Below are 216,438 nucleotides of genomic sequence, written 5' to 3'. Positions count from 1 at the left end.
TGGCTCAGCAATCGTTGGTTACATCTTTGATTTCTCGCGGAGTAACTTGTGATGCTGATAATCTGTTGACTAGCAGTCTGACTCCACAAGCACCCACACGAATTGCTTGATTCAGTTGTTAAAGAGCGGTGGTTGATTCTTTCGTCTCAACCGAGGCGCGCATTCTACAGCGCCTGGTGTTTCTGTCAAGCGGTTATTTTAGAAGTTTTTCAAAGTTTCCCTTGGGAAACATCAACAACTTCAACCACTTGCGCTTCCGATCTCTCGTTAGCGGGAGGCGAATTCTACAGCGTTGTTCGCTGCTGTCAACACCTCTTTTTCCAGCGCTTCCGGACTTCGATGAACTGAAGCCCTGCGCTGTCGAAAATCATCTAACTCATTGAAACTCAAGGAGTTTTCCGTTTCGACTGCGCCGGAAGTGGGGCGAATTATAGACGTCTGAAATCTGCCGTCAACACCTTTTTCAGCTTTACTCGGATTTCAACGTGATGCGCGCGAAAGCCTTCTTGCCAGCCTGGCATACATGAGTAGCATCCAGCTTATATAGGAAGGCGCGATCAACCACTTCACCATCGATACGCACACCACCCGAACCCAGGAGATCACGGGCGACGGCTGCGTTCTTGACCAAGCCGGCTTTATTAAGCACGGCGGCGATCGGCATATCCTCGGTCGCCGTCAGCTCGATCTCCGGCAGATCGTCCGGCAACTCGCCATCCTTCATGCGATTACCTGCCGCACGATGGGCATTGGCCGCCGCCTCTTCGCCATGGAAACGGGCAACGATCTCCTCGGCCAGCTTGATCTTGATATCTCGCGGATTGGCTCCCGCCTCGACATCGGCACGGAAGGCATTGATCTCTTCCATGGAACGGAAACTGAGCAATTCGAAGTAACGCCACATCAGCGCATCCGGAATGGAGACCAATTTCCCGTACATGACGCCCGGCGCTTCCTGGATACCGACGTAGTTGCCCAACGACTTGGACATCTTCTTCACGCCATCCAGCCCCTCGAGCAACGGCATGGTCAAGATGCACTGAGCTTCCTGGCCATAACCGCGCTGCAGCTCACGCCCCATCAGCAGGTTGAACTTCTGGTCCGTACCACCCAACTCAACGTCGGCCCGCAATGCGACCGAGTCGTACCCCTGCACCAGCGGGTAGAGGAACTCATGGATGGCGATAGGCTGGTTGGTGGTGTAGCGCTTATCGAAGTCATCGCGCTCGAGCATACGAGCCACGGTGTACTGGGAAGTCAGGCGAATGAAGTCCGCCGGCCCCATCTTGTCCATCCAGGTGGAGTTGAACGCGACTTCGGTCTTGGCCGGATCGAGAATCTTGAAAACCTGGGCCTTGTAGGTCTCGGCGTTGTCGAGGACCTGCTCGCGGGTCAACGGTGGACGGGTAGCGCTCTTGCCACTCGGATCGCCGATCATCCCGGTGAAGTCACCTATAAGGAAGATGACCTGGTGCCCCAGCTCCTGGAACTGGCGCAGCTTGTTGATCAGTACGGTATGCCCCAGGTGCAGGTCTGGCGCCGTCGGGTCGAAACCGGCCTTGATACGCAGCGGCTGCCCGCGCTTGAGCTTTTCGACCAGCTCGGACTCGACCAACAGTTCTTCCGCACCACGTTTGATCAGCGCTAGCTGCTCTTCAACCGACTTCATAACAGACCCGCAAGGCTCAGATTCAAAGGGCCCCAACCATACAAGATCGCGTACCAAATACAAGGCTTGCCCGGCGCACGGACGCCATTCCACGAACAGAGCGTCCGCGGGCTTGCTTCGCAGGGGATATGGTTATATTTTATACAGTTATTTCATCTTCATCATGTCATTCATCTTTTCCAATTCATCTTTTCAAAAGTCAAATTACCTATGACCACCGAACCGTCTAAAGCGCCACCGCTTTACCCGAAGACCCACCTGCTTGCCGCAAGTGGTATCGCCGCCCTTCTTAGCCTGGCGCTCCTGGTATTCCCCTCCAGTGACGTGGAAGCCAAAAAGACGACACTGAGCCTTGAACTGGAAAGCCCTGCTGAACAACTGACACAAGAACAAGACGCTGCCGAAGCCGTCCAAGCCACAAACGAACCGGTCGTCTCCCCTTTTGCGCAGATTGAAAACAGCGCCGACGACGCTCCCGAGACCGCCCAGGCCGCTGCGCCCGCTGTCGAGGAAAAGAAAGGACCGGATCACCGCGAAGTGATTGTCGCCAAGGGCGACACCCTCTCCACGCTGTTTGAAAAGGTGGGCCTGCCTTCGACCTCGGTCCACGAAATCCTGGCCAGCGACAAGCAAGCCAAGCAGTTCACTCAACTGCAGCGCGGCCAGAAACTCGAATTCGAACTCAATCCAGACGGCCAACTGAACAACTTGCACACCAAGTTGAGCGACCTGGAAAGCATTACCCTGACCAAGAATGACAAGGGCTATGTATTCAACCGCGTCATCGCCAAGCCCACCGTCCGCTCGGCGTACGTCCATGGCGTGATCAACAGTTCATTGTCGCAGTCGGCCGCCCGTGCCGGCCTGTCCCATAGCCTGACCATGGATATGGCCAACGTATTTGGCTACGACATCGACTTCGCCCAGGATATTCGCCAGGGCGATGAGTTCGACGTCATCTACGAGCAGAAAGTAGTCAACGGCAAAAGCGTCGGCAACGGCCCGATCCTGTCCGCGCGCTTCACCAACCGTGGCAAGACGTACACCGCGGTGCGCTACACCAACAAGCAGGGCAACAGCAGCTACTACACGGCCGACGGCAACAGCATGCGCAAGGCATTCATCCGTACGCCGGTTGATTTCGCCCGCATCAGCTCCAAGTTCTCCGCAGGCCGCAAGCACCCGATCCTGAACAAGATTCGCGCTCACAAAGGCGTTGACTACGCCGCGCCACGGGGCACCCCGATCAAGGCGGCAGGCGACGGCAAGGTCCTGCTGGCCGGACGTCGCGGTGGCTACGGCAACACCGTGATCATCCAGCACGGCAACACCTACCGGACGCTGTATGGCCACATGCAAGGTTTTGCCAAAGGCGTGAAAACTGGCGGCACCGTCAAGCAAGGCCAGGTCATCGGCTATATCGGAACCACCGGCTTGTCCACCGGACCGCACTTGCACTATGAGTTCCAGGTCAACGGCGTCCATGTCGATCCGCTTGGGCAGAAACTGCCAATGGCCGATCCGATTGCCAAGTCCGAGCGCGCGCGCTTCCTGGCGCAAAGCCAGCCGCTGATGGCCCGCATGGATCAAGAGAAAGCCACCATGCTCGCCTCGAGCAAGCGCTAGGCCATGGCGCTCTATATCGGCGTGATGTCCGGGACCAGTCTCGACGGCCTGGATATCGCACTGGTTGAACTGAGCCCGGCGATCAATCTGGTCGCCACCCATTACATTCCCATGCCCGCCTCCCTGCGGGCCGAATTGCTCGAATTGTGCAGCAGCGGGCCCGATGAGATCGCCCGCTCCGCCGTTGCCCAGCAGAACTGGGTCACGCTGGCCGCGAAGGGCATCAACGCCCTGCTCAATGAACAACGACTCAAGCCCGAGGACATCACGGCGATCGGCAGCCACGGCCAGACCATTCGCCATGAGCCGGCGCGCGGCTTCACCGTGCAGATCGGCAATCCGGCGCTGCTCAGCGAGTTGACCGGCATCAGCGTCGTCAGCGATTTCCGCAGCCGCGATGTCGCCGCCGGTGGGCAAGGAGCCCCCCTGGTTCCAGCGTTTCACGAAGCCTTGTTCGAAGAACGAGCTGGCAAGCGCGCCGTGCTGAATGTCGGTGGGTTCAGCAACCTCAGCCTGATCGAGTCCGGGAAACCCGTCGCCGGTTTCGATTGCGGCCCTGGCAACGTATTGCTCGACGCCTGGATACATCAGCAAAAGGGCGAACACTTCGATCGCGATGGCCAATGGGCCGCCAGTGGCAACGTCGAACCCGTCCTGCTGAAGGCGCTGCTCGGCGATCCCTTCTTTGTGGCCACCGGCCCCAAGAGCACCGGGCGAGAGATATTCAACCTGCCTTGGCTGACCCGGCACCTGTCTCACCTGCCGAGCTTCGCTGCCGAGAATGTGCAGGCCACCCTGCTCGAACTGACCGCGGTGACCATCGTCGACTCGTTGCGACATGCCCAATCGGACACTGAGGAGCTGCTGGTTTGTGGAGGTGGCGCACACAACCAGGCGCTGATGAGCCGCCTGGCCAGCCTGCTACCGCAGACCCGAGTCAGCAGCACGGCGGCGTATGGCGTCGATCCGGATTGGGTGGAGGCCATGGCGTTTGCCTGGCTGGCCCACTGCTGCCTCCAGGGCATTCCCGGGAACCGCCCGAGCGTGACCGGCGCCCGGGGCTTGCGCGTACTCGGCGCGATCTATCCTGCTTGATCCTACGAATCCCGGACAACAAAACGCCGCAGGGCCGTGAGGCACTGCGGCGTTTTTCTTGAAGCGATCAGATCGAGAATGAAGAACCGCAGCCACAGGTCGTGGTGGCGTTGGGGTTCTTGATCACGAAACGCGAACCTTCCAGACCTTCCTGGTAATCCACCTCGGCACCCGCCAGGTACTGGAAGCTCATCGGGTCGACCACTAGGCTGACCCCTTCACGCTCGACAATGGTGTCGTCCTCGGCCACTTCCTCATCGAAAGTGAAACCGTACTGGAAACCGGAACAACCGCCGCCCGTAACAAATACGCGCAGCTTCAAACGATCATTGCCCTCTTCATCGACCAGGCTCTTCACCTTGTGCGCAGCACCGTGGGTAAATTGCAAAGCCGTGGGGGTGAAGGTTTCGACGCTCATGCTGAATATCTCCCGGCGTTTACGCCGCCATAATGCGTGATGGCGGGCATTATCCGCTTCTCCTACCAAATCGGTCAACTATTAGACGCGCGGCAGCAAGCTCCAGGTATATAGCCAGAGGCCTGCCGCTGTCTGATCGCTGTCAGGGCAGCATCCCCGCATGGGACAGGCCCAGGCGCTCATCCAGCCCGAACAGGATGTTCATGTTCTGCACCGCCTGGCCCGACGCACCCTTGACCAGGTTATCGATGACCGACAATACCACCACCAGGTCACCTTCCTGCGGACGATGCACGGCGATCCGGCAAACGTTCGCACCACGCACGCTGCGGGTTTCCGGATGACTGCCAGCCGGCATCACATCCACGAACGGTTCATTGGCATAACGCTTTTCGAACAACGCCTGCAGGTCCACCGAACGGTCCACGACGGTTGCGTAGAGCGTGGAGTGGATGCCGCGAATCATTGGCGTCAGGTGCGGGACGAAGGTCAGGCCAACGTCCTTGCCCGCGGCGCGGCGCAAGCCCTGGCGGATTTCCGGCAGATGACGGTGGCCCTTGACGGCATAGGCCTTCATGCTTTCCGAAGTCTCGGAGTACAGCGAGCCGACGCTGGCACCACGTCCGGCACCGCTGACACCGGATTTGCAGTCGGCGATCAACCGCGAGGCATCGGCCAGCCCCGCCTCGAGCAGCGGCAGGAAGCCCAGTTGCGTTGCCGTTGGGTAGCAGCCCGGCACGGCGATCAGGCGTGCCTGGCGGATTTTCTCGCGGTTGACTTCCGGCAGCCCATAGACGGCTTCGTCGAGCAATTCCGGCGCGCCGTGGGGCTGGCCATACCATTTGGCCCACTCGTGCGCGTCCTGCAGGCGGAAGTCCGCTGACAGGTCGATGACCTTGGTGCCGGCGGCCAGCAGCTCACCGGCCAGGGCATGGGCGACACCGTGGGGCGTGGCGAAGAACACCACGTCGCAGGCACCGAGGGTATTGATGTCTGGAACGCTGAAGGCCAGGCCGTCGTAGTGGCCTCGCAGGTTCGGATACAGGTCGGCAACGGCCAGGCCAGCCTCGGATCGCGAGGTAATGACCACTACCTCAGCTTGCGGATGCTGTGCCAACAGACGCAGCAGTTCGACACCGGTGTAACCCGTGCCGCCGACGATACCGACCTTGACCATAAACCTGCCCTCAACGAACCCACTGGAAAGCCGTCGATGATAGGGGTCGCGCGACCCGGCGACAACCGCCAAGGTGACGTGTGGCGGCTCTAACCTCTACTATCGGGCTACCGTGAATCTGGGAATGACTCAAAATGCTCTATCTGTGGCTCAAGGCACTTCACATCGTCAGCATGGTCTGCTGGTTCGCGGGGCTGTTCTACCTGCCCCGCCTGTTCGTCTATCACGCCCAAAGCGAGGACAGCGTCAGCCAAGAGCGCTTCAGCGTGATGGAACGCAAGTTGTATCGCGGCATCATGGGCCCGGCGATGATCGCCACCCTGGTGTTCGGTATCGGGCTGCTGAGCCTGAACGCTGGCGCGTACTTCACCCAGGGTGGCTGGATGCACGCCAAGCTGACGCTGGTGGTGTTGCTGATCGGCTATCACCACATGTGCGGCGCCCAGGTGAAACGCTTCGCCCGTGGCGAGAACACCCGCAGCCATGTCTTTTATCGCTGGTTCAATGAAGTACCGGTTGTGATATTGCTGGCTATTGTCATTCTGGTCGTGGTTCGCCCGTTCTGACTTTCAATCGACGCAACTTTAATCCGGGGTATCTCCATGTCGCTGCCCGCTCTGCTCGAACAACGCCTGCGCCTGCCCGCCGTGGCGGCACCGATGTTCCTGATTTCCAATCCACAGCTGGTCCTGGCCTGTTGTCGAAACGGAATCGTCGGCAGCTTTCCGGCGCTGAACCAGCGCGAAAGCAGCGGTTTCAAGGCCTGGCTGGAGGAAATCGAAGCGGGCTTGGCGACCCTGGAGAATCCCGCGCCCTATGCCGTCAACCTGATCGTTCATCACAGCAATCCGCGTCTTCAGGCCGACCTGGCGATCTGCATCGAACACAAGGTGCCGATCGTCATCACCAGCCTGGGCGCGGTGAAGGAACTGGTGGACGCCGTGCACGGCTATGGCGGCCTGGTGTTCCACGACGTCACCACGCGACGTCATGCCGAGAAAGCAGCCGAAGCCGGCGTCGATGGCCTGATCGCCGTCGCGGCCGGCGCCGGGGGACATGCCGGGACCTGGAGCCCCTTTTCGCTGGTTGCCGAGATCCGGCAGTTCTTCGACAAAACCTTGCTGCTGGCGGGCTGTCTGAACCACGGCCATCAGATTCTCGCTGCGCAAATACTCGGTGCCGACCTGGCCTACTTCGGGACGCGCTTTATCGGTACCCGCGAAAGCCATGCGCCTGACGCCTATAAAGAGATGTTGCTCACATCCCGAGCCGCAGACATCGTGCATACTCCTGCAGTGTCCGGGGTGCCGGCCAGCTTCATGCGCCAGAGCCTGGAAAACGCCGGTTTCGACCTCGCCGCCCTGCAGGGCAAAGGCGACGTCGACTTTGGCGCCAAGCTCAAGCCGCTCAACGATGAAGCCAAGGCCTGGAAGACCGTGTGGTCCGCCGGCCAGGGCGTGGGGGAGATCCATGATCTACCCAGCGTCGATGAGTTGGTGGCACGTCTGGAAAACGAATATCGCCAGGCCCACGGCCTGGCAGCGCGGCTCGGCGGGCAATGGCCACGCTGAACCGACGACGATCAAAAACAGCTGCATAACCATTTAGAGACAAGGATGCCGGGCATGAGTGAAACCCGTTTCAACATCGTATTCGACGGAGCCCTGCTGCCGGGCGTCGATACCACCACTGCCAAACTCAACCTCGCCGAGTTGTTCAAGAGCGATGTCAGCGCCATCGAGCGGCTGTTCAGTGGCCGCAAGGTCGCGCTGAAAAGCAACCTGTCCCAAGGCGAAGCGCAGAAATACCTGGAAGCGCTCAACAAGAGCGGGATCGATGCCCGGATCGAAGCGGAGCCGGCCCTCCAGCTGGACCTTGGCGAAGTGCAAGAGGCGCCTCAGCAAACCACCGGCCGCCACCCTGAATCAATCCTCGACCCTGTCTCCCCTTATGCACCCCCGCGAGCCGAGGTGGGCGAGCGCCTCGCCACCTACAGCACCCTCAAGCCCTTCAGCTTCGAAGGCCGTATCGGGCGCCTGCGCTACCTGGCCTGGACCATGGTCCTGACGCTGGCGATGCTGCCCATCATCGGCATCGCCTTCTGGTACAGCCTGTCATGGCTCCTCGACTCGAATTCGCTGGCGGCGATGATCGTCGGCGGCTTGGTGGGCGGTGTCGTCTTCCTCGGCTTCGCCTTCGTGAGCATCCAGTTCAGCGTCCAGCGCCTGCATGACCTTGGCTGGTCCGGCTGGCTGTGGCTACTCAACCTGGTGCCGTTCGTAGGCAGCGTCTTCCCGCTCGTGCTCATCTGCGCGCCTGGCAATGACGGCCCCAACCGCTACGGCCCACCGCCACCGCCCAACAGCACCGCGGTCAAGGTCCTTTCCTGGCTATGGGTCGTCCTGATTGTCCTGATGATCGTCGGCGCGGTGGCCGGGGCCTTCAGCAGCATTACCCAGGACTACGAAAGCAGCTCCCTGAGCAGCTACGAAAGCAGTGAGTCGGGCGACGATACCAGCGCCGAACCCGCTGTCGAGGCAGCCGAGCCCGCCTCACCTTCTGTAGACTATGAAGAGGAACAAGAGGAACAATAAGCGCGCTGCGTACCGGTGACAGCCCAGTCCACTGGCGGCGGACTGTTGCGATGGAGAACTGCATGACCCGTTACGCACTGATCACTGGCGCTTCCAGCGGCATTGGCATGGCCATGGCCGAAGCGCTGGCCCGGCGCGGCCGCGACTTGATTCTGGTGGCCCGACAGCGTGATCGGCTGGAAAGTATCGCAATTGAACTGACCCAGCGCTTCGGCGTCGAGGTGTTGTTCCGGGCCTGCGACCTGGGCGAACCCTTGAGGCTTTCGGGGTTTCTGCTGGAGCTGGAGGAAGGCGAGCGACAAATCGACTTGTTGGTCAATTGCGCCGGCATCGGCACCTGCGGCCCCTTCCTGGGCCAGGACTGGATGACCGAACAGGACCTGATCGAAGTCAACATCCTCGCCCTGACCCGTCTCTGCCACGCCGTTGGCAATAGCATGGCGTTGCACGGTGGCGGGCAGATCCTCAACGTCGCGTCGATCGCCGCATTCCATCCTGGCCCGTGGATGAGCACCTATCACGCCAGCAAGGCCTACGTGCTGCACTTCTCCGAAGCCCTGCGGGTCGAGCTGAAAAAATGCGCGATCAAGGTCTCGGTGCTCTGCCCCGGCCAGACCCGCACCGGCTTCTTCGCCAGGGCACAGATGGACGAACAGAAACTCAGCCAAGGCAAGCACCTGATGAGCCCCGAAGAAGTGGCGCTGTACGCCGTACGCGCACTGGACAAGAACGTGGCCATCATCATTCCCGGACGGCGCAACCGCTGGCTGGCTGCCCTGCCGCGACTGGGCACGCGGTGGCTGGTCCGCACCCTCGCCGGCAGGACCAACAAGGCCTGTTGCCCGCGCTGATAAACCAGACGTAAAAACCCAGGCTCTCCGACCGAGCCTTCAGTACACTCGACCTCGACCCACCCAACGGAGAAACAGCTGTGGATACTCTGTTTACCAAGATCATCAACCGGGAAATCCCGGCGAAGATCATCTACGAGGATGACCAGGTCCTGGCCTTCCACGACATCGCCCCCCAGGCGCCCGTGCATTTCCTGGTCATTCCGAAAAAACCCATTCGCACCCTCAACGACCTGACCGAAGCGGACAAAGGCCTGGCCGGGCATATCCTGTTCACCGCCCAGCGCCTGGCCCTGGAGCTGGGCTGCGAGGAAGGTTTCCGCGTGGTGATGAACTGCAATGAACTCGGTGGACAGACTGTCTATCACATTCATATGCACGTGCTGGGACAGCGCCAGATGAACTGGCCGCCGGGTTGATACCCCTGACCCAACGCAAAACCCCGGCGGCCGATTCGGTTAAACTGGCCGCTGTGTTTTTTCCCGGAGGTACGCATGACTACCCAACGTCACTACTCGCCGATCGACCGCCTGCTGCTGCAGGCCGATACCGCGATGCGCACGCTACTGCCCTTCAGTGGCCAACCGTATCGGCCGTCGCCGGCCATCGTGCAGCCGGACGCCCAGCTCAGTGACGAGCAAACCCGCCACGTGGCCGGCCTGATGCGCATCAACCACACCGGTGAGGTCTGCGCCCAGGCCCTGTACCAGGGCCAGGCGCTGACGGCGAAGTTGCCCCGGGTCCGCGAGGCCATGGAGCATGCCGCCGAAGAAGAAATCGACCATCTGGTCTGGTGTGAACAGCGCATTCGCCAACTGGGCAGCCATACCAGCGTCCTGAACCCGCTGTTCTATGGCATGTCATTCGGGATTGGCGCGGTGGCCGGGTTGATCAGCGACAAAGTCAGCCTGGGCTTCGTGGCCGCGACCGAGCATCAGGTCTGCAAGCACCTGAATGAGCACCTGGACCAGCTCCCGCCCGAGGATGAGAAGTCCCGCGCGATCCTGGAACAGATGCGCAAGGACGAAGAGCACCACGCCGAGAGCGCGCTCGAGGCCGGTGGCTTCCGCTTCCCGGCCCCGGTGAAGTTCGGCATGAGCCTGCTGGCCAAGGTCATGACCAAGAGCACTTACCGGATCTGACAAGGCAGGGGTTGCGTGGCGAGGGGGTTGGCTCCCTTGCCACGATGAACCTGGCCAACCTCAGCGGCAGGACGGCCGGCCCAGGTTGCGCCCCCGACTCACCCCAACTCGATGATTTCGTAATCGTGGGTGATTTCAACGCCCGCGGCGCCGAGCATGATCGAGGCCGAGCAATACTTCTCGGCAGACAACTCGATGGCGCGCTTGACCTGGGCCTCCTTCAGCGCCCGCCCCTTCACCACGAAATGCATGTGGATCTTGGTAAAGACCTTCGGATCCTCCGTGGCGCGCTCCGCCTCCAGGAACGCTTCGCAACTCTCCACGGCCTGGCGCGACTTCTTGAGAATGCTGACCACGTCGAAGTTACTGCAACCGCCTACGCCCAACAGGAGCATTTCCATCGGCCGGACACCCAGGTTGCGGCCACCGGCATCGGGCGGGCCATCCATGACGACCACGTGACCGCTGCCCGACTCACCGAGGAACATGGCTTCGCCAGCCCATTGGATGCGTGCCTTCATCGCCAAGACTCCACTGTCTAAAAAAGGGTCGCCAGCTTAGCACAGCCCTTCGCGGTGGCTGCTTTTGCCTTACGTCGCCGATACCTATGGGCGTAAGTAAATTCTCGAATCAATTTTGAACGCCTCTGTTAAGCTGGCGCCAACTCGCTGGCTTATTGCCAGCTTTCAGCGATTGTCATCGCGCCCATAAAAAAACCAAACCTCATACCGCGCAGTTTTCGGGACACAACCATGGTTGCCATTACTCCCACGCTCAAGATCAAGAATCTCGACAAGCTCTTGATGCATTGCCAGCGCCGCCGCTATCCGGCCAAGCACAACATCATTTGCGCCGGGGACCGTTCGGACACGTTGTTCTTCATCATCAAGGGATCGGTCACCATCCTGATCGAAGATGACGACGGGCGGGAAATGATCATCGCCTACCTCAACCCGGGGGATTTTTTCGGCGAGCTGGGGTTGTTCGAACAGGCAGGCAAGGAACAACAGCGCAGTGCCTGGGTGCGGACCAAGGTCGAATGTGAAGTCGCGGAAATCAGCTACGCGAAATTCCGGGAGTTGTCCCTGCAAGACCCGGACATCCTTTACGTCCTCAGCGGACAGATTGCCCAGCGCCTGCGTAACACGACCCGCAAGGTCGGCGACCTGGCCTTTTTCGACGTGACGGGACGCGTCGCCCGCTGCCTGCTGGACCTGTGCAAGCAACCCGATGCCATGACGCACCCGGACGGCATGCAGATCAAGGTCACCCGCCAGGAAATCGGCCGGATCGTCGGCTGCTCGCGGGAGATGGTCGGTCGTGTGCTCAAAGACCTGGAAGAACGCAACCTGGTCGACGTCAAGGGCAAGACCATGGTGGTGTTCGGGACGCGCTAACCGCCAAGCAGCGCATTCAGCAACGCCCGGTACAACCCATCGAGCCGCTCCGGCGCCTGGGGCGCGGGGAATTTTTCATGCAACGCGATATGGCTTTCGGCGCGCACTCGTTGCGCCAGGCCGCAGGCTTCATTGAAGCGATTGACTGCCGCGACCATGGATTCGCGCTCGTTCTCCAGCAGCAACGCACCGTGAACCAGGCCCACCGGCCGCTGCCCTCCCCGGCTTTGACGCCAGCGCTGGGCAGTGCCGACCATTTTCCGGCCGTCGAGGTTGACATTGAATCGACCGTCGCAGAACGCCCCTTCCACCTCGCCCAGCGAAGCCACGCCGCCCAGCTCATCCAGCAACTGGCAGATGGGATCGCACAACCGCCGGTACGCCGTTTCGATGCGACCATGATCGCCTTCGCTGCGCGGCGGTGCGTAGACCAGCGCGATATTGACCGTCGCCGAGGACTGCGGCACGGGTTCACCGCCCGTTTCACGCAACAGTACCGGCCAGCCATGGGTGGCCGATACCGTGCTGGCGTGCTCGAACCCGGGCAGACGACTCAAGCGCCGCGGCATCACCAGCGCGCGGTCACTGGGCTGCCAGAACAGCAGGCCGAACTCGGCATCGCCCGCGCAAATACTGGCGAGCAGGTCCTGTTCGGCTTGCAGGCCCGCTTCGACGGCCAGGGAGATCACTGGCGACATGGGCCTCAGTCCAGCGTCGAGCCGCTGACCGGCAGGCCGCGCTCTGGAAAGAACAGGCGCTGCAACTCGGTGCCCGGGTTCTCGGCCCGCATGAACGCTTCGCCCACCAGGAACGAATACACGTCGCTGACTTCCATCAGCTCGACATCCGCGCGGTTGAGGATGCCACTTTCGGTGATGACCAGGCGATCACGCGGGATCCGCGGCAGCAGGTCCAGGGTGGTTTCCAGGCTGACTTCGAAGGTGTGCAGGTTGCGGTTGTTCACGCCCACCAGCTTGGTGTCGAGGGTGTTCAGGGCGCGCTCCAGCTCGTCACCGTCGTGGACTTCCACCAGGACGTCCAGGCCCACCCCTTTGGCAACGGCGGCCAGCTCGGCCATCTTGGCGTCGTCCAAGGCGGAAACGATCAGCAGCACGCAGTCGGCACCCAGCGCACGCGCCTCGACGATCTGATACGGATCGATCATGAAGTCCTTGCGGATCACCGGCAACTTGCAGGCCGCTCGCGCCTCCTGCAGGTAGGCGTCGGCGCCCTGGAAGAAATCGACATCGGTCAGCACCGAAAGGCAGGTTGCCCCACCCTTCTCGTAGCTCCTGGCGATGTCGGCCGGGACGAAATGCTCGCGAATCACGCCCTTGCTGGGAGAAGCCTTCTTGATCTCGGCGATGACGGCCGGTTGTTTCTTCTTGGCCTGGTCGACCAGTGCCTGGGCAAAGCCTCGCGGCGCATCCGCCGAGCGCGCCAGGCTTTCCAGTTCGGCAAGGCTGACACGGGCACGGCGCTCGGCCACTTCTTCAGCCTTGCGAGCCAGGATGTTTTCCAGAACCGTTGGCACACTCATCCTTCGTTCTCCACTTTGAATACGGCGGTAAATGCACCCAGCTCTTCGAGCTTTTCCCTCGCCAGGCCGGTGTGCAGCGCATCATGGGCCAGTTCCACGCCTTGTTTGAGGCTGCTGGCGTGGTCCGCCGCGTACAACGCCGCGCCCGCATTGAGCACGATCATCTCGGCGGCTTTCTGGCCATTCTCGGTCTTGCGGCGACCGAGGGCGTCGCGGATCAATTCCAGGGATTGAGCCGGACCGTCGACCGCCAGGCCGTGCAAGCTCTGGCTCTTCATGCCCAGGTCTTCAGGTTCGACCCAATACTCGCTGATCTGATCATTTTTTAGTTCGGCCACGAACGTGGGGGCCGCCAGGCTGAATTCATCCAGGCCATCCTTCGAATGGACCACCAGGACATGCTTGCTGCCCAAACGCTGCAGGACCTCCGCCAATGGCCGGCACAGCGCCTGGCTGAAGACCCCGACCACCTGGTGTTTCACGCCGGCCGGATTCGTAAGCGGGCCAAGCATGTTGAACAGCGTGCGCAGCCCCAGGTCGCGACGCGGCGCGGCGGCGTGCTTCATGGCACTGTGGTGGGTCTGGGCGAACATGAAACCGATGCCGACGTTGTCGATGCAGCGCGCCACCTGGACCGGTGTCAGGTTCAGGTAGATCCCGGCCGCCTCGAGCAGATCGGCGCTGCCGCTCTTGCCTGACACTGCGCGATTGCCATGCTTGGCAACGGTACAGCCGGCCGCCGCGACGACGAACGCCGAGGCGGTGGAAACGTTGAAGATATTGGCGCCATCGCCGCCGGTACCCACCACGTCAACGACGCCGTCCAGGGTCTTGAGGGCGACTTTGTCGGCAAGCTCGCGCATGACCGAGACCGCGCCGACGATTTCGTCGATGCTCTCGCTTTTCATGCGCATGGCCATCATGAACGCGCCAATCTGCGCATCCGTGCATTGGCCGGTCATGATTTCGCGCATCACGTCGCGCATCTCGTCGGTGCTCAGGTCGAGATGGCCGACGATACGGCTCAGGGCTGTCTTGATATCCATGAAAAGTCCTTAGCGCGTGCCGCCGGTTTGTTTGAGGAAGTTGGCGAACAGCTCGTGGCCCTGCTCGGTGAGAATAGACTCGGGATGAAATTGCACACCCTCGATGTTCAGGGTCTTGTGGCGCAAGCCCATGATTTCATCGATCGAACCGTCTTCCCGTTGGGTCCACGCCGTGGGTTCCAGACAGTCTGGCAGCGTTTCACGCTTGACGATCAAGGAGTGATAGCGAGTGACGGTAAGCGGATGATTCAGGCCTTGGAAAACGCCCTTGTCCTCGTGAAATACCGGGCTAGTCTTACCGTGCATGACTTGCCGGGCGCGTACCACGTCGCCGCCGAACGCCTGGCCGATCGACTGGTGGCCCAGGCAGACGCCCAGGATCGGCAGCTTGCCGGCGAAATACTGGATGGCTTCGATGGAGACACCCGCCTCGGTCGGCGTGCACGGGCCGGGGGAGACGACAATGCGCTCGGGCTTGAGGGCTTCGATTTCGGCGATGGTCAACTCGTCGTTGCGCACGACCTTGACCTCGGCGCCCAGCTCACCGAGGTACTGCACAACGTTGTAGGTAAAGGAGTCGTAGTTATCGATCATCAGCAACATGGCGTAAACAACCTATTGAATTCACTGACTTTAATTACAGCCTTCAGGAATGGCCCGCACGATGCTGCGCTTGGCGAGGCAGGCGCTGCCCCGGCGAAGCGGCTTTCAAGCGGATAAAGAAGGCAAATCGGTACAGGGTCCGGCAGGGCCGGCAAGAATGTTCAGGCGCGCCAACGCCAGCGGGCGTGTGCCTTGATCATTTGATCCAGAAGTTTGCTGACAATCGACACAGGGGAAGTCTCGTTCATACGTCCCGGCACAGTAGCCTAGCTGGGCGGAGCGCGCAATATGACGCCCTCGAAGGGCTTTGAAACAATCACGCGGTTTCGGATGCATGGCAAAACGCCGGGAGTTTTTGGTACTGTCGTTTCGTTTGCCAACAAAAATAAGATAAAAACGGACTCTTACCCATGATCAAACGCTCGCTGTTCGTACCGATCGCCGGTTGCCTGCTGGCCATGGCCTGTGCCCAGGCCAACGCCGCCCCCAACCCCTATTCGAAGTTCATCGTGTTCGGTGACAGCCTCAACGATGCCGGCCAGTTCGCCGACCCGAACGGTCCGCCCGGCTCGACCGAGCGCTATACCAACCGAACCGGTCCGATCTACACCGACGGCAGCGGCGAGGCCTACTCCGCCAACTCCACCCAGTTGCTCGGTGGGCGCCTGGGTTACTCCGCCGACGAGACCGCCGCCTCCACTTCAGCGGTCCGCGCCAACGAGGGGCTGGCGGACGGCAACAACTGGGCGGTGGGCGGTTATCGTACCGACCAGATCCTCGAATCGATCACCGGGGTGTCCGACACTGGCGAGCGCAGCCGTCCCGGCTACCTGCAGTCCAATGGCCTGCGCGCCGATCCGAATGCGCTGTATTACCTTTCCGGTGGCGGCAACGACTTCCTACAAGGTCGGGTGCTGACCCCCGAGCAAGCGAACGCCGCCGCGGACCGCCTGGCCGACAGCGTCCAGGTGCTGCAAACTGCCGGTGCCCGCTACATGATGGTCTGGTTGTTGCCCGATCTGGGCCTGACCCCGGCCCTCAATGGTGGCCCGTTGCAAGACGCTTTTTCGCAGCTGGGCAATCAGTTCAACCAACAACTGATTACACGCCTGCAAGGCATCGACGCTGAAATCATTCCGTTGAACATTCCACTTTTGCTGAAGGAAAGCTTCGCCGACCCGGCAAGGTTCGGCCTCGCCACCGGTGAGAACCTCACCGCGACTTGCTTCAGCGGCAACGGCTGCACGGAAAACGCCACCTACGGCATCAACAGCGCCACGCCTGATCCCACCAAGCTGATCTACAACGACGCGGTCCATCCGACCGAAACCGGGCAAAAACTGATCGCCGACTACGCCTATTCCTTGCTCGCGGCACCCTGGGAGCTGACGTTGCTGCCGGAAATGGCACACTCGACCCTGCGTGCTCACCAGGACGAGTTGCGCAGCCAGTGGCAATCGGACTGGGAGGACTGGCAAGCGGTGGGCCAGTGGCGAGCCATCGTCGCCGGCGGCGGCCAGCGCCTGGACATCGACAGCCAGGACAGCGGCGCCAGCGCCGACGGCAGCGGCTACAGCCTGAACATCGGCGGCAGCTATCGCCTCAACGAGGCCTGGCGCGTGGGCGTCGCCGCCGGCCTCTACCGCCAGGACATGGAAGCGGGCCATAACGATTCGGACTACACGCTCAACAGCTACCTGGCGACCGCCTTCGCCCAGTTCCAGCAGAATCGCTGGTGGGCCGATGCGGCACTGACCGGCGGCAAGCTCGACTACGACAGCCTGAAACGCAAGTTCGACCTGGGCGTCAACCAGGCGCAGGAAAAAGGCGACACCGACGGTCACCTGTGGGCATTCAGCACGCGAGTGGGCTATGACATCGCCCAACCGGGCAGTGAATGGCACCTCTCTCCGTTCATCAGCGCCGACTACGCGAAGGTGGAAGTCGACGGTTATTCCGAGAAGGGCAGCCGTTCCACGGCCCTGACCTTCGATGACCAGACCCGCGACTCGAAGCGCCTGGGCATTGGCTTGCAGGGTAAATACAACATCACCCGGCAGACCCAGGTGTTTGGCGAATATGCCCACGAACGCGAGTATGAAGACGACACCCAGAAGGTGAATATCGCCCTCAACAGCCTGCCGGCCAACGACTTCACGCTGGAAGGCTACACGCCACAGAGCCACCTGAATCGCCTGAGCCTGGGGGTCAGCCACAAGTTGACCAACGACCTGGCACTGCGGGGCGGCTACACGTTGCGCAAGGATGATGATTTCACCCAGCAAGGGGTGAGCGTGGGGGTCAGCCTGGACTTCTGATCGAGGAAAAAACAGGCGGGAGCTAGCCTGTTCGCGATGAGGCCGTCATGTCCGACAAATGTATCGACTGACAGACCGTTATCGCGAGCAGGCTCGCTCCCACAGTTGATCGGGTTGCCACAGGTTCAGTCGTTCGAGGTCTGCTCGGCCAGCGCCACGGCACGGAACATCGCACGGCGCTTGTTCAGGGTTTCTTCCCATTCCAGCGCCGGCACCGAGTCGGCGACGATACCGCCACCGGCCTGCACATGCAGTTCACCGTCCTTGATCACCGCCGTGCGGATGGCGATGGCGGTGTCCATGTTGCCGTTCCAGGCGAAATAACCCACCGCCCCGCCGTACACGCCCCGCTTGACCGGCTCGAGTTCGTCGATGATTTCCATCGCGCGAATCTTAGGTGCGCCGGACAAGGTGCCCGCCGGCAGGATCGCCCGCAAGGCATCCATTGCCGTCAGCCCGGCCTTCAGTTGGCCGGTGACGTTGGACACGATGTGCATCACGTTGGAATAACGCTCGATGACCATTTTCTCGGTGAGCTTCACCGAGCCGACTTCCGAAACCCGTCCGGTGTCGTTGCGCCCCAGGTCGATCAGCATCAGGTGCTCGGCGATTTCCTTGGCGTCCGATAGCAGGTCTTCTTCCAGCGCCCGGTCGGCTTCCTCGGTGGCACCACGGGGGCGCGTGCCGGCGATCGGCCGTACGGTGATCAGGTTGTCCTCGACCCGCACCAGCACTTCCGGCGAACTGCCCACGACATGGAAGTCGCCGAAGTTGAAGAAATACATGTAGGGCGTCGGATTGAAGCAGCGCAGCGCCCGGTACAGGTCGATGGGCGCCGCCTTGAAGTCGATGGACATCCGCTGCGACGGCACGACCTGCATGCAGTCACCGGCCAGGATGTATTCCTTGATGGTATCGACGGCCCGCTCGTAATCGGCCTGGGTGAAGCTCGAACGAAACACCGGGTCGGCCGCCGACTGCTTGCTGAAGTCCAGGCCGGGACGCGGCGTGATCGGCTGGCGGAGCTTTTCCAACAGCGCTTGCAGGCTTTGTTGACCTTGCTCGTAGGCATCTTCCCGGGACGGATCGGCGAGGACGATCGCGTGCATCTTGCCGGCGAGGTTGTCGAAGACGACGACAGCGTCGGACACCATCAGCAGGATGTCCGGCACGCCCAGCGGATCAGGGTTCGGGCACGTGCCGAGGCGCTTCTCCACGTAGCGCACGCAATCGTAGCCGAAGTACCCCACCAGGCCACCGTTGAAGCGTGGGAGCCCGGCAATGGTCGGCACGTTGTAGCGAGCCTTGAAGGTTTCGACGAAGGCCAGCGGGTCTTCGACCTCGTGGCTTTCGATCTCGACGCCGTCATGGGTCACGCTGACGCGGTGGCCGTAGACCCGCAATACCGTGCGGCACGGCAGGCCGATGATGGAATAACGCCCCCACTTCTCGCCGCCCTGCACCGATTCGAGCAGGTAGGAGTTGGGCCGGTCGGCCAGCTTGAGGTAGATCGACAACGGCGTGTCGAAGTCGGCCAGGGTTTCGCAGGCCAGCGGGATGCGGTTGTAGCCGGCAGCGGCTAGACGCAGGAATTCTTCGCGATTCATGGGGTGCCTCGTGGCAGGAGGAGCTGACAGTCAGGAATGCAAACACGCCGGATAACCGGCAGGATCACGTCAGGCGCGCCAACGCCAGCGGGCCAGGGCCTTGATGACTTTCATCCAGAGTTTGCGGGTGACCACCACGATGGCGTTTCCAGAAGAGGATTGAACAGCGTCGGGCAACGTTATCTCAGCGGCAGGGTCCAGGCAACCGGGAATTAGCAGGCGCAAATCGTCGATCACCAGGGCCGGGAGTTCTTCGGCGATCGGTCGGCCATGGTTGTAGCCATAACTGAGCCCCACGCATTTGACCCCCGCCGCTTTCGCCGCCAGTACATCACTGCGCGAGTCGCCGACGAACAGTGATTGGGACGCCGGGATGTTGGCCATCTTCATGACGAAGAACAGCGCGGCCGGATCCGGCTTTTTCTGTGGCAAGGTGTCGCCGCCGATGATCCAGCGGAAATAGCGGCCGATTTTCATCTGGTCCAACAGCGGCGCGACGAAACGCTCCGGCTTGTTAGTGATCAGCGCCATTTCCACGCCTTGCTTCTGCAGCCACTTGAGGGTGGAACGCACGCCGGGGTAGACCACCGTCAACGAATGATTGCCCTCGTAGGCTTCATTGAACAGCTCCAGCGCCCGCTCGGCCTCGGCCTCATCGACACCTTCGGCAGCGATGTCGTTGGCCAGGGCCCGGCGCACCAGCATCGGCGCACCGTTGCCGACCCAATGCCGGACCGCGTCGAGCCCGGCCGGCGGACGCCCGAGCTTGAGCAACATGGTGTCCACGGCCGCCGCCAGGTCCGGGACCGAGTCGATCAGGGTGCCATCGAGGTCGAACATCACCAGCCGCGGCAGACTGCCGGGGAACAGTTGCTCGAAGCCGCTCATGGGCGGGCCAGGGCCAGTTCGGCGCGCATCTTGTCGATGACGTCCTTGTAGTCCGGGGCATTGAAGATCGCCGAGCCGGCAACGAAGGTGTCGGCACCGGCAGCGGCGATTTCGCGAATGTTGTTCACATTCACGCCACCGTCGATTTCCAGGCGGATGTCACGCCCCGAGGCGTCGATCAGCGCGCGGGCTTCGCGCAGTTTGTCGAGGGTGCCGGGAATGAACTTCTGCCCGCCGAAACCAGGGTTGACGCTCATGAGCAGGACCATGTCGACCTTGTCCATCACGTACTTGAGCACGTCCAGGGGCGTCGCCGGGTTGAACACCAGGCCCGCCTTGCAACCGCCCTCGCGGATCAACTGCAGGGAGCGGTCGATGTGTTGGGTGGCTTCGGGGTGAAAGGTGATGTAGGTGGCGCCGGCTTCGATGAAGTCGCCAACGATGCGATCCACCGGGCTGACCATCAGGTGCGCGTCGATCGGCGCGGTGATGCCGTACTTGCGCAGCGCCGCGCAGACCATCGGGCCGATGGTCAGGTTGGGCACGTAGTGGTTGTCCATGACATCGAAGTGCACGATGTCGGCCCCGGCGGCCAGAACGTTGTCCACTTCCTCGCCCAGTCGGGCGAAGTCGGCGGAGAGAATCGACGGAGCAATAGCGAAGGGCTGCATGACGCACCTGTTTTGAGCGAAATCACGATGGCGCGCATTGTATACCGCAAGATTTGGCGCGCCCACCGTGAGCGTCGATCAATACGCCGCGCGGTAGATCTTCTCGATATCCGCCGCGCTCAGCTTGCGCGGGTTGTTGCGCATCAGCCGTTCGATCCCGGCGGCTTCCACGGCCATGGCCGGGATCACGTCCTCGGTCACGCCCAAGCCGCTCATGCCCCGGGGAATCTCCACCGCGACACACAATGCAGCCATGGCCTCGACGGCTTCGTCGGCGGCTTCGAGATCGCTCAAGTGGGCGGTCTTGATGCCCATGGCTTCGGCGATGTCGCGCATGCGCTCGACACAGGCCATCTTGTTCCACGCCATCACGTAGGGCAGCAGCAGTGCATTGGCCACGCCGTGGGAGATGTGGAAACGCCCGCCCAACGGGTAGGCCAGCGCATGCACGGCCCCGACCCCGGCGTTGCCGAAGGCCATGCCGGCCATCAGGCTGGCGGTGGCCATGTCTTCGCGGGCTTGCAGGTGGGACGGGTTGGCGTAGGCCTTGGGCAAGGCGCGGGTGATCAGCTTGATGGCGCCGATGGCCAGGGCGTCGGTGATCGGCGAAGCGTTGAGCGACAGGTAGGCCTCGACGGCATGCACCAGCGCATCGACGCCGCTGGACGCCGTGACACCGCGCGGGCACGTCAGCGTCATCTGCGGGCTGACCAGCGCCACGTCCGGCAGCAGGTAGTCACTGACGATGCCTTTTTTCAGCTGGGCCGCCTTGTCGGAGAGGATCGCCACGTTGGTGACTTCCGACCCCGTCCCGGCGGTGGTGGGAATGGCGATCATCGGCGGGCCTTTGCGCGGCACCTGGTCGACGCCGAACATGTCTTGCAATTCGCCGTGATAACCGGCGTAGACACCCACGCACTTGGCGATGTCGATGGCGCTGCCGCCGCCCAGCCCGATCAGGCCGTCATGGCCGCCGTCCCGGTAGGCCTGCATGCAATCTTCGACGATGGCGATTTCCGGGTCCGGCATCACCCGGTCGAAAATCTCGTAGTCGCGTCCACCCAGGTGTTGCAGGGCCAACGCCACGGTGCCGGACTTGACCAGCACCGCATCGGTCACGATCAGCGGGTTATCGACGTCCAGCCGCGTCAATTCGGCTGCCAGTTGCTCGATGGCAGCGGCACCGGTGATCAATTTATGGGCGATCTTGAATGAGGAAAGACTCATGTGCGCGGCCTCTTGTTCGAGTGTGGGCTGGCACAAGGATAGCTCGGTATTGGCGGTTGGGCTGTCATTCAGCTCGTGAATGCGATGAAGGAACCGGTGGGTAAGCCATTTGTGGGAGCGAGCTTGCTCGCGATAGCGCTCTGTCAGTCAACATCACTGCCGGATGTTCCGACGCTATCGCGAGCAAGCTCGCTCCCACAGGCCCCGCAGTAGCTGTCAGGCCTGGGTAGTGCGCAGTTTCTCGCTGCGTCCGCGCAGCCACTCCAGGGTCAGCAGCAGGATCACCGAGAAGGCGATCAACAACGTCGCCGCCGCGGCAATGGTGGGGCTGAGGTTTTCGCGGATACCGCTGAACATCTGCCGTGGCAGCGTCGCCTGCTCAGGGCCCGCCAGGAACAGGGTCACCACCACCTCATCGAACGACGTCGCGAAGGCGAACAGCGCACCGGAGATCACCCCCGGTGCGATCAGCGGCAATGTCACCCGACGGAAAGCGGTCAGCGGCGAAGCGCCAAGGCTGGCGGCGGCGCGCACCAGGTTGTGGTTGAACCCCTGCAAGGTCGCCGACACCGTGATGATGACGAACGGCACGCCCAGCACCGCATGGACCACGATCAGCGAGGCGAAACTGTTACCCATCCCCAACGGCGCGAAAAACAGGTAGCTGGCGACCCCGATGATCACCACCGGCACCACCATGGGCGAAATCACCAGCGCCATCACCAGCGCCTTGCCCGGGAAATCCCCGCGGGTCAGGCCGATGGCCGCCAGCGTGCCGAAGACCATCGCCAGCAACGTCGCCGCCGGGGCCACGATGATGCTGTTCTTCAGCGCGCGCATCCATTCGGCCGAGGCGAAGAAATCGTGGTACCACTGCAGCGAGAAGCCTTGCAGCGGGTACACCAGGAAACTGCCGGAGTTGAACGACAACGGGACGATCACCAGCACCGGAAGGATCAGGAACAACAGGATCAGCCCGCACAGTGTGCGCAAGCAGTAGAACCACACCCGCTCCACGGGGGACATGTAAGGACTCACCATTTTCAATCTCCCCTTAGCTCAGGCGCAGGCGACTGGCGCCCACCAGCCAGCTGTAAATCAGATAAAGCACGATGGTCGCCAGCAACAGCAAGCCGCCGAGTGCCGTGGCCATGCCCCAGTTGATGCTGGTGTTGGTGTAGAACGCGACGAAGTAGCTGACCATCTGGTCGTTCGGGCTGCCCAGCAGGGCCGGAGTGATGTAGTAGCCGATGGCGAGGATGAACACCAGCAGGCAACCGGCGCCAACGCCGGCGTAGGTCTGCGGGAAGTACACTCGCCAGAAACTGGCGAACGGGTGGCAGCCCAGGGAAATCGCCGCCCGCATGTAGGTGGGCGAGATGCCCTTCATCACGCTGTAGATCGGCAGGATCATGAACGGCAGCAGGATGTGGACCATGGAGATGTACACGCCGGTGCGGTTGAACACCAGCTCCAGCGGCTTGTCGATCACGCCCATGGCCATCAGGGCGCTGTTGATCAAGCCACCCGATTGCAGCAGCACGATCCACGCCGCCACCCGCACCAGGATCGAGGTCCAGAACGGCAGCAGCACCAGGATCATCAGCAGGTTGCTCTGGCGCGCCGGCAGGTTCGCCAGCAGGTAGGCCAGTGGGTAGGCCAGCACCAGGCAAATCGCGGTGATGATCAGGCCCATCCAGAAGGTCCGGGCGAAAATGTCCAGGTAGATCGCCTGGTCGGGGGTGGCCGGGGCCAGTTCGCCGAGGTCGTCGATGCGGTGATCGACGGACGCCAACAGGTAATAGAGGGTGACGTTACTGGTGTTGCGACGGATCACCTGCCAGTACGCCGGGTCGCCCCAACGCTCGTCGAGGTTTTCCAAGGCTTCCTTGTAGGAGGCCGGCTCGGCGGCAAACGGCAAGGCGCGGGCCGTCTTGGTCAGCAGGCTGCGATAGCCGGCCGATTCCATGTTCAGGCGCTTGGACAGGTCGCCCAGGGTCTGGTTCTTCCGGGCTTCGGCGAGGTCCTCGCTGGCGGCCTTGTACACCGGTTCGCCCGGCAAGCCCCGTCCGTCCCACGTTGCAATGGCCGCCACGGTGCGCGGCATGGCGCCGACCACTTCGGGGTTGCTGACGCTCTTGAACAACAGCGCCACGATGGGCACGAGGAACACCAGCAGCAGAAACAGCACCAACGGCGCGATCAAGGCCTGGGCCTTCCAGCGGTTGACCCGCTCGGCGCGCTTGAGCCGCTGCTTCAGGTTGGGGCTGGTGCCCGCGTTCAGTGGAACGGCGATGGCCATGGCGAACTCCGCAAATCTTTTTATCGTTACAGGGGCGGTGTGCCGCCCCTGTTGTTCTGGAACACCCGGGTCGATGAAAGAACCTGTGGGAGCGAGCTTGCTCGCGATGGCTGCGGCACATTCAAGATTGATGTGCCTGGCAGACCGCTATCGCGAGCAAGCTCGCTCCCACATGGATCTCATCTGGTTTCAGACCGTCGGGTTACTTCGCCGCCCAGGCGTTGAAGCGCTGCTCCAGTTGCTCACCGTTGTCAGCCCAGAAGCTGACGTCGATCTGCACCTGGTTGGCGATGTTTTCCGGGGTGGTCGGCATGTCTTTCAGCACGTCCTTGGCCAGCAACGGCACGGCCTGGGTGTTGGCTGGGCCGTAGGCGATGTTTTCCGAGTAGGTCTTCTGCTGTTGCGGCGCCACCGAGAAGGCGATGAATTTCTTCGCAGCTTCCGCACGGGTCTTGTCCAGGCCGCGCGGGATGGCCCAGGCATCGAAGTCGTAGATACCGCCGTTCCACACCACTTTCAGGTTGCTTTCCTTCTGTACCGCGGCGATCCGGCCGTTGTAGGCCGAGCTCATGACCACGTCACCGGAAGCCAGGTATTGCGGCGGCTGGGCGCCCGCTTCCCACCACTGGATGTTCGGCTTGAGTTCGTCGAGTTTCTTGAACGCGCGGTCCTGGCCATCCTTGCCGGCCAGCACCTTGTAGACGTCTTTTGGCGCGACGCCGTCGGCCATCAGGGCGAATTCCAGGGTGTACTTGGCGCCCTTGCGCAGGCCACGCTTGCCCGGGAATTGCTTGGTGTCCCAGAAGTCGGCCCAACTGGTCGGGGCGGTCTTCAGCTTGTCGGCGTTGTAGGCCAGGACGGTCGACCACACGAAGAAGCCTACGCCGCACGGCTGGATGGCGCCCTTGACGTAGTCTTCGGTCTTGCCGAACAGGGCCGGGTCCAGTTGCTCGAACATGTCTTCGTCGCAACCACGGGACAATTCCGGAGACTCGACTTCCACCAGGTCCCAGGAGACGCTCTTGGTGTCGACCATGGCCTTGACCTTGGCCATTTCACCGTTGTACTCGCCCGCCACGATCTTGCCATGGCCGGCCGCTTCCCAGGGTGCATAGAAGGCCTTGACCTGCGCCGCCTTGTTCGCCCCGCCAAAAGACACCACGGTCAGGTCCGGGCCCGCCGCCATGGCGCTTGCCGCACCCATCATGCCCAGGGTCAGGGCTGTGAACTTCAGGGATCTCAACATTTATTGTTCTCTCCACGTGCAGGGTTGGTGTTGGTACAGCAGGGGGCGATCAATTCGCCTCTAAAAGGGGATCGAGCGCACGCACATGCTCGACTTGCCAGCCAAGCGGAACCACGTCCCCGACGGCGAGCCCGGGATCGAGCTCAGCAATCGGCTGTTTCACGAAGAAGTCGTTCTTGCCGCAGACTTCCAGGCGAACCCGGACGTGGTCGCCCAGATAGATGAATTCCGCCACCCTCCCTGAGAAGCGGTTGACACATTGTTCGCTTGCGCCGTTGAGGCTGACCCGCTCCGGGCGGATCGACAGGGTCACCGGCTCGCCGGGCTGGCCGACATTGACCGCCAGCGCCTCGACCTTCTCGCCACGCCCCAGCTCCACCAGGCAGCGGTCGCCGGTCTGGCTGTGCAGGCGGCCGCTGAGGCGATTGTTCTCGCCGATGAAGTTGGCGACGAAGGTGTTCTTCGGCTCTTCGTAGAGCGTGCGCGGCGGGGCGATCTGCTGGATCTCGCCTTGGTGGAACACCGCCACGCGGTCGGACATGGTCAGGGCTTCGCCCTGGTCGTGGGTCACGTAGACCACGGTCACGCCCAGGCGCTGGTGCAGGTGCTTGATCTCCATCTGCATGTGTTCGCGCAGTTGCTTGTCCAGCGCCCCGAGGGGTTCGTCCATCAGCACCAACTGCGGTTCGAACACCAGCGCCCGGGCCAGTGCCACCCGCTGCTGCTGGCCGCCGGACAATTGCGCCGGGTAGCGTTGGGCGAAGGTGTCCAGCTGGACCATGCTCAGCACGCGCTTGACCCGGTCGCTCACGTCGCTCTTGTTCAGGCCACGCACGGTCAGCGGGAACGCCAGGTTTTCGGCGACGGTCATGTGGGGGAACAGTGCGTAGTTCTGGAACACCATGCCAATGTCGCGCTTGTGCGGCGGCACATGGTTGATGGCGCGCCCGGCCAGCTGGATTTCACCGGCCGTCGGGGTTTCGAACCCGGCGAGCATCATCAGGCTGGTGGTCTTGCCGGAGCCGGACGGCCCGAGCAGGGTAAGGAATTCGCCTTTGCGGATGTCGAGGTTGAGGTCCTTGACGATCAGGTTCTCGCCATCGTAGCTCTTTTGCACACCACGAAAGCTGACCAGCACATCGCTGGCCCCCGCGCTTGAATCGACCTGGCTCATACCCGCACCTTTTGTATTGATGACTGCTTGTGAATCAAGCCTAGTGGAGCCTTGTCCCCGCGCAAATCGGGGCGCAGGAGAGAATCGCCTCAGACGGATGGAAGAGTCGGGGTAGGGATTGCCCTACACGGATGGCGGGATTGGATAAGAGCAGTGGCGAGTTTGAAGCGGCAAGCTGCAAGCAGGGGCGAAAAGCGCTGTCGGGGTGTGTCGCAAATGGGTATGCCAACCCACAGAACCTGTGGGAGCGAGCTTGCTCGCGATTGCGCAGTGTCAGCCGACATCAATATTGAATGTGCCGCCGCTATCGCGAGCAAGCTCGCTCCCACAAGGGGAAAGTGCGGACGTTAGAGCAGCTTGTGCTCCATCGCATACTTCACCAGCTCGGCCAGCGAGGTGATGTTGAGTTTCTGCATCAGCCGCGCCTTGTGGGTGCTGATGGTCTTGCTGCTCAAGGCCAGTTGCTGGGCGATGTCGTTGACGTTGGCGCCATGGGCCAGGCGCTCGAAGACCGAGAACTCGCGCTCGGACAACAACGAGTGCAGAGGGCGGGTGTCGGTCAGGCCGACTTCGAACACCATGCGATCCGCCAGCTCCGGGTCTATGTAGCGACCGCCGGCCGCCACTTTGCGAATCGCCATGAGCAGCAGGGCCGGGTCGCTGTCCTTGGTGGCATAGCCCGCGGCGCCGACCTTCAGGGCGCGCGCGGCCATTTGCGCCTCGTCGTGCATCGACAGCACCAGGATCGCCGGCGGGTTGTTCAGCGCACGGATCCGCGGAATCGCTTCCAGGCCGTTGACGCCCGGCATGGAAATGTCCAGCAGCACGACCTCGCAGGGCACCTGGCGCAGGATATCGAGCAGTTGCTCGCCATTGCTTGCTTCGCCCGCCACCACCAGGTCCTTGGCCAGGCCGATCAATTGCTTGATGCCTTCGCGCACGATGGTGTGGTCTTCGGCTACCAGTACACGGATCACGGTTTTCTCCTGTTCAGAATCGTTCGCGAGCGGCCTCGCTTCCCCATGGATAGCGCCCCACACCGTCCTGTGGGAGCGAGCCTGCTCGCGAAGGGGCTTTCAGCTCTCGTCCAACGGCACCCGGACCGCGAGTGTGGTGCCCTCCCCCGGCTCACTGTCCAGGGACAATCGCCCGCCCATGATCAACACACGCTCGCGCATGCCCACCAGGCCAAAGGATGTCGGCCGACCAGTCGCTGCAATGAATCCTACACCGTCGTCGCTGACGGTCAGGCACAATTCATCGCCTTCGCGCGCCAGCGTCAGCTCCACGGTGTGCGCCTGGGCATGGCGCATCACATTGGTCAGCGCTTCCTGGAGAATCCGGAACAGGCCGATGGCCTTGGCGTCGCTCAGGGGCGGCAGATTGTCCGGCACCTGCACCAGGCAAGGAATCTGCGTGCGGGCCTCGAAGCGCCGGGCCTGCCATTCGATGGCCGAGGCGATGCCGGCGTCGAGGATCGGCGGCCGCAAGGCCGTCGCCACGTCCCGCACCAGTTGAAACAATTGGGCGATCAGGCGCTTCATGCTGTTGAGTCGCTCCTGAAGGCCCGGATCCAACTGCGCGTAGGCCAGTTCGCACATGGATGTTTCCAGCTTCAACACCGTCAACATCTGCCCCAATTCGTCGTGGACTTCCCGGGCAATGCGCGCCTTTTCCTCTTCCCGCACGCTTTCCAGGTGCGCCGACAATTCGCGCAACTGCTCCCGGGAACTGGCCAGTTCCAACTCGATGCGCTTGCTGTCGGTGATGTCCCAGACAATGCCGTCCCAGACGTAGGCACCGTCCTCGAGACGCCGAGTGATCGCCTTGATCTCGGCCCAGCGCTCCTGGCCTTCGCGGGTCAGGATGCGACCCTGCCACGACCAATCACTGTCGCTGTCCAGCGCCTGGTCCTGGGTGCGGTGGTAACTGGCCTTGTCCTGCGGATGCACCAGGCTGCGCAGCCCGGTATCGCTGCGGGCGAGGGTCGCGGGGGAATACCCCACCAGGCTCTCGCTGCCTTCGCTGATGTAGGCAAAATCGATCTGGCCGCTCCCCGGGGCCCGCTCCAGGCGAAACACCAGGCCCGGCACGTTGGCGGCGATGCCCTGCAAGCGCGCCTCGCTTTCGCGCAGGGCCGCCAGTGCACGTCGACGCTCGGTCACGTCGTTGAGGTAGACCACCAGGTATTCGGCATCGCGAAAACGCAGGAAGCTCAAGGACACGTCGGCCGGCAGGATGCTGCCATCGGCTCGCACGCATTCGGTCTCGAAACTCAGCGGCTCGCCCTCGCTGGCGCGGGCGCGCTTCCACAGGTTCAGCCAGCGATCCATGTGCAGGCCCGGCTCGAAGTCGATCAGGGGCCGGTCGATGATGGCGCCAGGGGCATAGCCGAGCATGGTTTCGGCGGCACGGTTGGCATAGCGCACGTGGCTATCCCAATTGACCCAGAGGATGCCCACCGTGCTCTGGTCAATGGAAAACTGCGTCAGGCGCAAGGCTTCCTCGCTGGCGGCTCGCTGGGCGATGTCCTCGCGCGCGGCCCGCAGGCGACGCTCCAATGCACGCTGCTGGCGACGTTGCCAGAAGACAATGGCGATGCAGCTCAATGCCAGGGCCAGCATCAGCAGGGTGAGGTTTTGCCAGAAGCCCGGGGTCTCGGTCAGGCGTGGGTACTTGGGCTTGAGCCAGCGACTGTGCAGTTGCTCCAGCTCCTTGGCCGGAATCGCTTGCAAGCCGCTGTCGATGAGCTCGGCCAGTTCCGGCCAGTCCCGGCGCGTGGCCACCCGCAAGAGCTGCGGCAGGCCGATGTCGCCGACCACCACCAAGCCGGCGAACTCCGGCTCGACCATCAGCCTCCCCAACTGCGCCTCGTCGACCACGGCGTAGCGGGCCTGCTGGCTGAGCAGCAACTGCAGGGCCTCGCGCTCCATCGGCACACCTTGCAGGTTCAGCATCGGATAGGTGTTGCGCAGGTAATCCGCGGTGGCGCTGGGCATGCGCACGGCCACGCGAACCTGGGGATCGAGTTTTTCCAGCTCCACGCCCTCGGCGCCTTTCTGCTCGCCGACGATCAATTGCGGCACGCGCATATAGGAATCGGAAAACTGCCAGAGCCGAAGCCCGCTCGGCGACTGGGTGAGGCCCGGCGCGACATCCACCTCGCCGTCCCGCAGCGCCGCTTCCAACTGGGCGGTGTCCTGGAAGTTGCGCCAGCTCAGCTCCACATTCAACGCCTTGCCCAGCCACTGCATCAGCTCGACGTTCGTGCCGGACAAGCGTTGCAGGCGCCGGTCATATTGCGCATAGGGGGCCTGCAATACCAGGCCGACCCGCAATTGCGGGTGCTGCGCCAGCCACTGGCGCTGTTGCTCGCTGAGCTGGACCCCGTTCGTCGGTGGCGCGGGCGCGGCCCACGCCATCAAGGGAAGCCACAAACAGCCGATAACCCACAGGCAGCAAAAACGCATCATCGAAGTCTCATGCACTGACAAATACTGACCAACCCATTAGGCTGCCGGAACCACTTCTGGTCATGGAATATCCGATGCCCTCTGTTTACCGCCTGGCCTTGCCAGCATTGTGCCTGTCGCTGATCCTGCCGGGGTCCTTTTCTGCACAGGCCAGCGAACCGGCTCCCGCCGCTGCGGAGCAACCGGCCGAAAAGCCCGTCGAGCGCCAGCCGCTGCTCGAGCGCAGCCAGGAAGACGCCACAGCCCTGGAACGAACAGTGCCTGCCCAGGAGCAACAGTCGCTGCAAACCGGCGGCGACACTTTCCTGGCCCTCTGGAAACCGGCCAACAGCAGCGACCCGAAAGGCGCGGTCATCCTGGTCCCCGGCGCTGGCGAAACGGCTGACTGGCCGCACGTCATCGGCCCACTGCGCAAAAAACTCCCGGATGTGGCGTGGAGCAGCCTGAGTATCACTCTCCCCGACCTGCAAAGCGACGTGATCGCGCCGCGGGTGGAAACACCCCCGGAAACCAAACCGGCCGACACCGCCGCCGCGGCACCGGATGCCACCACGGCGGCGCCGATCGAACAAGTGGCCGGGGGCGAAGCCGACGCGGTGGATCCGGTAGTCGCCGAAACCGGTGAAGAACACGCCAAGGCCGATGCCGAGCGCATCTTCGCCCGCATCGACGCGGCCCTGGCCTTCGCCGAACAGCAGAGTGCGCGCCACATCGTGCTGCTGGGCCATGGTACCGGGGCCTATTGGGCCGCGCGCTACCTGAATGAACGGCAACCGCCGCAAGTCGAACGCTTCGTGATGGTGGCAGCCCAGGTCCCGCCCGCCGCCAAGCCTGGCCTGGCCGAACTGACACCGACCCTGAAACTGGCGACCGCCGACCTTTTCTACATGGACAAGCCGCTGGACCGCAACGCGGCGCTGGAGCGCTTGCAAGCGAGCAAACGCTTGAAGGACTCGACCTTCAGCCAAGTCGCCCTCAAGGCCCTGCCCAATCTGGCGGCGGACCAGGAGCAATTGTTTCGTCGGGTCCGGGGCTGGTTGAATCCGCAGAAGGCGGGGGAGTAAGGCGCACGCCTGCTCACGTGCAGCACTGTCGTGGCAAGGGGTTGATTCCTTCGCCACGACGGTTTCTAGCGGAAATCCCGCCGTTCCCGAATCAGCCGATAAGCGTTGTGCAGCTCCCGGGTCTTGTCGGTGGCTTCACGCACCTGCAACGGCGTGGCCCCGCTGCCGGCGACCTTGTCCGGATGGTGGCGGCTGAGCAAGCGCCGGTAGGCCCGCTTGATCTGCGACGGCTCGCTGGTGGCCGAGACCCCCAGCAGCCGTAGCGCCTCCTGATAGGTCACGCCGCTGCTGGGCAACGACAGTTTCTGCGGTTCGTAGTCCGCCGCCAGCGCCTTGACCTGCTGCGGCGTCCAACCCAGCCACTTGCCCCAACGGTCGATCAGCTCACGCTCGTTGTCGCCGGCCCGACCATCGGCCCAGACCATCCGCCAGCACGCGCGTAACAGACCCTCCGCCGCATGGGGCTGGACGGCCAGGCGACGCAGGTAGCCACGCAAGTGGACGTTTTCCGACTTGCCACGGTTGAAGGCCGCGATGGCCCGTCGCTGCGCCGGCTCACTCAGGTCCAGCGCCCGCATTTCCTGGCGCGCCTGCTGGATATGGCCATCGACCACACGCCCATCGCTTTTCGCCAGGCGCCCCAGCAGGACGAACAACAGCTCATCATTGCGCAGCGCCGGACGACCGCCGAGGCGCTCACGTACCTGCGCCCAGTCGTGCAGGTTCAGGCGCCGATCCAGCGCTTGCCCCAGCAACGCGCCGAGCATGGCCCCCGGGATGCTGGCTATGGCATAGCCCGCCCCGGCTCCAATCAGAGTCCCTGGCCACCACATATCAACCGCTCGCTTCTATCAAGGTTTCGACCTGCGCCAAACGTTCGTGAGTACCGACATCGACCCAATGCCCTGCCAGGCGTTCGCCACTGACGCGCCCCTCGGCCATGGCCTTGCGCAGCAACGGTGCCAGCCTGAACGCGCCCGCCGTGCAACCGTCGAACAAGGCCGGATGCAGGACCGCGATGCCGCTGTAGGTCAGTTTGTCGGCAGCCGAGCCATCATCCTGAACCTTTCCGTCGACCAGATTGAAATCACCATCCGGGTGATGCTCGGGATTGTCCACCAGCACCAGGTGCACCAGGTGCGCCAGCCCGTCCAGCGGCTTGCGCAAGGCGCTGAAATCGTAGTCGGTCCAGACGTCGCCGTTGACCACGACAAACGCCTCGTCGCCCAGCAACGGCAGCGCGCGCAAGATCCCGCCGCCGGTCTCCAGCGGCTCGCCTTCGGGTGAATAACGGATACTCAGGCCAAAGCGCGAACCGTCCTGCAGGTGATCCTCGATCTGCTGGCCGAGCCAGGCGTGATTGATCACGACGTCGGTGAACCCGGCCTTCGCCAGCGCCCGCAGGTGGTATTCGATCAAAGGCACGCCGCCCGCGCGAATCAGCGGCTTGGGGGTGGTGAGCGTCAGCGGGCGCATGCGTTCACCCTTGCCCGCCGCCAGGATCATCGCCTTCATGCCGTGGCTCCTGACGATGGGCGCAGGCTGCCGAGCAGCTCGGCCAGGGGTGCCAGCTCGGGACGACGGGCGATCACCGCTTCTATATAGGCAAAGAAGCGCGGCACATCGCCGAGGTAACGGGGCTTGCCATCACGGTGGCAGATGCGCGCGAAGATCCCGATCACCTTGAGATGGCGCTGTACCCCCATCAAGTCGCTGGCCCGCAGGAAGTCTTCGAAATCCGGTTGAACGGGGATGCCGAGGGCGCCGGCCTGCTGCCAATAGTCTTGCAACCAACCGCGCACGCGCGCTTCGGGCCAACTGAGGAATGCATCCTTGAACAGGCAGGTCACGTCGTAGGTGACGGGGCCGTAGACCGCGTCCTGGAAGTCCAGCACGCCGGGATTCGGCGCACTGAGCATCAGGTTGCGCGGCATGTAGTCGCGGTGCACCAGCACTTTCGGCTGGGCCAGGGCGCTATTGATCAGCAGGTCGCTGGCCTGCTGCCAGAGCTGTTGCCGGGCCCCATCGAATTCGATGCCCAGCTCACGCTTGACGTACCACTCGGGAAACAGCTCCAGCTCACGGCGCAGCAACGCGACGTCGTAGCTTGGCAATGGCGCCACCATGGGCAGTTGCTGGAAAGCCAACAATGCTTGCAGGGCATCACGGAATAAATCGTCGGCATTTTCGCCGTTGATCACGTCCAGGTAGGTCTGGTTGCCCAGATCATTGAGCAAAAGAAAGCCGCGTTCGAGGTCTTCGGCATAAATTTTCGGCACGTTGATGCCGGATTTCGCCAGCAAAAAGGCGATGTCCACGAAGGGTTTGCAGTTTTCCTGGGGCGGTGGCGCGTCCATCACGATCAGGCTGCGGCCCTCGCCTTCCCAGCGAAAGTAACGCCGGAAACTCGCGTCGCTGCTGGCCGCGGTCAACGTGGCCGGGGGTACGGCGCCCCAGCCCTGTCGGGCGAAAAGGATCGGCAGTTGTTCATCGAGCCAAACTTTAAGGTGTTGCAGGCGTACATCTTGGTCGGGCATTGCAAGGGTCTCCGACGGCGCTAGCCGTCAAGCGGGTCATGCTTTATTATCCAGCATCTTTTTCAGACCATCGAGAGGCGTGCGGCCCACACCGCGGGCAGATGGCACGCAGGAAGCCCGGACTAATAAGATGGCATTGAAATCCCCCGCGTTTCGTAAAAAATTTCCGTTGCTGGTCACCGGCAGTCTGCTGGCCCTGCAACCCCTGGCCTCTTCATTCGTCGTCGCGGCGCAGCAGTATGACTGCTCCGTCTCCGCTTCGGGTGCCTGGGACTGTGCACCGAAGACGCCGGCCGCTGCATTGCCGCCGCGCCCCGTGCACGACGGCAGCGCCGTGTCTTCCAGCAGCGACGCTGCGGCCGAGAACGGCTCGGTCGAGGAGGCCGGCGAGAAGCCGATGCTCGTCACCGAGGCCAAGGGCCGTGGCCTGAAGTCGCGCAGTGAAGACTACAGCCACCTGGACTGGGTTCCACGGGAGAACCTCACCCCCGCGCAATTGGCTGAAACCGGCCCCTACTGCTCCGGCGCCTACATCGAGCCGTCCCGCCCTGGCATGAACGACAAGACCGCCAAGAGCGACGCCCCGACCTTCCTCGGCGCCAAGGCATCGCGCTATGAGCAGGAACAGCAGGTGGCGACCCTAGCCGGTGACGTGGTCATGCGCCAGGGCAGCATGCAGGTCGAGGCCGACGAGGCCAACCTGTACCAGGCCGAGAACCGTGGCGAACTGAGCGGCAACGTGCGCGTACGCGACAACGGCGCACTGATCGTCGGCGACCACGCCGATGTGCAGCTGGACACCGGCGAGGCCAAGGTCGACAACGCCGAATACGTGATGCACAAGTCGCGCATCCGCGGTAACGCCCTGTACGCCAAGCGTGCCGAGAACGCGATCATCCGCCTCAAGGACGGTACGTACACCACGTGCGAACCGAACAGCAACGCCTGGACGCTCAAGGGCAACAACATCACCCTGAACCCGGCCACCGGCTTCGGCACCGCGACCAACGTGACCCTGCGGGTCAAGGACTTCCCGGTCCTGTACACGCCGTACATCTACTTCCCGATCGACGACCGTCGCCAGTCCGGCTTCCTGCCGCCGACCATCGGCAGCGGCAGCGACACCGGCTTCCTGCTGGTCACCCCGTACTACTTCAACCTGGCGCCGAACTACGACGCCACGTTGTACCCGCGCTACATGAGCAAGCGCGGCCTGTTGATGGAAGGCGAATTCCGCTACCTGACCAAGTCCAGCGAAGGTCAGTTCGGTGCCGCGTACCTCAACGACGAGGATGACGATCGCAGCAAGCAGACCGACTACAGCAAGACCCGCTACATGTACAACTGGCAGCACAAGGGCGGTCTTGACTCCCGCGTGCTGACGGAAGTCGACTACACCAAGATCAGCGACCCGTACTACTTCCAGGACTTGCAGACCGACCAGATCGGCGTCGAGTCCCGGGACTACGTGAACCAGCAGGGCGCGGTCAGCTACCGGGGTGACACGTACGTCGCTCGCCTGAATGCCCAGGCCTACCAGATGGCGACGATCTCGAACATCACGCCGTATGACCGCTTGCCGCAAATCACCTTCAACGGCTTCCTGCCACAGCATCCGGGCGGCTTGGACTTTGCGTACAACACGGAATTCGTGCGCTTTGATCGGGATTTGAGGACTGGCAGGTATAAAGATAAGGATGGTGGCCCGTTCAATAGCGACGGGACAATTGGAACGCCATTCCTGGATACCAATGTAAGGGGCCTGGCCCGCGCCACCGGTGACCGAATGAACCTGGCGCCGGTCATGAGCCTGCCAATGAGTACTAGCTATGGCTTCATCAAGCCATCGCTCAAGTATCAGTACACGCGGTATGACCTGGATCTGGATAGCCAAGGCAAGCAGAATATCGCTGACCAGAATGCCGAGGGCGACCGCCTGAACGGCACCTATAGCAGTACCCAAAGCCGCGGAGTTCCAATCGCCAGCATCGACAGCGGCCTGTACTTCGACCGGGACACCCAGTGGTTCGGCAAGAACTACCGCCAGACCCTGGAACCTCGCCTGTTCTACCTCTACGTACCGGAGAAAGACCAAAGCGACATCCCGGTCTTCGATACCAGCGAAAGCACCTTCAACTATTCGTCGCTGTTCCGGGACAACCGCTTCAGCGGCTCCGACCGTGTCGGCGACGAGAACAAACTGTCGCTGGGCGTGACCAACCGCTGGATCCAGGAAGACGGTTTCGAGCGCCAGCGCATCAGCGTCGGCCAAGCCTTCTACTTCAAGGATCGCGAAGTCCAACTGCCGGGCATCGACTTCAAGACGCGTGATGACGCTCACTCCAGCGTCTCGCCGTATGCCCTGGAATACGAATACCGCTGGAACCGCGACTGGCGCACCACGGCCGACTACAACTGGGACCCGGACACCCACAGCCCACGCTCGGGCAGCGCGATGTTCCACTACCAGCCGGAAGACAACCCGAACAAGGTCATCAACGCCGGTTATCGCTATCGCAACGACCTGGTCCGCTACGACCAGACCACCGGTCGGTGGCAAGTGGGCGGCGGCGACTACGGCACGCCGGGCACACCTGGCTACGTGAAGGACTACTACAAGATCAAGCAGCACGACTTCTCGGTCATCTGGCCGATCGTGCCGCAGTGGAACGCCATCAGCCGCTGGCAGTATGACTACAACCGCAATCGTACCCTGGAAGCCTTCGGTGGTTTCGAATACGACAACTGCTGCTGGAAACTGCGCGTGATCAACCGTTACTGGGTCGACTACGACGAATACAGTCAAGACGCCCCGCAAAACGAAAAAGGCGACCACGGCGTCTTCCTCCAAATTGTTCTGAAGGGACTCGGCGGCCTCACCGGCGCCAAGGTAGAGAGCTTCCTCGACAAAGGCATCCAAGGTTATCGTGAACGTGAAGACCAAGCTTTCTGATTGTCTGCGCCCGCTGATGCTGGGCGCGCTGTTCCTAGGCACCGCGGCCAACGCCGCGGTTCAATCCATCGACAAGGTGGTGGCCATCGTCGACAACGACGTGGTCATGCAGAGCCAACTGGACCAGCGCGTCCATGAAGTGCAGCAAACCATCGCCAAGCGCGGTGGCGGCTTGCCGCCTCCGGGCGTGCTGGACCAGCAGGTGCTGGAGCGCCTGATCGTCGAGAACCTGCAGTTGCAGATCGGTGAGCGCTCCGGCATCCGCATCACCGACGAGGAACTGAACCAGGCGGTCGGCACCATTGCCCAGCGCAACAACATGAGCCTCGAGCAGTTCCGCGCCGCCCTGGCCCGTGACGGCCTGTCCTACGAGGACGCCCGTGACCAGATCCGTCGCGAGATGATCATCAGCCGCGTGCGCCAGCGACGCGTGGCCGAGCGCATCCAGGTGTCCGAGCAGGAAGTGAAGAACTTCCTCGCCTCCGACCTGGGCAAGATGCAACTTTCCGAAGAACTGCACCTGGCCAACATCCTGATCCCGACCCCGGAAAGCGCCAACTCCGAAGCCATCCAGAGTGCCTACCGCCAGGCCATGGACGTTTACCAGCAACTCAAGCAAGGCGCTGACTTCGGCCAACTGGCCGTCGCCCGTTCCGGCAGCGAAAACGCCCTGGAAGGCGGTGACATGGGCTGGCGCAAGCCTGCCCAGTTGCCCCCCCCGTTCGACCGTGAGTTGAGCGCCATGGCCGTTGGCGACATCACCCAGCCTGCGCGTACGCCCGGCGGTTTCATCATCCTCAAGGTGCTGGAAAAACGCGGCGGTGGTACCCAGGTCCGTGACGAAGTGCATGTTCGCCACATCCTGATCAAGCCAAGCGAGATCCGCAGCGAAGCCGAGACCAAGCGCCTGGCGGAGAAGCTCTACGACCGCATCGAAGCGGGCGAAGACTTCGCCGAACTGGCGAAGAGTTTCTCCGAAGACCCGGGTTCGGCCCTCAACGGCGGCGACCTCAACTGGGTCGACCCGAACGCCCTGGTGCCCGAGTTCCGCCAGGTCATGGCCGAGACGCCGCAAGGCCAATTGTCCAAGCCGTTCAAGAGCCCGTATGGCTGGCACGTCCTGGAAGTCCTCGGCCGCCGCGCCACCGACAGCACCACCCAGGCGCGTGAACAGCAGGCGATGACCGTACTGCGTAACCGCAAATACGACGAAGAGCTGCAAACCTGGCTGCGCCAGATTCGCGACGAAGCCTATGTCGAGATCAAACTCCCTGGTGCAGACCAGGCAGCGCAGTGAAACCCAAGCGTTTCGCGCTGACCCCCGGCGAGCCCGCCGGCATCGGTCCCGACCTGTGCCTGCTGCTCGCCTCGCAGCCCCAGCCACACCCCCTGATCGCCATCACCAGCCGCGATCTGCTTCTCGAGCGGGCCGCGCAGCTGGGGCTGGTCGTCGACCTGCTGCCCGTGACGCCGCAGGCCTGGCCGGACGTCCCGGCGCCCGCCAACAGCCTGTATGTCTGGGACACGCCGCTCGGCGCCCCGGTCATCACTGGCCAGTTGGACAAGGCCAACGCCGGGTTCGTCCTGCAAACCCTGACCCGCGCCGGCCAGGGCTGCCTGGACGGCGATTTCGCCGGCATGATCACCGCCCCGGTGCACAAGGGCGTGATCAACGAGTCGGGCATTGCCTTTTCCGGCCATACCGAATTCCTGGCGGACCTCACCCATACCGCGCAGGTGGTGATGATGCTCGCCACCCGCGGCCTGCGGGTGGCGCTGGTGACCACTCACCTGCCCCTGCGGGACATCGCCGACGCCATCACCCCGGAACGCCTGGAACGGGTCACGCGCATCCTGCACGCCGACCTGCAGGAAAAATTCGGCATCGCCCGGCCACGCATCCTCGTCTGCGGGCTCAACCCCCACGCGGGTGAAGGCGGGCACCTGGGCCGTGAAGAAATCGACATCATCGAACCCACATTGGAACGCCTGCGCAGCGAAGGCATGGACCTGCATGGCCCGCTGCCGGCCGACACTCTGTTTACCCCCAAATATCTGGAGCACTGCGATGCAGTGCTGGCGATGTACCACGACCAGGGCCTGCCGGTGCTGAAATACAAAGGCTTCGGCGCTGCGGTCAACGTGACCCTGGGCCTGCCGATCATTCGCACGTCCGTGGACCACGGCACCGCCCTGGACCTGGCCGGCAGCGGCAAGATCGACACCGGCAGCCTGCAAGTCGCGCTGGAAACCGCCTACCAGATGGCCGAGACCCATTTATGACCGAGCAATACCAACACCGCGCGCGCAAGCGTTTCGGCCAGAACTTCCTGCATGACGCCGGCGTGATCGATCGCATCCTGCGCTCCATCAATGCCAAGCCCGACGATCGCCTGCTGGAAATCGGCCCGGGCCAGGGCGCCCTGACCGAGGGCCTGCTGGGCAGCGGCGCCCAGCTCGACGTGGTGGAGCTGGACAAGGACCTGGTACCGATCCTCAACCAGCAGTTCGCCGGCAAGCACAATTTCAACCTGCACCAGGGCGACGCGCTGAAGTTCGACTTCAACAGCCTGAACGCCGCGCCGAACACCCTGCGGGTGGTCGGCAACCTGCCGTACAACATCTCCACGCCGCTTATCTTCCACCTCCTGAGCAACGCCGGCCTGATCCGCGACATGCACTTCATGCTGCAGAAAGAAGTGGTCGAGCGCCTCGCCGCGGGCCCTGGCGGTGGCGATTGGGGACGCTTGTCGATCATGGTCCAGTACCACTGCCGGGTGGAGCACCTGTTCAACGTCGGCCCGGGGGCGTTCAACCCGCCGCCGAAAGTCGACTCGGCCATCGTCCGCCTGGTTCCCCACGCCGTCCTGCCGCACCCGGCCAAGGACCATCGCCTGCTCGAGCGGGTGGTGCGCGAAGCGTTCAACCAGCGCCGCAAGACCCTGCGCAACACTCTGAAGCTGTTGCTCGGCAGCGCCGAGATCGAAGCCGCTGGCGTCGACGGCAGCCTGCGGCCCGAACAGTTGGACCTGGCGGCGTTCGTACGCCTTGCCGACAAGCTCAGCGAACAGATCGCGCCAAAAGCCGACGCCAACTGACGGACGATGGGCGCTATCGGGTAGGACGCCGCTCTGGTCTACTACCCGATACTTGGCCTAGACTGATTCCTTCAGCCACGCCCGCGTCCCGCTTCGTTTTTAAGGCCTTTTTGCATGTCCGATCCTCGTTATCAGGTCGACGTCAGCGTCACCACCCGTTTCCTGGCAGAACAATCGCAGCCCGAGCACAACCGTTTTGCCTTCGCCTACACCATCACCGTGCGCAATAACGGCTCGCTACCGGCCAGGCTGCTGTCGCGGCACTGGGTCATCACCGACGGCGACGGCCATGTCGAGGAAGTCCGTGGCGAAGGCGTGGTCGGCCAGCAACCGCTGATCGACGCCGGCAAGAGCCACAACTACAGCAGCGGCACGGTGATGACGACGCGCGTCGGCACCATGCAAGGCACCTACCAGATGCTGGCCGAAGACGGCAAGCGCTTCGACGCCATCATCAAGCCCTTCCGCCTGGCGGTGCCCGGAGCCCTGCACTGATGGCCACTTATGCGGTGGGCGACCTGCAAGGCTGCCTCGACCCGCTCAAGTGCCTGTTGGAACGGGTTGCCTTCGACCCGCACAAAGACACGCTGTGGCTGGTGGGCGACCTGGTCAACCGCGGCCCGCAGTCCCTCGAGACACTGCGCTTTCTCTACGGCATCCGCCAATCGCTGGTGTGCGTGCTTGGCAACCACGACTTGCACCTGCTGGCGGCCTGGCAGAACGTCGAGCGCCTGAAGAAATCCGACACCCTGGATGAAATACTCGCCGCCCCCGATTGCGTCGAGTTGCTGGAGTGGCTGCGCCAACAGAAACTCCTGCACTATGACGAGCAGCGCAACCTGGCGCTGGTGCATGCCGGCCTGCCGCCGCAATGGTCCCTGCGCAAGGCACTCAAGTGCGCTGCCGAGGTCGAGCAAGCACTGCGCGACGACAACCTGTTCGGCCCCTACCTCGACGGCATGTACGGCAACGAGCCGGTCAAGTGGAATAACGACCTCACCGGCGCCGCGCGCCTTCGGGTCATTACCAACTACTTCACCCGCATGCGCTTCTGCACCGCCGAAGGCAAGCTCGACCTCAAGGGCAAGGAAGGCATCGAGACCGCGCCCCCCGGCTACGCGCCCTGGTTCAAGCACAAGACGCGCAAGACCCGGAACCTGAAGATCATCTTCGGCCACTGGGCCGCGTTGGAAGGCCAATGCGACGAGCCCGGCGTCTTCGCACTCGACACCGGCTGCGTGTGGGGCAGCGCGATGACGCTGATGAACGTCGACACCGGCGAGCAACTGCGTTGCGATTGCGACGAACAGGGCCACGCCAAAACCCCTCCCCCGACCACCGCCTCACAGCCGGCCAGCACGGCGCCATGATCCGCGCCGAGCCTGGCCACAGGAGTTTCCCATGACCGAGTTCAAACGCATCCCCCCTGAACAGGCCCAGGCCTTGCGCGAGCAAGGCGCGGTCGTCGTCGATGTCCGTGACCCCGCCACGTTCGCCGCCCTGCACATCAGCGGTTCCCGGCACCTGGACAACCACTCCATCGCCGACTTCATCCGGGGCGCCGACCTCGACGCACCGACCGTGGTCGTCTGCTACCACGGCAACTCCAGCCAGAGCGCGGCGGCCTACCTGGTCAGCCAGGGCTTCAGTGACGTCTACAGCCTGGACGGTGGCTTCGAGCTGTGGCGTGCGACTTTTCCTGCAGAAACCGCGCAAGGCAACCACGAATAATTTTTTACCCCGCCAGAGCCCGCGTGATCCGCGGGCTTGAGCGGTGGCGGACGAACGGTCGGCCATAACTAATTACGTATTCCACCTTTACCTTTCCCATTCCGAACTATCCTTAGCCTCAGGCCATCCAAAACAGGGGAGAGCCGGTACACCGGCGCGCGGGTAATCGGGAGTAAGCTTTCAGGAAGCCTGCATGCCTGGAAGCATTCTGGGGGGTAAACGGCCACTGGGTTCCCAGCGGCTGTCCAGCAACGACTGATTGATCCGACACCGGCTCCACGTATCGAGCGAGGTGACGTCATGAGTATTTTTAGCCACTTCCAGCAACGTTTCGAGTCCACGCGGCAGGAGGAATACTCGCTGCAGGAATACCTCGAACTCTGCAAGCAGGACCGCAGCGCCTACGTATCGGCTGCGGAGCGTCTGTTGCTGGCAATCGGAGAACCGGAACTGCTGGATACCTCGACCAACTCGAGGCTCTCGCGAATCTTTTCCAACAAGGTGATTCGCCGCTATCCGGCCTTTGCAGACTTCCACGGGATGGAAGAATGCATCGAGCAGATCGTGTCCTACTTCCGCCATGCCGCCCAAGGCCTGGAAGAGAAGAAACAGATTCTTTACCTGCTCGGCCCGGTGGGGGGCGGCAAGTCCTCCCTGGCCGAGAAACTCAAGCAACTGATGGAGAAGGTGCCCTTCTACGCCATCAAGGGCTCGCCGGTGTTCGAATCGCCCCTGGGATTGTTCAATGCCACCGAGGACGGCGCCATTCTCGAGGAAGACTTCGGCATTCCACGCCGCTACCTCAACACCATCATGTCGCCCTGGGCGACCAAGCGCCTCGCCGAATTCGGCGGTGACATCAGCCAGTTCCGGGTGGTCAAGCTCTACCCATCGATCCTGAACCAGATCGCGGTGGCCAAGACCGAGCCAGGGGACGAGAACAACCAGGATATCTCGGCGCTGGTGGGCAAGGTCGATATCCGCAAGCTGGAGGAGTTTCCGCAGAACGACGCCGACGCCTACAGCTATTCGGGGGCGCTGTGCCGGGCCAACCAGGGCCTGATGGAATTCGTCGAGATGTTCAAGGCGCCCATCAAGGTCCTGCACCCGCTGCTCACCGCCACCCAGGAAGGCAACTACAACAGCACCGAGGGCCTGGGGGCGATTCCGTTTACCGGCATCCTGCTGGCCCACTCCAACGAATCGGAGTGGCACACCTTCCGCAACAACAAGAACAACGAGGCGTTCATCGACCGGATCTACATCGTCAAGGTGCCGTACTGCCTGCGGGTGACCGATGAAGTGAAGATCTACGACAAGCTGCTGTTCAACAGCTCGCTGTCCAAGGCCCATTGCGCCCCGGACACCCTCAAGATGCTTGCCCAGTTCACGGTGCTGTCGCGCCTCAAGGAACCGGAGAACTCCAACATCTATTCGAAGATGCGCGTGTACGACGGGGAAAACCTCAAGGACACCGACCCCAAGGCCAAGTCGATCCAGGAATACCGCGACAATGCGGGGGTCGATGAAGGGATGAACGGGCTCTCCACGCGCTTCGCGTTCAAGATCCTCTCCAAGGTCTTCAACTTCGACCCCCACGAAATCGCCGCCAACCCGGTCCACCTGCTGTATGTGCTGGAACAGCAGATCGAGCAGGAACAGTTCCAGGCCGAAACCCGCGAGCGGTACCTGCGCTTCCTCAAGGAATACCTGGCACCGCGCTACATCGAGTTCATCGGCAAGGAAATCCAGACGGCGTACCTGGAGTCCTACAGCGAATACGGCCAGAACATCTTCGATCGCTATGTGCTGTACGCGGACTTCTGGATCCAGGACCAGGAATACCGCGATCCGGAGACCGGCGAGATCCTCAACCGCGTCGCCCTGAACGAGGAACTGGAAAAGATCGAAAAACCGGCCGGCATCAGCAATCCAAAGGATTTCCGCAACGAGATCGTCAACTTCGTGTTGCGTGCCCGGGCCAACAACAACGGCAAGAACCCCACCTGGCTCAGCTACGAGAAGCTGCGGGTGGTCATCGAGAAGAAAATGTTCTCCAACACCGAAGACTTGCTGCCGGTCATCAGCTTCAACGCCAAGGCCAGCAAGGAGGACCAGCAGAAACACAACGACTTCGTCACACGCATGGTCGAACGTGGCTACACCGACAAACAGGTACGGCTGCTCTCCGAGTGGTACCTGCGGGTCCGCAAATCGCAATAAGCAGCGGCAAGCTTCTAGCTGCAAGCTGCAAGGAACGGCGTCGGGCCCAGGGCTCGACACGCTCCTTGCAGCTTGAGGCTTACGACTTGAAGCTCCCCTGGAGGGGCCTATGAGCTATGTGATCGACCGACGCCTCAATGGCAAGAACAAGAGCACGGTGAACCGCCAGCGGTTCCTGCGGCGTTACCGTGACCACATCAAGAAGGCCGTCGAAGAGGCGGTCAGCCGGCGCTCCATCACCGACATGGAGCACGGCGAGCAGATCAGCATTCCCGGCCGCGACATCGATGAGCCGGTGCTTCACCACGGGCGCGGCGGCAAGCAGACCGTCGTGCACCCCGGCAACAAGGAATTCACCAGCGGCGAGCACATTCCCCGGCCCCAGGGCGGCGGTGGCGGCAAGGGGCCCGGCAAGGCGGGCAACTCCGGCGAAGGCATGGATGAGTTCGTGTTCCAGATCACCCAGGAGGAATTCCTCGAATTCATGTTCGAGGACCTGGAACTGCCCAACCTGGTCAAGCGCAACCTGACCGGCACCGACACCTTCAAGACCGTGCGCGCCGGCATCAGCAACGAAGGCAACCCGTCGCGCATCAACATCATCCGCACCCTGCGCTCGGCCCACGCCCGGCGCATCGCGCTGTCGGGCAGCAGCCGCGCCAAGCTGCGCGAGGCCAAGGAAGAGCTGGCCCGCCTGAAACGCGAAGAACCAGATAATTTCGGCGACATTCAAGACCTGGAGGCGGAAATCGAGAAACTCAGCGCGCGCATCCACCGCGTGCCGTTCCTCGACACCTTCGACCTCAAGTACAACTTGCTGGTGAAGCAGCCCAACCCCAGCTCCAAGGCGGTGATGTTCTGCCTGATGGACGTGTCCGGCTCGATGACCCAGGCCACCAAGGACATCGCCAAGCGTTTCTTCATCCTGTTGTACCTGTTCCTGAAGCGGAACTACGACAAGATCGACGTGGTGTTCATCCGCCACCACACCAGCGCCCGGGAAGTGGACGAAGAGGAGTTCTTCTACTCCAGGGAAACCGGCGGCACCATCGTTTCCAGCGCCCTGAAGCTGATGCAGGAAATCATGGCCGAACGCTACCCGGCCAATGAATGGAACATCTACGCGGCCCAGGCGTCGGACGGTGACAACTGGAACGACGATTCGCCGATCTGCCGTGACATTCTGATCAACCAGATCATGCCGTTCGTCCAGTACTACACCTATGTGGAAATCACGCCACGGGAACACCAGGCCCTGTGGTATGAATACGAACGGATCGCCGAAGCGTTTTCCGACACGTTCGCCCAACAGCAACTGGTCTCGGCCGGGGATATCTACCCGGTCTTCCGTGAACTCTTCCAGCGCAGGTTAGTGACATGACCGCCAAAAAAGAGCAGAAGCGCCAGCCCATCTCCACCGGCTCCGAATGGACGTTCGAGCTGATCCAGGCCTACGACCGCGAAATCAGCCGTATCGCGGATCGCTATGCCCTCGACACCTACCCCAACCAGATCGAGGTGATCACCGCCGAGCAGATGATGGACGCCTACGCGTCGGTCGGCATGCCGCTGGGTTATCACCACTGGTCGTACGGCAAGCATTTCCTCAGTACCGAGAAATCCTACAGCCGGGGCCAGATGGGGCTGGCCTACGAGATCGTGATCAATTCAGACCCGTGCATCGCCTACCTGATGGAAGAAAACACCATCTGCATGCAGGCCCTGGTGGTGGCGCACGCCTGCTACGGGCACAACAGCTTCTTCAAGGGCAACTACCTGTTCCGCACCTGGACCGATGCCAGTTCGATCATCGACTACCTGGTGTTTGCCAAGCAGTACATCATGCAATGCGAGGAACGCCACGGCATCGATGCCGTGGAAGACCTGCTGGACTCCTGCCATGCGCTGATGAACTACGGCGTGGACCGCTACAAGCGCCCCTATCCGATTTCCGCCGAAGAAGAACGCCGACGCCAGAAGGATCGCGAAGAGCACCTGCAGAAGCAGATCAACGACCTGTGGCGCACGATTCCCAAGGGCGCGGACAAGTACAACGAGAAGGACAACGCACGTTTCCCTGCCGAGCCCCAGGAAAACATCCTCTACTTCATCGAAAAACACGCGCCACTGCTGGAACCGTGGCAGCGGGAAATCGTGCGCATCGTGCGCAAGATCGCCCAGTATTTTTATCCACAACGCCAGACCCAGGTCATGAACGAAGGCTGGGCGACCTTCTGGCACTACACGCTGATGAACGACCTGTACGACGAAGGCCTGGTCACCGACGGCTTCATGATGGAGTTCCTGACGTCCCACACCAGCGTGGTGTTCCAACCCGGTTTCGACAGCCCGTACTACAGCGGCATCAACCCTTATGCGCTGGGTTTCGCCATGTACCGCGACATCCGGCGCATGTGCGAGGCCCCCACCGAGGAAGATCGCCGCTGGTTCCCCGAAATCGCTGGCTCGGACTGGCTGTCCACCATCAAGTTCGCCATGAGCAGCTTCAAGGACGAGAGTTTCATCCTGCAATACCTCTCGCCGAAGGTGATCCGCGACCTGAAGCTCTTCAGCATCCTCGATGACGACCAGAAGGATGACCTGCTGGTGCCGGCCATCCATGACGAAAGCGGCTATCGCATCATCCGCGAAACCCTGGCAGCGCAATACAACCTGGGCAATCGCGAGCCCAATGTGCAGATCTACAGCATCGACCGCCGCGGCGATCGCTCGCTGACCCTGCGCCACCAGGCCCACAACCGCAAACCTCTGGGCGACTCCACCGACGAGGTGCTCAAGCACTTGCATCGCCTCTGGGGCTTCGACATTCACCTGGAAACCCTGCAGGGCGACCAGGTGATGAAAACCCATCATGTCCCGCCCAGGAACGAACAGGCCGAGGGTGACTACGGCCGCCTGGACCTGGCCGTCGTCCATCTCTGATCCCGTTTTCGCCTCCGGCGGCCCGACGTAAAAGGTTATCCTGTCGGGCCAACGGAGGTTTTTTATGCAGATCTACAAAGTCGGCGGCGCGGTGCGCGACCGTTTGCTGGGCATTCCCGTCACCGACGTCGACCGAGTCGTGGTGGGCGCCACTGCCGATGAAATGCTCGCCAAGGGGTTTCGTCCCGTGGGCGCCGATTTTCCGGTGTTCCTCGATCCGAAGACAGGCGAGGAATACGCCCTCGCCCGCACTGAACGCAAGAGCGGCCGCGGCTACGGCGGCTTCGTGTTCCACGCCAGCCCCGAAGTCACCCTGGAAGAAGACCTGGTCCGCAGGGACTTGACGATCAACGCCATGGCCGAGGATGACCACGGCAACCTGACCGACCCGTACCACGGCCAGCAGGACCTCGAAGCCCGGGTACTGCGCCATGTTTCCCCCGCATTCGCCGAAGATCCACTGCGCGTCCTGCGCGTGGCCCGCTTTGCCGCGCGGTATGCACCATTGGGTTTCAAGGTGGCGGACGAAACCCTGGGGCTGATGCGCCAACTCAGCGATTGCGGTGAACTGGAGGCGTTGACGGCCGAACGCAGCTGGAAGGAAATTTCCCGGGCGCTCATGGAAGACCAGCCGCAGGTGTTTATCCAGGTCCTGCGCGATTGCACCGCCCTCCGGGTCTTGATGCCCGAAGTCGATGCGCTGTTCGGCGTGCCGCAGCCCGAAGCCCATCACCCGGAAATCGACACGGGCGTCCATACCCTGAGCGTATTGGAACAGGCCGCGCGGCACAGGCAACCGCTGACTGTCCGCTGGGCCTGCCTGCTCCATGACCTGGGGAAAGGCCTGACGCCCGAACACGAATGGCCGCGCCACATTGCCCATGAACACAAAGGACTGAAACTGATCAAGGCCGTCAACGAGCGCTTCAAGGCGCCACGGGACTGCCAGGAACTGGCGCTATTGGTGGGGCAATACCACACCCACGGCCATCGCGCCCTGGAGTTGAAACCGTCGACGCTGCTCGAACTGCTGCAAAGCTTTGACGTGTACCGTCGCCCCCAGCGCTTCGAAGAGTTCATCGCCGCCTGCGAGATGGACGCACGCGGACGCAAGGGGTTCGAACAGCGCAGTTATCCACAAGCTGATTATCTGCGGGGGGCGGCGGCGGTCGCTCGCGGGGTGGCGGTCCAACCCTTGCTGGAGAAAGGCTTCAAGGGCCCGGAGCTGGGCGAGGCGATCAAGCGTGAGCGGCTCAGGGTGTTGAAGGCGTACAAGGAAGCTGCGGGCTGAGGGCTAGGTTCCAGTCGGCGGCGCCGTCATCGCGAGCCGGCTGCCACAGGAAATCGGTGCCACCTGTGGCAACGCGCCGGCTCGCGAAGCCCTCATGAACGACTCAGCAAATCGGACGGGGTAAGCTGCCGCCCTCGCCACTCGAACGCGACCGGCGCCAGCACCTGGTCGATCTGCGCTTCGTCCCACAACGTGGCGAAGCTCTTGCCTACCCCCGGATGCACCCGATCCGGTGCAATCAACGACAAGGGCCACAGGACGAAGGCGTTCTTGAGGATTTCCGCCCGCGGCAGCACCAGGCCGTCGAAGTTGCCGACCTGCTCGCCATACAACAACACGTCGATGTCCAGCGGCAGCCCCTTGCGGTCGGGCGCGTAACGCCCATTGTCGGCCTCGATGAACTTGAGGCGGCGATCCAGCTCCATCAGCGGCAGATCGGTGAAGGCCGACACGACGAAATTGAAGAATGGCCCGCTCTTGATACCCACCGGCTGGCTCTCGAACACGGCCGAACACTCGATGTCCACCAGGAAGCCGGCCAAGGCCTCCAGGCCGGCGCGCAAATGAGTTTCGCGCTCGATATTGCTGCCGAGCCCGAGAAAAACCTGAGTCAGCGACATCCGCGCTCGATCTCCACGCCCACACCGCTGGCCGCCGGGACGGCGCCAGGCTTGGTCACTTTCAGTCGCAGCCAGGTGATCATGAATTCGTCCATGAGCGCCTGGGCCAGTCGTTCGGCGAAGGTTTCGACCAGTTGGAACCGGGCCTGCTCGGCAAATGCCTGGATACGCGACGATACGCTGGCATAGTCGAGCGCCAGGGCCAGGTCATCGCCGGCGGCAGCCGGACGGTTATCCCAGGCAAAACTCAGGTCAAGTCGCAGACACTGCCGGATGTCTCGCTCCCAGTCGTAGGCACCGATTACCGTGTCGACTTCCAGGCCCTCGATAAACACTCTGTCCAAGCACTCTTCTCCGCAGCACGACAAGGGCGCAATGCGCCGTTAGAATCAGGGCGTCCTCGCCCGGAATAGTTAGCATGTTTTGGTTACTGGCGTTTCTCGCCTACCTGCTCGGCTCGCTGTCCTTCGCCATCTTGCTCAGCCGCCTCACCGGTCGTCCGGATCCGCGAATGAGTGGCTCGGGCAATGCCGGCGCCACCAACATGCTGCGCCTGGCCGGGCGCAAACTCGCGATCCTGACCCTGCTGGGCGACCTCTGCAAAGGTCTTGTCCCGGTACTGATCGCCAGCCTTGCAGGGCTTTCGTTGCAGCAACAGGCCTGGATCGGCGTCTGCGCCGTCATCGGCCACCTGTTCCCACTGTATTTTCGCTTTCGTGGCGGCAAGGGTGTCGCCACCGCCGCCGGCATGCTGCTGGGCCTGTATCCGCCCGCGGCCCTGCTGGCCGTGTGCGCCTGGCTGCTGACGTTCTACCTGACCCGCACCAGCTCCCTCGCTGCGTTGATCGCCACACCCTTGACCCTGCCGTTGCTGGCCTGGCAGGAGCCGGCCGCGTTGCTGCCAATGACCGCGCTGGTGGCGCTGATCGTGTGGCGCCACCGGGGCAATCTACGCGACCTGTTCGCCGGGCGCGAACGGCATTTTTAAATCCTGCATCACAACGGTGCGAGCTGCTCCATCGGCCAACGTGCCTGCACACTGATCGCCAGGCTTTCGCGCTGGCCGGCCTGCAGACGCTGGCAACCGGCAAAGGCGATCATCGCGCCGTTATCGGTGCAGAACTCCGGCCGGGCGTAGTAAACGTCGCCCTTCATGTCGCCGAGCATTTTCTCCAGCGACACGCGCAACGCCTTGTTCGCACTCACCCCGCCGGCGATCACCAGGCGCTTGAGCCCGGCCTGCTTCAGGGCGCGCTTGCACTTGATGGTCAAAGTCTCTACCACGGCCTGCTGGAACGCCAGCGAGATGTCGCAACGGGCTTGCTCGCCGTCGTCACCAGCGCTGACGCATTGCTGCCAGGTGTTCAGGGCAAAGGTTTTCAGGCCGCTGAAACTGAAATCCAGGCCGGGGCGGTCGCACATCGGGCGCGGGAACACGAAACGCCCGTCGACGCCCTGGGTCGCCAGGCGCGAGATTTCCGGCCCACCGGGATAATTGAGGCCCATCATCTTCGCGGTTTTGTCGAATGCCTCGCCGGCGGCGTCGTCGAGGGTCTCGCCGAGCAGCTCGTAATGGCCGATGCCATCGACCCGGATGAGTTGCGTATGGCCGCCCGACACCAACAAAGCGACGAACGGAAACTCCGGCGGTTGCGCCTCCAGCATCGGCGCCAGCAGGTGGCCTTCCATGTGGTGCACGCCCAGGGCCGGGATACCCCAGGCAAAAGCCAGTGCCTGGGCGCAGGACGCGCCCACCAGCAATGCGCCCACCAGGCCCGGCCCGGCGGTGTAGGCGATGGCGTCGATCTCGGTCGGCACGCAACCGGCCTCGGCCAGGACCTGGCGGATCAACGGCAGCATGCGCTTGACGTGATCGCGAGAGGCAAGCTCGGGCACGACCCCGCCGTAGGCGCGGTGCAGGTCGATCTGGCTGAACAATGCATCGGCCAGCAGGCCGCGCTCACTGTCGTAGAGGGCGACACCGGTTTCGTCGCAGGAGGTTTCCAGTCCCAGTACTAGCATGGGTTTGCGCCTTGTAGCGGCTGAATTCGAAGGCGCGCATAATAGTCGCCGCGTTGTGCCCCGACCAGCGGTTTTCGATCAGAGGCTTTGCATTCCGAGCGTTGAGGGGTTAACATCCGCAACCCTTAAAAACCGACGTCTTCAAGTGCTCTTTTGCCGCGAGGATGTTGACCCCGGTAATGAATGAAGGTAGCTCTGGATGCCAGCCGTCAAAGTAAAAGAGAACGAACCCTTCGACGTAGCTCTGCGTCGTTTCAAGCGCTCCTGCGAAAAAGCCGGTGTTCTGGCTGAAGTTCGTAGCCGCGAATTCTACGAGAAGCCGACTTCCGAGCGTAAGCGCAAGGCAGCAGCCGCTGTTAAGCGTCACGCCAAGAAAGTTCAGCGCGAACAGCGCCGCGCCGTACGCCTGTACTAATACACAGACGTTCGTAGCAAGCTTCTGCCAAGCCCGGCCCTCAAGCCGGGCTTATGGCATTTGCGGAAAACGCTTGATGCTTCACCGTCGAAGCCGCAGACGCGACCAAGACAACCTGCTTCACCACGTCAGACCTGGCTTTTTTGCCAGCGGTGCACGTCTCTTCTGACGAGCCTTCCAAGGCTACTGACGAGCACACCCTGATTCCTCTAACGACGATCAGCCCAAGGCACCTGCTTGCGTGCCCGCTTCATGAGCTATCCGAGGCCCGACCGGCCGTTACCGGACTCAGCATACCGTATTCAAACCGTCGGATACTGATCTTCATTAACGTCAGTGGATTTTCGGCAGATACACTTCCCAACAGCGATGATGCAGACGACCCGGTCGAGCCACCGATCTACCGTGCCTCTCCCTGGCTCCATCTGTTGATTCCGGGCTCCTATTTCGCGCAGTGATGATGAGAACGCCATGGCCGGGCTGATTCCCCAGAGCTTTATTGACGACCTCCTGAACCGCACCGACATCGTCGACGTGGTCAGCTCTCGCCTGCAAATGAAGAAAGCGGGCAAGAACTACACCGCCTGCTGCCCGTTCCACAAAGAGAAGACCCCCTCCTTCAGCGTCAGCCCCGACAAGCAGTTCTACTATTGCTTCGGCTGCGGCGCAGGCGGCAATGCCCTGGGCTTCCTGATGGACCACGACAACCTGGAGTTCCCCCAGGCCGTCGAGGAGCTGGCCAAGGCCGCCGGCATGGAGATCCCTCGCGAGGAAAGCGGTCGGCAGCACAAGCCCCGCCAACCGACCGATTCGCCGCTTTATCCGCTGCTGACGGCGGCGGCCGAGTTTTATCGCCAGGCACTCAAAAGCCATCCCGCGCGCAAGGCGGCAGTGGATTACCTCAAGGGTCGCGGCCTGACCGGCGAAATCGCCCGGGACTTCGGCCTTGGCTTCGCCCCGCCTGGCTGGGACAACCTGTACAAGCACCTGAGCAGCGACACGTTGCAGCAACGCGCCATGATCGACGCCGGGCTGCTGGTCGAAAACGCCGAGACCGGCAAGCGCTACGACCGCTTCCGCGACCGCGTGATGTTCCCGATCCGCGACACCCGCGGGCGGATCATCGCCTTTGGCGGCCGGGTCCTGGGCGACGACAAGCCCAAGTACCTGAACTCCCCGGAAACCCCGGTCTTCCATAAAGGCCAGGAACTCTACGGCCTGTACGAGGCCCGCAAGAACAACCGCAACCTCGACGAAATCATCGTCGTCGAAGGCTACATGGACGTGATCGCACTGGCCCAGCAAGGCTTGCGCAACGCCGTTGCGACCCTGGGCACGGCCACCAGCGAAGAACACATGAAGCGCCTGTTCCGCGTGGTGCCCAACGTACTGTTTTGCTTCGACGGCGACCAGGCCGGCCGCAATGCCGCCTGGCGCGCACTGGAGGCCACCCTGCCCTGCCTGCAGGACGGACGGCGCGCCCGCTTCCTGTTCCTGCCCGAAGGCGAGGACCCGGACACCCTGGTGCGCTCCGAAGGCACCGACGCCTTCCGGGCACGGATCAACCAGCATGCGCAGCCGCTGGCCGACTATTTCTTCCAGCAGTTGACCGAAGAGGCCGACCCGCGCTCCCTCGAAGGCAAGGCCCACATGGCGACGCTCGCGGCGCCGCTGATCGACAAGGTGCCGGGGGCCAACCTGCGCCTGCTCATGCGCCAGCGCCTGACCGAAATCACCGGGCTCACCAGCGAAACCGTCAACCAGTTGGTCCACAGCGCCCCCCAGGAAGCCCCGCCGGCCTATGACCCGGGCATCGACTACGACGCGATGCCGGACTTCGCCGACTATCATCAACCCCAGCAGGACTACGCTCCCCAGCAGGAGTGGACGCCGAAGAAAGCCGGCGGCGGCAAGAAATGGGACAAGAAACCATGGGACAAGAACGGCAAGCGTGGCGATCGCGACCAGCCACGTGCCCCGCGGGTGCCGGCCGCCGTCGAACCACCAACACTGGCCGCCTTGCGCACCTTGCTGCATCACCCGCAACTGGCCGAGAAAGTCGAGGACGCCGGGCATTTCGCCGCCGAGGACCACAGCAATACACAATTGCTGGTCGCCCTCCTCGAAGCCGTGCAGAAGAACCCCAGGCTAAACTCTTTCCAGTTGATCGCCCGGTGGCACGGCACCGAGCAGGGGCGCCTGTTGAAGGCCCTGGCCGAGAAGGAATGGCTGATTGATGGAGACAACCTTGAACAACAGTTTTTCGACACCATTACTAGCTTGTCCGCTCGCCAACGCGAGCGAAACCTGGAACAACTTCTGCGAAAAGCACGCCAGAGCGAGCTGACCAGCGAAGAGAAAAACCAATTGCGCGACTTACTCAGCCGCAATGTTTGCGCATCAAACCCGACCTCAACTGGCGCGTGAGGTCACAGCTCAGGTATAATCCTCGGCTTGTTTTTTGCCCGCCAAGACCTTCAGTGGATAGGGTGTTATGTCCGGAAAAGCGCAACAGCAGTCTCGTATCAAAGAGTTGATCCTATTGGGTCGTGAGCAGGGCTACCTGACTTACGCGGAGGTCAACGACCACCTGCCGGAGGATATTTCAGATCCGGAACAGGTGGAAGACATCATCCGCATGATCAACGACATGGGGATCAACGTATTCGAGGTTGCGCCAGATAAGGATGCCCTTATGCTGGCCGACGCCGATACCGACGAGGCGGCCGCTGAAGAAGCGGCCGCAGCGCTGGCGGCGGTCGAGACCGACATTGGTCGCACCACCGACCCGGTGCGCATGTACATGCGCGAAATGGGTACGGTAGAGCTCCTCACTCGTGAAGGCGAAATCGAAATCGCCAAGCGTATCGAAGAGGGCATCCGTGAAGTGATGGGCGCAATCGCGCACTTCCCTGGCACGGTTGACCATATTCTCTCCGAGTACAATCGCGTCACCACCGAAGGTGGCCGCCTGTCCGACGTCCTGAGCGGCTATATCGACCCGGACGACGGCATCGCGCCGCCAGCCGCCGAAGTGCCGCCACCGATCGACGCGAAAGCCGCCAAGGCCGACGACGACAGCGATGACGAAGACGCCGAAGCCAGTGACGACGAGGAAGAAGCCGAAAGCGGTCCGGATCCGATCATCGCCGCGCAGCGTTTCGGCGCCGTGGCCGACCAGATGGAAATCACCCGCAAGGCCCTGAAGAAGCACGGTCGCAACAACAAGGCAGCGATTGCCGAGCTGTTGGCCCTGGCCGAGCTGTTCATGCCGATCAAGCTGGTACCGAAGCAATTCGAAGGCCTGGTCGAGCGTGTACGCAGTGCCCTGGATCGCCTGCGCCAGCAAGAGCGCGCGATCATGCAGCTGTGCGTGCGTGATGCGCGCATGCCGCGTGCCGATTTCCTGCGCCAGTTCCCCGGCAACGAAGTTGACGAAAGCTGGACCGATGCACTGGCCAAGGGCAAGAGCAAGTACGCCGAAGCCATTGCCCGCCTGCAACCGGACATCGTTCGTTGCCAGCAGAAGCTGAGCGCATTGGAAGCCGAGACCGGCCTGAGCATTGCGGAAATCAAGGACATCAACCGTCGCATGTCCATTGGTGAGGCCAAGGCCCGCCGTGCGAAGAAAGAGATGGTTGAAGCGAACTTGCGCCTGGTGATCTCCATCGCCAAGAAGTACACCAACCGCGGCCTGCAATTCCTCGACCTGATCCAGGAAGGCAACATCGGCCTGATGAAGGCGGTGGACAAGTTCGAATACCGTCGCGGCTACAAGTTCTCGACCTATGCCACCTGGTGGATTCGCCAGGCGATCACTCGCTCGATCGCCGACCAGGCCCGCACCATCCGTATCCCGGTGCACATGATCGAGACGATCAACAAGCTCAACCGTATTTCCCGGCAGATGCTGCAGGAAATGGGTCGCGAGCCGACGCCGGAAGAGCTGGGCGAACGCATGGAGATGCCTGAGGACAAGATCCGCAAGGTATTGAAGATCGCCAAGGAGCCGATCTCCATGGAAACCCCGATCGGTGATGACGAAGACTCCCATCTGGGTGACTTCATCGAAGACTCCACCATGCAGTCGCCGATCGATGTCGCCACCGTCGAGAGCCTCAAGGAAGCGACTCGTGAGGTACTCTCGGGCCTCACGGCACGTGAAGCCAAGGTCCTGCGCATGCGCTTCGGCATCGACATGAATACCGACCACACCCTTGAGGAAGTCGGTAAGCAGTTCGATGTGACCCGTGAGCGGATCCGCCAGATCGAAGCCAAGGCGTTGCGCAAGCTGCGCCACCCGACGCGAAGCGAGCATCTGCGCTCCTTCCTCGACGAGTGACCCCCAAAACCCCCGGCCCTGCCGGGGGTTTTGCCATGTGTCGATAAAAACCCTGCGTTACGCCCTCCCCGTCCTGTTGGCCGTCTACACTCGAAACATCCTCCCCGAACCATTGACGAGACCGTGATGCCCAGACTGACGGCCGCGCTTTTGTTGTCATTGATGACATGGACCGCAACGGCTGGCGCGTTCACGCTCACCGACGAGGAGCAACGCTGGCTCAAGGACCATCCCGACCTGCGCCTGGGGATCGATGCCTCCTGGCCACCGTTTGAGTTTCGCGACGACCAGGGCCGCTATCAGGGCCTGGCCGCCGACTATGTCGACATCATTCGTGAACGGTTGGCGCTCAAGGTCGTCCCCGTCGAGCCGGCTAGCTGGACGGCGGTACTGGAGCAAGTCGTGCAGGGTAAGATCGACCTGCTGCCGGGCATCATGTCCACTCCCGAGCGCCAGAATTACCTGGCGTTCACCCGTCCCTACCTCGATTTCCCCATCGTCATTCTGGCCCATCGTGGCGGTGCCCAGCCCCATGACCTGGAAGACCTGTACGGGCTGAAAGTCGCCGTGGTGGAGAACTACGCCCCCCACGAGCTGCTGCGCAACCATCATCCCGACTTGAACCTGGTGGCGCTGCCCAACGTCAGTTCGGCTCTGCAAGCCCTGGCCACCGATGAGGTGGACGCGGTGGTGGGCGACCTCGCCTCCAGCGTCTGGAGCCTGCGCCAACTCAAGCTCGAAGGCCTTTATGTCAGCGGGGAAACGCCCTATCGCTACCAGCTGGCGATGGCCGTTCCCCGGGACAGCAAGATCCTGGTGGGCATCCTGGATAAGGTCCTGGCGGACATGAGCCCGGCCCAGATCAGCGAGATCCAGGGCAAATGGATCGGCAATGTGCATGATTACCGGCAGTTCTGGTCCGACATGGTGGTCTACGGCCTGCCGGCCGTGCTGCTGCTGGTCGGCATCCTGGCGGTGGTGATTCGCATCAACCGTCGCCTCAGTTCGGAGATCGCCCGGCGGGTCGAGCTGGAACAGGAACTGCGCAGCAGCGAATACCACTACCGCGGCCTGGTGGAGAGCCTGTCGGCCATTGCCTGGGAGGCGCGGGTCAGTGACTTCACCTACAGCTACGTGTCACCCCACGCCGAGGAATTGCTCGGTTATCCCCTCGCCCACTGGCTGATCCCGGGGTTCTGGCGAAACATCATTCATCCGGCCGACCTGACCCGGGCCGAGACCTATTGCAACGAGGAAGTGCTCGCCGGCCGCGACCATTGCATCGATTACCGCGTGCTCACCGCCGATGGCCGCTGCCTCTGGGTGCGCGACATCGTCAGCCTGATCGAACATGGCCATGAGCCGGTGATGCGCGGGCTGATGATCGACATCAGCGAGGCCAAGCGCACCGAGGAAGCCTTGCGCCTGTCCGAGCAGAAGTTCGCCTCGGTGTTCCGCCAGTGCCCCGACATCCTGGTCATCGCCCGCCTGCTGGACGGCTGCCTGCTGGAGGTCAACACCGCCTTCGAGGAGCAGATCGGCCTGAGCGCCGCCGAGGTGGTGGGCCGGACCGCGACCGACCTCGACATCTGGGGCATCCAGGGCGTGGGGCCGAGCCTGTTGCAGCGCTTGCAGGCCGGCAGCATCCGCAACCTGGAAATGCCGTTCCGGCGCAGTAACGGCCAGGCGTTCACCGGGCTGATTTCCGCCGAGCCGTTCGACCTCGATACCACGCCGGCGCTGGTCGTGGTGGTGCGTGACATCAGCCAGCTGAAGGAAACCCAGCAACAACTGCAGACGTCCGAGGAGAAGTTCGCCAAGGCATTCCACGCTTCACCCGATGGCCTGCTGCTGTCCCGGCAGAGCGATGGTTTGCTGATCGAGGTCAACGAAGGCTTCAGTCGCATCACCGGTTTCAACAGCGCGTTGTCAGTGGACCGCTCGACCCTGGACCTCGGCATCTGGGTCAATCTCAATGAACGCAAGCAAATGCTCGACCTGCTGCAACGGGACGGCTTCGTGCGGGATTTCAGTTGCCATATCCGGCGCAACGACGGGCAGATCCGCCTCTGCGAAGTCTCCAGCCGGCCGCTGCCTATCGGCAATGAAGATTGCATGCTGACCATCGCCCGGGACATCACCGAACGCCACATGATGCAGGAGAAACTGCAACAGGCCGCCACCGTGTTCGAAAGCACCGCCGAAGGCGTGTTGATCACCGACACGCAGCAGCACATCAGCGCCGTGAACCGCGCCTTTACCGAAATCACCGGCTACAGCGAAACCGAAGCCCTGGGCCATACGCCCCGCCTACTCGCGTCCGGCCTGCACGACAGCGCGTTCTACGCCGCGATGTGGCACCAGTTGACGGCGGAAGGGCACTGGCAAGGGGAGATCTCCAATCGGCGCAAGAACGGCGAACTGTACCCCAGTTGGCTGACCATCAGCGCGGTGCGCAACCGGGACCGCCAGATCACCCATTTCGTCGCTGTATTCGCCGACATCTCCAGCCTCAAGCATGCCCAGGCCCGGCTGGATTACCAGGCCCACCATGACCCGCTGACCGGCCTGCCGAACCGCACCCTGTTCGAGAGCCGCCTGCTGACCGCCCTGACCAACCAGCAGGAACAGGGCGGCCAAGGCGCGGTGCTGTTCCTCGACCTGGACCGCTTCAAGCACATCAACGACAGCCTCGGGCACCCGGTTGGCGACCTGCTGCTCAAAGGCATCGCCGTGCGCTTGCGCGAACAACTGCGCGACATCGACACCGTGGCGCGCCTGGGCGGCGACGAGTTCATCATCCTGTTGCCCGGTTTGCAGCAACCCAGCGATGCCGAGCACATCGCCCAGAAACTGCTGAACTGCTTTGCCGCGCCCTTCCAGGCCGGTGAACACGAGTTCTTCATCAGCGCCAGCATCGGCACCAGCCTTTATCCACAGGACGGTTGCGACGTCGCCACGCTGGTCAAGAACGCCGACGCGGCGATGTACCGCTCCAAGGCCAAGGGTCGCAACCGGGTGGAAAGCTACACCCGCGACCTCACCGCTCAGGCCAGCGAGCGCGTAGCCCTGGAGCACGAGCTGCGCCGCGCCATCGAGCGCAACGAACTGTCCTTGTCGTTCCAGCCGAAGATCAGCCTCGCCGACAACCGACTGGTGGGCGCCGAGGCGCTGATTCGCTGGTACCACCCGACATTTGGCGACGTGCCGCCGGAACACTTCATTCCCCTGGCCGAAGAAAACGGCATGATCCTGCAGATCGGCGACTGGGTACTGGAACGCGCCTGCCGGCAATTGTGTGAATGGAACAGCACCTACGAAAGCCTCGGCCCGCTGTCGGTCAACCTGGCCGGCGCCCAACTGCGCCAACCCAACCTGTTGGGACGCATCGAACAATTGCTGCGGGAAAACCGACTCGAACCGGGATTGTTGCAACTGGAAATTACCGAAAACTTCATCATGAGCCAGGCCGAAGAAGCTCTGATGGTGCTGCACCAACTGAAGAAACTCGGCGTGCAACTGGCCATCGACGACTTCGGCACCGGCTATTCCTCCCTGAGCTACCTCAAGCGCCTGCCGCTGGACATCCTCAAGATCGACCAGTCCTTCGTCCGCGGCCTGCCCGACGACCCCCATGACGCCGCCATCGTACGCGCCATCATCGCCCTGGGCCGCAGCATGCAATTCACCATCATCGCCGAAGGCGTCGAGACCCTGGCCCAGCAACAATTCCTCGCCGAAGAAGGTTGCGAGCAAATCCAGGGCTACATTGTCAGCCTGCCCCTGTGCGCCGATGAATTCGCCGCAACGTTTCTGCATGTGAGCGTAACGGATTATTCGGATAGCACAGCCGAGAAACCGTCGCTATAATCCGCGGCCTACTGAGGGCCTATAGCTCAGTTGGTTAGAGCAGAGGACTCATAATCCTTTGGTCCACGGTTCGAGTCCGTGTGGGCCCACCAACTTGAAAGCCGCGCATTGCGCGGCTTTCGCGTTTCTGAGAGGGTGGTCGCCTCGTGCCCCCAGCCTTCATTCCCAGCCCTCCTGGAGACGCCCATCATCGCCAGCCCCAGCCTTCCTCGACTGTTTCTCGATCTGTTCTGGCAATTGGGCATCCTGGTGGTGCCGGCCTTTTTCGTCACGGTGATGCCACCGCTGCTGGCGTTGCCGACGGTGTTGCTGCTGGGCCTGCTGATGGGCCTGGCGGCGCGCCTGGGCTTTCTGTCCACCGCCCGGGGCCTGGCTCGATTGACCATAGGTGCGGTGTTTGGCCTGGGGTTCAGCCTGGGCAGGGCGCTGCCCGAGTGGTGGGGCATCCTGGCGGCGATCGCCGCGATCATCAGCGGGTTGGCAGGGGTCAGCACCTGGGAGCGGCGTCTTGGGCTGGTGAAGGATCCGGTCAAGGGCCCGAGTGCCTGGGGCGGGGGCGAGCCGCAGTTGACGCCGGAAGGCGAGCCGATCCGGACGTTCAACCACAGTGAGATCGCGATGGGTGGCCCCACCTATTGCGACTACCTGTTCCCCGACGGCGTATTGCTGCAAGGCCTCGGGTCCTCGGCGGTGTTCTCGGCGGACGGGCGTTATTTTGCGGCGACCGTACCGTCTCGGCAGGATTGGGGCCTGGTGCTGCTCGACCGGCAATTGCGCCGGCTCTATCGTTGCCACAACAGCGAGTTCTGGGAGCTGGACACGCTGGACCTCGACGGCTTGAGTGGCCGCCACAGCCCGCTGGTGGACAACGGCGTTCGCCAGGCCCGGTTCGATGAGCTGTTGCAGACCGCCAGCGTCGTCGACCTGGTGCCCGTCGCCGATCTCTGGCTGGAGCCCGGCGGGTATCCGGACCCTCTACCGGCTACGTTCGAGCGGCGCTCTGCCGATGGACACCATTGCCTGGCGGGCACGCTTTCGTTGCCCCCGGCTTTTCGCGACCTGCCCCAGCCCTTGGAGCCGTTGCGGTCACCACGCTATGCCGTCAGCGTCGATGAGCAGCCTTCCGGGCTGTTGATGGCCGCCGACGCCACCCTCGTCTGGAGCAGCGATCAACGCGCCTTGGTGTGCCAGGCCCAGGAGCAAACCGGCAGCCCGGAGGGCGATCGGTACTGGTTGTGGCGCGTCGACCAGGGCTGGCGCGCCCTCCCTTCGCCGTGGGTGAAGCATGACGCCGAACCCTCCTTTTACTGGCACGACGTACTGGGCCTCGACACCCACCATGTGCGCATCGCCTCGTACCTGGATTACCCTCGCCCGTCCCTCGGGCGACATGGCTATCGCCTCGACAGCATCCACAGTGATACCGAAACCCAGGCAGGCCATGACGCTCAAGGTCGCGTGCAGGTGGCCGAGTTTCAACTGACCCGGATGAGCATCGCCATGCCGCTGGACAGCCAGGGCCAGCGCGGCGATTCGTTCATAGAGACGCAGCCGATGCTGGATGGCCTCTGTGCCCGGCTGATCTGGCTTGCCGACAATCATGAAGGCCTGGGCGCCTATCGCTGCCAGATCGGCGATTGGCAATTGCCGGGACGCTGGCTTCTGGACCATCGCGTGTCCGACTGCGGGCGGTACCTGGCGCTGTTGCCGTTTGCGGAGGCAATGACAGTGGCAACCCACGCGGTGGTGGTCGATGTGAAGGCGCGCAGCCTGTTGCAGGGACCGCCCCTGTGGGTGGCCCGGGTACTCGATTTCCGCGCTGGGCTGCTGAGCCTGGCGACGATCGCCGGTCGCCTGGGCCGGGACCTGGACGGCAGTGCGCTGCAACGCTTCGTCATCCCGGCCCCGCCGGTCGGCAGCGCCCCGTCGTTCTTTCAGCCCGACGAACGATCGCGGCTGTACTACACCACCGTGGACGTGCGGGTGGCCGACGCTCGATTACACCGCGTCGCCCCCTGGCGCCTGGTGGATCGTCCCCAGGTGGCCAACGCCGACGGGGACTTCATCCAGCCCGCACCGGGGGGCCGGGATGCCGCCTGGTTGTTCGGCAGCGAAACGGAATACGCTGACAGTTGGGTCCGCGCCGACACGCCGCGGCTCGGAGGCTATCTGCTGACCGCTTCGGGCTGTGCCCTGGACGAACTCGCCCCTTCGATGATCTGGTCGCCGGACGGTCGCTACCTCGCCCTGACTCGCCTGGCGACCGATGTGACGGCGCTGTGTGGCAGCTACCGAGGCTGGCAGTTGCTGCTATTGGACGTCGAGGCACGCACGCTGCGGGTGCATCCGCAATGGCTGGGCAACCGGCCACTGTTCGAGGGTTTCGACCACGAGCAGGTGCAGGTTCGCTGCTTCGAACGGGATTGGGCCGCGTTGGAGGATGACGACCCAGGCGCCTTGCAGGCCCTGCCGCTGGCCCGGTTGCTGCAACTGCCCGTTGAACAATTGGTTGACCACGGCGGGATCTGGCTCAGGGCCACCCAAGCCCACCTGGCGCCGGCCTGGCACGCGCTGGCCTTGCCAGCCATCGGCTATTTCCAGCGAGAGAACCTGTAACATGTTCGCCCACCACGCCCACGCCGGAGCCCTCCTTGGCTGACACTCGCCCTGCCGTCCTCGACGAAATCGACCGCCAATTGATCGCGGCCCTGCAAATCAACGCCCGGGAAAGCGTCGCCATGCTCGCCCGGCAACTGGGCATCGCCCGCACCACCGTGACCTCACGGCTGGCCCGCCTGGAAAAGACCAAGGTCATCACCGGGTATGGCGTGCGCCTGGGCCAGCGGCTGATCGACGGCGGCTTGCAAGCCTACGTCGGCATCAAGGTCCAGCCGCGTTCCGGCAAGGACGTGTTGCGGCGCCTGAGCGCCATGGCCCAGGTGCAGCAGCTATGTGCCGTCAGCGGCGAGTTCGATTATGTGGCCTGGCTGCGCACCGATTCGCCGGAACAGCTGGATCAATTGCTGGACCAGATCGGCAGCGTGGACGGCGTGGACAAAACCACCACCTCGATCATCCTCAGCAGCAAAATCGACCGGGGCCAGCCGCTCTAGCACCTGCACGACTAACCCTGTGGGAGCGAGCCTGCTCGCGATGATGTCGGTCAGCCGCATCTTCATGACTGGCAAGCCGCTATCGCGAGCGGGCTCGCTCCCACCACGGACCCCGTTTCGTCAATTCGTTTTCAGCGCACATCAAAGTGACTTGAAAACGCTCAAAACGACGACAAATTGTGTCTTATTAACGTGTCCCACGCTCCCTAGAATGGCTGGCATCTTTCCTATACTCAGACGCGAGCAACGCGCCGAGTCGCCCATCAAGGTCCGCCATGAACAAGCACAATCGCCACCCAGCAGACGGTAAGAAACCCATCACCATTTTCGGGCCGGACTTTCCCTTCGCCTTTGACGACTGGATCGAGCACCCGGCTGGGCTGGGGAGCATTCCCGCCGAGAACCTGGGGGCCGAGGTGGCGATTGTCGGGGCCGGGATCGCCGGGTTGGTGGCGGCGTACGAGTTGATGAAGCTGGGGCTCAAGCCGGTGGTCTACGAGGCCTCGAAAATGGGTGGGCGGCTGCGCTCCCAGCCCTTCAATGGCGCCGAGGGCGTGATCGCCGAGTTGGGCGGCATGCGGTTCCCGGTGTCTTCCACGGCGTTCTACCACTACGTCGACAAGCTGGGGCTGGAAACCAAGCCGTTTCCCAACCCGTTGACCCCCGCCTCGGGCAGCACGGTCATCGACCTGGAAGGCCAGACCTACTACGCAGAAAAAATGGCCGACCTGCCGGCCTTGTTCCAGGAAGTGGCCGACGCCTGGGCCGACGCCCTGGAGGACCGTGCGCGCTTCGGCGAGATCCAGCAGGCGATCCGCGACCGCGACGTGCCGCGCCTCAAGGAACTGTGGAACACCCTCGTCCCGCTGTGGGATGACCGCACGTTCTACGACTTCGTGGCGACGTCCAAGGCCTTCGCCAAACTGTCCTTCCTGCACCGCGAAGTGTTCGGCCAGGTCGGCTTCGGCACGGGTGGCTGGGATTCGGACTTCCCCAACTCGATGCTGGAAATCTTCCGCGTGGTGATGACCAACTGCGACGATCACCAGCACCTGGTGGTCGGTGGCGTCGAGCAGGTGCCCTATGGCATCTGGAAGCACGTGCCGGAGCGCTGCGCGCACTGGCCCCAAGGCACCAGCCTGAGTTCGTTGCACCTGGGCGCGCCGCGCAGCGGCGTGAAGCGCATCGCCCGGGCCGCCGACGGCCGCTTCAGCGTCACGGACGTCTGGGGCGACACCCGCGACTATGCCGCGGTGCTGGTCACCTGCCAGAGCTGGTTGCTGACCACCCAGATCGAATGCGAAGAAGCGCTGTTCTCGCAGAAAATGTGGATGGCCCTGGACCGCACCCGCTACATGCAGTCGTCGAAGACATTCGTGATGGTCGACCGGCCGTTCTGGAAGGACAAGGACCCGGAGACCGGCCGCGACTTGATGAGCATGACCCTGACCGATCGCCTGACCCGCGGCACCTACCTGTTCGACAACGGCGATGACAAGCCAGGGGTGATCTGCCTGTCCTACTCCTGGATGAGCGACGCCTTGAAGATGCTCCCGCACCCGGTGGAGAAACGGGTGAAGCTGGCCCTCGACGCGTTGAAGAAGATCTACCCCAAGGTGGATATCGCCGCGCGCATCATCGGCGATCCGATCACCGTGTCCTGGGAAGCCGACCCGCATTTCCTCGGTGCGTTCAAGGGCGCGCTGCCCGGCCACTATCGCTACAACCAGCGCATGTACGCCCATTTCATGCAGGACGACATGCCGGCTGAACAACGCGGGATCTTTATCGCTGGCGATGACGTCTCATGGACACCCGCCTGGGTCGAAGGCGCGGTACAGACCTCGCTCAATGCCGTGTGGGGAATCATGAAGCACTTCGGCGGTAAGACCCACGCCGAGAACCCGGGTCCAGGCGATGTGTTCCATGAGATCGGTCCGATCGCCCTGCCCGAATAAAAGGAGTTGTCGATGCGCGTAGCCCTCTATCAATGCCCACCGTTGTCACTGGACCCAGCCGGCAACCTGCAACGCCTGCACCAGATCGCGCTGGAAGCCAGGGGGGCCGACGTGCTGGTGCTGCCGGAGATGTTCCTCACCGGCTACAACATCGGCGCCGACGCGGTGAACGTATTGGCCGAGGTCTACAACGGCGAGTGGGCGCAGCAGATCGGCCGTATCGCCAAGGCGGCCGGGCTGGCGATCGTCTATGGCTATCCCGAGCGCAGTGAAGACGGGCAGATCTACAACTCGGTCCAGGTGATCGACGCCCACGGCGAACGCCTGGCCAACTACCGCAAGAGCCACCTGTTCGGCGATCTCGACCACGCCATGTTCAGCGCCGGGGACAGCGCACTCCCGATCGTGGAGCTCAACGGCTGGAAACTCGGCCTGTTGATCTGCTACGACCTGGAGTTCCCGGAGAACGCCCGACGCCTGGCCCTGGCCGGTGCCGAACTGATCCTGGTGCCGACCGCCAATATGCAGCCCTACGACTTCATCGCCGATGTCACGGTGCGCGCCCGGGCCATCGAGAACCAGTGTTTCGTGGCCTATGCCAATTATTGCGGTCACGAGGGCGAACTGCGGTACTGCGGCCAGAGCAGCATCGCCGCGCCGGATGGCAGCCGCCCGGCGTTGGCGGGGCTGGACGAAGCCTTGATCGTGGGCGAACTGGATCGGCAGCTGATGGACGACGCTCGCGCGGCCTACAACTACCTGCATGACCGTCGCCCTGCCCTTTACGGCGACTTGCACAAGCACTGACCCGGTCTAATCCGCTAGCATGGGCGCATCCCTGTCCTGGAAGCGCTCATGCCGGCCCCCGATTCCCTCCGCCCGACTCCTTACACCCTGGCCAACGGCTTGCAGGTGACCGTGCGTCACGTCCCTGGCCTGACACGCAGCGCCGCCGTGCTGCGGGTGGCGGCCGGCAGCCATGACGAGCCGTTGGCCTGGCCGGGCCTGGCGCATCTGCTGGAACACCTGTTTTTCCTCGGCACCCAACGGTTTCCCGCCGGGGAGCACCTGATGGCCTACGTGCAGCGCCACGGCGGCCAGATCAACGCACGCACTAGCGAACGCACCACGGACTTTTTCTTCGAAATCCCACCGACCGCCTTTGCCGACGGCCTTGAGCGGCTGGGCGACATGCTCGCGCATCCGCGCCTGGACGAAACCGATCAAGTGCGCGAACGCGAAGTGCTCCAGGCGGAGTTCATCGCCTGGTCCCAGGACGCCGCCGCCCAGCGACGGCTTGCCCTGCACAACGGCCTGTCGACGGCTCATCCGCTGCGCGGTTTCTACGCTGGCAATCGCGACAGCCTGGCGGTGTCGCAACCGGAATTCCAAGCGGCCCTGCGCGGGTTCTACCAACGGTTTTACCAGAGCGGCCAGATGCGCCTGAGCCTGGTCGGCCCGCAGAGCGTCGAAGCGCTGAAGGCGCTGGCCGAACGGTTCGGCGAGAGCCTGCCAAAGGGCGAAGCGCTGGCCCGGCCATTGCCGCCCCCCTTGATGGCGTCGGACCGGCAGCATTATCAACAGCTCGATGGCGACAGCCTCGACCTGCTGTTCACCTTCGAAGACCTTCCGGCCGCTTCACCTCAAGCCCTGGCGTTTCTCTGCATGTGGCTGGAATCGAGCAAACCGGGCGGCCTGCTGGCAACGTTACGCCAGCGAGGCCTGGCCGACGAACTCAAGGCCAGCGTGTTGCACGAGTTCGCCGGGCAAGCGCTGTTGCACCTCGAATTCAAGCTGATCGATGACCAAGCCGCGAACGACATCCAGGCGTTGCTCCACGATTGGCTGGGGTTCTTCGCCGCCCAGGATGACTGGGCATCGTTGCGCGAAGCGTTCAGCGCCCGCCTGTGGTGTCGGCAGGCAACCGGTTCGGCACTGCAACTCGCCCGGTGGGACAGCGAAGGGCTCGACGCGCAGTTGTCGGAGCAGGACCTCGCAAGGCTCAGGGAAATCCTCAGGCAACTGCACCCGGCGAGCCCCGTGATCGGGGAATGGCAGTTGCCCGCGCCCAACCCCTTCCTGAATACGCCCGACGAAACCCCGCGCGCCGGCCTGATACGCGGCCAGACCAGCGCCCATCGCGGCTTGCGCACCTTCGCCCAGGACCGTTCCCGGGGCCGCCGGGAGCGCTCGCCCATGCAGTTCAGCCCGGCGTTGGCCGACCCCAGCCGTGAAGGCGCCGTGTACCTGCGCTGGCGATTGACCACCGCGGCACCGCCGGACCTGCCAGCCAGGCTCGACAGGCATCTGCATGACGTGTGCGAGGATGCCCGCCAGGCCGGCGTGGAGGTCACTTTCGAGCCTTCCGGCCACCAATGGCTGCTGAAACTGCTGGGCTTGCAGGCGCCCATGCCGACAGTCCTCGAACACGTCCTGGCGAAGCTGGAACAACCGCTGCCAACGACCCACGCCGGGCACAAGCCGCCGTTGATGCCGATTCGACATTTGCTCCAGGCTTTGCCGGGATATGTCGGTCTTTTATCCAGGCCGCCATTGCCCGCCGGCGACCTGGCCCCCTGGGCCAGTGCCCTGTGGGATGGATTGGCCATCGGGCTGTCGACGGCGACCCAAGGGGCGCTGGGTCCGGTGTTGGCCCGGGTGCCGGGCAGCGGCAGCCAGGACGCCGATCCGCTGCCGACGCTTTCAAGAAAGCGGCTATGGAAAACCCTGCCGACCCATGGCGACGAATACGCGGTGTTGCTGTTTTGTCCGGCGCCGAGCCCGACGCTGTGCGACGAGGCCGAGTGGCGACTACTGGCGCAGCTGTGCCAGGCGCCGTTCTACCAGCGCCTGCGGGTCGACCTGCAGCTGGGCTACGGCGTGTTCAGTGGCCTGAAGCAGCTCAACGGGCAAACCGGCCTGCTGTTCGGCGTGCAGTCGCCCGATGCCAGCGCCGCGACGCTGATCGAGCACATCCAGCAGTTCCTCATTGAACTGCCTGGCCTGGTCCGAGACACCGATGACCCGTCCTTACGCAATCAACAACAAAGCCTCGCCGCCCAATTGCAGGGGGATGTCCTGCCGGGTCCGCAAGCGGCCGAGCTGCTCTGGCAGGCGAAATTGGCCGGTCACCCGTCGGATTACCCTCAACAATTGCCCGAGGCCATCCAGCGCGTGGACCGACAACGACTGATGGCAGCCGCCCAGCGGCTGGTCGATGCTGAAGGTGGCTGGCTGTGCCTGGCCAATGGGGCTGGCGCCGGGGCGTCGTGGCAACGCTGGGACTGATCGTTACCAACGCTGCAAAGGGCTTTCTCCGAGAATCGCGGCCTACGAAATTGTTTAATTTAGTAACATAGCCGCCTAAGCATCTGAACATCTCCCAACGGAGGTGGACTATATGTATAGGTCTCACCCGTTCCATCTAACGAAAGCATCCCAACCAAAGGAGTATTCCCATGTCCTGGTCCAAACCCGCATATATCGACCTGCGTATCGGTTTCGAAGTCACCATGTACTTCGCCAGCCGTTGATCGTTGCAGGCACTTGAGCACGCAGCACAACGCCTCGGACCACCGGGGCGTTTTTATTTCGGTTTGCAGATGGAGCGGCCATGTTTGTCCAGATTCTAGGTTCCGCCGCCGGCGGCGGTTTCCCCCAGTGGAACTGCAACTGCGTCAATTGCGCAGGTTTTCGCAACGGCAGCCTGCGGGCCCTGGCGCGCACCCAATCGTCCATCGCGATTTCCGATGACGGCGTGAACTGGGTGTTGTGCAACGCCTCCCCGGACATCCGCGCACAACTCCAGGGCTTCGCCCCGATGCAGCCTGGCCGGGCCCTGAGGGACACCGGCATTGGCGCGATCATCCTGATGGACAGCCAGATCGACCACACCACCGGCCTGCTCAGCCTGCGCGAAGGCTGCCCGCACCAAGTCTGGTGCACCGACATGGTCCATGAAGACCTGAGCACCGGTTTCCCGCTGTTCAACATGCTGACCCACTGGAACGGCGGGCTGGCCTGGAACCGCATCGAGCTCGACCGCAGCTTCGGCATCCCGGCCTGCCCCAACCTGCGCTTCACGCCGCTGCCACTGCGCAGCGCGGCACCGCCCTATTCGCCGCACCGCTTCGATCCGCACCCGGGGGATAACATCGGCCTGATCGTCGAAGACCTGCGCACCGGCGGCAGGCTGTTCTATGCCCCGGGCCTGGGCAAGGTGGACGGGCCGCTGCTGGAGATCATGGCCAGCAGCGACTGCCTGCTGGTGGACGGCACGATGTGGGACGACGACGAAATGCAGCGCCGTGGCGTCGGCACCCGCACCGGCCGGGAGATGGGCCACCTGGCCCAGAGCGGCCCCGGCGGGATGCTGGAAGTGCTGGAGCAACTGCCCGAGCAGCGCAAGGTCCTTATCCATATCAACAACACCAACCCGATCCTGGACGAAGATTCGCCGGAGCGGGCCGAACTGGTACGCCGGAAGGTTGAAGTGGCTTACGACGGAATGAGTATTGAGTTGTAGGAAGGGCAGAACGATTGTGGGAATGGATTTGCAGTGTGTCAGGCAGCGCTTGTGCTGGCAGATACGACGCCTTCGCGAGCAAGCCCGCTCCCACAAGGGCCAAGTAACATTTGATATTTCATGCACCGCAAAACCAATGTGGGAGCGGGCTTGCTCGCGAAGGGGCCAGACCAGGCCCCCACTCGCCGACGGTTGTTTCCCGGAGAACCGCAATGACTGACACCCCCCTGTCCCCCGCCGAGTTCGAAGCGGCCCTGCGTGCCAAGGGCGCGTACTACCACATCCATCACCCGTATCACGTGGCGATGTATGAAGGCCGCGCCACGCGCGAGCAGATCCAGGGCTGGGTCGCGAACCGTTTTTACTATCAGGTGAACATCCCGCTCAAGGACGCCGCGATCCTGGCCAACTGCCCGGACCGGGAGATCCGCCGCGAGTGGATCCAGCGCCTGCTCGACCATGACGGCGCGCCCGGCGAGGACGGTGGCATCGAGGCCTGGTTGCGGCTGGGCCAGGCGGTGGGCCTGGACCCCGATCAACTGCGTTCCCAGGAGTTGGTGCTGCCAGGCGTGCGCTTCGCCGTGGATGCCTACGTCAACTTTGCCCGCCGGGCCTCCTGGCAGGAAGCCGCCAGCAGTTCGCTGACCGAACTGTTCGCGCCGCAGATCCACCAGTCGCGCCTGGACAGTTGGCCACAGCACTACCCATGGATCGACCCGGCCGGCTATGAATACTTCCGCACCCGCCTGGGCCAGGCCCGCCGTGATGTCGAGCATGGCCTGGCGATCACCCTGCAGCACTACACCACCCGCGAAGGCCAGGAGCGCATGCTGGAAATCCTCCAGTTCAAACTGGACATCCTCTGGAGCATGCTCGACGCCATGAGCATGGCCTACGAATTGAATCGCCCGCCCTATCACAGCGTGACCGGTCAACGGGTGTGGCACAAAGGAATACCCCTATGAGTTTCGACCGCAGCAAAACCCCGCGCTGGCGCCCCGGCTATCGCTTCCAGTACGAACCGGCCCAGAAAGGCCACGTGCTGCTCTATCCTGAAGGCATGATCAAGCTCAACGACAGCGCCGCGCTGATCGGCGGCCTGATCGACGGTAAACGGGATGTCGCGGCCATCATCGGCGAGTTGGCGAAGCAGTTCCCCGACGTGCCGGAACTCGGTGACGACATCGAGCAATTCATGGAGGTCGCCCGTGCAGAGCACTGGATCGAACTTGCCTGAGGCCAGCGGCCTGCCGGCCAAACCCGAAATCGGCCTGCCGCTGTGGTTGCTGGCGGAACTGACCTACCGTTGCCCATTGCAATGCCCCTACTGCTCCAACCCGCTGGACTTCGCCGAGCAGGGCAAGGAGCTGAGCACCGAGCAGTGGTTCAAGGTGTTCCGCGAAGCCCGGGAAATGGGCGCCGCGCAGCTGGGGTTTTCCGGTGGCGAACCGCTGGTGCGCCAGGACCTTGCCGAACTGATCGGCGAGGCCCGCAGGCTGGGCTTCTACACCAACCTGATCACCTCCGGCATCGGCTTGACCGAACAGAAGATCAGCGATTTCAAGAAGGCCGGCCTGGACCACATCCAGATCAGTTTCCAAGCCAGCGACGAGCAGGTGAACAACCTCTTGGCCGGCTCGAAGAAAGCCTTCGCGCAAAAACTGGAAATGGCCCGGGCGGTAAAGGCCCACGGCTATCCGATGGTGCTGAACTTCGTCACCCATCGGCACAACATCGACAAGATCGACCGCATCATCGAGCTGTGCATCGCCCTGGAAGCCGACTTCGTCGAACTCGCCACCTGCCAGTTCTATGGCTGGGCGCAGCTCAATCGCGTGGGCCTGCTGCCGACCAGGGAACAACTGGTCCGCGCCGAACGCATCACCAACGAATACCGCGCCAGGCTGGAAGCCGACGGGCATCCGTGCAAGCTGATCTTCGTCACCCCGGACTACTACGAGGAACGCCCCAAGGCCTGCATGAACGGCTGGGGCAGCCTCTTCCTGACCGTCACGCCGGACGGCACCGCCCTGCCCTGCCACGGCGCCCGACAGTTGCCGGTGCAGTTTCCCAACGTGCGCGACCACAGCATGCAGCACATCTGGTACGACTCGTTCGGTTTCAACCGCTTTCGCGGCTACGACTGGATGCCCGAGCCGTGCCGTTCCTGCGATGAAAAGGAGCAGGACTTCGGCGGTTGTCGCTGCCAGGCCTTCATGCTCACAGGGGACGCCAGCAACGCCGACCCGGTGTGCAGCAAATCCGAACACCACGGGGTGATACTCAAGGCGCGCGAAGACGCCGAGCATGCCACCCAGACCATCGAGCAACTGGCCTTTCGCAATGAACGAAACTCACGCCTCATCGCCAAAAGCTGATCCTTTCAGCGCTGCCCAGGCCGTCGCGGCCGGCACTGATTTCGCCGAACTGCGGGTGGGCCCGCTCGGCCTGTTCTGGAATGAATACCGGCCCGCTGACGGTGCGTGCCGGATCTGGCAGTGGCAAGGCACCCAGGCGCGCTGCCTGACCCCGGACGGTTTCAGCGCCAACAGCCGGGTCTACGAATACGGTGGCGGAGCATTCTGCCTGGCCGACGACGGCGTGTTGTTCGTCAATGAGACCGACCAGCAGATCTACCACCAACCGCTGTCCGGCGAACGCCCCGTGGCCCTGACCTCGGGCGACTGTCGCCATGGCGACCTCAGCGTCTCCCGCGGCGAGGTGCTGGCGGTGGAGCAGCAGGCCGACCGGCATCGCCTGGTGGCCATCGGCCTGGCGGATCGGCAGCGCCAATTGCTGGCCGAAGGCGCCGACTTCTACGCATCGCCCACCGTGAGCGCGGATGGCCAGCGCTTGGCATGGATCGAATGGAGTCGCCCGCACCAACCCTGGACGGCCACGCGCCTGATGCTGGCCGAACGCAAGGCGTCGGGGTGGGGCGAGCCACGCTGCGTGGCCGGTAATGCCGCAGAGGAATCCATCCAGCAACCGCGCTTCGATGCGTCGAATCGCCTTTACTGCCTGACCGATCGCGCAGGGTTCTGGCAGCCCTGGATGGAGTCGGCCGACGGCCTGCAACCACTGCCTGCGGCTGAAGCCGATCATGCGCCGGCGCCGTGGCAAATGGGCGGTTGCACGTGGTTGCCGCTGGACCCACAGACTTACCTGGCAAGTTGGACCGAAGCGGGTTTCGGCCGGCTGGGCCTGTGTCGCAACGATGCCGAGCATGAGGACTTCACCGGCACCTACAGCCGTTTTCGCAGCTTGGCACTGGACGAGCGGTTCATCTACGCCATCGCCGCCTCGCCTGTCCAGCCATCAGCGGTGATCGCGATCGAGCGGCGCACCCGTGAGATCAGGGTACTGGCGGGAGGCCTCGCGCCGCTGTCGGCCGAGCAGGTCAGCCGTCCTCGGACGTTGCGCTACCCCAGCGCTGCGGACCAGGCCCATGGCTTCTTCTACCCGGCCATGGGCGGGAGCGACAAACCGCCGTTGGTGGTGTTCATTCACGGCGGCCCCACTTCGGCCTGCTACCCGGTGTTCGACCCGCGCATCCAATACTGGACCCACCGCGGCTTCGCCGTTGCCGACCTCAACTACCGGGGCAGCAGCGGCTATGGACGGGCCTATCGACAGGCACTGCACCTGAACTGGGGCGTGGTGGACGTCGAGGATGCCTGCGCGGCGGTCGCCTACCTCGACGGGCAAGGCCTGGTCGACGGTCGCCACGCGTTCATCCGTGGCGGCAGCGCCGGTGGGTATACGACCCTTTGTGCCTTGGCGTTCCGCGATGTGTTCCGCGCCGGTGCCAGCCTCTACGGCGTCAGCGATCCTGTGGCCCTGGCCCGCGCCACGCACAAATTCGAAGGTGATTACCTGGACTGGCTGATTGGCGACCCGCAACGGGACGTCGAACGCTACCGCGCACGCACGCCGTTGCTGCACGCGGATCGAATCCGCACGCCGGTGATTTTCTTTCAAGGTGAATTGGATGCCGTGGTCGTGCCGCAGCAGACCCGCGACATGGTCCGCGCGCTGGAGGAAAACGGCGTCACGGTCGAGGCCCATTACTATCCGGATGAGCGCCACGGCTTTCGCAAGGCCACGAACCAGGCCCATGCGCTGGAGCATGAGTGGTTGTTCTATTGCAAGGTAATGGACAGCGCAGCGCCCTAGGCAAATCCGGATGTACAAGTGGGACGAGGCTGCTCGCCAGAGCGGTGTATCGGTCATATAGCTGGCGACTGATACACCGCTTTCGCGAGCAGGCTCGCTCCCACTCGGTATTGATAAAAAGTCTTCAGCGCTTGGCGATGATATACACCGCATGGACGATGCCCGGAATGTAGCCCAGCAGCGTCAGCAGGATATTCAGCCAGAAAGCCCCGCCGAAGCCGACCTGCAGGAAGACGCCCAGTGGCGGCAGCAGGATGGCGATGATGATACGAATGAAATCCATGGGTTGGCTCCCGGTTGACCATGGCTGCATTGCCATGTAGCTGATTGACACCTGACCGCTCGTCAGGGTTCAGCGATAACCGAAAAGAAGCCTTGGATAAAAAACGCGGGCAAAAGAAAACCCCGCCGAAGCGGGGCTTTGCAGACTGTTTCCCTGACATCCATTTCGCTCCGCCATCCTGGCAGAATCCTACGTGTCCGTGCTGTATCTTTTGCGCATCCTGCGCGACGTCCATGTGAAGTAGATTAGCCGTGGATCCAATTCGCCGGAAGAGGGAAAACGTCAGCACGATGTGTAAGCAAATGCTTACACATCGCCAGAAGGTCAGAACTGCCCTGCTTCCAGCAGGAACAGCGACTCGCTACCGGCCTTGACCGAAGCGCTCAGGGAATGAATACGCGGCAGCAGGCGGGCGAAGTAGAAACGCGCCGTGCCCAGTTTGCTCGCGTAGAAATCATCCTGGCTTTCCTTGCCCAAGGCGGCCTTGGCCATCAACGCCCACATGTAGGCGTACGCGGTGTAGCCGAACGCCTGGAGGTATTCCACCGACGCGGCGCCAATTTCGTTGGGGTTGGTCTTGGCCTGGTCCAGCAGCCACTGGGTCAGTTCGTCCAGCGTGCCGAGCGCAGCATTCAGCGGCTGGGTGAACTCGGCCAGGTCGCCACTGGCGGTGGCGGTGAAATGCCGGATCTCGTCGGCGAACAACGTGTAGAACGCGCCGCCACTGCCGACGATCTTGCGCCCGACCAGGTCCAGCGCCTGGATGCCGTTGGTGCCTTCGTAGATCTGGGTGATGCGCACATCGCGTACCAATTGCTCCTGGCCCCATTCCCGGATGTAGCCGTGGCCGCCGAAGATCTGCTGGCCATGGACGGTGGTTTCCAGGCCCAGGTCGGTCAGGAAGGCTTTCGCCACCGGCGTCAGCAGGGCCACCAGGTCTTCGGCGCGCTTGCGGGTGGCCGCATCTTCGCTGAACTTGGCGGTGTCCAATTGCATCGCCACGTAGGTGGAAAAGGCCCGGCCGCCTTCGTTCGAGGCTTTCATGGTCAGCAGCATCCGACGCACGTCGGGGTGGACGATGATCGGGTCGGCCACTTTGTCCTTGTTCTGTGCGCCAGTCGGCGAACGGCTTTGCAGGCGGTCGCGGGCGTATTCGATGGCGTTCTGGTAGGAACGCTCACCGGTCGCCAGCCCCTGGATACCGACCCCCAGGCGCTCGTAGTTCATCATGGTGAACATCGCCGCCAGGCCCTTGTTCGGCTCGCCGACCAGGTAGCCCACCGCGTCGTCGAAGTTCATCACGCACGTGGCGGACGCCTGGATGCCCATCTTGTGCTCGATCGATCCACAGTGTGCCGCGTTGCGCGCGCCGAGGCTGCCATCGGCATTGACCAGGAACTTGGGCACCAGGAACAACGAGATGCCTTTCGGGCCCGCCGGCGCGTCCGGCAGTTTGGCCAGCACCAGGTGGATGATGTTCTCGGTGAGGTCGTGTTCGCCGCCGGTGATGAAGATCTTCGTGCCGCTGACCTTGTAGCTGCCATCCGCCTGGGGCTCGGCCTTGGTGCGGATGATCCCCAGGTCGGTACCGGCGTGCGGCTCGGTCAGGCACATGGAGCCGGCCCAGACGCCGGCGTACATGTTCGGCAGGTACATCGCCTTCAGCTCTTCGCTGGCGTGGGCATTGATCGACAGGCAAGCGCCGGCGGTCAGCATCGGGTACAGGCCGAAGGACAGGCTGGCGGAGTTGACCATCTCCTCGACCTGGGCCGAAACGGCCTTGGGCATGCCCATGCCGCCGTAGGCGGGATCACCGCCGACGCCGACCCAACCGCCTTCAGCGTAAGTCTTGTAGGCCTGTGGGAAACCTGCCGGCGTGGTGACGGCGCCATCAGCCCAATGGCAGCCTTCTTCGTCAGCCGCGCGGCTGAGGGGCGCAATGCTTTTGCTGGTGACTTTGCCGGCTTCTTCGAGGATCGCCTCCACGGTTTGCGCGTCGACGGTCTCGGCCAGTGCCGGCAGCTCGGCCCAGAGTTTGGCGACCTCGAACACCTCATTGAGGACGAAGCGCATATCGCGCAGGGGCGCTTTGTAGTCAGCCATGGCAAACCTCGCAGGATCTAAACAATTGGTTCGTAAGAAAACGGTTTTAGCAGTGGCTGGAGTGTACCTCAACAACTTTTACGACACATAGGGTCAACGCGTGACTTTATTGTTATTTTTAGTCACGCAAAAAGTGGGTCAAAAGGCAAACAACTGCGCCGGCAGTTTCATCAAACAATCGCTCCCGGCCTCGACGGCGGCCCGATGAGCGGCGGTACGCGGCAGCAGGCGCTTGAAGTAGAACTCGCAGGTGGCCAGTTTGCTCCGGCAGAAATCCGCGTCACCGGCGCCGCTTTCCAGTTGCGATTGAGCAACCAGGGCCATGCGCAACCACAGGTAGGCCAGGATGATGTAGCCGCTGTACATCAGGTAATCGACGGAGGCGGCGCCCACCTCGTCCGGATTCTTCATGGCCGCCATGCCCACCTGGGTCGTCAGCTCGCCCCACTGCCGGTTGAGGCCGTCAAGCTGCGCGAGATAGTCCTGGAGTTGCGGGTGTCCAGCGTTCGCCGCGCAGAACGTGTGGACGATCTTGGTAAACCCGCGCAACAGCTTGCCCTGGCTGCCCAACACCTTGCGCCCCAGCAAGTCCAGCGCCTGGATGCCGTTGGTGCCTTCATAGATCGGTGCGATGCGGCAGTCCCGTACCAGTTGCTCCATGCCCCACTCGCGAATGAAGCCATGCCCGCCAAACACCTGCATGCCGTGGTTGGTCACCTCCAGCCCAGTGTCGGTCATGAAGGCCTTGCAGATCGGTGTGAGGAAGGCCAGCAGGTCCTCGGCCTCCTGGCGAGCGGCCTCGTCGGTGCTCAGGTGCGCGGTGTCCAGCAACTGCGCGGTGAAATACGTCAGCGCCCGGTTGCCTTCGTTGAAGGCCTTCATGGTCAACAGCATCCGGCGCACATCCGGATGGACGATGATCGGGTCGGCGGGTTTTTCCGGGGCCTTGGGGCCGGTCAGCGAACGCATCTGCAAACGGTCGTTGGCGTAGCGGATGGCGCCCTGGAAGCTGGTTTCCCCCAGGCAAAGGCCCTGCATGCCGGTGCCGAGCCTGGCGTGATTCATCATGGTGAACATGCAATTGAGGCCCTTGTTCGGCTCGCCGATCAGGAAGCCCTTGGCCCCGTCGAAGTTCAGCACACAGGTGGCCGAGGCCTTGATGCCCATCTTGTGCTCGATCGAGCCACAGGACACACCGTTACGCTCGCCGGCCTCTCCCGTGGCGTCGGGCAGGAACTTGGGCACGATGAACAACGAGATGCCCTTGGTCCCGGCGGGCGCGTCCGGCAGCTTGGCGAGCACCAGGTGAACGATGTTCTCGCTCATGTCGTGCTCGCCGGCGGAAATGAAGATCTTGCTGCCGGTGATCCCATAACTGCCGTCGGCCTGGGGCACGGCGCGGGTCTTGATGATGCCCAGGTCGGTGCCGCAGTGGGCTTCGGTAAGGCACATGGTACCGGTCCATTGGCCGGCGGTGAGCTTGCTCAGGTAGGTCTGCTTCTGTTCTTCGGTGCCGTGGGCATGGATGGCCGACATCGCGCCGTGGGTCAGGCCCGGGTACATGCCCCATGAGGTATTGCTGGAGCCGACCATCTCGCTGATGACCAGCCCCAGGGAGCTGGGCAGGCCCTGGCCGCCATACGCCGGATCCGCCGCCAGCCCATGCCAGCCGCCTTCCACGTACTGGGCGAACGCCTGCTTGAAGCCGGCGGGCGTGGTGACGACGCCGTTGTCGAAATGGCAACCTTCCTCGTCACCGGAACGATTGAGCGGGGCCAGCACGTTCTCGCAGAACCGGGCGCCCTCTTCGAGGATCGCGTTGACCATGTCCGGGCTGGCGTCGCTGGCCCCCAGCGCGGCGTAACGGCCATGGAAATCGAAGACGTGATCGATCAGAAAGCGCATGTCGCGCAACGGGGCTTTGTACTCGGGCATGGTGGTTTTCTCCGGTAGCAGATCGTTTCAACCTACTGCCGCCTCCCCAGGCCCACAATCACAGTCCAGGCGCTGAATGCGCCGTCATCACTCAACCCGCGGCCGCTTCCATGCGCACCGCGCCGCGACGGTTCTGTCCGAAGGCGACCACGCAATTGCGCCCCGCGCCCTTGGCGTTATAGAGCGCCTGGTCGGCGGACTTGAGCACCTCTTCCGGCGTGCGCTGCTCGAGCCGCTCGGCGACACCGATGCTGATGGTCACCGACACGCTGGAGGCGCTGCTCCCCGTACGCCGCTGGCGACCTTGTTGATCATCCTGGGGACGACTGTCAGGGTTGCGCAACTGGATGCTGTAGCTCTCGATGGACTGACGAATGACCTCCAGGTGCGGCATGCACTCATCGAGGGTCTTGCCGGCAAAGACCAATGCGAACTCCTCGCCGCCGTAGCGATAAGCCCTGCCGCCACCACCGATCTTCGACAGCTTGCTGGCCACCAGGCGCAGCACCTGGTCGCCCACGTCGTGACCGTGGGTGTCGTTGAATTTCTTGAAATGGTCGACGTCGCTCATCGCCAACACATAATTGCGCCCCAGGCGCTGCATGCGCTCGTTCAGCGCCCGGCGTCCCGGCAGCCCGGTGAGTTCGTCGCGGAAGGCCATTTGATAGGCCTCGTGGGCGACCGCGGCGGCAATCATCAACATCACCTGGCTGCACATGATGTTCAGGGTGAACGGCAGGATGAAGGTCTTCGGCAACATCCAGAACAGACCCAGCAGCCCTACCAGTTGCGCGGCGTGCAGGGGCCGGGGATTACGCCAGTATTGCCAGGCCAGCAACGCGAACGCGGCGAAGAAGACCGGGTAGGACAGCTGGATCAAGCTCATCCAGGCGCCGTGCAGGGCCGGCCAGCGGATTTCGGACAGCCACAGCAGCAACGCCTGGGGGAAACTCTGCTCCAGCGCCAGCGCCACGCTGCCGAAGATCAGCAGCACGGCGAACCTCGCCACCATGTCCTGGAACAGATGGGTACGCTCCTGCCAGGCGGCGAACAGGCCGAACAGCAACGGCAGCAGCAGGCAGACGAGGTGAAACACCACCGCCGCGTCCTCGCGCACCTTGCCGTGATCGCGGTAGAAGTCGGTCTGGGTGTCCAGCAAGAAATAGGCGATGTACACCGTGACCATCAGGAACAGCTCGCGTTGACGCCGGTAGACGGAGCAGTACGCCCCGCCGAGCAGCAACACCAACGTCGGCAGGACGTTGAACAGCGAGGTGAAGAAGACGTTGAGATCCTTGACGTAGGCAGCCGCGAGCCCCGCCAGCAAAAGCAGCAGCGAAGGTAGGAAATGGCTGAAACGTACAGCGGAAGAACGCGGCAAGGGTAAAGCTCCGACCCGGCGGACAAAGATGGCATTGTGCCTGCTATTGCTGCAACAAGGCACGCGAGAGGTGACAGATGTCACACTGCCATCGCTTTAACGGCAGGCGGGAAGGTTTTCTTAGGGCTTGGCTGGATGAATATTGTTTCAGGATCCTGGTTGATCCGTGTGGGAGCGAGCTTGCTCGCGATAGCGGTGTGTCAGCCCATGAAGGTACTGATTGAACAGACGCCATCGCGAGCAAGCTCGCTCCCACAAGGGCCTGCGGTGAATACAGATTTTGTGGCAGACATGAAAAAGCCGCTGCTCCCGAAGAAGCAGCGGCTTTTGGAAGAACCGCTTAAGGCTTAGTAGCCCAGCGCGAAGTCTTCTTCTTTCATGTCCATCAGGTTGTTGGCACCCGACAGCATGGCAGCCACGTGCGTGCGAGTACGCGGCAGGATGCGCTGGAAGTAGAAGCGCGCGGTCTGCAGCTTGGCGGTGTAGAACGCCTCCTCGGTGGTGCCGGCCGCGAGTTTTTCCGCAGCCAGGCGCGCCATGTCGGCCCAGAAGTAGGCCAGGCAGGCGTAACCGGAGTACATCAGGTAGTCCACCGACGCCGCGCCGACTTCCTCGCGGTCCTTCATGGCAGCCATGCCGACCTTCATGGTCAGTTCGCCCCACTCTTTGTTCAGCGCAGCCAGGGGGCCTACGAACTCCTTGACCGCTTCATTGCCTTCGTTGCCCTGGCAGAACTTGTGGACGATCTTGGTGAAGCCCTTGAGTGCTTCGCCCTGGGTCATCAGCACTTTGCGGCCCAGCAGGTCGAGGGCCTGGATGCCGGTGGTGCCTTCGTACAGCATCGAGATGCGGCTGTCGCGAACGTTCTGCTCCATGCCCCATTCGGCGATGAAACCGTGGCCACCGTAGATCTGCACACCGTGGTTGGCCGCTTCGAAGCCAACCTCGGTCATGAATGCCTTGGCGATCGGCGTCATGAACGCCAGCAGCGCATCGGCCTTTTTCTTCTCTTCTTCATCGACGCCGTACTTGACGATGTCGACCTGCTTGGCGGTGAAGTAGACCATCGCCCGGTTACCTTCGGCGAAGGCCTTCATGGTCAGCAGCATGCGACGCACGTCCGGGTGGACGATGATGGGGTCGGCGGCCTTGTCCGACGCTTTCGGGCCAGTCAGGGAACGCATTTGCAGGCGATCGCGGGCGTATTTCAGGCCACCCTGGAAACCGATCTCGGCGTGGGCCAGGCCTTGCAGCGCGGTGCCCAGGCGAGCGGTGTTCATGAAGGTGAACATGCAGTTCAAGCCTTTGTTCGCCGGGCCGATCAGGAAACCGGTGGCCGCGTCGAAGTTCATCACGCAGGTGGCGTTGCCGTGGATACCCATCTTGTGTTCCAGGGAACCGCAGCTCACCGCGTTGCGCTGGCCAACGGTGCCATCGGCGTTGGGCAGGAACTTCGGCACGATGAACAGCGAGATGCCCTTGGTGCCGGCCGGTGCGTCCGGCAGGCGTGCCAGCACGATGTGGACGATGTTGTCGGCCATGTCGTGCTCGCCGGCCGAGATGAAGATCTTGGTGCCGGTGACTTTGTAGGAACCGTCAGCCTGGGGTTCGGCCTTGGTGCGCAACATGCCCAGGTCGGTGCCGCAGTGCGGTTCGGTCAGGCACATGGTGCCGGTCCATTCGCCGGATACCAGCTTGGTCAGGTAAGCCTCTTGCTGCTCGGGCGTACCGTGCTCGGAAATGGTGTTCATCGCGCCATGGGACAGGCCTGGGTACATGCCCCACGACCAGTTGGCTTCGCCGACCATTTCGCTGACTGCCAGGCCCAGGGATTCCGGCAGGCCTTGGCCGCCGTGCGCCACGTCATGGGCCAGGCTTGGCCAGCCGCCCTCGACGAATTGCTTGTAGGCTTCCTTGAAGCCGGTCGGGGTCTTCACGCCGGACTCGCTCCAGGTGCAGCCTTCGAGGTCGCCCACGCGGTTCAGCGGTGCCAGCACCTGCTCACAAAACTTGGCGCCTTCTTCGAGAATGGCGTCAACCATGTCCGGAGTTGCGTCCTGGCAAGCCGGAAGGCTCTGATAATGCGCTTCGTAGCCGAGCAGTTCGTCACGTACGAAGCGAATATCACGCAAGGGGGCCTTGTAGTCAGGCATAGCGATAAACCTCTGCTGATGTAACCGGGAATGAACGACCGCGTGGATTTTGTTGTGGCGGTCAAACAGTTGTTTGAAACATACGTTTACGCCCAAACCTTGTCAAGGCCCGATCTTTTGCCATTCGTCATCGGCTTCGAAAAATCCCGGGCACGGGCATTCGATCGCTTGGAAGAATCCGCGACGCGCCTGGAAAAAGATTAGTTGAGCAAGAAGACCTTAGACACAAAAACGCCGCGAATCATCGCGGCGTTCTTTTGTTTTCGAAGCCCGGGTTCAGGCGAAGGTATCGATCAACGTCCCGAGCATTTCGTCGGAAGCCTTGGCGACGTTCGCACCCAGTTGAACCTGGAATTTGCCTTGGGCCATCTCCACCATGTTGGCGGCCACATCCGATTGCTGGCTGCGATCGACCGAACGCAGGCGATCGGCCTGGATGTCGGACGACTGGCTGGTTACCGAACGCTCGATCGTGGCGTTGGCGATCTGGCCGGCGGCCTGATCGACACGGTTCTGCCCTGTCTGGATCGTGCTCAGACCGGCATAGAACGCGGTATTTCCTGAGATTTGCATGACAGAACTCGTCTCCTGAAGGGTCGACAGTGGCCATTGAATCAGAAGGGCCAGCAAAAGGCCCGACAAAAACACTAATGGCACACTGCCTTATCATAGGGAAAACCCTAATCCAGCAATTCGAGGTGCAAGTGCTCGGCGACGGTTTCGGCCGTCACCCCCTTGATTTTCGGCACCCTGCCCAGGCACGGCGCGGGGAGGCGCTCGGCCAGGGTGGCCAGGTTTTCTTCCAGGCGCGAGGTCTTGGGGTCGATGATGTTCGCCACCCATCCGGCCAGTGGCAGGCCGTCCCGGGCAATGGCCTCGGCGGTCAGCAGCGCATGGCTGATGCAGCCCAGGCGCACGCCCACCACCAGGATCACCGGCAGGCCCAAGGCGATGGCCAGGTCCGAGAGGTTGTCCTGGTCGGCCAACGGCACACGCCAGCCGCCAGCGCCTTCGATCAGGGTGAAATCGGCGCCCAGGGCCAGCACATCACGCATGGGACCCAGCAACGATTGCACCGTCAAGGCCACGCCCGCTTCTCGCGCTGCCAGGTGCGGCGCGATGGCCGGTTCGAACGCCACGGGATTGACCTGCGCGTACGCAAGCGGCACCGAGCATTCGGCCAGCAACGCCAGGGCGTCGGCGTTGCGCAGGCCTTTGGGCGTGATGTCGCAACCGGACGCCACGGGCTTGCCGGCGGCAGTGCTCCTGCCGGCTTGTCGCGCCGCGTGCAAGAGCCCCGCCGCGACCGTGGTCTTGCCCACGTCGGTGTCTGTGCCGGTGATGAAATAGGCCTGGCTCATAGCGGTTTCTCCAAAACGGCGTAGACCACCTGGTAAGTCGCCGGCAGCCCCTGCGCCTGGCGAAATTGCTCATAGGCCTCGACCATCCCCAGGATCCGCGCCCGGCCCGTCAGGCCACCGGGTCGCCCCGGGTTCAGGTTGTGCGCGCCCAACGCCTTCAGTTCGTGGGTCAGGTTGCGCACGTCGGGGTAGTGCAAGACATGGGGACGGTTTTCAAGGCTGAGCACCTTCAGCCCGCTGACCCCGCACAGGTGCTGGTAGGCGTCGAATTCGCGGAAACGGTTGACATGCACCAGGCCATCCACCTGACGCCAGCTGTCGCGAAGTTCGTACAACGTACCCACGCAAAGGCTGGTAAAGGCCAGTATGCCGCCCGGTTTCAGGACACGCCGCGCCTCACTCAACACCGACGCGAAATCGGCGCACCACTGCACCGCCAGGCTGGAGAACACCAGCTCGCAGCTCGACGCCTGCAACGGTAGCCGCTCGGCATCGCCCGCGATGAAATGGGCCGCGCCGCCTAGTTCGCGGGCGTGGGCCAACATGCCTTCGGCGATGTCCAGCGCCAGCCCGGCAGACTCGCCGAAGCGCGCGCCCAACGCCCGGGTGAAATACCCGGTGCCACAGCCGAGGTCCAGCCAACGCGTCGGGGTCAGCGATGGCGGCAAGCGCTCCAGCAACTGCTGGCCCACGTCACGCTGCAACGCGGCCACGCTGTCATAGCTGGACGCTGCCCGGGAAAACGAAGCCGCCACCTGGCGCTTGTCCGGCAAGGCAGTGGGTAATTCAACCAGAGACAAATCAGTCATCACCGGACTCATGCAGAAAAGCCTGGATCGCCCCCGCCACACCGTGGGGGTCCTCCAGAAGGAATCCGTGGCCGGCCTGTTCGATCAGGCCGATTTCGACATCCGGCAGCAGCGCGAGCAATTCGCCCGCCGCTTCGGCCGGCACCAGGGCATCGAGCCCGGCAAACAGATGCAGTTGCGGTCCCCGAAAACTGTGCAGGGCGGCACGGGTATCCAGTTGCGCCAGCACATGCAGCCCGGCCAGCAACACCTCGGGCGAAGTATTCGGTGCGCCGCCCAGCAGCAACCGCGACAACCCGCGCGGATCGCCGCAACCCTGGGCGCACAGTACGCTGAAGCGCTTGAGGGTCTGGCGCGGATCGTCGGCACAGCCGGCCAGAAAGGCCTTGAACGTGTCGCCGGCCATCGCGCTCGGCCACTGTTCGTGGGCAACGAACGAGGCGTTGCTGGCCAGGGTCAGCAGGCCACAGCAGCGTTCGCCGCGTCGCGCCGCCAAGGCCGAGGCGAGCATGCCACCGAGGGACCAGCCGCCCAGCCAGGCATCCTCGGGGAGCGCGGCGTCCAGTTCGTCCAGCCACTCCTCGGGATCATTCGATGCCAGCGCCGGCAATGGTTCGATGTCCACCCGCAGGTGTTCGTCGAGCCCGTGCAGCGCAGCGGCCAACGGTTCCAACGGGGAGATGCCCAGGCCCCAACCGGGCAGCAGGATCAGTCGATCACGCATGGCTGGACTCCTTTGCCAATCGAGCGAAACAGTCGGCCAGGGCGTCCAGCAAGCGCTGCACCTGGGCTTCGCTGTGGGCGGCCGTCAGGGTCACGCGCAAACGGGCGCTGCCGGCGGGCACGGTCGGTGGACGGATGGCCGTGACCATCAGCCCGCGTTCGCGCAGCCTCTGTGACAGGTGCATTGCCTGCCCCGCATCGCCGACCAGGATCGGCTGGATCGGCGTGAAGCTGTCCATCAATTGCAGGCCGATCTGCTCGGCCCCCTGGCGGAACTGGCGGATCAGCCCTCGCAGGTGTTCGCGGCGCCAATGCTCGCTGCGCAGCAGTTCGAGGCTCTTGAGCGTGGCGCAAGCCAGGGCCGGCGGTTGGCTGGTGGTGTAGATGTAGGGGCGAGCGAACTGGATCAGGCTCTCGACCAGCGCCTCGCTGCCGGCGACAAACGCCCCGGCGGTGCCGAACGCCTTGCCCAGGGTGCCCACCAGCACCGGCACGTCGTCCTGGCTCAAACCGAAGTGTTCGACGACGCCGCCACCCTGGGCGCCCAGCGGACCGAAGCCGTGGGCATCGTCGACCATTAGCCAGGCGCCCTTGGCCTTGGCTGCACGGGCCAGGGCCGGCAGGTCGGCGATGTCGCCGTCCATGCTGAACACGCCGTCGGTGACCACCAGGGTGTTGCCGGTGGCTTTCTCCAGGCGATTGGCCAGACTCCGGACATCGTTGTGCAGGTAACGGTTGAAACGCGCACCGGACAATAAACCGGCGTCGAGCAGCGAGGCATGGTTGAGCCGGTCTTCCAGCACCGTATCGCCCTGCCCCACCAGTGCGGTCACGGCACCGAGGTTGGCCATGTAGCCGGTGGTGAACAGCAGGGCGCGCGGCCGGCCGGTCAAGTCGGCCAGGGCTTCCTCCAGCGCGTGGTGGGGGCTGCTGTGGCCGATCACCAGGTGGGAAGCCCCGCCGCCGACACCCCAACGCGTCGCACCGGCGCGCCAGGCTTCGATCACTTGGGGGTGATTCGCCAGGCCCAGGTAGTCGTTGTTGCAGAACGCCAGCAACGGCTGGCCGTCCACCACCACCTCCGGGCCCTGGGGGCTTTCGAGCAGCGGGCGCTGGCGATAGAGGTTGTCGGCACGACGGGCAGCCAGGCGTGCGGCGAGATCGAAGGGCATGCAGGCCTCAACTATTTAAAGACTGGCCAAAAACCTTGTGGGAGCGAGCTTGCTCGCGATAGCGGTGTACCAGTCGACACAAAGGTTGAAGGTTCCATCGCCATCGCGAGCAAGCTCGCTCCCACAGTTTTTTGCATTCCAATCAGGGAATCGGTGAACAATCAAACAGCCGCGTTGTAGAACTGCTCGCCGCTCTTCTGTTCCACCAGCGCCTGCTCGATGGCCGCCTGGTGCACTTCGTCGGCATGTTCTTCGCGGGCTTCGGGCTGGATCCCCAGGCGAGCGAACAGCTGCATGTCCTTGTCGGCCTGCGGGTTGGCGGTGGTCAGCAGTTTGTCGCCGTAGAAAATCGAGTTCGCGCCCGCCAGGAAGGCCAGGGCCTGCATCTGCTCGTTCATCGCTTCACGACCGGCCGACAGGCGCACATGGGACTTGGGCATCAGGATCCGCGCCACGGCGAGCATGCGGATGAAGTCGAACGGATCGACATCCTCGGCATTCTCCAGCGGCGTACCGGCGACCTTGACCAGCATGTTGATCGGCACCGACTCCGGATGCTCCGGCAGGTTGGCCAGCTGGATCAGCAGGTTGGCGCGGTCGTCCAGGGATTCGCCCATGCCGAGGATGCCGCCGGAGCAGATCTTCATCCCCGAATCACGTACATAGGCCAGGGTCTGCAGGCGCTCGCCGTAGGTGCGGGTGGTGATGATGCTGCCGTAGAACTCCGGCGAGGTGTCGAGGTTGTGGTTGTAGTAGTCCAGGCCGGCCTGGGCCAGCGCCTCGGTCTGTTCCTGGTCGAGGCGGCCCAGGGTCATGCAGGTTTCCAGGCCCATGGCCTTCACGCCCTTGACCATCTCCAGCACGTAGGGCATGTCCTTGGCCGACGGGTGCTTCCACGCCGCGCCCATGCAGAAACGGGTCGAACCGATGGCCTTGGCCCGCGCGGCCTCTTCGAGGACCTTCTGCACTTCCAGCAACTTCTCTTTATCCAGCCCGGTGTTGTAGTGGCCGGACTGCGGACAATATTTGCAATCTTCCGGGCAGGCGCCGGTCTTGATCGACAGCAGCGTGGAGACCTGGACGCGGTTGGCGTCGAAGTGCGCGCGGTGCACGGTCTGCGCCTGGAACAGCAAGTCATTGAATGGCTGGACGAAGAGTGCTTTGACTTCGGCCAAAGACCAGTCATGACGCAGGTTGGCAGTGGTGCTGGCGCTCATGGGCAATTCCTTGATTATGCTTGGCTGACGCCTTGGGGTTACGCAATACCCACAGGCGCGACACGGATGTTCGGCATATTTAAGGAAGAGTCATGCGCTGTCAACCACGATACGAAGGACCGGTTTACATCTGGTCAAAAAACAAACAAACCTGCTTGTTATGCGGTGACACCACCGACACACCGCAGCCGATCTGCACACCGTGCGAAGCCGACCTGCCCTGGCTCGGCGATCAGTGCAGCGTTTGCGCCCTGCCGCTGCCCATGGCCGGGCTGCGCTGTGGACAATGCGCCGCGCGGTCGCCGGCGTTCGAGCGGGTAGTGGCGCCCTGGGCCTACGACTTCCCGGTGGACAGCCTGATCACCCGCTTCAAGCACCAAGCGAAATGGCCGCTCGGCCGGCTGATGGGCGAGTTGTTGGCGCAGTCGCTGCAACATCAGTTCGACGAAGGCCTGGAACGCCCCGATGCGCTGTTGCCGGTGCCACTGGCCGCCCGGCGCCTGCGCCAGCGGGGATTCAACCAGGCCGCCCTGCTGGCCCGCTGGCTCGGCCAACCGCTGGGGCTGGCTTGCGAAGAGCGGCTGGTGCAGCGCATCCACGACACCCCCGCGCAACAGGCCCTCGATGCCCCGGCCCGGCGACGGAACCTGCACCAGGCCTTCGCCTTGGCGCCTGGGGCAACGCTGCGCAACCGCCACCTCGCGCTGGTGGACGACGTGCTCACCACCGGCGCCACCGCCCAGGCCCTGGCGCGCCTGCTGCTCGATGCCGGCGCGGCGCGGGTCGACGTGTATTGCCTGGCGCGTACGCCGAAACCGGCGGATCCGGCTTGACGCGCAACGCCCGAGCCGCCAACGTCGGCCATCAACCTCGCACGCAGTTTTCCGTCATGTCATTGCCCACGCTCCTGACCCAACACATCGTTCGTCGCCCACAACGCATCGCCCTGCTGCAGCACATCGCCGAACAGGGCTCGATCACCCGCGCCGCCAAGAGCGCGGGCTTGAGCTACAAGGCCGCGTGGGATGCCATCGATGAGTTGAACAACCTGGCGGAGCAGCCGCTGGTGGAGCGCAGCGTCGGCGGCAAGGGCGGTGGCGGCGCCAGGTTGTCCGAGGAAGGCCAGCGGGTGTTGCGCCTGTACCTGCGCTTGCAAACCTTGCAGGCGCAACTGCTCGAAGCGAGCGAAGACGCCAGCGACCTGGGCCTGCTCGGCCGCCTGATGCTGCGCACCAGCGCGCGCAACCAGTTGCACGGCAAGGTCTTGGGGATCGAGGCCATCGGCCACAACGACCGGATCCGCCTGGAGCTGGCCCGGGGGTTGGTCATCGAGGCCCGGATCACCCACGACAGCACGGTGCGCCTGGAGCTGGCGAGCGGTACCGAAGTGGTGGCCCTGATCAAGGCCGGCTGGCTGGAACTGCACCCCGCCGGGCAGCCGACCACGGCGGGCGACAACGTTCTGCCAGGCCAGGTCGAGCAGGTTATAGCCGCAGAAAATGGCCCCAGCGAGGTGCGTATCGGCTTGCCCAACGGCCAGACCCTGTGCGCCTTGGCCGATCCGCAGCAATTACGTGAACGCGAACTGGACGTCGGCGCAGCGGTGCAGGTGGTGTTTTCGCCCACGAACGTGCTGCTCGGCACCCCGCTGTAGCGCGCTGCAACAATAGCTTCATCGACCCGCTTTAAGGTGACTGCCAAAACCAGCAGGGAGCCTGAAATGAGCCTATTAGAAGAAAACCAATCCACCGACCTGGAAAAGATCGTCGGCCTCAGCCGTCGTGGTTTCATCAGCGCCGGCGCCCTGTGCGGCGCGGCCATGTTCCTGGGCGGCAACCTGCTGAGTCGAAGCGTCATGGCCGCCGCCGTGAGCGAAGGCAACAGCAGGCTGCTGGGCTTCAACAGCATCGCCGCCGCGACCACCGACACCATCACCTTGCCGCCAGGCTACAAGTCCTCGGTGCTGATCAGTTGGGGCCAGCCGCTGCGCAGGAATGCGCCGGCGTTCGACCCCAGTGGCAACGGCACCGCCCGCGCCCAGGAGATGCAGTTCGGCGACAACAACGACGGCATGAGCCTGTTCCCGTTCCCCGGCGACAACAACCGGGCGCTGATGGCGATCAACAACGAATACACCAACTACCGCTACCTCTTTTCCCACGGCGGCCAGCCGCAGTCGGCCGAAGACGTGCACAAGGCCCAGGCCAGCGAAGGCGTCTCGGTGATCGAGGTCCAGCGTCGTCGCGGTGGCCAGTGGCAGTTCGTCCAGGATTCGCGCTACAACCGCAGGGTCCATGGCAACACGCCGATCCGCCTGCGCGGCCCGGCGGCCGGTCATGAGTTGCTGAAAACCAGCGCCGACAAGAGCGGCAAGAAAGCGCTGGGCACGTTCCAGAACTGCGCCAACGGCATGACGCCGTGGGGCACCTACCTGACCTGCGAAGAAAACTTCACCGACTGCTTCGGCAGCAGCCAATCCGACTTGCAGTTCGACGAGGCACAAAAACGCTACGGCGCCACCGTCACCAGCCGCGAGATCAACTGGCACCTGTTCGACCCACGCTTCGACCTGGCGAAGAACCCCAACGAACTCAATCGCCATGGCTGGGTGGTGGAGATCGATCCATTCGATCCGGACTCCACGCCGGTCAAGCGCACCGCCCTGGGCCGCTTCAAGCACGAGAACGCCGCCCTGGCGCAGACCAACGACGGTCGCGCCGTGGTGTACATGGGCGACGATGAGCGCGGTGAGTTCATCTACAAATTCGTCAGCCGCGAGCGCATCAACCCTCGCAATGCCAAGGCCAACCGTAACCTGCTGGACCACGGCACCTTGTACGTGGCGCGCTTTGATGCCGGCGATGGCAACCCCGACCATCCAAAAGGCAAGGGCCAGTGGATCGAGCTGACCCACGGCAAGAATGGCCTGGACGCCAGCAGCGGTTTCGCCGACCAGGCCGAAGTGCTGATCCATGCGCGCCTGGCCGCCAGCGCCGTGGGCGCCACGCGCATGGACCGTCCGGAGTGGATCGTGGTCAGCCCCAAGGACGGCCAGGTCTACTGCACCCTGACCAACAACGCCAAGCGCGGTGAAGACGGCCAGCCGGTGGGCGGGCCGAACCCGCGGGCCAAGAACGTCTACGGGCAGATCCTGCGCTGGCGCACCAGCCGCGACGATCATGCTTCCAAGACCTTCGACTGGGACCTGTTCGTGGTCGCGGGCAACCCGACGGTGCACGCCGGCACGCCAAAAGCCGGCTCGTCGAACATCAATGCGCAGAACATGTTCAACAGCCCCGATGGCCTGGGTTTCGACAAGGCCGGCCGGTTGTGGATCCTCACCGATGGCGACGTCAGCAACACCGGGGACTTCGCCGGCATGGGCAACAATCAGATGCTCTGCGCCGACCCCAACAGCGGTGAAATCCGCCGCTTCATGGTCGGGCCCGTGGGTTGCGAAGTGACCGGCATCAGCTTCGCACCGGACCAGAAGGCCTTGTTCGTCGGGATCCAGCACCCTGGCGAAAACGGCGGCTCGACCTTCCCCGAACACCTGCCCAATGGCAAGCCGCGCTCGTCGGTGATGGTGATTACCCGGGAAGATGGCGGGGTCATCGGCGCCTGATCAGGCCTCATCGCGAGCAGGCTCGCTCCCACAGTCGATCCTCGGTGTAGCGTCTATCTCTGTGGGAGCGAGCTTGCTCGCGATAGCGTCAGCACAGCCACCCCCTATCTGCCTCCGTCTGCGCTACCATGCCGGGTCGGACGCGGCAGCCCTGCCGCTGCGCAGGAGTCAGCATGTCCCATCCGTTTGAAACCCTCACCCCCGACCTCGTACTCGACGCCGTTGAAAGCCTCGGCTTGCTCAGCGACGCCCGGGTGCTGGCGCTCAACAGTTACGAGAACCGGGTCTACCAGGTCGGCATCGAAGACGGTGAGCCGCTGATCGCCAAGTTCTACCGCCCCCAGCGCTGGACCCAGGACGCGATCCTGGAAGAACACCGTTTCACCTTCGAACTGGCCGATTGCGACGTGCCGGTGGTGGCGCCACTGCTCCATGAAGGCGTCAGCCTGCACGAACACGCCGGGTTTCGCTTCACCCTGTTTCCCCGTCGCGGTGGCCGTGCGCCGGAGCCGGGCAACCTCGACCAGCTCTATCGCCTCGGCCAACTGCTCGGGCGCTTGCACGCCGTGGGTGCCAGCCGTCCGTTCGAGCATCGCGAAGCCTTGGGCGTCAAGAATTTCGGCCACGATTCCCTGGCCACCGTGCTGGACAGCGGCTTCGTCCCGCGCAGCCTGCTGCCGGCCTACGAGTCGGTCGCCAGGGACCTGCTCAAGCGTGTCGAAGCGGTCTACGCCGCCACGCCCCACTCGGTCATCCGCATGCACGGCGATTGCCACCCCGGCAACATGATGTGCCGCGATGAAGTGTTCCACATCGTCGACCTCGACGATTGCCGCATGGGGCCGGCGGTGCAGGACTTGTGGATGATGCTCGCCGGCGAGCGCCAGGAACGCCTCGGGCAATTGTCGGAGTTGATGGACGGCTACCAGGAGTTCCACGACTTCGACCCGCGGGAACTGGCGCTGATCGAACCCCTGCGCGCCTTGCGCCTGATGCATTACAGCGCCTGGCTGGCACGGCGCTGGGACGACCCGGCGTTCCCTCGCAGCTTCCCGTGGTTCGGCAGCGAACGCTATTGGGGCGACCATATCCTGGCCCTGCGCGAGCAATTGGCGGCGCTGGATGAAGAGCCGTTGAAGCTGTTTTGAGCGAGCGGATCCTGAACTCATTGACTCTGTGGGAGCGAGCCTGCTCGCGATGGCGGCGCAACATTCGCGCTGGATGCTGGCAGATACACCGCTATCGCGAGCAGGCTCGCTCCTACAAGAGGATCTTGTGCTTAAACACTCCCAGCACAACCTGAAAAATCTCCTTACAATCGCTCCTTTGTTAGCTGCCTAAGCAAGGACTCTGCATGCAAGCCGCCAACCCGCGTCGCGGGTACATCCTGGGCCTGAGCGCCTACATCATCTGGGGCCTGTTCCCGATCTATTTCAAAGCCATCGCCAGCGTGCCATCCGTGGAGATCATCATCCATCGGGTGCTGTGGTCGGCGCTGTTCGGCGCGGCCTTGCTGATGGTCTGGAAGCATCCCGGCTGGTGGCGCGAGCTGCGGGACAATCCACGTCGCCTGGCGATCCTGGCCCTGAGCGGCACGTTGATCGCGGCCAACTGGCTGACCTATGTCTGGGCGGTGAACAACGGACGCATGCTCGAAGCCAGCCTGGGCTATTACATCAATCCGCTGGTGAATGTGCTGCTGGGCATGGTGCTGCTCGGTGAGCGACTGCGGCGCATGCAATGGCTCGCGGTGGGCCTGGCGGCGGTCGGCGTGGCGCAACAGGTCTGGCAAGTGGGCAGCCTGCCCTGGGTGTCGCTGGCCCTGGCGCTGACCTTCGGGTTCTATGGCTTGATCCGCAAGCAGGCGCCCGTCAAGGCGTTGCCGGGGCTGGTGGTGGAAACCTGGATGCTGGTGCCGATCGCCATCGCCTGGTTGCTGTTCAACCCGGCGGCCACCAGCGCCCAGGCGGCCTTCTGGACCACTTCCGAAGCCTGGTGGCTGGTGGCGGCCGGCCCGGTGACATTGGTGCCGCTGGTGTGCTTCAACGCCGCAACACGGCACTTGCCCTACACGACCATCGGTTTTCTCCAGTACATCGCGCCGACGCTGGTGCTGTTGCTCGCCGTTACGCTGTTTGGTGAGCACCTGTCGTCCAGCACGCTGGTGGCGTTCCTGTTCATCTGGGCCGGGCTGGCGGTCTACAGCATCGACGCCGTGGTCAGCATGCGCCGACGCACCTGATCAAAAAACGTACAACTCTCTACAGGCCACGTGCTGCATGGCCTGCGCTGACCTTTCCCAAGGTTATCCACAGCGTGATCCCCGCCGTTTGTGCACAAGCCCTTGATAATTGGTGATTTTTTGAGCATCGCCGGGAAAGGCCCGGCGGGCAGGGGCTGGCGCCGGGTTTCTACAGGTTATCCACAGGCAGGCGCAGTTTTTCCTTGGATAACCTGCTTCATTCCTCGTCGCTGAGCTTGAGCTCCACCATCAACTCATCGGCCAGGGTCTCCAAGCGCCCCTGCAAGGTCTCCAGGGACAACGTCAGCGGCACGCCCAGTCTCGCCTCGGCATGGAACAATAATTCACTGCTCATCGGTGCCGGTCCGACGCGGGTGACCAAGCGCTCGACGTTCACACCCTGCTCGCTCAGCAACCGGGTGATATCTCGCACGATGCCAGGACGATCGTTTCCCACCAGTTCCATGGCGATGGGCTTCCAGGTGCACGATTCTTCGACGGCGCTCTCGGCGATCAACACGCGGATGCCGTGGGCCGACAGTCCCTGCAAGGCCTCGATCAGTTCTTCATGGGCCTCGGCCGGCGCGCTGAGGCGCAGGATCCCGGCAAATTGCCCGGCCAGGTGCGACATGCGGCTTTCCAGCCAGTTACCGCCGTGCTCGGCGATGCACTCGGCGATGCGCTCGACCTGACCGGGCTTGTCCGGGGCGAAAACAGTGATGACCAGATGGTCCATGGCGCAGCCTCCTGTTGTAAGAAGCCAGAGTATAGACAGGACACGCGAATCCCCCTTGCACAGAGAATCGTGTACAAGTTTCAAGATTTATCTGGAACAATCCACCTATTTTTTGAGAACATCCGGTGCCCCGTCGTGACCGTAGTGCTTTAGTCGGTCGCGGAACGACGCAATTAGTCTAATTTTCACAACCGCAGTTGATCATGTAGTATGCCGCAGCGAGCACTACATAATGTTGGACCGATGTCTGCTTAAGGCGCAGTCGCATCCCTGAAAGCCCCGTCAGCAAGGCCAAGAGCCCTTTGATAGGTCCCACCCAGCCGCCAGCGATGGCATGTACTGGTACCGGGGTTTGTGGTTTAAATGTCCCGAGGCTTCATTGTCAAAATCGAAGAGCTGAAAAGCGAAATAGCTGAGCAGAGTGAGGCAAGCAATGACTGAACACGTTCAAGTCGGTGGCCTGCAGGTCGCCAAAGTCCTGTTCGACTTCGTGAATAACGAAGCCATTCCCGGAACCGGCCTCACCGCCGATGCATTCTGGGCCGGTGCCGACAAGGTCATTCATGACCTGGCGCCGAAGAACCAAGCCCTACTCGCCAAACGCGACGATTTCCAGGCACGCATCGATGCCTGGCACCAGGCCCGTGCCGGCCAGGCGCACGACGCCGTGGCTTACAAAGCTTTCCTGCAAGACATCGGCTACCTGCTGCCAGAAGCGGCGGATTTCCAGGCCACGACCCAGAACGTCGATGACGAAATCGCCCGCATGGCCGGCCCGCAACTGGTGGTGCCGGTGATGAATGCCCGCTTCGCCCTCAACGCCTCGAACGCCCGCTGGGGTTCGCTGTACGACGCGCTGTACGGCACCGACGCCATCAGCGAGGCCGACGGCGCGGAAAAGGGCAAAGGCTACAACAAGGTCCGCGGCGACAAGGTCATCGCCTTCGCCCGCGCCTTCCTCGACGAGGCGGCGCCCCTGGCGGCCGGTTCCCACGTCGACTCCACCGCCTACAAGATCGTCGACGGCAAACTGGTGGTCACCCTCAAGGGCGGCAGCAACAGCGGCCTGCGTGACGATGCCCAGTTGATCGGCTTCCAGGGCGATGCCGCGGCACCGGCCGCCGTGTTGCTCAAGCACAACGGCCTGCATTTCGAAATCCAGATCGATGCCAGCACCCCGGTCGGCCAGACCGACGCCGCCGGTGTGAAGGACATCCTGATGGAAGCCGCGCTGACCACCATCATGGACTGCGAAGACTCGGTGGCCGCCGTCGATGCCGATGACAAGGTGGTGATCTACCGCAACTGGCTAGGCCTGATGAAGGGCGACCTGTCGGAACAGGTCGCCAAGGGCGGCCAGACCTTTACCCGGACCATGAACGCCGACCGCGTCTACACCACCGCCGACGGTTCGAGCCTGACGCTGCACGGTCGCTCGCTGTTGTTCGTGCGTAACGTCGGCCACCTGATGACCATCGACGCGATCCTGGACAAAAACGGCAACGAAGTGCCGGAAGGTATCCTCGACGGCCTGGTCACCAGCCTCGCGGCGATCCACAGCCTCAACGGCAACACGACCCGTCGCAACAGCCGCACCGGCTCGGTGTACATCGTCAAGCCGAAAATGCACGGGCCGGAAGAAGCCGCGTTCACCAACGAACTGTTCGGCCGCATCGAAGACGTGCTGAACCTGCCGCGCAACACCCTCAAGGTCGGGATCATGGACGAGGAGCGCCGCACCACGGTCAACCTCAAGGCCTGTATCAAGGCGGCCAGCGAGCGCGTGGTGTTCATCAACACTGGCTTCCTCGACCGCACTGGCGATGAGATCCACACCTCCATGGAAGCCGGCCCGATGGTGCGCAAGGCCGACATGAAGGCCGAGAAGTGGATCGCCGCGTACGAGAACTGGAACGTCGACATCGGCTTGAGCACCGGCCTGCAGGGCCGTGCGCAAATCGGCAAGGGCATGTGGGCCATGCCCGACCTGATGGCGGCGATGCTCGAACAGAAAATCGCCCACCCGCTGGCCGGTGCCAACACCGCCTGGGTACCATCGCCGACCGCCGCCGCGCTGCATGCGCTGCACTACCACAAGGTCGACGTGTTCGCCCGCCAGGCCGAGCTGGCCAAGCGCACCCGCGCCTCGGTGGACGACATCCTGACCATCCCGCTGGCCGTCAACCCGAGCTGGACGCCGGAGCAGATCCGGCACGAGCTGGACAACAACGCCCAGGGCATCCTCGGCTACGTGGTGCGCTGGATCGACCAGGGCGTGGGTTGCTCCAAGGTGCCGGACATCAACGACATCGGCTTGATGGAAGACCGTGCGACACTGCGCATCTCCAGCCAGCACATCGCCAACTGGCTGCGCCACGGCGTCGTCACCCAGGACCAGGTGATGGAAAGCCTCAAGCGCATGGCGCCGGTGGTGGACCGCCAGAACGCCAACGACCCGCTGTATCGCCCGCTGGCACCGGACTTCGACAACAACATCGCCTTCCAGGCGGCGGTCGAACTGGTGATCGAAGGCACGAAGCAGCCTAACGGCTACACCGAGCCTGTGCTGCATCGCCGTCGTCGCGAGTTCAAGGCAGCCAACGGGTTGTGATTGAGCGGTAGTTGCAACGAAAAAGCCCTGATCGCTCGATCAGGGCTTTTTTATTTGCATGGATGCTTTGTTTTATTCGCACAGGAATGCTTTCGTGGCGAGGGGATTTATCCCCGTTCGAGTGCGAAGCGCTCGCCATCGGATCGTTGCACAGCATTGAGGGCCGCTTCGCAGCCCAGCGGGGATAAATCCCCTCGCCACAGGTTTCATCCATGGCAGGGACGCCCCCTAAAGATCCATCCCCAACTCCCGCTTGACCAGCTCCAGCAGCTTTTCCGTATCGATGGGCTTGAGCAGGAAATCCACCACGCTCAGGTGCATGGCTTCGATGGCGTCCTTCACATCGGCATCGCCGGACACCAAGATGATCGGCAACTCGGCGCGCTCCGACTCGCGCACCAGGCGGACCAGTTCCAGGCCGTCGACATTGCCCATGCGCAGGTCGGTGATCAGCAGGCCGATCGACGGTTTGGTTGCCAGCATCTTGAGTGCCGTTTCGCCGCTGGCGGCGGTCATGCAGTGAATCCCGTCCAGCGCCAGAATTTCCGACAACAGTTCCCGGGCGTCCCTGTCGTCATCGACGATCAAGACTCGCTGCGGTGGCAGGTCGGGTTCCAGCATGACGGCACTCAGCGCCTCGCGCTCGGCGTCACTCAAAATATCGTGGTCGGACATGGTGCTCTCTACGTTCTCGAATCAATCCCTTGGCAAGTGGTCAGACATCGTTGCAAGGCGCTTCAATGTGCACTTCGTCGGATTTTTTTCCAAGAACATTCAGTGAAGATTTTTTAAGGCCCCGACGGGGGCATTTTTCCACGATTTCCATCGGTCACGGGCGACCTAGACTTACGTCCAATGGGCACCCCGCGCCCAGGGGTCGACCATGGGAGAACAGATCCGACCACAACAATTCGAAAAAGACTGCGTAATGGTTATGAAAAAAGCGGACGCCTTCATCCAGGCAGGGAAAACCGCGGTGTTGCAAAACATCCAGGGCACGGTGCAGTTCCTGCAGCGCTTCCCGCCGTTCAACCACATGGAAAATGCCCACCTGGCTTACCTGGTGGAGCAATGCCTGCTGCGCTTCTACGCCCCCGGCGAGACCATCATCAAGCCGGCCGACGGCCCGGTGGAACACTTCTACATCGTCAAGCAGGGCCGGGTGGTGGGCGAACGTCCCCATTCGGCCAAGGGCGGGACCGAGACCACTTTCGAAATCACCACCGGCGAGTGCTTCCCCCTCGCCGCCCTGCTGGGCGAACGGGCCACCCGCACCGAACACCGGGCCGGCGAGGACACCTTCTGCCTGCAATTGAACAAGCAGGCCTTCATCAAGCTGTTCGCCCTGTCCGGCCCGTTTCGCGATTTCGCCCTGCGCGGGGTCAGCAGCCTGCTGGACCAGGTCAACCAGCAGGTCCAGCAGAAGTCCGCGCAAACCCTGGGCACGCAGTACTCCCTCAATACGCGCCTGGGCGAACTGGCGATGCGCCATCCGGTGAGCTGCAGCCCCGACACGCCGTTGCGCGAAGCCGTGAAGCTGATGCACGAGCAGCAGGTCGGCAGCATCGTGGTGGTGGACGAACAGAAGACACCGGTCGGGATCTTCACCCTGCGCGACCTGCGGCAGGTGGTGGCCGATGGTGCCGGGGACTTCGCCCAGGCCATCGCCGGCCACATGACCCAGGCGCCGTTTTCCCTTTCGCCGGACCACAGCGCGTTCGATGCCGCGATTGCCATGACCGAGCGCCACATCGCCCACGTCTGCCTGGTCAAGGAGCAGCGCCTGTGTGGCGTGGTGTCCGAGCGCGACTTGTTTTCGCTGCAACGGGTCGACCTGGTGCACCTGGCCCGGACCATCCGCAGCGCACCCAAGGTGGAAAACCTGGTGGCCCTGCGCGGCGAGATCGGCCAACTGGTGGAGCGCATGCTCGCCCACGGCGCCTCGTCGACCCAGATCACCCACATCATCACCTTGCTCAACGACCACACGGTTTGCCGGATCATCGAACTGACCCTGGCCGACAAGGGCGACCCTGGCGTGCCGTTCAGCTGGCTGTGTTTCGGCAGTGAGGGTCGCCGCGAGCAAACCCTGCACACCGACCAGGATAACGGCATCCTGTTCGAAGCCCGGGACGCCGCCCACGCGGCGCAGATCCGCGGCCTGCTGCTGCCCATCGCCCAGCAGATCAACCAGAGCCTGGCCCTGTGCGGCTTCACGCTGTGCAAGGGCAACATCATGGCCGGCAACCCCGAACTGTGCCTGTCCCGCGCCGAATGGGCCCGGCGTTTCGCCGCGTTCATTCGCGAGGCGACGCCGGAAAACCTGCTGGGCTCGAGCATCTATTTCGACTTGCGGGTGGTCTGGGGCGATGAGCAAGGTTGCGAACAACTGCGCCAGCAAATCCTCGACCAAGTAGGCGACAACCGCCTGTTCCAACGCATGATGGCCGACAACGCGCTGCGCCATCGCCCGCCGGTGGGACGCTTCAGGGAGTTCGTGCTCAGCCGCAAGAATGGCGAGAAGGCCACCCTCGACCTCAAGGTGCAAGGCCTGACGCCTTTTGTCGATGGCGCCCGCTTGCTCGCCCTGGCCAATGGCATCGGTGCCAACAACACCCTGGAACGCTTGCGGCAACTGGTCGCCCGCCAAGTGATCGAACCCCTCGACGGCGCAGCCTACGAAGAGGCCTATCACTTCATCCAGCAGACCCGCATGCAGCAGCATCAATTGCAGACCCGGGAGAACCTGCCGTACTCCAACCGCGTCGACCCCGACAGCCTCAACCACCTGGACCGACGCATCCTGCGCGAATCCCTGCGCCAGGCCCAACGCCTGCAAAGCAGCCTGAGCCTGAGGTATCAGCTGTGAGCCTGTTTTCCTGGCTGCGCCCGGCCCAGCCGCCCTTGCCGGACGCCTTGCAACAGCGCCTGGCGAGCCTGCCACCACCCGCCGCCCTGGGTGAATGCAGCCTGCGGGAACAACGCTGGGTGGTGCTGGATCTGGAGACCACCGGGCTGAATCTGAACAAGGACCAGGTGCTGTCCATTGGTGCGGTGGCCATCGAAGACGGCGCGATCGATTTCAGCCAGCAGTTCGAACGCACCTTGCAATGCGACAAACAGAAGCTCGGGCCCAGCGTGTTGATCCATGGCCTGGCGCCGAGCGCGATCGCCGCCGGCAGCGAACCGGCCGAGGCGCTGCTGGCGTTCATGGAATACATCGGCGACAGCCCGTTGCTGGCGTTCCATTCGCCTTTCGATGCGCACATGCTCGGGCGCGCGCTGAAGGACCACCTGGGCCATCGCTTGCAGCACCCGTTCCTCGACGTCGCGGACCTGGCCCCGATGCTTTGCCCCCAGCCAGCCCTGCGCCAAGCCGGCCTGGATGACTGGATCGAGGTGTTCAAGCTGCACGTACACGAACGCCACAACGCCAGCGCCGACGCCCTGGCCACGGCGGAACTGGCGCTGATCCTGTTCAGCCGCGCCCGCCAGCAACAGATCAATAGCCCCCTCGCCCTGCAACAGCGCCTGGGTCAATGGAAGCGGCGACAGCAGGCGCCGTCGATTTAGCCAACCCCCTTTGTGGCAGCGAGCCTGCTCGCGAAAGCGCCGGCCCAGCCAGCCTACGTGCCACGCTGCACCGCTGCCTTCGCGAGCAGGCTCGCTCCCACAGGGGCCGTTGCCATACACCGGCCTCGTCATCCCGACCAACGCCAATTGCTTTCCCGCCCCCGCCTCTGCCACAATCGCGAACAATTCTCGTTACTTAAAACGTCGGTGATGCTCCGTGTCGTCAGTTCCTAGCCCTCACAGTGATCTGGTTGGTGCGTTGTACCGTGACCATCGCGGTTGGCTATTGGCCTGGTTGCGGCGCAATGTGGCGTGTGCGCAGCGGGCCGAGGACTTGAGCCAGGACACGTTCGTGCGCCTGCTGGGCCGCGAGCAACTGGTCACGCCTCGCGAACCGCGGGCGTTCCTGGTGGCCATCGCCAAGGGGTTGCTGTTCGATCATTTCCGCCGGGCAGCCCTGGAGCAGGCCTACCTCACCGAGTTGATGCTGATCCCCGAAAGCGAACAGCCGTCGGTGGAGCAGCAGCAGATGATCCTCGACGACCTGAAGCACATCGACCGCCTGCTCGGCCAACTGTCGAGCAAGGCCCGCGCAGCGTTTCTCTACAATCGCCTCGACGGCCTCGGTCACGCCGAGATCGCCCAGCGCCTGGGGGTTTCGGTGCCGCGGGTGCGGCAATACCTGGCCCAGGGCATTCGCCAGTGCTACATCGCCCTGTATGGCGAGCCGACATGAACCCGCTCTCCAGCCAACCGGTGTCGGCCCGCGTGCTGGACGCCGCCATCGCCTGGCAACTGGCGCTGGATTCAGGCAGTGCCCAGGAACGCGATGCCTTCGCTCGCTGGCATGCTGCCGATGAAGAACATGCCCGCGCCTGGCGCCAACTGGGCATGCTCGACCAGCGCTTCAGCGTCGCCAGCGGGCCGGCGCGAGCCGCGTTGCTGCAATCGCGGGCGGCCGTTCGGCGGCGGTTACGCAAGGTCGGCAGCGGCTTGGCCAGCATCGTCGCGGTGGTCGGCCTGACGCTGTTCGCCGCCGATCGCTACCTGTCACTGGACTATTGGCTGGCCGACCAGCGCACCGCCACCGGCGAACAGCGCACCCTGCGCCTGGCCGACGGCACGCTGATCAACCTCAACACCCACAGCGCGCTGGACGTGCGCTTCGACGCCAGGCAGCGACGCATCGTCCTGCAGGCAGGCGAGATCCTGGTGGAAACCGGCCACAACGACCCGCGCCCATTCATCGTCGAAACCCGCGAAGGCAGCCTGCGCGCCCTGGGCACGCGGTTCCTGGTCAAGCGGGAAGACCAGGGTACGCGCCTGAGCGTGTTGCAATCGGCCGTGGCGGCGCATCCCCAGGCCACGGACGAAGAACAGATCTTGCACGAGGGCCAGCAAGTGCTGATGCGCCGCGACGGCCTCGGCCCGACCTTGGCCCTGGGCCCCGGCGCCGACGCCTGGACCCGCGGCATGCTGGTGGTGGACAACGCCCGCCTGGAAGACCTGGTGCACGAGCTGGGACGCTACCGGCGCGGCTACCTGGGCGTCGAGCCGCAGGTCGCCGATCTGCGCATCACCGGCAGCTTCCCGCTGCACGACACCGACCTGGCCTTGACGGCGCTGCTGCCGACCCTGCCGGTGCAGGTCGAACACCACACGCGGTGGTGGGTGGTGGTGGGGCCGAGGGCCGCGTCGAAACCCTGAGTGACCGTGCGTCAGGCAGGCCGCCTTCGCGAGCAAGCCCGCTCCCACAGGTTCACATTGCCATGTGGGAGCGGGCTTGCTCGCGAAGAGGCCAACAGCCTCAACACAAAGACCCGCAGGAAAGCCCAAGCGAATCAAATTATTTTCATCCAGCCCTATCACTTTTCGATTCTCATCCGGCACCCAGGCAATTGAGAAATATTTCCATTCAGGAGCCGCCGTATGTCCCGCCCGCTAGACACCCTGTTGCGCCCCAGCCTGTTGGCCGTCGCCATTGCCTTGGCCGCCCCGCTCGCCAGTGGGCCGCTGCTGGCCGCTGAACAGGCCTCCAGCCTGCGTGCCTACAACCTGCCCGCCGCCCCGCTGGCCAGCACCCTGAACCAGATCGCCAGCCAGGCCGGTCTTGCACTGAGCCTCAATCCGTCCCTGGCGTCGGGCAAGACGTCGGCACCGGTGCAGGGCCAGTTCGACGCCACCGGCGCCTTGCGTGAAGCGCTGCGCGGCACCGGCCTGCAATTGGAACAAAGCAGCGCGGGCACCTACAGCCTGGTGGCCGTGCCGGAAGGGGTCATGGCCCTGCCGGAAACCAGCGTGATCGGCGCGGGCAGCAGCGAAACCGCGTGGGGCCCGACCGAGGGCTATGCCGCCACCCGCACAGCCGCCGGCACCAAGACCGATACACCGATCGTCGAACTGCCGCGCTCGGTCTCGGTGGTCACCCGCCAGCAGATGGAAGACCGCTCCGTCCTCAATCTCAACGACGCCCTGCGCTACACCGCCGGTGTGCAGAGCAGCGGTTATGGCTCGGACTCGCGCAACGACTGGCTGCTGGTGCGCGGCTTCGTGCCGACCCAGTTCCTCGATGGCCTGCCCTTGCCCCGGGGCAACTACGTCACCCCCAAGATCGAGACCTGGAACCTGGAACGCATCGCCGTGCTGCGTGGCCCGGCCTCGTCGATCTACGGCCAGACGCCACCGGGCGGCATGCTCGACATGGTCAGCCGCCGGCCCCAGGCCGAGAGCAGCCATGAAGTCGAATTGCAGTCCGGCAGCCACGAACACAAGCAGATCAACTTCGACAGCACCGGCAAGGTCGATGACGAAGGCCAGTTCCTTTATCGGGTCAGCGGCACCGTGCGCGACAGCAATGCCCATGTCGACCACATCCCGGACCAGCGCTACAACATCGCCCCCAGCCTGACGTGGAACATCAACGACGACACGCGCCTGACCTTCCTGTCCCAGTACACCCGCGACGACACCGGGATCACCGGGCAATTCCTGCCCCTGCAGGGCACCAAGCTGTCCTCGCCAGCGGGCAAGATTTCCCACCACAAGAACCTCGGCGACCCGGACTGGGAATTCTACGACCGTACCTACTACGCCCTCGGCTATGCGTTCGAACACCGCCTGAACGACACCTGGCAGTTCCGCCAGAACCTGCGCTACACCAAGAGCGACCTGGAATTCCAGGGCATCTCCGCCGGCGGGCAGTTCTGGCCGGCGGGCCCCGACGAATCGGTCAGCGCCGATGGCACCGTCCAGCGCAGCGCCAGCGTGGTCGACGAAGACATCAGCCAGTTCGCCGTGGACAACAACTTCCAGGCTGACTTCCAGACCGGAGCCCTGAGCCACACCGTGCTACTGGGCCTGGATCACCAGCGCTCCAACAGCAACGCACGCTGGCAGTGGGGCTCGACCGGCGTGCCGACCAGCAACATCCACAACCCGATCTACGGGCAGGATGTCTCCAACGTCCAGTTCTTCACCATGTACGACTACAACCAGAAGACCAACCAGACCGGCCTGTACGTCCAGGACCAGATCGCCCTGGACAACTGGCGCCTGACCCTCGGCGGCCGTGAAGACTGGATCCACACCGGCACCGAATTCCACAACCAGAACAACGTCACCAACACCCAGCGCGACAAGAAATTCAGCGGCAACGCGGCGCTGAGCTACGTCTTCGATAACGGCATAACGCCGTACATTTCCTTCGCCCAGTCGTTCCAGCCGGCAACCGGTTCGGTGATCACCAGCACCCAGGCGTTCAAACCCACCGAGGGCGAGCAATACGAAGCCGGTATCAAATACCAGCCGCCCGGCACTAACACGCTGCTGACCGCCGCCGTGTTCGACCTGACCCAGAAGAACAACTCCGTGACCGAGAACAACATCACCCGCCAGGTGGGTGAGGTTCAGGTTCGCGGCCTGGAACTGGAGGCCTCCGGCGACGTCACCGAGAACCTGAAACTGGTCGGTTCCTACACCTACAACGACAGCGAAATCACCCAGGGCACCGCCGCCGAGAAAGGCAAGCGCATGGCCCAGGTACCGCGCAACCAGGCCACCGCCTGGGCCGACTACACCTGGCACAACGGTGCGCTCGATGGCTTCGGGGTCGGCGCCGGTGTGCGTTATGTCGGTGACACCTACGGCAACACCACCAACACCGATTGGGGCCATGTCGGCTCCTACACCGTGTACGACGCCTCGGCCCACTACGACCTGGGCCGTCTGAACAAGACCCTCGAAGGGGTCACGGTGGCAGTGGACGCCAAGAACATCTTCAACAAGGACTACCTGTCCACCTGCGACGGTTTCTATTGCTACTACGGTGACCAGCGCAATGTCGTCGCCAGCGTGAATTACAAATGGTAAACGGTTAGCATTTGCAAAACCTTTCGAGGGCACGCATCTGAACTCAATCTGTTGAATGAACCCTTGTGGGAGCGAGCCTGCTCGCGAAGATGGCGTAACAGTCAACATTGATGTCGCCCGGCACACCGCTTTCGCGAGCAGGCTCGCTCCCACAGGTTTCTCGATTTGACTGACTGGCCTCAGGCATCGTGCCCTCCTTCATCCGGATCGACCATGAAAAGCAAAACCATCCGCCGCTGGTCCTTTGTCCACACCTGGACCAGCCTGATCTGCACGGTGTTCCTGCTGATGCTGGCGATCACCGGGCTGCCGCTGATCTTCCACCATGAAATCGAACACCTGCTGGGGGACGCTCCCGAACTTCGGCAGATGCCGGCCGACACGCCGCCACTGGATCTGGCGCAACTGGTGGAAAAAGCCAAGGCCCATCGCCCTGGTGAAGTGGTGCAGTATTTTGGCTGGGACGAGGACGAACCCAACGGTGTCATCACCATCATGGCGCCGACGCCGGGCACCGAGCCCAACTCGTCCCACACCTTCATGCTCGACGGACGCACCGGTGAAGCCCTGGACATGCCCTCGGCCAACGGCGGCTTCATGATGGTCATGCTGCGCCTGCACGTGGACATGTTCGCCGGCTTGCCGGGCAAGCTGTTCCTGGCGTTCATGGGCTTGCTGTTCGTGGTGGCCATCGTCTCCGGGGTGGTCTTGTACCTGCCGTTCATGCGGCGCCTGAAATTCGCCACCGTGCGCCAGGACAAATCGACCCGCCTACGCTGGCTCGACCTGCACAACCTGATCGGCGTGGTCACGCTGGTCTGGGCGCTGACGGTGGGGGTCACTGGTGTGATCGCCGCCTGCGCCGAGTTGATCATCGCCGCCTGGCGCAACGACAGCCTCAGCGCCATGATCGAACCCTACCGCGATGCGCCGCCGCTGACGCAACTGGCGCCGGCCACCCGCCTACTGGAGATCGCCAAGGACGTCGCGCCCGGCATGGAGCCCAGCTTCATCGCCTTCCCCGGCACGCTGTTCTCCAGCGCCCACCACTATGGCGTGTTCATGAAGGGCAACACCCACCTGACGTCCCACCTGCTGACGCCGGTGCTGATCGACGCCAGCACCCTGGACGTCACCGCCGTGGCCGAGCGCCCGTGGTACATGGACGTCATGAGCCTGTCGTTGCCGCTGCACTTCGGTGACTACGGCGGCCGGCCAATGCAGATTTTCTGGGCGGTCCTCGACGTGCTGACCATCGTCGTCCTGGGTAGCGGCGTCTACTTGTGGGTGGTGCGACGCAAAGCGGCCAAGCCTGCGACCCTCGCCACGGAGGCCACTTCGTGAAGCCGCGGCAGTCGAGTTTCTGGAAAGTGTTCGGCCTGCCCCTGCTGATCGGCGTGCTCTGCGCCACCGGGCTGGCCAGCGCCCTGCTGGGCGATGGCCTGTGGGACGCCGTGAGCTGGCTCGGACTGGGCGTGCCTTGCATCGTGGCACTGCGCGGATTGCTCGTCCGGCGTTGAGTCTACGGGCGTCCACGCAATGATTGGGCGCCTTCCCACCTGAAGTCGTACGACGACTCCACTGACTTCCCGAACAGGCTCGCACCCACACTCACAGCATCAACGCTTTTGCTGCGCCCGTCTTCTGACATATTTATTGACAAATTAATCCTTGCGCTCCTATAAAGGAGCACGTTGTACGACAACCTACAACACGCATCCTGCGACACCAATCCAAAAATAATCATGGTGAAGTGATGAAAATCAAAGGCATCCGCTGGTGGATGGTCGGCCTGGTCACGGCCGGCCTGATGGTCAACTACCTGGCCCGCAATACCCTCTCGGTGGCCGCTCCCACCTTGATGAGCCACATGAACATTTCCACCGAGCAGTATTCGCACATCGTCGTGGCCTGGCAGGTCTGCTACGCACTGATGCAGCCGGTGGCCGGCTACATCATCGATGCCATCGGCACCAAGATGGGCTTCGCCATTTTCGCTTTCGCCTGGTCCATCGCCTGCGCGGCGGCGGCCATGGCTTCGGGCTGGCAAGGCCTGGCGTTTTTCCGTGGGTTGCTGGGCGTGACCGAAGCGGCCGGGTTGCCGGCGGCGGTCAAGGCCTCCACCGAATGGTTTCCAGCCAAGGAGCGTTCGGTCGCCATCGGCTGGTTCAACATCGGCTCGTCCATCGGTGCCGTACTGGCACCACCGCTGGTGGTCTGGGCGATCCTCAACAGTGGCTGGGAACTGGCCTTCCTGATCGTCGGCGGCCTGGGCATCGCCTGGACCTTCCTGTGGCTGGTCCTCTACAAGCACCCGCGTGACCAGAAGCGCTTGAGCGACGCCGAGCGCGACTACATCCTCAACGGCCAGGAAGCCCATTTCAAAGACCAGGCGCCGAAAAAGGGCAGTTGGAAAAAGATCATCGCCAGCCGCAATTTCTACGCCATCGCCAGCGCGCGGATTCTCTCCGAACCGGCCTGGCAGACCTTCAATGCCTGGATCCCGCTGTACCTGATGACCGAGCGGCACATGAACATCAAGGAAATCGCGATGTTCGCCTGGCTGCCGTTCCTGGCCGCCGACCTGGGCTGCGTACTGGGTGGCTACCTGAGCCCGTTCTTCCACAAGTACTGCAAGGTGTCGCTGTTCACCTCGCGCAAGATGGTCCTGCTGTTCGGTGCGTCCTGCATGATGGGCCCGGCCTGCATCGGCCTGGTCGAGAGCCCGTACACCGCCATCGCCCTGCTGTGCATCGGCGGCTTTGCCCACCAGACCCTGTCCGGCGCGCTGTACGCCATCACGTCCGACTCGTTCGGCAAGAATGAAGTCGCCACCGCCACCGGCATGGGCGGGATGTTCGGCTACCTGGGCGCTGCGGCCTTCACCCTGGTGTTCGGGGTGATGGTGACCAAGATCGGCTACAGCCCGCTGTTCGTGATGCTGGCGATCTTTGACGTGATCGCGGCGTTTATCGTCTGGACCGTTGCCCGCGAGCTCAAGCCACAACCGACGATGCCGTCGGCGCAGCCCCAGGTGCTGCAACCGGCCGCCTGATCCGGTTGGCCCGGGCCACTTCGGCCCGGGCCCGCTGCCTTGGGCCGCGCTGACGCGCTATGCTGCGCAACACGTGCCACTGACCGAGACGTTGCCATGTCCACCCCCAGCATGACGCTGTTCCACAACCCCGCCTCGCCTTTCGTTCGCAAAGTCCTGGTGCTGCTGCACGAAACCGGCCAGCAGGACCGCGTGGCGTTGCAGCTCAGCCAGCTCACGCCGGTCAAGCCGGACCGGGCGCTGATCGATGACAACCCGTTGAGCAAGATCCCGGCGCTGCGCCTGGCCAACGGTGCGGTGATCCATGACAGCCGCGTCATCCTCGATTACCTCGACCACCAGCACGTCGGCAACCCGCTGATTCCCCGGGACGGCGCGGCCCGCTGGCGCCGCCTGACCCTGGCTTCCATGGCCGATGGCATCATGGACGCCGCGGTACTGATCCGTTACGAAACCGCCTTGCGCCCGGTGGAAAAGCACTGGGACGAATGGCTCGATGCGCAACGGGACAAGATCCGCCGCGCGGTGGCCGTGCTCGAGGCCGAGGCCATCGCCGAGCTGGCCAGCCATTTCGACGTGGCGTCCATCAGCGTGGCCTGCGCCTTGGGCTACCTTGACCTGCGCCACCCGGACCTGGAATGGCGCACGGCCAACCCGCAACTGGCGGCGTGGTTTGCCGAAGTGAGCTTGCGCCCTTCGATGGTCGAGACGGTGCCCAGGGTTTAGTACTGCTTTAACCGTATCGGCCTCATCGCGGGCAAGCCTTGCTCCCACCTGGGCCCCGCTCCACCTGTGGGAGCAAGGCTTGCCCGCGATGGCAGCGCACCGGATCTAGAGGAAACAACCCAGCTATCCGCATCACCAACACCTCGCGCACCCGCTGATCCTCCCGCAACCCCAGCGACCGGCTCATTTCACCTCTCCCAGCTCGAAGGACACCGCTGCCGCCGGCTTCACCCCCACCCCGTACCAGTCCAGCTTACGGGTCAGCACCATGAACACACCGAGCAGGGCGAACAGCAACAGCGAGCCCATCAGCAACGCGTAGTCCTCGGCGCTCAGCAGGCCATAGAGCAGGCCATACAACGCCGCCAGCCCCGCCGAAAAGGCCACGCCATGGCTCACGCTGCGCAACACATGGCAGACATAGAAGCCGATCAACAACACGCAGGCACTGGCCGAGGCCAGGTAGGCCAGGGCAAAGCCGATGTGCTCGGACAGCGACAACAGCAGCAGGTAGAAGAACGCCAGCGCCACGCCCACCAAGGCGTACTGCACCGGGTGCACCGCCAGGCTCTTGAGCACTTCGAAAAGGAAGAAGCCGGCGAAGGTCAGCGCGACGAACAGCAGCGCATATTTGATCGCCCGGTCACTCTTGAGGTACTGGTCCACCGGATCGATGAAACTCACGCCAAAAGCCCGGCTGCGGAACGCTTCACAGCCATCGCTGGGCGCGCAGCCTTGCAGCGCTTCTTCGAGGTTGGTGGAAAAGAACGACGTCTGCCAATCGGCGCTGAAACCCTGTTCATTGATGTCACGCTGGACCGGCAGGTAGTTGCCGATGAAGCTCGGGTGTGGCCAATCGGCCGACAGGTGCACCTTGGTCGACTTGCCCACCGGCAGGATCTGCAACTCACCGGTGCCTTGCAGGCGCAGGTCGAAACCGAAGGTCAGGTCGGCGCTGCCCTGGGCCGTGAGCATCGGCAGCGGCACGTGCACGCCCTGCCCCAGCCAGCCGACGCGCGAGCCGGGCAGGAAGTCGACGGTTTGCTGGTTGAGCGTCAGGGTCAACGCATTCTCGATGCCGCGGATGTCGCTGATGCCGACGGTCAGGTACGGCTGGTCAAAACGGTAGTCAGGCAAGTCCTTGGTCGCGACGCCATAGTGCTCAGGCACCTTGAAGCGGCCATCGATCCGGTTGTCGGCGTGGAACAGCCGCGCCTCGTAGATGCCCCGGGCGCGGGTCTCGGTGCGGACCTGGCCGTCGAGTTCGAACTGCTCTGGCAAGAAGTACAACTCGCCGCTTTGCTCGACGGTCTCCAGGAAGCGCACGCCGGTCTTCTCGTTGGTGCCCCAGACACGTACATCCTTGCGAAACGGCACGACGATCATCGGCCCGATGAGTTGCTGGCTGCGGCTGGAGCTGCGGGCGATGTCTTCCAACACGCCGTCACGCAGTTCCTGGCGTTCATCGATAAGGCCGTTGATCATCAGCAAAGGGATCATCAGCAAGAGGATCAAGAGGGCAATCATGCCCAGTTTCATGGCGAGGCTGCGGTTCATGTGGGGCTCTCCCTGTTCGAATGAGGGCGAGTCTGGAACGGCTGTGTGTTGGGCTTATGGAGAGATTATGGAGATTGTGTGGAGACACCGGAAAACGGTGGGAGCGAGCTTGCTCGCGATAGCGGTGGACCAGCCGGATCCCCTGTTGACTGACACACCCTCATCGCGAGCAAGCTCGCTCCCACAGGGGATATGCATCAGGGCTCACGGCAACCGCACCACCACCTCCACCCCACCCTCGACATTGCCGATGGTGAACTCCCCGGCATGCAGCTGCACCACTTCCTCCACGAAGTTCAGCCCCAGGCCGGTGCTCTTGCGCCCGGTGCCTGGACGCGGCAGGGAGTAGAAACGCTCGCTCAGGCGCGGCAGCGCGTAGTCGGGAATCGGCTCGGCCTGGTTGAACAGGCGGATCTCCACACGCGGGCCGATGCGCTCGGCGCTGATGCGCAGCAGCCCGTCGGCCGGGGTGAAGTCCAGGGCGTTTTCCAGCAGGTTGCCCAGCGCCTGGCGCAGCAGGAACGGCTCGCCCATCAGGGCCAGGTCGGCCGCGATGTGCCGCTCGATCCGAAATGAGCGGCCCGCGATCCAACCGCTGCGCGCCTCCAGCAACTGATCGAACAACGCCGCCAATGGCACCGCGACGACAGCCTCCAGGCCCTGGCGCTGTTCGACCTGGGCCAGGTTGAGCAGGCGCTCGATCAATTGCTGCATGCGCACGCTTTCGCTGTCGATGTTGCTGACGAAGCGTTGGTGCTGGGCGGCCGGCATGTCGCTTTGCAACAGCTCGGCGGCACCGCGGATCGCCGCCAGCGGGCTCTTGAGTTCGTGAGTCAGGGTGTGCACGTAGCGCTCGACATAGGCCTTGCCTTCCAACTGCGTGCGCATGTGCTCCACGGCGCCCGCCAGTTGCTCGAACTCGCCGCCGCGATAATGCGGCACTTCCACCCGTTGCCCCTGGCTGACGGCCTGGGCGTAGCGGGTCAAGCGCCGCAGCGCCGAACTGAGCCACCACGACAGCAAGGCCCCCAGCACCAGGCCCAAGCCGATCAACCCGGCGCCGTACAGCAGCAGGCGCCGCTCCGTGCGATCGATATAGGGCTGCAGCGAACTGTTGGGCTTGGCAACGGTGACGACGCCGATGATCCGACCGTTGTCGCGGATCGGCGCGCCGACGTGCATCACCGAGGACGCCGGGTCATCCGGGTCGTTGCGGCTCGAACGGGCGCCGTAGTGACCGCGCAAGGTCAGGTACACGTCGTTCCAGCGCGAATAATCCTGGCCCACCGCCACGCCACTGGAATCGAGCACCACGATGCCGTTGGCATCCGTGACATAGATCCGGTGGTTGACCTGGTTCTTCGGCAAGCCCCAGATCGACGCCGCCGGCTGGCGCTCGCCGTAGGCCTTGAGCAACTGCGGCCAGCGATTCTGGTTGAGGGTGCCGGCCTTGAAATCGTCCCGCAGGATCTCCGCCATCAGGTTCGCCGTGTCCACCAGGGTTTCCTCGGTGGACTGGCGCACCCCGGGGCGAATCTGTTCGATCACCGTGCCGAGCACGAAATACCCGGTCAGGCCGATAAACAGCACATACACCAGGAAAATCCGGATCCCCAGCGGCATTAGCTGTGCCCCGGGCTGTAGCTGTAGCCCAGGCCGCGATGGGTCTGGATCGGCTCGGCCTCGGCCCGGACCAAACGCAACTTGGCGCGCACGCTCTTGATGTGGCTGTCGATGCTGCGCTCGTAGCCGGCATCGCTGGCGACCCCCAGGGCGTCGAGCAATTGCTCGCGGCTGAAGACCCGTTCCGGTTGCTCCAGCAGGCAGTTGAGCAGGCGGAACTCGTGGCGAGTCAGGTTCAAGGGTTTGCCGCGATAGTTGATCTGCACACGGTCGATATCGACTTGAAACAGCGCCGTGCCCACCTCCGCCGCCGGCCGCGGCGCCACGCGCTTGAGGATCGCCCGGACCCTGGCCGCCACTTCGCGGGGGCTGAAGGGCTTGACCACGTAATCGTCGGCGCCGATCTCCAGGCCCACGACCCGATCGATCTCGCCATCCCGAGCTGTCAGGAATATGACCGGAACGTCGCTGAAACGTCTGAGATTTTTACACGTCTCGAATCCGCTGATATCCGGCAGGCCCACATCGAGGATGATCAGGTCCGCCGGCGTGTGTTTCTGGTGCTCGAGGGCCGCCGCGCCGAGGCTCAGCCACGTGGTGTCGAAACCCTCTCCTTGCAGCGCAAACACCAGCGTATCGGCGATGGCGGCTTCGTCTTCGACAATCAGAATATGAGGCATGTCTTGCGCGCCCGACAGTAAAGTTGCCGGAACGGTGCCCCAAGGCTCGGGGCTCGTCAATCGGCAGTCGAGTTGTTGGTGGCTGGCGGTCGTGCCTAACAGTTCTGATAGTAGGCAACTGCTGAAAAACGGCTGATGCTTGGGCCTGGTCTTTGGGCTCAAGGAGATTAGCGATGCCTGCCTTCCCTCGCAAAACCGCGCTGTGCCACTATCGCTACGACCCGCTGGATCGCCTGGTGGATTGCGCGCCCGCTGCACAGGCCGCCATTCAGCGCTTCTACTGCAAAAGTCGATTGGCTAGCGAAATACAAGGTGCAGTGCGACGTAGCGTTTTTCAGCATGACGATGCATTACTCGCGCAGCTTCAACGAGAAGATGGGAATGTAGGGACCTCCCTGCTGGCGACTGATCAACAGCGTTCGGTACTGAACGTTCTCGACACGACCGGGCCCCACCCCCTCGTCTACGCACCCTACGGTCATCACCCCTCCGCAAATGGCCTGCTCAGTCTGCTTGGGTTCAATGGCGAGCCGCCAGATCCCGTGACAGGACATTACTTATTGGGCAATGGGTACAGGGCGTTCAATCCGGTGTTGATGCGGTTTAACAGTCCGGACACTTTGAGCCCGTTTGGGGAAGGGGGAGTGAATGCTTATGGATACTGTGGAGGAGACTCAATAAATCGGAATGATCCTACAGGGCATTTTTGGGGACTCGGAACACGCTTTAGGGTATGGGGATTAATGAGTCGCAAAGATATAGATGTATCTAACGCTGCCCACATGGCATTCCGTGGCGCTCCAGTCATTTACAAAAAAACGAACATAAATCCGAAATCCAATAAATTATTCAAGAATAAGTCCGTACAATTGAGCGGCTTAGTGCCAGAGCAGGTTATCGACATCGCCAGGGCCGTTAACCAGGAAAGTATTTATCGAGCCGAGAGCCTTATAAATACAATGCCCGCCGATTATAGAACACAGATAAAACACATAATCAGTCCCACCCGCCGCGAAGAACTATTGTCAGCGACTTCAAAAAGCGACGCGATAAAATATCTAAAAGACAACTTAGAAATAGCGAAAAATCTCCAACTCCTACCATCACGAGTAGCAAACGACACATGGAACAGAATACCTCCAGCCCCTCCTCGCAACCCAAGTAAATTGAAATTCAAGAAAGAAAACCCAATCGAAAATATTCGGCATTAGCCAGATGAAAAGTTGAAAATTTAATCGCCAGCCTTCATGCACGACTACTGGGGCCCTTGTGCCCCAGCCTGAGGCACGCCCATCAACAATCCGGCTTATCCGCCGTATAACGCCGCGCCGGATTCACCGCCGCGCCGAACTCGCGCAGGGCCTTGGCGCCGATCAACAGTGGATAGTTGAAGCTGCTGCGGTCGGTCAGGTTGACCTCCACGGTGCGCTTGACGTTGCCCAGGCACAATTCCAGGTCCACCACCGGGCGCTTGCTGGGGGCGATCTTTTCGTCGTCGTCTTCATCTTCTTCGGAGCGGGTCTTGATCTTGCTGATGCGTGCGATCTTGTGCTCGTAGACCTTGTTGCTCGCGTCCTTGGTGGCGAGGCGGAAACGCACCCAGTCGTCGCCGTCGCGGGTGAAGGTCTCGATGTCCTTGGCCGACAGCGAAGCGGTCAACGCACCGGTGTCCATCTTGGCCTTGAGTACTTCGCCACCGATTTCCGGCAGCGCGATGTATTCGTAGCGCCCGTACAGGGTCGGCTCGGCGGCCAGCACTGGAAGGGCCACCAGGGAAAGCAGGGCGAGAAGTGATTTCATGCAATAGGGCTTCCTGTGTGGGGTGGGGTTTTAGACCGTGGGCGGTGAATTCGTTCGCTTGGGAAAAACGTGGCGAGGGCGCTTGCTCGCCACGAAAGGCGGCCCAGTTTAGCCATGAACAGGTGAAACTTTTGTCCAAGCCGATTTGGCCTGCCCCCCCGAAGCTGCTTATCATGGCCCGCCCACCCGCTTGCAAGAGTCATCTATGCGCCGCCTGCTCACCGGCTGTTTCGTCACCCTGCTGCTGTTGCTCAACACCCTGGTGCTGTTCGGGCCTTTGATGGTGTTCGCATTGCTCAAACTGATCCTGCCCGGTCGCTTTCGCGACTACGCCTCATGGGCGGTGATGTGGATCGCCGAGACCTGGGCCGAAATCGACAAGCTGATCTTCGCCCTGTGCATCCCTACCCGCTGGGACATTCGCGGCGGCGCCGACCTGCGTGGCGACACCTCCTACCTGGTGATCAGCAACCACCAATCCTGGGTGGACATCCCCGCCCTGATCCAGACCCTCAACCGCCGCACCCCATTCTTCAAGTTCTTCCTCAAGAAGGAACTGATCTGGGTGCCGTTCCTGGGCCTGGCCTGGTGGGCGCTGGACTACCCGTTCATGAAGCGCTACACCAAGGCGTTCCTGGCCAAGAACCCGGAACTGGCCGGCAAGGACCTGGAAATCACCAAGGCCGCCTGCGAGCTGTTCAAGCGCCAGCCGGTCACCGTGGTGAACTACCTCGAAGGCACCCGCTTCACCGCCGCCAAGCGCCAACAGCAACAATCGTCCTTCAACCACCTGCTCAAGCCCAAGGCCGGAGGCGTCGCGTTCGTGCTGGCGGCGATGGGCGAACAACTGGACGCCATCCTGGACGTCACGGTGGTCTACCCCCAGGACCGGATCCCCGGCTTCTGGGACTTGATCAGCGGCGCGGTGCCCCGGGTGATCATCGACATCCAGACCCGCGAACTGGACCCGGCGCTGTGGCAGGGCGACTACGAAAACGACCCGGTGTTTCGCCAGCATGTGCAGGATTGGGTGAATCAGCTTTGGACCGAGAAGGATCGGCGGATTGCTGTTTTGCGTGAGGAATGAGGTCGATCAGACACCGGCGCCCGCGCCCCAGACACCTCCCAGACTTTGCAACAACGAACTGCCTACGCCCTGCTGCCCCAGATACTGCAGGATGATCGGTGCAAACTGGCCGATCATCCCGCTGTCCATGCCCAGCGCACTGAAGGCATTGTTCAAATCGTGGGTGTCCTTGACGTTACCCAGCAGGCCGTCGAGCAAGGCCTTTTTATCCGATCCGCCTCCGAGCAAACCGCCCAGGCCATTGAGCCCGCCAATGGCGTTGTTGCCGGCGATCTGATCGAGGCCCGGCACGCTTTTGCTCAATTCGGCGAACTGCGGCTCGCTGAGGCGATTTTTCGCCAGCCCAAGCATCGCCCCGGCGCCACCCACGGCCTGTTCCGGGGTGATCTTGAGTTCCGAACCCAAGGTGTTGAGCAACCCGGCGGCTTTCGGCGCGGCAGCCACTGCGCCCGTCCCCTGCTCGCTCTGGTTGCCCTGCATCGCCGACAGTACGTTGGCGGCATCATCGAGGCTGAATTGTGCGAAGGCCGGGCCAGCCACGAACGACATCAGGCAAGACAAGGCGAAACCGCGTGAAACCTCATAGGGAACATCCTCAGGACGATGAAAAACCGCCCGAGAGTGGGCGGCCTGAAAGCGTGCGTTGGACTGGGTCGTAAAACGATTGTTCCTACATATCCGACGATGCTTACAGAAAAGTCTTTCGACCACGCCAGAAACTTCTGATTCACCAGAAAACCAGCGATCGTTTATCGCTAAAAGTTTCCAAATATCCCCTCACAGTTCCAAAATTGACATAAATAACTGCCAGCATTGACAGTGGCCTGCCCGGCCATAGCCGCGGCAATAGAACTGGGCCATGGAGGCTGGCAGATGAACAAGGTACTGGCGGGAGGGTTGGGATTACTGATGCTGGTCACCGGCCACGTTCATGCCGGTGAAATACTGTGTCCCGCTGTCTCTGAGATCCACAGGAAGATCGAATCCGTGGAAGACGTCTATTTCGTCGACTCGCCAGAAGAACACGAATGGACGAGCGAAAGCCTCGTGGATGTGGTCAAGCCACAGTCACTGAGATTCGAAGGTGCCGAATACACGTTTCATGAGACTGCCGGGGACACCTCCCTATCCAGCGCGACCCTCACTTGCAAATATGGCCAGATCAATCTGAAGCGGGTCCACCCGCAACTCCTCGAACCGGGCTACTCCCTGTGGGCCGACAGCCGCTGCGATAGCCCGAGTATCCGGGCGTGCAGACTCATGGATGCGGAATATTTCAACGTAAGTTTCTGAGCGCCCGGGCGCTGCCCGCAGCAGCCTGTCAATGCCGGCCCGGCTACCGTACAGTGCGATCCTCTCTCCTCGCGAGTTTACCCATGGACATAAAAATCGGTGGAGCGACCCTGGCGGTCATCCTGACCGGCATGCTGATTGCCCTGGGCGTCAGCGAATGCCAGCGTGGCCCGCTCGATCCCGAGGTGGCCGAAGGCACCAGCGACGAGCAAAGGACCTGGTTGACCATTGAACATCGGATCAAGCGCTACGACCCGGCCCTGACCAAGGTCACCCGCGACCAACAAACGCTGACGGTGCGCTATCGTCCAAGCGCCGCCCCGGACAGCGGCAATGCCTGGGTCGCAGACCTGTTGCGCGTGGTCGGCCACGGCCTGGCAGCGCTGAACGGCGCGCCGGGGGGCAAGCAATACACGCACGTGACCATCAAGGCTCGACGACTGGCCGACGATGATGTGGAACTGGCCTACGACATGCCGGGTTTCGACGCCATCAAAACCCAACGGGACGGCTACACCACCTTCGCCAGCCAACCCCAACGCCTGACCTTCAGCGCCGCCGCCCAGGCCCAGGTTCAAGACGATTGCCGCAATTCGAACACGCAAGCCTTCTACCCGGCATTCTGCGAACGGGTTGCGTCAGCGACCGCACGCCAATAACACGACCCGTTATTTCCTCTGGGTATTGCCTACTGTCAACGTTGACAGTAGGCAACTGTTTATAGGGGTCCTAGACTCAAACCGTGACAGCGAAACCAACTGGGCAACGATAGACGATATACGCGACCGATCTCCAGATTATCTGGGACGATGAATGAGCCATATCGCTCCTGCCTCGGCAAGCTAGCACTTCCACATGCCAATGGCATTCAACGGCAATTGCCCAGAACAATCGACAGTGACTTATATGAACAATGCCTCGATAGCGTCAGGCAAGGAGTGTCCTTATGGCTGCGCAAAAAAACAACAGCGAGAATCTGATCGTTAACGGTACGTTTGATACGAGCCTTGAAGGTTGGAGCTCCAACCAAGTTACATGGGTATCCGGCCGGGCGCGTCTGGCACCTGCTGCCAGACTGTCGCAGACAGTGGGGTTGAGCGCCCCGGGAGTGGTCAAGTTACTCTTTAATGTCTCTTCTTATTACGGTGTCGGCGGTGTCAGGCTGTCGAGCGGGGATGGCTATTGCACCATCAATCGAGCAGGAGAATATGAAGTTGATTTCACGATAGACAACGGCGGTTCAGTCGACCTGATCTTCACGTCGCAGGGTGCTTATGATGTGGATAACGTCGAGCTCCGTTTTGCCGAAGCCGAGTGCACACCCGTGCAATTGCTGCAAAACGGCAACTTCGATAATGCACTTGAGGGGTGGGACTACGACGGGGAAGTAAAAATTGTTGATGGTCAAGCGCACATGAGTGAGCGCTCCAGGCTTTTCCAAGAGATAGCGGTAAAACCCGGTACGCCAATCAGAGTCAACTACACTTACAAGACAAGCAATCCGGTCGGCTTCTCGTGCACTATTCTTGAATATGGTCCCCGCTGGAATAGCGTGGCGCCTGACTGGATATCAGCACATCAGACGTTCGTTGCGCCGGAAGGAGTCGCCCCATCGCTCGTTCATCTCGAGTTTCGGCTGCACGCCGCGCCTTCTGGCCCACCCTTCTTTGCTTATCTGCACAATCTTGAGGTTTGGGCATGTCCAGGAGAAGCGGGCATGACAAAAACTCGACACGACCTGTGGTCGATTCCGTAAAAGGCCGATGATGCTCATCGAGCAGCCTGCCGGCTTTCGGCGCGGTGACTTCGCGCCCTCCTCCTGGCTGCTCTATTGGCCTGACCGCCAGTCCAATTGGTCCTGTCCACACATCCCCGTTCGATCAGAACAATCCGCATTCGCCTTGTTTAAAGAAAATTTGTTATCGCCAAACTCCTGCGAAAAATTCTAATAAATTCCAAATACGCATAAATAACTGTCAGCCCTGACAGTAGCCCGTACCAGATATAGCCGTAACCATGGCCTCGGACCCGAACATTGGAGGGCTGGCAAATGCGAAAGATCATGGCAAACCTGATGACCGTCGGCGGCGCCGGGTTATTTTTATGGATCGCCGGGCAAGTCCACGCGGGGGAAATAACCTGCCCTGGCGTTACTCAAATCCAGAAGACGATCGAGCCGGTAGAAGCGCGGGATGACCGTCAATGGGAGCGTCAACGTCCCATGGACGTCGCCGACCCCGCCATGGCGCAATTCAACAGTGCTGAATTCGTTGTCCAAGAGCCCGATGAGCAATCACCAACCCAGGCCACCATCATCTATAAGCTCGGCACCCTGAACCTTACGCTGGAGTATCTGCAAGCGCAGGGTCCGGCACTTTCCACAGGATCGAATCGGCCTTGCGAAAGCCCGGATGCCACGTTGTGCAAGTTAATAAAGGCCCATGAACTCACCCTGAGTTTCTGACGGACCACCTAGATCTACCCATCGCTGTTCCCCTTCGCAATTTCCTGCCCTCACGAACCGTGGTCGACCAAAAATCCGACAAATACTTGGGAAAATCCCCCGCGACAACGAGCCTTGCCCGAGCCAACGTGCGCTGCCTGTAGTTCTTCCTGTCGTCCACCGCGACTCGGGTTTGGCGACTCGATACAGGTCGTCACCCAGATGCTGGCGATCCACTGCGCAGCGGCTGCGACGTGCTGGCGGCCGACGGTTGCAAGCGCAAGCCATGGCATGACCGCTCCGTGACAGCCGTTTGAATATCATTGGCAATCAGTTATTTCCTCTGGGTATTGCCTACTGTCAGTTCTGACAGTAGGCAACTGCAGGGGCCGGTTCTAAGCTGCTGACGAGACTAGGAAAAACAAGGCCATGGGAAAACCATAGTCCCTGTGCCTTTTTCATTCGGGCAAGCAGGAAGAATAAAAATGAACGACCGAATCAAAGGAACCGTAAAGTGGTTTAACGATGCAAAGGGCTATGGCTTCATTACCTGCGGCAACGGCGGCGAGGAGTTATTCGTTCATTACTCGGCGATTGCCGGCGAGGGTTACAAAACATTAAAGCAAAGGCAGAGCGTCTCGTTTGAAATCGAAAAAGGCGAAAAAGGTAGGCAGGCCACGAGAGTGACGCCGGAATAAATCCGGGCATAAGAAGACGCACAGTTAGCCCATGACCCACTTATCTACTGTCAACTCTGACAGTAGCCAGCCATCCCCATAGGGATAAGCTCAATCATGTCGGACAGCGCTGGACGGTATTTTCACGATCCATCTGGAATTCATCAATGAAGCCCGCCGGCTCGCGACTTGGTTCGACCCCGGCTAAAACGGCTATCGCAAACGCCGCAACTTCAACCACAAGTGAGCAAGCCAACATGCATGGAAAAATCAAAACCGCACTGATGGCGATGGCCTTGTCCACAGGCTATGTGTACGCGGATATCGCCACCTGCCCGCACATTGCGACCATCAAGCAGGTGCCGCTTCAAGGCGGTGGTTTCAGCTACAGCGCACCGGGGCCCGACCAGCGAACGTGGGAAGGAGAGAATGAATATGCCGACGAAAGCTATCTGGCCACCGTTCATTTCACCAATGCCGGCTATAACGCCAGCAAGCAGTCGGTCATCTGCAGCTACGAGGGTGAGGGCGACGCGGGTATAAGGTTAGCGCTCAAACCTTTCAATCAATGGGGGCCGGCGCCAGGAACAGCTTGGCAGGGAGAAACCTGCACGGCCGCGGATATTTCACAGTGCTCTTTCAGCTATGCGAAATAGAACGGCCATGCCATAGATATCTCGCCCGCTGTCGCTAAAACGGCAGTCGGAAAGCCGCAGCTTACTGCACCCGGAGCCCTGTCCAAAGACCCAGGTGCCTGTGGAAGCCACTCCATGCCATCAACCCGGACCCTGCTCATCCAGTACCGCTACGATCCGCTCGACCGGGTGGTGAGCTGCACACCAGCCACCCTGCCGAGCCATCAGCGCTTTTATCTGAAGGACCGTCTCGCCACGGAGATTCAAGGCGCGATACAGCGTTCGATTTTCCAGCAGGAGGACCAACTGCTGGCGCAACAACAGCACCTGGATGGCGTGGTCGAAACGACCTTGCTCGCCACCGATCAGCAGCGCTCGGTGTTGCATGCACTCGATGCCGCGCGACCTCATCGCCTCGTCTACACGCCGTATGGCCACCGCTTACCGGAAAGCGGAATGCTCAGCCTGCTCGGCTTCAACGGTGAGCGGCCGGACCCGGTGACGGGGCATTACCTGCTGGGCAATGGTTACCGAGCGTTCAATCCCGTATTGATGCGGTTCAACAGCCCGGACAGGCTCAGTCCTTTTGGAGAGGGTGGTTTGAACGCGTATGCCTATTGCGTCGGAGACCCGGTGAATCGGAAAGACCCGACCGGGCACATACCACTTCTGGCGAAATTAATGGGTGCCTCTGACTTTTTCAGACCTCCGGCTAAAACCGCGACTGTTGGAGTCGCTACTTCCGTTACAGAGGTAAAACCGGGTTTTTTCGGAGCTGTTCTCGAGACTATGCGGCAATCACTCGTAAAAAACCCCAAAGGCCCACTTGCCTCTATGTCGGCGCCAAGGGCGCATATAGACGAAATAGTCATCAAGATGCAAGACCCTCCCCCCTTTGTAAAAAGTCTTAAAGCCGTTAACGAAAACCTGGCTAGCCACGGCGACGACAGCCTTTCCATGGAACAGGCGCGCGAGTACGGAAAACTTGCCCGCGAGGTGAATCAGGGAGAAATAAGCAATACCGGCGCCCACGTCTCATCCGGAGCACTCTGGTTTCAGAAGTTTATGCAAGAAGGGACGCCTGTAAGTTTTGTCGGTCTCTTTTTCAACGGTGTTATCGCCCCCTTCTCCAGCGGCTCGCTGGATCACTCTTTGCGGGTTACCGGGAAGGCACTGCGTCGATCATAGTTTTAACGCTGGGCTCAAGTCATTGACCGTTCGAGGAACAGCGCGATGCCCAACCATCAGCAAACGCTACTCTGCCGCTACCATTATGACCCACTGGATCGCCTGGCCGATTGCACACCATCGTCCCAGGCCCGCACCCAGCGCTTCTACCTGAAGGAGCGCCTGACCAGCGAAATCCAAGGCTCGATACAACGATCGATTTTCCAGCAGGACGACCATCTACTGGCGCAACAACAGCGCCAGGACAGCATCGTCGAAACCACTTTGCTCGCCGCCGATCGACAACGCTCGGTATTGCAGGCGCTCGACGCGACGGGTACCCACCCCCTCGTCTACACACCGTATGGTCACCGTGTCATGGAAAACGGTTTGCTCAGTCTGCTTGGCTTCAATGGCGAAAGGCTGGACCCAATGACGGGGTATTATTTACTAGGAAATGGTTATCGGGCGTTCAATCCGGTGTTGATGCGATTCAATAGCCCGGACAGTTTCAGTCCGTTTCGGGAGGGTGGCTTTAATGCCTATGTATATTGCGTCGGGGACCCGGTGAACAAACAGGACCCAACTGGGCATGTCAGTTGGGCTGCTTTGATGCTAAAGCATTTCCCCAAGGCCATGAGCGCGGTAAAAACAATGAACGTCGCGTCGAAGCCAAACCAGATCATTGGCCCATTCAATAAATTTTTAGGCATGCCCCACATTCTTGAGAACATCCTAGGTAACGTCGAATCCAAAACTTTGGTTAATTTATCGCTGATATCTAAAGACATGAACCGCTTAGTCAAATCCCACGTACGCCCAATTGCTAATGGGCCTGCTGATAAGATCCCAGCGTTCCTGCATCATGAATTGCGCTCCATTGCAACAGGCCGTTCGAAGGGCCATCTACCGTCGCAGGTGTTAGGCAATGAGACCTTGGTAACTTTTGCCAAGCGCGCCCAACGCGGCGCTAACCCTATGACCGAACTGACCGAGACGATGGCCCTCAATGCACACCTTAAAGCAAAATCATTAGTATCGAGGCCTCCTCTAAAGCGTGCTTCAGAAAGTTTTTCCCAACAAACCCAATCCAAGAAAATCCGCAAGGATACAACTGTTTGAATTACATAACGCTGCAGTTTTATTCGTGGAAAACAAAAAGGGCGACATCACCGTCGCCCTTTTTCCGTCTTCCCTAGCGCCTTACGCCGCACTAAACATCTTATGCGGATCAATCACAAACTTCTTCGGCACACCGGCATCGAACTCGCCATACCCCTTCGGCGCGTCGTCCAGGCTGATCACCTGTACGCCGACGATTTCGGCGATGTTGATGCGGTCCCACATGATCGCTTGCATCAGCGCGCGGTTGTACTTCATGACCGGGGTCTGGCCGGTGTGGAAGCTGTGGGATTTGGCCCAGCCCAGGCCGAAACGGATGCTCAGGGCGCCGATCTTGGCGGCGGCGTCGACGGCGCCCGGGTCTTCGGTCACGTACAGGCCGGGGATACCGATCTTGCCGGCGACGCGGGTCACTTGCATCAGCGAGTTGAGCACGGTGGCCGGGGCTTCGTGCTTGACGCCTTCATGGCCGTGACCACGGGCTTCGAAGCCCACGGCGTCGACGGCGCAGTCGACTTCCGGCTCGCCCAGCAGGTCGGCGATCTGCTCGTGCAGCGGGGTGTCCTTGGACAGGTCGGCGATTTCAAAACCCTGGGCCTTGGCGTGGGCCAGGCGGACCGGGTTGACGTCACCCACGATCACCACGGCCGCGCCCAACAGGCGGGCGGACGCGGCGGCCGCCAGGCCAACCGGGCCGGCACCGGCGATGTAGACGGTGCTGCCAGGGCCAACACCGGCGGTGACGGCGCCGTGGTAGCCGGTGGGCAGGATGTCCGACAGGCAGGTCAGGTCGCGGATCTTCTCCATGGCCTTGTCGCGGTTCGGCAGTTTCAGCAGGTTGAAGTCGGCATACGGCACCAGCACGTATTCGGCCTGGCCACCGGTCCAGTCACCCATGTCGACATAGCCGTAGGCGCCACCGGCACGGGCCGGGTTGACGGTCAGGCAGACACCGGTGTGCTGCTCCTTGCAGGAACGGCAGCGGCCGCACGCCACGTTGAACGGTACCGACACCAGGTCGCCGATCTTCAGGTTCTCGACGTCGCTGCCCTTCTCGATCACTTCGCCGGTGATTTCGTGACCCAGGACCAGGCCGGTCTGGGCGGTGGTACGGCCGCGCACCATGTGTTGGTCGGAGCCGCAGATGTTGGTGGAGACTACGCGCAGGATGACGCCGTGCTCGATCTTCCTGCCGCGCGGGTCCTGCATTTTGGGATAGTCGATTTTCTGTACTTCGACCTTGCCGTTGCCGAGATACACGACACCACGATTACCGGACATGCTTTCACCTCGCTGTTGTTTTTATGAAACTGCGTTGCCCAGGCAGGCAGCGCGTTGATTGCTCGGGTTAGTGCTTGTGTCTTGTTTCTTTGTTGTCTGTAAGGGCCTCATCGCGAGCAAGCTCGCTCCCACAGTGATCGCATACTCCCTGTGGGAGCGAGCTTGCTCGCGATGTCGTTCTAAAGAACGACCGTGCGATTGGCGTTCAAGAACACCCTTCTTTCGATGTGATACCCCACGGCCCGGGCCAGGGTCAGCCCTTCGATGTCCCGGCCCTTGGCGATCAGGTCCTCGGGATAGTGGCTGTGGTCCACCACTTCCACGCCCTGGGCGATGATCGGGCCTTCGTCCAGGTCGTTGTTGATGTAGTGCGCCGTCGCGCCCACCAGCTTCACGCCCTTGTTGTAGGCCTGGTGATACGGCTTGGCGCCCTTGAAGCCCGGCAGCAGGGAGTGGTGGATGTTGATCGCCTTGCCATCGAGCTTGCGACACAGCTCCGGCGACAGCACCTGCATGTAGCGGGCGAGGATCACCAGTTCGGCGCCGGTGTCTTCGATCACCTGCCACACCTGGCGCTCCTGGGCCGGCTTGTCGTTCGGGTCCAGGGGGAAATGGTGGTAGGGAATCTGGTGCCAGTCGGCCAGCGGCTTGAGGTCCGGGTGATTGGACACCACGGCCACCACGTCCATGGACAACTGGCCGATGCGCTGGCGATAGAGCAAGTCGTTGAGGCAATGATCGGCCTTGGACACCATGATCACCACTTTCGGCCGGTAGTTCGGCGGGGTCAGCTCGAAGACCATGCCAAAGGCTTCGGCCCGCTCGGCCAGGCCGGCACGGAAACCCTGTTCGTCAAAGCCCTCGGGCTGGCGAAATTCCACGCGAATGAAAAAACGCGCCGAGAGGCGATCGTCGAAGGAATGGTGCTCGGTGACGTAGCAGCCCTGCTCGAACAGAAAGCGGGTCACCGCGTCCACCGTGCCGAGCACGCTGGGGCAGTCGGCAGTCAAGATCCATGTGTCTGGGGCGCGGCTCATTGCGGTGACTCCTGTTCAAAATTAGCGGTGCGGCATGAACCCTGTGGCGAGGGGATTTATCCCCGCTGGGCTGCATAGCAGCCCCAAAAGCTTGATGCGTTCAGCCTGACACTCTCAAGTAGCAGGTCCAGGGGCCGCTTTGCAGCCCAGCGGGGATAAATCCCCTCGCCACCAAGGTGTCCGGCTCTAGTCCACGTTTTTCAGGCCTGCACGCTCAACCCATACTCAGCCGACGCATCCTGCAACCACAGCCACCAGTAGTCGGAGAAACTGCGGCGGATCAGCAGTTCCCAGGTGTCTTCGGCGGTGTGGCGGATGACCAGTTGCGACTTGGCGAATACCGTGCCCACGGCCTTGCCCACCGGGAAGTTGCTGGGGTGGACGTCGTAGCTGGTGGACTTCATCAGCACATCGCGCACGTTCGGGCCGGACAGTTCGAGGATCTGCTGGCCGCCGCTGACGTTGACGATCTGGATGTGCAGGTCGCCCAGGGCTTCGCGCAGTTTTTTCTCGGCGGCGAATTCTTCACCGGTCGGAACGACCAGCAGCCATTCATCCGGCCCCATCCACTGCAAACTGGTCTCGCCCTTGACGATGACGCTCAGCGCGCCCGGCAACTCGATGCCCAGGGCCTTGTGGACGCCAGCGGCGAAGGCTGCGTCGTGGCCGTCGCCACGAATCGTCAGGTGGCCCAGCAGTTTCTTCTCGCGCACGGTCACGCCGGCGTTCTTGCGCCCCTTGCCCACCAGGCTGGCGAGGTCGGCATGGTGCAGCGACGACTCGGCTTTGGCCCCGGTGGTCGGGCGTTGTTGGTAAACATTGGCGGCTGTCATATGGCACCTGTTTTGAATTCTGCTTCAGGCCTGTCGAGGCGTGGCGCTGTGGGAGCATGGCTTGCCCGCGATGAACGATAACGCGGTAACCGTGTTGCCCGCATCGCGAGCAAGCTTTGCTCCCACCCCCATCCCCCACAGGGTCCAGGTCATTTAGATGTTCTGCCGATCCCCCTTCGGATCGAAGAACACCGAAGGCACGATTTCTGCCTCGATCACGCGGCCATCGGCCAACGGTGCGAACACGCGTTCACCCATGCGCTTCAAGCCGCCCTTGACCACACCCATGGCGAAGGAATAACCCAGGGAGTTGTGGGCATAGCTGGAAGTCACGTGGCCGACCATGGTCATCGGGATCGCTTGCTTGGGGTTGAACACCAGTTGCGCGCCTTCCGGCAGCCAGACGTTCGGGTCGATCGGCTTGAGGCCCACCAGTTGCTTGCGGTCTTCGCGCACGCAGTCTTCGCGATTCATGCCGCGCCAGCCGATCCACGAGAACGGTTTGGTACGGCCCACGCACCAGCCCATGTTCAAGTCGTCCGGGGTCATCGAGCCGTCGGTGTCCTGGCCGACGATAATGAAGCCCTTCTCGGCCCGCAGTACGTGCATGGTCTCGGTGCCGTACGGGGTCAGGTTGTACTTCTTGCCGGCCTCGACGATTTTTTCGAGCACGCCCATGGCGTAGTCGGCCTGCACGTTGACTTCGTACGACAGCTCACCGGTGAACGAGATCCGGAACACCCGGGCCGGCACGCCGCCCACCAGGCCTTCCTTCCAGGTCATGAACGGGAAGCCGTCACGGTCCAGGTCGATGTCGGTGACTTCGCTCAGCAGCTTGCGGCTGTTGGGGCCCGACAGGGTCATGGTCGCCCAGTGGTCGGTGACCGAGGTGAAATACACCTTCAGGTCCGGCCATTCGGTCTGCTGGTAGATCTCCAGCCATTGCAGCACACGGGCCGCACCGCCGGTGGTGGTGGTCATGATGAAATGGTTGTCGGCGACGCAGGCGGTCACGCCGTCGTCGAACACCATGCCGTCTTCCTTGCACATCAGGCCATAGCGAGCCTTGCCCACGTCGAGCTTGGTCCAGGCGTTGGTGTAGATGCGGTTGAGGAACTCGCGGGCGTCCGGCCCCTGGATGTCGATCTTGCCCAGGGTCGAGGCGTCCAGCAGGCCGACGCTGTCGCGCACGGCCTTGCATTCACGCTTGACCGCCGCATGCATGTCCTCACCGTTCCTTGGGAAATACCAAGGGCGTTTCCACTGGCCGACGTCTTCGAATTCGGCACCATTTTTCACGTGCCAGGCATGCAGCGCGGTGAAGCGAACCGGTTCGAAGATGTGCCCGCAGTGCCGGCCAGCCACGGCGCCGAAGGTCACCGGCGTGTAGTTGGGGCGGAACATGGTGGTGCCCATCTGCGGGATGCTCACGTTCAGCGAGCGGGCCGCGATGGCCAAGCCGTTGACGTTGCCCAGCTTGCCCTGGTCGGTGCCGAAGCCCAGTGCGGTGTAGCGCTTGACGTGTTCCACCGACTCGAAGCCTTCGCGGGTGGCGAGTTCGATGGCGGCGGCGGTGACGTCGTTCTGCAAGTCGACGAATTGCTTCGGCGCCCGTGCCGTGGCTTTTTCATGGGGCACCTGGAACAGCGCCAGGGTCGGCTCCTCGTGGCGGCTCAGGGCCTTGGGCAATACGCCCTCGACGGCCTTGAAGCCGGCTTCGCTGGCGGCACGCGCACCGCCTTCGAAACCATCGGCCAGGGAATCACCCAGGCTGTAGACGCCGTTCACGCCGCCGACACACACGCGCTTCTGCGGCGCCTCGCCCGGTACGAAACCGAGGATGTCTTCACGCCAGATCGGCTTGCCGCCCAGGTGCGAAGCCAAGTGGACCACCGGGCTGTAGCCGCCGGAACTGGCGACCAGGTCGCAGTCCAGCCATTCGCCGGGGCTGGTGACTTTTTGTGCACGCACGTCGATCGCGGCGACACGAGCAGCGCTCACACGCTTGCTGCCACGGGCCTCGATCACCGCGCTGCCGGTGAGGATGCGAATGCCCTTGGCACGCGCTTCTTCCACCAGCGCACCCCGTGGGTTGCTGCGGGCATCGGCGACGGCGACGACTTGCAGGCCGGCGTCGAACCAGTCCAGCGCCACGCGGTAGGCATGGTCGTTGTTGGTGCTCAGCACCAGTTTCTTGCCCGGTGCCACGCCGTAGCGACGCACGTAGGTGGAGACCGCACCGGCCAATATGTTGCCCGGCACATCGTTGTTGCCGTAGACCAGCGGCCGTTCGCAGGCACCGGTGGCCAACACCACGCGCTTGGCGCGGACACGGTTGATGCGCTGGCGCACCTGGCCGATCGGCGCACGGTCACCGAGGTGGTCGGTGAGGCGCTCGTGGATGGTCAGGAAGTTATGGTCGTGGTAGCCGTTGACGGTGGCGCGCGGCAACAGCACGACATCCGGCATCGAACGCAACTCGGCGACCACCGCCGCCACCCATTCGGTGGCCGGCTTGCCGTCCAGGCTTTCGCGGGTATCGAGCAGGCTGCCGCCGAACTCTTCCTGCTCGTCCGCCAGGATCACCCGCGCACCGCTGCGGGCCGCGGCCAGCGCGGCAGCCAGGCCGGCAGGGCCGGCGCCGACCACCAGCACGTCGCAGTGGCGGTTCATGTAGTCGTAGGTGTCCGGATCGTTCTCGGTCGGCGAGCGACCCAGGCCCGCGGCCTTGCGGATGTACTTCTCGTAGGTCATCCAGAACGATTGCGGGTACATGAAGGTCTTGTAGTAGAAGCCCGGCGGCATCAGCTTGCCGCCGACCTTGCCGAGAATGCCCATCATGTCGTTGTTCACGTTCGGCCAGCCATTGGTGCTGGTGGCGACCAGGCCCTGGTACAGCGCCTGTTGCGTGGCCCGCACGTTGGGGATCTGGGTGGCTTCGGTGGCACCGATCTGCAGCACCGCGTTCGGCTCTTCCGCGCCGGCGGCGAAGATGCCCCGTGGACGGGAATACTTGAAGCTGCGGCCAATGATGTCGACGCCGTTGGCCAGCAGTGCAGCGGCCAGGGTGTCGCCTTCGAAGCCCTTGTAGGTCTGGCCGTTGAAGGTGAAGCTCAGCACTTTGTTGCGGTCGATCCGTCCGCCGTTGGACAGGCGATTGATCTGGCTCATACCTTCTCTCCCAGAGCCTGCGCGGCCGCTTTCGGACTGTCAGCCTTGTCGGTGAATTGCGGCTTTTGGCCGATCTTGTAGGTTTCCAGGATTTCGTAGCTCACGGTGTCACGGGTAGCGTTGAAGTACTGGCGGCAACCGGCCGCGTGGATCCACAACTCATGGTGCAGGCCGCGCGGGTTGTCGCGGAAGAACATGTAGTCGCCCCACTGTTCGTCGGTGCAGGCATTCGGGTCCAGGGGACGCGGGATATGCGCCTGGCCGGACGAATGGAATTCCTCTTCGGAGCGCAGTTCGCCGCAGTGAGGACAGAAGATGTGCAACATGGGGATTTCTCCTGTTAGTGGGCAACCGCAGCAGCGCCGTGTTCATCGATCAACGCACCGTTGTGGAAACGGTCGATGGAGAAAGGTGCGGCCAGTGGGTGCATTTCACCCTTGGCCAGACTCGCGGCAAATACGTTGCCCGAGCCAGGTGTCGCCTTGAAGCCGCCGGTGCCCCAGCCGCAGTTGAAGAACATGTTCGGCACCGGGGTCTTGGAGATGATCGGGCAGGCGTCCGGCGTGGTGTCGACGATGCCGCCCCACTGGCGGTTCATGCGCACCCGCGAGAGCACCGGGAACATCTCGACGATGGCCTGGATGGTGTGTTCGATCACCGGGTACGAGCCGCGCTGGCCGTAGCCGACCCAGCCATCGATACCGGCGCCGATCACCAGGTCGCCCTTGTCGGACTGGCTGATGTAGCCGTGCACGGCGTTGGACATGATCACGCTGTCGATGATGGGCTTGATCGGCTCGGACACCAGCGCTTGCAGCGGATGGGATTCCACCGGCAGGCGGAAGCCGGCCAGCTTGGCCATGTGCCCGGAGTTACCGGCGGTCACCACGCCGACGCGCTTGGCGCCGATGAAGCCCTTGTTGGTTTCCACGCCGATGCACACGCCGTTTTCCTTGCGGAAACCGATCACTTCGGTCTGCTGGATCAGGTCCACGCCCAAGGCGTCGGCGGCACGGGCGAAGCCCCAGGCCACGGCATCGTGGCGGGCCACGCCGCCGCGACGCTGGACGGTGGCGCCCAGCACCGGGTAGCGGGTGTTCTTCGAGCAGTCCAGGTACGGGATCTCGTCGGCCACTTGCTTGGCGTCGAGCAGTTCGCCGTCCACGCCGTTGAGGCGGTTGGCACTGACCCGGCGCTCGGAGTCGCGGATGTCCTGCAGGGTGTGGCACAGGTTGTAGACGCCACGCTGGGAGAACATCACGTTGTAGTTCAGGTCCTGGGACAAGCCTTCCCAGAGTTTCATCGCGTGTTCGTACAGGTGGGCCGATTCGTCCCACAGGTAGTTGGAGCGCACGATGGTGGTGTTGCGCGCGGTGTTACCGCCGCCCAGCCAGCCTTTCTCGACCACGGCCACGTTGGTGATGCCGTGTTCCTTGGCCAGGTAGTAGGCGGTCGCCAGGCCATGCCCGCCCCCGCCGACGATCACCACGTCGTAGACTTTCTTCGGGGTCGGCGTGCGCCACATCCGCTGCCAGTTTTCGTGATGGCTGAGAGAGTGTTTGAAGAGGCCGAAGCCCGAATAGCGTTGCATAGTCATTACTCCAAAACCGACTCAGCGATAAACCGGGAAGTCCGCGCACAGGGCCGACACTTGCTGGGCGACGTTGGCCTCGACATCGGCGTCGCCGAGGTTGTCGAGGATGTCGCAGATCCAGCCGGCCAGGGTCACGCACTGGCTGACCTTGAAGCCACGCGTGGTCACCGCCGGGGTGCCGATGCGCAGGCCGGAGGTCACGAACGGCGATTGCGGGTCGTTCGGTACGGCGTTCTTGTTGACGGTGATGTGGGCGCGGCCCAGGGCGGCGTCGGCGTCCTTGCCGGTCAGGCCCTGGCGGATCAGGCTGACCAGGAACAGGTGGTTATCGGTGCCGCCGGACACTACATCGTAGCCGCGCTTGATGAACACGCCAGCCATCGCCTGGGCGTTTTCGATCACTTGCTGCTGGTAGGCCTTGAAGCCGGGCTCCAGCGCTTCCTTGAAGCACACGGCCTTGCCGGCGATCACGTGCATCAGCGGGCCGCCCTGGGCGCCGGGGAAGACCGCGGCGTTGAGCTTCTTCTCGATTTCTTCGTTGGACTTGGCCAGGATCAGGCCGCCACGTGGACCGCGCAGGGTCTTGTGGGTGGTGGTGGTGACCACGTCGGCGTAGGGCAGCGGGTTCGGGTACAGGCCGGCGGCCACCAGGCCAGCGACGTGGGCCATGTCGACGAACAGCAGGGCACCGACCTTGTCGGCGATCTGGCGGAAACGGGGGAAATCGAGGGTCTTGGAGTAGGCCGAGAAACCGGCGACGATCATCTTCGGCTTGTGCTCGACCGCCAGGCGCTCGACTTCGTCGTAGTCGATCAGGCCGGTGTTGGTGTCGATGCCGTACTGCACCGCGTTGTAGAGCTTGCCCGAGGACGACACCTTGGCGCCGTGGGTCAGGTGACCGCCGTGGGCCAGGCTCATGCCCAGGATGGTGTCGCCGGCCTGCAGCAGGGCCAGGTACACGGCGCTGTTGGCCGAGGAACCGGAGTGCGGCTGGACGTTGGCGTAGTCGGCACCGAACAGTTGCTTGGCGCGTTCGATGGCCAGGGCCTCGACCTTGTCGACGTGCTCGCAGCCCCCGTAGTAGCGCTTGCCCGGGTAGCCTTCGGCGTATTTGTTGGTCAGGCCGCTGCCCTGGGCCTGCATCACACGCTTGCTGGTGTAGTTCTCCGACGCGATCAGCTCGATATGATCTTCCTGGCGTTGCTCCTCGGCATTCATCGCCGCCAGCAGTGCATCGTCATAGCCTTGGATTTGGTCTTGCTTGCTGAACATCGCGTCTCTCCCAGCGGCGGCGGTGCGCCTTTTCGTCTCGGTGAGGCACGGACCCTTTGGTCGTGCCCTTTGGAAGCGATGGTATGGCTGGCGCAGACAGGCCAAATGCCTATGGACGCCACACAAAGGCGCGTTTACGACATGGGGCAGGACGCGGTCATTGTGGCGAGGGGATTTATCCCCGCTGGGGCGCGAAGCGGCCCTAAACCGGACACCTGGGTGTATCGGATCGATTGAGTCAGGCCTCTTGGGGCTGCTCCGCAGCCCAGCGGGGACAAGTCCCCTCGCCACAGGGGTTCCGATCAAGCCACCCAGTCACGAATCACGAGCAACAGCAAGAAATGCGCGGGATACAGACCGTAGGCCCAGCGCCGCATGGGCGGGGGTTGAAAACACCCCGCGTGTCGCAACAGCAGCCGCCCCAGCCATGGCGCGAACAGGCAGGCCAGCAGCCCCCACCACGCCACCGAGTTCCCCAGCCATGCCGCGCCATACAGCGCCCGCCATTGATTGGCCGCGACACAGACCAGCCCCGGCAGCAGGGCGAAGTACCCCGGACGACGCATCACCAGCAGCATCGCGAGCGGCAGCAACACACCGAAGAAGCCAAACATCAGTTGCGTCGAACAGCACGCCGCCAGCAGCAACGCCACTGTGGCGAGGCCCCGCGCCGACAATGTCGGCACCAGCCAGCCGCGAGCGACCAGCAAGCCCAGGGCCAGGGTCGGCAGCACGTTCAAGGTGGCCGGTTCCGGGAAGAACAGCCGGTAGGGAATCTCGCTCACGGCGCTGAACACCAGCAGCCAGCCCAGGTAGCGCCCTGAGCCGGCGCTGGCCGCGCCTCGTTCCAGGTTCGCCGCCATCGCCAGGCAGAACCACGGGAAGGCCAGGCGCCCGGGCACGTACAACCCATCGGCGGAGAAACCGACATATCGCAGATGATCGAGCACCATCGCCAACAGAGCCAGCCACTTGAGCAGATCCAGCGCGCCGTCCCGCCGGCTCATGGGCAGGTCGACCCGATGACTTTGTGTATTCCTGACAGAAACATCCGGTGTGTTCCCCCGCTAATCTTGGGTAAAGTGCGCACCAACATCGAACACGGCGTCGTGGACCCAAGCGCGCCGGACCCGGAACTCCCCACCCGGGATTTCCACCAGGGAACTCTTTACCCAGGACTCTCTATCTCAGGAGCAAGGCCATGACCGACAAGAGTCAACAGTTTGCCAGCGACAACTATTCCGGTATTTGCCCCGAAGCCTGGGCCGCCATGGAAGAAGCCAACCAGGGTCACCAGCGCGCCTACGGCGATGACGAGTGGACCCACCGGGCCGCCGATGATTTCCGCGCCTTGTTTGAAACCGACTGCGAAGTGTTCTTCGCGTTCAACGGCACGGCGGCCAACTCCCTGGCGCTGTCGTCGCTGTGCCAGAGTTACCACAGCGTGATCTGCTCGGAAACCGCCCACGTCGAAACCGATGAATGCGGTGCGCCGGAGTTCTTTTCCAACGGTTCCAAGTTGCTGGTGGCACGCACCGAGAACGGCAAGCTGACCCCCGAGTCGATCCGCGAGATCGCCCTCAAGCGCCAGGACATCCACTACCCCAAGCCCCGCGTCGTGACCCTGACCCAGGCCACGGAAGTCGGCAGTGTCTACACCCCGGAAGAGATCCGCGCCATCAGCATCACCTGCAAGGAGCTGGGGCTGAACCTGCACATGGACGGCGCCCGGTTTTCCAACGCCTGCGCATTCCTCGGCTGCTCCCCGGCCGACCTGACCTGGAAAGCCGGCGTGGACGTGCTGTGCTTCGGCGGGACGAAAAACGGCATGGCGGTGGGCGAGGCGATCCTGTTCTTCAACCACGACCTGGCCGAAGACTTCGATTACCGCTGCAAGCAGGCCGGGCAACTGGCCTCGAAGATGCGCTTCCTGTCCGCGCCCTGGGTCGGCCTGTTGCAAGACGACGCCTGGCTCAAGCATGCCCGCCACGCCAATCACTGCGCCCAACTGCTGGCGCAACTGGTGAGCGACATTCCTGGGGTGGAACTGATGTTCCCGGTGCAGGCCAACGGCGTGTTCCTGCAACTCTCGGAAGCGGCCATCACCGCCCTGACGGCCAAGGGCTGGCGCTTCTACACCTTCATCGGCAAGGGCGGCGCCCGGTTCATGTGTTCGTGGGATACCGAAGAGGCGCGGGTGCGGGAATTGGCGGCGGACATTCGGGAAGTGATGGTGGGCTAGGACGACAGACTCAAAGCCTGCCCAGCCCATTTGTGGAAGAAGTCTATCCGTGGCGAGGGGATTTATCCCCGCTGGGCTGCGAAGCAGCCCTAAAACCTGCGGATGCGGTGTATCAGGTTAACCGAGTTGACTGCTTTGGGGCCGCTTCGCGGCCCAACGGGGATAAATCCCCTCGCCACAAGATCTTCAGCGCCCACCAGTGAGAGTGCTGATCAAAACTCGATCCGCACGTCCCCCTTCGGCACGCTGCAGCACGACAGGATGTAGCCTTCGGCTTCGTCGTCCTCGGTGATCCCGCCGTTGTGGTCCATCTCCACTTCCCCACCCAGCTTCAACACCTTGCAGGTGCCGCAGATGCCCATGCCGCAGGCCTTGGGGATCATCATGCCGAGCTTGGCGGCGGCGGCGTGGACGGTTTCCCCCGGGCCCACGCGAATGCTCTTGCCCGAGGCCGTGAATTCCACCAGGTGCAGGTCCGCCACGTCGACTTCCGGCGCTTCGGCGGCCTGTTCGGCTTGCTCCACGGCGTCGGCCCGGGCTTCCGGTGGCGTCGCGCCGAAGGACTCCTCGTGGTAACGCTTCATGTCGAAGCCAGCCGCTTCCAGCAACCGCTTGACCGCGTTCATGTACGGCGTCGGGCCGCAGCAGAACACTTCGCGCTCCATGAAGTCCGGCGCCATCAGCTCCAGCATCTTGTGGTTCAGGTAGCCGCGGTAGCCGGCCCAGGGTTCGCCCAGGCCGTGCTTTTCACAAATCAGGTGCAGGCTGAAGTTGTCGATCCGCGACGCCATGTGCTCCAGCTCGCGGTGGTAGATGATGTCCTTGGGCGAACGAGCGCTGTGGATGAACACCATGTCGACGTTGCCGTTGGTGTCGTAGTACCAGCGCGCCATGGACATCACTGGGGTGATGCCGACGCCGCCGCTGAGGTAGAGCACCTTGGGGCTGGAGAAGTCGATGGCATTGAACAGCCCCACCGGCCCGTGCACCGCCAGCTCCTGGCCCTCGTGCAGGGTGTCGTGCAGCCAGTTCGAGACCTTGCCCCCCGGCACACGCTTGATGGTCACCGAAAAGCTGTAGGGCACCGACGGCGAGCTGGAGATGGTGTAGGAGCGCATGACCGGCTCGCCTTCGATTTCCAGCTCCAGGGTGACGAACTGCCCCGGCTTGAAAAAGAACATGATCGGCTGGTCGGCCATGAAACAGAACGTGCGCACATCCCAGGTTTCCTGGATGACTTTGACGCACCGCACGATATGTCGGCCATTGGCCCAGGTCTGGGTGGTGACCGGGTTCAGGAAATTATTGGACATGCTCATCTCCACGGCCGACTGCCGGCCTTCATGTTGGCGATTGTGCGCAGGCCCCGACACCGCCGTTTACCTATTCGCGACATTGACATACTTATCGCGACCAGCCCCCAACCACCGGGGCTTGCGCGTCGGGAACAGATTGGGCCATGTCGCCCATGGATAAGGTTCCAGCCCTGCGCGGCCCCACACTCGCCCCAACAGACAAACAACGTTTTCTGCCTTGCGTAGCACAACCGACTAGCCCTATTTCGCCGGCCACACAGATGGCCATGAGGATAAAACGATGGACGTGACCACAACCTTGAGCCTGGGCGATCCGCTGGAACCCGCACGCAAGGCCACCGCACAGATGCTGCAGGAGCGCGAGCGCACGTTCTCGTTGCCCCAGCCGTTCTACAGCGACGAGCGCCTGTTCGATATCGACATGCAGGAGATCTTCCAGAAGGAATGGTTGATCGCGGGCATGACCTGCGAGATCCCGGCCAAGGGCAACTACCTGACCCTGCAGGTCGGCAAGAACCCGATCATCGTGATTCGCGGCGCCGACGGCGTGGTGCATGCCTTCCACAACGTCTGCCGCCATCGCGGTTCGCGCCTGTGCACCAGCGAAAAAGGCAAGGTGGCCAAGCTGGTCTGCCATTACCACCAATGGACCTACGAGCTGGACGGCCGCCTGCTGTTCGCCGGCACCGAAATGGGCGCCGACTTCGACATGAAGCAGTACGGCCTCAAGCCGGTGAACGTGAAGACCGCCGGCGGCTACATCTTCATCAGCCTGGCGCAGAACCCACCGGCCATCGACGACTTCCTGTCGACGCTGAACCACTACATGGAACCGTACGACATGGAGAACACCAAGGTGGCGGTGCAAACCACCTTGATGGAAAAGGCCAACTGGAAACTGGTGCTGGAAAACAACCGCGAGTGCTACCACTGCGGCGGTTCGCACCCGGAACTGCTCAAGACCCTGCTGGAATGGGACGACGTCACCGACCCACGGGCCGACCAGGCATTCAAGGACCACGTGGCCGCTTCCGCCGCCGCCTGGGAAGCCGAGAAGATCCCTTACGCCCACGCCAGCTTCGGCCTGCGCAACCGCATCGTGCGCATGCCGCTGCTCAAGGGCACCGTGTCGATGACCATGGACGGCAAGCAAGGCTGCGCCAAGCTGATGGGCCGCATCAAGAACCCGGACCTGGGCTCGATGCGCATCCTGCACCTGCCGCACTCGTGGAACCACTGCATGGGCGACCACATCATCGTGTTCACCGTATGGCCGATCAGCGCCCAGGAAACCATGGTCACCACCAAGTGGCTGGTGCACAAGGACGCGGTCGAAGGCGTCGACTACGACGTCGCGCGCATGCGTGAGGTCTGGGACGCCACCAACGACCAGGACCGTCGCCTGGCCGAAGAGAACCAGCGTGGCATCAACTCCACCGCCTACCAGCCAGGCCCGTACTCCAAGACCTATGAGTTCGGCGTGGTGAACTTCGTCGACTGGTACAGCGAGCGCATGCTCAACAACCTGGGGGCCGAACCGGCGCCGTACCTCAAGGGCGTGCCGGTCCAGGGCTAAAGTCAAAAGCATCGCGGGCAAGCCCGCTCCCACAGGGTTCGGTGTCGTTCACAAACCTGTGGGAGCGAGCTTGCTCGCGATAGCGGTCTGACATTCACCGCCTATTTGGAAGACCACCGCACGCTGCCATCCTCCCCATAAAACGTCTCGACAATCGCCTCCCCGCTCAACTGCACCTTCACATACCCGTTCAGCACCCGCTCCGGGTACGCCTCATCCCCCGCCAGTTGCGTCTCCGACCACAACACCCGCGCATGCCCGTTCAGTTCGCTGGTGGTGCCGTAGGGAATCGCGCCGTGCCCGGCGCAGCGCGCGTGCAGGCCGCCCTGGGTGGCGTAGCAGATGCCATTGTGCAAATGCCCCCAGTACCAATAGTCCGGCTCACGGCCCAAGGCGTCGCACACCGGCTGGTACAGCGCGGTCTTGTGGTGCCCGGAAATATCGAAGCCCTGGTGGTGACTGAGCACCATCAGTTTCTTGCGCTTGGGCAGGCCTTTCATCCAGTCGATCTGCTGGGCGTTGAGGGTGCCGTCCATGTACAGGTTCATGGCGTCCGACGCATAGGCGCTGTCGAGGCCGACCACCAGCCAGTCGTCGTTGTACAAGGCGAAGTAACTGGTGCCCTGCTGCACCGGGAAGCGCTTGGCCAGCTCCTTGAAGTAGCCGTGGGCGCCGCTGTACATCTCGTGGTTGGAATTGAGGGTGAAGGAACCGTGCTTGCCCTGGGGCCAGCCGACCATGTCGACGTCTTCCTGGGAATGGGTGCCGGCGTAATACACGTCCCCCAGGTGAATGGTGAAGTCGGCCTGGGCCAGTTGCATCTGGTTGGCGACCGCGACCGCCGGCGCATGGCTGTCGAACGGCCCCGTGCCCCAGTCGCCGGCGATCGCCAGCACCACGTCGCGGTCCATTTTCACCAGCGCCGGGGTGGTGGCGAACGGCGCATGATGCCGCAGGTTCTCGATCCACTTGAGCAGGGCCTCGCTCCACAACAGGTCCAGCAGCTCCCATTTGCGACAGCCCAGCAACGTGCCGTCCTTGAGTACCCGTGTCGGCAGTTCGTCCTCGCTCTGCGGCAGGGGTTCGGCGTGGCCGATCTTCAGGATCGACAGGCCGTGGGACAGCTCCCACGGCACGGCCGGTTCGTCATCCGGCAGGTCGCCGTGTTCGATCACGTGTCGCGCCTGATCGTGGCCGCGCTGCAGCAACTTGACGATGGCCTGGAACTCCTCGGGCTCCAGGTCGTTGACCAGTTTCTTCCAGGACATCTCCAGCCGCGTGACCAAGCCGTGCAGGCGGACCTTGACCTTGTCGAACTCATGTTCCCAATGGTGCAGTAATGACATGTGGACGCTCCTTCGCAATGCCCTGGGCTACAGGGTCTTCATGAATTCGATCAGGGCCCGCTTATCGACGTCCGACAGCTGCGTGCCGTACAGGTGGCCGCCGTTGTGGTTGCCTTCCAGGCGAGTGTCGTACTTGGAGTCCGCCGACGCCTTCATCTGCGCGCCGCTAGTGACGAACCCGACCTTCTGCGGGTCGTAGATATCGGAACCGGTGTAGAACACCTGCGGACGCTGCTCCGGCGGCTGCAGCAAATCCCACAGGGTCGGCACCGAGCCGTTGTGCAGGTACGGCGCACGCAACCAGATGCCGTCGGTCGGCGTGTTGCTGTAGCTCTGGGTCTTGCGGTAGGCGTCGAAGTCGAACGGCGGTTTCTTGAACGTGTGGAACGCCGTCACCAGGCCGGTGGTGAAGGAGTCCAGGCGATGGGGGTCGGTGCCCAATTGGTCGATGTCAGTGGTGACCTGACCGGTGTCGGCGCGGCCAAAATCATGACAACCGGCACAGTTCTTCTCCCAGATCGGCTGGCCCTGGGCGACTTTCGCCTGGTCCAGGGCAAACGGCCAGGCCGGCGCCTTGTGGCCCAGCAGCCAGTTGGTCACGCGGTTGAAGCTGGGCGGCAGCACCGACTCCGGCGTCGCGCCCACCGCCATCGCCGCGGCGTAGTTGCGCTCATGGATCTTGTTGTTATTGCCGTCCCAGTGCAGGTACATCGACTCGCGGGGTTTCTGGTTCCAGACCTGGGGCAAGTCCACGGTGCCGATGGTGGAGTCATCCGGGAAGCCGAACACCACCATCTTGGTCGGGTTGAACGTGTCGGTCCGCCCCGGCCCCTGGGCCGGACGCAGTTTCTGCCAGGCGTAGGCCTGTTTCTGCTTGAGCAGCGCGCTCTTGGCCATCGGGATGATCAGGTAGCGGTTGTACAACTTCTCGAAAAAGCCCAGCTGGAACTTGCTGTTGATCGCGGCCATGACCGCGTCGGGGGTGAATTTCGGGTCGCTGGCGCAATCGTAGGCGAACCACTGGAAGGCTTGCAGTTGCAGGGTATTGGCCGGCGCGGTGGCGACCGGTATGGCGACATCGCTGGCATTGGCCCGGTAGGAGCCGGTGTGGCACAGGGCGCAGTTGGGCTCCACGGTGGGGTAGCCCAATTGGCGCTTGGCCATGCCGATGGGCAAGTCATTGCCGTTTTCATAGAGGAAACCGAAAACCTCGTAGCCACCCGGCTTGGGCATCTTTTCCGGGCACATCTGCGGCAGTACGGCGAACAGGTAGTACGGGATCCGCGCCTCGATGCCCAGGCCGATGGCCGCGTACTTGTAGTGGTCCTCGTCGGAGGCGAAGTCCGGCTGCGGCACCTCGCGGATCATCTGGTACCAGGTCTGGTAACCGATGAAGCCGAGGACCAGCACCACCACCAGCGCGCCGGTCTTGAACCCGGGCCTCTGCCAGCGCCGCGCCCAGCGCTCGCGCCACTGCCGCCAACCGCTGCGGAGCAAGGCCAGTGGGCGATTGGCCTGGGGACTGCCCAGGTACAGCAGCCCGCCCAGCACCAGGAACATGCTCAAGTCGCCCATCAGCATCGGCACGAACAGCGACCCCTGGTCGCTGGTGTTGATCAGGTAGACCCAGAACACCACCGCCACCAGGCGCGAGAGCACGCACAGCCACGAGTTCACCACGAAGCGCGGCGCGTCGAACCCCGACGGCATGTAGAACAGGCTGATGCCCACCAGCAACATGCCAGTGTTCTCCAGCCAGGGATCGGACAATACCGGCGGCAGGCCCAGCATGGACGTCAGCAACGCCGGCGCGAACAACGCCGGGATCGCGAACACCATGTTCATGACGATCCCGATCCAGATGACGCGTTGGAACCAACGGATGTAAGTGTTCATGGGCATCCTTTTTCCTTATTCCTGACTCACGAGATGCAGCGTCCTGCAGGCCGTCTTCGCGAGCAGGCTCGCTCCCACATGGGGTTGCGATCTCCTGTGGGAGCGAGCCTGCTCGCGAAGAAGTCGACTCGGTCCTAACCCAGCGCCGTCTTCTCCAGATGCCCGAGAATGATCGGGTACACATCCTTCACCGCGTCCTTGCCGAAGATGCAGTCGATATGGCCGTAGCCCGGCACTTCGTGGCGGCTGAACAACTGCGGGCCGTGCAGCTCGCACAGTCGCTGATAGGTCTTGAGGGTGCTTTGCGGCAGGTAGCACTGGTTGTCCGCGCCGCTGATGAAGCAGATCGGCAACTTCAACCGATCGAAATGCGGCATGTAGACGTCGTTGCCCTTGAAGTCCACCAAGTGCCCCTTGCGCACGATCAGCGCCAGGTGCTCGAAGGTGTGCATGTTCGATTCGCCGAACAGCTCATGCAGGTTGTCGTGCAGGGTCTCGTTGAGGGTGTCGTGGCGGTACAGCGAGGCGTACATGAAGGTGATGCGGTGGCAGACCGGGTTGGTGCAATAACCCTGGGCCTCGATCCGCGCATAGCCGTTGAGCGCCTTGTCGTAGAGTTTGTTGAACCAGTTCTCCTTGGTGTCGGCGTAGGCCGTCAGGGACTTGATGCCGATTGCGTCGAGCATGCCCGGCAAGTGCAGGCCGGCCTTCAAGCCGGTGGCCGTGGCCACCACCGTGTCGGCGGCAATTTGTGAGCAGACCACCGAGCGCACGCCTTGCAGGCCCGCCAGCAGCGACATGAAGAACGTCGTCGCCCCGTAGCAATGCACCACGCATTGCACATCACGGGCCAGCGTCGCCTGCTGGATCTGTTCGATGGCCGCCTTGAAGTCGTACTGGGCCACCTGGTCGCCATTCCATTCATGCTTGCTGGCCGGCAACAGGATGCTCACCCGCAGGTCCAGCAGCCAGACGTCGTACCCGTGCTTGCACAGGTACTCCAGCAGGTTGGTGTGGATGGTGTCGGTGGAAAAGATGTTCGACCCCACCCCCAGGCCGTGCACCAGCATGACCGGGCCCTTGGTGCCGGCCTGGTAACGCGTCAGGCGCAACTCGACGTGGTCGTCGGTCTGGAAGAAATGCACGACCGGCGCCGGTGCATCCAGGGGCCGCTTCAACCGGGGCGGCGCGTCCGGGTTGAAGTAGACATCGCCAGCGAACACCCCGCCGTAGCTCTCCCAGAGGATGCCGGCGAAGAACTTGCCGAACCGCGCCAAGGCCTCGACTCGCTCACGCTCATTGCGGGCGTTGAGCACTTTCATGGTGGTCATCTGCTTGGCGAAATCGGCCGGCAGGATGTGCATCACGCCCGAGCCGAGCACCGCGCCGGTCTTGTCCGGCCCGCGATACAAGGTGACGTAGAGCGTGCTGGTGTCGTGCCAGATGTTCAGCACGCCGTTGTCCTCGGGCACGGTCTTGAACGCGCTGAAGTAGTAGTCCGTACCGTCCTCGGCGGTCAGCTTCATGTCGTAGTTCATGTGCCGCACGCCGACCTGCTGCGAGTACTCCTCGAACAGGTTGAACACCCCATCGCTGGCGACCAGCGGCTGCGGCGAAAGCAGCGGCGCGTCCAGGGTGCCTACCAATGTCGCGGCGTGTTCCGGTTCCTTGATCAGGCGGTTGAGATCGTCGACGGTGATGGTCAGGGTGAATTCGATGGGTGAGTTATCGGCCTTGCCGCGCTTGGCCGCCGCTTCGTAGAGCGTCAGGTCGGTACCCTGGGCCTGGGTGAAGGCGGTGGAGAAATAGCCCTTCATGGTCTCGGTGAACTGCACACCCAGGGTCGGCACCGCCACTGGCTTGCTTGGCGCCGAAGGCAACGTGTAGTCGATGGTCCAGCCCCGATCCGCCGCCAGCAGGCCCATGTTGCGCTCGCTCACCGCCGAGATGGTCAGCAGCGGATTGACCGCCAGGGAGGTCGGGATCACCGCGCCGTCGGCCACGTACAACCCGGGGTAGACCTGCGTGCCGCTGGCGCCACTGAACACCTGGCCCTTGTGGTTGACCACCCCTTGCGTCGCGTCCTCGCCCATCACGCAGCCGCCCAGGGGATGGACCGAGACGATGCTGTGCCTGAGCAACTTGGTCCAGATCGGGTTCTCGACCCAGATCCCGCCCAGGGCCTTGGTGCTCTGGTGCAGGCGCTCGTTGCCCAGGGTGACGTTCTCCTGTTCGCCGACGCCGGGCCAGTCGATGCGCAACTGGTCCTGGCTGTCGAGCACCATGCGTCCCTGGCCGTTGTCATGGCTCATGATCAGGTAGGTCTGCATGTTGTGCAGCGCGCCGTAGTAAGGCCCGCGCAGGAAGCTTTCGGCCTCGCGCCCCTTGTACTTGAGGCTGGCACCGAAACCGGTGTCGGTGGGAACCCCGATCATCCCGGCGAACGCCGCCATGCTCGGCACCATGGGCCGGCCGAGGGCGCCGGGGATCGAGCCTTCCTCGATGACCATGCGGCTGCGCCAGTCGCCTTCGGTGCGCATGTCGATGATCGACGTGATACACGGCCCCACCGGTTCCAGCTCCTTGGCCGAATGGGCGCCGAAACCGATGCCGTTGATGGCCTGGTCGCAGTTGTGGCCGAAGCCGAGGATGTCGCCGTTGCCACTCATGTGCTCGCCCAACTGGTCGGACATGACCAGGCCCTTGTCCCGCGAGCGCAACAGGATCTCGGTGGAGCCCAGGGTCCCGGCAGACACCACGACGATGTCGGCCCGTACGAACAGGGTCGGCGCCGAGAACAGCTCGCGGCCGCTGTCCAGGTATTGGAAGTGCACGATCCAGCCATCGCCGTCGCGCTCCAGGTGCCGCACCTCGGCCTGGCAGAAAATCTCTGCGCCGTGGTTCCAGGCATCCGGCAGGTAGTTCATCAAGGTGGTGTTCTTGGCCTTGTTGTTACAACCGGAGACGCAGTCGCCGCAGCCATTGCATGGCAACTGCTCGACCCCCACGTGGTTGAGGTTGTTGGGCAGTTTGTCGAACGTGACGTTGATCGGCGGCTTGTAGAAATGCGCGCCCTGCTTGAGGTAGTCGGCCGACTTCTTGTGGGCGTCGAGCTTGGGCAGGTTGGGTGCCGAGTCTGGATACGCATTGGGCTTGAGCATTTCCCTGGCCCGCGCGTAACCGTCCTTGAGCAGCGTGTCGCGATGCTCGCGCACCGCCTGCGGCCAGCGCGGGTCCTCGAACACCCCAGGCTCCGGCTCCAGCGAAACGTTGGCGTTGATCAGCGAGGTACCGCCCAGGCCGCAGCCCACCACCACATTCTGCTGGGCGTTGACGTGCAGGTCGAACAACCCGGTCCGCGAGCCGATGTGGCCGTCCGGGTCATGCACCTGCAACTCCTCGGTGGCGGCGAGCAGGGTGTTGGGGTACTCGCCGGGCTGTATCTCCCGGCCCCGCTCCAGCAGACACACCTTGCGCCCGGCCCGGGACAGGCGCGAGGCCGCAATGCCTCCGCCGTAGCCCGAACCGATGACAACGACGTCGTAGTGTTCCTGGATTTGGCTGATGGGGGTCGAGATCCGTGTCATGTTCAAGTCCTCTCAGGCAGATGGGGCAACTCTGCGGTTGCCTGTGAATCGATAGGCGTGCGAACGCCTGGCCACTCTTCCCGTAAAGGGAAGGAGCGGCAGTCAGCGGTGTCAGGGGGAATCAGCCAGGCTCGGGGCGCTATAGCCGCGCACGCTGGTTGGCGGCCCGCCGGCGCGTACGCCTGGGCAATGCAACGGGACGCGCCGCAAGACAGGTCACGGGGAAAAATCGATGGGTACAGGGTGGCGGGCTATCCATCATGTGTTCTCCCTGAACCTGGAATGGATAAAAAGAAGCGGTGTCCTTGTGCCATGAGTGAAGACAGGCGACCGACCTGCGTCAAGGGGGTTCCTTAGAACTGTACGAAATTTGATCTATCGCGTTCTGGACTATAGCCAACGTGGCTTGCAGCTGTTCGCGAACAAGTTATCCACATAGCCACCCACAGCAAATGGGGACAAGTGCGACCACATCACCTGATCTAACTGATAAATCGAAAAAAACCGTGACTTATGAACAGGGCTTAGGTGCGATGTCATATCCGATCAAATTCTGATCAGATCTCGCGGAGCCCTGCTATACGGGGCGCCTAGAGGTGAGCAAACAACTTATCCACAGAAGCATCAACAGCGTTTGGGGGTAATTTTGACGCGCCTGTGGAAAATTCAACAGACGCCCGTAATCACAGGCTTTTTTCTGAGTTTTCAGTTCAATACGAATGAATTGATCACTTAATGAGCAACTCAACACAAGGGCCGGGAGGTATGTATTTCGGACAACGATGAACAACTTATCCACAAGAACGTTAACAGAGGTTGGGGACGACCGTTAGCGAGGTTTATACCCAACTCAGTAACCTTAGAAGCCTAAGACCAGGCCTGAACATGCTGTCTGAGCTTGCTCTGATGTGAGGTACGTAGCTCAACGCTGATCCACAGGGGTACAAGAAATAATGGCTACATATGGTACTGCAACTCAATTGGTAAGGATTCTCACTTATAGATTTGGTAATCCTTTTTTACTGAAGGCATTTGACAAAGCGCCTCCTAGAAACAAGAATGATATTCGCTATCATTAGCAACCAACCATCTCATGTTCTAAAAGGAGTTTATGAACATGGAATCAGATTTTTCTTCTCCACAATCCTCTGCTTTTTTGCAGAAGTTTCCAGACATTACATTTTCGAAAGTCGCTCAGTCTAACTGGACGACTCGCCTATCCTTGGCATTTCAACAATTAATTAAACCACTTCAATCTTGTGCCGTACTCGGGCCAGGCGGAGTCTTGTGCCCCGGCGGAGGAGTGCCGGGAGGCGGCTGGAAATGGTAAAAAAATAATCGACTAGATCAGGGAGAACAAGGTAAAGCCCATAAAGGGCTTTACCTTGATAAGGTTATGGATAATCAGCCACCACTATGGTCAATTGACTCATTTGAGAGTAGAAACGTTCCCGATTTTGTCCGGAACGCCTATACCGATATACTTCCTTATATAAAATCTTTTTTAACCTCCAAGCACCCTCATCGCAATGGTGTAGTCTGTCCTTTCATGCCTCAGGCGATAAAAAATCAAGAAATTTATTTCACTTACTTTGAGCCTCAGCATAATTGCGATGAAACCATAACTAATTGCTTAAAATTTTACACATCACATCGAGATAAAAAAACATTCGGAGCCATAATAATACTATTCCCCGAAGACTTCAGCATCGAGGAACTTTTAAAGATACACATTAGAAACAAAGAGCAATGCATTCGTCAATCAATGATGCTTGGAGCACTATACAGAACCAGCTCAGCACCTAGTTTACATAGCTCAGAATACTACCCACTCCGAACACCAACGCCCATTCTTGTGCTTCGTGATATCACAGCCAGTGATTTAGTTTTTTTAGAACCCGATCATTATTCTCTAAAATCAAAGCACATATTTCTCAGCGCCTTTATACGCCATTTCTCCGCAGACAGGCGCTCATCCTATACGGATTTACAACTTGCCAAAGCCATAACATTAAGAAAATTTATTACTTATAAAATAATTTTTTCCAGATTGCTTCTGGCATCGTGCTTGGTCACTACCGTGATGATCTTGACTCTATTCCTTTAGAGAACCATACAAATGTTCATAAGAAACCGATTATTCATACTTTCAATAACGCTGGCTTTTCTTCAACAAATAAGTCTTGCATTGTCCACCTACTTCATTGCCTTGGCGGGGGAGGCACTCTCATCTCAAAGATATTCATCTATCAAAGCTTACATTATATGTTTTTTTGCTTTCGCGCTATTTGCCTACCTCGTTAGCTCTGCTGGGGAACTGCTACGTGTACGATTACAAAACGCAACCTGGAAGGAATATGTCATTCGCACTTTCTTATCGATGAGGAAAGATATTAGCCTTTCCTCCTCCAAGAATAATAAAATGACAACCAGCTGGCTGACGGGTGAAGCGGCAGGCACGATAGAGCACGCCGCCGCCTTTTACATTGGAATGTTCTCCACTTACTGCAACATCATTCTTACGCTCACCGTTTTTTATTTAACGCTTGGCTATTGGGTCTCTAGCGCCCTGCTCACCTCTCTCATCATTTCAGTTCTATTTGTTTTTATGATGAGAGGTAAAATAGATGCATATGCCACTAGCATGCAGAAGACTAAACTCCAGGCCCTCCTAGAAGTTGAGCCTTTATGGCACAACTGCCATTTCGCCAGCTCCAAGATGTTTGAACTCAGAAGAGCAAGGTATTCAGAGCAATCAGAGACGTACTTTCGAACCACGGAAAAATATGTGTTACTCGAACAAATTATTGCCTGTCTGCCCATCTGCGCGGCGGTACTCATTATTATAGCCGCACTTTACTTGCCTTCGGAATCAGCTGTTCCGCTAGGAGTATTAGTTGCTGTATTGCCGAGAACATTACAATTATTCGGGAGCGTCCATGCACTCAGCATGTATGGGAGTCAATTCGTGATTGTGAGACGAAAGGTAGACAACCTAATCCAATTCACCCGTTCTCTTGAAAGGCAAGATATTGCTTCGCAGATAAACATAGAGAACATCTCTATCACAAACGTTGCCACTTGTGAAACGTATGAATTAGTGAGCTTCCAGAAGAAGTTGACTAAGAAACAGTTGGAACCAGGGCGCTACCTAATACAAGGCGACAACGGGTCCGGAAAATCATCCTTTCTAAAGCTTCTCAAGTCCCTTCCTAAAGAATCGGTACTCATATCTCCCGATATAAATTTTTCCGAACCCCATGAAAACCTCTCAACAGGGCAGCGCCAAATGAAACAAATATTGGAATTATTGGCTCAGCCTGTGGATATTTTTCTGCTTGACGAGTGGGATGCCAACCTGGACAAATTCAATAGAGAGGATCTAAACGCCGAGATTGAAAGAATCGCTGCGGGGAAAATAGTTATTGAAGTGCGGCATATGAACTCGAGACATACGGAAAAGCCAGTAAAAACCGCTAGTTAGGCTGATCATTTTTTGATCGCAGGGCTGTAGGGCTTGTTTGACGCGGGGTTCAGCGAGGGGCGAACAGGTTATCCACAGGCGGACGCACAGGGATTGTGAGTAACAGGATTAAATGACGGTGGGAGTGAGCCTGCTCGCGAATAGCGGCGTACCTGTCGATGAAGATGTTGCCTGGTACACCGCCTTCGCGAGCAGGCTCGCTCCCACAGAGGTTTGGGGTGCGCTTGGATTAGCGGACCACCCCTTCCTCAACCAACAACTTGAGAATCGCCTCGGCGCCGGCCTCCGGGCTCACGCCCTTGAGCACCTGCCCGCCTCCGCCGCTGGCCTTGGCCGTGGCGGCTTTCATGCGGTCGGCACCGCTCTTGGCCTTGATCACTTTAAGGCGCTTGGGGCGTGGCTTGGCCGGTTGCAGGGTCGCCACCGCCAGTAGCGCGTCATCGATCACCTCGACTTCCTCGGCGTGCAGGGCACCCCGCCGCGCCGGGCCGTAGGCGCTTTGCCGTGGCTTTGGCGCGGCGTTATCCACAGTCGCCAGGAACGGCAGGCGCACTTTCAAGCGGCGCCGTTGCCCGCGAGGCAGGGCTTGCAGCACCAGAGCGACGCCGCTGTCGATGGATTCGACCTGGGCCAGCCCGACCACCAGCGGCCAGCCGAGGTTTTCCGCCAGCAGGAACGGCAGCATCCCGGAACCCTCGCCGGTTTCCGCCTGGCTGCCGGTGAGCACCACTTGGGCACCGGCATCACGCAGGTAGTCGGTCAGGGCCGGCAGCGCGTCGGCGCCCTCGGGGTTTTCGAGGACGTGGAGTTCGTCCAGGCCCATGCCCAGGTAAGCGCGCAAGGCCGGCTCGGCCACGTCGCCCGCGTGCAGCACCCGCAGGTCGTTGCCGGCCAGTTGCAGGCCCAGCTCCACGGCACGGGCGTCCTGTTCAGCGCGACGGGGCCGGCCGGAAGTCGGGTGGGCGCCGATGGAGACGAGGCTGATCACTTGAGTACTCATCGTTGAATCCTTAGCTTAAGCCGCATCGCGCCTGGCTTCGCTGCGGTAGGCTTCTACCGCCGCGATCAGGGCCTTGAGAATCGCCGCGCTGTCACCGATCACCGACAGGTCCGCCCGCTTGATCATGTCGCAGCCCGGGTCGAGGTTGATCGCCACCACCTTGTCGCAGGCACCGATGCCTTGCAGGTGCTGGATCGCCCCGGAAATCCCTACGGCCACGTAGACCCGCGCGGTCACCCACGTGCCGGACGCGCCCACCTGGCGGTCCCGTGCCATGAAGCCATCGTCCACCGCCACTCGCGAAGCGCCCTCGGTAGCCCCCAGGGCCGCGGCGGTCCGGTGGAAAAGATCCCAGTCCTTGACCCCGTTGCCGCCGGAGAAGATGAACTCGGCCTCGGCCATCGGAATCGCGCCCGGGTCCACCGCCACCGCACCGAGGTCCTCGATGCGCGACAAGCTGCGGGCCACGCCTGTGGATAACTCCACCGGCAGTGCTTCGTGACGGGTTTCGCTGACCGGTTCGGCGCATTCGGCCGCTGCCAGGATCAAGCGTGCCACTGGCCGGGCCAAGTCTTGCAAGCCCGCACCGGCGCGGCCGATGCATTCTTCGCCCTTGACCTGCCAGACCCGCGTGGCTGGGCGTTCACCCAGCGCCGCGGCGAACCGCCGGCCCAGTTCGCCGCCGCCGCTGCGGCTGTCCGGCAGCAGCCAGTGGCGCGGGTTGAACTGGTTATCCACAGCCCGCAAGCCCTGCACCCGTTGTTCCGGTGCATAACCGTTGAAGGCCTCGCCTTCGAGCACCAGCAAGCGGTCGACGCCCGCCGTGGCGAAGGTGGTTTCCTTGTGCTCGCCAAAGACCACGGCCAGCACCGCGCCGTCGCTGCCGGCCAGTTGATGGGCCAGGCCGAGCAGGTCCCGGTCGTGGGCACTGAGACGCCCGCCGACCATGTCCGGCACCACGCTGATGTAGAACGCCGGTTGCACCACCTGGTGCAACGGCAGTTGCACTTCGGTGGACGCGGTGCGCTTGGTCGCGCCGCCCTGCTGGGCGCCGCTGCGGTCGATACGCTTGATGCCACTGGGGCCGATGAAGCCCACGCCGTGGACATTCTTGCGGATGATCCCGTTAGGCCCCATCCAACTGTGCTGGACCGGTTGCATGGCCGCATGCAGTGGGTGCAGGCGGTTACGGGCGATCCACTCGGCGCGAGGGTCGCGGCGGATGATGTCGCTCATTAATGCACCTCCGCAGGTTCACGTTTGGCCGGGGCCGCGGTTTTACCCGACGCCACGTCTTCAAGCAGGGCATCGGCCACCAGTTCGGCGATGTCCTTGATCATCGGCCGTGGCTCGACCACGCCTTCGAGCATCGCCGTGCATTGTGGGCAACCCACGGCCACCAGTTCGGCGCCGGTTTCGCGGATGTCTTCCATGCGCATGTCGGGGATCCGCTGCTTGCCCGGGATGTCGGTGATCGGTGCACCGCCGCCACCGCCGCAGCAACGCGAGCGGAAACCGGAACGCTGCATTTCCTTGACCTCGATGCCCAGTGCACGCAACACCTGGCGCGGGGCCTCGTATTCGCCGTTGTAGCGGCCCAGGTAGCACGGATCGTGATAGGTCACGCTGTCGCCCTTGTGCTGGCCGAGGTTCAGCGCACCGGCGTCGATGATTTCCGCCAGGTAGGTGCTGTGGTGCTGCACCAGGTAGTTGCCCTCGAAGGCGCCGTACTCGTTCTTCAGCACGTGGAAGCTGTGGGGGTCGCAGGTGACGATGCGGTTGAAGCGGTATTTGCCCAGGGTCTGGATGTTGCGCTTGGCGAGCAGCTGGAACGTGGCCTCGTCACCCAGGCGCCGGGCCACGTCGCCGCTGTCGCGCTCTTCGAGGCCGAGCACGGCGAAGTCGATCCTCGCCGCCTTGAGCACCTTGACGAACGCGCGCAGGGTACGCTGGTTGCGCATGTCGAAGGCACCGTCGCCGACCCAGAACAGCACGTCGGTGGATTTCTTCTCGCTGAGCAGGTTCAGGTTCAGGTCCGCCGCCCAGTTCATCCGCCCGCCCGGGGCGAAGCCGCCAGGGTTGTCGGTGGCGATCAGGTTTTCCAGGACTTCGGCGCCTTTGTTCGGGGTGGCGCCTTTTTCCAGGGTCAGGTGCCGGCGCATGTCGACGATGGCATCGACGTGCTCGATCATCATCGGGCACTCCTCCACGCACGCCCTGCAGGTGGTGCACGACCACAGCGTCTCGGCGTCCACCAGCCCATTGACGATCGGCTGGTGCGGATTGCCGCCGTGCTCGCCTATCGGCTTGCCCGGATACGGGCTACCAGCGAACTTCGCATCGGTGCCGCCGGCCAGGCCGACAACCATGTCCTGGATGAGTTTTTTCGGGTTCAACGGCTGGCCGGCGGCAAAGGCCGGGCACGCGGCTTCGCATTTGCCGCACTGCACGCAGGCATCGAAGCCGAGCAATTGGTTCCAGGTGAAATCCTTGGGCTTCTCCACCCCCAGCGGCGCCGCCGGGTCATTCAGGTCCAGCGGTTTCAGGCCGGTGGAACGGCCGCCGCCGAAGCGTTCAGGGCGGCGGTGCCAGGCCAGGTGCAGGGCACCGGCGAAGGCGTGCTTCATCGGTCCGCCCCAGGTCATGCCGAAGAACAGCTCCGAAACGCCCCACAGCACACCGACGCCGAGGATCGCCGCCAGCACCCAGCCGCCGAAGTTTTCCGGCAGGATGTCGGCCACCGGCAGGGTCACCAGGAAGAACGATACCGAGAACGCCAACAGGCTTTTCGGCAGGCGCATCCACGGGCCTTTCGACAGCCGTGCCGGCGGATTGCGGCGACGCAGGTAGACGAAGATCGCACCGACGAACATCACCGCTGTCATCAACAGCAGCGCATAACCGAGGAAGCGGTTATGCAGGCCGAACCCGTGCACCAGGATCGCCAGCACGATCGACGCCACCGCGCCGCCCGCCGTGGCGACGTGGGTGTTGGCGATGTATTTGTCCCGCGCCACCACGTGGTGCAGGTCCACCATGTAGCGCTTGGGCATGGCGAACAGGCCACCGACCAGGTCGACCCTGGACGGTCGGCCCCGGCGCCACATGTTCACCCGCCGCAAGGCGCCAAGGGCCGCCAGGCCGATGGCTGCGAACAGCAGGATGGGAAGAAGGGTGTTCAACATAGGTGTTGCTCCCAAAGACTTCAGGGTCTTGCAGGCACAGAAACCTGGATGTCTTGCTCGATCCCTGTGGGAGCAAGGCTTGCCCGCGATGCAGTCGACTTGGTCAGTCAGATGCTGGCGTCGCATTTGTCGCGGGCAAGCCTTGCTCCCACAGGGTTATCCACAAGCCGTTAGAAATCCTTGCACAACCGCAGGGCGTCATAGATGGCGGCGTGTGTATTACGCTGCGCCACGCAGTCACCGATACGGAACAGCAGGTAGCCATCGCCACTCTGCTCCAGGCACGGCTGGGGCTTGATCGCGAACAGGGCTTCGACGTCGATCTGGCCCTTGTTGCGCGAACCGTCCTTGAGGGCGTAGTAGATTTCCTCGTCCGGCCGCACGCCGTTCTCCACCACCACCTGGTCCACCACGCGTTCTTCCTTGGCCCCGGTGTATTCGTTCTCCAGCACCGCCACCAGCTTGTCGCCTTCGCGGTAGACCTTCTCCAGCATCATGTCCCCGGTCATGATCACTTCTTTCGGGTACATGCTGCGGTAGTAAGTGGGGAACGACGTCCCGCCAATGGCCACGCCCGGCTTGATGTCGTCGGTGACGATCTCGACCTGGCTGCCCTTGTCGGCGAGGAAGTCGGCCACCGACATGCCGGTGAACTCGCAGATGGTGTCGTAGACCAGCACGTTCTTGCCCGGTGCGACCTTGCCGTCGAGCACGTCCCAACTGCTGACCACCAGCCCTTCGGCGGCGCCCCAGTGCTCGTTCTGCTCCAGGTACGGATGCCCGCCGACGGCCAGCACCACCACATCGGGGCGCAGGTCCATGATGGTCGGCGCATCCGCCGCCACGCCCAGGCGCAGGTCGACTTTCAGCCGCGCCAGTTCCAGTTGGTACCAGCGGGTGATACCGGCGATCTGGTCCCGTTGCGGTGCCTTCGAGGCCGTGGTGATCTGCCCGCCGATGAATTCCTTCTTCTCGAACAGGGTCACGTCATGGCCACGCTCGGCCGCCACGCGAGCCGCTTCCATCCCGGCCGGGCCGGCACCGACGATGACCACCTTGCGCTTGGGCCCGGTGGACTTCTCGATGATGTGCGGCACGCCCATGTATTCACGGGACGTCGCGGCGTTCTGGATGCACAGCACGTCCAGGCCCTGGTACTGGCGGTCGATGCAATAGTTGGCACCGACGCACTGCTTGATCTGGTCGACCTGGCCCATCTTGATCTTGGCGATCAGGTGCGGGTCGGCGATGTGGGCACGGGTCATGCCGACCATGTCGACGTAGCCGCCCTCCAGGATCCGCGTGGCCTGGTTCGGGTCCTTGATGTTCTGCGCGTGCAGCACCGGGACCTTGACCACTTCCTTGATACCGGCGGCCAGGTGCAGGAACGGCTCCGGTGGATAACTCATGTTCGGGATGACGTTGGCCAGAGTGTTGTGGGTGTCGCAACCCGAGCCCACCACGCCGATGAAGTCCAGCATGCCGGTGTCATCGTAATACTTGGCGATCTGCTTCATGTCCTCGTGGGACAGGCCGTCCGGGTGGAACTCGTCACCGCAGATGCGCATGCCCACGCAGAAGTCGTCGCCCACTTCGGCACGCACGGCCTTGAGCACTTCCAGGCCGAACTTCATCCGGCCTTCGAAGCTGCCGCCCCACTCGTCGGTGCGCTTGTTGACCCGCGGGCTCCAGAACTGGTCGATCATGTGCTGGTGCACGGCGGACAGCTCGACGCCGTCCAGGCCGCCGGCCTTCGCGCGACGTGCCGCCTGGGCGTAGTTGCCGATCACCCGCCAGATTTCTTCCGGCTCGATGGTCTTGCAGGTGGCGCGGTGCACCGGTTCGCGGATGCCGGACGGCGACATCAGGGTCGGCCAGTTGAAGCCGTCCCAACGCGAGCGACGGCCCATGTGGGTAATCTGGATCATGATCTTGGCGCCATGCTTGTGCATGGCGTCGGCCAGGTTCTGGAAGTGCGGGATGATGCGGTCGGTGGACAGGTTCACCGAGCTCCACCATTCCTGCGGGCTGTCGATGGCCACCACCGACGAGCCGCCACAGATCGCCAGGCCGATGCCGCCCTTGGCCTTCTCTTCGTAGTACTTCACGTACCGATCGGTGGTCATGCCGCCGTCGGTGGCGTAGACCTCGGCGTGCGCGGTGCTGAGCACGCGGTTGCGGATGGTCAGCTTGCCGATCTGGATCGGCTGGAACATTGCTTCAAAAGCCATGGCGCAATCCTCGACTTACAACGGCTTGACGATGAACAGGCCGTCGTCGTGGCCTTCTTCGGAACCGCCGTAGACCTGCTCGGCCACGGTGCGGATCGAACTGCCACGCGCGGCGAGGATCTGGTCCATGGCCCCGGCGAACCAGCCGGTGAACATGTAGTCGACCTTGCGCCCGACCTTGCCGTACACGTAGACGAACGCCGAGTGTTCGAGCTTGACGCTGGCGGTGCCCTTGTCCAGGTCGATGTCCTGGATCTTGAACAGGCCCCAGCCGCGCTGGGACAGGCGCTTCATGTAGTGCTCGAACACCGCGACGCCTTCCAGGCCATGGCATTCGGCTTCTTTTTCACACCAGTGCCAGGCGGATTTGTAGCCGGCCTTGTAGAGGATCTCGGCGTAGGCCTCGGCGCCCAGCACTTCTTCGATGCCCATGTGGTTGTTGACGAAGAAGTGACGCGGCACGTACAGCATCGGCAGGGCGTCGGAGGTCCAGACACCGGTTTCGCTGTCGACTTCGATAGGCAGTTGCGGGGCGATCTTGGCCATGAAAACTTGACTCCGGAAATTCGTGATCATTACTGAGCGAAGCGTTTGCTTTTGCTCTTATAAAAAAGCCGCGTGAATGCCTTTGGAGCCGTAGCGAGCACGTCGAGAGCAAGGAAGGACCGGAGCGACAAGCGAGGCAGTACGCCTGTACGGCGAGCTTGGCGCGAGGACCTGACGCAGCTATCGGCGAGCGGAGCAGGCTCCAGAGGTATTCACTCGCCCCAGACGTCCTTCAGGACGTTCACCCAGTTCTCGCCCATGATCTTGCGCACCACCCGCTCAGGATGACCGCGCTTGAGCAGCGTCTCGGTGAGGTTCGGGAACTCGCCCACGGTGCGGATGCCCAGGGGGTTGATGATCTTGCCGAAGCTGGTCAGACGACGGGCGTAGCCCTTGTCGTGGGTCAGCATTTCGAAGAAGTCCTGGCCGTGGCCCTGGGTGAAGTCGGTGCCGATGCCGATGGCGTCTTCACCGACGATGTTCATGGTGTATTCGATGGCTTCGGCGTAGTCGTCGATGGTCGAATCGATGCCCTTGGCCAGGAACGGCGCGAACATGGTCACGCCCACGAAACCACCGTGGTCGGCGATGAACTTCAGCTCTTCATCGGACTTGTTGCGCGGGTGCTCCTTCAGGCCGGACGGCAGGCAGTGGGAATAGCAGACCGGCTTCTTCGATTCGAGGATGACTTCTTCGGATGTCTTGGAACCGACGTGGGACAGGTCGCACATGACGCCGACCCGGTTCATCTCGGCGACGATCTCGCGACCGAAGCCCGACAGGCCGCCGTCACGCTCGTAGCACCCGGTGCCCACCAGGTTCTGGGTGTTGTAGCACATCTGCACCACGCCCACGCCGAGCTGCTTGAAGATCTCGACATAGCCCAACTGGTCTTCGAAGGCGTGGGCATTCTGGAAACCGAAGATGATGCCGGTCTTGCCCTGCTCCTTGGCACGACGAATGTCGGCGGTGGTCTTTACCGGGATCACCAGGTCGCTGTTCTCGCGGATCAGTTTCTGGCTGGCGACGATGTTGTTGACGGTGGCCTGGAAACCTTCCCACACCGACACGGTGCAGTTGGCTGCGGTCAGGCCGCCCTTGCGCATGTCTTCGAACAGGTCGCGGTTCCACTTGGCAATGATCAGCCCGTCGATAACGATGCTGTCGGCGTGCAATTCGGCTGGGCTCATCAGGCAGTCCCCTTTTTGTCAGCGATTCATGCGCCGAATCGTGTGCCGGCGCTTTGGGGCCAGCATATGCCTGAGGGCCGCGGCGACCGGGTGCAAAAACGACAGGGGAATTGCCGAAAGCGTCAATCCCGGGCAAAGGCGTGTCGCAGCGCCAAGCTGCCCACCTGTTCATTGCCCGGCGCTTGCGCCAGAATCCGCTGCATCACTGGCTTTCACCGGACTCGAGCGGCAACGCAATGAAATCAATCATCCTCGCCTTGGCACTGATCAGCACCATCGCCCACGCGGCTGAAGACACCGAACAGAACCCCTGCGACGCCGTCGAAAACGACGTCCAGACCCTGGCCTGCTCGGCCTACGGCAAGACCGCCGCCGAACAGTTGCTGAACGAAAACCTGCAAAGCCTCAACGAACGCCTGCAAACCCGCTACGCCAGCGACAAGGCCCAACTCACCGACATCACCAACAAGATCAAGGCCGCCCAGCAACTGTGGCAAAAGCAACGCGACGCCGACTGCGCCATCGCCGCCTTCCCGGCCAAGCCCGGCAGCGAAGCCTACAAGATCGCCGAAAACGACTGCATGGCCCAGGTGAGCGACGATCGGTCGGAGTTCCTGGAGTCGATTGGGCAGGAGTGAGGGGCAACATTCGATAGCTGGAGCTGTAAACTACACCCCATCCTTGAACGAAGAGAATCACATGAAAACCTGCGGCATCGAGATAAAGGGCAGCGAAGCGATCATCGCCGTGGCGGAGCTGCAACAGCAGGCACTGAACCATGTCGCGCTGAACACCAAGAAAATCGCCCTGGACGATGACGACGAAGCCGCCAACGTCAAGGCGTTCGCCGCCCAGGTGCGGGCATTCGTGGCCGAGCACGGCATCGAGCGCATCGCCATCAAGAAGCGCAGCAAGAAAGGCGAGTTCGCCGGTGGGCCGACGACGTTCAAGATCGAAGGGGTTTTCCAGTTGCTGGAAGGCTGCGAAGTGACCCTGCTGTCACCGCAGACCATCAATGCCCAGGCCAAGAAACACGATTTTGCCCCACCGGCGACGCTGAACAAGTATCAGCACGAGGCGTACAAGGCGGCATGCTCGGCGCTGATGAAGAAATAGACGTTCTCCAGCCGGATACAGTACCTGTGGCGAGGGGATTTATCCCCGCTGGGCTGCGTAGCAGCCCCAATAGCAGCTGTTAAATCTATCTGACACACTGAGTCGCCAGGTTTCAGGGCTGCTGCGCAGCCCAACGGGGATAAATCCCCTCGCCACAGATTCCTCCCTCGACAGTTCACCCGGTTAGCATCAGTTCTACTACTTGCGATCCCCCTTCAACCAATCGGCAAGCGCCTTGTCCTCCAGTCGCGAGCATGATTGGGTATAAAGGCCTGTCAAACCAGCTCCCGCCCATCCCCCTGGCGACGTCGATCCTCCCGCGGGCAACGCTCGAAGCGGGCCCGATAGCTGCGGGTAAAGTACGACGGTGATTCAAAGCCGCAGGCAATGCTCACTTCCAGCACGCTCAGGTCGGTCTGGCGCAGCAGTTGCCGGGCCTTTTCCAGGCGCAGGCGCAGGTAGAAGTTGCTCGGGGTGTCGTTCAGGTGCAGGCGGAACAGGCGTTCGAGCTGGCGCCGCGTGACGTTGATGGATTCGGCCAGCGCCAGGGTGCTCAAGGGCGGTTCGCTGTGGGCTTCCATTTCACCGATGACATGCACCAGTTTCTTGTTGCGAATGCCGTATCGGCCGGCGATTTCCATGCGCTGGTGATCCTTGCGCGGACGAATGCGGCCGAGCACGAATTGCTCGCTCACCTGGATCGCCAGCGCCGCACCGTGGGCCTGGCCGATCAGGTCCAGCATCAAGTCGATCGAGGCGGTACCGCCTGCGCAGGTGATACGACGGCGGTCGATCTCGAACAATTCCTGGGTCACGCCAAGGTGCGGATACGATTCCTTGAACGCCTCGATCGCCTCCCAGTGCAGGGTCACCCGGTGCCCGTCCAGCAACCCCGCTTCGGCGAGTACCACGCTGCCGGTGTCGATACCGCCCAGGGTCACGCCGTCCTTGTCCAGCCGGTGCAGCCAGCGCTCCAGTGCCGGCGTCGAGAACTTCAGCGGTTCGAACCCCGCCACCACCCAGAGGGTCGCACCCTTCTTCAACGGCTCCAGCGCCGCGTCGGCGTTGACCGACATGCCATTGCTCGCCAGTACCGCCCCGCCATCGACACTCAATACGTGCCAACGGTACAGCTCGCCACGAAAGCGATTGGCGACCCGCAACGGCTCGATGGCCGAAATGAAACCGATGGCCGAGAAACCCGGCATCAACAAAAAGTAGAAATCCTGGGACATGGCGCGCACTCGGTTGGCGGGTAGCGTGGCACCTTGATACGCGAGAGGTCGCCGCAGTGCAAGAGCACGTCGCCGCTGTGCGTTTTGCCAGGTGCCTGGCTGCGTAACTTGGCATCACCGGCGCACAGACGCCGGGCCCCATAACAATAAGCTGCCGAGGACCCGCCATGAAACGATTGATCAGCTCCTGCGTTCTTGCTCTCAGCGGTACCGTTTTCCTCAGCTCGGCCACCCTCGCGGCGGAGCCTGCCGCGTGCCAGAACGTGCGCCTGGGCGTGGTCAACTGGACCGACGTCATCGCCACCAGCGCCCTGACCCAAGTGATGCTCGACGGCCTCGGCTACAAGACCAAACAGACCAGCGCCTCCCAGCAGATCATCTTCGCCGGCATCCGCGACCAGCGCCTGGACCTGTTCCTGGGCTACTGGAACCCGCTGATGACCCAGACCATCACCCCGTTCGTCGAGGCCAAGCAGGTAAAAGTGCTGGAGCAACCGAGCCTCAAGGATGCCCGCGCGACCCTGGCCGTACCGACCTACCTGGCCGACAAGGGCCTGAAGACCTTCGCCGACATCGCCAAGTTCGAGAAGGAACTGGGCGGCAAGATCTATGGCATCGAACCGGGCTCAGGGGCCAACACCCAGATCAAGGCGATGATCGCCAAGAACCAGTTCGGCCTGGGCAAGTTCCAGCTGGTGGAATCCAGCGAGGCCGGCATGCTGGCCGCCGTGGACCGCGCCGTGCGGCGCAAGGAAGCCGTGGTGTTCTTCGGCTGGGCGCCGCACCCGATGAACGTCAACGTGCAGATGACTTACCTCACCGGCAGCGAAGACGCCCTCGGCCCGAACGAAGGCATGGCCACCGTATGGACCGTCACCGCGCCGGACTACGCCCGGCAATGCCCGAACGTCAGTCGCTTGCTGAGCAACCTGACCTTCACCGCCGAAGACGAGAGCCGGATGATGCAACCCCTGCTGGACCACAAGGACCCGCTGGAATCGGCCCGGCAATGGCTCAAGGACCATCCGCAAGACAAGCAGCGCTGGCTCGAAGGCGTCACCACCTTCGATGGCAAGCCGGCCGCCGACAACCTGCAACTGACCACCAACTGACCCACGCCATCCCCCTGCGCAGCGCCACCGGCCTGCGCAGTGACTCACCTCGCCTGAAGGAAGCCGCACCATGAACCACGACGTCATCATCACCTGCGCACTCACCGGTGCTGGCGACACGACCGCCAAGAGCCCTCACGTACCGGTCACCCCGAAACAGATCGCCGAGGCCGCCGTCGAGGCCGCCAAGGCCGGGGCCACGGTCGTCCACTGCCACGTCCGCGACCCGCAGACCGGCAAGTTCAGCCGCGACGTGGCGCTGTACCGCGAAGTGATGGAGCGCATCCGCGAGGCGGACGTGGACATCATCGTCAACCTCACCGCGGGCATGGGCGGCGACCTGGAGATCGGTGCCGGTGAACGGCCGATGGAATTCGGCCCCAACACCGACCTGGTGGGCCCGCTGACCCGGCTGGCCCATGTCGAAGAGCTGCTGCCGGAAATCTGCACCCTGGATTGCGGCACCCTGAACTTCGGCGACGGCGACACCATTTACGTCTCCACCCCGGCGCAACTGCGGGCCGGGGCCAAGCGCATCACGGAACTGGGGGTCAAGGCCGAGCTGGAAATCTTCGACACCGGACACCTGTGGTTCGCCAAGCAACTGATCAAGGAAGGGCTGCTGGACAACCCATTGTTCCAGCTCTGCCTGGGCATCCCGTGGGGCGCGCCGGCGGATACCACCACCATGAAGGCGATGGTCGACAACCTGCCGGCGGACGCCGTGTGGGCCGGCTTCGGGATTGGCCGCATGCAAATGCCCATGGCCGCCCAGGCCGTGCTGCTGGGAGGCAACGTGCGGGTCGGGCTGGAGGACAACCTCTGGCTGGACAAGGGCGTGCTCGCCACCAACGGCCAACTGGTGGAGCGCGCGGGGGAAATCCTCACCCGCCTCGGCGCCTGCGTGCTCACCCCGGCCGAAGGCCGCAAGAAGATGGGCCTGGTCCAGCGCGGCTGACCATACATCTACCTCCCCATCAGGGGAAACAACCTGTGGGAGCAAGGCTTGCCCGCGATGACGGTATGTCAGCCGACATCCCTATTGACTCTACTGCCGCAATCGCGGGCAAGCCTTGCTCCCACAGGAGATCATCAAACTATTCTTCAGGACATCACCATGAGCTTCATCACCGACATCAAGACTTTCGCCGCCCTGGGCAGCGGTGTCATCGGCAGCGGCTGGGTCAGCCGGGCCCTGGCCCACGGCCTCGACGTCGTCGCCTGGGACCCGGCACCGGGCGCCGAGGCGGCCCTGCGCAAACGCGTCGCCAATGCCTGGGGCGCGCTGGAGAAACAAGGCCTGGCGCCCGGTGCTTCCCAGGATCGGTTGCGTTTTGTCGCAACCATCGAGGAATGCGTGCGCGACGCCGACTTCATCCAGGAGAGCGCCCCCGAACGCCTGGAACTCAAGCTCGACCTGCACAGCCGGATCAGCGCCGCCGCCAAGCCCGACGCGCTGATCGGCTCCAGCACCTCGGGGCTGCTGCCCAGCGAGTTCTACGAGGGCGCCACCCACCCGGAACGCTGCGTGGTCGGGCACCCGTTCAACCCGGTCTACCTGTTGCCATTGGTGGAAGTGGTGGGCGGCAGGCACACCGCCCCCGACGCGGTGCAAGCGGCGATTGAGGTGTACACCGCCCTCGGCATGCGCCCGTTGCACGTGCGCAAGGAAGTGCCCGGCTTCATCGCCGACCGCTTGCTCGAAGCGCTGTGGCGCGAAGCCCTGCACCTGGTCAACGACGGCGTGGCGACCACGGGTGAAATCGACGACGCCATCCGATTCGGCGCCGGCTTGCGCTGGTCGTTCATGGGCACCTTCCTGACCTACACCCTGGCCGGCGGCGACGCCGGGATGCGCCACTTCATGGCCCAGTTCGGCCCGGCGCTGCAACTGCCGTGGACCTACCTGCCGGCACCGGCGTTGACCGAGAAACTGATCGACGACGTGGTGGACGGTACGCGCGAGCAACTGGGCAGCCACAGCATCTCGGCGCTGGAGCGTTATCGCGACGATTGCCTGCTGGCGGTGCTGGAGGCGGTGAAGGCCACCAAGGCCAAGCACGGCATGGCGTTCACCGAGTAAGGCAATTTTTGAATCAACAGGCCTGGCCCCATCGCGAGCAAGCTCGCTCCCACAGGGATTTCGTGGCGTGAACATTATTTATTTCACTCAGAAGACCCCCTGTGGGAGCGAGCTTGCTCGCGATAGCGCCAGTCCAGTCACCTCCATCTCCGGGACCGCAATTATGCCCACCCTCACCACCTACCAGACCCACATCCGCCCCGAATGGGTCGACTACAACGGCCACTTGCGCGATGCCTACTACCTGCTGATTTTCAGCTATGCCACCGACGCGCTGATGGACACGCTCGGCATGGACAGCCACAACCGCGACGCCAGCGGCCACTCGCTGTTCACCCTCGAACTGCACCTCAATTACCTGCACGAAGTGAAGGTCGACGCCAACGTGGAAGTGCGTACGCAGATCATCGGCCACGATGCCAAGCGCCTGCATGTCTATCACAGCCTGCACCTGGCCGGCGGCGACAAGGCGCTGGCGGGCAACGAGCAGATGCTGTTGCACGTCGACCTGGCCGGCCCGCGCTCGGCGCCCTTCCCGCAGCAGACCCTGGGCAAACTCCGGGCGCTGCTCGATGAACAATCCGACCTGCCGCCGCCGGACTACATCGGCCGGGTGATCGCCCTGCCGCCCGCCCGATAGACCTCGCACCGGAGCCGTCATGAAAAACGCCGCCGCTTTTGCCGATTTCCGCCGCTACCCGCGGGTGTGCGCGCTGCACACCGTGGTGCCCTTGGCCGATCAGGTACGGGTCACCTGGGCCGACGGCCGGGTCAGTCCGTTCCACCATCAGTGGTTGCGGGACAACTGCCCGTGCCCGCAATGCGTCTACAGCGTCACCCGCGAGCAAGTGCTGGAGATCGTCGACGTCCCGGAAGACCTGGCGCCCGCCACGGCCTGGATCGACGATGAGGGATGCCTGTGCCTGGACTGGCAGGACGGCCACCCGAGCCGTTTCGACCCTGGCTGGTTGCGCGCCCACGCCTACGACGAGCAGTCCCGGACCGAACGCCTGGCAAGCCAGCCCCGGCGCCAGTTGTGGCACCAGGACCTGCAGCTGCCGGTGTTCGAATACCCGGCACTGATGGAGGACGCCGACGCGTTGCTGCAATGGCTGTTGGCCTTGCGCGACATCGGGCTGACCCAGGTGCGCGGCGTGCCCACCGAGCCCGGCTCGTTGAAACGGATTGCCCAGCGGATCTCGTTCATCCGTGAGAGCAACTTCGGCGTGCTGTTCAATGTGCAATCCAAGGCCGACGCCGACAGCAACGCCTACACCGCTTTCAATCTGCCGCTGCACAGCGACCTGCCCACCCGGGAATTGCAGCCCGGCTTGCAGTTCCTGCATTGCCTGGTCAATGACGCCCAGGGTGGCGAGAGCATTTTCGTCGACGGTTTCGCCGTGGCCGAGGCGCTGCGCCAGGAAGCACCCGACGACTTCGATGCGCTCTGCCGGATACCGGTGGAATTTCGCAACAAGGACCGCCACAGCGACTACCGCTGCCTGGCACCGATCATCGCCCTCGATGCCCTGGGGCACGTGGCGGAGATCCGCATGGCGAACTTCCTGCGCGGCCCGTTCGACACGGCGGCCGAGCAGATGCCCGGGCTTTACCGCGCCTATCGGCGCTTCATCGCCCTGACCCGCCAACCCCGGTTCCGCCTGGTCCAGCGACTCGAACCCGGCCAGCTCTGGTGCTTCGACAACCGCCGCACCCTCCACGCCCGCAACGCGTTCGACCCGGCCACCGGCGCCCGGCATTTCCAGGGCTGCTATGTGGACCAGGATGAGTTGTTGTCGCGGATTCGGGTGTTGCAGCGTTAGACCGCGTCATCGTTCATCGCGAGCAAGCTCGCTCCCACAATGGTTCTGTGTCGCTCACAAGAACTGTGGGAGCGAGCTTGCTCGCGATAGCGGCCTATCAGGCACGCCGTTCTCCCGGATTCACCCAGGCAAAAAAATCCCCGATCAAGCCGTGACAGGATCGGGGCAGGAGGCGTTACTGGAGGAGCCGTCGCGCGAGGGTGACCAAACCATCGTGATTCAGCTTGGGGCTCAGTTTGCCCAGTCCCGACTCCGCTCAGTTAGCCGAAAACGACACGCTCATAGCCATCCGGGCCATTGCGACAGTTTGCCCTTGCCGCCGCTTCGGGTGGCTACCAGAATCGACCCACGACCCCTCTCCCGGAACAAGGAAAAAGCGTCATGATGCACGCCGATTTGATCGACCAGGAAGACCTGTTGGGCCAGCTCAAGGCCCTGGGGCTCCAGATACCCAGCGGCGCCACCGCCGAACAGGCGTGCGAGTGCGCCGTGCGAGGCCTGGACAGGGAACGCGCCAACGAGTTGCGGCGGATGGTCAAGGACATGTACACCAGCAGCGCAACCATCCTGCCGGCCGTGCGCCAGGCCATCGACAAGCAGTTGTTGCCGGCGCTGACGCAATACCAGCAGAACCATAGCGCCTGATAGAACCAAATCGCGAGCAAGCGTTGCTCCCACGGATCCCTGGAGTGGGTACTGTCTGCTTCACCCAGAAGATCCCGTGTGGGAGCAAAGCTTGCTCGCGATGAAGGCGCCGCGGTCTTAAAGCCTCACGCTGGCAAACGTCGACTCGTTGCGGGCCTGGCTCAACGCCGACAGCGGGCCGGACAACGGTGACAGGACCAGGGCCTGCGGCAGCGGCATCATCGCCACCTGTTGCGTGGTGTTGGAACCGACGCGCTCGTCGCGCGGCGGGATGCCGAAGTATTCGCGGTAGCACTTGGAGAAGTGCGGCGTGGAGACGAAACCACACACCGACGCCACTTCGATGATCGACATCGGCGTCTGCTTGAGCAGTTGCCGCGCACGAATCAGCCGCAGCTTGAGGTAATAGCGCGACGGCGAGCAGTGCAGGTATTTCTGGAACAGCCGCTCCAGCTGGCGGCGGGACACGGCGACGTACACCGCCAGTTCATCCAGGTCGATCGGCTCTTCGAGATTGGCTTCCATCAGCGCGACGATTTCCTGCAACTTCGGCTGGTTGGTGCCGAGCATGTGCTTGAGCGGCACACGCTGGTGATCCTGTTCGTTGCGGATGCGCTCGTAGACGAACATTTCCGAGATCGCCGCCGACAGCTCGCGACCGTGGTCGCGGCTGATCAGGTGCAGCATCATGTCCAGCGGCGCGGTGCCGCCGGAGCTGGTGAAGCGGTTGCGGTCGAGGGTGAACAGGCGGGTACTCATCGATACCCGCGGGAAGGCTTCCTGCATCGCGGCCAGGCATTCCCAGTGCACGCTGCAATCGAAACCGTCCAGCAGGCCGGCGCAGGCCAGGGCCCAGCTGCCGGTGCAGACCGCCCCGAGGCGCCGGGATTGGCGGGCCTGGCCTTGCAGCCAGGACACGTGCTCGCGGGTGACGGTGCGCTGGATGCCGATGCCGCCGCAGACGATGACGGTGTCCAGGGGTGGCGCCTTGTGCATGGACGCGTCAGGGGTGATTTGCAGGCCATCACTGGCCCAGACTTGCCCGCCATCGACGGTGAGGGTGGTCCAGCGATACAGCTCGCGACCGGACAACTGGTTGGCCATGCGCAGCGGTTCGACCGCGGACGCCAGGGAAATCAGCGTGAAATTGTCCAGCAGCAAAAAGCCGATGGATTGAGGCGCACGGTTCTGGGGTTGGGCCCCGGAGTTGGACGTCGTCATCGCGGTATCTCCTCACACAAAGCGGGTGATGGCCTCAGGCGGAGGCTCTTGTTATTGCCATCGTTCTCTGGCGAGAGACGGGCTTTATCGGGGTAGAGCAAATGCCGTGCCTAAAATTGAATGCCCATTCAATAAATCCTGAAAACGACATCGCAGCCTGTCTACATAAGGCGCGCGTCCGGCACGGGTTACAGGCGCCATCAGTGGCGGCAAGGGGCTGTCACGGCGGGCCGTGAGCAGTTCGGTAGCACTTGTGGGAACTGGGCTGCGCCGCTTGCGCAACAAGTATCACCACAGGCGCGGATGACGAACGGTCGAGCGCAATACGACGGCCGGTCCGTCAGGGATGTCTTGTCTGTTTGCGACGCGCTAAAAGGTGGCGCGTTCGTGGATCGGTGTTCATTTAACGAGCGATTTTCGATCTCGTGAATAAAGGGAATCTGTGTGGGAGCAAAGCTTGCTCGCGATGACAGTATGTCTGTCGACATCCATGTTGAGTCTACGACCGCCATCGCGGGCAAGCCTTGCTCCCACAGATTCCCTCCCTGTCACAAAGGGTTGTGCGAACGCGATTTCAGCACTCCACCGCACTGACCGCCAGGCCGCCGCGGGAGGTTTCTTTATATTTGTCGTGCATGTCGGCACCGGTATCGCGCATGGTGCGGATCACCCGGTCGAGGGAGATGAAATGCTGGCCGTCACCGCGCAGCGCCATCTGCGCGGCGTTGATGGCTTTCACCGCGGCGATCGCGTTGCGCTCGATGCACGGCACCTGCACCAGGCCACCGACCGGGTCGCAGGTCAGGCCAAGGTTGTGCTCCAGGCCGATTTCCGCCGCGTTGCACAATTGTTCCGGCGTGGCGCCCAGGATCTCCGCCAGGCCGGCCGCCGCCATGGCGCACGCCGAACCCACTTCGCCCTGGCAGCCGACTTCGGCGCCGGAGATCGAGGCGTTCTTCTTGCACAAAATGCCCACTGCCGCCGCCCCGAGGAAATAATCCACCACGTTGGCGTCGGTGACGGCTTCGCTGAATTTCATGAAGTAATGCAACACCGCCGGGATGATCCCCGCCGCGCCATTGGTCGGTGCCGTGACCATCCGCCCGCCGGCGGCGTTTTCCTCGTTCACGGCCAAGGCGTACAGGTTGACCCATTCCATGGCGCTGAGGGTCGAGCCAATGACGTTCGGCTTGTTCAACTCCTGCAGGCTGCGGTGCAACTTGGCCGCGCGCCGGCGCACATTCAGGCCACCTGGAAGGATGCCTTCATGCTTGAGGCCGTGCTCGACGCAATCCTGCATGGCGCGCCAGAGTTTCATCAGCCCGGTGCGAATCTCTTCCTCCGAACGCCAGACCTTTTCGTTGGCCATCATCAATTCGGCCACCCGCAGGTTGTGGGTGCGACACAGCTCGAGCAATTGCTCGGCGCTGGAGAAATCGTAAGGCAGTTGCGTGGCGTCCAGGTCCACGACGCCGCTGGATGCCTGGGCCTGGTCGACGACGAAGCCGCCGCCGACGGAATAATAGGTGTCACGGTGCAGCTCGCCGCTGTCGCCCTCGGCCACCAGTGTCATTGCGTTGGGGTGGAACGGCAGGTTCTCGTCGATCAGGCGCATGTCCCGCGACCAGATGAACGGCACCGGCAAGCGACCGTCGAGCAGCAGGGTGTCGGTTTCGCGCAACAGCGCGATGCGCGTACCGATCTGCGACGGGTCGATCGCGTCGGGCCATTCGCCCATCAAGCCCATGATTACCGCGTTGTCGCTGCCGTGGCCAATGCCGGTGGCCGACAGCGACCCGTACAACTGCACCTCGACCCGCCGCACGTCATGCAGCAGGGCCTTGGCCCGCAACGCCTCGACGAACAACGCCGCCGCGCGCATGGGCCCGACGGTGTGGGAACTGGACGGGCCGATACCGATTTTGAACAGATCGAAAACGCTGATTGCCATTGCCGAGAATCTCCAGGACGGGCAGGTGCGGGCGCCGAAGCGCCCGGTGACGGAGCTGCTACGCTCAACGCCGGGATGGCCGCATCATCCGTTTTTTGCCCAGGTGCCCGACGTCTGACACCGACGCAATCATGCCCGCCAGCGCCGCTCGTCTTTTGCCCTGTTTTCGCCGTTTTTCTGCGTGTCAGACGGCTCCCAGGGGCGGAAAAAATCTGTAAACGACGTCACCGACACTGGATGCGACCCTCCCTGTACTGGATACGACCCTCCCTGTAGGCGTCGGATTTGCGCTGGTACATGATCAGTTACGGCTCGTTTGCAAGGCCGCGTGTCAGAGAGTGCCCACGCGCCGCCAACCGCAACATCCAATAAGCGTGCGGCTGTCCTGACAGGACACCGCCGATAAAACACCAGGAGTCCACCCATGAAAGGTTCCACGCCGTTGTTGTTGGCCGCCATGCTGAGTCTTCCGATGCTGGCCAACGCTGCAGAACCCGCGCAATGCAGCACCGTTAACTTTTCCGACGTCGGTTGGACCGACATCACCGTGACCACCGCCACCACCAGCGTGGTACTCGAAGCCCTGGGCTACAAGACCAAGACCACCATGATCTCCGTGCCGGTGACCTACAAGTCCCTGGCCGACGGCAAGAACATGGACGTTTTCCTCGGCAACTGGATGCCGACCATGGAAAACGACATCAAGGCCTATCGCGACGCCGGCACCGTGGAAACCGTGCGCACCAACCTCAAGGGCGCCAAGTACACCCTCGCCGTGCCGCAGGGGCTGTATGACAAGGGCCTGCACGATTTCGCCGACATCCCCAAGTTCAAGAAGGAATTGGACGGCAAGATCTACGGGATCGAACCCGGCAACGACGGCAACCGCCTGATCCAGAGCATGATCGACAAGAACGCCTTCGGCCTGAAGGACGCCGGTTTCAAAGTGGTCGAATCGAGCGAGGCCGGCATGCTCTCGCAGGTTGACCGCGCCTCGAAACGCGGCACCGACGTGGTGTTCCTGGGCTGGGCCCCGCACCCGATGAACACCCGCTTCAAGATCCAGTACCTGACCGGCGGCGATGACTTCTTCGGCCCGGACTTCGGCGCCGCCACCGTGGCCACCAACACGCGCAAGGGCTATAGCCAGGAATGCAGCAACGTCGGGCAGTTGCTGAAGAACCTCGAATTCACCGTCGACATGGAAAGCTCGCTGATGGGCAACGTCCTGGACGACAAGATGAAACCTGAAGCCGCGGCCAAGGCCTGGCTGAAGAAAAACCCACAGGTACTCGATACCTGGCTCGCTGGCGTGACCACCATTGACGGTAAACCTGGCCTGGAGGCCGTGAAAGCCAAGCTCGCGCAGTAATCGCTCATGTTATGCCGGGCGAGTTCGCTCGCCCGTGCTGTTTATCCCTTGCATGCGGACGTTCACTACCATGCTCATTGATCAGAAAATACCCTTGGGCCAGTACATTGCGGGCTTTGTCGAATGGTTGACGCAAGTTGGCGCCAGCACCTTCGACTCCATCGCACTGTTCCTGGAAACGATGATTCACGGCGTGACGTTTGCGCTGACCTGGTTCAACCCGCTGGCCCTGATCGGCCTGATTGCCCTGCTGGCGCATTTCATCCAGCGCAAATGGGGCCTCACCGTATTCGTCATCGCCTCGTTCCTGCTGATCCTCAACCTGGGGTACTGGCAGGAAACCATGGAAACCCTGGCCCAGGTGCTGTTCGCCACCCTGGTCTGCGTCGTGATCGGTGTGCCGCTGGGCATTGTTGCCGCGCACAAGCCGATGTTCTACACCCTGATGCGTCCGGTACTCGATCTGATGCAGACCGTACCGACCTTCGTCTACCTCATTCCTACCCTGACCCTGTTCGGCCTGGGTGTGGTCCCGGGCCTGATCTCCACGGTGGTGTTCGCGATTGCCGCGCCCATCCGCCTGACCTACCTGGGCATCCGCGACGTTCCGGAAGAACTGATGGACGCCGGCAAGGCCTTCGGCTGCTCCCGTCGCCAGCTGCTGTCGCGTATCGAACTGCCCCACGCGATGCCAAGCATCGCGGCCGGTATCACCCAGTGCATCATGCTGTCGTTGTCGATGGTGGTGATCGCCGCACTGGTGGGCGCCGATGGCCTGGGCAAACCCGTGGTCAACGCACTGAACACCGCTGATATCGCCCTGGGCTTCGAAGCGGGCCTGGCGATCGTATTGCTGGCGATCATGCTCGACCGAATCTGCAAACAACCCGACGCCAAAGTAGGGGGTGACGCATGAGCATCATTCGCTTCGACCAGGTCGACGTGATCTTCTCCAGGGATCCACGCGAGGCCCTCAAGCTGCTCGACCAGGGCATGACCCGCAACGAGATCCTGAAGAAGACCGGGCAGATCGTCGGCGTCGAGAAAGCCAGCCTGGACATCGAGAAAGGCGAAATCTGCGTGCTCATGGGCCTGTCCGGCTCAGGCAAGTCCAGCCTGTTGCGCTGCATCAATGGCTTGAACACCGTGAGTCGCGGCAAGTTGTTCGTCGAACACGAGGGCCGGCAGATCGACATCGCCTCCTGCAGCGCCGCCGAGCTGAAGATGATGCGCACCAAGCGCATCGCCATGGTGTTCCAGAAGTTCGCCCTGATGCCGTGGCTGACGGTGCGCGAGAACATCAGCTTCGGCCTGGAAATGCAGGGCCGCCCGGAAAAGGAACGGCGCAAGCTGGTGGATGAAAAGCTGGAGCTGGTGGGCCTGACCCAATGGCGCAACAAGAAACCCGACGAACTGTCCGGCGGCATGCAGCAACGGGTCGGCCTGGCCCGCGCCTTGGCGATGGACGCCGACATCCTGCTGATGGACGAACCCTTCTCGGCGCTTGACCCGCTGATCCGCCAGGGCCTGCAGGACGAGTTGCTGGAGCTGCAACGCAAGTTGAGCAAGACCATCGTGTTCGTCAGCCATGACCTGGACGAGGCCCTGAAGCTGGGCAGTCGCATCGCGATCATGAAGGACGGCCGGATCATCCAGTACAGCAAGCCGGAAGAGATCGTGCTCAACCCGGCGGACGACTACGTGCGCACCTTCGTCGCCCACACCAACCCGCTCAACGTGCTCTGCGGTCGCAGCCTGATGCGCACCCTGGACAACTGCAAGCGCATCAACGGTTCGGTGTGCCTCGACCCGGGCGGCGACTCCTGGCTCGACCTGGCCGAAGGCAACACCATCAAGGGCGCCCGGCAGAATGGCGCGGCACTGGACCTGCAGAACTGGACACCGGGCCAATCCGTCGAAGACCTGGGCCGCCGTCCGACCCTGGTGGATTCCAACATCGGCATGCGCGACGCCTTGCAGATCCGCTACCAGACCGGCAACAAACTGGTGCTTCACGATAACCAGAAAGTCGTCGGGATCCTCGGTGACAGCGAGCTGTACCACGCACTGCTGGGCAAGAACCTGGGCTGAGCCTCAACCCTGTGGCAGCCGGCTTGCGCGCGAATACGGTACGTCATTCATCGTCGGTGACTGACACATCGCCTTCGCGGGCACGCCCGCTCCCACAGGGTTTCGCTTTATCGAGTGCCGATTGCAGGAAACCGCCCGATTTTTTATTGATTGAACGTTCAATCAAAACAAAATAGACTGGCCCTCGTTCCATCGGACAATGCCTGTCCGCCCGATGATCGAGGAGAAAGACCGATGCCCAAGGTCGGTATGCAACCTATCCGCCGCCAGCAATTGATCGAAGCCACGTTGCAGGCCGTCGACCAGGTGGGCATGGGGGACGCCAGCATTGCGCTGATTGCCCGCTTGGCCGGTGTCTCGAACGGCATCATCAGCCACTACTTCCAGGACAAGAACGGCCTGATCGCGGCGACCGCCCAGTACCTGATGACGGTCCTGAGCGAGAACGTCACCGCACGGCGCCAGGCACTGGAGGATTCGAGCCCGCGGGCCCACCTGCAGGTGATCATCGAAGGCAACTTCGACGCCAGCCAGGTCAATGGCCCGGCAATGAAAACCTGGCTGGCCTTCTGGGCCACCAGCATGCATCACCCGTCGTTGCACAGGTTGCAGCGGATCAACGATCACCGCCTGTATTCCAACCTGTGTTGCCAGTTCCGTCGCGTGTTGCCCGTCGACCAGGCACGCAGCGCGGCACGCGGCCTGGCCGCGTTGATCGACGGCTTGTGGCTGCGCGGGGCGCTGTCGGGAGACGCGTTCGATACCGCCCAGGCCCACCGGATCGCTTACGAATACATGGATTTCCAATTGGCCAAGGCAAAGGCGCCAGAGCCCACAGAACCGCTCGACGCCTGAACCGTCGCCGGGCCGCGTAGTCAGCTATACACGACACGCTCCCGGTGGCAGCCAACCACTCATGCACTTGCGAGGACTTTATGGCCCGTTTCGAACTGCAAAAACTCTACATCGATGGCGCCTACAGCGATGCCAGCGGCGACGCCACTTTCGAAGCCATCAACCCTGCCAACGGTGAAGTGCTCGCCCACGTGCAGCGGGCCACGAAGGAAGACGTCGAGCGCGCCGTCGCCAGTGCCGAGAAAGGCCAGAAAGTCTGGGCCGCGATGACCGCCATGCAGCGTTCGCGCATCCTGCGCCGCGCCGTAGACATCCTGCGCGAACGCAACGATGAACTGGCGGCCCTGGAAACCCTCGACACCGGCAAGGCCTACTCCGAAACCCGCTACGTCGACATCGTCACCGGCGCCGACGTGCTGGAATACTACGCCGGCCTGGTGCCGGCCATCGAAGGCGAGCAGGTGCCGCTGCGCACCACTTCGTTCGTCTACACCCGCCGCGAGCCCCTGGGCGTGGTGGCCGGTATCGGCGCCTGGAACTACCCGATCCAGATCGCCCTGTGGAAGTCGGCTCCTGCCCTGGCGGCCGGCAACGCGATGATCTTCAAACCCAGCGAAGTGACTTCGCTGACCACCCTGAAACTGGCCGAGATCTACACCGAGGCCGGCGTTCCGGCGGGCGTGTTCAACGTATTGACCGGCAGCGGCCGGGAAGTCGGCACCTGGCTGACCGAACACCCGCGCATCGAGAAGATCTCCTTCACCGGCGGCACCGACACCGGCAAGAAAGTCATGGCCAGCGCCTCGAGCTCTTCGCTCAAGGACGTGACCATGGAACTGGGCGGCAAGTCGCCGCTGATCATTTTCGATGACGCCGACCTGGATCGCGCCGCCGACACCGCGATGATGGCCAACTTCTACAGCTCCGGCCAGGTCTGCACCAACGGCACCCGCGTGTTCGTGCCGAGCCACCTCAAGACGGCGTTCGAAGCCAAGATCGTCGAGCGCGTGGCGCGCATCCGCATCGGCAACCCGGAAGACGAAAACACCAACTTCGGCCCGCTGGTGAGCTTCGCCCACATGGAAAGCGTGTTGGGCTACATCGACAAAGGCAAGGCCGAGGGCGCCCGCCTGCTGTGCGGCGGCGGCCGGTTGACCGACGGCGAGTTCGCCAAGGGCGCCTTCGTCGCCCCGACCGTGTTCACCGACTGCACCGACGAGATGACCATCGTGCGTGAAGAAATCTTCGGCCCGGTGATGAGCATCCTCACCTACGAAACCGAAGAGGAAGTGATCCGCCGTGCCAACGACACCGAGTTCGGCCTCGCCGCCGGCGTCGTGACCCGCGACCTGAACCGCGCCCACCGCGTGATCCACCAGCTCGAAGCCGGTATCTGCTGGATCAACGCCTGGGGCGAATCGGCGGCGGAAATGCCAGTGGGCGGCTACAAGCAATCGGGCGTGGGCCGGGAGAACGGCATCAGTTCGCTGAACAACTACACGCGCATCAAATCGGTACAGGTCGAGCTGGGCGATTACGCGTCGGTGTTCTGAAACGGTCTTGAGTGAACTCAGTTGTGGCGAGGGGATTTATCCCCGTGGGCCGCACAGCGGCCCCTCCCAAGCCCACCCGTTTTCAGACAAGGCCCGTTGCCGCCCTTACGACCGCTGCGCAGCCCGACGGGGATAAATCCCCTCGCCACAGGTTGCGCCGGCGTCAAGGCGAATACGACCTGAACCCAACTTCAAAAGAGGGTGCATTTCATGTCCCAAGCATTCGACTACATCATCATCGGCGCCGGCTCGGCCGGTAACACCCTGGCCACCCGCCTGACCGAAGACGAAGGCGTCACGGTCCTGCTGCTGGAAGCCGGCGGCCCGGACTATCGCCTGGACTTCCGCACGCAAATGCCCGCCGCCCTGGCGTTTCCGCTACAGGGCCGACGCTATAACTGGGCCTACGAAACCGATCCCGAGCCGCACATGAACGGCCGGCGCATGGAATGCGGCCGGGGCAAGGGCCTGGGCGGTTCGTCACTGATCAACGGCATGTGCTACATCCGCGGCAACGCCCTGGACTACGACAACTGGGCCAAGCTGCCCGGCCTGGAAGACTGGACCTACCTGGATTGCCTGCCGTATTTCCGCAAGGCCGAAACCCGCGACATAGGCCCCAATGACTACCACGGCGGCGATGGCCCGGTCAGCGTGACCACGCCCAAGCCCGGCAATAACCCGCTGTTCCACGCCATGGTCGAAGCCGGCGTGCAGGCCGGTTACCCGCGCACGGAAGACCTCAACGGCTATCAGCAAGAAGGCTTCGGGCCGATGGACCGCACCGTCACGCCGAACGGCCGTCGCGCCAGCACGGCCCGCGGCTACCTCGACATCGCCAAGAAGCGCTCGACCCTGACCATCGTCACCCACGCCCTGACCGACAAGATCCTGTTCGAAGGCAAGCGCGCGGTCGGCGTGCGTTACCTGGTGGGCGCGGCAGAAGAGCGCGTCGAAGCCCGGGCCCGCAAGGAAGTGCTGCTGTGTTCCGGCGCCATCGCCTCTCCGCAGATCCTCCAACGCTCCGGCGTCGGCCCGGCCAAACTGCTGGAAAGCCTGGACATCCCGGTGGTCCACGACCTGCCGGGCGTCGGTGAAAACCTGCAGGACCACCTGGAGCTGTACCTGCAATACGCCTGCACCCAGCCGGTCTCGCTGTACCCGTCGCTGCTCTGGTACAACCAGCCGGCCATCGGCGCCGAATGGTTATTCAACGGCACCGGCATCGGCGCCAGCAACCAGTTCGAGGCCGGCGGCTTCATCCGCAGCCGCCCGGAGTTCGAGTGGCCGAACATCCAGTACCACTTCCTGCCGGTGGCGATCAACTACAACGGCAGCAACGGCGTGAAGGAGCACGGCTTCCAGGCGCACATGGGCTCGATGCGTTCGCCCAGTCGCGGTCGGATCCAGGCCAAGTCCAAGGACCCACGCCAGCACCCGAGCATCCTGTTCAACTACATGGCGACCGAGCAGGACTGGCAGGAGTTTCGCGACGGCATCCGCCTGACCCGCGAGATCATGCAGCAGCCGGCGCTGGACCCGTACCGTGGGCGCGAGATCAGCCCGGGGATCGAGGTGCAGACGGATGAGCAACTGGACCAGTTCATCCGCGAACACGCCGAAACCGCTTTCCACCCGTCCTGCTCGTGCAAGATGGGCACCGACGACATGGCGGTGGTGGACGGCGAAGGCCGCGTGCATGGCCTGCAAGGGCTGCGCGTGGTCGATGCCTCGATCATGCCGATCATCACCACCGGCAACCTGAACGCGCCGACGATCATGATCGCCGAGAAAATCGCCGACAAGATCCGCGGCCGCAAGCCGCTGCCACGCAGCACCGCCCCGTACTACGTGGCCGGCGATGCGCCGGTGAAAGGCAAGCCGCTGCGCGAAGTGGGGCCTATGGCGCAGTAAGGCGCTACACCGCCATCGCGAGCAGGCTCGCTCCCACAGGGGATCGGTGACAAACACAGTTTTTGTGACCAGCAAAGATCCGATGTGGGAGCGAGCCTGCTCGCGAAAGCGGTGGGTCAGCTTGCCTCAATATTGAATGTGCCGCCGCCTTCGCGGGCAAGCCCGCTCCCACAGGGGATCGGTGACGAACACAGATTTTGTGGTCACTGAAGTTCCGATGTGGGAGCGAGCCTGCTCGCGAAAGCGGTGGGTCAGCTTGCCTCAATATTGAATGTACCGCCGCCTTCGCGGGCAAGCCCGCTCCCACAGGGAATCGGTGGTGAACGCGGATTTTGTGATCACCAAAGGTCCAGTGTGGGAGCGAGCTTGCTCGCGAAAGCGGTGGGTCAGCTTGCCTCAATATTGAATGTACCGCCGCCTTCGCGAGCAAGCCCGCTTCCACAGGGAATCGGTGGTGAACGCGGATTTTGTGACCACCAAGTTCCCCTGTGGGAGCGAGCTTGCTCGCGATAGCGTCCGTCCTGACAAATTCCTGTCTGCCTTGATCCCTCCCCGTCCCAGGCCTACTCTAGAGCCGCCGCGTCAACGCGCCGCACCTCGCTGCACCGCCACTCCAGACAAGGAGGTTTCATGTTCGACTTTTACCCCCAGCTCAAGCAGCGGTTCGCTGCCTTGCGCACGGGCGCGGAATTCTTTTCCCTGCGTTATGTGCGCGAATCAGGCCAGCATCTGTCGGTGCGCAAGAATGTCGCCGAGCCACCCAGCCTGAGCCGTGACGAAGGGGCGATGCTCACCGCGCGGTTCAACGGTGTCGAGGCCTACGCCTCCACCAATGACCTGTCCCAGGGCGGCCTGCAGGCGGCGCTGGAGCGCGCCGAGCGACAGGCCCGCCAGCTCAAGCCCCATGCGCTGCTCGACCTGCGCGAGCAGCCGGTTGCCAGCGACCGCGCCGATTATTTCTCGCCGCATTTCGACCAGGCATTCCCCGCCCTGGGCGATTGCTACCAGATGCTCGGCGACGAATCGGCGGCGGTGCCCAAGGATGAGCGCCTGGTGAACTGGCAGGTCAGCATCGGCCTGACCCAGGTCGAGCAGATCTACCTCAACAGCGCCGGCGCCGAATTGCGCCAGGCCCAGCGCTTCATCTATCCGGCCCTGGACGTCACCGCGTTCGACGGCCAGGACAGCCAGACCCGCACCCTGGGCCGCGAGAACTTCGGCCAGCAAGGCGGCTTCGATGTGATCGAGCGCTGTGGACTGATCGGCGCCGGGCCGAAAATCGCCGACCAGGCCCTGCAACTGTTGATGGCGCCGAATACCCCGCAGGGCCCGCGAGATCTGCTGCTGATGCCGGACCAGATGATGCTGCAGATCCACGAATCCATCGGTCACCCGCTGGAACTGGATCGCATCCTCGGGGACGAACGCAACTACGCCGGCACCAGTTTCGTCAAAGCCAGCGATTTCGGCCACTTGCAGTACGGCTCCAGCCTGTTGAACGTGACGTTCGACCCGGGCATTCCCGAAGAACTGGCCAGCTACAGCCATGACGACGACGGCAGCCCGGCGAGCAAGCAGTTCCTGATCCGTGAAGGCCGGTTGCTGCGCCCCCTGGGTGGCGCGCTGTCGCAGTTCCGCGCCGGCCTGGAAGGCGTCGCCAACAGCCGCGCCTGCGGCTGGAATCGCCCGCCCATCGACCGCATGGCCAACCTCAACATCGAACCCGGCGACCAGTCGCTGGCGCAATTGATCCAGGGCATCGAGCACGGTGTGCTGATGCGCACCAACCGCTCCTGGTCCATCGACGACGCCCGCAACAAGTTCCAGTTCGGCTGCGAGTGGGGCCAGTTGATCGAGAACGGCGAGCTCAAGGGCGTGGTGAAGAACCCCAACTACCGGGGCATCTCCGCGCAGTTCTGGAAGAGCCTGCGGGCGGTGGGCGACGCCAGTACCTCCCAGGTGCTGGGCACGCCGAACTGCGGCAAGGGCGAACCGAACCAGGTGATCCGCGTCGGGCATGCGTCGCCGGCCTGTGTGTTCAGCAATGTCGACGTGTTTGGGGGAGATGCCTGATGAATGCTGTCAATACGAGCACCGCGAACAATCAGGCCGAGGCCTTCAAGGCACTGGTGGATTGGTTGCGCGCAGCGCTGCATGAATCCGAACAGTTCACCCTCGGCTACGCCGCCGAGTCCTCGGCCTTCGTACGTTTCAACCATGGCAAGGTTCGCCAGGCCGGGCAGGTGCAACAGGCCAACGTCAGTTTCAAACTGATCGACGACGGGCGCCACGCCGACCTGCAGATCACCTTGTCCGGCGAGGCCGAGACCGATGTGCAACGCCTGCAAGAAGGCTTGCAACAGCTTCGCGACACCCTGCCGCTGCTGCCCCGCGACCCGTACCTGTTGCTCAACCAGACCCCCTGGCAAAGCCAGGCCGTGCAGGATCATCCGCTGCCGGAGACCGAACAGGCCGTGGCCGAGATCGCCCGCGCCGCCGACGGCCTGGACCTGGTGGGAATCTACGCCGCCGGGCCCATCAGCCGCGGCTTCGCCAGTTCGTCGGGGGCGTTTGGCTGGCACCAGGCCAACAGTTTCAACTTTGATTTCAGCCTGTTCCACGAAAACGGCCAGGCGGTGAAGGCCAGCTACGCCGGGCATGACTGGAGCAGCGAAGGGTTCGCCCGGCGCTTCGCACAGGCCCGCGAGCAGCTGGCGTTCCTCGGCCGGCCGCTGCGCACGTTGCCGCCAGGTGAATACCGCGCCTACCTCGCGCCCGCCGCCCTGGAAGAAATCATGGGCATGCTCAGTTGGGGAGGATTCTCCGCCCAGGCGATCGCCAGCAAGCAGAGCCCGCTGCAGAAGTTCTACGCCGACGAAGCCACCTTCAGCCCTGCCGTCGGCTTGCGCGAACAGGTCAGCGGCTCCTTGAGCCCGGCGTTTTCCGACGAAGGCTACCCCCGTGACGACCTGGCGCTGATCGCCAAGGGCACGGCCAACGCACGCCTGGTCAACTCCCGCAGCGCCGCCGAATATGGCCTTGCCGCCAACGGCGCCAGCCGCTACGAGTACCCCACGGCGCTGGTCATGGACGAAGGTTCGCTGGAACACCAGGACATCCTCGAACGCCTCGGCACCGGGCTGTACATCAGCAACCTGTGGTACCTGAACTACTCGGACCAGCCGGCCGCACGCCTGACCGGCATGACGCGCTTCGCCACCTTCTGGGTCGAGAATGGCCAGATCCAGGCACCGGTCAGCACCATGCGCTTCGACGACAGCGTCTACAGCCTGCTGGGCAGTCAACTCGAAGGCCTGACCCGGGAGCGGGAACTTCTGCTCTCGGCCAGTACCTACAGCCAACGGGCCACGGCTTCGATGCTGTTGCCGGGGGCACTGGTCAAGCGGCTGACGTTGACTCTGTAAGAAGCATCGCGGGCAAGCCTTGCTCCCACAGGATGCTCATTGTCCTTGTGGGAGCATGGCTTGCCCGCGATGCAGCCACCACGGACTCCCTGACTCGAACAAGAGGCCCCATGCCCAACCGCGCACCGCTCGACGCCGTCACCGCCCGCTGGCTTCCGTGGGTGGTGGCCATTGCCTTCTTCATGCAGTCCCTCGACGGGACCATCCTCAACACCGCCCTGCCCGCCATGGCCCGTGACCTGGCCGAAAACCCGCTGCGCATGCAGGGCGTGATCATTGCCTACATGCTCACGGTGGCGCTGCTGATCCCGGCCTCTGGCTGGATCGCCGACCGCTTCGGCACCAAGAAGATCTTTTTCGGGGCGATCCTGCTGTTCAGCTTCGGCTCGTTGCTGTGCGCTTTGTCCAGCTCGTTGAACATGCTGGTCGGCGCAAGGGTGATCCAGGGCCTGGGCGGTGCGCTGATGTTGCCAGTGGGCCGGCTGGTGGTGCTGCGGGCGTACCCGCGCTCGGAGCTGGTGCGGATCATGGGCTTCATCACCATTCCCGGCCTGCTCGGGCCGCTGATCGGCCCGACCATGGGCGGCTGGATGGTGCAATACCTGACCTGGCACTGGATCTTCATCATCAACCTGCCGGTGGGCGTGATCGGTTGCTATGCGGTGTGGAAGTTCATCCCCGACCTGCGCGGCAGCGAGCGCACCCGGTTCGATGGCCTGGGGTTCCTGTTGTTCGGCGCGGCAATGGTGCTGATCACCATCGCCATGGAAGGCCTGGGGGAGCTGCACCTGCCACACCTGCGGGTGATGTTGCTGCTGTTCGGCGGCATGGCCTGCCTGGCGGCGTATTGGTTGCGGGCCGGGCATGTCGAGAACGCGCTGTTCCCGCCGTCGCTGTTCAAGACCCGGACCTTCGCCGTGGGTATCCTGGGCAACCTGTTCGCCCGCCTGGGCAGCGGCGCCCTGCCGTTCCTGGTGCCGTTGCTGCTGCAAGTGGCCCTGGGGTATTCGCCGTCCCAGGCGGGGATGAGCATGCTGCCCCTGGCGGCGGCGGCCATGGTCGCCAAGTCCGTGGCGCGCCCGCTGATCGAGCGCCTGGGCTATCGCATCGTCCTGACCGGCAACACCCTGGCCCTGGGCGTGATGCTGGCGAGCATGGGCCTGGTCAGCGAACAGACGCCGTACTGGCTGCTGTTGGCGCACCTGGCTGTCCTGGGGGCGATCAACTCGCTGCAATTCACGGCGATGAACACCGTGACCCTGATCGACCTGGACGACGCCAGCGCCAGCAGCGGCAATAGCCTGCTGTCGGTGGTGGCGCAATTGTCCCTGAGCCTGGGCGTGGCCTGCGCCGGCGCCCTGCTCGGCGGCTTTACCGCCCAGGTCGGCAACGACGGCGTGGAAACGGTGCTGGGCGCATTCCAGCTGACCTTCGTGACCGTAGGGGTCATGGCGATGCTGGCGGCGACGATCTTTTCCCAGTTGTCGAAGCAGGACGGAAGACGGCCCCGGCGCTCGGACGAACATATCGAGCACTAAGTCGCTTCGTGGCTTGGAGATTTTTGTGGGAGCAAGGCTTGCCCGCGATGCAGGCGACTCGGTTTTCCTGGGGAAATGCGTCGCCTGCTTCGCGAGCAAGCTTTGCTCCCACAGAGTTCCAGAGTTTCTGGATTTGCCAGCCCCCAGGGCAGGCCCTGCCCCCACAGCTCGTCCAGAACGTTCGAAGAAAGTGGCACGAGGCTGCTACACTGCGCGACATTTTGTTTTGCAGGCCTGCCCCGTGACCACCATTGCCACCGCTTTTAATACTTTGCCGCTGTCCGCCGCCATGCTGGCTAACCTCGAATCGCTCGGTTATGCCCAGATGACGCCGATCCAGGCGCAGAGCTTGCCGGTGATCCTCAAGGGCATGGACCTGATCGCCCAGGCCAAGACCGGCAGTGGCAAGACCGCGGCGTTCGGCATCGGCCTGTTGAACCCGATCAACCCGCGCTATTTCGGTTGCCAGGCGCTGGTGATGTGCCCGACTCGCGAGCTGGCCGACCAGGTGGCCAAGGAGATCCGCCGCCTGGCCCGTGCCGAGGACAACATCAAGGTCCTGACCCTGTGCGGTGGCGTGTCGTTCGGCCCGCAGATCGCCTCCCTGGAGCACGGCGCCCACATCATCGTCGGCACGCCGGGGCGCATCCAGCAACACCTGCGCAAGGGCTCGCTGGTCCTCGACGGCCTCAACACGCTGGTCCTCGACGAAGCCGACCGCATGCTCGACATGGGTTTCTACGACGCCATCGAAGACATCATCCAGCAGACCCCGGAACGTCGCCAGACGCTGCTGTTCTCCGCCACCTACCCGGTGGGCATCAAGCAGCTGTCGTCCAAGTTCATGCGCGACCCGCAGCAGGTGAAAGCCGAGGCGCTGCATTCCGACGCGCAGATCGAGCAGCGCTTCTACGAGATCTCGCCCGAGGAGCGCATGGACGCGGTGGTCAAGGTGCTCGCGCATTTCCGCCCGGCTTCCTGCGTGGCGTTCTGCTTCACCAAGCAGCAGGTCCAGGAAACCGTCGATCACCTGACCGCCAAGGGTATTTCCGCCGTCGGCCTGCATGGCGACCTGGAACAGCGCGACCGCGACCAGGTGCTGGCGATGTTCGCCAACCGCAGCACCTCGGTGCTGGTGGCCACCGACGTCGCCGCCCGAGGCCTGGACATCGATGCGTTGGACATGGTGATCAACGTCGAACTGGCCCGGGACTCGGAAATCCACATCCACCGCGTCGGCCGCACCGGTCGCGCCGGGGAAACCGGGATCGCCATCAGCCTGGTCGCACCGTCCGAAGCCCACCGCGCCCAGGCCATCGAACAACTGCAGAAGGCGCCATTGAACTGGGACCAGTTGGACAACCTCAAGCCCCAGGGCGGCGGCCCGCTGCTGCCGGCCATGAGCACCCTGTGCATCGCCGCCGGGCGCAAGGACAAGGTCCGACCCGGCGACATCCTCGGCGCCCTGACCGGCGAGGCCGGCATCCCTGGCGCCCAGGTCGGCAAGATCGCGATCTTCGATTTCCAGGCCTACGTGGCCGTGGAACGCGGCATCGCCAAGCAGGCCCTGCAACGCTTGAACGACGGCAAGATCAAGGGCCGCTCGTTGCGGGTGCGGATCCTGTAAGCGATCTTCCATCCAACGAAAGATCCCCTTGTGGGAGCGGGCTGTGTGGGAGCAAGGCTTGCCCGCGATGAAAACGCCGCGGTCTCTTGAGGACCGCAGCGCCTGGATCGCGAGCCAGCTTTGCTCCCACACAGCCCGCGCCCACAGTGATCGTCGGTGAAATTAGAATTTTGTGAGGGGAACACCGCTGTGCGCTCTACCGAAGTCGTGATCATTGGCGCTGGCGCCGCAGGCCTGATGTGCGCGCTGACCGCCGCCGCCCGTGGACGCGAGGTGCTGTTGCTGGACCACGCCAACAAGGCCGGCAAGAAAATCCTCATGTCCGGCGGTGGACGCTGCAATTTCACCAACCTGTACACCGAGCCGGCCAATTTCCTCTCGCAGAACCCGCACTTCTGCAAATCCGCCCTGGCCCGCTACACCCAATGGGATTTCATCGCCCTGGTGGCCAAGCACGGCGTGCCCTACCACGAGAAGAAACTCGGCCAGTTGTTCTGCGATAACAAATCCAGCGACATCCTCGCCATGCTCCTGGAGGAGTGCGACCAGGCCGGCGTCAGCCTGCACCTGGACACATCGATCACGCAGATCGAAAAAACCGACGGCGGCTACCGCCTGCAAACCACCCTCGGCGCCGTCGACTGCCAATCGTTGGTGATCGCCACGGGCGGGCTGTCGATCCCGACCCTGGGAGCGACCGGCTTCGGCTATCAAGTGGCCAAGCAGTTCGGCCACCAGTTGCTGCCAACCCGCGCCGGCCTGGTGCCGTTCACCATCACCGACCAGCTCAAGACTGTGTGCAGCGAACTGTCGGGCACCTCGGTGGATTGCCTGGTGAGCTGCAACGGGCAGGGTTTTCGCGAGAACATCCTGTTCACCCATCGCGGCCTGAGTGGCCCGGCGATCCTGCAGATTTCCTCGTTCTGGGAGCCGGGGGACACCGTGCAGATCAACCTGCTGCCGGACCACGACGTGCCGCAGTGGCTGCAACAGCAACAGGCCGAACGCCCCAACAGCGAACTCAAGACCCTGCTCGGCGAGTTGTTCACCAGGAAAATGGCCAACCTGCTGGCCGACACCTGGTTCGTCTCCAAGCCCATGAAGCAATACACCCACGCGGAACTGGCGGACATCGCCGAGAAACTGGCGAGCTGGAAGGTCATCCCGGCCGGCACCGAAGGCTACCGCACCGCCGAAGTGACCCTGGGCGGCGTCGACACCCGGGAAGTCTCGTCCAAGACCATGGAGTCGCTGAAGAGCCCCGGCCTGTACTTCATCGGCGAAGTGCTCGACGTCACCGGGCACCTGGGCGGGTTCAACTTCCAATGGGCCTGGGCATCGGGCTATGCGGCGGCGCAGTACGTCTAAGCCCGCCCCATGTTGTACCTGCTTTTGGGGCGAGGGGATAAACCCCCCCCCCACAGAGGTGGAGGTGTCCTTCGCATGCCGGAACACTTTTTTGCTGCCAGATGTGATCGCCCCCATTGCGTCGGCGTCATTACTGCCTCAATTTAGCGTCATTGCCCGTCAGGCCCGTGCACTTCATGTCATCGACCTCGTTTAGCCAGTCTTTGCGTCGCCTTTGGGCGTTGGATAAGTTCAGTTACAGCGTGCGGGTGTTCATCGCCCTGACCGGCAGCATGGGGCTGTGCTGGTACCTGGATGAAATGGGGCTGCTGATCCCATTGTTCCTGGGCATCATCGCCAGCGCCCTGGCCGAGACCGACGACAGTTGGCAGGGTCGCCTCAACGCCCTGGTCGTCACCCTGGTGTGCTTCACCGTCGCGGCCCTGTCGGTGGAGTTGCTGTTCCCGTATCCAGTCCTGTTCATCATCGCCCTGGCCCTGGCGAGCTTCGGCCTGACCATGCTCGGCGCCCTGGGCGAACGCTATGGGGCGATCGCCTCGGCCACCTTGATCCTGTCGGTCTACACGGTAATCGGCGTGGACCAGCGCGGTGGCGCGGTCACCGACTTCTGGCACGAACCCTCGCTGCTGGTGGCCGGCGCGGCGTGGTACGGCCTGCTCTCGGTGCTATGGCATGCGTTGTTTTCCAACCAGCCGGTGCAACAGAGCCTGGCGCGGCTGTTTCGCGAGCTGGGGCGCTACCTGAAGCTCAAATCGTCGCTGCTCGAACCGATCCGCCAACTGGACATCGAGGCGCGACGCCTGGAACTGGCCCAGCAGAACGGCCGGGTGGTCGCCGCGCTCAACAGCGCCAAGGAGATCATCCTGCATCGTGTCGGCAATGGCCGGCCGGGGTCGAAGGTCAGCCGCTACCTGAAGCTGTATTTCCTGGCCCAGGACATCCACGAACGCGCCAGTTCTTCCCATTACCCCTACAACGCCCTGGCCGAGGCGTTCTTCCACAGTGACGTGCTGTTCCGTTGCCAGCGCTTGCTGCGCCAGCAGGGCAAGGCCTGCCAGGCCCTGGGCGAATCGATCCAGTTGCGCCAGCCGTTCGTCTACGACGACACCTTCGCCGAAGCCCTCAACGACCTGCACGCGTCCCTGGAACACCTGCGGATCCAGAGCAACCCGGCCTGGCGTGGCCTGCTGCGCTCGCTGCGAGCGCTGTCGGTGAACCTCGCGACCATGGACCGCCTGCTCAGCGACGCCAGCAACCCCGACGCCCTGGCCGACGCCACCGACAGCAGCCTGCTGGACCGCTCGCCGCGCAACCTCAAGGACGTCTGGCTACGCCTGCGCACCCAGTTCACGCCGACCTCGCTGCTGTTCCGCCATGCCCTGCGCCTGCCCCTGGCCCTGAGCGTCGGCTACGCCGTGGTGCACATGATCCACCCGTCCCAGGGTTACTGGATCATCCTCACCACGCTGTTCGTCTGCCAACCGAACTACGGCGCCACCCGGCGCAAGCTCGGCCAGCGGATCATCGGCACCGCCATTGGCCTGACCGTGGCCTGGGCGCTGTTCGACCTGTTCCCCAACCCGCTGGTGCAATCGTGCTTCGCCATTGCCGCCGGGGTGGTGTTCTTCACCAACCGCACGACCCGCTACACCCTGGCGACGGCCGCGATCACCATCATGGTGCTGTTCTGCTTCAACCAGGTGGGCGATGGCTACGGCCTGTTGCTGCCACGGCTGTTCGATACCCTGCTCGGCAGCCTGATCGCCGGGCTGGCGGTGTTCCTGTTCCTGCCGGACTGGCAAGGCCGGCGACTGAACAAGGTGCTGGCCAACACGCTGACGTGCAACAGCATCTACCTGCGCCAGATCATGCAGCAGTACGCCGCCGGCAAAAGCGATGACCTGGCCTACCGCCTGGCCCGGCGCAATGCCCACAACGCCGACGCGGCCCTGTCCACCACCCTGGCCAACATGCTGATGGAACCGGGGCATTTCCGTAAGGAAGCCGACGTGGGGTTCCGCTTCCTGGTGCTGTCCCACACCCTGCTCAGCTACCTCTCAGGCCTGGGCGCCCACCGGGGCACCGAGCTGCCGGCGCAGGTGCGCGAACATCTGATCGACGGTGCGGGGGTGACACTGGCGGCCAGCATCGATGAAATCGCCCAGGGCCTGGCGAGCAAGCAACCGATCGCGGTGCAAAGCGACGAAGAAGAAGCGCTGGCCAACGCCCTCGAGCAAATGCCCGACGAGATCGACGAAGGCCAGCGGCTGGTGCAGACGCAACTGGCGTTGATCTGCCGTCAGTTGGGACCGTTGCGTACCCTGGCGGCGCACTTGGTCAAGGAGACTGGCGCGGATTAGAAAGTGGAGGTGGATGGGTTGGCCCCTTCGCGAGCAGGCTCGCTCCCACAGGCGTACTCAGTGCAGATGTGGGAGCGAGCCTGCTCGCGAAGAGGCCAGTCCAGGCCACTCGATCCCCCATCTCACATTCCGTGCTGCTTCAATATCCGCTCATAGCTGCCATCGGCTTTCATCGCCGCGATCTCACGGTCGAACCCCGCCACGATCTGCTCGTGCTCCGGGTTCTTCAGGCTGACCAGGATGTGCAAGCTGTTCTCGCTCAGCGGCTTGGGCAGGAATTCCACGGCGTTGCGCACCTTGGGGGATTCGCGAGACAGGTAGTAACGGGCGACGAACTCATCCTCCAGGGTCAGTTTCACCCGATCGGCGGCCAGCATGCGCACCGCCATGGCAAAGCTGTGCACCGGGACCTTCTGCATCTGCGGGTCGTCATCGAACGCCCTGGAATAGGCATAACCGCGAACCACGGCAATCGGATACACGTGCAGTTGCTGCAGGTCGTCGTATTCGATGGGGGTGTCCTTGCGCTTGATGAAGCGCACGCGATTGACCAGGTACTCGGCCGAGAACTGGCCAATGCGGGTGCGTTCCTCGCTGTACCAGGCGTTGATCAGCACATCGTAGCGGCCTTCGCTGACACCCAGCATCGCCCGGGCCCAGGGCACCTGCTCGAACTCCGTGGCATACCCGGCCCGCGCCAGGGCGGTGCTGACGATATCGGTCGCCAGTCCGCCATTGACCAGCGTGGCGTCGGTAAAGGGCGGCCAGCCATCGGCCACCAGGCGCAACTTCTGCGCGCAGACGTTGTGGCTCAGCAACAGCAACCCGACCAAAGCAAGAGCTCGATGCAATCGCGGCATGCCAACATCCTTGACGGGTTCAAATCCCGGTTTGTTTTTAGCCGAAACTCAAAGGCGATCCCTAAGATATCCGGTCCTAACATTAGCTCATTGAAGCCGCTGCGCAGGTTGAAACGAAGATTACACAAAGAAGACAGCAGAGCGAGAGGCCGATGATGGCATTTTGGCCCTTGTCACAATTTTTTCCAGTCGACGCACACAGAGACTTCCAGGCAAAGCCCGCTTAATATCGGCATCAGGTTCTTGAGGAAATTCAAAAAATGGACATCGATTGGGTCTGCAAACATCACAGTGACCTGAGCAAGGAACAGCTGTACGCCATTCTCAAATTGCGCGCCGACGTGTTCGTCGTCGAGCAGAATTGCGCCTATCCGGACGTCGACGGCCTCGACCTGGAAGGCGACACCTGCCACCTCATGGCGTGGCAGGACAACCAACTGGTGGCCTACCTTCGCCTGCTCGACCCGCACTCGCAAAACAGCGACGTGGTGATCGGGCGCGTGATCATCGCGCCGCAGGCCCGGGGCCAGGGCCTGGGCCACACGCTGATGGAGAAAGGCCTCAAGCAGGCCGAGAAGCACTGGCCGGGCACGTCGATCTCGCTGTCGGCCCAGGCGCATCTGCAAGGGTATTACGGGCGGTATGGGTTCCAGGCGGTGGGCGTGGAGTACCTGGAAGACGGGATTCCACACATTGGCATGCACCGGCCTTGAGGACGCCATCGCGAGCGAGCTCGCTCCCACAGGGGTCGCGGTGAACCGCGATCGACTGTGGGAGCGAGCCTGCTCGCGATAGGGCCAGCCCAGGCAACGATCTTCAGGGATACTCGAGCACCGCCTTGATCCGCTGCAGGTTCTCCTCGATCCAGCGCCGATCGATCGCGCCCCAGTCGCGTATCCGATACCCCCCGGCATGATTGCGGGCGCCCTGTTGTTGTTCGAATTCGCAGACGATGTCCAGGTCCGCCAACGCCGCGACGGTGTCCTGGGCGGTGCGCCGGGGCATGCCGGTGACTTCGGTGAGCGCGGGGATGCTGCTGGCCACGCCACTGTCGATCAGGTACGCCACGTACAAGCGCCGGTAGAAGCTGGTCTTGGTCTTGCTGACATCCATCCGATCATTCCTTGTGAGGTTGCAGGTCCCGCCAGGTCAGGTACACCCGCAGGTCGAATTCCAATTGGTGATACCCCGGCAGCATGTGCTCGCAGAGTTGGTAGAACGCCTTGTTGTGGTCCGACTCCTTGAAGTGCGCCAGTTCGTGCACGACGATCATCCGCAGGAACTCGGGCGCCGCCTCCTTGAACAGCGCGGCGATGCGGATTTCCTTCTTGGCCTTGAGCTTGCCGCCCTGCACCCGTGAAACGCTGGTGTGCAGGCCGAGGGCGCGATGGGTCAGGTCCAGGCGGTTGTCGAACAGCACCTTGTCGATGGCCGGGGCGTTACGCAGGTACTGCTGCTTGAGGTCCAGCGCATAGCCGTACAGGGCCTTGTCGCTCTGGATCGAATGCCGGTCGGGATAGCGCTGCTGCAGGTAGTCGCCCAGGCGATCCTGGGCGATCAGTTGCTGCACCTGGGCTTGTAGGGCGGGCGGATAGGCCTGGAGGTACTTGAGCGCGGTCATCGGGCGGCAACACAGTGAAGGAGGCCGCCAGTGTAGCGAATTCAGCTCTTTACCGCGCTCCAGTCGAACGGCTCGGCAAAGGCATCGGTGTCGTCCGCCACCAGGGGCCGCGCCACGAGAAAGCCCTGCACGTACTCGCAGCCGTGGGCCTTGAGCCATTGATACTGTTCGGCGGTCTCGACGCCTTCGGCAATCACCCGCAACCCCAACTGGCGGCACAGGTCGATCACCGACGCGGCCAGCGCCGCGTCCCGCGGTGAGCCGGGCAGGCGGGCGATCAGGTGCCGGTCGAGCTTGAGGGTGTCGAGTTCCAGGTCACGCAGGTGCACCAGCGAGCACGGCCCGGAACCGAAGTCATCCAGGGCCACCCGCACCCCGAGGTGACGCAGCAGCCGCAGTTGCTTCTGGGTTTCGTCAGGGTTGCGCACCAGCGCATCCTCGGTCACCTCGACCTCCAGTTGCCGGGGTTTCAAGGCATGGCGCTCCAGCACCTGGCGCAGCTCGGTCACCAGGTTGGGCATGCCGAACTGGGTACTGCTCAGGCTGACCCCCAACACCAGGTTGTCGGGAAACCTGCGTTCCCAGACTTTGCGCTGGGCACCGCTGCGGTGGTAGATCCAACTGCCCAGCCGACTGATCAACCGCGCTTCCTCCAGCAACGGCAGGAACAGCCCGGGCGGCACGTCGCCGACGCTCGGGTGCTGCCAGCGCAGCAACGCCTCGAAGCCGCGAATACGGCCGTCGCCGATACTGACCTGGGGCTGATAGACCAGGTTGAATTCACGATTCTCGATAGCCGAACGCACGCTTTCTTCGAGCATCAGTCGTGAACGGGCTCGACCGTTCATTTCGTGGTCATAAAAACGGTATTGCTGGCGGCCGGCCCGCTTCGCCTCGTACATGGCGATGTCGGAGGCCCGCAGCAGGCCGTCGAGGTTGGCGCCGCAATCGGGATAGGTCGCAATGCCGATGCTGGCCCCGAGCGCCACGTCCATGCCTTCGATCTGCTGGCAGATCGCGACGCGCTCGATGAGCTTCTCGGCGATCTTGGCCGCCTGCTCCGGGAACTCCAGGTCCAGCAGCGCGGTGAACTCGTCTCCCCCCAGGCGGGCGAGGATGTCGAAGGGCCGCAGGCACGCCTTCAACTGCTCCGAGACCCAGCGCAACACGCGATCCCCGGCGTCATGGCCGAGCAGGTCGTTGACCCGCTTGAAGCCGTCGAGGTCCAGGTACAGCAGCACCCAGTTGCTTTCCAGGCGTTCGCTGCGCATCAACAGGTTCTCGGCGGTCTGGTAGAACCCCCGCCGGTTGAGCAATCCGGTCAACGGGTCGGTGACCGCCTGGTATTCGAGCTGCTGGTGCAAGTGGCGAACCACCGACATGTCCTGCAGTGTCACCACCATGGCCTTCTGCTCCACGGGTAATGGCGCACAAGACAATGCCACCGACACCTGCTGGCCCGGGGCGGTGCGCAATACCGCATCGTGCAGGCGCAAGGTTTGCCCACGGCAATAAGCCGAGTAGATGTCGGATTCGCCCCAATCGGGGATGTGGGGTTTTTGCAGGAAATCCAGCAACGGCAGCCCCTGCAACTGCTCCGCCGTCGCGTTGAGCAAGCGACAGGTGGACGGATTGGCGAAGCGAATGCAGCCGTTCTCGTCCACCACCAGGATCCCTTCGGCAGCGTTATCCAGCACCGAGGCGTTGAAGGCCCTGGCCGCCTCCAGGTCCTGGCTCAGGCGCTGCAAGGCCCGGCGATTGCGCTGGTGCTCCAGCAGCGCCTGGACTTTGGGCTTGAGAATCTGCGGGTCGAAGGGCTTGAACAGGTAATCCACGGCGCCACTGGCGTAGCCCTTGATCACCGCATCCTGGGATTGTTCGTTGGCGGTCAGGAAAATGATCGGCGTGAGCCGCGTACGTTGGCTGCCGCGCATCAGGCGCGCCACTTCGAAACCGTCCATGTCGGGCATCTGCACATCCAACAGCACCAGATCGATGTCGTGTTCGAGCAGCAGGTTGAGGGCCTCGACACCCGAGGCCGCCGTCATCACCTGCCAATCCTGACGCTGCAACAGCGCTCGCATGCTGAGCAGGTTTTCGGGGTAGTCATCAACAATCAAAAGGACAGAGTTGTCTTCGCCAAGCGTAGGTTGCGCGCATTCCATGCTGCTTCTCTTATCAGGCGCCACGTCCGCTTTTCACAAATAAAACGGACAAATACTGAGATCTCACTCTAGACCGGGATTTTGAAAAGCAGTAGGTGTCATCACGCCATCATCCAGACAAAGCCCGAAATAGCCGACTAACGGTCACCCACCTCAGGCACAGAACCTGCAATGACGTATTTCGACGAACATTTGACGTCAATCATCCGCCGGGCAGCGCTCGAAAACACCCTGCCTGACATACCCATTACGCCTCAAAGGCCTGGACTAGAGCCTCCCTGATGTGGCGTGCAACAGCGAACCGTTACGCAGGATCCGAACATGATCGATCTCAACACCTGGAACTTGAGCATTCCTGAAGGCAGCCCGGCCATCACCATCGAAACCCCCCGATTGGCACAAGGGTTCAAGGACCAATACTTCAACGCCGAAACCGGCACATTGTTTTTCTGGGCCCCGGTGACCGGCACCAAGACCGCGAACGCGATTTATCCACGCAGCGAACTGCGGGAAACCTACAGCGACGGCACCCTGCGTAACTGGCTGTACTCCGCGGCGGATAACTCATTGAAGGCGACCCTGATGGTCAATCAGGTGCCCAGTAGCGGCAAGATCGTGATCGGTCAGATCCATACCAAGGACAGCACCAGCCCGCTGGTGAAGCTCGAATACCAATACAAGACGAAAACGTCCACGGGCAACATCGTCGCCAAAGTCCGCATGCGTCCGGATGACGAGGAAGGCCAGGTCATTACCGTGGCGACCGGGGTCAAACTCGACAGCCGGTTCTCCTACCAGATCCACCTCAATCAGAAGGGCGCACTGGGTATCACCGCGGCGGGTTACAACTGGAGGACCACCATCGACCCGACCTGGAAAGACAAGCCGCTCTATTTCAAGGCAGGGGTTTATGTGCAGGACAACACCGGCTACACCACCGAAGGCGGAAAAGTGACCTTCAGCCTGTTGGCCATCGACCACAAGATCTGATCCCACCCCGCAGTCAAAGCAGCAAGGAACGCTGCTTGCGGGGTGGCGACCCGCCCCCTCTTCCAGCGCATCGTCGCCCGTCAAAAAAACCCAAAGCGACAGATACCAATTCGCCATCGTTCCAATCATTTCGCGATTAATCGACCAACGGTCATTCCTTTCGGGCACAAAAACGACAAATGCCACTCTGACGGACCGTTGACGCCAACCCTCCGCCGACACGCATTGGAAGAATGACAGTCGTACGCGCCCCGGTGTCTTCGAAAGCGCGTCAAACAGCCTCCGGCTATGGCGTAAATCATTTCTTTTGTACAGAAAGGATCCGAACATGGTCGATCTAGCAACCTGGAACCTGAGCATCCCCGAAGGCAGCCCGCCGAAAACCATCGAGACGCCCCGACTGGTGGATGGTTTCAAGGACAAGTATTTCAACTCCGATGGCAGCACCGTGTATTTCTGGGCGCCGGTGACCGGGGCCAAGACGGAAAACGCGATTTATCCGCGCAGTGAGTTGAGGGAAACCTATAAAGACGGCACCTTGCGCAACTGGCTGTACCCCGAGGCCGACAATTTCCTGAACGCCACCCTGGTCGTCCACCAGGTACCCAGCAGCGGCAAGGTGGTGATCGGCCAGATCCACACCAAGGACAGCAACAAGCCCATGGTGAAACTGGAATACCAGTACAAGGACGCCACCGACACCGGCGACATCGTCGCCAAGGTCCGGATGCGCCCCGACGATAAAAAGGCCCGAGTGATCACCGTCGCCAGCGGCGTGAAGCTCGATCGCGCCTTCTCCTACCGCATCCACCTCGACCGTACCGGCGACCTGGGCATCACCGCCGCGGGCCGCAGCTGGTACACCACCATCAGCGCCACCTGGCGGGTCAAGCCGCTGTATTTCAAGGCAGGGGTGTATGTACAGGACAACACCGGCTACACCAGCGAAGGCGGAAAAGTGACGTTCAGCAAGCTGGATATCGATCACAACACCTGAACGTTTGCTTCCGAGAATCTCGTAGCGCCGTCCTCGCGAGCAGGCTCGCCCCCACCCTGGGGTCGAAGTCCGAAACGGATAGATACCCGCCATGAAAAAACCCGCATGAATGCGGGTTTTTTCAAAGCAGGAACTCAGTTGACCTTGGCGTTCAACTCACCCTTCAGATAGCGCTGATACATCACTTCCAGCGAAATCGGCTTGATCTTCGAAGCATTGCCCGCCGTACCGAACGCCTCATACCGCGCAATGCAAACATCACGCATGGCGGTCACGGTGGCACCGAGGAACTTGCGTGGGTCGAACTCGCTCGGGTTGGTCGCCATCAGGCGGCGCATGGCACCGGTGGACGCCAGGCGCAGGTCGGTGTCGATGTTGACCTTGCGCACGCCGTGCTTGATGCCTTCGACAATTTCCTCGACCGGCACGCCGTAGGTTTCCTTGATGTCACCGCCGTACTGGTTGATGATCGCCAGCCACTCCTGGGGCACCGAGGACGAACCGTGCATCACCAGGTGGGTGTTGGGGATGCGCTTGTGGATTTCCTTGATGCGGTCGATGGCCAGCACGTCGCCAGTTGGCGGCTTGGTGAACTTGTAGGCGCCGTGGCTGGTGCCGATGGCGATCGCGAGGGCGTCGACCTGGGTCTTCTTGACGAAGTCGGCGGCTTCTTCCGGGTCGGTCAGCATCTGGCTGTGATCCAGCACGCCTTCCGCGCCGATGCCGTCTTCTTCACCGGCCATGCCGGTTTCCAGCGAACCCAGGCAACCCAGCTCGCCTTCCACCGAAACGCCGCAGGCGTGGGCCATGGCGACGGTCTGCTGGGTGACGCGCACGTTGTATTCGTAGTCGGTCGGGGTCTTGCCGTCTTCGCCGAGGGAGCCGTCCATCATCACCGAGCTGAAGCCCAGTTGGATGGAGCGCTGGCAGACGTCCGGGCTGGTGCCGTGGTCCTGGTGCATGCACACCGGGATGTGTGGGAATTCTTCGATGGCGGCCAGGATCAGGTGACGCAGGAACGGCGCACCGGCGTATTTACGCGCGCCGGCCGAAGCCTGGACGATCACCGGGGAGTCAGTCTTGTCAGCGGCTTCCATGATGGCGCGCATCTGCTCAAGGTTGTTGACGTTAAAGGCTGGGACGCCGTAGCCGAACTCGGCTGCGTGGTCCAGCATCTGACGCATGCTGATAAGTGCCATGTGTGTCTCTCTCCCGGTCGAGGGTCGTTAATCGTGCCAGCCTGCCGGAGCGGCGGCGGCTATTCAAGTCATTGCAGGTCGGGGATTGGCCCCGGCCTGCGTGTTCGGTATCGCTCAACCCAAATACCGACGCGATCCCTGTGGGAGCGAGCTTGCTCGCGATGAGGGCGGTACATTCAACATCACTGTTGCCTGATACACCGCTATCGCGAGCAAGCTCGCTCCCACACTGGATCTGCTCCCACATTTGGATCGCTGTGGATCAGTTCAATCGTATTACTGCGCCTTGCAACCACGCCCAATCAAGTCATTCGTGGCGACCCAGTACACCAGGCCTTCCTCACCCTTGACGTGGAACGCCAGCATGTCGTCGCTGTACAACGACCCCGAGGCGCCCGGCTCCTGTTTCAGGTGGTAGACCTGGTCGGCACCGCCCAGGCGTACGTCGACTTCCTGATGGGCGGCATCGGTATAGCGCCAGAGCACCTTGGCCTCGCTGTCACACGTCCAGGTCGTCCAACCTGCCACAGGCGCCGAAGCGCCCGGAAAACCCAACTGCGCACACCCGGCCAGCACGGCCAACGCCGCAACGGCGATCAAGCCTTTCATCCGTGTTCCTCGACCGACGGCGCACGCCGCCAGCCCTGAGTTAAGAGTCAGACCCGTCAAGGACAACCATGTTCCTTGGCCGGGGTTTGCGTCTCGTATTTGTCCAGGCCATCCGGTCCGGAACGCTTGTTCAGCACCGGGTTGGTCTCGGCCTGCCAGTCGGCCTGGTAGCAGCCTTGCTCAGGCGCCGGCGTCCCGGTTTCCGGGGGCGTGGCCTTCGGGCTACCGGAGCAGGCCGCCAACAGCGTCGCCGCCAGCAGCAACGTGAACGTCTTGACCATCAGAACACTCCTTTGCCTGGTCAACGCAGCCTCACGCCTTGGCCCGGCTTTCCAGGACTTCCACGGCCGGCAGCACCTTGCCCTCGACGAATTCGAGGAACGCGCCACCCCCGGTAGAAATGTAGGAGATCTGCTCGGCCACGCCATATTTATCGATGGCCGCCAGGGTGTCGCCGCCACCGGCGATGGAGAACGCCGCGCTCTCGGCAATCGCCTGGGCCAGCACCTTGGTGCCGTTGCCGAACTGGTCGAACTCGAACACGCCCACCGGGCCGTTCCACAGGATCGTCCGGGACGACTTCAACAGCTCGGCGAAGTTGGCCGCGGTTTGCGGGCCAATGTCGAGGATCATGTCGTCTTCGGCCACGTCGGCGATCAGCTTCACGGTCGCGGCCGCGCTTTCGGCGAATTCCTTGGCCACCACCACGTCCACCGGCAACGGCACGCTGACCTTGGCGGCGATGTCCCGGGCGGTGTCCAGCAGGTCCGGTTCATACAGGGACTTGCCGACCGGATGACCGGCAGCGGCGAGGAAGGTGTTGGCGATGCCGCCACCGACGATCAACTGGTTGCAGACCTGGCTCAGGCTGTTGAGCACGTCCAGCTTGGTGGACACCTTGGAGCCGGCGACGATGGCCGCCATCGGCTGCGCCGGAGAGCCCAGGGCCTTGCCCAGCGCTTCCAGTTCAGCGGCCAGCAACGGGCCGGCGGCGGCGACCTTGGCGAACTTCGCCACGCCGTGGGTCGAACCCTCGGCGCGGTGGGCGGTGCCGAACGCATCCATCACGAACACATCGCACAGGGCGGCGTATTGCTGGGCCAGTTCGTCGGCATTCTTTTTCTCGCCCTTGTTGAAGCGTACGTTTTCGAACAGCACGACGTCGCCGGCCTTCACGTCTACGCCGCCCAGGTAGTCAGCCACCAGTGGCACGTCGCGACCCAGGGCGCGGCTCAGGTAATCGGCCACGGGCTTGAGGCTGTTTTCCGCTGAGAACTCGCCTTCGGTCGGACGGCCCAGGTGGGAGCAGACCATCACCGCCGCGCCTTTTTCCAGGGCCAGCTTGATGGTCGGCAGCGAAGCCAGGATGCGTGCGTCGCTGGTGACCACACCGTCCTTGACGGGAACGTTGAGGTCTTCACGAATCAGTACACGCTTACCTTGCAGGTCGAGGTCGGACATCTTCAACACGGTCATGGGTCGCAATTCCTGGGTAACTGTTTAGAGAGCAGGTTTTTTAGAAGCAGAAAGCGAAGTCGCGGCTTGCAGGTAATGCTCGGCCACATCCAGCATTCGGTTGGCAAACCCCCATTCATTGTCGAACCAGGCCAGGATGTTCACGAGCCGGGGTCCGGAAACACGGGTCTGGCTGGCATCGACGATGGCCGAATGAGGGTCATGGTTAAAATCACAGCTGGCATGAGGCAACTCGGTGTAGGCCAGGAGGCCTTTGAGCGGGCCGCTGGTGGCGGCTTCGCGCAGGATCCGGTTGACCTCGGTGGCGTCGGTATCGCTCACGGTCTGCATCGTGATATCGAGGCAGGACACGTTGACCGTCGGCACCCGCACGGCTTTGGCCTGAATTCGCCCGGCAAGTTCCGGCAGCAGCCGTTCGATGCCGCGCGCCAGACCAGTGGACACCGGAATCACCGACTGGAACGCTGAACGGGTGCGGCGCAGGTCTTCGTGGTGATAGGCGTCGATCACCGGCTGGTCGTTCATCGCCGAGTGGATGGTGGTGATGGACACGTATTCCAGGCCGATGGCCTGGTCCAGCAGGCGCAACAGCGGCACGCCGCAGTTGGTGGTGCAGGACGCGTTGGACACCAGCAACTCATCCCCCGCCAGGCAATCCTGGTTCACGCCGTAGACGATGGTCGCATCCACGTCCGCTTCGCTGGCCATTGGCTGGGAAAACAGCACCCGGGGCGCGCCGGCCGCGAGAAAACGCATGCCGTCTTCGCGGGTGTGGTAGGCACCGGAACATTCGAGCACCAGGTCGACGCCCAGGGACGCCCAGTCGATGCCTTCGGGGGTGGCATTGCGCAGGACCTTCACGCAGTCGCCATTGATATGCAGACAATCGTCCTCGACCCGCACTTCGCCGGGGAACCGGCCGTGGGTGGAGTCGAAGCGTGTCAGGTATTCGATGCTGGCCATGTCGGCCAGATCGTTGATCGCGACAATTTCAAACCCGGCCTTCGCCCCTCGCTCGAACAGCGCACGCAAGACGCAACGACCAATCCGGCCGTAGCCGTTGAGTGCAACTTTGTAGGGACGCGGTTGGGGCATGGGGTTTCTCTGACCAGGGTGAGTCCATGGAGTACAGCGCGGAATGTTCCGCAGTCATCGCGGGCAAGCCTTGCTCCCACAGGATGGCACCTTCCCTGTGGGAGTGTGCATATTCTGTGGGAGCAAGGCTTGCCCGCGATGGCGTCAGAACAGGCGATGCATTCCTGGACTTAGTCTTCCAGCAACTCTTCAGCCTGACCCAGGATGTTGTCCAGGGTGAAACCGAATTCCTCGAACAGCGCCGGCGCAGGCGCCGATTCACCGTAGGTGGTCATGCCGATCACGCGACCTTCCAGGCCGACGTACTTGTACCAGTAATCGGCGTGAGCCGCCTCGATGGCGATCCGCGCGCTGACCTGCAGCGGCAACACCGCCTGCTTGTAGCCAGCATCCTGGGCGTCGAACACGCTGGTGCACGGCATCGACACCACGCGCACGTTGCGGCCCTGGGCGGTCAGCTTGTCGTAGGCCTGTACGGCCAGGCCGACTTCGGAGCCGGTGGCGATCAGGATCAGTTCCGGCTCGCCGATGCAGTCCTTGAGCACGTAGCCACCGCGGGCGATGTCGTCGATCTGGCCGGCGTCACGCACCTGGTGCTGCAGGTTCTGGCGGGAGAAGATCAGCGCCGATGGGCCGTCGTTACGCTCGATGGCGTATTTCCAGGCCACCGCCGACTCCACGGCGTCGCAGGGGCGCCAGGTGTCCAGGTTCGGCGTGCAGCGCAGGCTGGCCAGTTGCTCGATCGGCTGGTGGGTCGGGCCGTCTTCACCCAGGCCGATGGAGTCGTGGGTGAACACGTAGAGCACGCGCTTCTTCATCAGCGCCGACATGCGCACGGCGTTGCGGGCGTATTCCATGAACATCAGGAAGGTCGCGCCGTAGGGCACCAGGCCACCGTGCAGCGCGACGCCGTTCATGATCGCGCTCATGCCGAACTCACGCACGCCGTAGTACATGTAGTTGCCGCTGGCGTCCTCGGCGCTGACGCCCTTGCAGCCTTTCCACAGGGTCAGGTTGGAACCGGCCAGGTCGGCCGAACCGCCCAGCAATTCCGGCAGCAGCGGGCCAAAGGCGTTCAAGGTGTTCTGGCTGGCCTTGCGGCTGGCGATGGTTTCGCCCTTGGCCGCGACGTCGGCGATGTACGCCGAGGCCTTGGCGGCGAAGTCGGCCGGCAGCTCGCCGCTGAGGCGACGCACCAGCTCGTTGGCCAACTCAGGGAATTCGGCGGAATAAGCGGCGAAGCGCTGGTCCCAATCGGCTTCGAGCGCGCGACCTTTTTCCTTGGCGTCCCATTCGGCGTAGATGTCGGCCGGGATTTCGAACGGGCCGTGGTTCCACTTCAGCGCGGCGCGGGTCAGGGCGATTTCCTCGGCACCCAGCGGCGCGCCGTGGCAGTCTTCCTTGCCCTGCTTGTTGGGGGAACCGAAGCCGATGGTGGTCTTGCAGCAGATCAGGGTCGGCTGGCTGCTCTTGCGGGCGGTCTCGATGGCGGTCTTGATCTCTTCCGGGTCATGGCCGTCGACATTGCGGATCACCAGCCAGTTGTAGGCTTCGAAGCGCTTGGGGGTGTCGTCGGTGAACCAGCCTTCGACTTCACCGTCGATGGAGATGCCGTTGTCGTCATAGAAGGCGACCAGCTTGTCCAGGCCCAGGGTGCCGGCCAGGGAAGCGACCTCGTGGGAAATGCCTTCCATCATGCAGCCATCACCCAGGAACACGTAGGTGTGGTGGTCGACGACGTTGTGGCCGGGGCGGTTGAACTGCGCCGCCAGGACTTTTTCCGCGAGAGCGAAGCCCACCGCATTGGCCAGGCCCTGGCCCAACGGGCCGGTAGTGGTTTCCACGCCCGGGGTGTAGCCGTATTCCGGGTGGCCCGGGGTGCGGCTGTGCAGCTGGCGGAAGTTCTTCAGGTCATCGATCGACAGGTCATAGCCGGTCAGGTGCAGCAGCGAATAGATCAACATCGAGCCATGGCCGTTGGACAGCACGAAGCGGTCGCGGTCGGCGAACGAGGGATTGCTCGGGCTGTGCTTGAGGTAGTCGCGCCAAAGCACCTCGGCGATATCCGCCATACCCATAGGGGCACCGGGATGGCCGCTGTTGGCTTTCTGCACGGCATCCATGCTGAGGGCACGAATGGCATTGGCTCGCTCACGACGGCTGGGCATCGCTGATCTCCTGCGGGAATTGAATCGAGAATGAATAAAACGAAACTGAAAAAGGCGAGCATTTTCCCTCACCCACCCGCCCCGGGGCAATGACAGATAGTCATCGGCAGGCGTTTTTCCGGTGGATAAAGCGTCATTCGCCAGGTGAAACCTTTCCGCTGATGGTTTGTAGAGTCAAGCTCGCCGTGGGAAGTGCCATTTATCACGCAATATCAAAACTTTTTGATATTGACCTTGCGATGCGCCGCCCCCCTCACTAGACTGCCGCCCTATGAACTTACACGCGCCCTCCATTCGCCACGACGATTGCGATGAACTGGCGGCCCTTTGCAAGGCCGGCGGCGATCCGTTGCGGCTCAATGTATTGCGCGCCTTGGCCAACGACTCGTTCGGCGTACTGGAATTGGCGCAGATCTTCGGCATTGGCCAATCGGGCATGAGCCACCACCTCAAGGTCCTGGCCCAGGCCGACCTGGTGGCGACGCGCCGCGAAGGCAACGCCATTTTCTATCGCCGTGCCCTGCCCCATACCGATCTCCTGGGCGGCAAGCTGCATGCGGCGCTGCTCGACGAAGTGGATGAACTGCAGCTGCCGCCGGATGTGCAGGCGCGCATCGCCCAGGTCCACAAGCAACGGGCCGCCGCCAGCCAGGACTTTTTCGCCCGGGTGGCCGAGAAGTTCCGCGCCCAGCAAGACCTGATCGCCGGCCTGCCGCAATACCGCGAAAGCGTGGTGGCGCTGCTGGACAAACTCGGCTTCGGGGCCAGCGCCAGCGCAATCGAGGTCGGCCCCGGCGACGGTGCGTTCCTGCCCGAACTGGCCCGGCGCTTTCACCAGGTCACGGCGCTGGACAACAGCCCGGCCATGCTCGAACTGGCACGCCAGGTGTGCGAGCGGGAAAACCTGGCTAACGTCAGCCTGCAACTGGCCGATGCCCTGGACGGCCCCGACCAGCAGGCCGACTGCGTGGTCTTGAACATGGTGCTCCACCACTTCGCCGCACCGGCCGATGCCCTCAAGCACCTGGCTGGCCTGGTGAAACCAGGCGGCAGCCTGCTGGTGACGGAGTTATGCAGCCACAACCAGAGCTGGGCCAGGGAGGCCTGCGGAGATCTCTGGCTGGGGTTTGAACAGGATGACCTGGCCCGTTGGGCCTCCGCTGCGGGCCTCGTGCCCGGGGAAAGCCTCTATGTGGGCTTACGCAATGGTTTCCAGATCCAGGTTCGCCACTTCCAGCGACCGACTGACGACACTCACCAACGGTAACTTGTAGGAAAACATCGAGATGAGCGAATACTCCCTTTTCACCTCCGAGTCCGTGTCTGAAGGGCATCCGGACAAAATCGCCGACCAGATTTCCGATGCCGTGCTGGACGCCATCATTGCGGAAGACAAATTCGCCCGCGTGGCGTGCGAGACACTGGTGAAAACGGGCGTGGCGATCATCGCCGGCGAAGTCACCACCTCGGCCTGGGTCGACCTGGAACAGATCGTGCGCGACGTGATCCTGGGCATCGGCTACAACAGCTCCGACGTCGGCTTCGACGGCGCCACCTGCGGCGTGATGAACATCATCGGCAAGCAGTCGGTGGACATCGCCCAGGGCGTTGACCGCAGCAAGCCGGAAGACCAGGGCGCCGGCGACCAGGGCCTGATGTTCGGCTACGCCAGCAACGAGACCGACGTGCTGATGCCGGCACCGATCACCTTCTCGCACCAACTGGTGCAGCGCCAGGCCGAAGCCCGCAAGTCCGGCCTGCTGCCGTGGCTGCGCCCGGACGCCAAGTCCCAGGTCACCTGCCGTTACGAAAACGGCAAGGTCGTGGGCATCGACGCGGTCGTGCTGTCGACCCAGCACAACCCGGAAGTGTCCTATAAGGACCTGCGCGAAGGCGTGATGGAGCTGATCGTCAAGCACGTGCTGCCTGCCGAATTGCTGACCAAGGACACCCAGTTCCACATCAACCCGACCGGCAACTTCATCATCGGCGGCCCGGTGGGCGACTGCGGCCTGACCGGTCGCAAGATCATCGTCGACAGCTATGGCGGCATGGCCCGTCACGGCGGCGGCGCGTTCTCCGGCAAGGACCCGTCGAAGGTCGACCGTTCGGCAGCCTACGCCGGTCGCTACGTGGCCAAGAACATCGTCGCCGCCGGCCTGGCCGAGCGCTGCGAGATCCAGGTCTCCTACGCCATCGGCGTCGCCCAGCCGACCTCGATCTCGCTGAATACCTTCGGCACCGGCAAGATCGGCGACGACAAGATCATCCAGCTGGTGCGCGAAGTGTTCGACCTGCGTCCGTACGCCATCACCACCATGCTCGACCTGCTGCACCCGATGTACCAGGAAACCGCCGCCTACGGTCACTTCGGCCGCACGCCGCAGACCCGGAGCGTCGGCGACGACACCTTCACCACCTTCACCTGGGAAAAGACGGACCGCGCCGACGCCCTGCGCGCCGCCGCCGGCCTGTAATACCCGCTGGTGTTGAAAAGCCCCTGGCGACTCGCTCGCCAGGGGCTTTTTCATGCCGCAGGGCCCAGCCCTGAATCAAGACCGCCGCGCCACCAGCAGGAACGACGCCGCACTCGCCAGCAGGCCCGCGCACATCCGGTTGAACAGCCGCTTGCCGCTTGGCCGGGCGAACAGCCGCCGCGCGTGAAGGCCCATGTAGCAATACAAGCCGATGGCAACGCACTCCAACGCCAGGAACAGGCCGCCCAGTACCGCGAACTGCTGGGTCACGGTGCCGCTGCGATCGACGAACTGGGGCAGGAACGCGGTAAACAGCAGGATCGCCTTCGGATTACCGATGGCCACCAGGAACTCCTGGCGCGCCAGGCTAGCCCTGCTCATCGAGGCGACCGTTGAATCGCCTGCCGCCTCGGGCCGCGCCCGCCACAACTGCACGGCCAGGTAGAGCAGATAGCCCGCCCCGATGAGCTTGATGCCCATGAACAATAGTTCCGACGTGTGCAGCACCGCGGTCAGCCCCAATGCGGCCAGGGCGATCATGATCGCGAAGGCCAGCAGGCGCCCGAGGCCGCCGCTGCACGCCCGGGCGAAGCCATAGCGCGAAGCATTGCTGATGGACAACAGGTTGTTCGGCCCTGGCGCCATGTTCAGTGCGAAGCAGGCGGGGATAAAGACGGCGAGCGTGGTCAGGTTCATCGGGGCGCACCTGGCGGAGGGATCGAAGGGTCATTCTGCACCGGCCCGCGATGGCTTCAAGGGACAGTTGCGAGACTAAATCACCCCGCACTGTACCGCCGCGGCTTTGCCATCACGCCGGCAAAATCCGGTAACGCTCCGGGCCTCGCGCCTGCCGTATCCCTGGCTAGCCTTCAGGGACACCCACGAGCAAGGACGCTTCGATGCTGCCGTTTCTGTTCTTCATCACCTGCTTCACATTGATTGTCTGCCCCGCCATCGCGGCGCCCTGCCCCGACTGGTCCGCCGAGCACGCCCAGGCACGGGTCGGCGCCCTGCAACAAAGCATCGATAGCTGGGACGACAGCTATCACCGCCTCGGCCGGTCCCTGGTGGCCGACGAACTCTATGACCAGACCCGCGCCCGGCTAGACCATTGGCGCGCCTGCTTCGATCTCAAGGCACCGGACACATCGTTGCGGACGGCGGGCGGCAAGGTACCCCACCCGATCGCCCATACCGGCCTGGACAAACTCAAGGATGCCGAGGCCGTACGGGTCTGGCTGCAAGGCAAGGACGATGTCTGGGTTCAGCCGAAAGTCGATGGCGTGGCCGTGAGCCTGATCTATCGCCAGGGGCATCTGCACCAGGCGATCAGCCGAGGCGACGGTGTCCGGGGGCAGGACTGGACCTGGGCCGTGCGCAAGATCGCCAGCATTCCCCAACGGTTGCGCCAGCCGGTGGACCTGTTGGTCCAGGGCGAGCTGTACTGGCGCCTGGACGACCATGTCCAGGCCAGCCGCGGCAGCCTCAATGCACGCGGGACGATCGCGGGCCTGATGATGCGCTCCAGCCTGTCGCTTCAGGACGGTATCTACATGGGGCTGTTCATCTGGGACTGGCCCGAAGGCCCGCCAACCCTGCCCGAACGGATGGCCCGGCTGGGCGAACTGGGCTTCACCGGCACCCTGGACTACACACAACCGGTGCGGACGCTGGCCGATGCCAAGCGCTGGCGCGACCATTGGTACCGTTCGCCCCTGCCGTTTGCCAGCGACGGGATCGTCCTGCGCCAGAGCCGTCGACCGCCCGCCGACCGCTGGCAGGCCAGGCCGCCGTTCTGGAGCGTGGCCTGGAAGTACCCCCATGCCCAGGCGCTCGCCGAAGTCCGCCAGGTACGCTTCAAGATCGGCCGCACCGGGCGCATCACCCCGGTGCTGGAACTCGAACCCATCCGGCTCGACGACCGCCGGATCCGCCGGGTGAGCGTCAGCTCCCTCCAGCACTGGGAGGCAATGGACATCCGCCCCGGCGACCAGGTCGCCATCAGCCTGGCCGGGCTCACCATCCCGCGACTCGACAGCGTCGTGCTGCGTAACGTCGAGCGCCTGCCGCTCGAGGTGCCGACGCCTGCCGATTACCACTGGCTGAGTTGCTGGCAACCGACGCCCGGTTGCGAAGACCAGTTCCTCGCGCGCCTGGCGTGGTTGAGCGGCAAGCATGGGCTGGCGCTGCCCCATGTCGGTCCGGGGACCTGGAAAAAACTCCTGGCCGCCGGTCGACTCGACGGATTGCTGGATTGGTTGACCCTCGATGCCGCCGAGCTTGCTAACATTGGCGGATTCGGCGAACTCAGCAGCGCCCGCCTGCTCGCCAGCCTGCGAAGTGCCCGGCAACGTCCCTTCCAGCAATGGCTCAAGGCCCTGGGCCTGCCGCCCACTGGCGAGGCTCGGCTGGACGGGCCATGGCAGGCGTTGGCAGAGCGAAACACCGAACAATGGCAAGCCGAGGCCGGCATCGGACCGGAACGCGCCGCGCAACTGAGCGCGTTTTTTCGCGACCCGCAGGTGCTGGCCCTGACTGACGTATTACGCACCGCCGGGGTCGATGGGTTTTAATCCCGGCGCCGAGGGTGGAACCCAAGGGGCCGGCATGCGTTCCAACAGCGCACCGGTGTCGACCCGCTCGCGATTTTTTACGGAGTTGCTATGAATTTCCTGTCCCCCGTTGCCCTGCTGGTCTTGTGCAGCGCCATGGCCACCCCCTTGCTGGCGGACGAACAAGGCCCGGAGCTGACCGGCTGCGCGGCCAAGCGCCAAGGCATCATCAACCAGATCGAATTGGCCAAGTCCCGTGGCAACCCGGATCAGCAGGCCGGCCTGGAGACGGCGCTGAGCGAAGTCACCACCCACTGCACCGACGCGTCCTTGCGCAAGGAACGTGAAAACAAGGTGCTCGAAGCCAAGCACGAAGTCAGCCGACGCCAGGCCGACCTGGAAAAGGCCATGAAGAAAGGCGATGCCGAGCGAATCAACAAGCGCAAGGACAAACTGGCGGCTTCGCGCAAGGAACTGCAGGAAGCCGTGGATGAGTTGGACAAGTGAGCCTGAAGCTTACCCTTCAATGATCGCGAAACTCCTTGTGACAGGCACTGCACGCATCCTCGACCTTCTGCACGGCCGGCCCCAGGTTGCTGGCCTTGTAGGGCTGGACCTGGCTGATGGTCACCAGTTCACCAGTGGCCGCTTCAAGGTGGCGGGCCAGTTCCTGGAAGCGCGCCTGTTTCTGCCAGACCTCATCCCGGGCGCTGGTGTGATCCTGCTCACGCACCTGCGGGAAATGTTTCCAGGGTTCGTGGGACAGTTGATCGAGCTGCACCGCGCCCGCGGCGAATCGGGTGCCATCGAAGGGAACGCGACCGCGTAGCATGCCGCCCAGCTCCTCGTTGGTCTTGAGCATCTGCTTGAAGATCGCCTTGCGCTGGCCCAGGGGCGAGTTGGGATCGACGCCGCCACAGGCGGACAACAGCAGGCAAGCCAGTACAGCCAGGGAAACTCGTTTTACAAACATCTTGGCCTCGGGACAGGAAACGGCGGTTAGTATCCTCGGGTCATCGGCAAAGACCAATGGCCCTATCAACAATACGGGTTGTTCGAGCGCCTGACAGCGTTCGGATGACTGCAAGGGAAATCTTCATGAACAGCCGCATCAAGACCTGGCACAAAGGCCTGGCGTTGACCCTACCGCTGATCGCGTTGCTGGCCGGCTGCAATCGCGGCGAAAAGCCCGAGGAGCCCCAGACCCATGCCCTCGCCACGTACGTCAGCGCCCCGTGGGAGGCCTTGCCGCCCGTGTCCGACCAGGATCTGCTGGCCGGTTTCGGTTCGTGGCGCAGCGCCTGCACCCGGCTCAAGGCGGACGCGAGCTGGGGCCCGACCTGCGCGGCGGCGGCCAATGTGCCGCAGACCGCAGCCGATGTACGCAATTTCCTCAAGCAACACCTGGACGTCTATGGGCTGCGCTCGGGCGATAACAGCCCCAACGGCCTGATCACCGGCTACTACGAGCCGGTCTACCCAGGCAGCCTCACCCGCACGGCCAACGCGAACGTCCCGGTGTACGGCGTACCCGACGACATGATCATCGTGGCACTGGACAGCCTTTACCCCGAACTCAAGGGCAAGCGCCTGCGCGGCCGCCTCGAAGGTCGGGTGCTCAAGCCCTACGACGACGCCGCCACCATCGAGGCCAACGGGGTGAAGGCGCCGGTGATCGCCTGGCTCACCGATCCGATGAACCTGCAATTCCTGCAAATCCAAGGCTCGGGTCGCATTCGCCTCGATGACGGCCGCCAGTTGCGCATCGGCTATGCCGACCAGAACGGCCATCCCTACCGGCCCATCGGCCGCTGGCTGGTGGAACAGGGCGAGCTGAAAAAGGAAGACGTGACCATGGGCACCATCGCGGCCTGGGCCAAGGCCAACCCGAACCGGATTCCCGAGTTGCTGGGCAGCAACCCCAGCTACGTGTTCTTCAACCGCAACCCCGACAGCAACGAAGGCCCGCGAGGCTCGTTGAACGTACCGTTGACCGCCGGCTACAGCGTGGCGGTGGATCGCAAGGTGATCCCGCTGGGCAGCCTGCTCTGGCTGTCCACCACGCGCCCCGACGGCAGCCCCCTGAACCGCCCCGTCGCCGCCCAGGACACGGGCGGCGCGATTACCGGCGAAGTCAGGGCCGACCTGTTCTGGGGCACCGGCGACGCCGCCGGGCAGTTGGCCGGGGACATGAAGCAGCAGGGCCAGATCTGGATGCTGTGGCCCAAGGGCATGGGGTTGCCGCAAGTGCCGCAGGTGGCGAATGCCGTCAGCGCCAATCCTTGAGGGCTTGCCCTCAGTGCCGCCCTCCTCGCGAACAGGCTCGCGCCCACATCGACCAATGTTCCTGTGGGAGCGAGCCTGCTCACGATGAGGCCAGCGAATACCCCCGAAAGCCTGAAGCCAGGCTCAGACCGAAACGAAGAAGAAACTCGCCACCAGCCCCACCCCCACCAGCCAAACCAGCGAACGCAGGATCGCCCAGTCCGCCAGGTAGCAGATGATGTAGAGCAGGCGACTGGTGATGAACAGCACCGCCAGCACGTTGATGGTTACCAGTTCGGCATTGCCGGCCAGGTGCGCAACGATGACCGCGGCCGCGAACGCCGGGTTGATTTCGAAGCTGTTCAGTTGCGCAGCGTAGGCACGCCGGGGAACGCCGTCGAGGCTTTCAAGGAAATCCCGCGGGTCGTGGTTGTCCCGCAAGCGGAATTTTCCACCGGCCTTGGCAATGCCGATGCACAGGTAGGGCAGGATGAAGGCGATCAAGATACACCACAGGGCAACCGTCATGACGCATTTCCTTCTTCGAGTTCTATGTTTGAGTGTGACGCAAAACAGGACGTGAACAGCCTGCCAACCGGCAACCGCCTGCAGGCTAAGAGCCACGGCCGGGCAAAAGGTTCGCATGCCGAGCGGTGCCATCAGGTTCACGCATCCATCGACAGCCGTCTATACTGCCGGCGACCACGCCGCCCTCAGTTGCGCATAGACCAATTCCAACAAAATCCGCCAGCGCCTCGTTCATTCGAACCGGGACGCCGGCATGCGTATGCCTGATCAGAGCGTCAAGACTATAGACAGAGACCTTGCGCATGCCACTCGCCTTGCTTGCTTTGGCCGTCGCCGCTTTCGGCATCGGCACGACTGAATTCGTCATCATGGGCCTGTTGCCCGATGTCGCCCGTGACCTGGCCGTGAGCATTCCCCAGGCCGGGCTGTTGATCACCGGCTACGCCCTGGGCGTGGTGTTCGGCGCGCCGATCCTGGCCATCGGCACCGCCAACATGCCGCGCAAGGCGACGCTGCTGGGCATGACGCTGATGTTCATCCTCGGCAACGTGCTCTGCGCCCTCGCGCCGAACTACGCCACGCTGATGGCCGCCCGGGTCATCACCGCACTGTGTCACGGGGCGTTCTTTGGCATCGGCTCGGTGGTGGCTGCCGGGCTGGTGGCGCCGAACAAGCGGGCCCAGGCGATCGCAATGATGTTTACCGGCCTGACCCTGGCCAATGTGCTGGGCGTGCCGCTGGGCACGGCCTTGGGGCAATACGCTGGCTGGCGCTCGACCTTCTGGGCGGTGGCGGTCATCGGCGTGGTCGCGGCGATCGCCCAATGGGCCTGGCTGCCCCGGGAAATCCCCATGGAAAAAGCCAACCTGGCCAGCGAGTTCAAGGTCCTAGGCAAGGTCAACGTGTTGCTCGCCCTGGGCATGAGCGTGCTGGCCTCCACCAGCCTGTTCAGCGTGTTCACCTACATCGCACCGATCCTGCAGGACATCACCGGCGTCAGCCCCCACGGCGTCACCGTCATGCTGCTGTTGTTCGGCGTCGGCCTGACGGCGGGCAGCTTCCTCGGCGGGCGCCTGGCCGATCGACGCCTGTTGCCGGCGCTGGTGGCGATGGCCCTGGCCGTGGTGCTGGTCCTGGCCGCGTTCAGCCAGACCAGCCAGTCGGTGATTCCCGCGGCGATCACCCTGGTGCTGTGGGGCATCTTCGCCTTCGCCCTGTGCCCGATCCTGCAACTGCTGATCATCGACCAGGCCTCCGATGCCCCCAACCTCGGCTCGACCCTGAACCAGAGCGCCTTCAACCTCGGCAACGCCGCCGGTGCCTGGATCGGCGGGCTGGTGGTGGCCAGCGGTGCCAACCTGGCGGATCTGCCGTGGACCGGGGCCGCGGTCGGCGGCCTCACGGTATTGACCGCCCTGTTCTTCATCCAACGACAACGACGCATGGCGGCCGCCGCCGCTTGAGGGCCTTGGGAAATCGGCCCCGTCCCATGGATGAATGTACGACGCGTTCGGTACGACTTTGTCCCCGCCTGCGCGAGTTAATTTACCGGCCTGCCAGAAGCCTTGTTCCAGAGGGCTTTTGATTGATCTCCGCCGGCGGTTGTCGGCCGCCGGCGGATAGTTGTCCAATTGAGTCACAACGCAGTTTTCCCTCAGATCTTGCTTACAGTTCGGTCCTCCTCCCTGGCACACGGAACGAACCAGCCATGCTAGCTATCTCGCAACACACCCCTTCCGCCCTCCCTGCTGAAAACCTGGACCGCCCCGCTACCCAAGCCGCCCCTGAGTTCCCCGAACAACTGGCCTGCAACGCCACAGACCGGTCGATCACCCTCGTTCGAAACGAAGACGGCAGTGTCCAGGTCACGCTGGATCGACCGCCCATCACCGTGCTGGCGCTCAGTGGCGGAGGCGCCAAGGGGGTGGCCTACTCCGGCCTCGTCAAAGAGCTGGAAGCCAGCGGCGTCATGGACCTTATCCGGGAAATTTCAGGCGCCTCGGCGGGGGCCATATCGGCCGCGCTGCTCGCCAGCGGCATGAGTCATGCGGGTTTCGACGACATCTCCGACAACCTGTCCCTCGTGTCCCTGCTCGACAGCAGCGACCCTAAGATTTCTGCCTGGCAGAAGGGGTTTTCAAACCTGGGCGAGAAACTGAAAAAGATTCCGCTGGCGCAGTTGCTGTGTGATCTGTTGCCACGCCTGGGCTCCAAGGGAGTGCCCTTGGAAAACATGATTCGGGAAAAGTCCTGCGCGGCGCTCTTGCAGCGTTGCAAGGAACATCCGAAGCCGCTGTCCGAAAAGGCGCAACAAGCGGTTGCCAAGGTGCAGGAGCACCAATACGTCACCTTTGCCGACCTGGCAGTGCTTAGCCAAGAGATCCCGCAACTCAAATCCCTGGAAATCAACGGCACCGCCATGTTCGAAGAGGGCACGCAATCGGTGGTCTTCAGCGCGGCCCTGACCCCCGACATGGACATTGCCGTGGCCGCGCTCATATCCGCATCGCTGCCGCTGGTGTTCAGCAAGCCGACCCTGCAAGAACAGCCGTTCCAACTGACGGGCGCCACCCTGCCCTGTGCCGATGGCGGCATCCTGAACAATACGCCGGTCAGTGCCATTTATAACCCGGTGACGTCCATGGGCCCGATTCCGGAAGGCGAGCCTCTGATCCTGGTATTCGAGGCAGAGGCATCGGCCCAGGAAGCCCAACGGGGCACGGGCCTTTCAGCCCTGATCGACCGTGTCCTCAAGGCCCCCTACACGGCCAGCTCCGCCTGGAACGCCGAGCAACTGAAGTCGTTTGCCGAGCAGATCGTCGTCGTGCCGCTGAAGATTGCCGAAGGCGATTACCGCGGCCTGTTGAACGGAACGGTGAATTTCAGCATGCCCAAGGACACCAAGAATCTTCTCCAGGAAGCGTTGCGCAAGGCTGTCCAGACCCATCTGGAAGATCGCAAAGCCACCCGGCAAACCTTTTCTTTCACCTCGATCGAAGACGCCCTGTTGGCCTTTGGCGACAAGGATTTCGCACAGCTAAGCCCAGAGCTGGCAGGCGACGAAGCCTGCGCCGGGCTGATCGCCTTCAGGGAGCAGGCGCAAGAGGCGTTGACGCAATTGAAGACAGCGATCAAACAGGCCAACGAGACGTCCGCCACGCTTGAACCCACGCCGCCGATACGCAGGGCCATCTGGGCCCTCGACCAGCTAGCGGATCAGCCCGGCAAGCTGGAGTGGCTGGCCAAACGCCTCAATCACGGCAATGACCCGGACTTCATGCAGTTCCTCCAGGCCGCCGTCGAATGGGACAAGGATGCGCCGGGGGCCCTTTCCGAGGTGACCCAGCAGGCTGTCGAGAACATGCACCTGCAGGACATTGCCACGCGGATCTCCAACGTCGTGCAGCACGTGCTCAACCCCGCACGCTTTCTCGGCGGCCAGCCCGATGGGAACATCAAGCTGATCAATGGTGCCATCCGGGAACTCCGGGAGTTGCAGGAGCCGGGGAGCTCCAGCCATTCAAGCGAGCAAAAGGCCGCATTCAATCGATCGCTTGAACGGGTCATCACGAACTACCGATCGCGCTACACGGGCATGCTCGATCCTGAGTCGACAACCCGCAGGACGCTGCGCGACATGCAGTTCAACTTGTCGACGCCCGGGCCGGGGGCCCGGCATCGGGCACCCGTTCACGCCGAGTCGGCGGGCCGCCTTGGCTGATCGGATGGCTTGACGTTTGGCGGGCCCACTTCACTGCGAATCTGCGCGTGGCTGATCAAGGCAAAGATGAAGCTGCCGCCGATGATGTTGCCCGCCAGCGTCGGCCCGGCGAAGACCATCCAGAAGTCTTCCCAGGACAGCTGGCCGGCGAACGCCAGGTAGGACACTTCCGCCGAGCCGACCACGATGTGGGTGAAGTCGCCGAGCGCCATCAGGTAAGTGATGAGGATGATGGTCCACATCTTGGCGCTTTCCATGGACGGGATCATCCAGACCATGGTGGCGATCATCCAGCCGGAAATGATGCCCTTGGCGAACATCTGGCCGGTGTCGTTCTCCATGACCTTGCGGCCGATTTCCAGGAAGGCCTGGTCGGTGCGCGCATCGAAGATCGGCAGGTGCAGCATTACGTAGGCCACCAGCAGGGTGCCACACAGGTTGCCCACCAACACCACGCCCCACAGCCGCAGCAACCGACCGAAGTTGGCCAGGGTCGGTTTGCTCATGATCGGCAACACGGCGGTCAGGGTGTTTTCGGTGAACAACTGCTGGCGGGCCAGGATCACCGCGAGAAAGCCCGCGCAGTAGCCGAAGCTGGCAATCACCTTGAAGCCTTCATGGTCCGGCAGCCGGGAGTTGAGCAGCCCCATCGCCATCAGCGACAGGCCCATGGTCAAGCCAGCCGCCAGGGCCGACCACCAGAGCGCGGCGATGCTGCGCTCCAGCTCCTGGTCACCCTGGGTGCGGATGATTTCATGCAACACCGCCGCCCGCGGCGGCTGGTTGCGTTGGACTTCGTGTTGTTCCTGAGCCGAAAGGTCAGGGGTCTTGCCGTCTTTGTGAGTGTCCATACAGCTCCTGAACCGGTGGCGTGATGTAGCTACGACACGTGGCGCCTGGAGCTGTTCAGTGGCGGGCCTCATACTCGTCGCCTTGAAGCCGTCATCGCGAGCAGGCTCGCTCCCACAAAGGAATGGGTGGCGATTACAAATTCCCTGATGGACCCGAAGACCATGTGCGAGCGAGCCTGCTCGCGATGGCTACGCCGCGGACATCATTCGACAACGGCATCCTGAAACTGATCCTTGACGTACTTGATCTCGGTCCGCCCATGGGGCGCTGGCAAACCGTCCTCCCCAAGATTGACGAAAACCATTTTCTCCACGGTCAGGATGCTCTTGCGGGTGATCTTGTTGCGCACCTCGCACGTCAGGGTGATGGAGGTACGGCCAAATTCGGTGGCGGTGATCCCCAGTTCGATGATGTCGCCCTGGCGCGAGGCGCTGACGAAGTTGATCTCCGAGATGTACTTGGTGACCACCCGCTGGTTGCCGAGCTGGACGATGGCGTAGATGGCCGCCTCTTCGTCGATCCAGCGCAACAGGCTGCCGCCGAACAGCGTGCCGTTGGGGTTGAGGTCTTCGGGCTTGACCCACTTGCGGGTGTGGAAATTCATGATCACTCCTGAGTGTCTGGCCGATGAATGGCTGCATCATGGCAGACCAGCCGGCCGGGCTCTACGTCGCGGGTCCTATAACGACCATCGGCAATTTTGATTTGCCGACAGAAACCCTTTGGCAGATCGGCCCGGCCCGTTATAATCGCCACCGCTTTAGCCGGTCCTCGCTGGACCGTTCCCGCCACCTGTCCGAGGGGCGCTGCAGCAGGCTCGACCTGTCAGGCTCGGATGGGGCGTTGTTCGTACGGGGCAACCTGCATGGACTCTAAACGCACAACGGCGCCCATTCGCATACATTACGAATGGAGGCTCTTCATGAGCGCTGTTATCACGCCTGCAGGTTTTACCGATTACAAAGTCGCCGACATGTCCCTGGCTGCCTGGGGCCGTCGCGAGATCATCATCGCCGAATCCGAAATGCCAGCCCTGATGGGCCTGCGCCGCAAATACGCCGGCGAGCAACCGCTCAAGGGCGCGAAGATCCTCGGCTGCATCCACATGACCATCCAGACCGCCGTGCTGATCGAAACCCTGGTTGCCCTGGGTGCCGAAGTGCGCTGGTCGTCGTGCAACATCTTCTCCACCCAGGACCAGGCCGCCGCCGCCATCGCCGCCGCCGGTATCCCGGTGTTCGCCTGGAAAGGCGAGACCGAGCAGGAGTACGAGTGGTGCCTGGAGCAGACCATCCTCAAGGATGGCCAGCCATGGGCCACCAACATGATCCTCGACGACGGCGGCGACCTGACCGAGCTGTTGCACAAGAAATACCCGGCCGTGCTGGAACACGTCCACGGCGTGACCGAAGAGACCACCACCGGCGTGCACCGCCTGCTGGACATGCTGGCCAAGGGCGAACTGAAGATCCCGGCCATCAACGTCAACGACTCGGTGACCAAGAGCAAGAACGACAACAAGTACGGCTGCCGCCACAGCCTCAACGACGCCATCAAGCGCGGCACCGACCACCTGCTGTCGGGCAAGCAGGCCCTGGTGATCGGCTACGGTGACGTGGGCAAGGGTTCGGCCCAGTCCCTGCGCCAGGAAGGCATGATCGTCAAGGTTTCGGAAGTCGACCCGATCTGCGCCATGCAAGCCTGCATGGACGGCTTCGAACTGGTTTCGCCGTTCATCGACGGGATCAACGACGGCACCGAAGCGAGCGTCGACAAGGCCCTGCTGGGCAAGATCGACCTGATCGTGACCACCACCGGCAACGTCAACGTCTGCGATGCCAACATGCTCAAGGCCCTGAAGAAGCGCGCCGTGGTGTGCAACATCGGTCACTTCGACAATGAAATCGACACCGCCTTCATGCGCAAGCACTGGGCCTGGGAAGAAGTGAAGCCACAGGTGCACAAGGTCCACCGCACCGGTACCGGCAGCTTCGACCCGCAGAACGACGACTACCTGATCCTGCTGGCCGAAGGCCGCCTGGTTAACCTGGGCAATGCCACCGGTCACCCGAGCCGGATCATGGACGGTTCGTTCGCCAACCAGGTGCTGGCCCAGATCTTCCTGTTCGGCCAGAAGTACGCCGACCTGTCGCCAGCCCAGAAAGCCGAGCGCCTGACCGTGGAAGTCCTGCCGAAGAAACTCGACGAGGAAGTGGCCCTGGAAATGGTCCGCGGCTTCGGCGGCGTGGTCACCCAGTTGACCAAGCAACAGGCTGACTACATCGGCGTCGCCGTCGAAGGCCCGTTCAAGCCGCACGCCTACCGCTACTGACCGGCGCCCCTCCCTTCGGGAGCGGGCCTGTGGGAGCAAAGCTTGCTCGCGATGCAGACACCTCGATCCAGCGATCGGACCGAGGCGATGCCAATCGCGAGCAGGCTCGCTCCCACATGAACCCGCTCCAGGAAGGGGTCTGCAGGCCTTACCGGCTTACGAGTTTCCAAGGATATGACCATGTCCCAAGACCGTCGCTACAGCTTCGAATTCTTCCCGACGAAGACCGATGCTGGGCATGAAAAACTGATCGCCACTGCCCGCCAGCTGGCCAGCCACAAACCCGATTTCTTCTCCTGCACCTACGGTGCCGGCGGTTCGACCCGCGATCGCACGATGAACACCGTGCTGCAGCTCGAAAGTGAAGTCCAAGTCCCGGCCGCGCCTCACCTGTCGTGCGTCGGCGACAGCAAGGACGACCTTCGCGGCCTGCTCGGCCAGTACCAGGCAGCGGGTATCAAACGCATCGTGGCCCTGCGCGGCGACCTGCCCTCGGGCATGGGCATGGCCAGCGGCGAGCTGCGCCACGCCAATGAACTGGTGAGCTTCATTCGTGAAGAAACCGGTGATCACTTCCACATCGAAATCGCTGCTTACCCGGAGATGCACCCGCAGGCGCGCAATTTCGAAGACGATCTACGCAATTTCGTCCGCAAGGCCAACGCCGGGGCGAACAGCGCGATCACCCAGTACTTCTTCAACGCCGACAGCTACTTCTATTTCGTCGAACGCGTGCGTCAAATGGGGGTCGACATTCCTGTGGTGCCGGGGATCATGCCGATCACCAACTACAGCAAGCTGGCACGGTTCTCCGACGCGTGCGGAGCGGAAATCCCGCGCTGGATCCGCAAGCAGCTGGAAGCCTATGGCGATGACACGTCCAGCATCCAGCGCTTCGGCGAGGACGTCATCACGCAAATGTGTGAACGTTTGTTGCAAGGCGGAGCACCGGGGCTGCATTTCTATACCCTTAACCAGGCCGAGCCAAGCCTGGCGGTATGGAACAACCTCAAACTGCCACGTTGAAGGCTCAACGTGCTGGTACGAAAAAGGCCTTGGCAACACCAGGGCCTTTTTTTCACCCAAAGATATTCGAAGGATTGCAGTAGATGCTCAACGGTCAGAGGTCAACGACCCCCCAACTGATTTACCTGGTCTATGGGGCCGAGACCTATCACCAGGAGGCCTTGTTCAGCATCGCCAGCGCGCTGGCCGGCCTGCGCAAGACCCCCGGCGAAGCCCTGGACATCCAGGTGTTCACCGACGATCCGGCACCCTACGAAGGGTTGCCGGTGCGCTTGCGCCTCCTGGATGAAGAGACCCGCAAGGCCTGGATCGAACCCCACGGCTATCATTTCCGTGCCAAGCACGTGGTGATGCGCAAGGTGCTCGAGGAAGCCGAGCTGGCGCTGCTGATCGACACCGACACCTTCTTCCATTGCTCGCCGCTCGAACTGTTCCGCCGTATCCAGCCCGGTACATTGCTGTGCAATGCCGTCAACCTGGCTTATGGCGCCAACAAGGACTCACTCCTGTACCTGACGCTGGCGGACCTCCTGCGCCAGCGCCAGTTGGCCGAGGACAGCATGCCCCTGCTGAATTCGGGGGTCATTGGCCTCAACTACACGGAGGCTTGGGTGCTGGATCGCTCCATCGCACTGATGGACGAGCTGTATCCCTTGGCCAAGGGGGCGTACACCCTGGAAGAGTTCTGCCTGGCCGTGGCCGTGTATCGCTCGGTCGAGCTGCGCGAATGCCCGGACCTGATCCACCACTACTGGAGCCGCAAGCAACTGTTCCGCGCCAAGACCAAGGCCTGGCTCGACAAACACCGTGCCGCCCCCACGTGCCAGCAAGCGCTGGATGAAACGGCGCAAGTCACTACCGTCCTGCCCCGCCCTCCCGCGTTCCAACGCCAGGCCTACAAGTTCATCACCCTGGCGCTGCCCGGTCATAAACGCCAGTTCATGCGCGAGATCCTCTACGGCTGCTACCGCCACACCAACCCGTTCGACCAGGCCTGCGCCCCGGTCTGGTGGGAAAAAGCCCTGGAAAACGTCGAAGGACGCCTGAACAAACCGCTGGAAGACCACGAACTCAAGCGCTGGCTCAATCATCCACTGATTCGACTGGTACTGGGTGAGCGCCGCGAGGTCATCTACGAGCACCTGATGCAGGCGAAGGGCAACTAAGGTGCGGACCAGAGCGCTCTAGCTATTTGATCAGCTCTCGTCGTAACCTCAGGGCCATGCCCGTCATTGCCCAGTTACTGACAGCCCTTCTCCTCTCGTGCCTGAGCATTGCCGCCCGGGCCGAAAAACTGCGCATCGTCACCGAGCCCTGGGCGCCGTATGTCTACGAAGAGAACGGCAAGCTTCTCGGCCTGGACTACGAAACCACCGCCATTGTGTTCAAGCGCCTGGGCATCGACGTGGAATGGCAGTTGCTGCCCTGGAAGCGTTGCCTGGCGATGCTTGAGCAGGGGCTGGCGGACGGCGCCCTGGACATTTTCCACAGCGCCGAGCGCGACGCCACGCTGCTGTACCCCGGCGAACCGCTGTCGGACGTGGAGTTCGTGATGTTCTACGCCAACGCCCGGCCCCATCCCTTCCGCACCTTCGATGACCTCCAAGGGCTGACCGTCGGTACATCGCCCGGCTATCTCTACAGCCAGGCCTTCAGCGAGTCGAACCTGTTCAAGCGGGAAACCGCGCCCACCCACGAGGCCAACTTCGGCAAGTTGCAACTGGGCCGGATCGACCTGCTCATCACCGACCGTCGCGTCGGCCGTCATGTCCTGGAGCAGATGCAGCTCGGCGACCAGATCACCGAGAACCCGACGGTCGTGAGCCGCCAGAGCCAGTACCTGGCGGTGCGGCGCAGCGCCGGCATGGACCTGCTGGTGCAACGTTTCGGGGCCGAGCTCAAGCGTTTCAAGCGCGAGCCGGCCTATGCCGAGCTGAGTGCCCGATACGGCGCCGGGCCAATGGCCCAGGCACTGCCGCCGGCCGCGGCCAACGCCGAAATACACCGTTGAGCAGCAGGAAAGCGGCGCACGGCGTTTGCTCTGTTATACTCCGGCCTTCCCGCCAGGCTCACGCCCGGACGCCCGGTCTTGCAAAAGGTCTCCCGACACCGCTACAGCGCAGCTTCCAGCCCAGCGCGAGCCGTATCCGGACCCGCCTTCCAGACCCGGCAGGACCGGACGGGATGACATTCTTGAACGTCATTCGCGCCAGGCAAGACTATCCCATTGGGCCAGGCCCTCACTAAAACAGGATTACTCATGTCCTTTGCTTCCCTCGGTCTCTCCGAGGCTTTAGTCGGCGCCATCGAAGCCGCCGGCTACACCGAGCCTACCCCGGTGCAACAGCGGGCCATCCCCGCCGTGTTGCAAGGTCGCGACCTGATGGTCGCGGCGCAGACAGGCACTGGTAAAACCGGCGGTTTCGCCCTCCCGATCCTGGAGCGGTTGTTTCCCAACGGTCACCCAGACAAATCCCAGCGTCATGGCCCGCGCCAACCGCGCGTGCTGGTCCTGACCCCGACCCGCGAACTGGCGGCCCAGGTCCACGAGAGCTTCAAGATCTATGCGCGCGACCTGAAGTTCGTCAGCGCCTGCATCTTCGGCGGCGTGGGCATGAACCCGCAGGTCCAGGCCATGTCCCGCGGTGTGGACGTGCTCGTGGCCTGCCCCGGTCGCCTGCTGGACCTGGCCGGCCAGGGCAGCGTCGACTTGTCCCACGTCGAGATCCTCGTGCTGGACGAAGCCGACCGCATGCTCGACATGGGCTTCGTCCATGACGTGAAGAAAGTCCTCGCCCGCTTGCCTGCCAAGCGCCAGAACCTGCTGTTTTCGGCGACGTTCTCCAAGGACATCACCGACCTGGCCGGCAAGCTGCTGCACAACCCCGAGCGCATCGAAGTCACGCCGCCCAACACCACGGTCGAGCGCATCGAGCAGCGTGTGTTCCGCCTGGCAGCCAGCCACAAGCGCGCCCTGCTGGCGCACCTGATCACCGCCGGCGCCTGGGAACAGGTCCTGGTGTTCACGCGCACCAAGCACGGCGCCAACCGCCTGGCCGAATACCTGGACAAGCATGGCCTGCCAGCCGTGGCGATCCACGGCAACAAGAGCCAGAACGCCCGCACCAAGGCCCTGGCCGACTTCAAGGCCGGTGAAGTGCGCATCCTGGTCGCCACCGACATCGCCGCCCGCGGCCTGGACATCGATCAGCTGCCCCACGTGGTCAACTTCGAGCTGCCGAACGTCGATGAAGATTACGTGCACCGTATCGGCCGTACCGGCCGGGCCGGTCGCTCGGGCGAAGCGATTTCCCTGGTCGCACCGGACGAGGAAAAGCTGCTCAAGAGCATCGAGCGCATGACCAAGCAGAAAATCGCCGACGGCGACCTGATGGGCTTCGACGCCAGCACCATCGAGGCCGAGAAGCCTGAAGTGCGTGAACGCCCGGACGTGCGCAACCCGCGCAATGCCCGCGGCCCACGTGGCGACGGTCCGAATGGCGGTGGCGGTGGCGGCCGCAAGGACAAAGGCAAGGACAAGGGCAAGGAAAAATCCGCCAGCAGCGGCCGTGGCGAACGCCCGGCCCGCGAGCAGAAGCCCCGTGAAGGCAGCCCGGCTCGCGAACAGCAGCGTCCAGCCCCGCGTGCCGCAGCCGATCGTGCCCCGGACGAGTTCCTGGACGACGACATCGACAATTTCGGTAACCGTGTCGACTACGTACCGCAGCAAAAGCCCGCCCAAGGTCGTGGTCGTCGCCCGGGTGCGCCGGCACAAGGCACGGGTGCCCCACGCAGCGGCCAGTCCCAGGGTCGCCAGAACGGCCCGCGCAACAGCAACGGCTCGTCCACCGGCACCCCGCCCGCCAAGCGCAACGGTCCACGTAACGGGGCTCCCCGGGACGGCCAGGCACGCCGCGAAGACTCCCGCCCTCGCCGCCCGGCCCGTGACGACCAGCCTCGCCAGGAACCGGCCGTGCAGAACCCGCGTGGCAACCAGCCGAAGATCATGCACAAGGAATCGAAGATCGATCGTTTCCCGACGCCTGAGCAGCTGGATCAACTGCCTAGCCGCCCACGGGGCGAAAAACCGGCGTTGCTGACCCGCAACCGCTGAGTTTTCCACGCCGTAAAAAAATGCCCCGGGTCTCGCGACTTGGGGCTTTTTTTGGCCCGACAGAAATCCAAATGTGGGAGCGAGCTTGAACTGGCCTAATGATTTTGGACACTTCAATCGGGCGCTATGATGGCGCCCAAATCTGAGGTGTTTGGCTATGCGTAAATCTTATTCGAGTGAGTTCAAACTCAAGGCTGCCAGCATGGTGCTGGA

180 protein-coding genes, 1 tRNA gene, 1 pseudogene and 1 riboswitch are annotated in these 216,438 nt (G+C 62.7%); of the genes and pseudogenes, 104 read left to right on the top strand and 78 right to left on the bottom strand.

The genetic code is table 11. From position 1 onward, the window contains the following. Positions 1-469: 469 nt before the first annotated feature. The gene (gene tyrS, locus Q6A48_RS06515; protein ID WP_304552781.1) at positions 470-1,669 is read right to left on the bottom strand and encodes a tyrosine--tRNA ligase; all 1,200 of its coding nucleotides are present in this window, start codon (positions 1,667-1,669) and stop codon (positions 470-472) included. Positions 1,670-1,879: 210 nt separating this feature from the next. Between tyrS and Q6A48_RS06510 the strand changes: the two genes are divergently transcribed. Then, positions 1,880-3,295: a peptidoglycan DD-metalloendopeptidase family protein gene (locus Q6A48_RS06510; RefSeq protein WP_304552779.1), complete on the top strand. Its 1,416-nt coding sequence runs from the start codon at positions 1,880-1,882 to the stop codon at positions 3,293-3,295. A 3-nt stretch (positions 3,296-3,298) separates the two neighbouring features. Continuing rightward, positions 3,299-4,390 carry an anhydro-N-acetylmuramic acid kinase gene (locus Q6A48_RS06505; protein WP_304552777.1) on the top strand — a complete coding sequence of 364 codons (1,092 nt, stop codon included), beginning with the start codon at positions 3,299-3,301 and terminating at the stop codon, positions 4,388-4,390. A gap of 67 nt (positions 4,391-4,457) precedes the next feature. On the opposite strand, the gene erpA is transcribed toward Q6A48_RS06505, so the two are convergent. Continuing rightward, positions 4,458-4,808: an iron-sulfur cluster insertion protein ErpA gene (gene erpA, locus Q6A48_RS06500; RefSeq protein ID WP_003177727.1), complete on the bottom strand. Its 351-nt coding sequence runs from the start codon at positions 4,806-4,808 to the stop codon at positions 4,458-4,460. Between the two features lie 142 nt (positions 4,809-4,950). Beyond that, the gene (argC, locus tag Q6A48_RS06495) at positions 4,951-5,985 is read right to left on the bottom strand and encodes an N-acetyl-gamma-glutamyl-phosphate reductase (protein ID WP_304552774.1); all 1,035 of its coding nucleotides are present in this window, start codon (positions 5,983-5,985) and stop codon (positions 4,951-4,953) included. Positions 5,986-6,119: 134 nt separating this feature from the next. On the opposite strand from argC, the gene hemJ reads away from it, so the two are divergent. The 6 genes from hemJ (at position 6,120) to coq7 (ending at position 10,572) form a co-directional block, all read left to right on the top strand. Then, positions 6,120-6,551, top strand: a complete 432-nt coding sequence (hemJ, locus tag Q6A48_RS06490) for a protoporphyrinogen oxidase HemJ (RefSeq protein ID WP_304552772.1) — start codon at positions 6,120-6,122, stop codon at positions 6,549-6,551. Positions 6,552-6,587: 36 nt separating this feature from the next. Next, on the top strand, positions 6,588-7,556 hold the full coding sequence (locus Q6A48_RS06485) for an NAD(P)H-dependent flavin oxidoreductase (protein ID WP_304552771.1): 969 nt from the start codon (positions 6,588-6,590) through the stop codon (positions 7,554-7,556). Between the two features lie 54 nt (positions 7,557-7,610). After that, the gene (locus Q6A48_RS06480; RefSeq protein ID WP_304552770.1) at positions 7,611-8,579 is read left to right on the top strand and encodes a DUF805 domain-containing protein; all 969 of its coding nucleotides are present in this window, start codon (positions 7,611-7,613) and stop codon (positions 8,577-8,579) included. Positions 8,580-8,641: 62 nt separating this feature from the next. After that, positions 8,642-9,430 carry an SDR family NAD(P)-dependent oxidoreductase gene (locus tag Q6A48_RS06475; protein ID WP_304552769.1) on the top strand — a complete coding sequence of 263 codons (789 nt, stop codon included), beginning with the start codon at positions 8,642-8,644 and terminating at the stop codon, positions 9,428-9,430. A gap of 80 nt (positions 9,431-9,510) precedes the next feature. After that, entirely contained in the window at positions 9,511-9,849 is a 339-nt protein-coding gene (locus tag Q6A48_RS06470; RefSeq protein ID WP_042730270.1) for a histidine triad nucleotide-binding protein, read from the top strand. Between the two features lie 75 nt (positions 9,850-9,924). Beyond that, positions 9,925-10,572 carry a 2-polyprenyl-3-methyl-6-methoxy-1,4-benzoquinone monooxygenase gene (gene coq7, locus Q6A48_RS06465; RefSeq protein WP_304552768.1) on the top strand — a complete coding sequence of 216 codons (648 nt, stop codon included), beginning with the start codon at positions 9,925-9,927 and terminating at the stop codon, positions 10,570-10,572. Positions 10,573-10,670: 98 nt separating this feature from the next. On the opposite strand, the gene Q6A48_RS06460 is transcribed toward coq7, so the two are convergent. Next, complete coding sequence (locus tag Q6A48_RS06460) at positions 10,671-11,093, bottom strand: OsmC family protein (RefSeq protein ID WP_042730268.1); 423 nt, start codon at positions 11,091-11,093, stop codon at positions 10,671-10,673. 231 nt (positions 11,094-11,324) lie between these two features. On the opposite strand from Q6A48_RS06460, the gene crp reads away from it, so the two are divergent. Then, positions 11,325-11,969 carry a cAMP-activated global transcriptional regulator CRP gene (crp, locus tag Q6A48_RS06455; protein ID WP_304552767.1) on the top strand — a complete coding sequence of 215 codons (645 nt, stop codon included), beginning with the start codon at positions 11,325-11,327 and terminating at the stop codon, positions 11,967-11,969. Here the strand turns inward: crp and Q6A48_RS06450 are convergent. The 4 genes from Q6A48_RS06450 to Q6A48_RS06435 are packed head-to-tail and all read right to left on the bottom strand — an operon-like array spanning position 11,966 to position 15,158. After that, a complete protein-coding gene (locus Q6A48_RS06450; protein WP_304552765.1) occupies positions 11,966-12,667 on the bottom strand; it encodes a lipoate--protein ligase family protein in 702 nt (233 codons plus the stop codon). The two genes, crp and Q6A48_RS06450, sit on opposite strands and share 4 nt — an antisense overlap. A gap of 5 nt (positions 12,668-12,672) precedes the next feature. Continuing rightward, positions 12,673-13,509: an indole-3-glycerol phosphate synthase TrpC gene (trpC, locus tag Q6A48_RS06445; protein WP_304552764.1), complete on the bottom strand. Its 837-nt coding sequence runs from the start codon at positions 13,507-13,509 to the stop codon at positions 12,673-12,675. Then, positions 13,506-14,555: an anthranilate phosphoribosyltransferase gene (gene trpD / locus Q6A48_RS06440; protein WP_304552763.1), complete on the bottom strand. Its 1,050-nt coding sequence runs from the start codon at positions 14,553-14,555 to the stop codon at positions 13,506-13,508. The genes trpC and trpD overlap by 4 nt, the downstream gene beginning before the upstream one ends. Before the next feature lie 9 nt (positions 14,556-14,564). Further along, positions 14,565-15,158 (bottom strand): aminodeoxychorismate/anthranilate synthase component II, encoded by a 594-nt coding sequence (locus Q6A48_RS06435; protein WP_304552761.1) that lies wholly within the window; start codon positions 15,156-15,158, stop codon positions 14,565-14,567. Between the two features lie 410 nt (positions 15,159-15,568). On the opposite strand from Q6A48_RS06435, the gene estP reads away from it, so the two are divergent. Beyond that, on the top strand, positions 15,569-17,476 hold the full coding sequence (gene estP / locus Q6A48_RS06430; RefSeq protein ID WP_304552760.1) for an esterase EstP: 1,908 nt from the start codon (positions 15,569-15,571) through the stop codon (positions 17,474-17,476). A 125-nt stretch (positions 17,477-17,601) separates the two neighbouring features. On the opposite strand, the gene trpE is transcribed toward estP, so the two are convergent. The 10 genes from trpE to Q6A48_RS06380 all read right to left on the bottom strand — a co-directional run bounded on the left by trpE (position 17,602) and on the right by Q6A48_RS06380 (position 30,064). After that, positions 17,602-19,083, bottom strand: coding sequence for an anthranilate synthase component I (trpE, locus tag Q6A48_RS06425; protein ID WP_304552759.1), 1,482 nt, complete (start codon positions 19,081-19,083; stop codon positions 17,602-17,604). Positions 19,084-19,152: 69 nt separating this feature from the next. Continuing rightward, positions 19,153-19,971 carry a phosphoglycolate phosphatase gene (locus tag Q6A48_RS06420; RefSeq protein WP_304552758.1) on the bottom strand — a complete coding sequence of 273 codons (819 nt, stop codon included), beginning with the start codon at positions 19,969-19,971 and terminating at the stop codon, positions 19,153-19,155. Next, the gene (gene rpe / locus Q6A48_RS06415) at positions 19,968-20,642 is read right to left on the bottom strand and encodes a ribulose-phosphate 3-epimerase (RefSeq protein ID WP_304552757.1); all 675 of its coding nucleotides are present in this window, start codon (positions 20,640-20,642) and stop codon (positions 19,968-19,970) included. The genes Q6A48_RS06420 and rpe overlap by 4 nt, the downstream gene beginning before the upstream one ends. Positions 20,643-20,720: 78 nt before the next feature. Next, entirely contained in the window at positions 20,721-21,869 is a 1,149-nt protein-coding gene (locus Q6A48_RS06410) for an iron-containing alcohol dehydrogenase (RefSeq protein ID WP_304552756.1), read from the bottom strand. 216 nt (positions 21,870-22,085) lie between these two features. Continuing rightward, positions 22,086-22,910, bottom strand: a complete 825-nt coding sequence (locus tag Q6A48_RS06405; protein ID WP_304552755.1) for an ABC transporter permease — start codon at positions 22,908-22,910, stop codon at positions 22,086-22,088. 13 nt (positions 22,911-22,923) lie between these two features. After that, positions 22,924-24,171, bottom strand: a complete 1,248-nt coding sequence (locus Q6A48_RS06400) for an ABC transporter permease (protein ID WP_304552754.1) — start codon at positions 24,169-24,171, stop codon at positions 22,924-22,926. Between the two features lie 202 nt (positions 24,172-24,373). Beyond that, complete coding sequence (locus Q6A48_RS06395; protein WP_304552753.1) at positions 24,374-25,417, bottom strand: ABC transporter substrate-binding protein; 1,044 nt, start codon at positions 25,415-25,417, stop codon at positions 24,374-24,376. 49 nt (positions 25,418-25,466) lie between these two features. After that, positions 25,467-26,591, bottom strand: a complete 1,125-nt coding sequence (locus tag Q6A48_RS06390) for an ABC transporter ATP-binding protein (RefSeq protein WP_053151300.1) — start codon at positions 26,589-26,591, stop codon at positions 25,467-25,469. Between the two features lie 347 nt (positions 26,592-26,938). Continuing rightward, positions 26,939-27,568 (bottom strand): response regulator, encoded by a 630-nt coding sequence (locus Q6A48_RS06385; protein ID WP_304552751.1) that lies wholly within the window; start codon positions 27,566-27,568, stop codon positions 26,939-26,941. A 99-nt stretch (positions 27,569-27,667) separates the two neighbouring features. Next, entirely contained in the window at positions 27,668-30,064 is a 2,397-nt protein-coding gene (locus tag Q6A48_RS06380) for a PAS domain-containing sensor histidine kinase (protein ID WP_304552750.1), read from the bottom strand. A 74-nt stretch (positions 30,065-30,138) separates the two neighbouring features. Here Q6A48_RS06380 and Q6A48_RS06375 point away from each other — a divergent pair, with 74 nt between their 5' ends. After that, positions 30,139-31,128, top strand: a complete 990-nt coding sequence (locus Q6A48_RS06375) for an alpha/beta hydrolase family protein (protein ID WP_304552748.1) — start codon at positions 30,139-30,141, stop codon at positions 31,126-31,128. A gap of 65 nt (positions 31,129-31,193) precedes the next feature. On the opposite strand, the gene Q6A48_RS06370 is transcribed toward Q6A48_RS06375, so the two are convergent. Genes Q6A48_RS06370 through Q6A48_RS06360 form a run of 3 tightly spaced genes read right to left on the bottom strand, consistent with a single transcriptional unit; the run spans position 31,194 to position 33,665 of the window. Next, a complete protein-coding gene (locus Q6A48_RS06370) occupies positions 31,194-31,961 on the bottom strand; it encodes a TerB family tellurite resistance protein (protein ID WP_304552746.1) in 768 nt (255 codons plus the stop codon). A gap of 1 nt (position 31,962) precedes the next feature. Next, the gene (gene murU / locus Q6A48_RS06365; RefSeq protein WP_304552745.1) at positions 31,963-32,643 is read right to left on the bottom strand and encodes an N-acetylmuramate alpha-1-phosphate uridylyltransferase MurU; all 681 of its coding nucleotides are present in this window, start codon (positions 32,641-32,643) and stop codon (positions 31,963-31,965) included. Next, on the bottom strand, positions 32,640-33,665 hold the full coding sequence (locus Q6A48_RS06360; protein ID WP_304552744.1) for an aminoglycoside phosphotransferase family protein: 1,026 nt from the start codon (positions 33,663-33,665) through the stop codon (positions 32,640-32,642). The genes murU and Q6A48_RS06360 overlap by 4 nt, the downstream gene beginning before the upstream one ends. A gap of 130 nt (positions 33,666-33,795) precedes the next feature. Here Q6A48_RS06360 and Q6A48_RS06355 point away from each other — a divergent pair, with 130 nt between their 5' ends. From Q6A48_RS06355 to Q6A48_RS06305, 11 genes are all read left to right on the top strand, one after another. After that, entirely contained in the window at positions 33,796-36,618 is a 2,823-nt protein-coding gene (locus Q6A48_RS06355) for an LPS-assembly protein LptD (RefSeq protein WP_304552743.1), read from the top strand. After that, positions 36,599-37,915, top strand: a complete 1,317-nt coding sequence (gene surA, locus Q6A48_RS06350) for a peptidylprolyl isomerase SurA (RefSeq protein WP_304552742.1) — start codon at positions 36,599-36,601, stop codon at positions 37,913-37,915. The genes Q6A48_RS06355 and surA overlap by 20 nt, the downstream gene beginning before the upstream one ends. Beyond that, entirely contained in the window at positions 37,912-38,901 is a 990-nt protein-coding gene (gene pdxA, locus Q6A48_RS06345) for a 4-hydroxythreonine-4-phosphate dehydrogenase PdxA (RefSeq protein ID WP_304552740.1), read from the top strand. Before surA ends, pdxA begins: the two co-directional genes overlap by 4 nt. Continuing rightward, complete coding sequence (rsmA, locus tag Q6A48_RS06340) at positions 38,898-39,716, top strand: 16S rRNA (adenine(1518)-N(6)/adenine(1519)-N(6))-dimethyltransferase RsmA (protein WP_304552738.1); 819 nt, start codon at positions 38,898-38,900, stop codon at positions 39,714-39,716. Before pdxA ends, rsmA begins: the two co-directional genes overlap by 4 nt. A gap of 114 nt (positions 39,717-39,830) precedes the next feature. Beyond that, on the top strand, positions 39,831-40,211 hold the full coding sequence (gene apaG / locus Q6A48_RS06335) for a Co2+/Mg2+ efflux facilitator ApaG/CorD (RefSeq protein ID WP_304552736.1): 381 nt from the start codon (positions 39,831-39,833) through the stop codon (positions 40,209-40,211). Further along, positions 40,211-41,086 carry a symmetrical bis(5'-nucleosyl)-tetraphosphatase gene (locus Q6A48_RS06330; protein ID WP_304552735.1) on the top strand — a complete coding sequence of 292 codons (876 nt, stop codon included), beginning with the start codon at positions 40,211-40,213 and terminating at the stop codon, positions 41,084-41,086. Before apaG ends, Q6A48_RS06330 begins: the two co-directional genes overlap by 1 nt. Positions 41,087-41,117: 31 nt before the next feature. After that, positions 41,118-41,447: a thiosulfate sulfurtransferase GlpE gene (glpE, locus tag Q6A48_RS06325; RefSeq protein WP_304552733.1), complete on the top strand. Its 330-nt coding sequence runs from the start codon at positions 41,118-41,120 to the stop codon at positions 41,445-41,447. 300 nt (positions 41,448-41,747) lie between these two features. Further along, entirely contained in the window at positions 41,748-43,670 is a 1,923-nt protein-coding gene (locus tag Q6A48_RS06320; RefSeq protein WP_042730372.1) for a PrkA family serine protein kinase, read from the top strand. 109 nt (positions 43,671-43,779) lie between these two features. Further along, the gene (locus Q6A48_RS06315) at positions 43,780-45,051 is read left to right on the top strand and encodes a YeaH/YhbH family protein (RefSeq protein WP_003206179.1); all 1,272 of its coding nucleotides are present in this window, start codon (positions 43,780-43,782) and stop codon (positions 45,049-45,051) included. Then, positions 45,048-46,613: a SpoVR family protein gene (locus tag Q6A48_RS06310; RefSeq protein WP_304552726.1), complete on the top strand. Its 1,566-nt coding sequence runs from the start codon at positions 45,048-45,050 to the stop codon at positions 46,611-46,613. Before Q6A48_RS06315 ends, Q6A48_RS06310 begins: the two co-directional genes overlap by 4 nt. 64 nt (positions 46,614-46,677) lie before the next feature. Next, positions 46,678-47,904 carry a multifunctional CCA addition/repair protein gene (locus Q6A48_RS06305; protein ID WP_304552723.1) on the top strand — a complete coding sequence of 409 codons (1,227 nt, stop codon included), beginning with the start codon at positions 46,678-46,680 and terminating at the stop codon, positions 47,902-47,904. A 92-nt stretch (positions 47,905-47,996) separates the two neighbouring features. Here Q6A48_RS06305 and folK read toward each other — a convergent pair whose 3' ends face one another. Both folK and folB read right to left on the bottom strand, forming a co-directional pair. Continuing rightward, positions 47,997-48,524 carry a 2-amino-4-hydroxy-6-hydroxymethyldihydropteridine diphosphokinase gene (gene folK, locus Q6A48_RS06300; protein ID WP_304552721.1) on the bottom strand — a complete coding sequence of 176 codons (528 nt, stop codon included), beginning with the start codon at positions 48,522-48,524 and terminating at the stop codon, positions 47,997-47,999. Then, a complete protein-coding gene (folB, locus tag Q6A48_RS06295) occupies positions 48,515-48,868 on the bottom strand; it encodes a dihydroneopterin aldolase (protein ID WP_304552719.1) in 354 nt (117 codons plus the stop codon). Before folB ends, folK begins: the two co-directional genes overlap by 10 nt. Before the next feature lie 74 nt (positions 48,869-48,942). Between folB and plsY the strand changes: the two genes are divergently transcribed. Continuing rightward, positions 48,943-49,512: a glycerol-3-phosphate 1-O-acyltransferase PlsY gene (gene plsY / locus Q6A48_RS06290; RefSeq protein WP_304552717.1), complete on the top strand. Its 570-nt coding sequence runs from the start codon at positions 48,943-48,945 to the stop codon at positions 49,510-49,512. Between the two features lie 8 nt (positions 49,513-49,520). Here plsY and tsaD read toward each other — a convergent pair whose 3' ends face one another. Further along, the gene (gene tsaD / locus Q6A48_RS06285; RefSeq protein WP_304552715.1) at positions 49,521-50,546 is read right to left on the bottom strand and encodes a tRNA (adenosine(37)-N6)-threonylcarbamoyltransferase complex transferase subunit TsaD; all 1,026 of its coding nucleotides are present in this window, start codon (positions 50,544-50,546) and stop codon (positions 49,521-49,523) included. Positions 50,547-50,745: 199 nt separating this feature from the next. On the opposite strand from tsaD, the gene rpsU reads away from it, so the two are divergent. From rpsU to Q6A48_RS06205, 16 genes are all read left to right on the top strand, one after another. Then, complete coding sequence (gene rpsU / locus Q6A48_RS06280; protein ID WP_002551877.1) at positions 50,746-50,961, top strand: 30S ribosomal protein S21; 216 nt, start codon at positions 50,746-50,748, stop codon at positions 50,959-50,961. Positions 50,962-51,432: 471 nt separating this feature from the next. Further along, positions 51,433-53,388 carry a DNA primase gene (dnaG, locus tag Q6A48_RS06275; protein ID WP_304552713.1) on the top strand — a complete coding sequence of 652 codons (1,956 nt, stop codon included), beginning with the start codon at positions 51,433-51,435 and terminating at the stop codon, positions 53,386-53,388. A 67-nt stretch (positions 53,389-53,455) separates the two neighbouring features. Continuing rightward, on the top strand, positions 53,456-55,303 hold the full coding sequence (gene rpoD, locus Q6A48_RS06270; RefSeq protein WP_304552712.1) for an RNA polymerase sigma factor RpoD: 1,848 nt from the start codon (positions 53,456-53,458) through the stop codon (positions 55,301-55,303). A gap of 126 nt (positions 55,304-55,429) precedes the next feature. Continuing rightward, positions 55,430-59,173 carry a bifunctional diguanylate cyclase/phosphodiesterase gene (locus Q6A48_RS06265; protein ID WP_304552710.1) on the top strand — a complete coding sequence of 1,248 codons (3,744 nt, stop codon included), beginning with the start codon at positions 55,430-55,432 and terminating at the stop codon, positions 59,171-59,173. Positions 59,174-59,188: 15 nt separating this feature from the next. Continuing rightward, a tRNA-Ile gene (locus Q6A48_RS06260) sits at positions 59,189-59,265 on the top strand. Positions 59,266-59,347: 82 nt separating this feature from the next. Next, positions 59,348-61,789 carry a hypothetical protein gene (locus Q6A48_RS06255; RefSeq protein ID WP_369811669.1) on the top strand — a complete coding sequence of 814 codons (2,442 nt, stop codon included), beginning with the start codon at positions 59,348-59,350 and terminating at the stop codon, positions 61,787-61,789. A 35-nt stretch (positions 61,790-61,824) separates the two neighbouring features. Further along, the gene (locus Q6A48_RS06250; RefSeq protein WP_304552707.1) at positions 61,825-62,286 is read left to right on the top strand and encodes an Lrp/AsnC family transcriptional regulator; all 462 of its coding nucleotides are present in this window, start codon (positions 61,825-61,827) and stop codon (positions 62,284-62,286) included. 275 nt (positions 62,287-62,561) lie between these two features. Continuing rightward, positions 62,562-64,244: a flavin monoamine oxidase family protein gene (locus Q6A48_RS06245; protein WP_304552706.1), complete on the top strand. Its 1,683-nt coding sequence runs from the start codon at positions 62,562-62,564 to the stop codon at positions 64,242-64,244. A 12-nt stretch (positions 64,245-64,256) separates the two neighbouring features. After that, positions 64,257-65,051: a carbon-nitrogen hydrolase family protein gene (locus Q6A48_RS06240; RefSeq protein WP_304552704.1), complete on the top strand. Its 795-nt coding sequence runs from the start codon at positions 64,257-64,259 to the stop codon at positions 65,049-65,051. Positions 65,052-65,099: 48 nt separating this feature from the next. Continuing rightward, complete coding sequence (gene pqqF, locus Q6A48_RS06235) at positions 65,100-67,532, top strand: pyrroloquinoline quinone biosynthesis protein PqqF (RefSeq protein WP_304552702.1); 2,433 nt, start codon at positions 65,100-65,102, stop codon at positions 67,530-67,532. 170 nt (positions 67,533-67,702) lie between these two features. Next, positions 67,703-67,777: a pyrroloquinoline quinone precursor peptide PqqA gene (gene pqqA / locus Q6A48_RS06230; RefSeq protein WP_003177660.1), complete on the top strand. Its 75-nt coding sequence runs from the start codon at positions 67,703-67,705 to the stop codon at positions 67,775-67,777. Positions 67,778-67,857: 80 nt separating this feature from the next. Beyond that, the gene (pqqB, locus tag Q6A48_RS06225; protein WP_304552701.1) at positions 67,858-68,769 is read left to right on the top strand and encodes a pyrroloquinoline quinone biosynthesis protein PqqB; all 912 of its coding nucleotides are present in this window, start codon (positions 67,858-67,860) and stop codon (positions 68,767-68,769) included. A gap of 212 nt (positions 68,770-68,981) precedes the next feature. After that, entirely contained in the window at positions 68,982-69,734 is a 753-nt protein-coding gene (gene pqqC, locus Q6A48_RS06220; protein ID WP_304552700.1) for a pyrroloquinoline-quinone synthase PqqC, read from the top strand. Beyond that, positions 69,731-70,006: a pyrroloquinoline quinone biosynthesis peptide chaperone PqqD gene (pqqD, locus tag Q6A48_RS06215; RefSeq protein ID WP_304552699.1), complete on the top strand. Its 276-nt coding sequence runs from the start codon at positions 69,731-69,733 to the stop codon at positions 70,004-70,006. Before pqqC ends, pqqD begins: the two co-directional genes overlap by 4 nt. After that, positions 69,978-71,147, top strand: coding sequence for a pyrroloquinoline quinone biosynthesis protein PqqE (pqqE, locus tag Q6A48_RS06210; RefSeq protein ID WP_304552698.1), 1,170 nt, complete (start codon positions 69,978-69,980; stop codon positions 71,145-71,147). Before pqqD ends, pqqE begins: the two co-directional genes overlap by 29 nt. Continuing rightward, positions 71,113-72,945 carry a S9 family peptidase gene (locus Q6A48_RS06205; RefSeq protein WP_304552697.1) on the top strand — a complete coding sequence of 611 codons (1,833 nt, stop codon included), beginning with the start codon at positions 71,113-71,115 and terminating at the stop codon, positions 72,943-72,945. The genes pqqE and Q6A48_RS06205 overlap by 35 nt, the downstream gene beginning before the upstream one ends. 124 nt (positions 72,946-73,069) lie before the next feature. Here Q6A48_RS06205 and Q6A48_RS06200 read toward each other — a convergent pair whose 3' ends face one another. The 5 genes from Q6A48_RS06200 to Q6A48_RS06180 form a co-directional block, all read right to left on the bottom strand. Beyond that, a complete protein-coding gene (locus tag Q6A48_RS06200; RefSeq protein ID WP_003177654.1) occupies positions 73,070-73,228 on the bottom strand; it encodes a YqaE/Pmp3 family membrane protein in 159 nt (52 codons plus the stop codon). A 324-nt stretch (positions 73,229-73,552) separates the two neighbouring features. Further along, positions 73,553-75,331: an acyl-CoA dehydrogenase C-terminal domain-containing protein gene (locus Q6A48_RS06195; RefSeq protein ID WP_304552693.1), complete on the bottom strand. Its 1,779-nt coding sequence runs from the start codon at positions 75,329-75,331 to the stop codon at positions 73,553-73,555. 138 nt (positions 75,332-75,469) lie between these two features. Continuing rightward, entirely contained in the window at positions 75,470-77,266 is a 1,797-nt protein-coding gene (locus tag Q6A48_RS06190; RefSeq protein WP_304552691.1) for an acyl-CoA dehydrogenase C-terminal domain-containing protein, read from the bottom strand. Between the two features lie 91 nt (positions 77,267-77,357). Then, the gene (locus Q6A48_RS06185; RefSeq protein ID WP_304552689.1) at positions 77,358-78,647 is read right to left on the bottom strand and encodes a GGDEF domain-containing protein; all 1,290 of its coding nucleotides are present in this window, start codon (positions 78,645-78,647) and stop codon (positions 77,358-77,360) included. Positions 78,648-78,994: 347 nt separating this feature from the next. After that, entirely contained in the window at positions 78,995-80,800 is a 1,806-nt protein-coding gene (locus Q6A48_RS06180) for a phenylacyl-CoA dehydrogenase (protein ID WP_304552688.1), read from the bottom strand. A gap of 30 nt (positions 80,801-80,830) precedes the next feature. On the opposite strand from Q6A48_RS06180, the gene Q6A48_RS06175 reads away from it, so the two are divergent. Next, positions 80,831-81,004, top strand: a complete 174-nt coding sequence (locus Q6A48_RS06175) for a hypothetical protein (protein ID WP_304552686.1) — start codon at positions 80,831-80,833, stop codon at positions 81,002-81,004. 72 nt (positions 81,005-81,076) lie between these two features. On the opposite strand, the gene Q6A48_RS06170 is transcribed toward Q6A48_RS06175, so the two are convergent. The 6 genes from Q6A48_RS06170 to bioB form a co-directional block, all read right to left on the bottom strand. After that, positions 81,077-81,373: a pyrroloquinoline quinone biosynthesis protein PqqE gene (locus tag Q6A48_RS06170; protein ID WP_304552684.1), complete on the bottom strand. Its 297-nt coding sequence runs from the start codon at positions 81,371-81,373 to the stop codon at positions 81,077-81,079. A gap of 107 nt (positions 81,374-81,480) precedes the next feature. Further along, positions 81,481-82,161: a dethiobiotin synthase gene (gene bioD, locus Q6A48_RS06165; protein WP_304552683.1), complete on the bottom strand. Its 681-nt coding sequence runs from the start codon at positions 82,159-82,161 to the stop codon at positions 81,481-81,483. Further along, positions 82,158-82,970 (bottom strand): malonyl-ACP O-methyltransferase BioC, encoded by an 813-nt coding sequence (bioC, locus tag Q6A48_RS06160; protein ID WP_304552681.1) that lies wholly within the window; start codon positions 82,968-82,970, stop codon positions 82,158-82,160. The genes bioD and bioC overlap by 4 nt, the downstream gene beginning before the upstream one ends. Further along, a complete protein-coding gene (locus tag Q6A48_RS06155) occupies positions 82,963-83,694 on the bottom strand; it encodes an alpha/beta fold hydrolase (protein WP_304552680.1) in 732 nt (243 codons plus the stop codon). Before Q6A48_RS06155 ends, bioC begins: the two co-directional genes overlap by 8 nt. Beyond that, positions 83,687-84,865: an 8-amino-7-oxononanoate synthase gene (gene bioF / locus Q6A48_RS06150; protein ID WP_304552679.1), complete on the bottom strand. Its 1,179-nt coding sequence runs from the start codon at positions 84,863-84,865 to the stop codon at positions 83,687-83,689. The genes Q6A48_RS06155 and bioF overlap by 8 nt, the downstream gene beginning before the upstream one ends. Positions 84,866-85,026: 161 nt before the next feature. Next, positions 85,027-86,082 (bottom strand): biotin synthase BioB, encoded by a 1,056-nt coding sequence (gene bioB, locus Q6A48_RS06145; protein WP_304552678.1) that lies wholly within the window; start codon positions 86,080-86,082, stop codon positions 85,027-85,029. A 92-nt stretch (positions 86,083-86,174) separates the two neighbouring features. Here bioB and Q6A48_RS06140 point away from each other — a divergent pair, with 92 nt between their 5' ends. The 5 genes from Q6A48_RS06140 to rarD all read left to right on the top strand — a co-directional run bounded on the left by Q6A48_RS06140 (position 86,175) and on the right by rarD (position 91,949). Beyond that, positions 86,175-86,915 carry a ComF family protein gene (locus Q6A48_RS06140; protein ID WP_304552677.1) on the top strand — a complete coding sequence of 247 codons (741 nt, stop codon included), beginning with the start codon at positions 86,175-86,177 and terminating at the stop codon, positions 86,913-86,915. Between the two features lie 56 nt (positions 86,916-86,971). Further along, complete coding sequence (locus Q6A48_RS06135) at positions 86,972-87,736, top strand: TOBE domain-containing protein (RefSeq protein ID WP_304552674.1); 765 nt, start codon at positions 86,972-86,974, stop codon at positions 87,734-87,736. A gap of 66 nt (positions 87,737-87,802) precedes the next feature. Next, the gene (locus Q6A48_RS06130) at positions 87,803-89,707 is read left to right on the top strand and encodes a PhoX family protein (protein WP_304552672.1); all 1,905 of its coding nucleotides are present in this window, start codon (positions 87,803-87,805) and stop codon (positions 89,705-89,707) included. 173 nt (positions 89,708-89,880) lie between these two features. Further along, positions 89,881-90,855, top strand: a complete 975-nt coding sequence (locus Q6A48_RS06125; protein ID WP_304552671.1) for a serine/threonine protein kinase — start codon at positions 89,881-89,883, stop codon at positions 90,853-90,855. A gap of 206 nt (positions 90,856-91,061) precedes the next feature. Further along, complete coding sequence (gene rarD / locus Q6A48_RS06120) at positions 91,062-91,949, top strand: EamA family transporter RarD (RefSeq protein ID WP_304552669.1); 888 nt, start codon at positions 91,062-91,064, stop codon at positions 91,947-91,949. 217 nt (positions 91,950-92,166) lie between these two features. On the opposite strand, the gene Q6A48_RS06115 is transcribed toward rarD, so the two are convergent. Next, positions 92,167-92,685, bottom strand: coding sequence for a glycine cleavage system transcriptional repressor (locus Q6A48_RS06115; protein WP_304552667.1), 519 nt, complete (start codon positions 92,683-92,685; stop codon positions 92,167-92,169). 433 nt (positions 92,686-93,118) lie between these two features. On the opposite strand from Q6A48_RS06115, the gene Q6A48_RS06110 reads away from it, so the two are divergent. Next, positions 93,119-95,296: a malate synthase G gene (locus Q6A48_RS06110; protein WP_304552666.1), complete on the top strand. Its 2,178-nt coding sequence runs from the start codon at positions 93,119-93,121 to the stop codon at positions 95,294-95,296. Positions 95,297-95,524: 228 nt separating this feature from the next. Here the strand turns inward: Q6A48_RS06110 and Q6A48_RS06105 are convergent, their stop codons facing one another. After that, positions 95,525-95,971, bottom strand: coding sequence for a response regulator (locus Q6A48_RS06105; RefSeq protein WP_304552664.1), 447 nt, complete (start codon positions 95,969-95,971; stop codon positions 95,525-95,527). A 259-nt stretch (positions 95,972-96,230) separates the two neighbouring features. On the opposite strand from Q6A48_RS06105, the gene Q6A48_RS06100 reads away from it, so the two are divergent. The 9 genes from Q6A48_RS06100 to Q6A48_RS06060 all read left to right on the top strand — a co-directional run bounded on the left by Q6A48_RS06100 (position 96,231) and on the right by Q6A48_RS06060 (position 107,018). After that, positions 96,231-98,165: a putative nucleotidyltransferase substrate binding domain-containing protein gene (locus Q6A48_RS06100; protein ID WP_304552785.1), complete on the top strand. Its 1,935-nt coding sequence runs from the start codon at positions 96,231-96,233 to the stop codon at positions 98,163-98,165. Continuing rightward, on the top strand, positions 98,162-98,869 hold the full coding sequence (locus Q6A48_RS06095) for a 3'-5' exonuclease (RefSeq protein ID WP_304552662.1): 708 nt from the start codon (positions 98,162-98,164) through the stop codon (positions 98,867-98,869). The genes Q6A48_RS06100 and Q6A48_RS06095 overlap by 4 nt, the downstream gene beginning before the upstream one ends. 217 nt (positions 98,870-99,086) lie before the next feature. After that, the gene (locus tag Q6A48_RS06090; protein ID WP_304552660.1) at positions 99,087-99,605 is read left to right on the top strand and encodes an RNA polymerase sigma factor; all 519 of its coding nucleotides are present in this window, start codon (positions 99,087-99,089) and stop codon (positions 99,603-99,605) included. Continuing rightward, positions 99,602-100,576 carry a FecR domain-containing protein gene (locus tag Q6A48_RS06085; RefSeq protein ID WP_304552659.1) on the top strand — a complete coding sequence of 325 codons (975 nt, stop codon included), beginning with the start codon at positions 99,602-99,604 and terminating at the stop codon, positions 100,574-100,576. The genes Q6A48_RS06090 and Q6A48_RS06085 overlap by 4 nt, the downstream gene beginning before the upstream one ends. A 222-nt stretch (positions 100,577-100,798) precedes the next feature. Continuing rightward, a complete protein-coding gene (locus Q6A48_RS06080) occupies positions 100,799-103,237 on the top strand; it encodes a TonB-dependent siderophore receptor (RefSeq protein WP_304552657.1) in 2,439 nt (812 codons plus the stop codon). Between the two features lie 213 nt (positions 103,238-103,450). After that, a complete protein-coding gene (locus Q6A48_RS06075) occupies positions 103,451-104,581 on the top strand; it encodes a PepSY-associated TM helix domain-containing protein (protein WP_304552655.1) in 1,131 nt (376 codons plus the stop codon). Next, entirely contained in the window at positions 104,578-104,757 is a 180-nt protein-coding gene (locus Q6A48_RS06070; RefSeq protein ID WP_304552654.1) for a hypothetical protein, read from the top strand. Before Q6A48_RS06075 ends, Q6A48_RS06070 begins: the two co-directional genes overlap by 4 nt. A 236-nt stretch (positions 104,758-104,993) precedes the next feature. Then, positions 104,994-106,292: an MFS transporter gene (locus Q6A48_RS06065; RefSeq protein ID WP_304552653.1), complete on the top strand. Its 1,299-nt coding sequence runs from the start codon at positions 104,994-104,996 to the stop codon at positions 106,290-106,292. A 96-nt stretch (positions 106,293-106,388) separates the two neighbouring features. After that, the gene (locus Q6A48_RS06060) at positions 106,389-107,018 is read left to right on the top strand and encodes a glutathione S-transferase (protein ID WP_304552652.1); all 630 of its coding nucleotides are present in this window, start codon (positions 106,389-106,391) and stop codon (positions 107,016-107,018) included. Positions 107,019-107,201: 183 nt separating this feature from the next. Here Q6A48_RS06060 and creD read toward each other — a convergent pair whose 3' ends face one another. The 3 genes from creD to creB all read right to left on the bottom strand — a co-directional run bounded on the left by creD (position 107,202) and on the right by creB (position 110,878). Further along, positions 107,202-108,575, bottom strand: coding sequence for a cell envelope integrity protein CreD (creD, locus tag Q6A48_RS06055; protein ID WP_304552650.1), 1,374 nt, complete (start codon positions 108,573-108,575; stop codon positions 107,202-107,204). A 204-nt stretch (positions 108,576-108,779) separates the two neighbouring features. Next, entirely contained in the window at positions 108,780-110,198 is a 1,419-nt protein-coding gene (gene creC, locus Q6A48_RS06050; protein WP_304552649.1) for a two-component system sensor histidine kinase CreC, read from the bottom strand. Beyond that, positions 110,198-110,878, bottom strand: a complete 681-nt coding sequence (gene creB, locus Q6A48_RS06045; RefSeq protein WP_304552648.1) for a two-component system response regulator CreB — start codon at positions 110,876-110,878, stop codon at positions 110,198-110,200. The genes creC and creB overlap by 1 nt, the downstream gene beginning before the upstream one ends. A gap of 173 nt (positions 110,879-111,051) precedes the next feature. Between creB and Q6A48_RS06040 the strand changes: the two genes are divergently transcribed. Beyond that, positions 111,052-112,089 carry an RHS repeat-associated core domain-containing protein gene (locus Q6A48_RS06040; protein WP_304552647.1) on the top strand — a complete coding sequence of 346 codons (1,038 nt, stop codon included), beginning with the start codon at positions 111,052-111,054 and terminating at the stop codon, positions 112,087-112,089. Positions 112,090-112,171: 82 nt separating this feature from the next. On the opposite strand, the gene rloA2 is transcribed toward Q6A48_RS06040, so the two are convergent. Next, a complete protein-coding gene (gene rloA2, locus Q6A48_RS06035) occupies positions 112,172-112,678 on the bottom strand; it encodes a retropepsin-like aspartic peptidase RloA2 (protein WP_304552645.1) in 507 nt (168 codons plus the stop codon). Positions 112,679-112,883: 205 nt separating this feature from the next. Between rloA2 and yihG the strand changes: the two genes are divergently transcribed. After that, complete coding sequence (gene yihG, locus Q6A48_RS06030; protein WP_304552643.1) at positions 112,884-113,765, top strand: 1-acylglycerol-3-phosphate O-acyltransferase, YihG family; 882 nt, start codon at positions 112,884-112,886, stop codon at positions 113,763-113,765. Positions 113,766-113,771: 6 nt separating this feature from the next. On the opposite strand, the gene Q6A48_RS06025 is transcribed toward yihG, so the two are convergent. Beyond that, positions 113,772-114,314 carry a DUF2780 domain-containing protein gene (locus Q6A48_RS06025; protein WP_304552642.1) on the bottom strand — a complete coding sequence of 181 codons (543 nt, stop codon included), beginning with the start codon at positions 114,312-114,314 and terminating at the stop codon, positions 113,772-113,774. Between the two features lie 324 nt (positions 114,315-114,638). On the opposite strand from Q6A48_RS06025, the gene Q6A48_RS06020 reads away from it, so the two are divergent. The 8 genes from Q6A48_RS06020 (at position 114,639) to Q6A48_RS05985 (ending at position 121,102) form a co-directional block, all read left to right on the top strand. After that, positions 114,639-115,058, top strand: coding sequence for a DUF3757 domain-containing protein (locus Q6A48_RS06020; RefSeq protein ID WP_304552640.1), 420 nt, complete (start codon positions 114,639-114,641; stop codon positions 115,056-115,058). Positions 115,059-115,141: 83 nt separating this feature from the next. After that, positions 115,142-115,717 carry a hypothetical protein gene (locus tag Q6A48_RS06015; protein ID WP_304552639.1) on the top strand — a complete coding sequence of 192 codons (576 nt, stop codon included), beginning with the start codon at positions 115,142-115,144 and terminating at the stop codon, positions 115,715-115,717. 287 nt (positions 115,718-116,004) lie between these two features. Continuing rightward, a complete protein-coding gene (locus Q6A48_RS06010; protein ID WP_304552637.1) occupies positions 116,005-116,814 on the top strand; it encodes a hypothetical protein in 810 nt (269 codons plus the stop codon). Between the two features lie 294 nt (positions 116,815-117,108). Next, on the top strand, positions 117,109-117,522 hold the full coding sequence (locus tag Q6A48_RS06005) for a DUF3757 domain-containing protein (RefSeq protein ID WP_304552634.1): 414 nt from the start codon (positions 117,109-117,111) through the stop codon (positions 117,520-117,522). A gap of 464 nt (positions 117,523-117,986) precedes the next feature. Further along, complete coding sequence (locus tag Q6A48_RS06000) at positions 117,987-118,199, top strand: cold-shock protein (RefSeq protein ID WP_304552633.1); 213 nt, start codon at positions 117,987-117,989, stop codon at positions 118,197-118,199. A gap of 146 nt (positions 118,200-118,345) precedes the next feature. After that, positions 118,346-118,834, top strand: coding sequence for a DUF3757 domain-containing protein (locus Q6A48_RS05995; RefSeq protein ID WP_304552632.1), 489 nt, complete (start codon positions 118,346-118,348; stop codon positions 118,832-118,834). 114 nt (positions 118,835-118,948) lie between these two features. Beyond that, positions 118,949-120,001: an RHS repeat-associated core domain-containing protein gene (locus tag Q6A48_RS05990; protein WP_304552631.1), complete on the top strand. Its 1,053-nt coding sequence runs from the start codon at positions 118,949-118,951 to the stop codon at positions 119,999-120,001. A gap of 45 nt (positions 120,002-120,046) precedes the next feature. Then, complete coding sequence (locus Q6A48_RS05985; RefSeq protein ID WP_304552630.1) at positions 120,047-121,102, top strand: RHS repeat-associated core domain-containing protein; 1,056 nt, start codon at positions 120,047-120,049, stop codon at positions 121,100-121,102. 81 nt (positions 121,103-121,183) lie between these two features. On the opposite strand, the gene fdhA is transcribed toward Q6A48_RS05985, so the two are convergent. The 8 genes from fdhA to Q6A48_RS05945 all read right to left on the bottom strand — a co-directional run bounded on the left by fdhA (position 121,184) and on the right by Q6A48_RS05945 (position 131,297). Further along, entirely contained in the window at positions 121,184-122,383 is a 1,200-nt protein-coding gene (gene fdhA, locus Q6A48_RS05980; protein ID WP_304552629.1) for a formaldehyde dehydrogenase, glutathione-independent, read from the bottom strand. A 179-nt stretch (positions 122,384-122,562) separates the two neighbouring features. Continuing rightward, on the bottom strand, positions 122,563-123,420 hold the full coding sequence (purU, locus tag Q6A48_RS05975; RefSeq protein WP_304552628.1) for a formyltetrahydrofolate deformylase: 858 nt from the start codon (positions 123,418-123,420) through the stop codon (positions 122,563-122,565). Positions 123,421-123,620: 200 nt separating this feature from the next. Continuing rightward, positions 123,621-124,253: a sarcosine oxidase subunit gamma gene (locus Q6A48_RS05970; protein WP_304552627.1), complete on the bottom strand. Its 633-nt coding sequence runs from the start codon at positions 124,251-124,253 to the stop codon at positions 123,621-123,623. A gap of 153 nt (positions 124,254-124,406) precedes the next feature. Continuing rightward, entirely contained in the window at positions 124,407-127,424 is a 3,018-nt protein-coding gene (locus tag Q6A48_RS05965) for a sarcosine oxidase subunit alpha (RefSeq protein ID WP_304552626.1), read from the bottom strand. Beyond that, positions 127,421-127,750, bottom strand: coding sequence for a sarcosine oxidase subunit delta (locus tag Q6A48_RS05960; RefSeq protein ID WP_042732031.1), 330 nt, complete (start codon positions 127,748-127,750; stop codon positions 127,421-127,423). Before Q6A48_RS05960 ends, Q6A48_RS05965 begins: the two co-directional genes overlap by 4 nt. A 14-nt stretch (positions 127,751-127,764) precedes the next feature. Then, positions 127,765-129,015, bottom strand: a complete 1,251-nt coding sequence (locus tag Q6A48_RS05955; RefSeq protein WP_304552625.1) for a sarcosine oxidase subunit beta family protein — start codon at positions 129,013-129,015, stop codon at positions 127,765-127,767. Between the two features lie 21 nt (positions 129,016-129,036). Further along, positions 129,037-130,290 carry a serine hydroxymethyltransferase gene (gene glyA / locus Q6A48_RS05950; RefSeq protein WP_304552624.1) on the bottom strand — a complete coding sequence of 418 codons (1,254 nt, stop codon included), beginning with the start codon at positions 130,288-130,290 and terminating at the stop codon, positions 129,037-129,039. Between the two features lie 302 nt (positions 130,291-130,592). After that, the gene (locus Q6A48_RS05945) at positions 130,593-131,297 is read right to left on the bottom strand and encodes a TraX family protein (protein ID WP_304552623.1); all 705 of its coding nucleotides are present in this window, start codon (positions 131,295-131,297) and stop codon (positions 130,593-130,595) included. Positions 131,298-131,491: 194 nt separating this feature from the next. Between Q6A48_RS05945 and Q6A48_RS05940 the strand changes: the two genes are divergently transcribed. Continuing rightward, entirely contained in the window at positions 131,492-132,532 is a 1,041-nt protein-coding gene (locus Q6A48_RS05940; protein ID WP_304552622.1) for a threonine aldolase family protein, read from the top strand. A gap of 212 nt (positions 132,533-132,744) precedes the next feature. Here the strand turns inward: Q6A48_RS05940 and gbcB are convergent, their stop codons facing one another. Further along, the gene (gene gbcB / locus Q6A48_RS05935) at positions 132,745-133,845 is read right to left on the bottom strand and encodes a glycine betaine monooxygenase reductase subunit (RefSeq protein ID WP_304552621.1); all 1,101 of its coding nucleotides are present in this window, start codon (positions 133,843-133,845) and stop codon (positions 132,745-132,747) included. 283 nt (positions 133,846-134,128) lie between these two features. Here gbcB and gbca point away from each other — a divergent pair, with 283 nt between their 5' ends. Beyond that, a complete protein-coding gene (gene gbca, locus Q6A48_RS05930) occupies positions 134,129-135,424 on the top strand; it encodes a glycine betaine monooxygenase oxygenase subunit (RefSeq protein ID WP_304552620.1) in 1,296 nt (431 codons plus the stop codon). A gap of 101 nt (positions 135,425-135,525) precedes the next feature. On the opposite strand, the gene Q6A48_RS05925 is transcribed toward gbca, so the two are convergent. The 3 genes from Q6A48_RS05925 to Q6A48_RS05915 form a co-directional block, all read right to left on the bottom strand. Continuing rightward, positions 135,526-136,770 (bottom strand): metallophosphoesterase, encoded by a 1,245-nt coding sequence (locus Q6A48_RS05925; protein WP_304552619.1) that lies wholly within the window; start codon positions 136,768-136,770, stop codon positions 135,526-135,528. A 27-nt stretch (positions 136,771-136,797) separates the two neighbouring features. Further along, entirely contained in the window at positions 136,798-138,666 is a 1,869-nt protein-coding gene (locus Q6A48_RS05920; protein ID WP_304552618.1) for a c-type cytochrome, read from the bottom strand. Positions 138,667-138,800: 134 nt separating this feature from the next. Further along, on the bottom strand, positions 138,801-142,253 hold the full coding sequence (locus tag Q6A48_RS05915) for an alpha/beta fold hydrolase (protein WP_304552617.1): 3,453 nt from the start codon (positions 142,251-142,253) through the stop codon (positions 138,801-138,803). A gap of 1,396 nt (positions 142,254-143,649) precedes the next feature. Between Q6A48_RS05915 and Q6A48_RS25995 the strand changes: the two genes are divergently transcribed. Next, complete coding sequence (locus Q6A48_RS25995; protein ID WP_369811668.1) at positions 143,650-144,360, top strand: DUF6875 domain-containing protein; 711 nt, start codon at positions 143,650-143,652, stop codon at positions 144,358-144,360. Positions 144,361-144,441: 81 nt separating this feature from the next. Beyond that, entirely contained in the window at positions 144,442-145,737 is a 1,296-nt protein-coding gene (locus Q6A48_RS05910) for a hypothetical protein (protein WP_304552616.1), read from the top strand. A 229-nt stretch (positions 145,738-145,966) separates the two neighbouring features. Here Q6A48_RS05910 and etfB read toward each other — a convergent pair whose 3' ends face one another. The 6 genes from etfB to Q6A48_RS05880 all read right to left on the bottom strand — a co-directional run bounded on the left by etfB (position 145,967) and on the right by Q6A48_RS05880 (position 153,889). Next, positions 145,967-146,737, bottom strand: coding sequence for an electron transfer flavoprotein subunit beta (gene etfB, locus Q6A48_RS05905; RefSeq protein ID WP_304552615.1), 771 nt, complete (start codon positions 146,735-146,737; stop codon positions 145,967-145,969). A 15-nt stretch (positions 146,738-146,752) separates the two neighbouring features. Beyond that, positions 146,753-147,973, bottom strand: coding sequence for an electron transfer flavoprotein subunit alpha (etfA, locus tag Q6A48_RS05900; RefSeq protein WP_304552614.1), 1,221 nt, complete (start codon positions 147,971-147,973; stop codon positions 146,753-146,755). Beyond that, on the bottom strand, positions 147,973-149,922 hold the full coding sequence (gene dgcB / locus Q6A48_RS05895; RefSeq protein ID WP_304552613.1) for a dimethylglycine demethylation protein DgcB: 1,950 nt from the start codon (positions 149,920-149,922) through the stop codon (positions 147,973-147,975). The genes etfA and dgcB overlap by 1 nt, the downstream gene beginning before the upstream one ends. Before the next feature lie 170 nt (positions 149,923-150,092). Beyond that, positions 150,093-152,153, bottom strand: a complete 2,061-nt coding sequence (gene dgcA, locus Q6A48_RS05890) for a dimethylglycine demethylation protein DgcA (RefSeq protein ID WP_304552612.1) — start codon at positions 152,151-152,153, stop codon at positions 150,093-150,095. Positions 152,154-152,168: 15 nt separating this feature from the next. After that, entirely contained in the window at positions 152,169-152,699 is a 531-nt protein-coding gene (locus Q6A48_RS05885; RefSeq protein WP_053156148.1) for a DUF5943 domain-containing protein, read from the bottom strand. Positions 152,700-152,911: 212 nt separating this feature from the next. Further along, complete coding sequence (locus Q6A48_RS05880; protein WP_304552611.1) at positions 152,912-153,889, bottom strand: dipeptidase; 978 nt, start codon at positions 153,887-153,889, stop codon at positions 152,912-152,914. A 236-nt stretch (positions 153,890-154,125) separates the two neighbouring features. Here Q6A48_RS05880 and Q6A48_RS05875 point away from each other — a divergent pair, with 236 nt between their 5' ends. Continuing rightward, complete coding sequence (locus Q6A48_RS05875) at positions 154,126-154,527, top strand: lysozyme inhibitor LprI family protein (protein WP_304552610.1); 402 nt, start codon at positions 154,126-154,128, stop codon at positions 154,525-154,527. Positions 154,528-154,588: 61 nt separating this feature from the next. Then, positions 154,589-155,005: a DUF3010 family protein gene (locus tag Q6A48_RS05870; RefSeq protein WP_304552609.1), complete on the top strand. Its 417-nt coding sequence runs from the start codon at positions 154,589-154,591 to the stop codon at positions 155,003-155,005. A gap of 275 nt (positions 155,006-155,280) precedes the next feature. Here the strand turns inward: Q6A48_RS05870 and Q6A48_RS05865 are convergent, their stop codons facing one another. Beyond that, the gene (locus Q6A48_RS05865) at positions 155,281-156,240 is read right to left on the bottom strand and encodes a GlxA family transcriptional regulator (RefSeq protein WP_304552608.1); all 960 of its coding nucleotides are present in this window, start codon (positions 156,238-156,240) and stop codon (positions 155,281-155,283) included. 167 nt (positions 156,241-156,407) lie between these two features. On the opposite strand from Q6A48_RS05865, the gene Q6A48_RS05860 reads away from it, so the two are divergent. The 6 genes from Q6A48_RS05860 (at position 156,408) to Q6A48_RS05835 (ending at position 161,903) form a co-directional block, all read left to right on the top strand. Beyond that, positions 156,408-157,352 (top strand): choline ABC transporter substrate-binding protein, encoded by a 945-nt coding sequence (locus Q6A48_RS05860; protein ID WP_304552607.1) that lies wholly within the window; start codon positions 156,408-156,410, stop codon positions 157,350-157,352. 70 nt (positions 157,353-157,422) lie between these two features. Beyond that, positions 157,423-158,310, top strand: a complete 888-nt coding sequence (cdhC, locus tag Q6A48_RS05855) for a 3-dehydrocarnitine:acetyl-CoA trimethylamine transferase CdhC (RefSeq protein WP_304552606.1) — start codon at positions 157,423-157,425, stop codon at positions 158,308-158,310. A gap of 159 nt (positions 158,311-158,469) precedes the next feature. Then, positions 158,470-159,435: an L-carnitine dehydrogenase gene (locus Q6A48_RS05850; protein ID WP_304552605.1), complete on the top strand. Its 966-nt coding sequence runs from the start codon at positions 158,470-158,472 to the stop codon at positions 159,433-159,435. Between the two features lie 163 nt (positions 159,436-159,598). After that, a complete protein-coding gene (locus tag Q6A48_RS05845) occupies positions 159,599-160,075 on the top strand; it encodes a thioesterase family protein (protein ID WP_304552604.1) in 477 nt (158 codons plus the stop codon). A gap of 19 nt (positions 160,076-160,094) precedes the next feature. Continuing rightward, the gene (locus Q6A48_RS05840; RefSeq protein ID WP_304552603.1) at positions 160,095-161,258 is read left to right on the top strand and encodes a gamma-butyrobetaine dioxygenase; all 1,164 of its coding nucleotides are present in this window, start codon (positions 160,095-160,097) and stop codon (positions 161,256-161,258) included. A 381-nt stretch (positions 161,259-161,639) separates the two neighbouring features. Then, the gene (locus Q6A48_RS05835) at positions 161,640-161,903 is read left to right on the top strand and encodes a hypothetical protein (protein WP_304552602.1); all 264 of its coding nucleotides are present in this window, start codon (positions 161,640-161,642) and stop codon (positions 161,901-161,903) included. A 117-nt stretch (positions 161,904-162,020) separates the two neighbouring features. On the opposite strand, the gene gbdR is transcribed toward Q6A48_RS05835, so the two are convergent. Both gbdR and Q6A48_RS05825 read right to left on the bottom strand, forming a co-directional pair. Continuing rightward, positions 162,021-163,124, bottom strand: a complete 1,104-nt coding sequence (gbdR, locus tag Q6A48_RS05830) for a choline metabolism transcriptional regulator GbdR (RefSeq protein WP_042731607.1) — start codon at positions 163,122-163,124, stop codon at positions 162,021-162,023. 574 nt (positions 163,125-163,698) lie between these two features. Continuing rightward, positions 163,699-165,075 (bottom strand): L-serine ammonia-lyase, encoded by a 1,377-nt coding sequence (locus Q6A48_RS05825; protein ID WP_304552601.1) that lies wholly within the window; start codon positions 165,073-165,075, stop codon positions 163,699-163,701. Between the two features lie 424 nt (positions 165,076-165,499). On the opposite strand from Q6A48_RS05825, the gene Q6A48_RS05820 reads away from it, so the two are divergent. From Q6A48_RS05820 to yccS, 12 genes are all read left to right on the top strand, one after another. Further along, positions 165,500-166,447 carry a choline ABC transporter substrate-binding protein gene (locus Q6A48_RS05820; RefSeq protein ID WP_053151556.1) on the top strand — a complete coding sequence of 316 codons (948 nt, stop codon included), beginning with the start codon at positions 165,500-165,502 and terminating at the stop codon, positions 166,445-166,447. Positions 166,448-166,517: 70 nt separating this feature from the next. After that, positions 166,518-167,363, top strand: a complete 846-nt coding sequence (gene choW, locus Q6A48_RS05815) for a choline ABC transporter permease subunit (RefSeq protein ID WP_042731604.1) — start codon at positions 166,518-166,520, stop codon at positions 167,361-167,363. Next, entirely contained in the window at positions 167,360-168,538 is a 1,179-nt protein-coding gene (gene choV, locus Q6A48_RS05810; protein WP_304552600.1) for a choline ABC transporter ATP-binding protein, read from the top strand. Before choW ends, choV begins: the two co-directional genes overlap by 4 nt. Before the next feature lie 234 nt (positions 168,539-168,772). Further along, entirely contained in the window at positions 168,773-169,393 is a 621-nt protein-coding gene (betI, locus tag Q6A48_RS05805) for a transcriptional regulator BetI (protein ID WP_304552599.1), read from the top strand. Between the two features lie 80 nt (positions 169,394-169,473). Then, complete coding sequence (gene betB, locus Q6A48_RS05800) at positions 169,474-170,946, top strand: betaine-aldehyde dehydrogenase (RefSeq protein WP_304552598.1); 1,473 nt, start codon at positions 169,474-169,476, stop codon at positions 170,944-170,946. 210 nt (positions 170,947-171,156) lie between these two features. Further along, positions 171,157-172,860, top strand: a complete 1,704-nt coding sequence (gene betA / locus Q6A48_RS05795; RefSeq protein WP_304552597.1) for a choline dehydrogenase — start codon at positions 171,157-171,159, stop codon at positions 172,858-172,860. Between the two features lie 630 nt (positions 172,861-173,490). Continuing rightward, positions 173,491-174,933, top strand: a complete 1,443-nt coding sequence (locus Q6A48_RS05790; RefSeq protein WP_304552596.1) for a TldD/PmbA family protein — start codon at positions 173,491-173,493, stop codon at positions 174,931-174,933. After that, complete coding sequence (locus tag Q6A48_RS05785) at positions 174,933-176,285, top strand: TldD/PmbA family protein (protein WP_304552595.1); 1,353 nt, start codon at positions 174,933-174,935, stop codon at positions 176,283-176,285. Before Q6A48_RS05790 ends, Q6A48_RS05785 begins: the two co-directional genes overlap by 1 nt. 32 nt (positions 176,286-176,317) lie before the next feature. Further along, on the top strand, positions 176,318-177,823 hold the full coding sequence (mdtD, locus tag Q6A48_RS05780; RefSeq protein ID WP_304552594.1) for a multidrug transporter subunit MdtD: 1,506 nt from the start codon (positions 176,318-176,320) through the stop codon (positions 177,821-177,823). Positions 177,824-178,112: 289 nt separating this feature from the next. Continuing rightward, on the top strand, positions 178,113-179,450 hold the full coding sequence (dbpA, locus tag Q6A48_RS05775; RefSeq protein WP_304552783.1) for an ATP-dependent RNA helicase DbpA: 1,338 nt from the start codon (positions 178,113-178,115) through the stop codon (positions 179,448-179,450). A gap of 189 nt (positions 179,451-179,639) precedes the next feature. Beyond that, positions 179,640-180,818 (top strand): BaiN/RdsA family NAD(P)/FAD-dependent oxidoreductase, encoded by a 1,179-nt coding sequence (locus Q6A48_RS05770; RefSeq protein WP_304552593.1) that lies wholly within the window; start codon positions 179,640-179,642, stop codon positions 180,816-180,818. Positions 180,819-180,994: 176 nt separating this feature from the next. Next, positions 180,995-183,178 (top strand): YccS family putative transporter, encoded by a 2,184-nt coding sequence (gene yccS, locus Q6A48_RS05765; protein ID WP_304552592.1) that lies wholly within the window; start codon positions 180,995-180,997, stop codon positions 183,176-183,178. A 122-nt stretch (positions 183,179-183,300) separates the two neighbouring features. On the opposite strand, the gene Q6A48_RS05760 is transcribed toward yccS, so the two are convergent. After that, positions 183,301-184,038 carry a substrate-binding periplasmic protein gene (locus Q6A48_RS05760; protein ID WP_304552591.1) on the bottom strand — a complete coding sequence of 246 codons (738 nt, stop codon included), beginning with the start codon at positions 184,036-184,038 and terminating at the stop codon, positions 183,301-183,303. A 260-nt stretch (positions 184,039-184,298) separates the two neighbouring features. On the opposite strand from Q6A48_RS05760, the gene Q6A48_RS05755 reads away from it, so the two are divergent. Continuing rightward, positions 184,299-184,751: a GNAT family N-acetyltransferase gene (locus tag Q6A48_RS05755; RefSeq protein ID WP_304552590.1), complete on the top strand. Its 453-nt coding sequence runs from the start codon at positions 184,299-184,301 to the stop codon at positions 184,749-184,751. A gap of 103 nt (positions 184,752-184,854) precedes the next feature. On the opposite strand, the gene Q6A48_RS05750 is transcribed toward Q6A48_RS05755, so the two are convergent. From Q6A48_RS05750 to Q6A48_RS05740, 3 genes are read right to left on the bottom strand one after another with little or no spacing between them, the layout of a single operon-like run. Then, positions 184,855-185,151, bottom strand: coding sequence for a winged helix-turn-helix domain-containing protein (locus Q6A48_RS05750; protein WP_304552589.1), 297 nt, complete (start codon positions 185,149-185,151; stop codon positions 184,855-184,857). 4 nt (positions 185,152-185,155) lie between these two features. Next, on the bottom strand, positions 185,156-185,659 hold the full coding sequence (locus Q6A48_RS05745; protein WP_304552588.1) for a M48 metallopeptidase family protein: 504 nt from the start codon (positions 185,657-185,659) through the stop codon (positions 185,156-185,158). 41 nt (positions 185,660-185,700) lie between these two features. After that, positions 185,701-187,824, bottom strand: coding sequence for a putative bifunctional diguanylate cyclase/phosphodiesterase (locus Q6A48_RS05740; RefSeq protein WP_304552587.1), 2,124 nt, complete (start codon positions 187,822-187,824; stop codon positions 185,701-185,703). Positions 187,825-188,145: 321 nt separating this feature from the next. Here Q6A48_RS05740 and Q6A48_RS05735 point away from each other — a divergent pair, with 321 nt between their 5' ends. Both Q6A48_RS05735 and Q6A48_RS05730 read left to right on the top strand, forming a co-directional pair. Continuing rightward, a complete protein-coding gene (locus tag Q6A48_RS05735; protein WP_304552586.1) occupies positions 188,146-188,814 on the top strand; it encodes a polysaccharide lyase family 7 protein in 669 nt (222 codons plus the stop codon). A gap of 328 nt (positions 188,815-189,142) precedes the next feature. Next, complete coding sequence (locus tag Q6A48_RS05730; protein ID WP_304552585.1) at positions 189,143-189,811, top strand: polysaccharide lyase family 7 protein; 669 nt, start codon at positions 189,143-189,145, stop codon at positions 189,809-189,811. Between the two features lie 134 nt (positions 189,812-189,945). Here Q6A48_RS05730 and fba read toward each other — a convergent pair whose 3' ends face one another. The 6 genes from fba to tkt all read right to left on the bottom strand — a co-directional run bounded on the left by fba (position 189,946) and on the right by tkt (position 196,358). Then, complete coding sequence (gene fba, locus Q6A48_RS05725) at positions 189,946-191,010, bottom strand: class II fructose-bisphosphate aldolase (RefSeq protein ID WP_304552584.1); 1,065 nt, start codon at positions 191,008-191,010, stop codon at positions 189,946-189,948. A 276-nt stretch (positions 191,011-191,286) separates the two neighbouring features. Then, positions 191,287-191,619 (bottom strand): MliC family protein, encoded by a 333-nt coding sequence (locus tag Q6A48_RS05720; RefSeq protein ID WP_304552583.1) that lies wholly within the window; start codon positions 191,617-191,619, stop codon positions 191,287-191,289. 56 nt (positions 191,620-191,675) lie between these two features. Beyond that, positions 191,676-191,900 (bottom strand): hypothetical protein, encoded by a 225-nt coding sequence (locus Q6A48_RS05715; protein WP_304552582.1) that lies wholly within the window; start codon positions 191,898-191,900, stop codon positions 191,676-191,678. Between the two features lie 31 nt (positions 191,901-191,931). Then, entirely contained in the window at positions 191,932-193,095 is a 1,164-nt protein-coding gene (locus tag Q6A48_RS05710) for a phosphoglycerate kinase (RefSeq protein WP_304552581.1), read from the bottom strand. A gap of 24 nt (positions 193,096-193,119) precedes the next feature. After that, on the bottom strand, positions 193,120-194,190 hold the full coding sequence (gene epd, locus Q6A48_RS05705) for an erythrose-4-phosphate dehydrogenase (protein WP_304552580.1): 1,071 nt from the start codon (positions 194,188-194,190) through the stop codon (positions 193,120-193,122). A 170-nt stretch (positions 194,191-194,360) separates the two neighbouring features. Next, positions 194,361-196,358: a transketolase gene (tkt, locus tag Q6A48_RS05700; RefSeq protein ID WP_304552579.1), complete on the bottom strand. Its 1,998-nt coding sequence runs from the start codon at positions 196,356-196,358 to the stop codon at positions 194,361-194,363. A gap of 271 nt (positions 196,359-196,629) precedes the next feature. Between tkt and Q6A48_RS05695 the strand changes: the two genes are divergently transcribed. Next, positions 196,630-197,625, top strand: a complete 996-nt coding sequence (locus Q6A48_RS05695; protein WP_304552578.1) for an ArsR/SmtB family transcription factor — start codon at positions 196,630-196,632, stop codon at positions 197,623-197,625. Between the two features lie 19 nt (positions 197,626-197,644). Then, on the top strand, positions 197,645-198,835 hold the full coding sequence (gene metK / locus Q6A48_RS05690) for a methionine adenosyltransferase (RefSeq protein WP_304552577.1): 1,191 nt from the start codon (positions 197,645-197,647) through the stop codon (positions 198,833-198,835). A 75-nt stretch (positions 198,836-198,910) separates the two neighbouring features. Here the strand turns inward: metK and Q6A48_RS05685 are convergent, their stop codons facing one another. After that, on the bottom strand, positions 198,911-199,531 hold the full coding sequence (locus Q6A48_RS05685) for a LysE family translocator (RefSeq protein WP_304552576.1): 621 nt from the start codon (positions 199,529-199,531) through the stop codon (positions 198,911-198,913). A gap of 203 nt (positions 199,532-199,734) precedes the next feature. Here Q6A48_RS05685 and ligB point away from each other — a divergent pair, with 203 nt between their 5' ends. Both ligB and Q6A48_RS05675 read left to right on the top strand, forming a co-directional pair. Continuing rightward, positions 199,735-201,408 carry an NAD-dependent DNA ligase LigB gene (gene ligB / locus Q6A48_RS05680; RefSeq protein ID WP_304552575.1) on the top strand — a complete coding sequence of 558 codons (1,674 nt, stop codon included), beginning with the start codon at positions 199,735-199,737 and terminating at the stop codon, positions 201,406-201,408. A 90-nt stretch (positions 201,409-201,498) separates the two neighbouring features. Continuing rightward, positions 201,499-201,894 (top strand): DUF1090 domain-containing protein, encoded by a 396-nt coding sequence (locus Q6A48_RS05675; RefSeq protein WP_304552574.1) that lies wholly within the window; start codon positions 201,499-201,501, stop codon positions 201,892-201,894. 16 nt (positions 201,895-201,910) lie between these two features. Here Q6A48_RS05675 and Q6A48_RS05670 read toward each other — a convergent pair whose 3' ends face one another. After that, entirely contained in the window at positions 201,911-202,360 is a 450-nt protein-coding gene (locus Q6A48_RS05670; protein ID WP_304552573.1) for a c-type cytochrome, read from the bottom strand. Between the two features lie 125 nt (positions 202,361-202,485). Here Q6A48_RS05670 and mltA point away from each other — a divergent pair, with 125 nt between their 5' ends. After that, a complete protein-coding gene (gene mltA, locus Q6A48_RS05665) occupies positions 202,486-203,673 on the top strand; it encodes a murein transglycosylase A (RefSeq protein WP_304552572.1) in 1,188 nt (395 codons plus the stop codon). Positions 203,674-203,796: 123 nt separating this feature from the next. Here the strand turns inward: mltA and Q6A48_RS05660 are convergent, their stop codons facing one another. After that, positions 203,797-204,180 (bottom strand): MAPEG family protein, encoded by a 384-nt coding sequence (locus Q6A48_RS05660; RefSeq protein ID WP_304552571.1) that lies wholly within the window; start codon positions 204,178-204,180, stop codon positions 203,797-203,799. Between the two features lie 302 nt (positions 204,181-204,482). On the opposite strand from Q6A48_RS05660, the gene Q6A48_RS05655 reads away from it, so the two are divergent. Both Q6A48_RS05655 and Q6A48_RS05650 read left to right on the top strand, forming a co-directional pair. Further along, complete coding sequence (locus Q6A48_RS05655) at positions 204,483-205,643, top strand: MFS transporter (protein ID WP_304552570.1); 1,161 nt, start codon at positions 204,483-204,485, stop codon at positions 205,641-205,643. Positions 205,644-206,071: 428 nt separating this feature from the next. Next, entirely contained in the window at positions 206,072-207,901 is a 1,830-nt protein-coding gene (locus Q6A48_RS05650) for a patatin-like phospholipase family protein (RefSeq protein WP_304552569.1), read from the top strand. Here Q6A48_RS05650 and Q6A48_RS05645 read toward each other — a convergent pair. Further along, positions 207,871-208,752, bottom strand: a complete 882-nt coding sequence (locus Q6A48_RS05645) for a formate/nitrite transporter family protein (protein ID WP_304552568.1) — start codon at positions 208,750-208,752, stop codon at positions 207,871-207,873. The genes Q6A48_RS05650 and Q6A48_RS05645 overlap by 31 nt on opposite strands. 203 nt (positions 208,753-208,955) lie before the next feature. After that, positions 208,956-209,357 carry an acyl-CoA thioesterase gene (locus Q6A48_RS05640; protein WP_042729535.1) on the bottom strand — a complete coding sequence of 134 codons (402 nt, stop codon included), beginning with the start codon at positions 209,355-209,357 and terminating at the stop codon, positions 208,956-208,958. 188 nt (positions 209,358-209,545) lie between these two features. Further along, a riboswitch (S-adenosyl-L-homocysteine riboswitch) is annotated at positions 209,546-209,652 on the top strand. A 23-nt stretch (positions 209,653-209,675) separates the two neighbouring features. Between Q6A48_RS05640 and ahcY the strand changes: the two genes are divergently transcribed. The 5 genes and pseudogenes from ahcY to rhlE2 all read left to right on the top strand — a co-directional run bounded on the left by ahcY (position 209,676) and on the right by rhlE2 (position 216,225). After that, on the top strand, positions 209,676-211,085 hold the full coding sequence (ahcY, locus tag Q6A48_RS05635) for an adenosylhomocysteinase (RefSeq protein WP_304552567.1): 1,410 nt from the start codon (positions 209,676-209,678) through the stop codon (positions 211,083-211,085). A gap of 180 nt (positions 211,086-211,265) precedes the next feature. Continuing rightward, positions 211,266-212,111, top strand: a complete 846-nt coding sequence (gene metF / locus Q6A48_RS05630; protein ID WP_304552566.1) for a methylenetetrahydrofolate reductase [NAD(P)H] — start codon at positions 211,266-211,268, stop codon at positions 212,109-212,111. Positions 212,112-212,194: 83 nt separating this feature from the next. Then, entirely contained in the window at positions 212,195-213,277 is a 1,083-nt protein-coding gene (locus Q6A48_RS05625; protein WP_304552565.1) for a hypothetical protein, read from the top strand. A gap of 56 nt (positions 213,278-213,333) precedes the next feature. Beyond that, positions 213,334-214,144: pseudogene (locus Q6A48_RS05620) on the top strand (substrate-binding periplasmic protein); the annotation flags it as partial. Between the two features lie 227 nt (positions 214,145-214,371). After that, complete coding sequence (gene rhlE2 / locus Q6A48_RS05615; protein ID WP_304552563.1) at positions 214,372-216,225, top strand: RNA helicase RhlE2; 1,854 nt, start codon at positions 214,372-214,374, stop codon at positions 216,223-216,225. Positions 216,226-216,438 lie beyond the last annotated feature (213 nt).

It is taken from the genome of Pseudomonas citrullilanati (assembly GCF_030580855.1).
GTDB classification, from domain to species: Bacteria; Pseudomonadota; Gammaproteobacteria; order Pseudomonadales; family Pseudomonadaceae; genus Aquipseudomonas; species Aquipseudomonas citrulli.
Note: the sequence above shows the minus strand (reverse complement) of the source record. Positions and strands in the feature narration are given on the sequence as shown.

What these genes read in the sequence shown, in the direction of transcription:
- Q6A48_RS05915 (WP_304552617.1), bottom strand. Translation starts at nt 142,253, where the DNA reads ATGACACGGATCTCGACCCCCATCAGCCAAATCCAGGAACACTACGAC.
- Q6A48_RS06075 (WP_304552655.1), top strand. Translation starts at nt 103,451, where the DNA reads ATGAAAAGCAAAACCATCCGCCGCTGGTCCTTTGTCCACACCTGGACC.
- Q6A48_RS05720 (WP_304552583.1), bottom strand. Translation starts at nt 191,619, where the DNA reads ATGAAAGGCTTGATCGCCGTTGCGGCGTTGGCCGTGCTGGCCGGGTGT.
- Q6A48_RS06240 (WP_304552704.1), top strand. Translation starts at nt 64,257, where the DNA reads ATGCGCGTAGCCCTCTATCAATGCCCACCGTTGTCACTGGACCCAGCC.
- Q6A48_RS06475 (WP_304552769.1), top strand. Translation starts at nt 8,642, where the DNA reads ATGACCCGTTACGCACTGATCACTGGCGCTTCCAGCGGCATTGGCATG.
- Q6A48_RS05655 (WP_304552570.1), top strand. Translation starts at nt 204,483, where the DNA reads ATGCCACTCGCCTTGCTTGCTTTGGCCGTCGCCGCTTTCGGCATCGGC.
- Q6A48_RS05875 (WP_304552610.1), top strand. Translation starts at nt 154,126, where the DNA reads ATGAAATCAATCATCCTCGCCTTGGCACTGATCAGCACCATCGCCCAC.
- Q6A48_RS06410 (WP_304552756.1), bottom strand. Translation starts at nt 21,869, where the DNA reads ATGAGTCTTTCCTCATTCAAGATCGCCCATAAATTGATCACCGGTGCC.
- gbcB (WP_304552621.1), bottom strand. Translation starts at nt 133,845, where the DNA reads ATGTCCAATAATTTCCTGAACCCGGTCACCACCCAGACCTGGGCCAAT.
- glpE (WP_304552733.1), top strand. Translation starts at nt 41,118, where the DNA reads ATGACCGAGTTCAAACGCATCCCCCCTGAACAGGCCCAGGCCTTGCGC.
- Q6A48_RS05660 (WP_304552571.1), bottom strand. Translation starts at nt 204,180, where the DNA reads ATGACGGTTGCCCTGTGGTGTATCTTGATCGCCTTCATCCTGCCCTAC.
- Q6A48_RS06305 (WP_304552723.1), top strand. Translation starts at nt 46,678, where the DNA reads ATGCAGATCTACAAAGTCGGCGGCGCGGTGCGCGACCGTTTGCTGGGC.
- purU (WP_304552628.1), bottom strand. Translation starts at nt 123,420, where the DNA reads ATGAGCCGCGCCCCAGACACATGGATCTTGACTGCCGACTGCCCCAGC.
- dbpA (WP_304552783.1), top strand. Translation starts at nt 178,113, where the DNA reads ATGCTGGCTAACCTCGAATCGCTCGGTTATGCCCAGATGACGCCGATC.
- Q6A48_RS05785 (WP_304552595.1), top strand. Translation starts at nt 174,933, where the DNA reads ATGAATGCTGTCAATACGAGCACCGCGAACAATCAGGCCGAGGCCTTC.
- betA (WP_304552597.1), top strand. Translation starts at nt 171,157, where the DNA reads ATGTCCCAAGCATTCGACTACATCATCATCGGCGCCGGCTCGGCCGGT.
- tkt (WP_304552579.1), bottom strand. Translation starts at nt 196,358, where the DNA reads ATGCCCAGCCGTCGTGAGCGAGCCAATGCCATTCGTGCCCTCAGCATG.
- ahcY (WP_304552567.1), top strand. Translation starts at nt 209,676, where the DNA reads ATGAGCGCTGTTATCACGCCTGCAGGTTTTACCGATTACAAAGTCGCC.
- Q6A48_RS06420 (WP_304552758.1), bottom strand. Translation starts at nt 19,971, where the DNA reads ATGAGCGGCTTCGAGCAACTGTTCCCCGGCAGTCTGCCGCGGCTGGTG.
- choW (WP_042731604.1), top strand. Translation starts at nt 166,518, where the DNA reads ATGCTCATTGATCAGAAAATACCCTTGGGCCAGTACATTGCGGGCTTT.
- Q6A48_RS06110 (WP_304552666.1), top strand. Translation starts at nt 93,119, where the DNA reads ATGACTGAACACGTTCAAGTCGGTGGCCTGCAGGTCGCCAAAGTCCTG.
- Q6A48_RS06115 (WP_304552667.1), bottom strand. Translation starts at nt 92,685, where the DNA reads ATGGACCATCTGGTCATCACTGTTTTCGCCCCGGACAAGCCCGGTCAG.
- Q6A48_RS05760 (WP_304552591.1), bottom strand. Translation starts at nt 184,038, where the DNA reads ATGCCGCGATTGCATCGAGCTCTTGCTTTGGTCGGGTTGCTGTTGCTG.
- argC (WP_304552774.1), bottom strand. Translation starts at nt 5,985, where the DNA reads ATGGTCAAGGTCGGTATCGTCGGCGGCACGGGTTACACCGGTGTCGAA.
- Q6A48_RS06405 (WP_304552755.1), bottom strand. Translation starts at nt 22,910, where the DNA reads ATGGTGAGTCCTTACATGTCCCCCGTGGAGCGGGTGTGGTTCTACTGC.
- Q6A48_RS06380 (WP_304552750.1), bottom strand. Translation starts at nt 30,064, where the DNA reads ATGATGCGTTTTTGCTGCCTGTGGGTTATCGGCTGTTTGTGGCTTCCC.
- Q6A48_RS05920 (WP_304552618.1), bottom strand. Translation starts at nt 138,666, where the DNA reads ATGAACACTTACATCCGTTGGTTCCAACGCGTCATCTGGATCGGGATC.
- pqqB (WP_304552701.1), top strand. Translation starts at nt 67,858, where the DNA reads ATGTTTGTCCAGATTCTAGGTTCCGCCGCCGGCGGCGGTTTCCCCCAG.
- Q6A48_RS06485 (WP_304552771.1), top strand. Translation starts at nt 6,588, where the DNA reads ATGTCGCTGCCCGCTCTGCTCGAACAACGCCTGCGCCTGCCCGCCGTG.
- Q6A48_RS05625 (WP_304552565.1), top strand. Translation starts at nt 212,195, where the DNA reads ATGCTCAACGGTCAGAGGTCAACGACCCCCCAACTGATTTACCTGGTC.
- Q6A48_RS06395 (WP_304552753.1), bottom strand. Translation starts at nt 25,417, where the DNA reads ATGTTGAGATCCCTGAAGTTCACAGCCCTGACCCTGGGCATGATGGGT.
- Q6A48_RS06010 (WP_304552637.1), top strand. Translation starts at nt 116,005, where the DNA reads ATGGCTGCGCAAAAAAACAACAGCGAGAATCTGATCGTTAACGGTACG.
- Q6A48_RS05715 (WP_304552582.1), bottom strand. Translation starts at nt 191,900, where the DNA reads ATGGTCAAGACGTTCACGTTGCTGCTGGCGGCGACGCTGTTGGCGGCC.
- Q6A48_RS06025 (WP_304552642.1), bottom strand. Translation starts at nt 114,314, where the DNA reads ATGTCGTTCGTGGCTGGCCCGGCCTTCGCACAATTCAGCCTCGATGAT.
- Q6A48_RS06135 (WP_304552674.1), top strand. Translation starts at nt 86,972, where the DNA reads ATGTCATTGCCCACGCTCCTGACCCAACACATCGTTCGTCGCCCACAA.
- Q6A48_RS06080 (WP_304552657.1), top strand. Translation starts at nt 100,799, where the DNA reads ATGTCCCGCCCGCTAGACACCCTGTTGCGCCCCAGCCTGTTGGCCGTC.
- Q6A48_RS05845 (WP_304552604.1), top strand. Translation starts at nt 159,599, where the DNA reads ATGCCCACCCTCACCACCTACCAGACCCACATCCGCCCCGAATGGGTC.
- rhlE2 (WP_304552563.1), top strand. Translation starts at nt 214,372, where the DNA reads ATGTCCTTTGCTTCCCTCGGTCTCTCCGAGGCTTTAGTCGGCGCCATC.
- rarD (WP_304552669.1), top strand. Translation starts at nt 91,062, where the DNA reads ATGCAAGCCGCCAACCCGCGTCGCGGGTACATCCTGGGCCTGAGCGCC.
- glyA (WP_304552624.1), bottom strand. Translation starts at nt 130,290, where the DNA reads ATGTTCAGCAAGCAAGACCAAATCCAAGGCTATGACGATGCACTGCTG.
- trpC (WP_304552764.1), bottom strand. Translation starts at nt 13,509, where the DNA reads ATGAGTGTGCCAACGGTTCTGGAAAACATCCTGGCTCGCAAGGCTGAA.
- Q6A48_RS05710 (WP_304552581.1), bottom strand. Translation starts at nt 193,095, where the DNA reads ATGACCGTGTTGAAGATGTCCGACCTCGACCTGCAAGGTAAGCGTGTA.
- Q6A48_RS06140 (WP_304552677.1), top strand. Translation starts at nt 86,175, where the DNA reads ATGCGCTGTCAACCACGATACGAAGGACCGGTTTACATCTGGTCAAAA.
- yccS (WP_304552592.1), top strand. Translation starts at nt 180,995, where the DNA reads ATGTCATCGACCTCGTTTAGCCAGTCTTTGCGTCGCCTTTGGGCGTTG.
- Q6A48_RS05820 (WP_053151556.1), top strand. Translation starts at nt 165,500, where the DNA reads ATGAAAGGTTCCACGCCGTTGTTGTTGGCCGCCATGCTGAGTCTTCCG.
- metK (WP_304552577.1), top strand. Translation starts at nt 197,645, where the DNA reads ATGAGCGAATACTCCCTTTTCACCTCCGAGTCCGTGTCTGAAGGGCAT.
- pqqD (WP_304552699.1), top strand. Translation starts at nt 69,731, where the DNA reads ATGAGTTTCGACCGCAGCAAAACCCCGCGCTGGCGCCCCGGCTATCGC.
- Q6A48_RS05960 (WP_042732031.1), bottom strand. Translation starts at nt 127,750, where the DNA reads ATGTTGCACATCTTCTGTCCTCACTGCGGCGAACTGCGCTCCGAAGAG.
- rsmA (WP_304552738.1), top strand. Translation starts at nt 38,898, where the DNA reads ATGACCGAGCAATACCAACACCGCGCGCGCAAGCGTTTCGGCCAGAAC.
- Q6A48_RS06155 (WP_304552680.1), bottom strand. Translation starts at nt 83,694, where the DNA reads ATGCGTGATCGACTGATCCTGCTGCCCGGTTGGGGCCTGGGCATCTCC.
- creB (WP_304552648.1), bottom strand. Translation starts at nt 110,878, where the DNA reads ATGCCTCATATTCTGATTGTCGAAGACGAAGCCGCCATCGCCGATACG.
- Q6A48_RS06100 (WP_304552785.1), top strand. Translation starts at nt 96,231, where the DNA reads ATGAAAAAAGCGGACGCCTTCATCCAGGCAGGGAAAACCGCGGTGTTG.
- Q6A48_RS06125 (WP_304552671.1), top strand. Translation starts at nt 89,881, where the DNA reads ATGTCCCATCCGTTTGAAACCCTCACCCCCGACCTCGTACTCGACGCC.
- Q6A48_RS06320 (WP_042730372.1), top strand. Translation starts at nt 41,748, where the DNA reads ATGAGTATTTTTAGCCACTTCCAGCAACGTTTCGAGTCCACGCGGCAG.
- rpsU (WP_002551877.1), top strand. Translation starts at nt 50,746, where the DNA reads ATGCCAGCCGTCAAAGTAAAAGAGAACGAACCCTTCGACGTAGCTCTG.
- epd (WP_304552580.1), bottom strand. Translation starts at nt 194,190, where the DNA reads ATGCCCCAACCGCGTCCCTACAAAGTTGCACTCAACGGCTACGGCCGG.
- Q6A48_RS05645 (WP_304552568.1), bottom strand. Translation starts at nt 208,752, where the DNA reads ATGGACACTCACAAAGACGGCAAGACCCCTGACCTTTCGGCTCAGGAA.
- bioB (WP_304552678.1), bottom strand. Translation starts at nt 86,082, where the DNA reads ATGAGCGCCAGCACCACTGCCAACCTGCGTCATGACTGGTCTTTGGCC.
- betI (WP_304552599.1), top strand. Translation starts at nt 168,773, where the DNA reads ATGCCCAAGGTCGGTATGCAACCTATCCGCCGCCAGCAATTGATCGAA.
- Q6A48_RS06085 (WP_304552659.1), top strand. Translation starts at nt 99,602, where the DNA reads ATGAACCCGCTCTCCAGCCAACCGGTGTCGGCCCGCGTGCTGGACGCC.
- Q6A48_RS05860 (WP_304552607.1), top strand. Translation starts at nt 156,408, where the DNA reads ATGAAACGATTGATCAGCTCCTGCGTTCTTGCTCTCAGCGGTACCGTT.
- Q6A48_RS06510 (WP_304552779.1), top strand. Translation starts at nt 1,880, where the DNA reads ATGACCACCGAACCGTCTAAAGCGCCACCGCTTTACCCGAAGACCCAC.
- rloA2 (WP_304552645.1), bottom strand. Translation starts at nt 112,678, where the DNA reads ATGAAATCACTTCTCGCCCTGCTTTCCCTGGTGGCCCTTCCAGTGCTG.
- Q6A48_RS05990 (WP_304552631.1), top strand. Translation starts at nt 118,949, where the DNA reads ATGCCATCAACCCGGACCCTGCTCATCCAGTACCGCTACGATCCGCTC.
- bioF (WP_304552679.1), bottom strand. Translation starts at nt 84,865, where the DNA reads ATGCCCTTCGATCTCGCCGCACGCCTGGCTGCCCGTCGTGCCGACAAC.
- erpA (WP_003177727.1), bottom strand. Translation starts at nt 4,808, where the DNA reads ATGAGCGTCGAAACCTTCACCCCCACGGCTTTGCAATTTACCCACGGT.
- dgcB (WP_304552613.1), bottom strand. Translation starts at nt 149,922, where the DNA reads ATGTTGAACACCCTTCTTCCCATCCTGCTGTTCGCAGCCATCGGCCTG.
- Q6A48_RS05985 (WP_304552630.1), top strand. Translation starts at nt 120,047, where the DNA reads ATGCCCAACCATCAGCAAACGCTACTCTGCCGCTACCATTATGACCCA.
- gbca (WP_304552620.1), top strand. Translation starts at nt 134,129, where the DNA reads ATGGACGTGACCACAACCTTGAGCCTGGGCGATCCGCTGGAACCCGCA.
- Q6A48_RS06435 (WP_304552761.1), bottom strand. Translation starts at nt 15,158, where the DNA reads ATGTTGCTGATGATCGATAACTACGACTCCTTTACCTACAACGTTGTG.
- Q6A48_RS06330 (WP_304552735.1), top strand. Translation starts at nt 40,211, where the DNA reads ATGGCCACTTATGCGGTGGGCGACCTGCAAGGCTGCCTCGACCCGCTC.
- Q6A48_RS06065 (WP_304552653.1), top strand. Translation starts at nt 104,994, where the DNA reads ATGAAAATCAAAGGCATCCGCTGGTGGATGGTCGGCCTGGTCACGGCC.
- trpE (WP_304552759.1), bottom strand. Translation starts at nt 19,083, where the DNA reads ATGAATCGCGAAGAATTCCTGCGTCTAGCCGCTGCCGGCTACAACCGC.
- folK (WP_304552721.1), bottom strand. Translation starts at nt 48,524, where the DNA reads ATGTCGCTGACTCAGGTTTTTCTCGGGCTCGGCAGCAATATCGAGCGC.
- Q6A48_RS06180 (WP_304552688.1), bottom strand. Translation starts at nt 80,800, where the DNA reads ATGCCTGACTACAAGGCCCCCTTGCGTGATATTCGCTTCGTACGTGAC.
- Q6A48_RS06205 (WP_304552697.1), top strand. Translation starts at nt 71,113, where the DNA reads ATGAACGAAACTCACGCCTCATCGCCAAAAGCTGATCCTTTCAGCGCT.
- Q6A48_RS06370 (WP_304552746.1), bottom strand. Translation starts at nt 31,961, where the DNA reads ATGTGGTGGCCAGGGACTCTGATTGGAGCCGGGGCGGGCTATGCCATA.
- Q6A48_RS05885 (WP_053156148.1), bottom strand. Translation starts at nt 152,699, where the DNA reads ATGGCCAAGATCGCCCCGCAACTGCCTATCGAAGTCGACAGCGAAACC.
- ligB (WP_304552575.1), top strand. Translation starts at nt 199,735, where the DNA reads ATGCTGCCGTTTCTGTTCTTCATCACCTGCTTCACATTGATTGTCTGC.
- bioD (WP_304552683.1), bottom strand. Translation starts at nt 82,161, where the DNA reads ATGAGCCAGGCCTATTTCATCACCGGCACAGACACCGACGTGGGCAAG.
- Q6A48_RS06190 (WP_304552691.1), bottom strand. Translation starts at nt 77,266, where the DNA reads ATGCCCGAGTACAAAGCCCCGTTGCGCGACATGCGCTTTCTGATCGAT.
- Q6A48_RS06505 (WP_304552777.1), top strand. Translation starts at nt 3,299, where the DNA reads ATGGCGCTCTATATCGGCGTGATGTCCGGGACCAGTCTCGACGGCCTG.
- gbdR (WP_042731607.1), bottom strand. Translation starts at nt 163,124, where the DNA reads ATGACGACGTCCAACTCCGGGGCCCAACCCCAGAACCGTGCGCCTCAA.
- fba (WP_304552584.1), bottom strand. Translation starts at nt 191,010, where the DNA reads ATGGCACTTATCAGCATGCGTCAGATGCTGGACCACGCAGCCGAGTTC.
- plsY (WP_304552717.1), top strand. Translation starts at nt 48,943, where the DNA reads ATGTTTTGGTTACTGGCGTTTCTCGCCTACCTGCTCGGCTCGCTGTCC.
- rpoD (WP_304552712.1), top strand. Translation starts at nt 53,456, where the DNA reads ATGTCCGGAAAAGCGCAACAGCAGTCTCGTATCAAAGAGTTGATCCTA.
- apaG (WP_304552736.1), top strand. Translation starts at nt 39,831, where the DNA reads ATGTCCGATCCTCGTTATCAGGTCGACGTCAGCGTCACCACCCGTTTC.
- etfB (WP_304552615.1), bottom strand. Translation starts at nt 146,737, where the DNA reads ATGAGTACTCAAGTGATCAGCCTCGTCTCCATCGGCGCCCACCCGACT.
- betB (WP_304552598.1), top strand. Translation starts at nt 169,474, where the DNA reads ATGGCCCGTTTCGAACTGCAAAAACTCTACATCGATGGCGCCTACAGC.
- tsaD (WP_304552715.1), bottom strand. Translation starts at nt 50,546, where the DNA reads ATGCTAGTACTGGGACTGGAAACCTCCTGCGACGAAACCGGTGTCGCC.
- Q6A48_RS06020 (WP_304552640.1), top strand. Translation starts at nt 114,639, where the DNA reads ATGAACAAGGTACTGGCGGGAGGGTTGGGATTACTGATGCTGGTCACC.
- Q6A48_RS05945 (WP_304552623.1), bottom strand. Translation starts at nt 131,297, where the DNA reads ATGAGCCGGCGGGACGGCGCGCTGGATCTGCTCAAGTGGCTGGCTCTG.
- Q6A48_RS05940 (WP_304552622.1), top strand. Translation starts at nt 131,492, where the DNA reads ATGACCGACAAGAGTCAACAGTTTGCCAGCGACAACTATTCCGGTATT.
- Q6A48_RS05995 (WP_304552632.1), top strand. Translation starts at nt 118,346, where the DNA reads ATGAAGCCCGCCGGCTCGCGACTTGGTTCGACCCCGGCTAAAACGGCT.
- cdhC (WP_304552606.1), top strand. Translation starts at nt 157,423, where the DNA reads ATGAACCACGACGTCATCATCACCTGCGCACTCACCGGTGCTGGCGAC.
- Q6A48_RS05970 (WP_304552627.1), bottom strand. Translation starts at nt 124,253, where the DNA reads ATGACAGCCGCCAATGTTTACCAACAACGCCCGACCACCGGGGCCAAA.
- Q6A48_RS05745 (WP_304552588.1), bottom strand. Translation starts at nt 185,659, where the DNA reads ATGACCGCGCTCAAGTACCTCCAGGCCTATCCGCCCGCCCTACAAGCC.
- creC (WP_304552649.1), bottom strand. Translation starts at nt 110,198, where the DNA reads ATGCCGCTGGGGATCCGGATTTTCCTGGTGTATGTGCTGTTTATCGGC.
- Q6A48_RS05740 (WP_304552587.1), bottom strand. Translation starts at nt 187,824, where the DNA reads ATGGAATGCGCGCAACCTACGCTTGGCGAAGACAACTCTGTCCTTTTG.
- yihG (WP_304552643.1), top strand. Translation starts at nt 112,884, where the DNA reads ATGCGCCGCCTGCTCACCGGCTGTTTCGTCACCCTGCTGCTGTTGCTC.
- Q6A48_RS05870 (WP_304552609.1), top strand. Translation starts at nt 154,589, where the DNA reads ATGAAAACCTGCGGCATCGAGATAAAGGGCAGCGAAGCGATCATCGCC.
- Q6A48_RS06040 (WP_304552647.1), top strand. Translation starts at nt 111,052, where the DNA reads ATGCCTGCCTTCCCTCGCAAAACCGCGCTGTGCCACTATCGCTACGAC.
- dnaG (WP_304552713.1), top strand. Translation starts at nt 51,433, where the DNA reads ATGGCCGGGCTGATTCCCCAGAGCTTTATTGACGACCTCCTGAACCGC.
- tyrS (WP_304552781.1), bottom strand. Translation starts at nt 1,669, where the DNA reads ATGAAGTCGGTTGAAGAGCAGCTAGCGCTGATCAAACGTGGTGCGGAA.
- Q6A48_RS05955 (WP_304552625.1), bottom strand. Translation starts at nt 129,015, where the DNA reads ATGCAACGCTATTCGGGCTTCGGCCTCTTCAAACACTCTCTCAGCCAT.
- Q6A48_RS06170 (WP_304552684.1), bottom strand. Translation starts at nt 81,373, where the DNA reads ATGCAAATCTCAGGAAATACCGCGTTCTATGCCGGTCTGAGCACGATC.
- Q6A48_RS05755 (WP_304552590.1), top strand. Translation starts at nt 184,299, where the DNA reads ATGGACATCGATTGGGTCTGCAAACATCACAGTGACCTGAGCAAGGAA.
- Q6A48_RS06360 (WP_304552744.1), bottom strand. Translation starts at nt 33,665, where the DNA reads ATGCCCGACCAAGATGTACGCCTGCAACACCTTAAAGTTTGGCTCGAT.
- Q6A48_RS06315 (WP_003206179.1), top strand. Translation starts at nt 43,780, where the DNA reads ATGAGCTATGTGATCGACCGACGCCTCAATGGCAAGAACAAGAGCACG.
- Q6A48_RS06195 (WP_304552693.1), bottom strand. Translation starts at nt 75,331, where the DNA reads ATGGCTGACTACAAAGCGCCCCTGCGCGATATGCGCTTCGTCCTCAAT.
- Q6A48_RS06355 (WP_304552743.1), top strand. Translation starts at nt 33,796, where the DNA reads ATGGCATTGAAATCCCCCGCGTTTCGTAAAAAATTTCCGTTGCTGGTC.
- Q6A48_RS06005 (WP_304552634.1), top strand. Translation starts at nt 117,109, where the DNA reads ATGCGAAAGATCATGGCAAACCTGATGACCGTCGGCGGCGCCGGGTTA.
- Q6A48_RS06265 (WP_304552710.1), top strand. Translation starts at nt 55,430, where the DNA reads ATGCCCAGACTGACGGCCGCGCTTTTGTTGTCATTGATGACATGGACC.
- bioC (WP_304552681.1), bottom strand. Translation starts at nt 82,970, where the DNA reads ATGACTGATTTGTCTCTGGTTGAATTACCCACTGCCTTGCCGGACAAG.
- coq7 (WP_304552768.1), top strand. Translation starts at nt 9,925, where the DNA reads ATGACTACCCAACGTCACTACTCGCCGATCGACCGCCTGCTGCTGCAG.
- Q6A48_RS05750 (WP_304552589.1), bottom strand. Translation starts at nt 185,151, where the DNA reads ATGGATGTCAGCAAGACCAAGACCAGCTTCTACCGGCGCTTGTACGTG.
- Q6A48_RS05675 (WP_304552574.1), top strand. Translation starts at nt 201,499, where the DNA reads ATGAATTTCCTGTCCCCCGTTGCCCTGCTGGTCTTGTGCAGCGCCATG.
- Q6A48_RS06200 (WP_003177654.1), bottom strand. Translation starts at nt 73,228, where the DNA reads ATGGATTTCATTCGTATCATCATCGCCATCCTGCTGCCGCCACTGGGC.
- crp (WP_304552767.1), top strand. Translation starts at nt 11,325, where the DNA reads ATGGTTGCCATTACTCCCACGCTCAAGATCAAGAATCTCGACAAGCTC.
- rpe (WP_304552757.1), bottom strand. Translation starts at nt 20,642, where the DNA reads ATGCAGCCCTTCGCTATTGCTCCGTCGATTCTCTCCGCCGACTTCGCC.
- Q6A48_RS05790 (WP_304552596.1), top strand. Translation starts at nt 173,491, where the DNA reads ATGTTCGACTTTTACCCCCAGCTCAAGCAGCGGTTCGCTGCCTTGCGC.
- fdhA (WP_304552629.1), bottom strand. Translation starts at nt 122,383, where the DNA reads ATGTCCGGTAATCGTGGTGTCGTGTATCTCGGCAACGGCAAGGTCGAA.
- Q6A48_RS05880 (WP_304552611.1), bottom strand. Translation starts at nt 153,889, where the DNA reads ATGAGCCCAGCCGAATTGCACGCCGACAGCATCGTTATCGACGGGCTG.
- etfA (WP_304552614.1), bottom strand. Translation starts at nt 147,973, where the DNA reads ATGAGCGACATCATCCGCCGCGACCCTCGCGCCGAGTGGATCGCCCGT.
- trpD (WP_304552763.1), bottom strand. Translation starts at nt 14,555, where the DNA reads ATGGATATCAAGACAGCCCTGAGCCGTATCGTCGGCCATCTCGACCTG.
- dgcA (WP_304552612.1), bottom strand. Translation starts at nt 152,153, where the DNA reads ATGGCTTTTGAAGCAATGTTCCAGCCGATCCAGATCGGCAAGCTGACC.
- mltA (WP_304552572.1), top strand. Translation starts at nt 202,486, where the DNA reads ATGAACAGCCGCATCAAGACCTGGCACAAAGGCCTGGCGTTGACCCTA.
- Q6A48_RS05850 (WP_304552605.1), top strand. Translation starts at nt 158,470, where the DNA reads ATGAGCTTCATCACCGACATCAAGACTTTCGCCGCCCTGGGCAGCGGT.
- pqqC (WP_304552700.1), top strand. Translation starts at nt 68,982, where the DNA reads ATGACTGACACCCCCCTGTCCCCCGCCGAGTTCGAAGCGGCCCTGCGT.
- Q6A48_RS06480 (WP_304552770.1), top strand. Translation starts at nt 7,611, where the DNA reads ATGAGTGAAACCCGTTTCAACATCGTATTCGACGGAGCCCTGCTGCCG.
- Q6A48_RS05640 (WP_042729535.1), bottom strand. Translation starts at nt 209,357, where the DNA reads ATGAATTTCCACACCCGCAAGTGGGTCAAGCCCGAAGACCTCAACCCC.
- choV (WP_304552600.1), top strand. Translation starts at nt 167,360, where the DNA reads ATGAGCATCATTCGCTTCGACCAGGTCGACGTGATCTTCTCCAGGGAT.
- Q6A48_RS06175 (WP_304552686.1), top strand. Translation starts at nt 80,831, where the DNA reads ATGAACGACCGCGTGGATTTTGTTGTGGCGGTCAAACAGTTGTTTGAA.
- Q6A48_RS05865 (WP_304552608.1), bottom strand. Translation starts at nt 156,240, where the DNA reads ATGTCCCAGGATTTCTACTTTTTGTTGATGCCGGGTTTCTCGGCCATC.
- Q6A48_RS05835 (WP_304552602.1), top strand. Translation starts at nt 161,640, where the DNA reads ATGATGCACGCCGATTTGATCGACCAGGAAGACCTGTTGGGCCAGCTC.
- Q6A48_RS05685 (WP_304552576.1), bottom strand. Translation starts at nt 199,531, where the DNA reads ATGAACCTGACCACGCTCGCCGTCTTTATCCCCGCCTGCTTCGCACTG.
- Q6A48_RS05695 (WP_304552578.1), top strand. Translation starts at nt 196,630, where the DNA reads ATGAACTTACACGCGCCCTCCATTCGCCACGACGATTGCGATGAACTG.
- Q6A48_RS25995 (WP_369811668.1), top strand. Translation starts at nt 143,650, where the DNA reads ATGGATAATCAGCCACCACTATGGTCAATTGACTCATTTGAGAGTAGA.
- Q6A48_RS06460 (WP_042730268.1), bottom strand. Translation starts at nt 11,093, where the DNA reads ATGAAGGCACGCATCCAATGGGCTGGCGAAGCCATGTTCCTCGGTGAG.
- Q6A48_RS06015 (WP_304552639.1), top strand. Translation starts at nt 115,142, where the DNA reads ATGGACATAAAAATCGGTGGAGCGACCCTGGCGGTCATCCTGACCGGC.
- Q6A48_RS05670 (WP_304552573.1), bottom strand. Translation starts at nt 202,360, where the DNA reads ATGTTTGTAAAACGAGTTTCCCTGGCTGTACTGGCTTGCCTGCTGTTG.
- creD (WP_304552650.1), bottom strand. Translation starts at nt 108,575, where the DNA reads ATGAACCGCAGCCTCGCCATGAAACTGGGCATGATTGCCCTCTTGATC.
- Q6A48_RS06130 (WP_304552672.1), top strand. Translation starts at nt 87,803, where the DNA reads ATGAGCCTATTAGAAGAAAACCAATCCACCGACCTGGAAAAGATCGTC.
- Q6A48_RS06245 (WP_304552706.1), top strand. Translation starts at nt 62,562, where the DNA reads ATGAACAAGCACAATCGCCACCCAGCAGACGGTAAGAAACCCATCACC.
- murU (WP_304552745.1), bottom strand. Translation starts at nt 32,643, where the DNA reads ATGAAGGCGATGATCCTGGCGGCGGGCAAGGGTGAACGCATGCGCCCG.
- Q6A48_RS05840 (WP_304552603.1), top strand. Translation starts at nt 160,095, where the DNA reads ATGAAAAACGCCGCCGCTTTTGCCGATTTCCGCCGCTACCCGCGGGTG.
- Q6A48_RS06400 (WP_304552754.1), bottom strand. Translation starts at nt 24,171, where the DNA reads ATGGCCATCGCCGTTCCACTGAACGCGGGCACCAGCCCCAACCTGAAG.
- mdtD (WP_304552594.1), top strand. Translation starts at nt 176,318, where the DNA reads ATGCTCATTGTCCTTGTGGGAGCATGGCTTGCCCGCGATGCAGCCACC.
- Q6A48_RS06450 (WP_304552765.1), bottom strand. Translation starts at nt 12,667, where the DNA reads ATGTCGCCAGTGATCTCCCTGGCCGTCGAAGCGGGCCTGCAAGCCGAA.
- Q6A48_RS05735 (WP_304552586.1), top strand. Translation starts at nt 188,146, where the DNA reads ATGATCGATCTCAACACCTGGAACTTGAGCATTCCTGAAGGCAGCCCG.
- hemJ (WP_304552772.1), top strand. Translation starts at nt 6,120, where the DNA reads ATGCTCTATCTGTGGCTCAAGGCACTTCACATCGTCAGCATGGTCTGC.
- Q6A48_RS05925 (WP_304552619.1), bottom strand. Translation starts at nt 136,770, where the DNA reads ATGTCATTACTGCACCATTGGGAACATGAGTTCGACAAGGTCAAGGTC.
- Q6A48_RS05965 (WP_304552626.1), bottom strand. Translation starts at nt 127,424, where the DNA reads ATGAGCCAGATCAATCGCCTGTCCAACGGCGGACGGATCGACCGCAAC.
- metF (WP_304552566.1), top strand. Translation starts at nt 211,266, where the DNA reads ATGTCCCAAGACCGTCGCTACAGCTTCGAATTCTTCCCGACGAAGACC.
- Q6A48_RS06000 (WP_304552633.1), top strand. Translation starts at nt 117,987, where the DNA reads ATGAACGACCGAATCAAAGGAACCGTAAAGTGGTTTAACGATGCAAAG.
- estP (WP_304552760.1), top strand. Translation starts at nt 15,569, where the DNA reads ATGATCAAACGCTCGCTGTTCGTACCGATCGCCGGTTGCCTGCTGGCC.
- Q6A48_RS06375 (WP_304552748.1), top strand. Translation starts at nt 30,139, where the DNA reads ATGCCCTCTGTTTACCGCCTGGCCTTGCCAGCATTGTGCCTGTCGCTG.
- pqqF (WP_304552702.1), top strand. Translation starts at nt 65,100, where the DNA reads ATGCCGGCCCCCGATTCCCTCCGCCCGACTCCTTACACCCTGGCCAAC.
- Q6A48_RS06060 (WP_304552652.1), top strand. Translation starts at nt 106,389, where the DNA reads ATGTCCACCCCCAGCATGACGCTGTTCCACAACCCCGCCTCGCCTTTC.
- Q6A48_RS06105 (WP_304552664.1), bottom strand. Translation starts at nt 95,971, where the DNA reads ATGTCCGACCACGATATTTTGAGTGACGCCGAGCGCGAGGCGCTGAGT.
- Q6A48_RS06390 (WP_053151300.1), bottom strand. Translation starts at nt 26,591, where the DNA reads ATGAGCCAGGTCGATTCAAGCGCGGGGGCCAGCGATGTGCTGGTCAGC.
- Q6A48_RS06310 (WP_304552726.1), top strand. Translation starts at nt 45,048, where the DNA reads ATGACCGCCAAAAAAGAGCAGAAGCGCCAGCCCATCTCCACCGGCTCC.
- Q6A48_RS05825 (WP_304552601.1), bottom strand. Translation starts at nt 165,075, where the DNA reads ATGGCAATCAGCGTTTTCGATCTGTTCAAAATCGGTATCGGCCCGTCC.
- Q6A48_RS05730 (WP_304552585.1), top strand. Translation starts at nt 189,143, where the DNA reads ATGGTCGATCTAGCAACCTGGAACCTGAGCATCCCCGAAGGCAGCCCG.